214 protein-coding genes, 4 tRNA genes and 3 riboswitches (1 of these 221 running past the window's edge) are annotated in these 221374 nt (G+C 69.1%); of the genes, 115 read left to right on the top strand and 103 right to left on the bottom strand.

Annotated features, from left to right (window positions below; translation table 11 throughout):
* Positions 1 to 22: 22 nt before the first annotated feature.
* Positions 23 to 754, bottom strand: a complete 732-nt coding sequence (locus ACRAQ3_RS15215; protein WP_432255180.1) for a uroporphyrinogen-III synthase — start codon at positions 752 to 754, stop codon at positions 23 to 25.
* A gap of 85 nt (positions 755 to 839) precedes the next feature.
* On the opposite strand from ACRAQ3_RS15215, the gene tsaD reads away from it, so the two are divergent.
* From tsaD to ACRAQ3_RS15185, 6 genes are all read left to right on the top strand, one after another.
* Entirely contained in the window at positions 840 to 1931 is a 1092-nt protein-coding gene (gene tsaD, locus ACRAQ3_RS15210; protein ID WP_432255179.1) for a tRNA (adenosine(37)-N6)-threonylcarbamoyltransferase complex transferase subunit TsaD, read from the top strand.
* A 10-nt stretch (positions 1932 to 1941) separates the two neighbouring features.
* Positions 1942 to 2910, top strand: coding sequence for an NAD(P)H-dependent glycerol-3-phosphate dehydrogenase (locus ACRAQ3_RS15205; protein WP_432255178.1), 969 nt, complete (start codon positions 1942 to 1944; stop codon positions 2908 to 2910).
* Positions 2907 to 3179: a YciI family protein gene (locus tag ACRAQ3_RS15200; RefSeq protein WP_085895212.1), complete on the top strand. Its 273-nt coding sequence runs from the start codon at positions 2907 to 2909 to the stop codon at positions 3177 to 3179. The genes ACRAQ3_RS15205 and ACRAQ3_RS15200 overlap by 4 nt, the downstream gene beginning before the upstream one ends.
* On the top strand, positions 3179 to 3604 hold the full coding sequence (locus tag ACRAQ3_RS15195) for an EVE domain-containing protein (RefSeq protein ID WP_085895213.1): 426 nt from the start codon (positions 3179 to 3181) through the stop codon (positions 3602 to 3604). Before ACRAQ3_RS15200 ends, ACRAQ3_RS15195 begins: the two co-directional genes overlap by 1 nt.
* Positions 3605 to 3655: 51 nt before the next feature.
* Positions 3656 to 4051: a DUF1761 domain-containing protein gene (locus tag ACRAQ3_RS15190; RefSeq protein ID WP_269397323.1), complete on the top strand. Its 396-nt coding sequence runs from the start codon at positions 3656 to 3658 to the stop codon at positions 4049 to 4051.
* Positions 4052 to 4290: 239 nt separating this feature from the next.
* Positions 4291 to 5028, top strand: coding sequence for a hypothetical protein (locus tag ACRAQ3_RS15185; RefSeq protein ID WP_269397322.1), 738 nt, complete (start codon positions 4291 to 4293; stop codon positions 5026 to 5028).
* A 3-nt stretch (positions 5029 to 5031) separates the two neighbouring features.
* Here ACRAQ3_RS15185 and ahcY read toward each other — a convergent pair whose 3' ends face one another.
* Positions 5032 to 6423: an adenosylhomocysteinase gene (gene ahcY, locus ACRAQ3_RS15180; protein ID WP_432255177.1), complete on the bottom strand. Its 1392-nt coding sequence runs from the start codon at positions 6421 to 6423 to the stop codon at positions 5032 to 5034.
* Between the two features lie 136 nt (positions 6424 to 6559).
* On the opposite strand from ahcY, the gene ACRAQ3_RS15175 reads away from it, so the two are divergent.
* Genes ACRAQ3_RS15175 through ACRAQ3_RS15165 form a run of 3 tightly spaced genes read left to right on the top strand, consistent with a single transcriptional unit; the run spans position 6560 to position 9155 of the window.
* The gene (locus ACRAQ3_RS15175; protein WP_432255176.1) at positions 6560 to 7522 is read left to right on the top strand and encodes a glycosyltransferase family 8 protein; all 963 of its coding nucleotides are present in this window, start codon (positions 6560 to 6562) and stop codon (positions 7520 to 7522) included.
* A complete protein-coding gene (locus ACRAQ3_RS15170; protein WP_432255175.1) occupies positions 7519 to 8559 on the top strand; it encodes a glycosyltransferase family 8 protein in 1041 nt (346 codons plus the stop codon). Before ACRAQ3_RS15175 ends, ACRAQ3_RS15170 begins: the two co-directional genes overlap by 4 nt.
* Before the next feature lie 32 nt (positions 8560 to 8591).
* Complete coding sequence (locus tag ACRAQ3_RS15165; protein WP_269397411.1) at positions 8592 to 9155, top strand: HD domain-containing protein; 564 nt, start codon at positions 8592 to 8594, stop codon at positions 9153 to 9155.
* 5 nt (positions 9156 to 9160) lie between these two features.
* Here the strand turns inward: ACRAQ3_RS15165 and msrA are convergent, their stop codons facing one another.
* The 3 genes from msrA to ACRAQ3_RS15150 all read right to left on the bottom strand — a co-directional run bounded on the left by msrA (position 9161) and on the right by ACRAQ3_RS15150 (position 11721).
* A complete protein-coding gene (gene msrA / locus ACRAQ3_RS15160; RefSeq protein ID WP_432255174.1) occupies positions 9161 to 9802 on the bottom strand; it encodes a peptide-methionine (S)-S-oxide reductase MsrA in 642 nt (213 codons plus the stop codon).
* Between the two features lie 161 nt (positions 9803 to 9963).
* On the bottom strand, positions 9964 to 11190 hold the full coding sequence (locus ACRAQ3_RS15155) for an argininosuccinate synthase (protein WP_432255173.1): 1227 nt from the start codon (positions 11188 to 11190) through the stop codon (positions 9964 to 9966).
* Positions 11191 to 11253: 63 nt separating this feature from the next.
* Positions 11254 to 11721 (bottom strand): NUDIX domain-containing protein, encoded by a 468-nt coding sequence (locus ACRAQ3_RS15150; protein WP_432255172.1) that lies wholly within the window; start codon positions 11719 to 11721, stop codon positions 11254 to 11256.
* A gap of 70 nt (positions 11722 to 11791) precedes the next feature.
* Between ACRAQ3_RS15150 and ACRAQ3_RS15145 the strand changes: the two genes are divergently transcribed.
* The 7 genes from ACRAQ3_RS15145 (at position 11792) to ACRAQ3_RS15115 (ending at position 20195) form a co-directional block, all read left to right on the top strand.
* Positions 11792 to 12826, top strand: a complete 1035-nt coding sequence (locus tag ACRAQ3_RS15145) for an Hsp33 family molecular chaperone HslO (protein WP_432255171.1) — start codon at positions 11792 to 11794, stop codon at positions 12824 to 12826.
* On the top strand, positions 12813 to 13421 hold the full coding sequence (locus ACRAQ3_RS15140; protein WP_269397314.1) for a CoA pyrophosphatase: 609 nt from the start codon (positions 12813 to 12815) through the stop codon (positions 13419 to 13421). Before ACRAQ3_RS15145 ends, ACRAQ3_RS15140 begins: the two co-directional genes overlap by 14 nt.
* The gene (locus tag ACRAQ3_RS15135; RefSeq protein ID WP_432255170.1) at positions 13418 to 14575 is read left to right on the top strand and encodes a CCA tRNA nucleotidyltransferase; all 1158 of its coding nucleotides are present in this window, start codon (positions 13418 to 13420) and stop codon (positions 14573 to 14575) included. Before ACRAQ3_RS15140 ends, ACRAQ3_RS15135 begins: the two co-directional genes overlap by 4 nt.
* A gap of 81 nt (positions 14576 to 14656) precedes the next feature.
* Positions 14657 to 16522, top strand: coding sequence for an ABC transporter ATP-binding protein (locus tag ACRAQ3_RS15130; RefSeq protein ID WP_432255169.1), 1866 nt, complete (start codon positions 14657 to 14659; stop codon positions 16520 to 16522).
* Positions 16519 to 18351, top strand: a complete 1833-nt coding sequence (locus ACRAQ3_RS15125; RefSeq protein ID WP_432255168.1) for an ABC transporter ATP-binding protein — start codon at positions 16519 to 16521, stop codon at positions 18349 to 18351. Before ACRAQ3_RS15130 ends, ACRAQ3_RS15125 begins: the two co-directional genes overlap by 4 nt.
* 11 nt (positions 18352 to 18362) lie before the next feature.
* Entirely contained in the window at positions 18363 to 19613 is a 1251-nt protein-coding gene (locus tag ACRAQ3_RS15120; protein ID WP_269397310.1) for a class I SAM-dependent RNA methyltransferase, read from the top strand.
* Positions 19614 to 19700: 87 nt separating this feature from the next.
* Positions 19701 to 20195 (top strand): L,D-transpeptidase family protein, encoded by a 495-nt coding sequence (locus tag ACRAQ3_RS15115; RefSeq protein ID WP_432255167.1) that lies wholly within the window; start codon positions 19701 to 19703, stop codon positions 20193 to 20195.
* A gap of 77 nt (positions 20196 to 20272) precedes the next feature.
* Here ACRAQ3_RS15115 and ACRAQ3_RS15110 read toward each other — a convergent pair whose 3' ends face one another.
* Entirely contained in the window at positions 20273 to 20782 is a 510-nt protein-coding gene (locus tag ACRAQ3_RS15110; RefSeq protein WP_432255166.1) for a CAP domain-containing protein, read from the bottom strand.
* Positions 20783 to 20946: 164 nt separating this feature from the next.
* On the opposite strand from ACRAQ3_RS15110, the gene ACRAQ3_RS15105 reads away from it, so the two are divergent.
* On the top strand, positions 20947 to 21546 hold the full coding sequence (locus tag ACRAQ3_RS15105) for a L,D-transpeptidase (protein WP_269397307.1): 600 nt from the start codon (positions 20947 to 20949) through the stop codon (positions 21544 to 21546).
* Between the two features lie 54 nt (positions 21547 to 21600).
* On the opposite strand, the gene hemH is transcribed toward ACRAQ3_RS15105, so the two are convergent.
* A complete protein-coding gene (gene hemH, locus ACRAQ3_RS15100) occupies positions 21601 to 22650 on the bottom strand; it encodes a ferrochelatase (RefSeq protein WP_432255165.1) in 1050 nt (349 codons plus the stop codon).
* A gap of 117 nt (positions 22651 to 22767) precedes the next feature.
* The gene (locus tag ACRAQ3_RS15095; protein ID WP_432255164.1) at positions 22768 to 23595 is read right to left on the bottom strand and encodes a methyltransferase domain-containing protein; all 828 of its coding nucleotides are present in this window, start codon (positions 23593 to 23595) and stop codon (positions 22768 to 22770) included.
* A 28-nt stretch (positions 23596 to 23623) separates the two neighbouring features.
* Here ACRAQ3_RS15095 and ACRAQ3_RS15090 point away from each other — a divergent pair, with 28 nt between their 5' ends.
* Genes ACRAQ3_RS15090 through ACRAQ3_RS15075 form a run of 4 tightly spaced genes read left to right on the top strand, consistent with a single transcriptional unit; the run spans position 23624 to position 25913 of the window.
* Complete coding sequence (locus ACRAQ3_RS15090; protein WP_432255163.1) at positions 23624 to 24334, top strand: double zinc ribbon domain-containing protein; 711 nt, start codon at positions 23624 to 23626, stop codon at positions 24332 to 24334.
* A gap of 36 nt (positions 24335 to 24370) precedes the next feature.
* Entirely contained in the window at positions 24371 to 24640 is a 270-nt protein-coding gene (gene grxC, locus ACRAQ3_RS15085) for a glutaredoxin 3 (RefSeq protein WP_085895239.1), read from the top strand.
* Positions 24637 to 25473: a carbon-nitrogen hydrolase family protein gene (locus tag ACRAQ3_RS15080; RefSeq protein ID WP_432255162.1), complete on the top strand. Its 837-nt coding sequence runs from the start codon at positions 24637 to 24639 to the stop codon at positions 25471 to 25473. Before grxC ends, ACRAQ3_RS15080 begins: the two co-directional genes overlap by 4 nt.
* On the top strand, positions 25470 to 25913 hold the full coding sequence (locus tag ACRAQ3_RS15075; protein ID WP_085895241.1) for a MarR family winged helix-turn-helix transcriptional regulator: 444 nt from the start codon (positions 25470 to 25472) through the stop codon (positions 25911 to 25913). Before ACRAQ3_RS15080 ends, ACRAQ3_RS15075 begins: the two co-directional genes overlap by 4 nt.
* Here the strand turns inward: ACRAQ3_RS15075 and ubiG are convergent.
* Entirely contained in the window at positions 25910 to 26677 is a 768-nt protein-coding gene (gene ubiG / locus ACRAQ3_RS15070; RefSeq protein ID WP_432255161.1) for a bifunctional 2-polyprenyl-6-hydroxyphenol methylase/3-demethylubiquinol 3-O-methyltransferase UbiG, read from the bottom strand. The genes ACRAQ3_RS15075 and ubiG overlap by 4 nt on opposite strands.
* 63 nt (positions 26678 to 26740) lie before the next feature.
* Here ubiG and pip point away from each other — a divergent pair, with 63 nt between their 5' ends.
* The 5 genes from pip to ACRAQ3_RS15045 all read left to right on the top strand — a co-directional run bounded on the left by pip (position 26741) and on the right by ACRAQ3_RS15045 (position 33253).
* A complete protein-coding gene (gene pip / locus ACRAQ3_RS15065) occupies positions 26741 to 27733 on the top strand; it encodes a prolyl aminopeptidase (protein WP_269397301.1) in 993 nt (330 codons plus the stop codon).
* A 127-nt stretch (positions 27734 to 27860) separates the two neighbouring features.
* Positions 27861 to 28853 (top strand): ABC transporter permease, encoded by a 993-nt coding sequence (locus tag ACRAQ3_RS15060; RefSeq protein WP_269397300.1) that lies wholly within the window; start codon positions 27861 to 27863, stop codon positions 28851 to 28853.
* Positions 28850 to 30022 (top strand): ABC transporter permease, encoded by a 1173-nt coding sequence (locus ACRAQ3_RS15055; protein ID WP_269397299.1) that lies wholly within the window; start codon positions 28850 to 28852, stop codon positions 30020 to 30022. The genes ACRAQ3_RS15060 and ACRAQ3_RS15055 overlap by 4 nt, the downstream gene beginning before the upstream one ends.
* Positions 30019 to 31662 (top strand): ABC transporter ATP-binding protein, encoded by a 1644-nt coding sequence (locus ACRAQ3_RS15050; protein ID WP_432255160.1) that lies wholly within the window; start codon positions 30019 to 30021, stop codon positions 31660 to 31662. The genes ACRAQ3_RS15055 and ACRAQ3_RS15050 overlap by 4 nt, the downstream gene beginning before the upstream one ends.
* Positions 31663 to 31708: 46 nt before the next feature.
* Complete coding sequence (locus ACRAQ3_RS15045) at positions 31709 to 33253, top strand: ABC transporter substrate-binding protein (protein WP_269397297.1); 1545 nt, start codon at positions 31709 to 31711, stop codon at positions 33251 to 33253.
* A gap of 308 nt (positions 33254 to 33561) precedes the next feature.
* On the opposite strand, the gene ACRAQ3_RS15040 is transcribed toward ACRAQ3_RS15045, so the two are convergent.
* Positions 33562 to 34194, bottom strand: a complete 633-nt coding sequence (locus ACRAQ3_RS15040) for a hypothetical protein (protein ID WP_269397296.1) — start codon at positions 34192 to 34194, stop codon at positions 33562 to 33564.
* Positions 34195 to 34545: 351 nt separating this feature from the next.
* Between ACRAQ3_RS15040 and dps the strand changes: the two genes are divergently transcribed.
* From dps to ACRAQ3_RS15000, 8 genes are all read left to right on the top strand, one after another.
* Positions 34546 to 35019 (top strand): DNA starvation/stationary phase protection protein Dps, encoded by a 474-nt coding sequence (gene dps / locus ACRAQ3_RS15035; protein WP_269397295.1) that lies wholly within the window; start codon positions 34546 to 34548, stop codon positions 35017 to 35019.
* A 228-nt stretch (positions 35020 to 35247) separates the two neighbouring features.
* On the top strand, positions 35248 to 35742 hold the full coding sequence (locus ACRAQ3_RS15030; protein ID WP_432255159.1) for a DUF2165 family protein: 495 nt from the start codon (positions 35248 to 35250) through the stop codon (positions 35740 to 35742).
* 31 nt (positions 35743 to 35773) lie between these two features.
* A complete protein-coding gene (locus tag ACRAQ3_RS15025; protein ID WP_269397293.1) occupies positions 35774 to 36391 on the top strand; it encodes a glutathione S-transferase family protein in 618 nt (205 codons plus the stop codon).
* A 148-nt stretch (positions 36392 to 36539) separates the two neighbouring features.
* Positions 36540 to 37118: a ribosome maturation factor RimP gene (gene rimP / locus ACRAQ3_RS15020; RefSeq protein WP_269397292.1), complete on the top strand. Its 579-nt coding sequence runs from the start codon at positions 36540 to 36542 to the stop codon at positions 37116 to 37118.
* The gene (gene nusA / locus ACRAQ3_RS15015) at positions 37118 to 38734 is read left to right on the top strand and encodes a transcription termination factor NusA (protein ID WP_085895258.1); all 1617 of its coding nucleotides are present in this window, start codon (positions 37118 to 37120) and stop codon (positions 38732 to 38734) included. Before rimP ends, nusA begins: the two co-directional genes overlap by 1 nt.
* Positions 38735 to 38741: 7 nt before the next feature.
* Positions 38742 to 39365 carry an RNA-binding protein gene (locus ACRAQ3_RS15010; RefSeq protein WP_085895259.1) on the top strand — a complete coding sequence of 208 codons (624 nt, stop codon included), beginning with the start codon at positions 38742 to 38744 and terminating at the stop codon, positions 39363 to 39365.
* Between the two features lie 5 nt (positions 39366 to 39370).
* Complete coding sequence (gene infB, locus ACRAQ3_RS15005; protein ID WP_269397291.1) at positions 39371 to 41872, top strand: translation initiation factor IF-2; 2502 nt, start codon at positions 39371 to 39373, stop codon at positions 41870 to 41872.
* Positions 41873 to 41983: 111 nt separating this feature from the next.
* Complete coding sequence (locus ACRAQ3_RS15000; protein ID WP_432255158.1) at positions 41984 to 42529, top strand: AAA family ATPase; 546 nt, start codon at positions 41984 to 41986, stop codon at positions 42527 to 42529.
* Positions 42530 to 42608: 79 nt separating this feature from the next.
* Here ACRAQ3_RS15000 and ACRAQ3_RS14995 read toward each other — a convergent pair whose 3' ends face one another.
* The 4 genes from ACRAQ3_RS14995 to ACRAQ3_RS14980 all read right to left on the bottom strand — a co-directional run bounded on the left by ACRAQ3_RS14995 (position 42609) and on the right by ACRAQ3_RS14980 (position 45337).
* Positions 42609 to 42749, bottom strand: a complete 141-nt coding sequence (locus ACRAQ3_RS14995; protein ID WP_269397289.1) for a hypothetical protein — start codon at positions 42747 to 42749, stop codon at positions 42609 to 42611.
* 130 nt (positions 42750 to 42879) lie between these two features.
* On the bottom strand, positions 42880 to 43278 hold the full coding sequence (gene mutT, locus ACRAQ3_RS14990; protein WP_269397288.1) for an 8-oxo-dGTP diphosphatase MutT: 399 nt from the start codon (positions 43276 to 43278) through the stop codon (positions 42880 to 42882).
* Positions 43275 to 44492, bottom strand: a complete 1218-nt coding sequence (gene argJ / locus ACRAQ3_RS14985; RefSeq protein ID WP_432255157.1) for a bifunctional glutamate N-acetyltransferase/amino-acid acetyltransferase ArgJ — start codon at positions 44490 to 44492, stop codon at positions 43275 to 43277. The genes mutT and argJ overlap by 4 nt, the downstream gene beginning before the upstream one ends.
* Positions 44493 to 44494: 2 nt before the next feature.
* Positions 44495 to 45337 carry a peptidylprolyl isomerase gene (locus tag ACRAQ3_RS14980; RefSeq protein ID WP_432255156.1) on the bottom strand — a complete coding sequence of 281 codons (843 nt, stop codon included), beginning with the start codon at positions 45335 to 45337 and terminating at the stop codon, positions 44495 to 44497.
* A gap of 185 nt (positions 45338 to 45522) precedes the next feature.
* Here ACRAQ3_RS14980 and secA point away from each other — a divergent pair, with 185 nt between their 5' ends.
* The 3 genes from secA to ACRAQ3_RS14965 all read left to right on the top strand — a co-directional run bounded on the left by secA (position 45523) and on the right by ACRAQ3_RS14965 (position 51001).
* Complete coding sequence (gene secA / locus ACRAQ3_RS14975) at positions 45523 to 48357, top strand: preprotein translocase subunit SecA (protein ID WP_432255155.1); 2835 nt, start codon at positions 45523 to 45525, stop codon at positions 48355 to 48357.
* 134 nt (positions 48358 to 48491) lie between these two features.
* On the top strand, positions 48492 to 49394 hold the full coding sequence (locus tag ACRAQ3_RS14970; RefSeq protein ID WP_432255154.1) for a hypothetical protein: 903 nt from the start codon (positions 48492 to 48494) through the stop codon (positions 49392 to 49394).
* Complete coding sequence (locus tag ACRAQ3_RS14965; RefSeq protein ID WP_432255153.1) at positions 49391 to 51001, top strand: phosphate ABC transporter substrate-binding/OmpA family protein; 1611 nt, start codon at positions 49391 to 49393, stop codon at positions 50999 to 51001. The genes ACRAQ3_RS14970 and ACRAQ3_RS14965 overlap by 4 nt, the downstream gene beginning before the upstream one ends.
* Here the strand turns inward: ACRAQ3_RS14965 and radC are convergent.
* From radC to dnaK, 3 genes are all read right to left on the bottom strand, one after another.
* Positions 50998 to 51759 (bottom strand): RadC family protein, encoded by a 762-nt coding sequence (gene radC / locus ACRAQ3_RS14960; protein WP_432255152.1) that lies wholly within the window; start codon positions 51757 to 51759, stop codon positions 50998 to 51000. The genes ACRAQ3_RS14965 and radC overlap by 4 nt on opposite strands.
* A 45-nt stretch (positions 51760 to 51804) precedes the next feature.
* Positions 51805 to 52959: a molecular chaperone DnaJ gene (dnaJ, locus tag ACRAQ3_RS14955; RefSeq protein WP_085895274.1), complete on the bottom strand. Its 1155-nt coding sequence runs from the start codon at positions 52957 to 52959 to the stop codon at positions 51805 to 51807.
* Positions 52960 to 53040: 81 nt separating this feature from the next.
* On the bottom strand, positions 53041 to 54963 hold the full coding sequence (gene dnaK / locus ACRAQ3_RS14950) for a molecular chaperone DnaK (RefSeq protein ID WP_269397281.1): 1923 nt from the start codon (positions 54961 to 54963) through the stop codon (positions 53041 to 53043).
* 199 nt (positions 54964 to 55162) lie between these two features.
* Here dnaK and ACRAQ3_RS14945 point away from each other — a divergent pair, with 199 nt between their 5' ends.
* Complete coding sequence (locus ACRAQ3_RS14945; protein ID WP_432255151.1) at positions 55163 to 55771, top strand: alpha-ketoglutarate-dependent dioxygenase AlkB family protein; 609 nt, start codon at positions 55163 to 55165, stop codon at positions 55769 to 55771.
* Positions 55772 to 55827: 56 nt separating this feature from the next.
* Here the strand turns inward: ACRAQ3_RS14945 and ACRAQ3_RS14940 are convergent, their stop codons facing one another.
* Positions 55828 to 56430: an SH3 domain-containing protein gene (locus tag ACRAQ3_RS14940; protein WP_432255150.1), complete on the bottom strand. Its 603-nt coding sequence runs from the start codon at positions 56428 to 56430 to the stop codon at positions 55828 to 55830.
* Positions 56427 to 57248 carry an ABC transporter permease gene (locus ACRAQ3_RS14935; RefSeq protein WP_432255149.1) on the bottom strand — a complete coding sequence of 274 codons (822 nt, stop codon included), beginning with the start codon at positions 57246 to 57248 and terminating at the stop codon, positions 56427 to 56429. Before ACRAQ3_RS14935 ends, ACRAQ3_RS14940 begins: the two co-directional genes overlap by 4 nt.
* Before the next feature lie 147 nt (positions 57249 to 57395).
* Here ACRAQ3_RS14935 and cysQ point away from each other — a divergent pair, with 147 nt between their 5' ends.
* The 8 genes from cysQ to ACRAQ3_RS14895 all read left to right on the top strand — a co-directional run bounded on the left by cysQ (position 57396) and on the right by ACRAQ3_RS14895 (position 66608).
* Positions 57396 to 58190 (top strand): 3'(2'),5'-bisphosphate nucleotidase CysQ, encoded by a 795-nt coding sequence (gene cysQ / locus ACRAQ3_RS14930; protein WP_432255148.1) that lies wholly within the window; start codon positions 57396 to 57398, stop codon positions 58188 to 58190.
* Positions 58190 to 58993 carry a 3-deoxy-manno-octulosonate cytidylyltransferase gene (locus ACRAQ3_RS14925; RefSeq protein WP_269397276.1) on the top strand — a complete coding sequence of 268 codons (804 nt, stop codon included), beginning with the start codon at positions 58190 to 58192 and terminating at the stop codon, positions 58991 to 58993. The genes cysQ and ACRAQ3_RS14925 overlap by 1 nt, the downstream gene beginning before the upstream one ends.
* Complete coding sequence (locus ACRAQ3_RS14920) at positions 58990 to 60234, top strand: glycosyltransferase family 2 protein (RefSeq protein WP_432255147.1); 1245 nt, start codon at positions 58990 to 58992, stop codon at positions 60232 to 60234. Before ACRAQ3_RS14925 ends, ACRAQ3_RS14920 begins: the two co-directional genes overlap by 4 nt.
* Before the next feature lie 118 nt (positions 60235 to 60352).
* Positions 60353 to 61246: a UTP--glucose-1-phosphate uridylyltransferase GalU gene (gene galU, locus ACRAQ3_RS14915; RefSeq protein WP_432255146.1), complete on the top strand. Its 894-nt coding sequence runs from the start codon at positions 60353 to 60355 to the stop codon at positions 61244 to 61246.
* Between the two features lie 27 nt (positions 61247 to 61273).
* Positions 61274 to 62458, top strand: a complete 1185-nt coding sequence (locus ACRAQ3_RS14910; protein WP_432255145.1) for a glycosyltransferase — start codon at positions 61274 to 61276, stop codon at positions 62456 to 62458.
* A 28-nt stretch (positions 62459 to 62486) separates the two neighbouring features.
* Entirely contained in the window at positions 62487 to 63497 is a 1011-nt protein-coding gene (locus ACRAQ3_RS14905) for a glycosyltransferase family 2 protein (protein ID WP_269397272.1), read from the top strand.
* Positions 63494 to 65194 (top strand): beta-1,6-N-acetylglucosaminyltransferase, encoded by a 1701-nt coding sequence (locus tag ACRAQ3_RS14900; RefSeq protein WP_432255144.1) that lies wholly within the window; start codon positions 63494 to 63496, stop codon positions 65192 to 65194. The genes ACRAQ3_RS14905 and ACRAQ3_RS14900 overlap by 4 nt, the downstream gene beginning before the upstream one ends.
* Positions 65187 to 66608 (top strand): nodulation protein NodH, encoded by a 1422-nt coding sequence (locus tag ACRAQ3_RS14895; RefSeq protein WP_432255143.1) that lies wholly within the window; start codon positions 65187 to 65189, stop codon positions 66606 to 66608. The genes ACRAQ3_RS14900 and ACRAQ3_RS14895 overlap by 8 nt, the downstream gene beginning before the upstream one ends.
* Positions 66609 to 66621: 13 nt before the next feature.
* On the opposite strand, the gene ACRAQ3_RS14890 is transcribed toward ACRAQ3_RS14895, so the two are convergent.
* The 8 genes from ACRAQ3_RS14890 to ACRAQ3_RS14855 all read right to left on the bottom strand — a co-directional run bounded on the left by ACRAQ3_RS14890 (position 66622) and on the right by ACRAQ3_RS14855 (position 71487).
* Complete coding sequence (locus ACRAQ3_RS14890) at positions 66622 to 67086, bottom strand: PTS sugar transporter subunit IIA (protein WP_085895299.1); 465 nt, start codon at positions 67084 to 67086, stop codon at positions 66622 to 66624.
* Between the two features lie 53 nt (positions 67087 to 67139).
* The gene (hpf, locus tag ACRAQ3_RS14885; RefSeq protein WP_085895300.1) at positions 67140 to 67715 is read right to left on the bottom strand and encodes a ribosome hibernation-promoting factor, HPF/YfiA family; all 576 of its coding nucleotides are present in this window, start codon (positions 67713 to 67715) and stop codon (positions 67140 to 67142) included.
* Between the two features lie 214 nt (positions 67716 to 67929).
* On the bottom strand, positions 67930 to 68688 hold the full coding sequence (lptB, locus tag ACRAQ3_RS14880) for an LPS export ABC transporter ATP-binding protein (RefSeq protein WP_432255142.1): 759 nt from the start codon (positions 68686 to 68688) through the stop codon (positions 67930 to 67932).
* The gene (locus ACRAQ3_RS14875) at positions 68685 to 69167 is read right to left on the bottom strand and encodes an LptA/OstA family protein (RefSeq protein ID WP_432255141.1); all 483 of its coding nucleotides are present in this window, start codon (positions 69165 to 69167) and stop codon (positions 68685 to 68687) included. Before ACRAQ3_RS14875 ends, lptB begins: the two co-directional genes overlap by 4 nt.
* Positions 69164 to 69775 carry an LPS export ABC transporter periplasmic protein LptC gene (lptC, locus tag ACRAQ3_RS14870; protein ID WP_432255140.1) on the bottom strand — a complete coding sequence of 204 codons (612 nt, stop codon included), beginning with the start codon at positions 69773 to 69775 and terminating at the stop codon, positions 69164 to 69166. The genes ACRAQ3_RS14875 and lptC overlap by 4 nt, the downstream gene beginning before the upstream one ends.
* Positions 69776 to 70756 carry a KpsF/GutQ family sugar-phosphate isomerase gene (locus tag ACRAQ3_RS14865; protein WP_269397266.1) on the bottom strand — a complete coding sequence of 327 codons (981 nt, stop codon included), beginning with the start codon at positions 70754 to 70756 and terminating at the stop codon, positions 69776 to 69778. It lies immediately after the preceding gene.
* A 1-nt stretch (position 70757) separates the two neighbouring features.
* The gene (locus ACRAQ3_RS14860) at positions 70758 to 71369 is read right to left on the bottom strand and encodes a ribonuclease D (protein WP_269397265.1); all 612 of its coding nucleotides are present in this window, start codon (positions 71367 to 71369) and stop codon (positions 70758 to 70760) included.
* A gap of 31 nt (positions 71370 to 71400) precedes the next feature.
* Positions 71401 to 71487, bottom strand: a tRNA-Leu gene (locus tag ACRAQ3_RS14855).
* 230 nt (positions 71488 to 71717) lie between these two features.
* Between ACRAQ3_RS14855 and ACRAQ3_RS14850 the strand changes: the two genes are divergently transcribed.
* The 12 genes from ACRAQ3_RS14850 to ACRAQ3_RS14795 all read left to right on the top strand — a co-directional run bounded on the left by ACRAQ3_RS14850 (position 71718) and on the right by ACRAQ3_RS14795 (position 86359).
* Positions 71718 to 72701, top strand: a complete 984-nt coding sequence (locus ACRAQ3_RS14850) for a complex I NDUFA9 subunit family protein (RefSeq protein ID WP_432255139.1) — start codon at positions 71718 to 71720, stop codon at positions 72699 to 72701.
* A 16-nt stretch (positions 72702 to 72717) separates the two neighbouring features.
* The gene (locus tag ACRAQ3_RS14845; RefSeq protein ID WP_432255138.1) at positions 72718 to 73524 is read left to right on the top strand and encodes an undecaprenyl-diphosphate phosphatase; all 807 of its coding nucleotides are present in this window, start codon (positions 72718 to 72720) and stop codon (positions 73522 to 73524) included.
* Positions 73525 to 73681: 157 nt separating this feature from the next.
* Complete coding sequence (locus ACRAQ3_RS14840) at positions 73682 to 75121, top strand: NAD(P)-dependent oxidoreductase (protein WP_432255137.1); 1440 nt, start codon at positions 73682 to 73684, stop codon at positions 75119 to 75121.
* Positions 75122 to 75265: 144 nt separating this feature from the next.
* Positions 75266 to 75985 carry a hypothetical protein gene (locus tag ACRAQ3_RS14835; RefSeq protein WP_432255136.1) on the top strand — a complete coding sequence of 240 codons (720 nt, stop codon included), beginning with the start codon at positions 75266 to 75268 and terminating at the stop codon, positions 75983 to 75985.
* Positions 75972 to 80519: a glutamate synthase large subunit gene (gltB, locus tag ACRAQ3_RS14830; RefSeq protein ID WP_269397260.1), complete on the top strand. Its 4548-nt coding sequence runs from the start codon at positions 75972 to 75974 to the stop codon at positions 80517 to 80519. Before ACRAQ3_RS14835 ends, gltB begins: the two co-directional genes overlap by 14 nt.
* 110 nt (positions 80520 to 80629) lie before the next feature.
* A complete protein-coding gene (mtgA, locus tag ACRAQ3_RS14825; RefSeq protein WP_432255135.1) occupies positions 80630 to 81400 on the top strand; it encodes a monofunctional biosynthetic peptidoglycan transglycosylase in 771 nt (256 codons plus the stop codon).
* A 46-nt stretch (positions 81401 to 81446) separates the two neighbouring features.
* Positions 81447 to 82133, top strand: coding sequence for an FtsZ-binding protein FzlA (fzlA, locus tag ACRAQ3_RS14820; RefSeq protein ID WP_269397416.1), 687 nt, complete (start codon positions 81447 to 81449; stop codon positions 82131 to 82133).
* A gap of 46 nt (positions 82134 to 82179) precedes the next feature.
* Positions 82180 to 83244, top strand: a complete 1065-nt coding sequence (gene queG, locus ACRAQ3_RS14815; protein WP_432255134.1) for a tRNA epoxyqueuosine(34) reductase QueG — start codon at positions 82180 to 82182, stop codon at positions 83242 to 83244.
* A 21-nt stretch (positions 83245 to 83265) separates the two neighbouring features.
* Positions 83266 to 84468, top strand: a complete 1203-nt coding sequence (locus tag ACRAQ3_RS14810) for a PQQ-dependent sugar dehydrogenase (RefSeq protein ID WP_432255133.1) — start codon at positions 83266 to 83268, stop codon at positions 84466 to 84468.
* A gap of 128 nt (positions 84469 to 84596) precedes the next feature.
* On the top strand, positions 84597 to 84782 hold the full coding sequence (locus tag ACRAQ3_RS14805; protein ID WP_085895315.1) for a hypothetical protein: 186 nt from the start codon (positions 84597 to 84599) through the stop codon (positions 84780 to 84782).
* 197 nt (positions 84783 to 84979) lie between these two features.
* A complete protein-coding gene (locus tag ACRAQ3_RS14800; protein ID WP_269397529.1) occupies positions 84980 to 85891 on the top strand; it encodes a DMT family transporter in 912 nt (303 codons plus the stop codon).
* A gap of 9 nt (positions 85892 to 85900) precedes the next feature.
* Positions 85901 to 86359: a DUF1294 domain-containing protein gene (locus ACRAQ3_RS14795; protein WP_432255132.1), complete on the top strand. Its 459-nt coding sequence runs from the start codon at positions 85901 to 85903 to the stop codon at positions 86357 to 86359.
* A gap of 63 nt (positions 86360 to 86422) precedes the next feature.
* Here ACRAQ3_RS14795 and ACRAQ3_RS14790 read toward each other — a convergent pair whose 3' ends face one another.
* The gene (locus ACRAQ3_RS14790; protein WP_432255131.1) at positions 86423 to 87292 is read right to left on the bottom strand and encodes a branched-chain amino acid aminotransferase; all 870 of its coding nucleotides are present in this window, start codon (positions 87290 to 87292) and stop codon (positions 86423 to 86425) included.
* 156 nt (positions 87293 to 87448) lie between these two features.
* On the opposite strand from ACRAQ3_RS14790, the gene ACRAQ3_RS14785 reads away from it, so the two are divergent.
* The 6 genes from ACRAQ3_RS14785 (at position 87449) to dxs (ending at position 92783) form a co-directional block, all read left to right on the top strand.
* Complete coding sequence (locus ACRAQ3_RS14785) at positions 87449 to 87958, top strand: MarR family winged helix-turn-helix transcriptional regulator (protein WP_085895319.1); 510 nt, start codon at positions 87449 to 87451, stop codon at positions 87956 to 87958.
* Positions 87955 to 88656 carry a response regulator gene (locus ACRAQ3_RS14780; protein ID WP_269397421.1) on the top strand — a complete coding sequence of 234 codons (702 nt, stop codon included), beginning with the start codon at positions 87955 to 87957 and terminating at the stop codon, positions 88654 to 88656. Before ACRAQ3_RS14785 ends, ACRAQ3_RS14780 begins: the two co-directional genes overlap by 4 nt.
* Before the next feature lie 145 nt (positions 88657 to 88801).
* Entirely contained in the window at positions 88802 to 89728 is a 927-nt protein-coding gene (locus ACRAQ3_RS14775; protein ID WP_432255130.1) for a histone deacetylase family protein, read from the top strand.
* Positions 89725 to 89967, top strand: a complete 243-nt coding sequence (locus tag ACRAQ3_RS14770) for an exodeoxyribonuclease VII small subunit (RefSeq protein ID WP_085895322.1) — start codon at positions 89725 to 89727, stop codon at positions 89965 to 89967. The genes ACRAQ3_RS14775 and ACRAQ3_RS14770 overlap by 4 nt, the downstream gene beginning before the upstream one ends.
* Positions 89960 to 90826, top strand: coding sequence for a polyprenyl synthetase family protein (locus ACRAQ3_RS14765; RefSeq protein ID WP_432255129.1), 867 nt, complete (start codon positions 89960 to 89962; stop codon positions 90824 to 90826). Before ACRAQ3_RS14770 ends, ACRAQ3_RS14765 begins: the two co-directional genes overlap by 8 nt.
* A 16-nt stretch (positions 90827 to 90842) precedes the next feature.
* Positions 90843 to 92783 carry a 1-deoxy-D-xylulose-5-phosphate synthase gene (dxs, locus tag ACRAQ3_RS14760; RefSeq protein WP_432255128.1) on the top strand — a complete coding sequence of 647 codons (1941 nt, stop codon included), beginning with the start codon at positions 90843 to 90845 and terminating at the stop codon, positions 92781 to 92783.
* A gap of 52 nt (positions 92784 to 92835) precedes the next feature.
* On the opposite strand, the gene ACRAQ3_RS14755 is transcribed toward dxs, so the two are convergent.
* The 3 genes from ACRAQ3_RS14755 to ACRAQ3_RS14745 are packed head-to-tail and all read right to left on the bottom strand — an operon-like array spanning position 92836 to position 95105.
* Positions 92836 to 93693 carry an SDR family oxidoreductase gene (locus ACRAQ3_RS14755; RefSeq protein WP_432255127.1) on the bottom strand — a complete coding sequence of 286 codons (858 nt, stop codon included), beginning with the start codon at positions 93691 to 93693 and terminating at the stop codon, positions 92836 to 92838.
* A 24-nt stretch (positions 93694 to 93717) separates the two neighbouring features.
* The gene (locus tag ACRAQ3_RS14750; RefSeq protein WP_432255126.1) at positions 93718 to 94128 is read right to left on the bottom strand and encodes a DUF1810 domain-containing protein; all 411 of its coding nucleotides are present in this window, start codon (positions 94126 to 94128) and stop codon (positions 93718 to 93720) included.
* Entirely contained in the window at positions 94125 to 95105 is a 981-nt protein-coding gene (locus ACRAQ3_RS14745) for a DNA topoisomerase IB (RefSeq protein WP_432255125.1), read from the bottom strand. The genes ACRAQ3_RS14750 and ACRAQ3_RS14745 overlap by 4 nt, the downstream gene beginning before the upstream one ends.
* A 197-nt stretch (positions 95106 to 95302) precedes the next feature.
* Between ACRAQ3_RS14745 and ACRAQ3_RS14740 the strand changes: the two genes are divergently transcribed.
* From ACRAQ3_RS14740 to ACRAQ3_RS14725, 4 genes are all read left to right on the top strand, one after another.
* Complete coding sequence (locus ACRAQ3_RS14740; protein WP_432255124.1) at positions 95303 to 97102, top strand: adenine deaminase; 1800 nt, start codon at positions 95303 to 95305, stop codon at positions 97100 to 97102.
* A gap of 5 nt (positions 97103 to 97107) precedes the next feature.
* Positions 97108 to 98583 carry an AMP nucleosidase gene (locus tag ACRAQ3_RS14735; protein ID WP_269397429.1) on the top strand — a complete coding sequence of 492 codons (1476 nt, stop codon included), beginning with the start codon at positions 97108 to 97110 and terminating at the stop codon, positions 98581 to 98583.
* A gap of 132 nt (positions 98584 to 98715) precedes the next feature.
* A complete protein-coding gene (locus ACRAQ3_RS14730; protein WP_017927686.1) occupies positions 98716 to 99006 on the top strand; it encodes an HU family DNA-binding protein in 291 nt (96 codons plus the stop codon).
* 207 nt (positions 99007 to 99213) lie between these two features.
* Entirely contained in the window at positions 99214 to 99570 is a 357-nt protein-coding gene (locus tag ACRAQ3_RS14725) for a PRC-barrel domain-containing protein (RefSeq protein ID WP_269397430.1), read from the top strand.
* A 102-nt stretch (positions 99571 to 99672) separates the two neighbouring features.
* Here ACRAQ3_RS14725 and aroC read toward each other — a convergent pair whose 3' ends face one another.
* A complete protein-coding gene (aroC, locus tag ACRAQ3_RS14720) occupies positions 99673 to 100773 on the bottom strand; it encodes a chorismate synthase (protein ID WP_432255123.1) in 1101 nt (366 codons plus the stop codon).
* Between the two features lie 93 nt (positions 100774 to 100866).
* A riboswitch (TPP riboswitch) is annotated at positions 100867 to 100965 on the top strand.
* Positions 100966 to 100999: 34 nt separating this feature from the next.
* Here aroC and ACRAQ3_RS14715 point away from each other — a divergent pair.
* The 3 genes from ACRAQ3_RS14715 (at position 101000) to ACRAQ3_RS14705 (ending at position 104221) form a co-directional block, all read left to right on the top strand.
* On the top strand, positions 101000 to 101986 hold the full coding sequence (locus ACRAQ3_RS14715; RefSeq protein ID WP_432255122.1) for a thiamine ABC transporter substrate-binding protein: 987 nt from the start codon (positions 101000 to 101002) through the stop codon (positions 101984 to 101986).
* An 83-nt stretch (positions 101987 to 102069) separates the two neighbouring features.
* Positions 102070 to 103539 carry a thiamine/thiamine pyrophosphate ABC transporter permease ThiP gene (locus ACRAQ3_RS14710; protein WP_432255121.1) on the top strand — a complete coding sequence of 490 codons (1470 nt, stop codon included), beginning with the start codon at positions 102070 to 102072 and terminating at the stop codon, positions 103537 to 103539.
* Entirely contained in the window at positions 103526 to 104221 is a 696-nt protein-coding gene (locus ACRAQ3_RS14705; RefSeq protein ID WP_432255120.1) for a thiamine ABC transporter ATP-binding protein, read from the top strand. Before ACRAQ3_RS14710 ends, ACRAQ3_RS14705 begins: the two co-directional genes overlap by 14 nt.
* A 173-nt stretch (positions 104222 to 104394) precedes the next feature.
* On the opposite strand, the gene ACRAQ3_RS14700 is transcribed toward ACRAQ3_RS14705, so the two are convergent.
* Genes ACRAQ3_RS14700 through petA form a run of 3 tightly spaced genes read right to left on the bottom strand, consistent with a single transcriptional unit; the run spans position 104395 to position 107170 of the window.
* Complete coding sequence (locus tag ACRAQ3_RS14700) at positions 104395 to 105240, bottom strand: cytochrome c1 (protein ID WP_269397434.1); 846 nt, start codon at positions 105238 to 105240, stop codon at positions 104395 to 104397.
* Between the two features lie 14 nt (positions 105241 to 105254).
* Positions 105255 to 106598, bottom strand: a complete 1344-nt coding sequence (locus ACRAQ3_RS14695; RefSeq protein WP_269397435.1) for a cytochrome b — start codon at positions 106596 to 106598, stop codon at positions 105255 to 105257.
* Between the two features lie 11 nt (positions 106599 to 106609).
* A complete protein-coding gene (petA, locus tag ACRAQ3_RS14690) occupies positions 106610 to 107170 on the bottom strand; it encodes a ubiquinol-cytochrome c reductase iron-sulfur subunit (RefSeq protein WP_085895337.1) in 561 nt (186 codons plus the stop codon).
* Between the two features lie 329 nt (positions 107171 to 107499).
* On the opposite strand from petA, the gene ACRAQ3_RS14685 reads away from it, so the two are divergent.
* The gene (locus tag ACRAQ3_RS14685; protein ID WP_085895338.1) at positions 107500 to 108147 is read left to right on the top strand and encodes an outer membrane protein; all 648 of its coding nucleotides are present in this window, start codon (positions 107500 to 107502) and stop codon (positions 108145 to 108147) included.
* Positions 108148 to 108169: 22 nt separating this feature from the next.
* Here the strand turns inward: ACRAQ3_RS14685 and ACRAQ3_RS14680 are convergent, their stop codons facing one another.
* From ACRAQ3_RS14680 to dapF, 3 genes are all read right to left on the bottom strand, one after another.
* Entirely contained in the window at positions 108170 to 108778 is a 609-nt protein-coding gene (locus tag ACRAQ3_RS14680) for a glutathione S-transferase N-terminal domain-containing protein (protein ID WP_432255119.1), read from the bottom strand.
* Positions 108779 to 108962: 184 nt separating this feature from the next.
* A complete protein-coding gene (gene mtaB, locus ACRAQ3_RS14675; protein WP_432255118.1) occupies positions 108963 to 110234 on the bottom strand; it encodes a tRNA (N(6)-L-threonylcarbamoyladenosine(37)-C(2))-methylthiotransferase MtaB in 1272 nt (423 codons plus the stop codon).
* Positions 110234 to 111052: a diaminopimelate epimerase gene (gene dapF / locus ACRAQ3_RS14670; protein WP_432255117.1), complete on the bottom strand. Its 819-nt coding sequence runs from the start codon at positions 111050 to 111052 to the stop codon at positions 110234 to 110236. Before dapF ends, mtaB begins: the two co-directional genes overlap by 1 nt.
* A 95-nt stretch (positions 111053 to 111147) precedes the next feature.
* On the opposite strand from dapF, the gene ACRAQ3_RS14665 reads away from it, so the two are divergent.
* Positions 111148 to 111223, top strand: a tRNA-Lys gene (locus tag ACRAQ3_RS14665).
* A 150-nt stretch (positions 111224 to 111373) separates the two neighbouring features.
* On the opposite strand, the gene ACRAQ3_RS14660 is transcribed toward ACRAQ3_RS14665, so the two are convergent.
* A complete protein-coding gene (locus ACRAQ3_RS14660) occupies positions 111374 to 112366 on the bottom strand; it encodes a histidine kinase dimerization/phosphoacceptor domain -containing protein (protein WP_432256302.1) in 993 nt (330 codons plus the stop codon).
* Positions 112367 to 112524: 158 nt separating this feature from the next.
* Positions 112525 to 113550, bottom strand: a complete 1026-nt coding sequence (locus tag ACRAQ3_RS14655; RefSeq protein WP_432255116.1) for a LacI family DNA-binding transcriptional regulator — start codon at positions 113548 to 113550, stop codon at positions 112525 to 112527.
* A gap of 106 nt (positions 113551 to 113656) precedes the next feature.
* On the opposite strand from ACRAQ3_RS14655, the gene ACRAQ3_RS14650 reads away from it, so the two are divergent.
* Together ACRAQ3_RS14650 and ACRAQ3_RS14645 are read left to right on the top strand one after the other, a co-directional pair.
* Positions 113657 to 113733, top strand: a tRNA-Arg gene (locus tag ACRAQ3_RS14650).
* A 250-nt stretch (positions 113734 to 113983) separates the two neighbouring features.
* Positions 113984 to 114622 carry a Crp/Fnr family transcriptional regulator gene (locus ACRAQ3_RS14645; RefSeq protein WP_432255115.1) on the top strand — a complete coding sequence of 213 codons (639 nt, stop codon included), beginning with the start codon at positions 113984 to 113986 and terminating at the stop codon, positions 114620 to 114622.
* 27 nt (positions 114623 to 114649) lie between these two features.
* On the opposite strand, the gene ACRAQ3_RS14640 is transcribed toward ACRAQ3_RS14645, so the two are convergent.
* Both ACRAQ3_RS14640 and ACRAQ3_RS14635 read right to left on the bottom strand, forming a co-directional pair.
* The gene (locus tag ACRAQ3_RS14640; protein WP_269397441.1) at positions 114650 to 115354 is read right to left on the bottom strand and encodes a winged helix-turn-helix domain-containing protein; all 705 of its coding nucleotides are present in this window, start codon (positions 115352 to 115354) and stop codon (positions 114650 to 114652) included.
* Positions 115326 to 115622 (bottom strand): hypothetical protein, encoded by a 297-nt coding sequence (locus ACRAQ3_RS14635; RefSeq protein ID WP_370737690.1) that lies wholly within the window; start codon positions 115620 to 115622, stop codon positions 115326 to 115328. The genes ACRAQ3_RS14640 and ACRAQ3_RS14635 overlap by 29 nt, the downstream gene beginning before the upstream one ends.
* A gap of 169 nt (positions 115623 to 115791) precedes the next feature.
* Between ACRAQ3_RS14635 and ACRAQ3_RS14630 the strand changes: the two genes are divergently transcribed.
* The 3 genes from ACRAQ3_RS14630 (at position 115792) to ACRAQ3_RS14620 (ending at position 118822) form a co-directional block, all read left to right on the top strand.
* Entirely contained in the window at positions 115792 to 116796 is a 1005-nt protein-coding gene (locus ACRAQ3_RS14630; protein ID WP_432255114.1) for a hypothetical protein, read from the top strand.
* Between the two features lie 196 nt (positions 116797 to 116992).
* Positions 116993 to 117622: a ribonuclease HII gene (locus tag ACRAQ3_RS14625; RefSeq protein ID WP_269397443.1), complete on the top strand. Its 630-nt coding sequence runs from the start codon at positions 116993 to 116995 to the stop codon at positions 117620 to 117622.
* A gap of 90 nt (positions 117623 to 117712) precedes the next feature.
* Positions 117713 to 118822: a site-specific DNA-methyltransferase gene (locus tag ACRAQ3_RS14620; RefSeq protein ID WP_432255113.1), complete on the top strand. Its 1110-nt coding sequence runs from the start codon at positions 117713 to 117715 to the stop codon at positions 118820 to 118822.
* On the opposite strand, the gene ACRAQ3_RS14615 is transcribed toward ACRAQ3_RS14620, so the two are convergent.
* Together ACRAQ3_RS14615 and mutY are read right to left on the bottom strand one after the other, a co-directional pair.
* Entirely contained in the window at positions 118819 to 119961 is a 1143-nt protein-coding gene (locus ACRAQ3_RS14615) for an alkane 1-monooxygenase (RefSeq protein WP_432255112.1), read from the bottom strand. The genes ACRAQ3_RS14620 and ACRAQ3_RS14615 overlap by 4 nt on opposite strands.
* Before the next feature lie 10 nt (positions 119962 to 119971).
* Positions 119972 to 121048, bottom strand: coding sequence for an A/G-specific adenine glycosylase (gene mutY / locus ACRAQ3_RS14610; protein ID WP_432255111.1), 1077 nt, complete (start codon positions 121046 to 121048; stop codon positions 119972 to 119974).
* A 46-nt stretch (positions 121049 to 121094) separates the two neighbouring features.
* On the opposite strand from mutY, the gene ACRAQ3_RS14605 reads away from it, so the two are divergent.
* Both ACRAQ3_RS14605 and ACRAQ3_RS14600 read left to right on the top strand, forming a co-directional pair.
* A complete protein-coding gene (locus tag ACRAQ3_RS14605) occupies positions 121095 to 121604 on the top strand; it encodes a DUF721 domain-containing protein (protein WP_432255110.1) in 510 nt (169 codons plus the stop codon).
* A gap of 13 nt (positions 121605 to 121617) precedes the next feature.
* Complete coding sequence (locus ACRAQ3_RS14600; RefSeq protein WP_432255109.1) at positions 121618 to 122472, top strand: DsbA family protein; 855 nt, start codon at positions 121618 to 121620, stop codon at positions 122470 to 122472.
* Here ACRAQ3_RS14600 and lpxK read toward each other — a convergent pair.
* From lpxK to ACRAQ3_RS14570, 6 genes are all read right to left on the bottom strand, one after another.
* Complete coding sequence (lpxK, locus tag ACRAQ3_RS14595) at positions 122459 to 123460, bottom strand: tetraacyldisaccharide 4'-kinase (protein WP_432255108.1); 1002 nt, start codon at positions 123458 to 123460, stop codon at positions 122459 to 122461. The genes ACRAQ3_RS14600 and lpxK overlap by 14 nt on opposite strands.
* A complete protein-coding gene (locus tag ACRAQ3_RS14590) occupies positions 123460 to 124605 on the bottom strand; it encodes a 3-deoxy-D-manno-octulosonic acid transferase (RefSeq protein ID WP_432256301.1) in 1146 nt (381 codons plus the stop codon). Before ACRAQ3_RS14590 ends, lpxK begins: the two co-directional genes overlap by 1 nt.
* On the bottom strand, positions 124602 to 124847 hold the full coding sequence (locus ACRAQ3_RS14585; RefSeq protein WP_085895354.1) for a DUF4170 domain-containing protein: 246 nt from the start codon (positions 124845 to 124847) through the stop codon (positions 124602 to 124604). Before ACRAQ3_RS14585 ends, ACRAQ3_RS14590 begins: the two co-directional genes overlap by 4 nt.
* Before the next feature lie 76 nt (positions 124848 to 124923).
* On the bottom strand, positions 124924 to 125727 hold the full coding sequence (locus ACRAQ3_RS14580) for a 3'(2'),5'-bisphosphate nucleotidase CysQ (protein WP_432255107.1): 804 nt from the start codon (positions 125725 to 125727) through the stop codon (positions 124924 to 124926).
* Positions 125714 to 127060, bottom strand: coding sequence for a TldD/PmbA family protein (locus tag ACRAQ3_RS14575; RefSeq protein ID WP_432255106.1), 1347 nt, complete (start codon positions 127058 to 127060; stop codon positions 125714 to 125716). The genes ACRAQ3_RS14580 and ACRAQ3_RS14575 overlap by 14 nt, the downstream gene beginning before the upstream one ends.
* Before the next feature lie 79 nt (positions 127061 to 127139).
* The gene (locus tag ACRAQ3_RS14570; protein WP_432255105.1) at positions 127140 to 128651 is read right to left on the bottom strand and encodes a hypothetical protein; all 1512 of its coding nucleotides are present in this window, start codon (positions 128649 to 128651) and stop codon (positions 127140 to 127142) included.
* A 124-nt stretch (positions 128652 to 128775) separates the two neighbouring features.
* On the opposite strand from ACRAQ3_RS14570, the gene ACRAQ3_RS14565 reads away from it, so the two are divergent.
* Positions 128776 to 129519, top strand: coding sequence for an SDR family oxidoreductase (locus ACRAQ3_RS14565; protein WP_269397450.1), 744 nt, complete (start codon positions 128776 to 128778; stop codon positions 129517 to 129519).
* A 6-nt stretch (positions 129520 to 129525) separates the two neighbouring features.
* Here the strand turns inward: ACRAQ3_RS14565 and ACRAQ3_RS14560 are convergent, their stop codons facing one another.
* Positions 129526 to 129873, bottom strand: coding sequence for a hypothetical protein (locus ACRAQ3_RS14560; RefSeq protein ID WP_432255104.1), 348 nt, complete (start codon positions 129871 to 129873; stop codon positions 129526 to 129528).
* A gap of 92 nt (positions 129874 to 129965) precedes the next feature.
* Here ACRAQ3_RS14560 and ACRAQ3_RS14555 point away from each other — a divergent pair, with 92 nt between their 5' ends.
* From ACRAQ3_RS14555 to ACRAQ3_RS14540, 4 genes are all read left to right on the top strand, one after another.
* Positions 129966 to 131150 carry a TIGR03862 family flavoprotein gene (locus tag ACRAQ3_RS14555; protein WP_432255103.1) on the top strand — a complete coding sequence of 395 codons (1185 nt, stop codon included), beginning with the start codon at positions 129966 to 129968 and terminating at the stop codon, positions 131148 to 131150.
* Positions 131151 to 131238: 88 nt separating this feature from the next.
* A complete protein-coding gene (locus tag ACRAQ3_RS14550) occupies positions 131239 to 133386 on the top strand; it encodes a YjbH domain-containing protein (protein WP_432255102.1) in 2148 nt (715 codons plus the stop codon).
* Between the two features lie 14 nt (positions 133387 to 133400).
* A complete protein-coding gene (locus ACRAQ3_RS14545; RefSeq protein WP_432255101.1) occupies positions 133401 to 134024 on the top strand; it encodes a YjbF family lipoprotein in 624 nt (207 codons plus the stop codon).
* A 100-nt stretch (positions 134025 to 134124) separates the two neighbouring features.
* On the top strand, positions 134125 to 134346 hold the full coding sequence (locus ACRAQ3_RS14540; protein WP_085895362.1) for a hypothetical protein: 222 nt from the start codon (positions 134125 to 134127) through the stop codon (positions 134344 to 134346).
* Positions 134347 to 134512: 166 nt separating this feature from the next.
* Here the strand turns inward: ACRAQ3_RS14540 and holA are convergent, their stop codons facing one another.
* The 4 genes from holA to ACRAQ3_RS14520 all read right to left on the bottom strand — a co-directional run bounded on the left by holA (position 134513) and on the right by ACRAQ3_RS14520 (position 139868).
* Positions 134513 to 135535 (bottom strand): DNA polymerase III subunit delta, encoded by a 1023-nt coding sequence (gene holA, locus ACRAQ3_RS14535; protein WP_432255100.1) that lies wholly within the window; start codon positions 135533 to 135535, stop codon positions 134513 to 134515.
* Positions 135532 to 136020, bottom strand: a complete 489-nt coding sequence (gene lptE / locus ACRAQ3_RS14530) for an LPS assembly lipoprotein LptE (RefSeq protein WP_432255099.1) — start codon at positions 136018 to 136020, stop codon at positions 135532 to 135534. The genes holA and lptE overlap by 4 nt, the downstream gene beginning before the upstream one ends.
* Positions 136007 to 138565 (bottom strand): leucine--tRNA ligase, encoded by a 2559-nt coding sequence (leuS, locus tag ACRAQ3_RS14525; RefSeq protein WP_432255098.1) that lies wholly within the window; start codon positions 138563 to 138565, stop codon positions 136007 to 136009. The genes lptE and leuS overlap by 14 nt, the downstream gene beginning before the upstream one ends.
* A 202-nt stretch (positions 138566 to 138767) precedes the next feature.
* Positions 138768 to 139868 carry a porin gene (locus ACRAQ3_RS14520; RefSeq protein WP_432255097.1) on the bottom strand — a complete coding sequence of 367 codons (1101 nt, stop codon included), beginning with the start codon at positions 139866 to 139868 and terminating at the stop codon, positions 138768 to 138770.
* A 180-nt stretch (positions 139869 to 140048) separates the two neighbouring features.
* Between ACRAQ3_RS14520 and ACRAQ3_RS14515 the strand changes: the two genes are divergently transcribed.
* The gene (locus ACRAQ3_RS14515; protein WP_432255096.1) at positions 140049 to 140696 is read left to right on the top strand and encodes a YggS family pyridoxal phosphate-dependent enzyme; all 648 of its coding nucleotides are present in this window, start codon (positions 140049 to 140051) and stop codon (positions 140694 to 140696) included.
* A 28-nt stretch (positions 140697 to 140724) separates the two neighbouring features.
* Here ACRAQ3_RS14515 and ACRAQ3_RS14510 read toward each other — a convergent pair whose 3' ends face one another.
* Together ACRAQ3_RS14510 and ACRAQ3_RS14505 are read right to left on the bottom strand one after the other, a co-directional pair.
* Positions 140725 to 141963: an MFS transporter gene (locus tag ACRAQ3_RS14510; RefSeq protein ID WP_269397460.1), complete on the bottom strand. Its 1239-nt coding sequence runs from the start codon at positions 141961 to 141963 to the stop codon at positions 140725 to 140727.
* A gap of 99 nt (positions 141964 to 142062) precedes the next feature.
* Entirely contained in the window at positions 142063 to 142557 is a 495-nt protein-coding gene (locus ACRAQ3_RS14505; RefSeq protein ID WP_432255095.1) for an N-acetyltransferase family protein, read from the bottom strand.
* Positions 142558 to 142623: 66 nt separating this feature from the next.
* Between ACRAQ3_RS14505 and zapE the strand changes: the two genes are divergently transcribed.
* Complete coding sequence (gene zapE, locus ACRAQ3_RS14500; protein WP_432255094.1) at positions 142624 to 143697, top strand: cell division protein ZapE; 1074 nt, start codon at positions 142624 to 142626, stop codon at positions 143695 to 143697.
* Between the two features lie 251 nt (positions 143698 to 143948).
* Here the strand turns inward: zapE and ACRAQ3_RS14495 are convergent, their stop codons facing one another.
* The 3 genes from ACRAQ3_RS14495 to accD are packed head-to-tail and all read right to left on the bottom strand — an operon-like array spanning position 143949 to position 146736.
* Positions 143949 to 144473, bottom strand: a complete 525-nt coding sequence (locus ACRAQ3_RS14495; protein WP_432255093.1) for a hypothetical protein — start codon at positions 144471 to 144473, stop codon at positions 143949 to 143951.
* Positions 144470 to 145747, bottom strand: coding sequence for a bifunctional folylpolyglutamate synthase/dihydrofolate synthase (locus ACRAQ3_RS14490; RefSeq protein WP_432255092.1), 1278 nt, complete (start codon positions 145745 to 145747; stop codon positions 144470 to 144472). Before ACRAQ3_RS14490 ends, ACRAQ3_RS14495 begins: the two co-directional genes overlap by 4 nt.
* A complete protein-coding gene (accD, locus tag ACRAQ3_RS14485; protein WP_432255091.1) occupies positions 145744 to 146736 on the bottom strand; it encodes an acetyl-CoA carboxylase, carboxyltransferase subunit beta in 993 nt (330 codons plus the stop codon). The genes ACRAQ3_RS14490 and accD overlap by 4 nt, the downstream gene beginning before the upstream one ends.
* 280 nt (positions 146737 to 147016) lie before the next feature.
* Here accD and ilvD point away from each other — a divergent pair, with 280 nt between their 5' ends.
* From ilvD to ACRAQ3_RS14465, 4 genes are all read left to right on the top strand, one after another.
* Positions 147017 to 148750: a dihydroxy-acid dehydratase gene (ilvD, locus tag ACRAQ3_RS14480; RefSeq protein WP_432255090.1), complete on the top strand. Its 1734-nt coding sequence runs from the start codon at positions 147017 to 147019 to the stop codon at positions 148748 to 148750.
* Complete coding sequence (locus tag ACRAQ3_RS14475; protein WP_432255089.1) at positions 148747 to 149376, top strand: DUF6478 family protein; 630 nt, start codon at positions 148747 to 148749, stop codon at positions 149374 to 149376. The genes ilvD and ACRAQ3_RS14475 overlap by 4 nt, the downstream gene beginning before the upstream one ends.
* 77 nt (positions 149377 to 149453) lie before the next feature.
* The gene (locus ACRAQ3_RS14470; protein WP_432255088.1) at positions 149454 to 151469 is read left to right on the top strand and encodes an FAD-dependent oxidoreductase; all 2016 of its coding nucleotides are present in this window, start codon (positions 149454 to 149456) and stop codon (positions 151467 to 151469) included.
* 121 nt (positions 151470 to 151590) lie between these two features.
* Positions 151591 to 152496, top strand: a complete 906-nt coding sequence (locus tag ACRAQ3_RS14465) for a LysR family transcriptional regulator (protein WP_085895377.1) — start codon at positions 151591 to 151593, stop codon at positions 152494 to 152496.
* A gap of 61 nt (positions 152497 to 152557) precedes the next feature.
* On the opposite strand, the gene ACRAQ3_RS14460 is transcribed toward ACRAQ3_RS14465, so the two are convergent.
* Genes ACRAQ3_RS14460 through ACRAQ3_RS14445 form a run of 4 tightly spaced genes read right to left on the bottom strand, consistent with a single transcriptional unit; the run spans position 152558 to position 155877 of the window.
* The gene (locus tag ACRAQ3_RS14460) at positions 152558 to 153499 is read right to left on the bottom strand and encodes a cation diffusion facilitator family transporter (protein ID WP_432255087.1); all 942 of its coding nucleotides are present in this window, start codon (positions 153497 to 153499) and stop codon (positions 152558 to 152560) included.
* 46 nt (positions 153500 to 153545) lie between these two features.
* Entirely contained in the window at positions 153546 to 154463 is a 918-nt protein-coding gene (locus ACRAQ3_RS14455; RefSeq protein ID WP_432255086.1) for an OmpA family protein, read from the bottom strand.
* Positions 154460 to 155146, bottom strand: coding sequence for a GNAT family N-acetyltransferase (locus ACRAQ3_RS14450; RefSeq protein ID WP_432255085.1), 687 nt, complete (start codon positions 155144 to 155146; stop codon positions 154460 to 154462). Before ACRAQ3_RS14450 ends, ACRAQ3_RS14455 begins: the two co-directional genes overlap by 4 nt.
* Positions 155143 to 155877 carry a competence/damage-inducible protein A gene (locus ACRAQ3_RS14445; RefSeq protein WP_432255084.1) on the bottom strand — a complete coding sequence of 245 codons (735 nt, stop codon included), beginning with the start codon at positions 155875 to 155877 and terminating at the stop codon, positions 155143 to 155145. The genes ACRAQ3_RS14450 and ACRAQ3_RS14445 overlap by 4 nt, the downstream gene beginning before the upstream one ends.
* A 119-nt stretch (positions 155878 to 155996) precedes the next feature.
* On the opposite strand from ACRAQ3_RS14445, the gene map reads away from it, so the two are divergent.
* Positions 155997 to 156824: a type I methionyl aminopeptidase gene (gene map / locus ACRAQ3_RS14440; RefSeq protein ID WP_085895382.1), complete on the top strand. Its 828-nt coding sequence runs from the start codon at positions 155997 to 155999 to the stop codon at positions 156822 to 156824.
* Here map and rsmD read toward each other — a convergent pair.
* Together rsmD and ACRAQ3_RS14430 are read right to left on the bottom strand one after the other, a co-directional pair.
* On the bottom strand, positions 156821 to 157378 hold the full coding sequence (rsmD, locus tag ACRAQ3_RS14435) for a 16S rRNA (guanine(966)-N(2))-methyltransferase RsmD (protein WP_432255083.1): 558 nt from the start codon (positions 157376 to 157378) through the stop codon (positions 156821 to 156823). The genes map and rsmD overlap by 4 nt on opposite strands.
* Positions 157375 to 158586 carry an NAD(P)/FAD-dependent oxidoreductase gene (locus ACRAQ3_RS14430; protein ID WP_432255082.1) on the bottom strand — a complete coding sequence of 404 codons (1212 nt, stop codon included), beginning with the start codon at positions 158584 to 158586 and terminating at the stop codon, positions 157375 to 157377. The genes rsmD and ACRAQ3_RS14430 overlap by 4 nt, the downstream gene beginning before the upstream one ends.
* A gap of 78 nt (positions 158587 to 158664) precedes the next feature.
* On the opposite strand from ACRAQ3_RS14430, the gene ACRAQ3_RS14425 reads away from it, so the two are divergent.
* Entirely contained in the window at positions 158665 to 159153 is a 489-nt protein-coding gene (locus ACRAQ3_RS14425; protein WP_269397475.1) for a peroxiredoxin, read from the top strand.
* A gap of 134 nt (positions 159154 to 159287) precedes the next feature.
* Here the strand turns inward: ACRAQ3_RS14425 and ACRAQ3_RS14420 are convergent, their stop codons facing one another.
* From ACRAQ3_RS14420 to ACRAQ3_RS14395, 6 genes are all read right to left on the bottom strand, one after another.
* Positions 159288 to 159575: a 4a-hydroxytetrahydrobiopterin dehydratase gene (locus ACRAQ3_RS14420; RefSeq protein WP_085895386.1), complete on the bottom strand. Its 288-nt coding sequence runs from the start codon at positions 159573 to 159575 to the stop codon at positions 159288 to 159290.
* Entirely contained in the window at positions 159572 to 160774 is a 1203-nt protein-coding gene (locus tag ACRAQ3_RS14415; RefSeq protein ID WP_432255081.1) for a GNAT family N-acetyltransferase, read from the bottom strand. Before ACRAQ3_RS14415 ends, ACRAQ3_RS14420 begins: the two co-directional genes overlap by 4 nt.
* A gap of 31 nt (positions 160775 to 160805) precedes the next feature.
* Positions 160806 to 161582 carry a glycerophosphodiester phosphodiesterase family protein gene (locus ACRAQ3_RS14410; RefSeq protein ID WP_432255080.1) on the bottom strand — a complete coding sequence of 259 codons (777 nt, stop codon included), beginning with the start codon at positions 161580 to 161582 and terminating at the stop codon, positions 160806 to 160808.
* The gene (locus ACRAQ3_RS14405; protein ID WP_432255079.1) at positions 161579 to 162049 is read right to left on the bottom strand and encodes a RidA family protein; all 471 of its coding nucleotides are present in this window, start codon (positions 162047 to 162049) and stop codon (positions 161579 to 161581) included. Before ACRAQ3_RS14405 ends, ACRAQ3_RS14410 begins: the two co-directional genes overlap by 4 nt.
* Before the next feature lie 65 nt (positions 162050 to 162114).
* Positions 162115 to 163437: an HlyD family type I secretion periplasmic adaptor subunit gene (locus ACRAQ3_RS14400; RefSeq protein ID WP_432255078.1), complete on the bottom strand. Its 1323-nt coding sequence runs from the start codon at positions 163435 to 163437 to the stop codon at positions 162115 to 162117.
* Positions 163434 to 165173, bottom strand: coding sequence for a type I secretion system permease/ATPase (locus tag ACRAQ3_RS14395; RefSeq protein WP_269397480.1), 1740 nt, complete (start codon positions 165171 to 165173; stop codon positions 163434 to 163436). Before ACRAQ3_RS14395 ends, ACRAQ3_RS14400 begins: the two co-directional genes overlap by 4 nt.
* Positions 165174 to 165318: 145 nt before the next feature.
* Here ACRAQ3_RS14395 and ACRAQ3_RS14390 point away from each other — a divergent pair, with 145 nt between their 5' ends.
* Positions 165319 to 166011 carry a hypothetical protein gene (locus ACRAQ3_RS14390; RefSeq protein WP_432255077.1) on the top strand — a complete coding sequence of 231 codons (693 nt, stop codon included), beginning with the start codon at positions 165319 to 165321 and terminating at the stop codon, positions 166009 to 166011.
* 1 nt (position 166012) lies between these two features.
* Here the strand turns inward: ACRAQ3_RS14390 and ACRAQ3_RS14385 are convergent, their stop codons facing one another.
* Positions 166013 to 168337, bottom strand: coding sequence for a transglycosylase domain-containing protein (locus ACRAQ3_RS14385; protein ID WP_432255076.1), 2325 nt, complete (start codon positions 168335 to 168337; stop codon positions 166013 to 166015).
* Positions 168338 to 168582: 245 nt separating this feature from the next.
* On the opposite strand from ACRAQ3_RS14385, the gene ACRAQ3_RS14380 reads away from it, so the two are divergent.
* Positions 168583 to 168921: a P-II family nitrogen regulator gene (locus ACRAQ3_RS14380; RefSeq protein ID WP_085895393.1), complete on the top strand. Its 339-nt coding sequence runs from the start codon at positions 168583 to 168585 to the stop codon at positions 168919 to 168921.
* Positions 168922 to 168946: 25 nt separating this feature from the next.
* Positions 168947 to 170326, top strand: coding sequence for an ammonium transporter (locus ACRAQ3_RS14375; protein ID WP_432255075.1), 1380 nt, complete (start codon positions 168947 to 168949; stop codon positions 170324 to 170326).
* 124 nt (positions 170327 to 170450) lie between these two features.
* Here ACRAQ3_RS14375 and ACRAQ3_RS14370 read toward each other — a convergent pair whose 3' ends face one another.
* The 7 genes from ACRAQ3_RS14370 to dapA form a co-directional block, all read right to left on the bottom strand.
* A complete protein-coding gene (locus ACRAQ3_RS14370) occupies positions 170451 to 171554 on the bottom strand; it encodes a DUF3618 domain-containing protein (protein ID WP_432255074.1) in 1104 nt (367 codons plus the stop codon).
* Positions 171547 to 171981, bottom strand: a complete 435-nt coding sequence (locus ACRAQ3_RS14365) for a phage holin family protein (RefSeq protein ID WP_269397485.1) — start codon at positions 171979 to 171981, stop codon at positions 171547 to 171549. The genes ACRAQ3_RS14370 and ACRAQ3_RS14365 overlap by 8 nt, the downstream gene beginning before the upstream one ends.
* Positions 171978 to 172826: a hypothetical protein gene (locus ACRAQ3_RS14360; protein WP_432255073.1), complete on the bottom strand. Its 849-nt coding sequence runs from the start codon at positions 172824 to 172826 to the stop codon at positions 171978 to 171980. Before ACRAQ3_RS14360 ends, ACRAQ3_RS14365 begins: the two co-directional genes overlap by 4 nt.
* Before the next feature lie 204 nt (positions 172827 to 173030).
* A complete protein-coding gene (locus ACRAQ3_RS14355) occupies positions 173031 to 174215 on the bottom strand; it encodes an aromatic amino acid transaminase (RefSeq protein WP_269397487.1) in 1185 nt (394 codons plus the stop codon).
* 2 nt (positions 174216 to 174217) lie between these two features.
* Positions 174218 to 175099 (bottom strand): 3-mercaptopyruvate sulfurtransferase, encoded by an 882-nt coding sequence (sseA, locus tag ACRAQ3_RS14350; RefSeq protein ID WP_432255072.1) that lies wholly within the window; start codon positions 175097 to 175099, stop codon positions 174218 to 174220.
* Positions 175100 to 175164: 65 nt separating this feature from the next.
* Entirely contained in the window at positions 175165 to 175641 is a 477-nt protein-coding gene (gene smpB / locus ACRAQ3_RS14345) for an SsrA-binding protein SmpB (RefSeq protein ID WP_269397489.1), read from the bottom strand.
* Positions 175642 to 175749: 108 nt separating this feature from the next.
* Positions 175750 to 176625 (bottom strand): 4-hydroxy-tetrahydrodipicolinate synthase, encoded by an 876-nt coding sequence (gene dapA / locus ACRAQ3_RS14340; RefSeq protein ID WP_269397490.1) that lies wholly within the window; start codon positions 176623 to 176625, stop codon positions 175750 to 175752.
* A gap of 148 nt (positions 176626 to 176773) precedes the next feature.
* On the opposite strand from dapA, the gene ACRAQ3_RS14335 reads away from it, so the two are divergent.
* Positions 176774 to 178885, top strand: coding sequence for a transglycosylase SLT domain-containing protein (locus ACRAQ3_RS14335; protein ID WP_432255071.1), 2112 nt, complete (start codon positions 176774 to 176776; stop codon positions 178883 to 178885).
* A gap of 1 nt (position 178886) precedes the next feature.
* Here ACRAQ3_RS14335 and ACRAQ3_RS14330 read toward each other — a convergent pair whose 3' ends face one another.
* Both ACRAQ3_RS14330 and mnmD read right to left on the bottom strand, forming a co-directional pair.
* On the bottom strand, positions 178887 to 179753 hold the full coding sequence (locus ACRAQ3_RS14330) for a DMT family transporter (RefSeq protein ID WP_432255070.1): 867 nt from the start codon (positions 179751 to 179753) through the stop codon (positions 178887 to 178889).
* A complete protein-coding gene (gene mnmD / locus ACRAQ3_RS14325) occupies positions 179753 to 180430 on the bottom strand; it encodes a tRNA (5-methylaminomethyl-2-thiouridine)(34)-methyltransferase MnmD (RefSeq protein WP_432255069.1) in 678 nt (225 codons plus the stop codon). The genes ACRAQ3_RS14330 and mnmD overlap by 1 nt, the downstream gene beginning before the upstream one ends.
* A 48-nt stretch (positions 180431 to 180478) precedes the next feature.
* On the opposite strand from mnmD, the gene ACRAQ3_RS14320 reads away from it, so the two are divergent.
* From ACRAQ3_RS14320 to ACRAQ3_RS14310, 3 genes are all read left to right on the top strand, one after another.
* A complete protein-coding gene (locus tag ACRAQ3_RS14320) occupies positions 180479 to 181525 on the top strand; it encodes an NAD(P)/FAD-dependent oxidoreductase (RefSeq protein WP_432255068.1) in 1047 nt (348 codons plus the stop codon).
* Between the two features lie 73 nt (positions 181526 to 181598).
* Entirely contained in the window at positions 181599 to 183224 is a 1626-nt protein-coding gene (locus tag ACRAQ3_RS14315; RefSeq protein ID WP_432256300.1) for a thiamine pyrophosphate-binding protein, read from the top strand.
* 119 nt (positions 183225 to 183343) lie between these two features.
* Positions 183344 to 184729: an HWE histidine kinase domain-containing protein gene (locus tag ACRAQ3_RS14310; protein WP_269397495.1), complete on the top strand. Its 1386-nt coding sequence runs from the start codon at positions 183344 to 183346 to the stop codon at positions 184727 to 184729.
* On the opposite strand, the gene cobO is transcribed toward ACRAQ3_RS14310, so the two are convergent.
* Genes cobO through cobN form a run of 5 tightly spaced genes read right to left on the bottom strand, consistent with a single transcriptional unit; the run spans position 184726 to position 190809 of the window.
* A complete protein-coding gene (gene cobO, locus ACRAQ3_RS14305) occupies positions 184726 to 185334 on the bottom strand; it encodes a cob(I)yrinic acid a,c-diamide adenosyltransferase (RefSeq protein ID WP_432255067.1) in 609 nt (202 codons plus the stop codon). The genes ACRAQ3_RS14310 and cobO overlap by 4 nt on opposite strands.
* A gap of 57 nt (positions 185335 to 185391) precedes the next feature.
* Positions 185392 to 186129, bottom strand: coding sequence for an LrgB family protein (locus ACRAQ3_RS14300; protein ID WP_432255066.1), 738 nt, complete (start codon positions 186127 to 186129; stop codon positions 185392 to 185394).
* A complete protein-coding gene (locus tag ACRAQ3_RS14295) occupies positions 186126 to 186476 on the bottom strand; it encodes a CidA/LrgA family protein (protein ID WP_269397498.1) in 351 nt (116 codons plus the stop codon). The genes ACRAQ3_RS14300 and ACRAQ3_RS14295 overlap by 4 nt, the downstream gene beginning before the upstream one ends.
* The gene (locus tag ACRAQ3_RS14290; protein WP_432255065.1) at positions 186473 to 187117 is read right to left on the bottom strand and encodes a nucleotidyltransferase family protein; all 645 of its coding nucleotides are present in this window, start codon (positions 187115 to 187117) and stop codon (positions 186473 to 186475) included. The genes ACRAQ3_RS14295 and ACRAQ3_RS14290 overlap by 4 nt, the downstream gene beginning before the upstream one ends.
* Positions 187114 to 190809, bottom strand: a complete 3696-nt coding sequence (gene cobN / locus ACRAQ3_RS14285) for a cobaltochelatase subunit CobN (RefSeq protein ID WP_432255064.1) — start codon at positions 190807 to 190809, stop codon at positions 187114 to 187116. The genes ACRAQ3_RS14290 and cobN overlap by 4 nt, the downstream gene beginning before the upstream one ends.
* A 78-nt stretch (positions 190810 to 190887) precedes the next feature.
* Here cobN and ACRAQ3_RS14280 point away from each other — a divergent pair, with 78 nt between their 5' ends.
* Positions 190888 to 191070 (top strand): hypothetical protein, encoded by a 183-nt coding sequence (locus tag ACRAQ3_RS14280; protein ID WP_269397501.1) that lies wholly within the window; start codon positions 190888 to 190890, stop codon positions 191068 to 191070.
* A 2-nt stretch (positions 191071 to 191072) separates the two neighbouring features.
* On the opposite strand, the gene ACRAQ3_RS14275 is transcribed toward ACRAQ3_RS14280, so the two are convergent.
* On the bottom strand, positions 191073 to 191525 hold the full coding sequence (locus ACRAQ3_RS14275; protein WP_432255063.1) for a GNAT family N-acetyltransferase: 453 nt from the start codon (positions 191523 to 191525) through the stop codon (positions 191073 to 191075).
* Positions 191522 to 192586, bottom strand: coding sequence for a cobalamin biosynthesis protein CobW (gene cobW / locus ACRAQ3_RS14270; protein ID WP_432255062.1), 1065 nt, complete (start codon positions 192584 to 192586; stop codon positions 191522 to 191524). Before cobW ends, ACRAQ3_RS14275 begins: the two co-directional genes overlap by 4 nt.
* A gap of 45 nt (positions 192587 to 192631) precedes the next feature.
* Between cobW and ACRAQ3_RS14265 the strand changes: the two genes are divergently transcribed.
* Positions 192632 to 192961 (top strand): DUF1636 family protein, encoded by a 330-nt coding sequence (locus tag ACRAQ3_RS14265; RefSeq protein ID WP_269397504.1) that lies wholly within the window; start codon positions 192632 to 192634, stop codon positions 192959 to 192961.
* Here the strand turns inward: ACRAQ3_RS14265 and ACRAQ3_RS14260 are convergent.
* Together ACRAQ3_RS14260 and ACRAQ3_RS14255 are read right to left on the bottom strand one after the other, a co-directional pair.
* Complete coding sequence (locus ACRAQ3_RS14260; RefSeq protein WP_432255061.1) at positions 192958 to 193635, bottom strand: CbtA family protein; 678 nt, start codon at positions 193633 to 193635, stop codon at positions 192958 to 192960. The two genes, ACRAQ3_RS14265 and ACRAQ3_RS14260, sit on opposite strands and share 4 nt — an antisense overlap.
* Before the next feature lie 10 nt (positions 193636 to 193645).
* Positions 193646 to 193816 (bottom strand): CbtB domain-containing protein, encoded by a 171-nt coding sequence (locus tag ACRAQ3_RS14255; RefSeq protein WP_432255060.1) that lies wholly within the window; start codon positions 193814 to 193816, stop codon positions 193646 to 193648.
* Between the two features lie 35 nt (positions 193817 to 193851).
* Positions 193852 to 194074: riboswitch (cobalamin riboswitch) on the bottom strand.
* 163 nt (positions 194075 to 194237) lie between these two features.
* On the opposite strand from ACRAQ3_RS14255, the gene ACRAQ3_RS14250 reads away from it, so the two are divergent.
* Positions 194238 to 197693 (top strand): chromosome segregation SMC family protein, encoded by a 3456-nt coding sequence (locus ACRAQ3_RS14250; protein WP_432255059.1) that lies wholly within the window; start codon positions 194238 to 194240, stop codon positions 197691 to 197693.
* Positions 197694 to 198033: 340 nt separating this feature from the next.
* Here ACRAQ3_RS14250 and ACRAQ3_RS14245 read toward each other — a convergent pair whose 3' ends face one another.
* The 6 genes from ACRAQ3_RS14245 to ACRAQ3_RS14220 form a co-directional block, all read right to left on the bottom strand.
* Entirely contained in the window at positions 198034 to 198771 is a 738-nt protein-coding gene (locus ACRAQ3_RS14245; RefSeq protein WP_432255058.1) for a MauE/DoxX family redox-associated membrane protein, read from the bottom strand.
* An 81-nt stretch (positions 198772 to 198852) separates the two neighbouring features.
* Positions 198853 to 200055, bottom strand: a complete 1203-nt coding sequence (locus ACRAQ3_RS14240) for a lytic murein transglycosylase (RefSeq protein WP_432255057.1) — start codon at positions 200053 to 200055, stop codon at positions 198853 to 198855.
* Positions 200056 to 200119: 64 nt separating this feature from the next.
* Positions 200120 to 201001, bottom strand: coding sequence for an adenosylcobinamide-phosphate synthase CbiB (cbiB, locus tag ACRAQ3_RS14235; protein ID WP_432256299.1), 882 nt, complete (start codon positions 200999 to 201001; stop codon positions 200120 to 200122).
* A gap of 20 nt (positions 201002 to 201021) precedes the next feature.
* On the bottom strand, positions 201022 to 201969 hold the full coding sequence (locus ACRAQ3_RS14230) for a threonine-phosphate decarboxylase (RefSeq protein ID WP_432255056.1): 948 nt from the start codon (positions 201967 to 201969) through the stop codon (positions 201022 to 201024).
* Entirely contained in the window at positions 201966 to 202349 is a 384-nt protein-coding gene (locus ACRAQ3_RS14225; protein WP_269397511.1) for a DUF1636 domain-containing protein, read from the bottom strand. Before ACRAQ3_RS14225 ends, ACRAQ3_RS14230 begins: the two co-directional genes overlap by 4 nt.
* Before the next feature lie 79 nt (positions 202350 to 202428).
* Complete coding sequence (locus tag ACRAQ3_RS14220) at positions 202429 to 203427, bottom strand: glutathione S-transferase family protein (RefSeq protein ID WP_432255055.1); 999 nt, start codon at positions 203425 to 203427, stop codon at positions 202429 to 202431.
* 177 nt (positions 203428 to 203604) lie between these two features.
* Between ACRAQ3_RS14220 and ACRAQ3_RS14215 the strand changes: the two genes are divergently transcribed.
* The 3 genes from ACRAQ3_RS14215 (at position 203605) to ACRAQ3_RS14205 (ending at position 207287) form a co-directional block, all read left to right on the top strand.
* Positions 203605 to 204342, top strand: a complete 738-nt coding sequence (locus ACRAQ3_RS14215; RefSeq protein WP_432255054.1) for an SDR family NAD(P)-dependent oxidoreductase — start codon at positions 203605 to 203607, stop codon at positions 204340 to 204342.
* A 275-nt stretch (positions 204343 to 204617) separates the two neighbouring features.
* Entirely contained in the window at positions 204618 to 205466 is an 849-nt protein-coding gene (locus tag ACRAQ3_RS14210; RefSeq protein WP_269397514.1) for a DUF481 domain-containing protein, read from the top strand.
* 159 nt (positions 205467 to 205625) lie between these two features.
* Positions 205626 to 207287, top strand: coding sequence for a peptidoglycan-binding domain-containing protein (locus ACRAQ3_RS14205; RefSeq protein ID WP_432255053.1), 1662 nt, complete (start codon positions 205626 to 205628; stop codon positions 207285 to 207287).
* Between the two features lie 171 nt (positions 207288 to 207458).
* Here ACRAQ3_RS14205 and ykgO read toward each other — a convergent pair whose 3' ends face one another.
* Together ykgO and ACRAQ3_RS14195 are read right to left on the bottom strand one after the other, a co-directional pair.
* Entirely contained in the window at positions 207459 to 207584 is a 126-nt protein-coding gene (ykgO, locus tag ACRAQ3_RS14200) for a type B 50S ribosomal protein L36 (RefSeq protein ID WP_008884645.1), read from the bottom strand.
* A gap of 82 nt (positions 207585 to 207666) precedes the next feature.
* Positions 207667 to 207741 (bottom strand) — tRNA-Val (locus ACRAQ3_RS14195).
* A gap of 144 nt (positions 207742 to 207885) precedes the next feature.
* Here ACRAQ3_RS14195 and ACRAQ3_RS14190 point away from each other — a divergent pair.
* From ACRAQ3_RS14190 to ACRAQ3_RS14180, 3 genes are all read left to right on the top strand, one after another.
* On the top strand, positions 207886 to 208749 hold the full coding sequence (locus ACRAQ3_RS14190) for an N-formylglutamate amidohydrolase (protein WP_432255052.1): 864 nt from the start codon (positions 207886 to 207888) through the stop codon (positions 208747 to 208749).
* Positions 208750 to 208829: 80 nt separating this feature from the next.
* Complete coding sequence (locus ACRAQ3_RS14185) at positions 208830 to 210623, top strand: SLC13 family permease (protein ID WP_432255051.1); 1794 nt, start codon at positions 208830 to 208832, stop codon at positions 210621 to 210623.
* A gap of 50 nt (positions 210624 to 210673) precedes the next feature.
* Positions 210674 to 211561, top strand: a complete 888-nt coding sequence (locus tag ACRAQ3_RS14180) for a lytic transglycosylase domain-containing protein (protein ID WP_432255050.1) — start codon at positions 210674 to 210676, stop codon at positions 211559 to 211561.
* On the opposite strand, the gene ACRAQ3_RS14175 is transcribed toward ACRAQ3_RS14180, so the two are convergent.
* Complete coding sequence (locus ACRAQ3_RS14175; RefSeq protein WP_432255049.1) at positions 211558 to 212814, bottom strand: DNA polymerase IV; 1257 nt, start codon at positions 212812 to 212814, stop codon at positions 211558 to 211560. The genes ACRAQ3_RS14180 and ACRAQ3_RS14175 overlap by 4 nt on opposite strands.
* Here ACRAQ3_RS14175 and ACRAQ3_RS14170 point away from each other — a divergent pair.
* Complete coding sequence (locus tag ACRAQ3_RS14170; protein ID WP_269397520.1) at positions 212813 to 213250, top strand: NUDIX hydrolase; 438 nt, start codon at positions 212813 to 212815, stop codon at positions 213248 to 213250. The two genes, ACRAQ3_RS14175 and ACRAQ3_RS14170, sit on opposite strands and share 2 nt — an antisense overlap.
* Here the strand turns inward: ACRAQ3_RS14170 and ACRAQ3_RS14165 are convergent.
* A complete protein-coding gene (locus tag ACRAQ3_RS14165) occupies positions 213247 to 214011 on the bottom strand; it encodes an HpcH/HpaI aldolase family protein (protein ID WP_432255048.1) in 765 nt (254 codons plus the stop codon). The two genes, ACRAQ3_RS14170 and ACRAQ3_RS14165, sit on opposite strands and share 4 nt — an antisense overlap.
* A gap of 185 nt (positions 214012 to 214196) precedes the next feature.
* A riboswitch (glycine riboswitch) is annotated at positions 214197 to 214288 on the top strand.
* A gap of 119 nt (positions 214289 to 214407) precedes the next feature.
* On the opposite strand from ACRAQ3_RS14165, the gene ACRAQ3_RS14160 reads away from it, so the two are divergent.
* Positions 214408 to 215649 carry a D-amino acid dehydrogenase gene (locus ACRAQ3_RS14160; protein ID WP_432255047.1) on the top strand — a complete coding sequence of 414 codons (1242 nt, stop codon included), beginning with the start codon at positions 214408 to 214410 and terminating at the stop codon, positions 215647 to 215649.
* A gap of 69 nt (positions 215650 to 215718) precedes the next feature.
* Here ACRAQ3_RS14160 and ACRAQ3_RS14155 read toward each other — a convergent pair whose 3' ends face one another.
* Together ACRAQ3_RS14155 and pyrF are read right to left on the bottom strand one after the other, a co-directional pair.
* A complete protein-coding gene (locus ACRAQ3_RS14155; protein ID WP_085895433.1) occupies positions 215719 to 215931 on the bottom strand; it encodes an orotidine 5'-phosphate decarboxylase in 213 nt (70 codons plus the stop codon).
* Between the two features lie 112 nt (positions 215932 to 216043).
* On the bottom strand, positions 216044 to 216775 hold the full coding sequence (gene pyrF, locus ACRAQ3_RS14150; RefSeq protein WP_432255046.1) for an orotidine-5'-phosphate decarboxylase: 732 nt from the start codon (positions 216773 to 216775) through the stop codon (positions 216044 to 216046).
* A 149-nt stretch (positions 216776 to 216924) separates the two neighbouring features.
* On the opposite strand from pyrF, the gene ACRAQ3_RS14145 reads away from it, so the two are divergent.
* The 4 genes from ACRAQ3_RS14145 to msrQ all read left to right on the top strand — a co-directional run.
* Positions 216925 to 217287, top strand: coding sequence for a hypothetical protein (locus ACRAQ3_RS14145; RefSeq protein ID WP_269397524.1), 363 nt, complete (start codon positions 216925 to 216927; stop codon positions 217285 to 217287).
* Between the two features lie 172 nt (positions 217288 to 217459).
* Positions 217460 to 220075 carry an ATP-dependent chaperone ClpB gene (clpB, locus tag ACRAQ3_RS14140; RefSeq protein ID WP_432255045.1) on the top strand — a complete coding sequence of 872 codons (2616 nt, stop codon included), beginning with the start codon at positions 217460 to 217462 and terminating at the stop codon, positions 220073 to 220075.
* A gap of 201 nt (positions 220076 to 220276) precedes the next feature.
* Complete coding sequence (gene msrP, locus ACRAQ3_RS14135; RefSeq protein WP_432255044.1) at positions 220277 to 221176, top strand: protein-methionine-sulfoxide reductase catalytic subunit MsrP; 900 nt, start codon at positions 220277 to 220279, stop codon at positions 221174 to 221176.
* On the top strand, positions 221176 to 221374 hold the 5' portion of the coding sequence (gene msrQ / locus ACRAQ3_RS14130) for a protein-methionine-sulfoxide reductase heme-binding subunit MsrQ (protein WP_432255043.1). The gene runs 431 nt beyond the window's last position; 199 of the gene's 630 nt are visible here — the first part of the coding sequence; the start codon lies at positions 221176 to 221178; its stop codon lies off the right edge, out of view. Before msrP ends, msrQ begins: the two co-directional genes overlap by 1 nt.

Here is a 221374-nt window from a genome sequence, read left to right as displayed (position 1 = left end):
CTAGCCCGCCCCGTGCGGCGCCTCAAGCGCCGCCGCCCCGCAACGGGTCCCTGCAACCGAACGTCGCATGGGCCGCAAGGGTTGCGTCGATCATCGCATCCGCATCGGGGCGCGCCGCCAGCGTGACCGGCGGGCCGAGCTTCGATAGGGGTCTTGCTGCGGCGGCGCTGATCGCCACCAGCGCCAGCGGCGCGGCGATGGGCGCGCAGGCGGCAAGCAGCGCGGCGCTGCGCGGCGAAAACACCGGCGCGACGACCGGGGCGCGGCCCGACAGCAGGTCCCGCCCCGCCTCGGAGAGGGGATGCGCGGTCTGGGCATAGACCACCGCCTCGTCGCAGCCGCGCCCAGCCGCGCGCAGCCGGTCCGCGAGATCGCCGCGCTGGTGGTCGCCGCGCAGGTGCAGAAGCGGCCCCTCATCCGGTGCCTCCAGGATCGCGGCGAGCAGCGTCTCGGCGGAGCCGCCGCCCGGGCGCGGGTCGAGACCCGCCAGCCGCGCCGCCTGGGCGGTGCGCGGCCCGACGCACCATGCGGGCAGGCCGGCATAGCCCATGCGGGCCGCGCCCTGCGCGCCGCGCTCCGAGGTCAGGATCAGCGCGGCGGGGCTGCGGGCCGGACGCGGCGGCGTCATCTCGTCGATCCGCATCAGCGGCGCGATCACCGCCCGAAGGTGCCGCCCGGCCCGGATCTCCAGCTCCGCCAGAAAGCGCCGCGCCGCCGGTTCGGGCCGCGTCAGCAGCAGGGTCGGCTCTGGCATCGCGGACATCCTCTCCCCTTCGCGGCATTGTTCGAGGCAGGCGGGGATGGTAGCTGCACGGGGCGCGGGCGCAAGCGGAGCGGACATGGCCAGACTCACCATCCTCGGCATCGAATCGAGCTGCGACGACAGCGCGGCGGCGGTGGTGCGACGCGAGGATGGCGCGGCGCGGGTGCTCTCCTCGGTGGTGCGCGGCCAGGCCGAGTTGCATGCCGCGTTCGGTGGCGTCGTGCCCGAGATCGCGGCGCGCGCCCATGCCGAGGTGCTTGATCACTGCGTCGAGGCGGCGCTGGAGGAGGCCGGCATCGGCATCGCCGATCTCGACGGCATCGCCGTGACCGCCGGGCCGGGGCTGATCGGCGGGGTGCTGTCGGGCGTGATGCTCGCCAAGGGGCTCTCGGCCGCCACCGGCCTGCCGCTGATCGGCGTCAACCATCTCGCGGGCCACGCGCTGACGCCGCGGCTTACCGACGGGCTCGCATTTCCCTACCTGATGCTGCTGGTCTCGGGCGGGCATTGCCAGTTCCTCGTGGTCGAGGGCGATGACGCGTTCCGCCGGCTTGGCGGCACGATCGACGACGCGCCGGGCGAGGCCTTCGACAAGACCGCGCGGCTTCTGGGCCTGCCGCAGCCCGGCGGCCCGGCGGTCGAGGCCGAGGCGCGGGCGGGCGATCCGGCCCGGATCGCGTTGCCGCGTCCGCTCCTCGACCGGCCCGGCTGCGACATGTCGTTCTCGGGCCTCAAGACCGCGCTGCTGCGGGCCCGCGACGCAGAGATGGCGGCGGCCGGCGGGTTGACCCGCGCCGCCCGCGCCGATCTCGCCGCGGGCTTTCAGGCGGCGGTGGTCGAGATCCTGCGCGAAAAGACCCGCCGGGCGCTGGACCTCTATCTCGAGCTGGCGCCGGCGCGCCCGGCCTTTGCCGTGGCGGGGGGCGTCGCCGCGAACGGCCCGATCCGCGCGGCGCTGCAAAAGCTCTGTGCCGAGCGCGGCGTGGCGTTCTCGGCGCCGCCGCTGGCGCTGTGCACCGACAACGCGGCGATGATCGCCTTCGCGGGGCTGGGTCGACTCGCGGCGGGCGAGGCCGACGGGCTCGGGCTTGCGGCGCGGCCGCGCTGGCCGCTCGACGCGCGGGCGGCGCCGATGATCGGCTCGGGCCGCAAGGGGGCCAAGGCGTGAGGAGCACGGCATGAGGATCGGGATCGCGGGGGCGGGGGCCTTCGGCGCGGCGCTGGCGGTGACGCTGGCGCAGGCGGGGCGCGAGGTTACGCTCTGGGCCCGCGACGCGGCGGCCGTCGAGACGATGCGCGAGGCGCGGCAGGTGGCGCGGCTGCCGGATGTGACGCTGCCCGAGGGCGTCGCGCCGGTCTCCGACCTCTCGGCGCTGTTCGCCTGCGACACGATCCTGCTCGCGCTGCCGGCGCAGGCGACGCGCGGCTTCGTCGCCGCCCATGCCGAGGCGCTCGCGGGCAAGGTGCTCGTGGCCTGCGCCAAGGGCATCGATCTGCACAGCCTGACCGGTCAGACCGCGATCATCGCCGAGGCGGTGCCATCGGCCACGCCGGCGCTTCTGACCGGGCCGAGCTTTGCCGCCGACATCGCGCGCGGCCTGCCCACCGCGTTGACGCTGGCCTGCGCCGACGCGCCCTGCGGCGCGGCGCTGCAGCACGCGCTCTCGACGCCCAGCCTCAGGCTCTACCGCACGGCGGACGTCACCGGCGCCGAGCTGGGCGGCGCGCTCAAGAACGTCGTTGCCATCGCCTGCGGCGCCTGCATCGGCGCGGGTCTGGGCGACAGCGCCCGCGCCGCGCTGATGACCCGCGGCTTTGCCGAGATGCAGCGCCTCGCCGCCAGTCTCGGCGCGCGGCCCGAGACGTTGATGGGCCTGTCGGGCTTCGGTGATCTGGTGCTGACCTGCTCGTCGGAATTGTCGCGCAACTACCGCTACGGTCTCGCGCTGGGCCGGGGCGAAAGCTTCGACGCCGCCACCACGGTCGAGGGTGCCGCGACCGCGCGCGCCGTCACCGGTCTGGCGAAGGCGCGCGGACTCGACATGCCGATCTCGGCCGTGACCGCGCGCATGGTCGCGGGCGAGCTGACCCCGCTGCAGGCGCTCGACGCGCTGATCAACAGACCCCTCAAGGAGGAACGAGAATGAGCTTTGCCCTGATCACCCGCGACAAGCCGGGCGCGCTGCAGATCCGCAAGGACACCCGCGAGGCGCATCTGGAGTATATCGAGGCCACCGGCGTGGTGACCATGGCCGGGCCGTTCCTCGACGTGAATGGCGAGATGGACGGATCGCTGGTGATCCTCGACGTGGCGGATCTGCAGGCGGCGCAGGACTGGGCCGAGAACGACCCCTATGCCCGGGCCGGGCTGTTCGAGAGCGTCGAGATCCGCGCCTGGAAGAAGGTGATCGGCTGATGCGCTACTGGCTGTTCAAATCCGAGCCGAACGTCTGGAGCTGGGACCAGCAGGTCGCCAAGGGCGAGGCCGGCGAGGAGTGGGACGGGATCCGCAACTACCAGGCCCGCAACTTCATGCGCGAGATGAAGATCGGCGACCGCGGCTTCTTCTATCATTCGAACATCGGCAAGGAGGCGGTGGGCGTGGTCGAAGTCTGCGCCACGATCCATCCCGACAGCTCGACCGAGGATCCGCGCTGGGAATGCGTCGACATCCGCGCGCTCTACAAGCTGGGCCGGGCGGTGAGCCTCGACGAGATCAAGGCCGAGCCGCGGCTGGCGCAGATGGTGCTGGTGAACAATTCGCGCCTTTCGGTGCAGCCGGTGACCGAGGATGAGTGGCGCGTGATCCACGAACTCGCGGGATCTCTGGCCGAGGCATAGCGCCCGGCCGGCAAACGCGGCACTCTGGGACAAAACCCGGAGGGACCTCGTATGGCGATACTCTCGATCCTGCTGGCGGCGCTGGCCTCCTTCGCGCTGGGCGCGGTGTGGTACATGGCGCTGGCCAAGCCGTGGATGGCGGCCTCCGGGGTCCCGGTGGGCGCCGACGGCAAACCGGCCAACAGCGGCTCGCCGGTGCCCTATCTCGTTTCCTTCATCGCGATGCTGATCATCGCGGCCACGATGCGCTACGGCTTCGGGCTGGCGGGGATCGCGACGCCGATCGGCGGCTTTTTCGGCGGGCTGGCGGTCGGAGCGCTGTTCATCGCGCCGTGGATCACGCTCAACATCGGTTACTCGAACCGGCCATGGTTCCTGGCGGGGATCGATGGCGGCTATGCCGCGCTGGGCTGCGCGGTGATGGGACTGGTGCTCGGGCTGTTCTGAGGCGGCATACGGGGGGCGGCGGGGTCGCCAGCACCCCCGTTCTCACCCGCGGACTCCCACCCGGCGGATCTGCGAAAACTGGGGTCTGGCCGTCCTGGCCGACGTTACCTGCTTAGGCCGGAGCGGGATTCGACGCAACGTTCCGATGTCGCGAAGTCGGTTCGAATGCCCCGCGTCTTGTCGGGAACTGCCCGGATATCCTGCCGTTTGGGAAGGGGATACGACGCAGGAGGCCCGCCATGGAGATCGCGATCGGCAATCAGATCGGCGCCGCCCTCGTGGCGTTGATCTTCGCATCGGTGCATCTGCTGAGCCCCCGGCTGGTCTTTCTCGACCGTACGCCGCGCAGCGTCTGGCTTTCGACCGCGGGGGGCGTCTCGGTCGCCTATGTCTTCGTGCATCTCCTGCCCGAACTGGCCGAGTTCGGTGAACTTGCCGGCGAGGGCGAAACCGAGGAGGGCGCGCTCGAGGTCTGGATCTACCTCCTGGCGCTGAGCGGCCTCGTGGTGTTCTACGCGCTGGAGCGCATGGCGCAGCGCCATGCCGGGCACCGCCGCGCGACGGAATCCGCGGCCGGGGCGTTCTGGCTGCATCTGGCGGGCTTCGCGATCTACAACTTCCTCGTGGGCTACCTGCTCGAAGAGCAGCTGCGCGAGGAAGGACTGGGCGGCATGCTGCTCTATGCCTTGGCGCTGGGGCTGCATTTCGTCGTCAACGACCGGGCGCTCTATGCCCATCACGGCCCGAGATACCTGCGCGAGGGGCGCTGGCTGCTGGCGGCGGCGGTGCTGCTCGGTTTCGCGGCGAGCCTCGGCTACGAGATTCCGCAGGGCTGGATCGCTGGGGCGTTCGGTTTCCTGGCCGGTTCGGTGGTGCTCAACGTCATCAAGGAGGAGCTGCCGGAGGAGCGCGAGAGCCGTCTCTGGGCCTTCGCGCTGGGTGCCGGGCTCTACGCGGCGCTGCTGATCCTCGCCTGATCGCTAGTAGCGGTAATGCTCGGGCTTGAACGGGCCCTCGACCGGCACGCCGATATAGTCGGCCTGCTCCCGCCTGAGCTCCGTCAGCTTCGCGCCGACCCGTGCCAGATGCAGCCGCGCCACCTTCTCGTCGAGCGCCTTGGGCAGCAGGAAGACGCCGGGCCGATACTCCTGTCCCCTGGTCCAGAGCTCGATCTGCGCCAGCACCTGGTTGGTGAAGCTGGCCGACATCACGAAGGAGGGGTGGCCGGTGGCGTTGCCGAGATTGAGGAGCCGCCCTTCGGAGAGCAGGATGATCCGGTTGCCCGAGGGCATCTCGACCATGTCGACCTGATCCTTGATCCGGGTCCATTTGTGGTTGCGCAACGCGGCGACCTGGATCTCGTTGTCGAAATGGCCGATATTGCCGAGGATCGCCATATCCTTCATCTCGCGCATGTGCTCGATGCGGATCACGTCGCGGTTGCCGGTGGCGGTGACGAAGATGTCGGCCGTCGCCACCTCGTCCTCGAGCAGCACCACCTCGTAGCCATCCATCGCCGCCTGCAGCGCGCAGATCGGGTCGGCCTCGGTGACCTTCACCCGCGCGCCGGCGCCGCGCAGGCTCGCGGCCGAGCCCTTGCCGACATCGCCATAGCCGCAGACCACCGCGACCTTGCCGGCCATCATCGTGTCGGTGGCGCGACGGATACCATCGACGAGGCTCTCGCGGCAGCCATAGCGGTTGTCGAATTTCGACTTGGTGACGCTGTCGTTCACGTTGATCGCCGGGAAGGGCAGCCGCCCCTCGCGGTGCAGCTCGTAGAGCCTGTGCACGCCGGTCGTGGTCTCCTCGGAGACGCCGCGCAGCGCGTCGCGCTGCCGGGTGAACCAGCCGGGGCTCTGGTCGAGCCGTTTGCGGATCTGGTCGAACAGCGCGTTTTCCTCCTCGGAGGTCGGCACCTCGATCAGCCCGGTTTCGCCCGCCTCGACCCGCGCCCCCGTGAGGATGTACATCGTGGCGTCGCCGCCATCGTCGAGGATCAGGTTCGCGCCCTCGTCGAACTGGAAGATCCGGTCGGTATAGGCCCAGTACTCGGCGAGGCTCTCGCCCTTCACCGCGAAGACCGGCGTGCCGGCTCGGGCGATGGCGGCGGCGGCGTGGTCCTGTGTCGAGAAGATGTTGCACGAGGCCCATCGTACCTCGGCGCCCAGCGCGATCAGGGTCTCGATCAGCACGGCGGTCTGGATCGTCATGTGCAGCGATCCGGCGATGCGCGCGCCTTGCAGCGGCCGGCTGTCGCCATATTCCGCGCGCAGCGCCATCAGCCCCGGCATCTCGGTTTCCGCGATCTCGATCTCCTTGCGGCCCCAATCGGCCAGCGAGATGTCCTTGACGATGTGATCGCGATCCATGCGGGGCCTCCTCACGCAGGGGACGTGTCCCTCGCTTGACGTAGCATCCCCCTCGGCGGCTTGGCAATCGCGGCGGCGTTGAAGCGGGTCGGCGCGTCGTGCTAGCGCATCACCGGCCAGTACCGGGAGAGCGCCGATGGGAATGACCTGCACGAGCGACCGGCCGGCGCGGCACCGCCGCGCGGTGGTGTTCGCCTGCGACGAGGGCTATCTGCCCTATGCGCTCTTCGCGATCTCGCGCATCGCCGCGCTGCATCCCGAACGCGATTTCGACATCTGCCTGTGCACCGGCGTCTCGCCGGTCGAGATCCCGGCCAGCCTCGCGCATCTCGACATCCGGCTTTGCCAAGTCGATGTGGGTGACATGTTCGAGGGGCTCCGGCTCGATCCCGGCCGCAGCCCGGATGTCTATCTCCGCCTCGCGCTGCCACAGGCGCTCGGCGCGGATTACGACCGCATCCTCTATCTCGACAGCGACATCCACGTGCAGGGCGGCGATTTCTCGGCGTTGCTCTCGGTGGATCTGGGCGGCCGCCCGCTGGGCGCGGTCCGCGACAACACCCAATGGCGCACGCCGAGCCGGCGGCCGGCGCAGTTCCGGGTGCTGGGCCTGCCGGTGGCACGCTATTTCAACGCGGGTGTGCTCCTGATGGACGTGCCGCGCTATCTGGAGGCCGATCTGCTGGCGCGCTGCGTGGCGCTGGGCCGGGCCGAAGCAGGGCGGATGATCCGGCACGACCAGAATCTCTACAACGCGGTGCTGCAGGGTGACTGGGCCGAGCTCTCGCCCGCATGGAACTGGCAATACACCTGGGCCTCGCGCTTCTTCGAAGCGATGCAGACCGCGCATGTGGTGCATTTCATCGGCAAGCGAAAACCGTGGAAGGATGCCGAGGGCGAGCTGCCGCCCCGCTTCGCCCGCGAGATGGGCGCCTTTCTGGCGCGGCACTGGCCCGACCGGCCCCCTGTCCCGGTGGGACCCGGACCCGCCCATGACGCGCGGCTGATGCGCAAGCACCTGCTCAAGCATCTGGTCGCGGCGCCGGCGATGGCGCGCTATCTCGCGCGGTTTCCCGACGATCTGACGGTGCGCGCATGAGCGATGCGGCCACCCGCCCCGCCGAGCATCCCGACGCCGCGATCTTCGCCTGCGACGCGGGCCATCTCGCCTATGCCTATGCCGCCGCCATGGGCATCCACCATGCCGAGCCGGAGCGGCGCTTCGACATCGTGATCGCCACGCCGGATCTGACCCCGGTGCCCGAGGTGGCGCGGCGGGGGCCGATCCGGTTCCGGCGGATCGACGTCTCGGCGATCCCGCCGTTCAGGCATGGCAATCCGCGGATCACCGTCGGCACCTTCTTCCGGCACCTGCTGCCGGAGATCCTGCGCGACGAATATGGCGCGCTGTTCTACATGGACACCGATACCTGGATGCGGCGGCCCGGCCTGCAGGGCCTGTTCGAGCGGCGGCCGCGCGGCGTGCCGCTGGCTGCCGTCGCCTCCTTCATCTACCGGCCCGACCTGCTGGAGCGCCCGCACCCGGTCAGCCCGCGCGCGGAGCGGGTGCTCGGTGCCTTTGCCGGGACGAACGGCGCCTATTGGCAGTCGGGCGTGCAGATGATCGACATCGAGGCGCATCTGAAGGCGCGCGTGGCCGAGCGCCTGTTTGGCTATGTCGAGGCGCATCACGACCTGCTGGAGCGGCACCGGCTTGGCGATCAGGGCGCGCTCAACGCGGTCTTCGCGGACGAGATCGTGCCGCTCAGCCCGTTGTGGAACTGGCATCACGAGGATTGGCATCACCCGGACCTGCTCGAGCGGTTCGACCCGCATATCCTGCATTTCACCGGGCGCGCCAAGCCGTGGATGCTGGCAGACGAACCGCTGGTGGGCGAGGTGAACCCCGATTGGTTCGCGGCGCTTTCGCAATGGTCACCCGATTTCACCCCCGAGGCCCGTCGCGGCAGCGCCGCATGGTTCGAGGCCAACCCGGTGTTCCGATTGCGACCGCTCGATGCGCTGCACCGCCGCGCGCATGTCGCGGTGATGCGCCACAAGGCGCGGCGCCTCGCGATCGGCGCCTCGGGGCAGGCGGCGATGCAGGCGCTGATAGACGCCGCGGAGGTGGCGTGAGCCGTGCCCGTGCGCCCCGGGCCTGGCAGCGGATGCTGTCGGGGCGCAGGCTCGACCTGCTCGACCCGACGCCGATGGACATCGAGATTTCCGACATCGCCCATGGGCTCGCCTTCGTGGCGCGGTGGAACGGCCAGACCCGTGGCGATTTCGCCTATTCGGTGGCCGAGCATTCGCTGCTGGTCGAGGAGATCTTCGCGCATTGCTACCCGGCGGCGGGCCCGCGCGACAGGTTGGCGGCGCTCCTGCACGACGCGCCCGAATACGTGATCGGCGACATGATCTCGCCGGTGAAGGCGGCGGTGGGGCCGGGCTACGGGGCGCTCGACGCGCGGCTGACGGCGGCGATCCACCTGCGCTTCGGCCTGCCGGCGGTGCTGCCAGCCGAGCTCAAGAAACGGATCAAGCGGGCCGACAAGATTTCCGCTTGGCTCGAAGCCACGCGGATCGCTGGCTTCTCGGAGCGCGAGGCCGACCGCCTGTTCGGCAGGCTCGACCGCGACCTCGCCGCGCGCTTCGAGATCCGGCTCAGACCCCCGCGCGAGACGCGCGAGGGCTTCGTGGCCCGCCACGAGGACCTGATCGCGCTGATCTAGGGTCTTCAGTTCACGAAAGGCGCATCCGTGCCCCACAGCTCGCGCACCCGGAAATCCCGTCCGCAGCCCTCGCGGTAGCGCTTGTAGGCCTCGGATTTCGGCACGAAGAGCCCGACCGAGGAAACGGCAAGCCGCTCGGAGGATTTGTAGTAGTCCTGGTGATAGCTGCCGGCGGGATAGAATGGCGCGTCGCCGAGGATCGGCGTGACGATCTCGCGGCCCAGCGCCTGCTCGGCCGCCCGCTTGGCGGCCTCGGCGGCGGCCCGATCCCCCGCATCCGCGAAGATCGCGGTGCGGTAAGATGGGCCCCGGTCGCAGAACTGGCCGCCCGCATCGGTCGGGTCGATCGAGCGGAAGAACAGGTCGTAGAGCTGCCGCGCCTGCACCTTCGAGGGATCGTAGGTGATCTCGACCACCTCGTAATGGCCGGTGCCGCCGCCGGTCACCTGCTCATAGGTCGGGTTCGCGGTGTCGCCGCCCGCAAAGCCCGACACCGCCTCGATCACGCCATCGACCTTCTCGAAATCGGCCTCGACGCACCAGAAGCAGCCGCCCGCGACGGTGATGGTCTCGGTGGCCTGCGCCTGCGCCATCGGCGCGATGAGGGCCAAGGTGGCGGCAAGGCACGAAATCCTGTGGCGTAGCATGGCAAACTCCCTGTCCGGTCGTCCCCCATGCTGTCGCAGGCTGCCGATGCCGCAAGACAATGCTGCGTGATCCGGGCGTGACCCCTGGCCACTTTGTTCCTCAAATACGCAAATCCCGCCCTGTCGACCGGCGCCGCGCCCGAGGGCCCGGCGCCGACAGGTCACTTCACCCGACGATTCCGGGCGGCAAGCAGCTTCAGCCGCAGCGCGTTGAGCTGGATGAAGCCCTTGGCGTCGACCTGATCATAGGCGCCGGCGTCTTCCTCGAAGGTCACATGCGCCTCGGAATAGAGGCTGTGATCGGACCAGCGGGCGATGGTGCGCGCCGAGCCCTTGTAGAGCTTCAGCCGGACGGTGCCGGTGACGTGCTCCTGGCTCTTGTCGATCAGCGCCTGCAGCATCTCGCGCTCGGGGCTGAACCAGAAGCCGTTGTAGATCAGCTCGGCATAGCGCGGCATGATCGAATCCTTGAGGTGACCGGCGCCGGAATCCAGCGTGATCTGCTCGATGCCGCGATGCGCCTCGAGCAGGATCGTGCCACCGGGCGTCTCGTAGATGCCGCGCGACTTCATCCCGACGAAGCGGTTCTCGACGAGGTCGAGCCGGCCCACGCCGTGCTTGCCGCCCAGCTCGTTGAGCCTGGTGAGGATCGTCGCGGGGCTCATCGCCTCGCCATTGATCGAGACCGCGTCGCCCTTCTCGAAGCCGATCTCGACGATCTCGGGCTCGTTCGGGGCATCCTCGGGGTTCACGGTGCGCTGGTAGACGTAGTCCGGCGCCTCGTCGGCCGGGTTCTCCAGCACCTTTCCCTCGGAGGAGGTGTGCAGCAGGTTGGCGTCGACCGAGAAGGGCGCCTCGCCGCGCTTGTCCTTGGCGATCGGGATCTGGTGCTGTTCGGCGAACTCGATCAGCCGGGTGCGCGAGGTCAGGTCCCATTCGCGCCACGGCGCGATCACCTTGATCTCGGGGTTGAGCGCGTAGGCCGCGAGTTCGAAGCGGACCTGGTCGTTGCCCTTGCCGGTGGCGCCATGGGCCACGGCGTCGGCGCCCTCGGCCTCGGCGATCTCGACAAGGCGCTTGGAGATCAGCGGCCGGGCGATCGAGGTACCGAGCAGGTAGAGCCCCTCGTAGAGCGCGTTGGCGCGGAACATCGGGAAGACAAAGTCGCGCACGAACTCCTCGCGCAGGTCCTCGATATGGATCGAGGTCGCGCCCATCATCTCGGCCTTCTTGCGCGCCGGCTCCAGCTCCTCGCCCTGGCCGAGATCGGCGGTGAAGGTCACCACCTCGCAGCCATATTCGGTCTGCAGCCATTTCAGGATGATCGAGGTGTCGAGACCGCCGGAATAGGCGAGGACGACCTTCTTCGGGGCGCACTGGGCGGCCATGGGCAATTCTCCTAAGGGACGTTCAGGGGCGTGCGTTAAAGGCTTTCGGCCCTTGGGGCAAGCTCAGGCAGCGGTGCGGCCACGGGCGCGGCCCACCTCGGCGAAGGCCCGCGCGAAGGCGCGGTCGCCGGCATTGCCGAGGCGCGGTGCCGCATCGGCGATCGGCATCCACAGCGCGCGGTGGCCGGGCTCGGAGGGCGGGCCGTGCGGCCGGACCGGGCGGGCGGTGTAGATGTGACACAGCTTCTCGCCCCACATGTCGTAATCGGGCATAAAGACGAAGCGCCGGAACGCGCCGAGGCGGCGCGGCGCGGCGATGCGCCAGCCGGTCTCCTCGAACACCTCGCGGTGCAGCGCCTGCAAGGTGCTTTCGCCCGCATCGACACCGCCGCCGGGCAGCTGGATATCGGTGGGGTCGTCCTCCTTGCAGGTCAGCAGCAGGGCGCCGCCCTGTTCGAGGATCGCGTAGACCCCGGTACGCAGCCGGTATCGCTGGCCGCGCCGCACCTGTTCGCCATAGCGCCGGATCATCCCTTTTTGTCTCCCGACAAGCTTCCTATATGGTCGCGGTATGCCCATCCCCGACACGCAAGGAAACCCCATGAGCCTCGGCGCCCGCATTGCCTGGGACGACACCGTCCTGCCCTTCCAGCTCGACCAGTCCGACATCCGGGGCCGGGTCGCGCGTCTCGACGGCGTGCTCGACCGGGTGCTGGAGCAGCATGACTACCCCGCCCAGATCGAGGCGCTGGTGGCCGAGATGACGCTGCTCACCGCGCTGATCGGCCAGACCGTGAAGCTGCGCTGGAAGCTGTCGCTCCAGGTGCGCGGCGACGGCCCGGCCCGGCTGATCGCCACCGATTACTACGCCCCGACCGAAGAGGGTGCCCCGGCCCGGATCCGCGCCTGGGCCAGCTTCGACGAAAGCCGCCTCGAGGAGGGTGCCGATCCCTATTCGCTGATCGGCAAGGGTTACTTCGCGATCCTGATCGACCAGGGGCAGGGCATGGCGCCCTATCAGGGCATCACGCCGATCACCGGCGAGTCGCTGGCCGCCTGCGCCGAGACCTATTTCGCGCAGTCCGAGCAGCTGCCGACGCGGTTCTCGCTGACCTTCGGCAAATCCACCGAACCGGGCCGGGACGAAAGCTGGCGCGCCGGCGGCGTGATGCTGCAGAAGATGCCCAAGGCCTCGCCCTTCGCCGCGACCGCCGAAGGCGGCTCGGGCGAGGAGGGGCTTCTCGAGGCCGCCGACATCCTCAACGAGGACGAGGGCGAGAACTGGAACCGCGCCAACCTGCTGCTCGATACGGTGGACCAGCTCGAGTTGATCGGGCCGAGCGTGACTCCGACGGACCTGCTGATCCGGCTGTTCCACGAGGAAGGTCCGCGGGTCTTCGAGGCGCAGCCGGTGCAGTTCGGCTGCACCTGCTCCGAGGAAAAGGTGCGCCAAAGCCTGTCGATCTACTCGGCCAAGGATATCGCCCACATGACCACCGAGGCGGGCATCGTCACCGCCGACTGCCAGTTCTGCGGCGCGCATTACGAATTCGCGCCCCAGACGCTCGGCTTCGAGGCGACCGAGGGGCCCGACGCCGCCGAGGGCCAGAACAAGGCCGCCGGTGGCCGCGGCTGAGGTCCCGATAGAGGCGCGGCTCGCCCGGGCGCTGGAGCGGCCGGGCGATGCCTCGTCCGATTACGACATCGACCCGCGGCTGCCGGTGCCCGAGGGGCGCAGCCTGCGGCAGGCCGGTGTGCTGGCGGCGGTGCATCTCGACGGTGCCGAGGCGCGGCTGATCCTGACCAAGCGCTCGGCGCGGCTGCGCCATCACCCGGGCCAGATCGCCTTTCCGGGCGGCAAGGTCGAGCCGGTCGATGACGGCCCCGTCGGCGCGGCGCTGCGCGAGGCGCAGGAAGAGATCGGCCTGGCGCCGGGCCGGGTCGAGGTGCTGGGCACGTTGCCGCCGCATGAAACGGTGACGGGCTTCTCGGTGACGCCGGTGATCGGGCTGCTGCGCGGCCGGTTCGAGGCGGTGCCCGAGGCGGGCGAGGTGGCCGAGGTGTTCTCGGTGCCCTTGTCGCATGTCACCGACCCGGCGCGGTTCCGGATCGAGGGGCGGCGTTGGCAGGGGCGGCGGCGGCACTACTATGTGGTGCCGTGGGGCCCGTATTACATCTGGGGCGCCACCGCGCGGATGCTGCGCAGCCTGGCGGAGAGGATGAACCGATGAGCGAGCGGATCGAGGCGGAGTGGCTGGAGGCCGCGCCCGCGCGCGCCGTGACCGGCATGCTGGAGGCCGCGGGCCACCAGGCCTGGTTCGTCGGCGGCTGCGTGCGCAACGCGCTGTTGGGGCAGCCGGTCTCGGATCTCGACCTGACCACCGATGCCCGCCCCGAGCGGGTGGTCGATCTGGCCCGCGCCGCCGGGCTGAAGCCGGTGCCCACCGGCATCGATCACGGCACGATCACCGTCGTGGCGCAGGGCACGCCGATCGAGGTCACGACCTTCCGCCGCGACGTGGAGACCGACGGCCGCCGCGCCACGGTCGCCTATTCGGAGGATATCGCCGAGGACGCGGCGCGGCGCGATTTCACGATGAACGCGCTCTATGCCGATGCGCGGGGCACGGTCGCGGACCCGCTCGGCACCGGGCTTGCCGATCTCGCGGCGCGGCGGCTGCGCTTCATCGGCGACGCGCATGACCGGATCCGCGAGGATTACCTGAGGATCCTGCGCTTCTTTCGCTTCCACGCCTGGTATGGCGACACGCATGGCGGCATCGAAGCCGACGGGCTTGCCGCCTGCGCCGAGCTGGCCGAGGGGATCGGCGGGCTGTCGCGCGAGCGCGTCGGTGCCGAGATGCTCAAGCTGATGGCGGCGCCGGACCCGGCCCCCGCCGTCGCCTCCATGGCGATCTCGGGCGTGTTGATGCGGGTGCTGCCCGGCGGCGCCTCGGACCCGCTCGCGGTGCTGGTGCATGTCGAGGAGGAGGCGGGGCTGGCCCCCGACCCGATCCGGCGGCTGGCGCTGGTGGGCGGCGAGGAGGTGGCCGAGCGGCTGCGGCTCAGCCGGGCGCAGGCGGGCGCGCTGCAACGGCTGCGCGAGGCACAGGAGGCGGGCTGGGGCCCCGGCGAGCTGGGCTACCGGCTCGGCGCGCGCGCCGCGCTCGACGTTCTGGCGCTCAACGCGGCGCTGTCGGGGCGCGAGATCGAGGCTGTTTCACGGGAAACCGCCGAGGCCGGGGCGCGGGCGGCGCTGCCGGTGAAGGCGGCCGACCTGATGCCCGATTTCGACGGCCCGGCGCTGGGCGAGAAGCTGCGCGAGATCGAGGCGCGATGGATCGCCTCGGGCTTTGCGCTGGGGCGGAACGAACTTCTTCCCTGAGTTGCGCGGCCCGCCGCGCATGCACGTTTTCCTTCGAGGCGAACCGGCTTATATGCCGGTGACACGTATTCGAGACATCCCATGTTCCGCTTCTTCGAAAACCTCGTGGACCCCTATGGGGAATACGAGCAGACCGACCGTCCGCCATCGCGGCTCTGGCCCTTCCTGAAGGAGTACGCGCGGCCCTTCGCCCGGGTGTTCTGGGTCACCGGCCTGCTGTCGGTGGTGGTGGCCGTGGTCGAGATCTGGCTGATCGCCTATATGGGCCGCCTCGTGGACCTTCTGGGCCGGGCCACGCCCGACACGGTGCTGGCGCGGCACGGGGTCGAGTTGCTACTGGTGGCCGGGTTCATCCTGATCCTGCGCCCGGCCTTCCAGGCGGCGCATGTGCTGCTTCTCAACAACGCGATCCTGCCCAATTTCGGCACCACCGTGCGCTGGCGGGCGCATCGCCACGTGCTGCGCCAGTCGGTGGGCTGGTTCGAGAACGATTTCGCGGGCCGCATCGCCAACCGGATCATGCAGACGCCGCCTGCCGCCGGCGAGGTGGTGTTCCAGATCTTCGACGCGATCACCTTCGCGCTCGCCTATATCGTCGGCGCCGCCGTGCTTCTGGGCGAGGCAGACCCGATGCTGCTGCTGCCGCTGGTGGTCTGGTTCGGACTTTATGCCGCGCTGATGCGCTGGACCGTGAAGCGGATCGGACCGGCCTCGGAGGCCTCGTCCAACGCGCGCAGCGCCGTGACGGGCCGCGTCGTCGACACCTATACCAACATCCATTCGGTCAAGATGTTCGCGCATCACGACCGCGAGTTGGACGGTGCGAAATCGGTGATCGAGCAGGCCCGCGCCACCTTCCAGCGCGAGATGCGGCTGTTCACGATCATGGACGTGGCGCTGTCGGTGCTGAACGGCTTGCTGATCGTCGGCGTGGTCGGCTGGGGGCTCTATCTGTGGATCTCCGGGGCGGCCAGCGTCGGTGTGGTCGCCGCCGCCACGGCGCTGTGCCTGCGGCTCAACGCGATGACCGGCTGGATCATGTGGGCGGTGACCAACTTCTTCCAGAATCTCGGTGTCATCGCCGAGGGCATGCGCACCATCGCCCAGCCGATCACGCTGACCGACGACGATCGCGCCGGGCAGTTGAGCATCAGCCGCGGCGACATCGCGCTCAGGGGCCTGAGCCACCGCTACGGCCGCGACGCGGGCGGGGTGGGGCCCCTGGATCTCACCATCCCGGCGGGACAGAAGATCGGGCTGGTCGGTGCCTCCGGCGCCGGCAAGTCGACGCTGGTGAAGCTGCTCTTGCGTTTCTACGACCCCGAGGCGGGCCGGATCGAGATCGACGGGCAGGACATCACCCGGGTGACGCAGGACAGCCTGCGCTCCGCCATCGGCATGGTGCAGCAGGACAGCGCGCTGCTGCACCGGAGCGTGCGCGAGAACATCCTTTATGGCCGCCCCGACGCGACCGAGGCCGAGATGATCGCCGCCGCGCGTCGGGCCGAGGCGCATGACTTCATCCTCGATCTCGTCGATGGCGAGGGACGGCAGGGCTACGACGCGCAGGTCGGCGAGCGCGGCGTCAAGCTTTCGGGCGGTCAGCGGCAACGCATCGCGCTGGCGCGGGTGATCCTCAAGGACGCGCCGATCCTCGTTCTGGACGAGGCGACCTCGGCGCTTGATTCCGAGGTCGAGGCGGCGATCCAGGAGACGCTCTACCGGATGATGGAGGGCAAGACCGTGATCGCGATCGCGCACCGGCTCTCGACCATCGCCCGGATGGACCGGGTTTTGGTGATGGAGGAGGGCCGGATCGCCGAGGACGGCACCCATGAGGAGCTGTTGGCGCAGGGGGGCATCTATGCCCGGTTCTGGAAGCGCCAGTCGGGTGGCTTCCTCGGCATGGACGCCGACGACAAGCCATCCACGGAGGCCGCCGAATGATCGATGTCTCGCGCCTGATCGCGCCGTTCCGCCCGGCCGATGGCCCGCCCCCCGCGACGCTGTGGCGGTTTTTGCGCTGGGCCCTGTCGGGCAGCTTCGCGGTGACCGGCCTCAGCGCCGTGGTGTCGATGTCGGCGGGCGTGCTCGAGGTGCTGTCGGCGCTGATCCTCGGCTGGGTGATCGACGCGGCGCTGGCGGCGGAGCCGGACGGCTTCTTCGCGGGCAACATGGGACTGCTGCTGGGGGTCGCCGCGTTCTTCGTGCTGCTGCGCCCGATCGTCATGGGGCTTTCGGGGCTGATGCAGAGCGTGGTGCTGCAACCGTCGATCTACACGCTGGTGCTGTCGCGCCTGCATCGTCACACGCTGGGTCAGGCGGTCAGCTTCTTCGACAACGACTTCGCGGGCCGGATCGCGCAAAAGCAGATGCAGGCGGCCCGCGCCACGACCGAGCTGACCGTCGACACGATCCAGACGGTGTTTTTCGCGCTGGCCTCGCTGGTCGGCTCGGCGCTGCTGCTGCTGACCATCGACGGCCTGACGGCGGGGCTGCTGACGCTCTGGCTTCTGGGCTACATCGCCCTGATCCGGATCTATATGCCGAAGATCCGCGCCAGCTCGACCGCCCGCGCCTCGGCGCGCGCCATGGTGACCGGGCAGGTGGTCGACACCATCACCAACATCAAGACCGTGAAGCTGTTCGGCCATTCCGACCACGAGGATCGCGCCGCGCTCGGCGCGATGCACGAGTATCGCGAGCGGGCGCTGGGCTTCGGCGTGGTTTCGGCGGGGTTCCGGTTCTGGCTGATGGCGCTGGCCGGCGTGCTGCCGGTGATCGTCACCGGCGCGACGCTGGTGTTCTGGGCCAATGGCGGCGCCAGTGCCGGAGACATCGCGGCGGCGGGGGCGATCTCGCTGCGGCTGGCGCAGATGACCGGCTGGGTCAGCTTCACGCTGATGGGCATGTATTCCAACCTCGGCGAGGTCGAGGACGCGATCCACACGCTCTCGCCCGCGCATGGGCTGACCGACCGGGACGGCGCGCGCGAGTTGGAGGTGCGCGAGGGCAGCGTCGACTTCGATGGCGTGAGCTTCACCTATGGCGGCGGCGCCGGCGGGTTGCGCGGCATCGATTTGCACATCGCCCCGGGCGAGAAGATCGGCATCGTCGGCGCCTCGGGAGCGGGCAAATCGACCCTCGTGGCGGCGCTCTTGCGGCTCTATGACGTGGAACAGGGCCGCATCAGCATCGACGGGCAGGATATCAGCGCGGTGACGCAGGAGAGCCTGCGCCGGCAGATCGGCATGGTCACGCAGGACACCGCGATGTTCAACCGCTCGGCCCGCGACAACATCCGCTACGGCTATCCCGATGCGCCGCAGCAGGCGGTCGAGACGGCGGCGGCGCGGGCCGAGGCGCATGGCTTCATCGCCGATCTCGCCGATCTCAAGGGCCGGCGGGGCTACGACGCGCATCTGGGCGAGCGCGGGGTGAAACTGTCGGGCGGCCAGCGCCAGCGCATCGCCATCGCCCGCGCCATGCTCAAGGACGCGCCGATCCTCGTGCTGGACGAGGCGACCTCGGCGCTGGATAGCGAGGTCGAGGCGCAGATTCAGACGGCACTCGAACAGGCGATGCAGGGCAAGACCGTGATCGCCATCGCGCACAGGCTTTCGACCATTGCGCGCATGGACCGGATCGTGGTCATGGAGGGCGGCCGCATCGTCGAGGAGGGCACGCATGAGGCGCTGCTTTCCCAAGACGGGGTCTATGCCCGCTATTGGGCCCGCCAATCGGGCGGGTTCCTCGGGCAGGAGGCCGCCGAGTAGAAGAGGACGCCATGACCGAGACCCTGCCGCCGAAGACCCCGCAGCCCGATCCCGCGCCCCGGGGCGAGGTGACGATCGAGGCGGTGACGCATCATGGCATGGGACGGGCTGCGGATGGCACGCTGGTGCCGCGCGTGCTGCCCGGCGAGGTGGTGACGCTGGCCGCCGATGGCCCGAAGATCGTGACCCCCTCGCCCGAGCGCGTCGCGCCGCCCTGCCGGCATTTCAGATCCTGCGGCGGCTGCGCGATGCAGCACGCTTCGGATGGCTTCGTGGCGTCGTGGAAGGCCGAGATCGTGCGCACTGCCCTGCGCGCCCAGGGGATCGAGGGCGAAATCGCCGAGGTGCTCACCTCGCCGCCCGACAGCCGGCGCCGGGCGCGGCTGGCCGGGCGACGCACCAAGAAGGGCGCTCTGGTGGGCTTCCATGCCCGGGCTTCCGACACGGTGATCGAGGTGCCCGGCTGCCGGCTGATGCTGCCGCAGCTGACCGGGCTGATCCCGGCGCTGGAGCGCATCGCCGCGCTCGCCGCCTCGCGCAAGGGCGAGGCCGGGCTTACCGTGACCGACAGCGAGGCCGGGCCCGACCTGCATATCGACACCGACAAGCCGCTGACCGAGGAGCTGCGCATCGCGCTGCCCGAGATCGCGCGCGAGGCCGGGCTGGCGCGGCTCGTCTGGGCCGACGAGATCGTGGCCGAGCTGGAGCCGCCGGTGCAGCGCATGGGCCGGGCCCGGGTGGTGCCGCCGCCCGGTGCCTTCCTTCAGGCCACCGCCCATGGCGAGGCGGCGCTGCTCGAGGCGGTGCGGGAGGCGGTGGCCGGGGCGCCGCGCATCGTCGATCTCTTTGCCGGTTGCGGCACCTTCTCGCTGCCGCTGGCCGAAACGGCCGAGATCCACGCCGTCGAGGGCGAGACGGCGATGCTGGCCGCGCTCGACCGGGGCTGGCGCGGCGTGCCCGGCCTCAAGCGGGTCACCACGGAGACCCGCGACCTGTTCCGCAGGCCCCTTCTGCCGGACGAGCTGGCGCGATTCGACGCCGCCGTGATCGACCCGCCGCGGGCCGGGGCACAGGCGCAGGTGGCGCAGCTTGCCGCCGCGCGGATCGACGTGATCGCGATGGTCTCCTGCAGCCCCGCGAGTTTCGCGCGCGATGCGAAGACCCTGATCGACAACGGGTTCGAGATGGGCCCGGTCACCGTGGTCGATCAGTTCCGCTGGTCGCCGCATGTGGAGTTGGCGACACGATTCACGCGGCGCTAAGGATGTCGCCTCAAGCTGCCCCCTAGGCGCGGATTCGCGAATCCGGTAATTTCAATCAAACGGCATCAGACCGGGACAGTGGGCAGCATGACCATCGACAGACGCAAGATCCTCCTCGCCGCGCCGGCGCTTCTCGCGGCGTGCTCGGGCCGCAAGGTGCTGAGCTATGACGGGCCGCAAGTGACCTCGATCATGGCCTTCAAGTCGCAGCGCAGGCTCTATCTCATGCATGGCAACAAGGCGCTGAAGGCCTATCCGTTCCAGCTCGGCTTCGCGCCGGTGGGCCACAAGCAGTTCGAGGGCGACGGCAAGACGCCGGAGGGCGCCTATATCATCGACCGCCGCAATCCCAACAGCGCCTATCACCTGTCGGTCGGGATCTCCTATCCGAACGACCGCGACCGCGCCTTCGCCGAGGCGCATGGCAAGAGCCCGGGCGGCGAGATCTTCATCCACGGCACGCCCCGGGCCTTCGAGAACAAGCAGGACTGGACCGCCGGCTGCATCGCGGTGATGAACAGCGAGGTCGAGGAGATCTATTCGATGGTCGGCGACTATACGCCAGTCTTCGTCAAGGCCTGAGGCCGAGGGCCTCCCGAACATGCGAAGGGGCGCCGCGGCGCCCCTTTTTCCTGTCCGGCCCCTACGGGCGCGCCGTCTCAGGCGGCCAGCACCATGGTCCACCAGATCTTGCCCGCCGGTTCCTGGAACCAGGCGAGGCCCATCCGCGTCGCCGCGGGGTCGAGGATCACGTCGCGCGTCGCCGGCTCCTCCATCCAGGCGGCGAGGGTTTCGAGCTCGGTCTCGTAGGTCTCGGAAATCGCCTCGCCCACGAGCCGCCCCGAAAAGCCGACGCGGCGCAGCCGGTCGACCGGCGAGGAGCCGTCCGAGCCGAAATGCCAAGGCCGGTTCTGGACGCTCATGTCGCGCGAATGCGTCGCGGCGGCGGCGTTGAGCTGCGCGTCGAGCGTCAGCTGCGACAGGCCGCGCGCCCGGCGCAGCGTGTTGACGCCATCGAGCAGCCGGTAGGGGATCTGCGCCTCGTCCTCGGGCTTGATCCGGTAGACCTGCGGCAGCGGCAGCCCGTCCGGACCGATCCGGCCCGAGGGCGCGGCGCAGGCCGAAAGGCCGGTGAGGAGAAGACCGAGAATCAGCTCGCGTCGCTGCATGCGTCACCTGTGAGATCGAGAACAGGCGCCTGATTAGCGGCGTTGGAGCGACAGATCAAACGAGATCGGCGGTGCCCCGCCACCCTGACGTTTGCGTGAATTGCGCCTCACGAGATCGCGATCTACCAGATTCCGGTGACGTCACCCCCTGTCTGGAGATTCGCATGGGTAACGACCCCAAAGCGTTGAACCGCCGCGGCTTCATCGCCGCAACTGCCGCGCTGGGCGCGGCCGCGCTGGCCAGCCCCGCGCTCGCCCTGTCGGGCTCGACCGAGATCGAAGGCGACATCTCGTCCTCCGTGAGCCGCAACGTCTCGAGCTTCCGCTCGCTCGACTGGCGGCCCTATTTCTCCGACCTGCGCAACGGCGCGATCCTCGCCGATACCCAGAGCCGGGCCGTGCATTTCTGGAGCGAGGACGAAAGCGTCTACCGGCTCTATCCGAGCTCGGTGCCGCTGACGCCCGATCTCACCCGCCTCGGCCGCACCGAGATCATCAAGAAGGTCGAGGGCCCGGATTGGCGTCCGACGCCCGAGATGCGCCAGCGCAACCCCGAATGGCCCGAATACATCCCCGCCGGTCCCGACAGCCCGCTGGGGACCCATGCGATGTGGCTGACCTGGCAGTATTACCGCATCCACGGCACCCACGACACGCGCAAGATCGGCCGCCGGTCCTCGAATGGCTGCATCGGTCTCTACAACGAGCACATCGCCGAGCTGTTCTCGCTGTCGAAGATCGGCACGCAGGTCATGCTGATCTGAAATCGCGCCGCAGCGCATGCGGGAAGGGGGCCGCACGGCCCCCTTTTTCGTGTCTCAGATCCAGCCGGAGAGGTTCTCGCGGATCACCCGCTCCAGCATGTCGATATGCTCGGGGTGCTCGTTCAGGCAGGGGATGTAGGTGAAGCTTTCGCCGCCCGCATGCTCGAAGCTCTCGCGGATCTCCTCGTTGATCTCCTCGAGCGTCTCGATGCAGTCGGCCGAGAAGGCCGGGGCACAGACCGAGATCTTCCGCACGCCCTCGTCCTTGGCGAGCCGCGCCACCTCCTCGACCGTGTAGGGCTTGAGCCATTCCTCGCGGCCGAAGACCGACTGGAAGGTGGTCACGACGCGCGTGTCCTCCCACCCCAGCGCGTCGCGCAGCAGCCGCGTCGTCTTCTGGCACTGGCAGTGATAGGGGTCGCCCTCCAGCAGGTAGCGCTTGGGCAGGCCGTGATAGGAGCAGACCAGCACCTCGGGGCGGCTTTCGGGCGTGGGATGCGCGCGACGCACCGAGTTGGCAAGGGCCTCGATGTAGTCGGGCCGGTCGAAATAGGGGTCCACAACCCGCGCGGTGGGCTGCCACTTCTCCTTGGAGAGCGCCTTGAAGAAGGCGTCGTTGGCGGTGGCGGAGGTGGCACCGGCATATTGCGGGTAGAGCGGGAAGAACAGGATCTTGCGGCAGCCGGTCTCGACCATGCGACGCACCACCGACTTGGTCGAGGGATTGCCGTAGCGCATGCAGAACTCGACCTGCACCGCGTCGCCATGCTCCGCCTCGAAGCGGGCGCGCAGCGCGTCGGTCTGGGCGCGGGTGATGGTCCGGAGCGGGCTCTCGTTCAGTTCCTCGTTCCAGATCGAGCGGTAGGCGGCGCCGGATTTCTGCGGCCGCTTCGACAGGATGATGCCTTGCAGGATCGGCTGCCAGATCAACGGGTTGGTATCGACGACACGGCGGTCGGAAAGGAACTCGGACAGGTAGCGCCGCATCGAGCGGTAATCGGTGCCGTCAGGGGTGCCGAGATTGGCGACGAGGATGCCGACGCGGGATTTCGGCAGCGCCGGGTGATCGGCGGGGGCGTGGGTCGGTCGGGTCGCGTCGAGCATCGTCTGTCCTCGGGGCTGCGGCGTTAATGAATGTTTTCAAAGCAAGGTAGCGGAAATGCGGTCCCGACAAGCTGCCGGCAGGTTCGGCCGCAGGGATCGGGTCCCGCGGCCATCGGGTCAATCGGCGCTTTCGTCGCGGGCGCGCCGCAGCGCCTCTTCGAGGCTATGCGTCGCCGAGCCGCGGCGCAACGGCTGCGGCTGGTCCGCCGACGGCGCCCAGCCCGTCAGGGTGATCACCTCGAAACGCGCGCCGACCCGGCCATCGGGGCGCATGTTGCTTTCGGCATAGAGCCGCGCCGCCTCGGCCATCACGGCGCGGCGGGTGGGACGGCGCAGGCGGCCCGCCATCGCGTTGGTCTCGCCCATCGCCCGCAGGTCGCGCATCAGGTGGAACGGGGTTTCGTAGCTGACGTCGAATGGCGTGCCATCGGCCACCGGCAGCGCCAGCCCGGCGCGTTGCAGCAGCGCGCCGAGATCGCGGATCTCGCCCATCGGCGCGACCCGGGGCGACAGCCCGCCGGTGACGGCGGTCTCGGCGGCGGTCAGCGCCGCGCGCAGATCCGCCAGCGTCTCGCCGCCGAACAGCGTCGCGATCAGGAGCCCGTCGGGGCGCAGCGCCCGGGCGCATTGGATCAGCTGGCCGATCGGGTCCTCGGTCCAGTGCAGCGCCAGCGCGTGGATCACCAGGTCATGCGTGCCGGGGGCGAGATCGAGGATCTCGGCATCGGGAACGATCTTCGCCTCCGGCAGCCGCCGCGCCCAGAGACCGGGCCAGGGCGTCACCACCGCCGGCTCGGTAAAGCTGCGGTTAACCTCGGCGATCCTATCCTCGACGTCGTCGGCCACCGCCTCCTGCAGGAACAGGGCCGGCGCACGCGCGGCGCGGGCGCGGCGAAGCGCGAGGGCGGGGCGATCGAACAGGGCGGGGCGCTGGGTCTGTGACATCCGCCGCAGATAGGGGGGCGGCACCGGAATGCAAAGCGTGTTGAGGGCGATCTACCCTCCGGTCTGCATGGGCTGCGGCGAAATGACCGAGGCGGATCACGGGCTTTGCGGGGCCTGCTGGCGCGACACGCCGTTCCTCGGTGGCGCGCTCTGCGATCTTTGCGCGCGGCCGCTGCCGGGCGAGGCGGAGCCGGGGCTGCGCTGCGATTCCTGCCTTGTCACCCCGCCGCCATGGCGCGCGGGGCGGGCGGTGCTGCGCTACCGCGATGGCGGGCGGCGGCTGGCGCTGGCGCTCAAGCATGGCGACCGCACCGATCTGGCGCGGCCTCTGGGGCGCTGGATGGCGCGCGCGGCGGTGGATCTGGCGCGGCCCGGCATGCTGGTGGTGCCGGTGCCGCTGCATCGCGGCCGGCTCTGGCAGCGCCGCTACAACCAGTCGGCGCTGCTGGCCGCGCGCATCGCGCGGGAATTGCGGCTCGATCATTGCCCCGACGCGCTGTGGCGGCGCCGCGCGACCGACAGCCTGTCCGGCGATGCCCGTGCCCGCCACGCGACGCTCGACGGGGCGATCGTGCCGCATCCGCGCCGCGGCGCGCGGCTGGCGGGGCGCGAGGTTCTGATCGCCGACGACGTGCTGACCTCCGGCGCCACGCTCGCGGCCTGCGCCGCCGCGGCCCGCGCCGCTGGGGCGAAAGAGATCTGCGTGATCGCACTGGCCCGCGCCGCTCCGGATGCCTAGATCATGGGAAACCTCTTTGTTTTCCGGAGAACACGAATGGCCGAGACGACCCCACAGATCGAGATCTACACCTCGCCCACCTGCGGCTACTGCCACGCCGCCAAGCGCCTGCTGGCCCAGAAGGGCGTCAGCTATACCGAGATCAACGTGGTGGCCCAGCCCGAGCGCCGCGCCGAGATGGTGCAGCGTGCCAATGGCGGCCGCACCGTGCCGCAGATCTTCATCGGCGGCACCCATGTCGGCGGCTATGACGACATGGCGCTTCTCGACCGTCGCGGCGGGCTCGACCCGATGCTGGGCAAGTGACCCGCGCCGCGCTCCTGCAGTTCACCGCCTCGGACGATCCGGCGCAGAACGTCCAGGCGCTGCGCGGGATGGTCCGCGAGGCGGTGGCGCAGGGCGCAAAGCTCGTCTGCACGCCCGAGGTCTCCAATTGCGTCTCGGCCAGCCGGGCGCGGCAGCTCGCGGTGCTGCGGCACGAGGCCGAGGATCCGATGCTCGCGGCGATGCGCGACGAGGCGGCGCGGGCGGGCATCTGGCTGTCGCTCGGCTCGATCGCGGTGAAGACCGGGGACGCGGATGGGCGCTTTGCCAACCGCTCGCTGCTGATCGGGCCCGATGGCGGCATCCATGCCCGCTACGACAAGATCCACATGTTCGATGTCGAGGTCAGCGAGACCGAGACCTACCGCGAATCCGCCGGATACCGCCCCGGCGATCGCGCGGTGCTGGCCGAGACACCGTTGGGCAGGATCGGGCTGACCATCTGCTACGATGTGCGGTTTCCGCATCTCTACCGGGCGCTGGCGCAGGCCGGGGCCGAGATCCTGCTGGTGCCCAGCGCCTTTTCCCCGGTCACCGGCGCCGCGCATTGGGAAACGCTGCTGCGGGCCCGCGCCATCGAGACCGGCTGCTACGTGCTGGCGGCGGCGCAGAGCGGGCGCCACGCCACGACCGAGGGCCGGGCCCGGGAGACATGGGGCCACAGCCTCGCGGTGGATCCATGGGGCGCGGTGATCGCCGATGCCGGCACGGCCGCCGGTATCAGCATCGTTGATCTGGACATGGCCGAAGTGGCACAAGCGAGACGGCGGGTGCCCTCGCTCGCGCATGACCGCCCCTATGAAGGACCCGCATGAGCCAGCCTCTCGACAATCTCGCCATCACGCTGTTCAGCGAGATCCTGGCCGTCGACCAGCTGGCGCGCAACACCATGTCGAAGGTGCTGCCCAAGGGCATGGAACTGTCGCATTTCTCGGTGCTGAACCACCTCGCCTTCTCGGGGTCCGAGCGCAGCCCGGCGCAGCTCGCCAAGACCTTTCACCTGACGCGCGGGGCGATGACCAACACGCTGGGCAAGCTCGAATGGGCGGGCTGGGTGCATATCCGTCCCGACTGGGACGATGCGCGCCGCAAGATGGTGGCGATCAGCCCGGCCGGGCTTGAGGCGCGCAACGCCGCCGTCGCCGCGATCACGCCGATCGTCTCTGACGTGGTCGAACGGGTCGGCGCCGAGCGGGCCCGCGCCGCGCTGCCGGTGCTGCGCGAGCTCAGGCTGAGGCTTTCGGACGTGGATTAGAGCGTGACGCGCTCGGGCCGCAGGCTCGCGGTGACGTAGTTGACCGAGAGGTCGCGCTCCGAGAGCGACCAGCTCCAGGAGATCGGGTTGAACACCATGCCCTTGCGGTCCACCGGCGTCAGCCCGGCGCGCCTGAGCAGGTCGTAGAGCTCGTCGGGGGTGATGAACTTCTTCCAGTCATGCGTGCCCTTGGGCAGCCAGCGCATCACCCATTCCGCGCCGAGGATCGCCATGCCGAAGCTCTTGGCGTTGCGGTTCAGGGTCGAGCAGATGTGCAGGCCCCCGGGCTTTAGCAGGTCATGGCAGGCGCTGAGGTAGTCGATCGGCGAGGCGACGTGCTCGACCACCTCCATGTTGAGCACCACATCGAACCGCTCGCCCGCCTCGGCCATCGCCTCGGCGGTGGTGTGGCGGTAGTCGATCTCGAGCCCCGACTGCTCTGCATGGAGCCGTGCCACGGGGATGTTGCGTTCGGCCGCGTCGGCACCCACCACCGTCGCGCCCAACCGCGCCATCGGTTCGCACAACAGCCCGCCGCCGCAGCCGATGTCGAGAATCCGCAGACCCTCGAACGGTGTCTTCGCCGAAAGATCGCGGTCGAACTGCGCCGCGATCTGGTCGGTGATGTAGCCCAGCCGGCACGGGTTGAGCATGTGCAGCGGCTTGAACTTGCCGTTCTCGTCCCACCATTCGGCGGCCATCGCCTCGAACTTGGCGACCTCCTGCGCATCGACGGTGGAGCGGGCGGGATCGGTCTGCGGCATGTTTCGGTCCTTCTTCGTCGCGGGCGGGTGACGGCATGATGCTTGTGCCTATATAGGTCGGGCATGGACAAGGTCTCAGGTCACCGTCGCGCCATCGCGCATCTTCATCCCCCCGTCGAGCCCTTCGACCAGCGCATGGTCGATGTCGGCGACGGGCACCGGATCTATGTCGAGCAATGCGGCAACCCGGACGGCAAGCCGGTCGTGGTGCTGCATGGCGGCCCGGGCGGCGGCTGTTCGCCGGCGATGCGGCGCTATTTCGACGCCTCGGCCTGGCGGGTGATCCTGTTCGACCAGCGCGGCTGCGGCCGCTCGCGCCCGCATGCCAGCGTCGAGGCCAACACGACGTGGCATCTGGTCTCCGACATGGAGCATATCCGCGAGATGCTCGGGATCGAGCGCTGGGTGCTGTTCGGCGGCTCATGGGGCGCGACGCTGGCGCTGATCTACGCGCAGACCCACCCCGAGCGGGCCGCGGCGCTGATCCTGCGCGGCGTGTTCCTGATGACCGAGCCCGAGTTGCAGTGGTTCTATGGCGGCGGCGCCGGGCAGTTCTGGCCCGAGCTGTGGCAGCGCTTCACCGCGCCGATCCCGGAGGCCGAGCATGACGACCTGATCGGCGCCTATCACCGGCGGCTGTTCTCGGGCGATGCGGGCTGCGAGCTGCGCCATGCCCGCAGCTGGGCCTCTTGGGAGAACGCCCTGGCCTCGATCGACAATGACGGGCCGCTGGGCGACGGTCCCGCCGAATACGCCCGCGCCTTTGCCCGGCTGGAGAACCATTACTTCCACAATCGCGGCTTTCTTGCGCCGGGGCAGGGCATCCTCGAACGGATGGGCAGGATCGCGCAGATCCCCGGGCTGATCGTGCAGGGGCGCTACGACATGATCTGCCCGCCCGCCGGGGCGCACAGCCTCGTCGCGCGCTGGCCCGCCGCCACGCTCAGGATGATCCCGCGCGCCGGTCACGCGCTGTCGGAGCCGGGCATCTCGGCCGAGCTGGTGCGCGCCACCGACGCGCTGGGCCGGGGCAATGACGGGCCGATCTTCGGCTAGGCGACGTTGGGTAATCACCACAAGGCTTTACAGATTCCGAGGCTTCGCTAACCTGACCGCAATCAAGAAGGTGCGGAACCGCACCGCAGCGACCCGCATCCCGGGTCCCAGGGGAGAGCACGGCAGTTTGGGGAGCGTGATCCGTATCGTTCTGCAGCGTCTGGCGCTTGGCCTGTTGACGCTGCTCATCGTCTCGGCGGTGATCTTCGGCGCGGTGAATCTGCTCCCCGGCGATTTCGCGCAGGCCGTGCTGGGCCAGTCCGCGACGCCCGAGGCGGTCGCCGCGATCCGCACCCAGCTCGGTCTCGATCAGCCGTTGCCGGTCCGCTACGCGCAGTGGCTCTGGGACGCGGCGCGCGGTGATCTCGGCGTCAGCTTCGCGCAGGCGAATTTCGCGAGCTTCACGGGCCGGGTCGACCCCTCGGCCACGGTGCTGGCGCAGATCGGGCCGCGTTTCGCCAACACCATGTTTCTCGCGGGCGTGACGGCGGCCATCGCCGTGCCGCTGGCGGTGGGCCTCGGCATCCTCGCGGCGCTGTGGCGCGATACCGCCTTCGACAAGGGCGCCAACATCGCGACGCTGTCCTCGATCTCCAGCCCCGAATTCTTCGTGGCCTACATCCTGATCCTGCTGTTCGCCGTCGTGAACCCGGTGCTGCCGTCGCTGTCGAACATCTTTCCCGGGATGAGCTTCGGCGAAAGGCTGGAAAAGACCCTGCTGCCGGCCCTGACCCTGACGCTGGTGGTCACCGCGCACATGATGCGGATGACCCGGGCCGCGATCCTCAACCTGATGGCGCAGCCCTATATCGAGATGGCCCGGCTCAAGGGGATGCGGCCGCTGCGGGTGATCTGGCGCCACGCGCTGCCGAACGCGCTGGCGCCGATCGTCAACGTGGTGGCGCTCAACCTCGCCTATCTCGTCACCGGCGTCGTCGTGGTCGAGGTGGTCTTCGTCTATCCCGGCATCGGCCAGCTCTTCGTCGACAGCGTGAAGCTGCGCGACATCCCGGTGGTGCAGGCCTGCTGCCTGATCTTTGCCGCTGCCTACATCTTGCTGAACCTCACCGCCGACATCCTGTCGATCATCTCGAACCCGCGTCTGAGGCACCCGAAATGAGTCTCTGGATCTGGCTCCTCGGCGCGCTTGCCGCCATCGCGGCGCTGGCCTGGATCGGTCTCTGGGCGGCGCGCAGGCTCAGCGGCAACGCGCCGCGCTACCGCGACATGTCCTATGGCGTGGCCTTCGGCTACGCGCTGGCGCTCGCCGCCATCGCGGCCGGGATCTGGCTGTGGATGAAGCCGGGGGCGGTGTATTTCCGCTGGGCGGTGATGGGCTTTGCGATCTGCGCGGTCGCGGCCTTCCTGTTCCGTCTTGCCGGGCGCCATCTCGGGCCCGAGAGGCTGAAGCGGCAGTTCCGCAAGATGCCGCTGACGGCGGCCTTCGGCATCCTCGTGATCCTGATCTACGCCTTCGTCGCGATCTTCGCGGGCTGGATCGCCCCGCACGGGCAGGAGGCGGTGCTGGGCGCGGCCAACGTGGTGCCGGGCGGCGATCCGGCGATGGGCGGCGACCCGGCCTTTCCGCTGGGCACCGACCGGATCGGCCGCGACATCCTCTCGCGGCTGATCTACGGGGCGCAGAACACCGTGGGCCTCGCCTTCGCGACAACGCTTCTAGCCTTCTTTCTCGGTGGCTCGCTGGGGCTTCTGGCCGCCGTTGTCGGCGGCTGGCTCGATCAGGTGCTGAGCCGGGGCGTCGACGTGCTGATGGCGATCCCGTCGCTGATCTTCGCGCTCTTGCTGCTCACCATCGCCTCGGTCTGGGCCGATGGCGCGCGCGGGCTGCTCACCTTCTACATGGTGCTGATCATCGCGGTGATCGACAGCACGCGGGTGTTCCGCCTCGCCCGCTCGGTCGGCATCGGCATCGTGGTGATGGATTACGTCGAGGCCGCGAAGCTCAGGGGCGAGGGAATGGGCCATCTCGTGTTCCGCGAGATCCTGCCCAACGCCATGGCACCGCTTCTGGCCGAGTTCGGGCTGCGGTTCTGCTTCGTGTTCCTGACCATCGCCTCGCTGTCCTTCCTCGGGGTCGGCATCCAGCCGCCGCTGGCGGATTGGGGCACCATGGTCCGCGACCTCGCGCAGTTCATCAATTTCGCGGCCTTCGCGCCGATGGTGGCGCTGGCGCCGCTGCTGCCGGCGCTGGCCATCGCGATCCTGACCGTGGGGGTGAACTTCGTGGTGGACTGGATGCTGCACCGCGCGTCGGGGCTGAAATCGTGACGCCGCTTCTGGAAATCCGCGACCTGCGGATCGAGGGCCGCTCGGACGAGGAGTGGCACCCGATCATCAACGGCGTCGACCTGACGCTGGGCCGGGGCGAGGTGCTGGGGCTGATCGGCGAATCCGGGGCCGGCAAATCGACGCTGGGCCTCGCCGCGATGGGCTATGTGCGCGACGGGGTGCGGATCTCGGGCGGCTCGGTGATGTTCGACGGCATCGACCTGATGAACGCCTCGACCGAGGAGAAGCGCTCGATGCTGGGCCGCCGCATCGCCTATGTCGCGCAATCGGCGGCGGCGAGTTTCAACCCCGCCCACAAGCTGATCGACCAGCATGTCGAGGCACCGGTGCGCCACGGCGTGCAGGACCGGGGCGAAAGCATCGAGGACGCGATCGAGCTTTATGCCAAGCTCAGGCTTCCCAACCCCGAGGAGATCGGCTTTCGCTATCCGCACCAGGTCTCGGGCGGGCAGTTGCAGCGCGCGATGACCGCGATGGCGATGTCCTGCCGCCCCGACCTGATCATCTTCGACGAGCCGACCACCGCGCTCGACGTGACCACCCAGATCGAGGTGCTGGCGGCGATCCGCGACATCGTCGACCAGTTCGGCACCTCGGCGATCTACATCACCCACGACCTCGCGGTGGTGGCGCAGATGGCCGACCGCATCAAGGTGCTGCTCCGGGGCGACGAGGTCGAGACCGCGCCGACGCGCGAGATGCTCGATGCACCGCGCGAGGACTACACCAAGTCGCTCTGGGCGGTGCGCGGCTATCACCGCCCCGAAAAGCCGAAGCCCGGCCCGGAGAGCGTGCCGATCTTGGCGGTCGAGGGGGTGACGGCGGCTTACGGCGAACAGGTCGTGTTGAACGAGGTGAGCTTCGACATCCATCCCGGCCGCACCGTGGCGGTGGTGGGCGAGAGCGGCTCGGGCAAGTCGACGACGGCGCGGGTGATCACCGGGCTGCTGCCGCCAAGGAGCGGTGTGGTGCGCTTCGAGGGCGAGGCGCTGCCGCCGAGCTACCGCCAGCGCTCCAAGGACCAGCTGCGGCAGATCCAGATGATCTACCAGATGGCCGATACCGCGCTGAACCCGCGCCAGAGCATCGCGCAGATCGTCGGGCGGCCGGTGCGGTTCTATTCCGGGCTCAAGGGGCGCCGGCTGGCGGCCCGCGTCGACGATCTGCTCGAGCAGATCGAGCTCGACCCCGCCATCTACCGCGACCGGCTGCCGGGCGAGTTGTCGGGCGGGCAGAAGCAGCGCGTCGGCATCGCCCGCGCGCTCGCCGCCGAGCCGCGGCTGATCATCTGCGACGAGGTGACGAGCGCGCTCGACCAGCTGGTGGCCGAGGGAATCCTCAAGCTCCTCGCCCGGCTGCAGGACGAGCTCGGGCTGAGCTACATGTTCATCACCCACGACCTCGCCACGGTGAAGGCGATCGCCGACGAGGTGGTGGTGATGAAGGAGGGCCGGGTGATCGAGCAGGGTCCCAAGACCGAGATGTTCACGCCGCCGCACCACCCCTACACCGACCTGCTGCTGTCCTCGGTGCCCGAGATGGATCCCGACTGGCTCGACCGGCTTCTGGCCGAACGGGGAGTTGAGGCCTTGGGCGAGGCGGCGACTGATAAGATGTAAGCGAATCGGTCCGGTGGGCCGAGAGGGAATCAAGAGGGAGAGACACATGTTGCCACAGATCAGCCGCCGGGGATTGCTCAGGTCCGGGGCCGCCGCGGGCCTTCTGTCGGTCACCGGCCTGCCGCTTCGCGCGCAGTCGCGCGGCGGCACGCTGAGGCTCGGCCTCGCGGGCGCCAACACCTCCGACAGCTGGGACGGGCGCACCCATTCCGACACCTACATGATCGTCACCGCTTATGGCGCGGTCTTCGATTGCCTGACCGAGATCGCCGCCAATGGCGAGCTGGTGGGCGAGCTGGCGACCTCGTGGGAATCGACGCCGGACGCGAAGACCTGGACCTTCGACCTGCGCGAGGGCGTGACCTTCCACAACGGTCAGCCCTTCACCGCCGACGACGTGATCGCCTCGCTCAAGCTGCATCTGGACGAGGATGCGAAATCCGCCGCCCGGCCGATCGTCGCGCCGATCACCGAGATGAAGAAGCTCGGCGATCACCAGGTGCAGTTCACGCTCGAGGCGGGCAATGCCGACTTCCCGTTCCTGATGTCGGACTATCACCTGCTGATGTACCCGCATCAGAACGTCGAGGAGGCGATCGCGCAGGGCATCGGTACCGGTCTCTACAAGGTCGAGAGCTTCGATCCCGGCGTGCGCACGCTGCTGAGCCGCGTCGACGGCCATTACAAGGACGGCAAGGCCGGCTGGTTCGACCAGATCGAGGTGATCGCGATCAATGACGGCTCGGCGCGGATGACGGCGCTGATGACCGGGCAGGTCGACGCGGTGAACAACGTCGAGTTCCAGGTCGAACCGCTGCTGAAGGCCAACCCGCAGCTCGCGCTCAACGAGGTGACCGGCAACCAGCATTACACCTTCCCGATGCTCACCGACCTGTCGCCGATGGACAACGTCACGGTGCGCCGGGCGCTCAAGCACGCGGTGCGGCGCGAGGAGATGGTCGAGAAGATCCTGATGGGCCACGGGGCGGTGGCCAACGACCACCCGATCGGCCCGGCGAACCAGTACTACCACGCCGATCTGGAGCAGAACGACTACGATCCCGAGAAGGCGAAGGCGCTGCTGAAGGAAGCCGGGCTCGACGGCCTGAGCATCGATCTCTCGGTCTCGGAGGCGGCCTTTGCCGGCGCGATCGACGCGGGGCTTCTCTACCAGGCCTCGGCCCGCGACTGCGGCATCGACATCAACGTCGTGCAGGAGCCGGCCGACGGCTACTGGTCCAACGTCTGGATCAAGAAGCCCTGGTGCGCCTCCTACTGGTCGGGCCGGGTCACCGAGGACTGGATGTTCACGCTGGGCTACGAGACCGGCGCGGCGTGGAACGACACGCACTGGGAGAACGAGCGGTTCCAGACGCTGCTGAAGGAAGCGCGCGCCGAGCTCGACAGCGACAAGCGCCGCGACATGTATCACGAGATGCAGGCGCTGTGCTCGAAGGAGGGCGCGACGGCGATCCCGATGTATGCGAACTTCGTCGACGGCTACAACATCAAGCTCGGTCACCCCGAGGTGGTCGGCAACGTGTTCGATCTCGACAGCAACCGCATCTGCGAACGGTGGTGGATGGCCTGAGGCCAGCCGCTCTCCGCGATTTGGCGCGCCGTCCCCCCGGGGCGGCGCGTTTTCGTTTGGTCGGTGCCTCCACGGCGCGGCTCCCGGCCCGGGCCATCGGCATGACCGCATCCGGGCAGGCGAGGCGAGCGGTCCGTTCCTGGCGTCGGCGGCACCGGCGTTGCGCCCGGTCCAAGCCGCCGGCGGGAGGGGCAAAAGCAAAGGACCTGCCGGAATGCCCGGCAGGTCCCGAAGATGGAGGCCCCGTGGCCGCGGCCCGTCTCCGTTGAGGGAGACGGAACCCTCGGCTTGGGGCGCGGGCGTGGGCCTCAGTCGTCGTTGGCCTCTTCCTCGCGCTCGCGGCGCTCCTCTTCCTCGTCAGCCTCGCGGTCGCGCCGCTCCTCTTCGCGCTCGCGGCGCTCCTCTTCTTCTTCCTCTGCGCGCTCGCGACGCTCCTCGGCCTCGTCTTCCTCGCGGTCGCGGCGCTCCTCTTCTTCCTCTTCCGCGCGCTCGCGGCGCTCTTCCTCTTCTTCCTCTTCGCGCTCGCGACGCTCTTCGGCCTCGTCCTCCTCGCGGTCGCGCCGCTCCTCGGCCTCGTCTTCCTCGATCTCGCGAAGCTCTTCGGCCTCGTCGCTGGCCTCGTACTCTTCGGACACCAGCTGGCCGGCGCTGTCGTATTCGCGCTCGACGCGCGAGCCGTCCGCCATCTCGGTCTCTTCTTCGAAGAGCAGCCCGCCATCCTCGCTGTAGACCCGCTCGGTGTAGCCGCTGGGGCCGCTGGCCTCGACCTCGATCCGGTCGCCGCTCGGGCGGATGCGGATCTCGCCGTTGAAGCCTTGCTCCACGAGCTCGGCAACCAGGGCCTCGACGACTTCCTGGCTCGGGGCGGCCATCGCGGCCGGCGCCGCGAGGGTGATGCAAGCTGCCGACAGGCCGGCGAGGATGCTCTTGCGGATGATCATGTCTTGTCTCCTCTTTGGGGCGCCCTTCGATCCCGGCGCCCGAACCTTGCCCGGATACGTGGCAGACCGACTGCTGAAAAACACGGCACGGCCTGCCAGGGCCGATCCGGCGGGAACGCGCTCACCCGCGCGCGGGTCCGCCGCGGAGTCCCGCCGCCAGCGCTACTTCAGGTTGCGACCGCCTTTGTGCATATGGCGCGGGACGCGATCGCCGTCGGTTTCCCGGCCGATTTGAGGGGCGAATCCGGTCTCCTGCCGGTTCTCCAATCGCTCCCGACCGCTCAGGAACCGACGCTTCGCCGCGGCGTTGGCTGGCTGACACATGACCTATCGTCACGAACGAGGACCACGATGCCCGAGAATTTCGCCGGAGAACTGACGCAGGACGTCCGCACCCAGATGGTCGATCTGCTCAACAAGAACCTTGCCAACATGCTCGCGCTGACGCTGGCGGTGAAGCAGGCGCATTGGAACCTCAAGGGCCCGGGCTTCATCGGCGTGCACGAGCTGCTCGACGAAGCCGCCGACCGGCTGCGCGAGGGCGCCGACTTGATGGCCGAGCGCGCCGTGATCCTCGGCGGCTTTGCCCGCGGCACCCTCGAGGTCGCGGCCGAGAAGGCGCAGTTGGACGCCTATCCGGTCGAGATCTCCGACATCAAGCAGCATGTCGAGGAGCTGAAGTCGCGCTACGTGTTCGTCGGCGGCGAAATCCGCAAGGCGATGGAGGAAGCGGGCGATGCCGGTGACGAGGACACCGCCGACCTGTTCACCGAGGTCAGCCGCACCATCGACAAGGATGCGTGGTTCATCGGCGCCAACGGCTGATCACGCACCCCTGCGCCGCATGAACGGCCCGCTCTCCGACCGGAGGGCGGGCCGTTCCCGTTCGACATGCCGGGCAAGGGGGCGGCAATCGGGCCACAGCACGACGGGCATGGGGGATTTGGCGATGGACAGCGCGGCGGCCTGCCACTTCTAGTCGGTGCTGCTTGCCGCTTCACTCGCCTATGGCGCGTGGCGGCCATGCTTTCAGACCTGCCCGAAAGGACCCTCATGCCCCTGCGTCTCTCCAAGATCGCGATGCTGCTCGGCCTCGCCTTCTTCGCCTTCCTCGTCACGCTCAACAACATTCTCGATTACGGCTCGAACTTCGCCTTCGTGCAGCACGTGCTGTCGATGGACACCACCTTCGAAGGCAACGCGCTGATGGGCCGCGCGATCACCACCGAATGGATGTGGCACGCGGGCTACTGGCTGATCATCGCGGGCGAGGGGCTCACCGCGCTGCTGCTCGGCTTCGGCGCGGTCCGGCTCGCGATGGCGCTGCGGGCGCCGGCGGCCGTCTTCCACGGGGCCAAGGATTGGGCCGTTCTGGGCGCGACCACCGGTTTCCTGGTCTGGTTCGTCGGTTTCATGGCGATCGGGGCCGAGTGGTTCCTGATGTGGCAATCCGATATCTGGAACGGCCAGCAACCGGCGTTCCGCTTCTATATCACCATCCTGGCGGTGATCATCTTCGTCATGCAGCCCGAACCGGCCGAGCATTGACGGCGGCCGCGCCCGGGCGGAAGCTGTCCGCATGACCGATCTCGAACTCTATGGACACCCGGATTCGGGCCATGCCTGCAAGGTGGCGCTGGCGCTGTCCCTGGCCGGGCTCGACTGGCGCCCGGCCCGGGTCGACATCTGGGCGCCGCCGGACAGCCGCCCGGCGGCATTCCTCGCCGCGAGCCCGGCGGCCGAGGTGCCGGTGCTGATGATCGACGGCGTGGCCCATGCCCAATCCGGCGCGATCCTGATCGAGATCGCCAGCCGATTCCGGACGCTGGGCGGCGAGAGCGCGGCCGGGCTTCGGCGCGGTCGCGAGGTGGTCCTGTGGGAGGCCAACCGCATCGGCATGTGCCTGCCGCAGCTCAAGGAGGCGCGGCGGCTGGGCGGGGCGCGCTTCGACCCGGCGGTGATCGACTGGCTCGAGGGGCGTTTCGCGGTCGACCGCGCGCGGTTCGACCGGATGCTGAACGGCGCCGATTTCCTGCATGGCGCGGCGCCGGGGATCGGCGACTGCGCGGTCTGGGGCTACGTGCAGTGGCTCACCGAGGCCGGCGTCTCGCCGAGCCCGGCGATGGCCGGCTGGATCGAGCGGATGCGCGCGCTGCCGGCGGCCCGTGCGCCCGAGGCCTTCTTTCCGGAGGCCTGATCCGGCGGGCCCGACACGCCACCCTTGCAGACTCGGATCCGTCCCTCTATATCCCCCTCAGAACAGCGGCGCGCCGGCCTCCACAACCGGCGCCCACCGGGAAAGATCGACGGGCCGCTGGCCCGTTTTTTTGTGCTTGGAGGACCCCATGTCCGACCTCATCGCCAAGGCCGCGATCGACCGCCGCGTCCAGGAGATCATCGAGCCCGTCATCAGTGACATGGGCTTCGAGCTGGTGCGCGTGCGGCTGATGTCGGGCAAGTCCACGACGTTGCAGATCATGGCGCAGAAGCCCGACGGCACGATCGAGGTCGATGATTGCGGCCAGATTTCCACCGCCGTCTCGGCGGTGCTCGACGTCGAGGACCCGATCCTCGACGCCTATACGCTCGAGGTCTCCTCGCCCGGCATCGACCGGCCGCTGACCCGGCTCAAGGATTTCGAGCAGTGGAAGGGTTACGAGGCCAAGATCGAGACCGAGGAGCTGATCGACGGCCGCCGCCGCTTCAAGGGCGAGCTGGCGGGCACCGAGGGCGACGAGGTGCTGATCGAGATCGAGGAAGGCACGATCGGGCTGAAATTCGAATGGCTGTCGGATGCCAAGCTGGTGCTGACCGACGAGCTCATTCGCGAGGTGCTGCGCAACCGCAAGGATGCGGGGCAGATCGACGAGACCCAATTCGACGATGTTGAAACCATCATTGATGGTGATGAGGAGAACGACTGATGGCCATCACGTCCGCAAACCAGCTGGAATTGCTGCAGACCGCCGAGGCGGTGGCGCGCGAGAAGATGATCGACCCCGCGCTCGTGGTCGAGGCGATGGAAGAGAGCCTCGCCCGGGCCGCCAAGTCGCGCTACGGCGCCGAGATGGACATCCGGGTCAACATCGACCGCAAGACCGGCCGCGCCCGCTTCACCCGCGTGCGTACCGTCGTCGCCGATGACGAGCTGGAGAACTACCAGGCCGAGATGACCGTCGAGCAGGCGAAGCAGTATCTCGACGACCCCAAGGTCGGCGACGTCTATGCCGAGGAGGTGCCGCCGGTCGAGCTGGGCCGCATCGCCGCGCAATCGGCCAAGCAGGTGATCCTGCAGAAGGTCCGCGAGGCCGAGCGCGACCGGCAATACGAGGAGTTCAAGGACCGCGCCGGCACGATCATCAACGCCACCGTCAAGCGCGAGGAATACGGCAACATCGTCGTCGAGCTGCCCGGCGCCGGCGAGGCGGTGCTGCGCCGCAACGAGAAGATCGGCCGCGAGGCCTATCGCCCCGGCGACCGGATCCGCTGCTACGTCAAGGACGTGCGCCGCGAGGTCCGCGGCCCGCAGATCTTCCTGTCGCGCACCGCGCCCGAGTTCATGGCCGAGCTGTTCAAGATGGAGGTGCCCGAGATCTACGAGGGCATCATCGAGATCAAGGCCGTGGCCCGTGACCCCGGCTCGCGCGCGAAGATCGCCGTGATCTCCTATGACAACTCGATCGACCCGGTCGGCGCCTGCGTCGGCATGCGCGGCAGCCGCGTCCAGGCCGTGGTCGGCGAGCTGCAGGGCGAGAAGATCGACATCATCCCGTGGAACGAGGACATGCCGACCTTCCTCGTCAACGCGTTGCAGCCGGCCGAGGTCTCCAAGGTCGTGTTCGACGAAGAGGCCGAGCGGATCGAGGTGGTGGTGCCCGAGGAGCAGCTGTCGCTCGCCATCGGCCGTCGCGGCCAGAACGTGCGCCTGGCGTCGCAGCTCACCGGGCTCGACATCGACATCATGACCGAGGAGCAGGAATCGAAGCGCCGTCAGGCCGAGTTCGAGACCCGCACCAAGCTGTTCATGGACACGCTCGATCTCGACGAGTTCTTCGCGCAACTTCTCGTCTCCGAGGGGTTCACAAATCTCGACGAGGTCGCATATGTCGATCAGGACGAGCTTCTGGTGATCGACGGTGTCGACAGCGACACCGCCGCCGAGCTCCAGGCGCGTGCCCGCGACTATATCGACGCCCAGAACAAGGCCGCGCTGGAGCGGGCCCGCGAGCTGGGGGTCGAGGACAGCCTGATCGGCTTCCCGGGGCTGAGCCCGCAGATGGTCGAGGCGCTCGCCAAGGACGGCGTCAAGACGCTCGAGGATTTCGCGACCTGCGCGGATTGGGAACTGGCCGGCGGCTGGACCACCCAGAACGGCGAGCGCGTGAAGGATGACGGCGTGCTGGAGCCCTTCGACGTGAGCCTCGAAGAGGCGCAGGAGCTGGTGATGACCGCGCGCGTGGCGCTGGGCTGGGTCGATCCCGACGAGCTCGCCGCCGAAGAGGCCGCCGCGGCGGCCGAGAACGACGAGGAAGAGGTCTGAGACACGCATGGGTCGCGGTGGAATGAAGGCGGAGCGGGCCGACGGGCCGGAACGGAAATGCATCGTCACCGGTGACGTGCAGCCGAAATCCGGCCTGATCCGCTTCGTGATCGGCCCCGACGGCCAGGTGGTGCCCGACATTCTCGGCAAGCTGCCGGGACGGGGCATTTACGTGACGGCCGAGAAGGCCGTGATAGAAACGGCGAAGCGCGGGCAATTCGCCCGCGCCGCCAAGGCGCCGGTGACGGTGCCGGACGGGCTGGCGGCCGAGGTGGAGCGTCAGCAGGCGCGCCGGGTGGTCGATCTGATCGCTCTGGCCCGCAAGGCGGGGCTGGCGATCGCCGGCTTCGAAAAGGTGAAGGCGGCGCTTGCTGGCGATCACGTCCGCGTGCTGCTTCAGGCCTCCGACGGGTCGGTGCGCGGCAAGTCCAAGCTCTGGACCCCCACGGGGGCAAGATATTACGGCTGCCTGACCTCGGAAGAATTGGGTTTGGCTTTCGGCCGGCAAAGTGTGATACACGGCGCGCTCGCCGCTGGCGGACTCAGCGACCGTGTTGTAGAGGAGGCCGCGAAACTGCGCGGTCTACGAGAGAGCAACGGCGGCGATACGGCCTCCGGGAAGGATATGTAAATCTGATGAGCGATACCGACGGCAAGAAACCTCTTGGTCTGCGCGGATCCCGTCCGGGGAACGTCAAGCAGAGCTTCAGTCATGGCCGGACCAAGAACGTCGTGGTCGAGACCAAACGCAAGCGCGTCGTGGTGCCCAAGCCGGGCGGCGCGGCGCAGGGCACGGCTGCGACCGGCGCGGTGCGGGGCGACCCGTCCAAGCGCCCGGCCGGAATCAGCGAGGCCGAACTCGAGCGCCGGATGCGCGCCTTGGCGCTGGCCCGGGCCCGTGAGGCCGAGGAGGCCGAGAAGCGTGCCGCCGAGGAGGCCGCCCGCGCCGAGGAGCGCGAGCGCCGCCGCGCCGAGATCGAGGCCAAGGAACGCGAGGACCGCGAGCGCGAGGAAGCGCTGAAGGCCAAGGCCGAGGAAGAGGAGCGCAAGAAGCGCGAGGCCGAAGAGGCCGCGCGCCGCGCCGCCCAGCCGACGCCGCAGCAGCCCGCCGCCGCGACCCCCGGCGAGATGCCGGCCGGCGGCCCGCGTCCCGGCTCGGCCCCCCGCAAGGCCGGCGATCGCGACCGCGACGCCCGCGCCGACAAGAAGGCCAAGCCCGCGACCAAGGGTGGCGCCGACAACCGCCGCTCGGGCAAGCTGACGCTGAACCAGGCGCTGTCCGGCGAAGGCGGCCGCCAGCGCTCCATGGCGCAGATGAAGCGCAAGCAGGAGCGCGCGCGCCAGAAGGCGATGGGCGGTCATGTCGAGCGCGAAAAGGTCGTGCGCGACGTGCAGCTGCCCGAGGTCATCACCGTGGGCGAGCTTGCCAACCGCATGGCCGAGCGCGTGGCCGACGTGGTCAAGTCGCTGATGCAGAACGGCATCATGGCGACCCAGAACCAGTCGATCGATGCCGACACCGCCGAGCTGATCATCGAGGATTTCGGCCACCGCGTCGTCCGCGTCTCGGATGCCGACGTCGAGCAGGTGATCGAGCAGGTCAAGGACAAGCCCGAGGACCTGCAGGATCGCGCGCCGATCATCACGGTCATGGGTCACGTCGATCACGGCAAGACCTCGCTGCTCGACGCGATCCGCAAGACCAAGGTCGTCTCGGGCGAGGCCGGTGGCATCACCCAGCATATCGGCGCCTACCAGGTGGATACCGAGAGTGGCACGCGCCTGACCTTCCTCGACACGCCCGGCCACGCGGCCTTCACCTCGATGCGCGCCCGTGGCGCGCAGGTGACGGATATCGTGGTGCTGGTGGTCGCGGCCGATGACGCCGTGATGCCGCAGACCATCGAGGCGCTGAACCACGCCAAGGCCGCCAAGGTGCCGATGATCGTGGCGATCAACAAGATCGACAAGTACGACGCCAACCCCGACAAGGTCCGCACCGACCTGCTCCAGCACGAGGTCATCGTCGAGAAGATGTCCGGCGACGTGCAGGACGTCGAGGTCTCGGCGATCACCGGTAAGGGTCTGGACCAGCTGCTCGAGGCGATCGCGCTGCAGTCCGAGATCCTCGAGCTCAAGGCCAACCCGAACCGTCCGGCGATGGGTGCCGTGATCGAGGCGCAGCTCGACGTGGGCCGCGGCCCGGTCGCGACCGTCCTCGTGCAGAACGGCACGCTCAAGCGCGGCGACATCTTCGTCGTGGGCGAGCAGTGGGGCAAGGTCCGCGCGCTCGTGGACGACAAGGGCGAGCGCGTCGAGGAGGCCGGTCCCTCGGTCCCCGTCGAGGTGCTGGGTCTCAACGGCACGCCCGAGGCGGGCGACGTGCTGAACGTCGTCGAGACCGAGGCGCAGGCCCGCGAGATCGCGGAATACCGCGCCAACGCCGCCAAGGAGAAGCGCGCCGCCGCCGGTGCCGCGACGACCCTCGAGCAGCTCATGGCCAAGGCCAAGGAAGACAAGAACGTCTCCGAGCTGCCGATCGTGGTGAAGTCCGACGTGCAGGGTTCGGCCGAGGCCATCGTCCAGGCGATGGAGAAGATCGGCAATGACGAGGTCCGGGTCCGGGTGCTGCATTCGGGCGTCGGCGCGATCACCGAGAGCGATATCGGTCTCGCCGAGGCCTCGGGCGCGCCGGTCTTCGGCTTCAACGTCCGGGCCAACGCGCCCGCGCGTCAGGCCGCGAACCAGAAGGGCGTCGAGATCCGCTATTACAGCGTGATCTACGACCTCGTGGACGACGTGAAGCAGGCGGCCTCGGGCCTTCTGTCGAACGAGATCCGCGAGAAGTTCATCGGCTATGCCAGCATCAAGGAGGTCTTCAAGGTCTCCAATGTCGGCAAGGTCGCGGGCTGCCTCGTCACCGAGGGCGTGGCCCGTCGCTCGGCCGGCGTGCGCCTGCTGCGCGACGACGTGGTGATCCACGAGGGCACGCTGAAGACGCTCAAGCGCTTCAAGGACGAGGTGTCCGAGGTGCAGTCGGGTCAGGAATGCGGCATGGCCTTCGAGAACTACGAGGACATCCGCCCCGGCGACGTCATCGAGATCTTCGAGCGGGAATCGGTCGAGCGGTCGCTCTGACCTTCCCGCGCGATGGAGAATTGGAAAGGGGCGGTCTTCGGGCCGCCCCTTTTCCGTCATGCGACGTGTCCGCCGCTTGACGCCGCATGGGCGGGCCGCGATCCATGGGCCATGAAGCGGGTGATGATCATCGGGCAGCCCGGCTCGGGCAAGTCGTGGCTGGCACGGCGGATGGGCGCGATCACGCACCTGCCGGTGGTCCATATCGACCATATCCACTGGGCCCCCGGCTGGATCGAACGGTCGCGCGCCGAGAAGGACCGGCTCTGCGCGGAGGTCCATGCGCGGCCCGAATGGATCTTCGAAGGCGGGCATTCCTCGACCTGGGGCGAAAGGCTTGCCCGGGCCGACACGGTGATCTGGCTGGATATGCCGTTACGGCGCAGGCTGCCGCGGCTGCTGTGGAGAACGCTGCGCCACCATGGCCGGACCCGGCCGGACATGCCGCAGGGCTGTCCGGAGCGGTTCGACCGCGAATTCTACCGATGGGTCTGGCGCACCCGGCATTCGATGCGCTCGCGGCTGAACTGGTTCTATGGCCAGATCCCCAAGGGCAAGGACCGTCACCGCCTGCGCAGTCGGCGCGAGGTCGCGGCCTACCTGCACGGCCTGTCGGAGGCGGTAAAGCGGGGCAATCTCGGATTGCCGCATCGCTGAGGGCAAAAGAAAAGGGACGGCCCGGAGCCGTCCCCTTCGCGTGCGGAACACTCGTGAAACGCGGGCAACGCGAAAGGGATCAGGCAGCCTTCGCGACGTTTGCGGGGCGGCCCTCGTAGAAACGCTCGCCCACGCGAATGCGCATGCGCCCGTTCTCGAGCTTCTTTACGAGGAGACCCTGCACCGAGATGCAGCTTCCGATCAGGATGGTTTGCAGCATAATGGACTCCAGAGTTGGTTCACGCCCCGCACATTAAGCGCGGGTGTGTGAAGAATACACCAATCTGACGTCTTTTTGATAGGATATGGAACCAATTGGCCGGTTTCGACGCAGGGTTACGAGAGCTGTGTCAGAGCCAGTCGCGCAAAACGGGAATGAGCGGCAGATCCGCCGGCGGCATCGGGTATTCCCGCAGCCGGTTCGGCCGCACCCATTCGAGCGCCTGATTCTCGCGCCCATGCGCCGTGCCCTGCCAGCGGCGGCAGGCATAGAGCGGCATCAGCAGGTGAAAGCTCTCATAGGCATGGCTGGCGAAGGTGAGCGGCGCAAGGCAGCTCTCCTGCGTGTCGATGCCGAGCTCCTCGTGCAACTCCCGGATCAGCGCCGCCTCGGGCGTCTCGCCCGGCTCGACCTTGCCCCCGGGAAATTCCCACAGACCCGCCATCGACTTGCCCTCCGGGCGCTGCGCGAGCAGCACCCGGCCATCGGCGTCGATCAGGGCGACGGCAGCGACGAGAACGATCTTCACGACCGATAGTCGGCGTTGATGTCGATGTAGCGATGCGTGAGATCGCAGGTCCAGGCCACGGCCTTGCCCGTGCCGAGACCGAGATCGACGCCGATCACGATCTCCTGCCCCTTCATGTAGGCGGCGGCCTTTTCCTCGCTGTAGGAGGGGCTGACCCAGCCCTTCTCGGCCACGAGGATCTCGCCGAAGCGGATCGAGAGCCGGTCGCGATCGGCCTCGGCGCCGGACTTGCCCACCGCCATGACGACGCGGCCCCAGTTCGGGTCCTCGCCGGCGATCGCGGTCTTCACCAGAGGCGAATTGGCGGTGGCCATGGCGACGCGGCGGGCATCGGCGTCGGAAGCGGCGCCGCTGACCCGGATCTCGACGAACTTGGTCGCACCCTCGCCGTCGCGCACCACCTGATGCGCGAGGTCGAGCATCACCCGCTCCAGCCCGGCCGCGAAATCGGCACTGCCGGTCGCATCGACGCCCGAGGCCCCGGTCGCCGCCATCAAGAGCGTGTCCGAGGTCGAGGTGTCGCTGTCGACGGTGATGCAGTTGAAGGTCCGGTCGGTGATCTCGCGCAGAAGCGCCTGCAGCGCGGGCTGGTCGTGCTTGGCGTCGGTGAAGATGTAGACCAGCATCGTCGCCATGTCGGGCGCGATCATGCCCGACCCCTTGGCGATGCCGGCGATCTTCACGCTCTTTCCGTCGATCTCGACCGTCTCGGTCGCGCCCTTGGGAAAGGTGTCGGTGGTCATGATGGCGCGCGCCGCGCCCTCGATGCCCGATGGCTCCAGCGCGGCGTTCAGCTCGCCCAGCTTCGCCACGATCCGCTCATGCGGAAGCGGCTCGCCGATCACCCCGGTCGATGAGGTGAAGACGCGCGCCGCGTCGATGCCGGTGGCCTGTGCCACGGCGGCGCTGATCTCGGCCACCGAGCGTTCGCCCGCCTGGCCGGTGAAGGCGTTGGAATTGCCGGAATTGACGAGGAAGGCGGCGCGGGAGGTCTGCGCGCCGATCTTCGCCTCGCAGTCGCGGACCGGGGCCGAGCGGGTGGAGGAGCGCGTGAACACCCCTGCCACCGCCGAGCCTTCGGCCAGCTCCGCGAGCATCACGTCGGTCCGGTTCGCGTATCGCACCCCGGCCGCGACCGAGGCGAAACGCACGCCCGCGATCTCGGGCAGGGCGGGAAAGGCGGCGGGCGCCAGAGGCGAGACCGGACCGGCCATGATCAGTTGCCTTCTTCGAGCAGGTCGAGATCGGTGAGCAGCGCCGGATCGAACGCGCCCTCCTCGGGGCGGGTGATCTCGGCCTCGCCCTCGAGCTCGGTCAGGCGCTCCTCGATATTGCCCTGCTGGATCTGGCTGGCGAGATCCTCGCGCACCTCGTCGAGCGAGGGCGGCTCCTGCGTGCGGGTGTCGTCGAGCCGGATCACGTGAAAGCCGAACTGGGTCTCGACCGGGGTTTCGGTCATCTCGCCCTTTTCCAGCTCCGCCACCGCGGCCTGGAACGGCTCGACCATCATGCCCTCGGCGAACCAGCCGAGGCTGCCGCCCTGCGCGCCCGAGCCCGGATCGGTCGAGACCTCCTTGGCCACCTCGGCGAAATCCTCGCCCGCCGCGAGCCGCTCGAGCACCGCCTGCGCCTCTTCCTCGGTCTCCACGAGGATGTGGCTGGCGTTGTATTCCTGCACCGGTTCGGCATCGGCGAAGGCCTCGTCATAGGCCTCCTGCAGCGCCTCGTCGGAGACCTCTTCCTGCATCATCGCGTTGATCGCCTCGCCCGCGAGCAGCGAGCGGCGCTGGTTCTGCAGGGCCAGCTCGACCCGGGCCGGGGTGCCTTCGAGCGTGTCGGCCAGCACCTGCTGCTGGATCAGCTGGTCGAGAATGCCCTGAAACAGGGTCTCGGGCGGCAATTGCTGGTATTGCTGCGGCAGCTGGCTGCGGGTGATGATCATTTCGCCCAGCGTGATCTCGGTGCCGTTCACCGTGGCGACGACGTCCGAAGCCTGTTGCGCGGAGGCCATCGTGGCGAAGCCGGCCATCAGGGCGGCGGCGGGCAGCGTGCGGATCATGTGGTTTCCTTCCCTAGCCGCGCGGGGACGCGTCCCGGGCGCGACGTTGACACTCGGTCCCCCGCCCCTTACATCGCCGGATGGGCTGGCAAAGGGCGGCACTTGCGCCCTATCTATGCCCCACATGCGGGGGCGACAAGCGACCTCCTTGCAGATCACAGGACGACGGCAGGAGACAATCGCCAATGCTGGGTATCGGATCGCTGGCCAAGAAGGTCTTCGGCACGCCGAACGACCGCAAGATCAAGTCCACGCGACCGCTGATCGAGAAGATCAACGCGCTCGAACCCGAGTTCCAGGCGCTGGATGACGCGGGCCTCAAGGTTAAGACCGTCGAGTTCAAGGAGCGGATCGAGAAGGGCGAGAGCCTCGATCACCTGCTGCCGGAGGCCTTCGCCAACTGCCGCGAGGCGGCGCGCCGCGCGCTTGGCCTGCGCGCCTTCGACACGCAGCTGATGGGCGGCATCTTCCTGCATCAGGGCAACATCGCCGAGATGAAGACCGGCGAGGGCAAGACCCTGGTCGCGACCTTCCCGGCCTATCTCAACGCGCTGTCGGGCAAGGGCGTGCACGTCGTCACCGTGAACGACTACCTCGCCAAGCGCGACGCGGAGTGGATGGGCAAGGTCTATGGCGCGCTGGGGCTCAGCACCGGCGTGGTCTATCCGCAGCAGCCCGAGGCCGAGAAGAAGGGGGCCTATGCCGCCGACGTCACCTATGCCACCAACAACGAGCTGGGCTTCGACTATCTCCGCGACAACATGAAGTCCGAGCTGTCCCAAATGAACCAGCGCGGCCACAACTTCGCGATCGTCGACGAGACGGACTCGATCCTGATCGACGAGGCGCGCACGCCGCTGATCATCTCGGGTCCGAGCCAGGACCGTTCCGAGCTCTACCGGAGCATCGACCGGGTGATCCCGGACCTCACCGACGAGCATTACACGCTCGACGAAAAGACCCGTTCGGTCACCTATACCGACGAGGGCAACGAGTTTCTCGAGACGCGGCTGCAGGCGCTCGGCATCCTGCCCGAGGGGCAGACGCTCTACGACCCCGAGAGCACGACGATCGTGCACCACGTCAATCAGGGGCTCAGGGCGCACAAGCTCTTCACCCGTGACAAGGACTACATCATCCGCGACGGCCAGGCCGTGTTGATCGACGAGTTCACGGGCCGGATGATGCATGGCCGCCGGCTTTCGGACGGGCTGCATCAGGCGATCGAGGCCAAGGAAAACCTCGACATCCAGCCCGAGAACGTGACGCTGGCCAGCGTCACCTTCCAGAACTACTTCCGGCTCTACGACAAGCTCGCGGGCATGACCGGCACCGCGCTGACCGAGGCCGACGAGTTCTACGAGATCTACCGGCTCGGCGTGGTCGAGGTGCCGACCAACCGCCCGATCCAGCGGATCGACGAGCACGATCAGGTCTACCGCACCGCCCGCGAGAAGTTCGACGGCGTGGTCAAGGCGATCAAGGAGGCGCATGAGAAGCGCCAGCCGATCCTCGTCGGCACCACCTCGATCGAGAAGTCCGAGTTCCTGAGCCAGCTGCTCGAAAAGGAGGGCATCAAGCACAACGTGCTCAACGCCCGCCAGCACGAGCAGGAGGCGCAGATCATCGCCGATGCCGGCAAGCTCGGCGCGGTGACGATCGCCACCAACATGGCCGGTCGCGGCACCGACATCCAGCTTGGCGGCAATGTCGAGCTGAAGGTGCTCGAGGCGCTGGCCGCCGATCCCGAGGCGCATCCCGACGAGATCCGCGCCCGGATCGAGGCCGAGCATGCCGACGAGAAGAAGGCGGTGCTGGAAGCCGGCGGCCTGTTCGTTCTGGCCACCGAGCGCCACGAGAGCCGCCGGATCGACAACCAGCTGCGCGGCCGCTCGGGCCGGCAGGGCGATCCGGGCCGGTCCTCCTTCTTCCTGTCGCTCGAAGACGACCTGATGCGGATCTTCGGATCGGAGCGGCTCGAGAAGGTGCTGTCGGGCCTGGGCATGAAGGAAGGCGAGGCGATCGTGCACCCTTGGGTGAACAAGTCGCTGGAACGCGCGCAGGCCAAGGTCGAGGGCCGCAACTTCGACATCCGCAAGCAGCTCCTCAAATACGACGACGTGATGAACGAGCAGCGCAAGGTGATCTTCTCCCAGCGCCGCGAGATCATGGAGGCCAAGGACCTGTCGGAGATCGTCGCCGACATGCGCCATCAGGTGATCGAGGACCTCGTCGCCGCCCATATCCCGCCCAAGGCCTATGCCGACCAGTGGGACACCGAAGGGCTCTACGCCCAGGCGATTCAGGTGCTTGGCATCGACGTGCCGGTGATGAAATGGGCCGAGGAGGAAGGCGTCGACGACGCGGAGATCCGCGAGCGGCTCGAAGAGGCCTCGGACAAGCTGATGGCCGAGAAGGCCGAGACCTTCGGCCCCGAGACCATGAAGAGCATCGAGAAGCAGGTGCTGCTCCAGACCATCGACGGCAAGTGGCGTGAACACCTGCTGATGCTCGAGCATCTGCGCTCGGTAGTCGGTTTCCGCGGCTATGCGCAGCGCGATCCGCTCAACGAGTACAAGACCGAGAGCTTCCAGCTGTTCGAGGGGCTGCTCGACGGACTTAGGACCGAGGTGACCGAGAAGCTGGCGCAGATCCGGCCGATCTCCAAGGAAGAGCAGCAGGCGATGCTGCAGCGCGCGATGCAGGCGCGGGCGCAGGCCTCCGGTGGCAACGGCGCAGCGGCTGCCGGTGCCTCGGCCGCGACCGGTGCGGCCGCCGGTGCGACCGGTGCGGCCGGTGCGGCCGGTGCGGCCGGTGCGGCGGCTCAGCCCGCCCCCGCGCCGCGCCGCGAGGCGCCCGAACTGGCCACCGCCGGGGCGGCACCTGCCGCCGACGCGGCTGCCGGAGCGGTGCCGGGCTTCGACGAGAACGATCCCGCGACCTGGGGCGCGCCCTCGCGCAACGAGCCTTGCCCCTGCGGCTCGGGCGAGAAGTTCAAGCACTGCCACGGCAAGCTCTGATCCTCCTATCTCCCTTCCGGGCCGCGGGTTTTGCCGCAATTGTGCCCGGATGACTCCTCCAAGGTGCCGGGTTGCGGACGCGCCCGGGCCTTGCGGGGGTGCCATGATCGGTGGAGTTGAAAGAGGATCTGGTCATGGCCGTCTTGCGTTTTCTCCTGACCGCGACCGCCTGCGCGGGCGCGGCCGTCGCGATCGGACAGTTCATGGAAAGCGGCGTGTCGCGCGCCGCCGCGACGCCGGTCGACCTCCCCGAAACCTATCCCGAAGCGCCGGTGCTGACCGCCGCCGTCACCGAGATGGCGCCGCGCCTTTCCGGGGCGTTCGACCTGCCGCAGCCGCCGCGCAGCCCGGCCCGGCTGGCGCGGCTCGGGCCGGTGCCCGCGAAGGAGGGCTGCGATCTGCGCCTTTCGGCGGAGCCGCGCCCCGGCGCCATCGCGGAGCTGCAGCTTGCCGCGCCCTGCGCGCCGCTGGCCCGCGTCACGCTGCGGCATCAGGGGCTGACCGTGACGCTGCTGACCGATGCGCAGGGCGAGGCCGGGGTGCTGTTCCCGGCGCTCTCGCGCGACGCGGTCTTCATGGCCGAGGCGGGGGGCGCCATGGCGGTGGCCCGCACCGAGCTTCCGGACATGGCCGAATGGCACCGCGTGGCGCTGCAGTGGCGCGATGGCGACGGGCTCTCGCTCCACGCGCTGGCGCCCGGCGCGCGGTATGGCGAGCCCGGCCATGTGAGCCGCGACATGGCACCGGGCGCGGCAGGCGGGGCCTCGATGATCGGGCTTGGCGATCCGGCCGCACCGGCGCCGCGTCTGGCCGAGATCTACAGCGCGCCCCTGGGCGACGCCGCCGCGATCAGCATCGAGATCGAGGTCACCGCGACGAATTGCGGCAACCCGGTCGCGGCCGAGCTGGTCCGCCTGGGCGACGCCGAGAGCATCGCCAGCACCGATATCGAAGTCACGCTTCCGGGCTGCGACGCGGTGGGCGAGCTTCTCGTCTTGCAAAACCTCGAGCCGGGACTGACAGTCGCGTCGAGATGACGCCGCAACGCCCCGCACCCCCATCGTTTCAGCAGATCCTGCGCCGCGCGGCCCTCTGGGCCGCGTTGGCGTTCTGGCCGCTTCCGGCGCTGGCGCAGGAGCCGGACACCACCGTGCAGCTCACCTCGCGCAGCGGCTCGCTGCGCCTCACCGGCAGCCTGCTGGGCTATGACGGGCGCTATCTGCGGGTGGCGACCGAGCATGGCGAACTGACGCTGCCCTTGGCCGGCGTGAGCTGCGAGGGCATGGCCTGCCCCGATCCCGAGACATGGGTGCCCGAACTGCGGCTGTCTGGCGCGGCGCGGCTGGGCGAGCTGGTGCTGCCGGCGCTGGTCGACGGCTATGCGCGCGAACGGGGGCTGGCGATCGAAACCGTCGAGACCGATGCCACGCATCGGCATTACGCTCTCGTTGAGGCCGAGGGAGGCGAGACGCGGCTGCGGGTGTCGTTCCGGCTCACCTCGACCGAGGACGGCTTTGCCGACCTGCTGGCCGACGAAGCCGATCTCGCCATGGCCGAGCGGCTGCTCGACGCCGAGGAGCTGGCCCTGGCGCGCGATGCCGGTCTGGGCCGGCTCGACAGCCCCGGGCGGTTGCAGCTGATCGGCCTCGACGCGCTGGTGCCGGTGGTGGCGCCTGGGCGCAGGCTACGGGCCCTGTCGCTGCCGCAGCTGTCGCGGCTCTATGCGGGCGAGATCACCGACTGGTCGCGGCTGGGCGGTACGCCGGGGCCGGTGCGGCTGCATCTCGGGCCGGAGGCCAGCGGCCAGATGCAGGGCTTCGAGGCGCTGGTGCTGGGCCGCTCGGAGCGCGTCCTGTCGCCCGAGGTGATCCGCCATCCCGATACCGATACGCTGGCCGCCGCCGTGGCCGCCGATCCCGGCGGCATCGGCATGTTGCCCTTCGGGCGGCTCGGTACGACGCAGCCGCTGACGCTCGGCGGACCCTGCGGCCTGCGCAGCAACGCCAGCGCCGAGACGGTGATGACCGGGGATTTCCCGCTCACCCTGCCGCTGGTGCTCTACCGCCCGATGCGCCGCCTGCCGGAAGCGGCCGAGGCGTTTCTCGACTGGATCGCCAGCGCCGAGGCGCAGCTGGTGCTGCGCCGCGCCGGGGTGACCGGGCTGGCGCCGCTGCCGATTCCGATCGAGGCGCAGGGCCGCCGTCTCGCGGGGGCGGTGCTCGCGGCGGGCGAGGATGTGGGGCTGGGCGAGCTGCAGCGGATGTTGCGGGTGCTTGAGCCGCGCCAGCGCCTGTCGACCACCTTCCGCTTCGAGCCCGGCGCGGCGGCGCTCGACGCGGTGTCGCGCAGCCATGTGGTGCAGCTCGCCCACGCGATCCGGGACGGGCGTCACAACGGCGAGTCGCTGCTGCTGGCGGGGTTCAGCGACGGACTCGGCGGGCCCGTGGCCAATCACGACCTGTCGCTGGAACGGGCCGAGGCGGTGCGCGCGGCGGTGCTGTCGCTGCTTGGCGGCACGCTGCCCGCAGGCGTGGCGCTCGAGGTCGCGGCCTTCGGCGAGGCGCTGCCGATGGGCTGCGACGACACCGAGACCGGACGCGGCATCAATCGCCGGGTCGAGCTCTGGGTGGCACCGCTGCGCTAGAGCAGCCCCTCGGCGCGAAAGCTGGTCTCGCGCGATTTGCCGATGACGAGGTGGTCGTGCAGCATGATGCCCAAGGCTCCGGCGGCCGCCTCGATCTGCGCGGTCATGGCGATGTCGGCCTCGGACGGGGTCGGATCGCCCGAAGGGTGGTTGTGCACGAGGATCAGCGCCGAGGCGTTCAGCTCCAGCGCCCGCTTGACCACCTCTCGTGGATAGACGGGCACGTGGTCCACCGTGCCGCGCGCCTGCGCCTCGTCCGCGACGAGCACGTTGCGACGGTCGAGGAACAGCACCCGGAACTGCTCGGTCTCGCGATGCGCCATCACGGTGCGGCAGTAGTCGAGAAGCGGCTCCCAGCCCGACAGCACGGGGCGCGCGATGACCCGGGCGCGGGCCATGCGGTGGGCGACGGCCTCGACCAGCTTCAGGGCGCCGACGACCGAGGGCCCGACGCCCTCGATCCCGGACAATCGTGGGATCGGAGCCGCGAGGACCCGGTTGAGATCGCCGAACTCGTCGATCAGCCGCCGCGCCAGAGGTTTCATGTCCTGCCGCGGAACCGCGAGAAACAGCAGCAGCTCCAGAAGCTCGTAATCGGGCATCGCCTCGGCACCGCCAGAGAGGAACCTCTCGCGCAGGCGGCGGCGGTGGTCGGCCATGTAGGACGGCAGGCGACCCTTGGGCAGCGGCGCGATCTCGGCCACTTCGTCGGCGTCGAAGGGCAGGGGGCGCTCGGAGAATGACGGGTCGGGTGCCATGCCCGCGAATGTCTCGCGGGCATGGTTAAGACGGGCTTAAGAGGCTCAGCCCTTCATCGAGTCCCAGAACCCCTTCACGGCGGAGAAGAAGTTCGAGCTCTGCGGGTTGTTCTTCTCGCTCGCCTCGTCGAACTCGCGCAGCAATTCGCGCTGCCGCGCGGTGAGGTTCACCGGCGTCTCGACCGCGAGCTCGATGAACATGTCGCCGCGCTGGCCGCCGCGCAGCGCTGGCATGCCCTTGCCACGCAGCCGCATCTGCCGGCCCGACTGGCTGCCCTCTGGGATCTTCACCCGGCTCTTGCCGCCATCGATGGTCGGCACCTCGATATCGCCGCCCAGCGCCGCCGCCGCCATCGAGACGGGAACGCGGCAGTAGAGATCATGGCCGTCGCGCTTGAACAGCTGATGCTCGGCCACGTCGATGAAGATGTAGAGATCGCCCGAAGGACCACCCCTGAGCCCGGCCTCGCCTTCGCCCGCGAGACGGATCCGGGTGCCGGTCTCGACGCCCGCCGGGATGTTGACCGAGAGCGACTTCTCCTTTTCGACGCGTCCCGCGCCCTGGCAGGCCCGGCAGGGATCCTTGATGATCTGGCCGATGCCGTTGCAGGTCGGGCAGGTGCGCTCGACCGTGAAGAAACCCTGCTGCGCGCGGACCTTGCCCATGCCCGAACAGGTCGGGCAGGTGGCGGGCTCGGAGCCGTCGGAGGCGCCGGAGCCGTGGCACTTGCCGCAGGTGACCGAGGTCGGCACCGTCACGGTCTTCTGCATGCCGGCGAAGGCGTCCTCGAGATTGATGCGCAGGTTGTAGCGCAGGTCGTTGCCCCGCGCGGCGCGGGACCGACCGCCGCCACCGCCGCGCTGACCCATGAAATCGCCGAACAGATCGTCGAACACGTCCGAGAAGGCCGAGGCGAAATCGCCCTGGCCACGGAAGCCACCGGCGCCGCCGCCCGGACGCCCGCCCATGCCGCCCTCGAAGGCGGCGTGGCCATAGCGGTCATAGGCGGCCTTCTTGTCGGCATCCTTGAGCACGTCATAGGCCTCGTTGGCGGCCTTGAACTGCTCCTCGGCCTGCGGGTTGTCGGAGTTGCGATCGGGATGCAGCTCCTTCGCCTTGCGGCGATAGGCCTTCTTGATCTCGTCGGCGGACGCGCCCTTGGAGACCCCGAGCGTTTCGTAATAGTCGCGTTTTGCCATAGGATCGTCCTACCTTTCGGAAACGGAAGGAGCCGGCCCGGTCGCCGGGCCGGCTCCTTGGACTAGAGCTCTCGCGGCGCCTCAGCGGCCCCGCTTGTCGTCGTCCAGATCCTCGAAGTCGGCGTCGACGATGCCGTCGTCATCGTTGTCACGCGGCTTGTCGCTCTCGGCGGGCTCTTCCTCGCCGGCCTCGGCCTGGCTGGCCTTGTAGATCGCCTCGCCCAGCTTCATCGAAGCCTCGGAGACGTTCTGGATGCCGGAGCGGATCTTCTCGGGGTTGTCGCCCTCGAGCTCGTCCTTGAGCGCCGCGATGGCCAGCTCGATCGCCTCGACGGTCGAGGGATCGACCTTGTCGGAGTGCTCCTCGAGCGATTTCTCGGTCGAGTGGATCAGGCTCTCCGCCTGGTTCTTGGCCTCGACCAGATCGCGCCGCTTCTTGTCGGCGTCGGCGTTCTCCTCGGCCTCGCGCACCATCTTCTCGATGTCCTCGTCGGTGAGACCGCCCGAGGCCTGGATGGTGATCTTCTGCTCCTTGCCGGTGCCCTTGTCCTTGGCCGAGACCGAGACGATGCCGTTGGCGTCGATGTCGAAGGTCACCTCGATCTGCGGCATGCCGCGCGGCGCGGGCGGGATGTTCTCAAGGTTGAACTGGCCGAGCATCTTGTTGTCGGCGGCCATCTCGCGCTCGCCCTGGAAGACCCGGATCGTCACCGCGTTCTGGTTGTCCTCGGCGGTCGAGAAGATCTGGCTCTTCTTGGTCGGGATCGTGGTGTTGCGGTCGATCAGGCGGGTGAACACGCCACCCAGCGTCTCGATGCCGAGGCTCAGCGGCGTCACGTCGAGCAGCACCACGTCCTTGACGTCGCCCTGCAGCACGCCGGCCTGAATCGCCGCGCCGAGCGCCACCACCTCGTCGGGGTTCACGCCCTTATGCGGCTCCTTGCCGAAGAACTTGGTTACTTCCTCGATCACCTTGGGCATGCGGGTCATGCCGCCGACGAGAACCACCTCGTCGATCTCGGAGGTCGAGATGCCGGCATCCTTGAGCGCCGCCTGGCAGGGCTTCATCGAGGCCTTGATCAGGTCGCCGACGAGGCTTTCCAGCTTGGCGCGGGTCAGCTTCATGACCAGGTGCAGCGGCGTGCCGGTCTTGCCGTCCATCGAGATGAAGGGCTGGTTGATCTCGGTCTGCTGGCTGGAGGACAGCTCGATCTTGGCCTTCTCGGCCGCTTCCTTCAGGCGCTGCAGCGCCATCTTGTCCTGGGTGAGGTCGCTGCCATGCTCCTTTTTGAACTCCTCGGCGAGGTAGTTCACGATGCGCATGTCGAAATCCTCGCCACCGAGGAAGGTGTCGCCATTGGTCGACTTCACCTCGAACAGGCCGTCATCGATCTCGAGGATGGTGACGTCGAAGGTGCCGCCGCCGAGGTCGTAGACGGCGATGGTCTTCGAATCCTTCTTGTCGAGGCCATAGGCCAGCGCCGCCGCGGTGGGCTCGTTGATGATGCGCAGCACTTCGAGGCCGGCGATCTTGCCGGCGTCCTTGGTGGCCTGACGCTGGGCGTCGTTGAAATAGGCGGGAACGGTGATGACGGCCTGCGTCACCTCCTCGCCGAGATAGGACTCGGCGGTCTCCTTCATCTTCTGCAGCGTGAAGGCGGAGATCTGCGACGGGGAATACTTCTCGCCCTTCACCTCGACCCAGGCATCGCCATTGCCGCCATCGACGATCTTGTAAGGCACGAGCTTGCGGTCCTTCTCGACCGCGGCGTCGGACATGCGGCGGCCGATCAGGCGCTTGACCGCGTGGATCGTGTTGGACGGGTTGGTGACGGCCTGCCGCTTGGCGGGCTGGCCCACGAGCCGCTCGTCATCGGTGAAGGCGACGATCGACGGGGTGGTGCGGGCGCCTTCCGAGTTCTCGATCACGCGGGGCTGCGAGCCATCCATGATCGCGACGCAGGAATTGGTGGTCCCAAGGTCGATGCCGATTACTTTAGCCATGTTCAAAACCCTCTAGCTCTAGGCGGTTTTCCGGTGCGGACCCGTTGAGGCATCTGCCCCGGACAGGAATTTTGCGGCGGGACGGGCCCGTCGCGGATCACTGGGCTATATAGGGAGGGCATTTTCGGGCTGCAACTGGCAGCATTGGCCGAGACGCGCCATTTTGCCGTATGGCCGGAACCGGATGGCGGGAGAGCGGATGAGGGGCGAGGAGATCGAGCTGCGCGGCGTGAAGGTGCTGCCTGGCTTCATCGATGCGGATGCGCAGGTCGCGATGCTGGCGGAGCTGCGCGAAGTGGCGCGCGCCGCCCCGGTGATGCGCCCGGTGACCCGGCGCGGCCCGATGAGCGTGCAGATGACCTCCGCCGGCCGGCTGGGCTGGGTCGCGGACCGGCGCGGCTATCGCTACGCGCCGGTGCATCCCGAGACCGGCATGCCCTGGCCGCCGATCCCCGACAGCGTGCTCGGCGTCTGGCGTGCGGTCGCCGGGGTCGCGGTCGATCCCGACAGCTGCTTGGTCAATCTTTACCGTGAAGGGGCGAAGATGGGCATGCATCAGGATCGCGACGAGGGGGATTTCTCCTACCCGGTGGTGTCGATCAGCCTCGGCGACGAGGCGCTGTTCCGGGTGGGATCGGTCGAGCGGGGCGGCTCGACCGCCTCGATCTGGTTGCGTTCGGGCGATGTGGCGGTGATGGGCGGCGCAGCGCGGCTGGTGCATCACGGCATCGACCGGGTCCGGGCGGGGTCCTCGACGCTGATCCCGGGCGGCGGCCGGATCAATGTCACGCTGCGGGTGGTGCGGTAGCAAAACTCTTGCAAGAGTTTTTGCAAAAGCCTTGGAAGGCTTTTGGCGCGAAAGGCTCAGGGGGCGAGCGAACAGCAGCCGGTGCGGAGGCTGGTCTCGGGCGCCGCGCCGATCAGCATCGCCTCGAAGCCGTAGCGGCGCGAGGACATGCCGTCTGAGCATGGCTGGTTCAGCACCGACAGGGTCCAGATCGCCCCGCCCGCCGTCACCGCCCCGGCAAAACGGCCGCGATGGGCGGCGCTGCCCACGAGGTCGGGGGCGGGCGCGTCGAAGATCACCTCCTCGGGCGTATCCATGCGCCATGTCGCACCGGTCTCGAGACGCCAGAACGGCTCGGTCCCGAAGCAGGCGGCGAGGGGCGGGATTGCCCCGTCCCATTGCCCAGGGCGACGGTCGAGGAAGGACAGCGCCACCCAGCCGGTGCCCTCCCTGGCATTGACCCGGCCCCAACGCCCGTCGCGCGACATCTCGATCACCTCGACGCCGCGCGTGTCATGGGCGAGCCTGCCGATCACCTCGTGGCCGGCGCCGGGGCCCGAGCGGATGTTGAGCGCGTCATCCGCCGCGACACGCGCCACGTCGAACAGCGCCGGCCAGGCATCGACCGTGGCCGAGACGGGCGCGGCCCAGAGCCCGAAAAGCAGCGCCAGCCACCTCATCGTCCGGCGCTCCAACTCGCGGAGGCGCGCTTGCGGGTGAAGAACTCGGCCATCATGCCGATCGCCACCAGCGCCAGCCCGACCCAGAGCGGGTAGAGAGCCGAGGTGAAATGCGGCGTGTAGTTGAGAAAGACATGGCCGCGCGCCTGATCGATCGCGTGGAACAGCGGGTTCCAGTCGAACACCGGCAGCAGGTAACCGGGCAGCGTGTTGGCGACAAACATCTTGCCCGAGGCGATCATGTTGGTGCGGGCATAGACCGAGACGCCGATCTGGGTGAATTCCGGCAGCCAGGGCTTGATCGCCATGAAGATCATCCCGACGCCGACGCCCGAGAACCACGCGACCAGCAGCATGCCCATCGCGCCGACGGGGTCGTCGATCTCCACCGGCGTCACCAGCACGTGGTAGAAGAACAGGATCACCAGGAGCGACAGCAGCTGGATGTAGAGCGCGCCCAAGGCCGCCGCGGAGATGGTCACGGCGGTGTTGAGCGGCGCGTGCTTCATCATCGACGAGGCCGGGCCGTCGGCCTTGACCACGGCCGTCACCGCCTTGGTATGAGTCAGGAACAGGAAGATCCCCGACATCAGGTAGAGCAGGAAATCGCCCCTGAGCCCGGCGCCGCGCGCGCCGATCAGGGTGAACATCAGGTAGAAGGCGAGCACGAAGATCACCGCCTGCGCGATGTTCAACAACAGCCCGGCCAGCGCGTTGCGGTGGCTCCGGCGCACCTCGCGCACCGTGGAGTGATAGATCAGCTCGGCCAGTCCGGCGGCGCGTCTGCCGGTGCCACGGGGGCGCTCGCTTTCGAACATCTGACCTCGCTTGGCGGCCGGCGGGGCCGGCGACGAATTTCTTGCCGATCCTCAGGCAGGACATCATAAGGATATCGCTCCGCCTATCAACTTTGCACGAAGCGGATGACGATTTCGGGGCGCCACATTGTTGAAAGGGACGATTGCATGGATTTCGAACGGCTGATGCAGGTGATGCGCACCCTGGCCATCGAGGCGGGCGAGAAGATCATGGAGATCTATGACGGCCCCGATTTCGACGTCCGCGCCAAGGGCGACGACAGCCCCGTCACCGCCGCCGACGAGGCCGCCGACGCGCTGATCTCGGCCGGTCTGCGCGAGGCCTTTCCCGACCTGCCCCTGGTCACCGAGGAGCAGGCCGACAGCCATGGCCAGTCCGTCTCGACCTTCCTGATCGTCGATCCGCTCGACGGCACCAAGGAATTCGTGCAGCGCCGCGGCGATTTCACCGTCAACATCGCCCTGGTCGAGGACGGCCAGCCCACCCGCGGCGTCGTCTACGCCCCCGCCAAGCAGCGCCTGTTCTACACCGATGCCTCCGGCGTCTCGGTCGAGGAGCAGGGCCCGTTCGACGCCCGGACCGCTGGCGCCACGACGCCGATCTCGGTCTCGGTGCCCGAGACCGCGCTGCGCGTCGTCGCCTCCAAGAGCCACCGCGACGCCGCCACCGACGACTATATCAACAAGTACAAGGTCGCGGACATGAAGAGCGCGGGATCCTCGCTCAAGTTCTGCCTCGTGGCGACCGGCGAGGCCGATCTCTACCCGCGGCTCGGCCGCACCATGGAATGGGACACGGCCGCCGGTCACGCGGTGCTGGCGGGCGCGGGCGGCCGGGTGGTCCGTTTCGACGATCACACCCCGCTGGGCTATGGCAAGCCGGGCTTCGAGAACCCGTTCTTCATCGCCCATGCGCCGGGCGTGGAGCTGGCGAAACCCTGATGTCCGTGTTGATCGTCATCCCCGCGCGCTATGCCTCGACCCGTTATCCCGGCAAGCCGCTGGTCGAACTCAGGGGCGCCACCGGCGAGGCGCGCAGCCTCGTTCGCCGCTCCTGGGAGGCGGCGCGGCAGGTGTCTGGCGATCCGCGTATCGTCGTCGCCACAGATGACGAGCGAATCCGCGACCATGCGGAGGGCTTCGGCGCCGAGGTGGTGATGACCTCGGAAGCCTGCCGCAACGGCACCGAGCGCTGCGCCGAGGCGTTCGACGTGCTGGGCGGTGGCTTCGAGATCGTCGTGAACCTGCAGGGCGACGCGCCGCTGACGCCGCCCTGGTTCGTGGAGCGGCTGATCGAGGATCTGCGCGACCACCCGGTGGCCGAGGTGGCCACGCCGGTGCTGCGGGCCGACGCGGCGGCGCTGCGGGGATTCCGCGAGGATCGCCGCGCCGGCCGGGTCGGCGGCACCACCGCGGTCTTCGGTGCCGACAACACCGCGCTCTACTTCTCAAAGGAAGTCATCCCCTACACGGGCCGCGACGATTACGCCGCCGACGAGGCGACGCCGGTGTTCCACCATGTCGGCGTCTATGCCTACCGCCCCTCGGCGCTCGCCGCCTATGGCCGCTGGCCGCAGGGGCCGCTGGAGACGCTCGAGGGGCTGGAGCAGCTGCGCTTTCTCGAGCGTCGGGTGCCGATCCTCTGCGTCGAGGTCGAGGCGCGGGGACGGCAGTTCTGGGAGCTGAACAACCCGCAGGACGTGCCGCGGATCGAGGCGATGCTCGCCGAGATGCGGGTGGCGTGACGCCGGGGCGCGTCAGCGTCGTCATCGCCAGCCGCGGCCGCGCATCGGCGCTGCGGCTGTGCCTCACCGCCTTGGCGCAGAACCGTCACCCCGCCTATGAGGTGATCGTCGTCACCGATGCCGAGGGCGAGGCCACGCTGGCGCCATGGGGCGACCGCATCCGGGTGCGGCGTTGCGACGAGGCCAATATCAGCCTCGCGCGCAACATCGGCATCGAGGCGGCGGCGGGCGAGGTGGTGGCCTTTCTCGACGATGACGCGCTGCCCGAGCCGGGCTGGCTCGCCGCGCTCACCGCGCCATTCGCGGACGAGACGGTGGCGGCGGCGGGCGGCTTCGTGCGCGGCCCGGGCCATCTGGGCTGGCAATGGCGGGCGCGGGCGGCCTTCGCCGATGGCAGCTGCCGCGACCTCGTCATGGAAAGGGACGAGACCATGGTGCTGCGCGGCCGGCTCGGGCGCGGCATCAAGACCGAGGGCACCAACATGGCGCTGCGCCGCTCGGTGCTCGCCGCGATGGGTGGCTTCGATCCGGCCTACCGGTTCTATCTCGACGAGACCGACCTCAATCTGCGCCTCGCGGCGCTGGGCGCGCGTACCGCCGTGGTGCCGGGGGCGCAGGTCCATCACGGCTATCTCGAGAGCCCGCGCCGCCGCCATGACAGGGTGCCGCGCGACCTGTCCGAGATCGGCGCCAGCCTGGCGGTGTTCCTGCGGCGCCACGGCGCCCGGCTCGACGGCAACGCCCGGATCGAGGCCGAGCGCGCGGCGCAGCGGCGCAGGCTCTTGCACCACATGCAATGGGGCCGGATCGCACCGAGCGATGTCGGGCCGCTGATGGCCGGCTTCGATGCCGGCGTCTCCGAGGGAAGGCTGCGGGAGTTGAGGCGGCTGTCGCCGCTCGACGAGCCGCCGCCGCCCTTCGCGCCACTGCACGACGACATGCCCGATATGCCCAGCGTGTGGCTGTCGGCCCGGCCCTTTACCGCGCGGGCGCAGATGGCCGAGGCCGCGACGCTCGCGGCGCGCGGACACGTGGTGACGCTGCTGGTGCTGTGGCCCGATGCCCGGCGCCACCGGCTGCGCTTCGATCCACGCGGCGTCTGGGTCCAGTCGGGTGGGCTGTTCGGACCGTCGCTGCCGGGTGACCCGGCCTTCCGCTACTGGCGTTTCGCCGAGCGCGCGGCCTTCGAGGAGGCGCGCCAGAGAGTGCTGCGCGACCCCGCCGCCTGTGGTGCGGTCTGATGCGATGAAACCGTCATTGTAATCGCGTGTTCTGTGATAGACAGATGTGACAGCACATCGTGATTTCGTTTTCTACGCCTCCGCTTTTTCGGAGTGGCGACCCAAAGGACCTAGACAGATGACACAACGCGTGACCAAGGCCGTCTTCCCCGTTGCAGGACTTGGAACACGTTTCCTTCCGGCCACCAAATCGGTGCCCAAGGAAATCATGACCCTCGTCGACAAGCCGTTGATCCAATACGCGATCGACGAGGCCCGCGCCGCCGGGATCGAGGAGTTCATCTTCGTCACCGCGCGTGGAAAATCGGCGCTCGAGGACTACTTCGACCATTCCCCCGAACTGGAAGCGCGTCTTGCCGAGGATGGCAAGCAGCAGCTGCTCGACGTGCTGAAATCGACCTACATGCCGTCGGGCGCCATCGCCTATATCCGCCAGCATCAGGCGCTGGGCCTCGGCCACGCCGTCTGGTGCGCCCGTCACCTGATCGGCGACGCGCCCTTCGCGGTGATTCTGCCCGACGACGTGATCGCGGCCGACAAGCCCTGCCTGCAGCAGATGGTCGAGGCGCATCGCGAAACCGGCGGCTGCATGGTGGCCGCGATGGAGGTGCCGAACGAGCGCACATCCTCCTACGGCGTGCTCGACGTCGAGCCGGGCGAGAGCAATTCGATGAAGGTACGCGGCATGGTCGAAAAGCCCAAGCCCGCCGACGCGCCTTCGAACCTCGCGGTGATCGGCCGCTACATCCTGTCGCCCGAGGTGATGCACCATCTCGATTCCGGCGAGAAGGGCGCGGGCGGCGAGATCCAGCTCACCGATGCGATCGCCAAGGAGATCGACGGGCCGCGCGGCGTCTATGGCTACCGTTTCGCCGGCGAGCGCTACGATTGCGGCTCGAAGGCGGGCTTCCTGCAGGCGACCGTGGCTTTCGGCCTCGCCCGCGAGGAACTGCGCGACGAGTTCGGCCAGTATCTCAACGAGGTCATGGGGCTGCGCAACGCCGCGCAGTAATCGCCCCGCAGGCGGATACCCGGCCGCATGGGCGCGCCCAAGGCGCTGGTTCTCGACCTGACGCGGCTCGCGAGCCGCGCCGGGCGGACGAGGACCGGCGTCGACCGGGTCGAGCGGGCCTGGCTCGATGCCTGCCTCGCCGAAACGCGGCCGGTCTTCGGACTGCTGCGTACGCCGATCGGTTTTCTGCTTCTCGATCGCGCCGGGCTGACGCGCTTTGCGGCCGCGTCGGATACCGATGAATGGGGCGCGGCGGGACGCGTGGCATCGCTGTTTCGCAAGCTGGATCCCCCCCGGCGCGCGGCGCAGGGCCATGTTCGTCGCCATGCCATCGCCCGCAGCACGCGGCCCGGGCTCGAACGGATGCTACGCCGTCATCTGCCGCCCGGTGCACTCTATCTTAATACCGGCCATGCAGATCTCGACGACCGGGTGATGCGGGCGATGCGGGGTGCGGGCGCGCGGATCGCGGTGCTGCTGCACGACACGATCCCGCTCGATCTGCCTTGGGCCGCGCGGCCCGGCACGGCGGAGGGCTTTGCCGCGAAGCTCGACGTGGTGGCGCGCCATGCCGACCGGGTCATCGTCACCGCCCGGACCACGGCCGCGCCGGTGACGGCGCGTCTGGCAGGGCGCGGTCGCCTGCCCGAGATCGTCGTGGCGCCGCTGGGCGTCACACCGGCCCGGCCCGACCCCACGGCCCTGCCTCCGGGGCTCGATCTGGAAGCGCCCTTCATGGTGGCGCTGGGCACCATCGAGCCGCGTAAGAATCACGCGCTGCTGCTCGACGTCTGGGAACGGCTGGGGCCGCAGGCGCCGCGGTTGCTGATCTGCGGGGCGCGCGGCTGGAACAATGCCGAGGTCTTCGCCCTGCTCGACCGGGGCGTGGCCGGCGTGACCGAGCTTCCGGGCCTGTCGGACGCCGCGATCGCGGCGCTTCTGGAACGGGCGCAGGCGCTGGTCTTTCCCTCGCTGGCCGAGGGTTACGGGCTGCCGCCGCTGGAGGCGCTGGCACTGGGCTGCCCGGTGATATGTGGCGATCTTGCCATCTGCCGCGAATTGCTCGGGGACCGCGCCGTTTACTGCGACCCGACCGATCGCTACCAGTGGGAACGGGCGGTCCGGGCGCAGACCGCGATCTCCGCAACCCCGCCTCGTCTCGACCCGCCCAGCTGGGAGGCCCATGTCGCCCGCGCCTTGGACGGGCTGTGAGGCGCGGATCGCGAGGAGGGGCAGGCGCGTGAAGGCCTGGCAGGCATATCGGCTGAGACTGCAACGCAGACGCTGGCGGCTGCGCGCGCTGCGCAAGCGACGCGAGCTGTCGGTGGTGGCCGACCGCACCGAAAAGATCCGCCCCGCCGACATCCTCGTGCTGACCACCCTGCGCAACGAGAACGCGCGGCTGCCGCATTTCCTCGACTACTACCGGGGGCTTGGGGTGGGCCATTTCCTGGTGGTCGACAATGGCAGCACGGATGGCGGCGCCGAATATCTCGCGGCGCAGGAGGACGTGTCGCTGTGGCGCACCGAGGCGAGCTACAAGCGCGCGCGCTTCGGGGTCGATTGGCTCAACTGGCTGGCGCGCCGCCATGGCCACGGCCATTGGTGCCTGACCGTCGATCCCGACGAGCTGCTGGTCTATCCGTTTTGCGATACGCGGCCGCTCAGGGCGCTGACCGACTGGCTCGACGCGTCGTCGATCCGCAGCTTCGGGGCGATGCTGCTCGACCTCTACCCGAAGGGGCCGATCGGCGCGCAGCCCTACGCGCGCGGAGACGATCCGCTCGACATCGCCTGCTGGTTCGATCCCGGCAATTACAGCCTGTCGCGCAACGCGACCTACGGCAATCTGTGGATTCAGGGCGGGCCCCGGGCCCGCAGCTTCTTCGCGGACGACCCCGAACGCGCGCCCGCGCTCAACAAGATCCCGCTGGTGAAGTGGGACCGCCGCTTCGCCTATGTCAGCTCGACCCACATGCTGCTGCCGCGCGGGCTCAACCTCGTCTACGACGAATGGGGCGGCGAGAAGACCTGCGGCATGCTGCTCCATACCAAGTTTCTCGACGGCTTTTCCGACAAGGCCCACGAGGAGCTGCAGCGCCGCCAACATTACGCCGCAAGCGCCGAATACAAGGCCTATGCCGCCGCGCTTGAGGCGGAGCCCGAGCTGTGGTGCCGATGGAGCGAAAGATACATCAACTGGCGTCAGCTCGAGGTGCTGGGGCTGATGTCGCGGGGCAACTGGACGTGAGCTTCGGGGTCGTCATCCTCGTGCACAACGCGCTGGACCGCGCGGCCCAGGTGATCCGGCACTGGGCGGCTGCGGGCTGCCCGGTGGTGGTGCATGTCGACCGTGCCGTGCGTCGCGCCCGGTTCGAGCGGTTTCGTGCGGAGCTCGGCGATCTTTCCGACCGGGTGCTTTTCTGCTCGCGCCACCGCTGCGAATGGGGCGGCTGGGGCATCGTCGCGGCGACCCAGTCCGGGGCGGAATTGCTGCTGGAACGGTTTCCAGGCCTGGGACACGTCTATCTGGCTTCTGGCTCCTGCGTACCGCTGCGCCCCGTGGCGGAGCTCGACGCCTTCCTCGCCGCGCGGCCCCGCACCGATTTCATCGAGAGCGCCCGGGTCACGCAGGTGCCTTGGACCGTAGGCGGCCTGTCCGAGGAGCGCTTCACGCTGCGCTTCCCGTTTTCCTGGAAACGACGGCGCTGGCTGTTCGACCGTTACGTCGCGCTGCAGCGCCGGCTCGGGGTACATCGGAGACTGCCCGCCGGGTTCGAACCGTATATGGGTTCGCAATGGTGGTGCCTGTCGGCGGCGACGCTGCGCGCGATCCTGTCGGATCCGCAGCGCCCCGAGATCGACCGCTATTTTCGCCGGGTCTGGATTCCCGACGAGAGCTATTTCCAAAGCCTCGCGCGGCGCTGGTCGACGCATATCGAGAGCCGATCGCTGACGATGTGCAAGTTTGATTTTCAGGGCAAGCCGCACCTGTTCTACGATGATCACTTGCCATTGCTGCGTCGCTCGGGCTGTTTCGTGGCCCGCAAGATCTGGCCCCGGGCGCAGGCGATCTACGACGAGATGGCCGCGGGCGGCCATCCGGCAGGCGAGGCCGCGCCCTCGCCCGCGCGCATCGACCGGGTCTTTGCCGAGGCGACCGAGCGGCGGGTGCGCGGCCGGTCGGGTCTCTACATGCAGAGCCGTCTGCCGAATCCGGGCTGGGAAAACGGCTTTACCGCCGCCCCCTATGGCGTGCTCGAAGGCTTCGCCGAGCTGCATGACGGCTTCACGGAGTGGTTCGCCCGCGCCAGCGGCGCCACGGTGCATGGCCATATCTTCGCACCTGAGCGGGTCGAGTTCGCGGATGGCGCGACGGTCTGGCGCGGCGCCATGTCGGACAGCGCGGCGCTGCGCGACCATCAGGGGCCGCGCTTTCTCACCAACCTGATCTGGAACGGGCGCGGCGCGCGGCAGGTGTTCCAGTTCGGTCCGCGCGACAGCCAGCGGGTAAGCTGGGACATCGCCAAGGACCCCAATGCCAGGATCGGCGTCATCTCGGGGGCTTGGGCGGTGCCGCTGCTCCGTTCGGGCCGACCGGCGGCGCGGCTATGCGATCTGGCGGCGCGGCTTCAGCAGGTCGAGGCCGATCACCTCGCGGCGCTGCGCTCGCCCCATGCCAAGGCGCGGATCCGCGTCTGGACGCTGGCGGAATTCCTCGAGGCGCCGGCCGAGGCGCTGGCGCTGATGCTGTCGGACATCGCGCCGGGCCGCGCGGGACCGCCGCCGCCACCGCCCGCCATGGTGCCGCTCGACGGGCTGGGACGGTTCCTGCAGGAGATGCGCAATCTCGGCATGCATCCCTATCTGACCGGCGACATTCCGATCGAACCGCCGGCGCCGCGCCGACCTGCGCCGCGGCCCTATCTGGTGAGACCCCATGCCTGAATTCGACAGCTTCGTGGTGCTCGCCGAGATGCGCACCGGCTCGAATTTCCTCGAAGCCAATCTGAACGCGCTCGACGGCGTGCGTTGCCATGGCGAGGCGTTCAACCCGCATTTCATCGGCAGCCCGCAGGACCCGCCGATCCTCGGGTTTGATCGCGCCGCGCGCGATGCCGATCCCACCGCGCTCCTGGCGCGGCTGCGGGCGGCGCCCGGTCTCAACGGGTTTCGCTATTTCGGCGATCACGATCCGAGGCTCTTCGCGCCGATCATGGACGAGCCGCGCATCGCCAAGATCGTGCTGACCCGCAACCCGCTCGATTCCTATGTCAGCCACCGTATCGCCGCCGCCACCGGGCAGTGGAAGCTGACCGACGCGCGCCATGCCCGCGCCGCGCGCATCCGTTTCGAGCCGGAGGGATTCGAGACGCATCTGCAGCGGCTGCAAGAGACGCAGATCCGGATCATGGGGGCGCTGCAGCGGAGCGGCCAGACCGCCTTCTACGTCGATTACGAGGATCTGCAGGATGTCGAGGTCCTGAACGGCCTCGCGGCCTGGCTCGGGGTGACGGGGCGGCTCGACGCTCTCGACCGGGGGCTCAAGAAACAGAACCCCGGCCCGATCACGGACAAGGTCGAGAATGTCGAGGAAATGCAGGCGGCGCTGGCGCGGATCGACAGGTTCGACCTGCACCGCACACCGAATTTCGAGCCGCGGCGCGGCGCGATGGTGCCGGGCTACATCGCCGCCGCGACCACGGGGCTGTTGTGCCTGCCGCTGACATCGGGGCCCGAGGCGGCGCTTCGGCATTGGCTCGAAGCGCTCGATGGCGCGCCGGTCCGCGAGGGGTTCACCCAAAAGACGCTGCGCGACTGGCGCCGCGCCCATCCCGGGCATCGCAGCTTCGCGGTGCTGCGCCACCCGGTGGCGCGGGCCCATGCCGCCTTTTGCGACCGGATCCTGTCCACGGGCCCCGGCTCGTATGGCGAGATCCGCGACACGCTGCGTCGCCGCCACGGGCTGCCCATCGATGCGGCCGCGAACGGGCCCGACCCCGATCCGGCGCGGCACCGCGCGGCCTTCTTGCAGTTCGCGGGCTTTCTGAAGGCCAATCTCGGCGGCCAGACCGCGATCCGCGTCGATGCGGCATGGGCCAGCCAGAGCGCGCTGTTGCAGGGCGCGGCCTCGGTCGAAAGTCCGGATGCGGTATTGCGCGAGACGGAGCTGGCGCGTGACCTGCCATGGATCGCCGCGCAGCTCGGGCGCAAAGCGCCGCCATGGCGGCCCGCACAGGGCCCGCAGGAGGCCGCGCTCGTGGCGATCTACGATGCCGAGGTCGAACGGGCGATTCGCGCGGTCTATGCGCGCGATTACGATCGCTTCGGATTCGAGGATTGGCAGCCGCTGCCCGGCTGAGGGCCCCGGAGAATCAGGCGGCCTGTATCGCCGGGCCCTCGGTGAGGATCGCGTGCAGCGTACCGATCTCGGCATTGGCGCGCAGCTTCTGGCAGGTGGCGGCGTCGCGCAGCGTGCGCGACACCAGCGCCAGCGCTTTCAGGTGCTCGACGCCGCTGCCATCCGGCGCCAGCAGGCAGAAGACGAGGTCCACGGGCTGGCGGTCGATCGAATCGAATTCGAGGGGCTTTTCCAAGCGGATGAACAGGCCGCGCACCCGCTCGAGCCCTTCGAGCCGGGCATGCGGCAGCGCCACGCCATGACCGACGCCGGTCGGACCGAGGCCTTCGCGCTCGAGCAGCGCCTCGACCACGCGGCCAGAGGGCAGGTCGTAGCAGCTCTCGGCGAGGTCCCCGAGATCCTGGAACAGGCGCTTCTTGGAGCTGGTGGAGGCCAGCATCTTCACGCCCTCGGAGGGTAGGATCTCGGAAATCTGCATAGGGAATCCCCTGTCTGCGAGGCGGGCTCGGAGAGCCAGGATCTGGCGCCCTCCTAGCCGATGTTGCGCGGGTCGATCCAGCCGAAATTGCCGTCCTCGCGGCGATAGACCACGTTGATCCCGCTATGCTTCTCGTTTCGGAACACCAGCACCGGCGCATCCGCCAGCTCAAGCTGCATCACCGCTTCACCGACCGAGAGCTCGGGAATCTTCGATTCCATCTCCGCGACGATCATCGGTGCCAGGCCGTCCTGCTCGGTCTCTTCATTGTCTCCTGACGCGGCGAGGATATAGGAGCCCGCGAGGGATTGTTCAACCGGGTTCGGGCGCGCCTTGTGGTGGTCCTTCAGGCGGCGCTTGTAGCGCCTGAGCTGCTTGTCCATCTTCTCGCAGCAGGCCTCGAAAGCGGCGTAGATCTCGGTGGCGCGGCCGGTGGCCTGGGCGTTCAACCCGGTGGACAGATGCACCACGGCTTCGCAGACATGCTCATGGCCGGAGCGCGAGAACACCACGTTGGCATCGGTCGGGCGACCGGCATATTTGCCGACGGTCGCGCCCAGTTCGGTCTGCACATGTATCTGCAGCGACTCGCCGATCTCGATCTGCTTGCCGGTGATCTGGTAGCGCATGGACGTCTCCTTTGGGGGCACGGCTCCGCGAAGCGGGCCTCGGGCTCGCGTCGCTCAGGGGCCGGCAAGGGGTGAGGATGGGCAGGGCCCGCGCTGTCCGCGCGCCGTGCGGCCCGTTGCGTCGGAGCCGTCTGAAGCTGTGGACAAGGGTGTCTGGCCTGCGTCATCGAGTCCCATCTCGCCCGATCGCGGCCCCGCTTGTCAACTTCGCCGTTCAGCCGATGCGGAAGCCCTGGCCAAGATAGACGCGACGTACATTTTCGTCGCGCACCACCTCGTCGGTGGTCCCCGACATCAGCACGCGGCCATCATGCAGGATGTAGGCGCGATCGACGATGCCCAGCGTCTCGCGGACATTGTGGTCGGTGATCAGCACGCCGAGGCCCCGGGTCTTGAGCGCCGCGACGAGGTCGCGGATGTCGCCCACCGCGATCGGGTCGACGCCCGCGAAGGGCTCGTCAAGCAGCACGTAGCGCGGGTTCGCGGCAAGGCAGCGCGCGATCTCCACGCGCCGGCGCTCGCCGCCCGACAGCGCCAGCGCGGGGGCGCGGCGCAGATGGCCGATCGAGAAATCCGACAGGAGTTCCTCGAGCCGCTCGCGCCGCGAGGTGCGGTCGGGCTCGGCGATCTCCAGCACCGCGAGGATGTTGTCCTCGACGTTGAGGCCACGGAAGACCGACATTTCCTGCGGCAGGTAGCCGATGCCGAGCCGGGCGCGGCGGTACATCGGCAAAAGCGTCGCGTCGCGCCCGTCGATCGTCACCTGGCCGCCCTCGGGCGTCACGAGGCCCGCGATCGAATAGAAGCAGGTGGTCTTGCCCGAGCCGTTGGGGCCCAGGAGCGCCACCACCTCGCCGCGGTCGAGATGCAGCGACACGTCGCGGATCACCGGGCGCTTGCGGTAGCTCTTGCGCAGCCCGGCAACCCGCAGCCCGCCTTCGCCCGGCGTCACGTCAAGCTCGGGCGAAGTCACTGCGCGGGCTCGATCACGGTGCGCACCTGGCCTTCGAGCTGCGCCGTGCCGGCGGCGAGGTCGATCACCATGCTCTGCGACGACAGCGCCGTGCGGGCCTGGGTCAGCAGCACGTCGCCGGTAAGGGTGAGGTTGCCGCCGGCGATGTCATAGACCGCGCGGTCGGCCTCGGCGGCCTCGGTCGGGGTGACGAAGGTGACGCCGCCCTCGGCCTCCAGCCGCGAAATCTCGCCCGTGGCGTCGTCATAGACCACCTCGACCGTGGCGGCGGAGATCTTCATCTCGCCCTGGCCGATCAGCACCTCGCCCTCGAATGTGGCGCGGCCCGTGGCCTGGTCGACGCTGAGCCGTTCGGAGGTGATCTCGACCGGCGCGTCGGGATCGGCGGCGAGCCCGCCCAGCGCCATCTGCGTCTGCGCGGCGGCGAGGCCCGGCAGCATCAGCAGGATCGTCAGCATGGCGGTCATCATGCGGGTCATCGGCGCTCTCCCTGGTTCGCTGGATCATATAGCAGCCGAACCCCGCCGGAGAACACCATGCGCGGCGTGCCGCCCTCGGGCAGGGTGGTACGCATCGCGGCGGCGCTGAGCGTGCCATAGGGCGCGGTGACGCTGATCTCCCCGGTCGAGACCAGCCCGCCGGTGCCCAGATCGGCCTCGAGCGTCGGGGTCTCGACGCTGTAGCCGTTGCTGCTGGTGACCGACACCGGCCCGTCGAGGCGCAGCAGGTTGCGGCCGGTCTCGATCTCGCCGCGCGCGGCGCTCAGCTCGATCCGGGTGTCGCCGGGGCCTTCGATGGTGCCGCGTGGCGCCTCGACTGCGAAGATCCCCTCGCCGGTCTCGCGCGGTCGCACCGTATCGGCGGCGATGGCGATCGAGGCGCCGCTTTCGGTGCGGCCGGCGAATCGCGGCGCGCTGACGCGCTGTTCCGCGGCGATCGCCTCGATCTCGGCGAAGGGAATCTCGCTTGGCCCGGAGGGGCCCCGGGCGATCAGGAACAGCGTCGAGAGCAGGATCAGCCCGATCAGCGGCAGCGCCACCTTGGCCCAGCCGATGAATCGCGAATAGGCGTTGTCGCGGGCGTGCATTCAGGCGACGCCGGCGCGCAGGCAGTCATGGATGTGCAGGATGCCCAAGGGGCGGCGCGCCGCGTCATCTTCGTCCACCACGAAGAGGCAGGTAATCTTGCGCTCGTTCATCTGCGCCAGCGCCTCGGCCGCCAGCGCGTCGGGGCGGATGGTGCGCGGCGCCGGCGTCATCACCTCATGGGCCACATGGTCGAGCAGCCCGGCCATGTGACGCCGCAGATCGCCATCGGTGACGATGCCGCAAAGACCGCCATCCGGATCGGTGACGCCGACCACGCCGAACCCGGCACCGGTGATCGCAAGGAGCGTGTCGGCCATCGGCGTGTCGCGATCGACCAGCGGCAGCTCCCTGGCCCCGTGCATCAGGTCGCGCACCCGCGCCAGCCGTGCCCCGAGCTTGCCGCCCGGATGAAAGGCGCGGAAATCGGCGGCGGTGAAGCCGCGCCCGCGCATCAGCGCGATCGCCAGCGCGTCGCCCAGCGCCAGCGTCATCGTGGTCGAGGTGGTCGGCACCACGCCGATGCCGCAGGCTTCGGGCAGGGCGGGCAGGACGATGGCGATGTCGGCCTGGGTCATCAGCGTGCTTTCGCGCCGCGCCGCGACGCCGATCAGCGGGATGCCGAAGCGGCGGGTATGCGCCACGAGATCGGCCAGCTCGGGGGTCTCACCGGAATTCGACAGCACCAGCACCACGTCGCCGCGGGTGATCATGCCGAGATCGCCGTGGCTGGCCTCGGCGGGATGCACGAAGGAGGCGGGGGTGCCGGTCGAGGCGAGGGTGGCGGCGATCTTGCGCGCGACGTGGCCCGACTTGCCCATGCCCGAGACGATGACCCGTCCGGGGGCCGCGCGGATCGCCTCGAGTGCCGCGCCGAAACCGCCATCGAGCCCGCGCGCCAGCGCGGCGAGGCCCGCCGCCTCGTCGGCGATCACCTGCCGCGCGACTTCCAGATCGTCGGGGCGCTGGGTGTCCTCGGTCATGTCAGTGCGAGAAGATGTCGGTGTCGGGCCAGCCTGCGAGGTCGAGCCTGGCGCGGGTCGGCAGAAAATCGAAGCAGGCCTGCGCCAGTTCGCTGCGCCCCTCGCGCGCCAGCTTGGCGTCGAGCGCCTCCTTCAGCCGGTGCAGGTACAACACGTCCGAGGCGGCGTAGTCGAGCTGCGCCGGGCTCAGCTCCTCGGCGCCCCAGTCGGATTGCTGCTGCTGCTTGGAGATGTCGACGCCGACCAGCTCCTGCAGCAGCTGCTTCAGCCCATGCCGGTCGGTGAAGGTGCGCACCAGCTTCGAGGCGATCTTGGTGCAGTAGACCGGGGATGCGGTGGCGCCGAAGGCGTGCTGCATCGCGGCGATGTCGAACCGGCCGAAATGGAACAGCTTGAGGATGTCTGGGTCTTCGAGAAGCCGCACGAGATTGGGAGCTTCGGACTGGCCGGGATGGACCTGGATCATGTGGCAGTGGCCGTCGCCGCCCGACATCTGCACGAGGCAGAGCCGGTCGCGCATCGGGTTCAGGCCCATGGTCTCGCAATCGATCGCCACGACGGGGCCAAGATCGAGATCGTCGGGAATATCGTTCTGGTAGAGATGGTTCGCCATGATCCCTCGCGTTTCGCAATACGAGGAGGGATGGTGCCCAGGAGAGGACTCGAACCTCCACGTCCTTTCGGACACTGGCACCTGAAGCCAGCGCGTCTACCAATTCCACCACCTGGGCAGGTCGTGTGAGGGGCGATCTACGGAATGCCGCGGGGGGTGTCAACGGGCAATTAGCGGGAATTTCGGTTGTCGCTGCGGAAGCGGGCGGTCGCTCGGGACGCGGCTCTTGCCGGGCATGCGGCGACGGCGATGCCGGTGACAGGGAGAGCTGTCCGGATCGGCGCTTGTCCGCGCCCGCCCCGGCGGGTAAACCGCGAGGCGTCAATTCACCTTATCAGGGCGGGGCCGATGACCGGACTTGTGACCATCTACGGCGGATCGGGCTTCCTCGGGCGCTATATCACGCGCCGGCTGGCGCAGCAGGGCTGGCGCGTCCGCGTGGCCTGCCGCCGCCCCGAGGAGGCGCTCTTCGTGCGCACCTACGGCGTGGTGGGCCAGGTCGAGCCGGTGTTCTGCAACATCCGCGACGATGACAGCGTGCGCGCGGCGATGACCGGCGCCCAGGCGGTGGTCAACTGCGTGGGCGTGCTGGCCGAGAAGGGCCGCAACACCTTCAAGGCGGTGCAGGAGGAGGGCCCCGAGCGGATCGCCCGCCTCGCCGCCGTGCTGGGCGTGGCCCGGATGGTGCATGTCTCGGCGATCGGCGCCGATGCCGACAGCGAGAGCGAATACGCGCGCTCCAAGGCCGCGGGCGAGCAAGGCGTGCTGCGGCACATGCCGCAGGCGGTGGTCCTGCGCCCCTCGATCCTGTTCGGAGCCGAGGACGAGTTCTTCAACCGCTTCGCCTCAATGGCGCAGATCTCGCCGGTGATCCCGGTGGTCGGGGCCGGCACCCGGTTCCAGCCGGTGCATGTCGACGACGTGGCGCATGCCGCGGCGCTGGCGATCGAGGGCCGCGCCGCGCCGGGGGTCTACGAGCTGGGCGGGCCGGACGTGCATACCTTCCGCGAGCTGATCGTGCAGATGCTGCATTACATCCGCCGCCGTCGCCTCGTGCTGTCGCTGCCCTTCGGCGTGGGCCGGATCATGGCCGGCGTCGGCGGGCTGGTGCAGACGCTGAGCCTCGGGCTGGTGCGGGCGCCGATCACCGCCGATCAGGTCGCCAATCTGCGCCGCGACAATGTCGTGAGCCCGGGCGCCAAGACTTTCGCCGATCTGGGCCTGTCGCCGATCGCGATGGAGGCCGTGCTGCCGGACTACCTGTGGCGGTTCCGCCCCTCGGGGCAGTATCTGGCCATCAAGGAATCGGCGCGGAACCTGCGCAACCACTGAACGGACGGACATCGCCATGACCGGAGACACGATTCTCCTGCCACTCCTCCTGGGCCTTCTGGAGGGGCTGACGGAGTTCATCCCGGTGTCCTCGACCGGGCATCTGCTGCTGGCGGGGCACTTCCTGGGATTCGAGAGCGCCGGGCGCACCTTCGAGGTGGTGATCCAGCTCGGCGCGGTGCTGGCGCTGCTCACCGTCTATTTCGGGCAGCTCTGGGGCGTGCTGCGGGCGGCGCCGACGGACCCGGCGGCGCGGCGCTTCGTCTGGGCGGTGCTGATCGCCTTCCTGCCGGCGGCGGTGATCGGCGTGCTGGCGCATGACCTGATCAAGACGGTGCTGTTCGAGACGCCGGCCCTGATCGCGGTGATGCTGGTGCTGGGCGGGGTGGTGCTGCTCTTCGCGGACCGCATGGCACCGGAGCCGCGCCACGAGGACGCGATGCGGCTGCCGGTCCGCACGGCGCTGGCGATCGGCTTCTTCCAGGTGCTGGCGATGGTGCCGGGCGTCTCGCGCTCGGGTGCGACCATCGTCGGTGGTCTGTCGATGGGCGTGGGCAAGCGCGCGGCGGCCGAGTTCTCGTTCTTCCTGTCGATGCCGACGATGGCCGGGGCCGTGGCCTATGACCTGTTCCAGAATCGCGACGTGCTCGACTGGGGCGCGCTCAACGAGATCGCGATCGGCTTCGTCGTGGCCTTCGTCACCGCCGTGGTCGTGGTGAAATGGCTGCTGGGCTACGTGTCGCGGCATGGCTACGCGCTGTTCGGCTGGTGGCGAATCGTGATCGGGGCGGGCGCGTTGCTGGGCATTTTCCTAGCCGGCTGAAGTTATGGGTCATTAGTTATGACCTAAAATTGCCAATCGGGCCGAAGATTTCGATCCGATTGGCGCGAAAAGCGCCAATTAGGTCATCCATGCTGACTTTTCATGTGGTCAAGCATTGGCTATCCCCTCGGCACGCCCAGCCAGAGGGAGACCAGCCATGGCCGAAAACAAGATGCTGCAATTCGTGTCCGTGCCGCGTGACATGCCGGAGAAGCGTCTGGCGGCCGCGCGGCGCGAGGACTTCCACGAGATCTATGCCGAGTTCGCCCGCGACAAGGCGGCCGAGCAGTCGAGCCGTTGCAGCCAGTGCGGCGTGCCCTATTGCCAGACGCATTGCCCGCTGCACAACAACATCCCCGACTGGCTGCGCCTGACCGCCGAAGGCCGTCTGCAGGAAGCCTACGAGGTCTCCCAGGCGACCAACACCTTCCCCGAGATCTGCGGCCGCATCTGCCCGCAGGACCGGCTTTGCGAAGGCAACTGCGTGATCGAGCAGTCGGGCCACGGCACCGTCACCATCGGCTCGGTCGAGAAATACATCACCGACACCGCCTGGGAGGAGGGCTGGGTCCAGCCGATCCGCCCCGCTCGCGAGCGCCCCGAGAGCGTCGGCATCATCGGCGCCGGGCCCGGCGGCCTCGCCGCGGCCGACTATCTGCGCCGCGCCGGCGTGCAGGTCACCGTCTATGACCGCTACGACCGCGTCGGCGGGCTGATGACCTACGGCATACCGGGCTTCAAGCTCGAGAAGGAGGTCGTGGACCGCCGCACCAGGCAGTTCGAGGAGTCGGGCGTCGAGTTCGTGCTGAACTGCAAGGTCGGCGAGGACATCTCCTTCGACGCGATCCGTGGCAAGCACGACGCGGTGCTGATCGCCACCGGGGTCTACAAGTCGCGCGACCTGCCCGACAGCGACCATGGCGGCGTGGTCCGCGCCATCGACTACCTCACCGCCTCGAACCGCAAGAACTTCGGCGACGAAGTGCCGGAATACGACAGCGGCGAGCTGAACGCCGAGGGCAAGAAGGTCGTCGTGATCGGCGGCGGCGACACCGCGATGGACTGCGTGCGCACTGCGATCCGTCAGGGCGCGACCAGCGTGAAATGTCTCTATCGCCGCGACCGGGCCAACATGCCGGGCAGCCAGCGCGAGGTGGCCAATGCCGAGGAGGAGGGCGTCGAGCTGGTCTGGCTCTCGGCTCCGAAGGGCTTCGAATGCGGCCCCGACGGGGTCAAGGGCGTGCATGTCCACAAGATGCGCCTCGGCACGCCGGATGCCACGGGCCGCCGCATGCCCGAGAAGATCGAGGGCGCCGATTACCTCGAAGAGGCCGATCTGGTGGTCAAGGCGCTGGGCTTCGAGCCCGAGGACCTGCCGCAGCTCTGGGGCGTCGAGGGGCTGGAAGTGACCCGCTGGGGCACGGTGCGGGCCGAATTCGGCACCGGTGCCACCTCGCTCGACGGCGTCTTCGCCGTGGGCGACATCGTGCGCGGCGCTTCGCTCGTCGTCTGGGCGATCCGCGACGGGCGTGACAGCGCCTCGGCGATCGTGGAGTATCTCGACCAGTCGGCCAGCGCCGGCGTCGCCGCCGAGTGAGCCACGCGTGAACCAGTGGCGCGAGGCCAGATGGGCCCGCGCGCGATCCATGTCTCGGTTCAGGGGCCGAGGCTCCGGCCAGATGGCCGGGGCGGCCTGACCCCCGATCACACCACGTCCCGCGATCCTGTTTCGGAGACCGCCATGAAGACGCCCATCGCCCTCCTGATCTGCGTGCTGCCGATGGCGGCCGCCGCGCAGGGGCCGCGTCAGGTGACGCTGCCCGAGGGCTGCACCGCCGAGATGACCGTGCAGGCCGCGAACTGCACCGTCTCGCATCATTTCACCTGCGAGGGCGACCCAGAGGGCTGGCGCCGCAGGGTCGATCTCGACCTCGACGGCGTGAGCTATTTCGGGGCCATCGACGCCGAGACCCAATGGGTCGAGAGCGTCTATCCCCGCGCCGACCGGCGCGAGGAACTCGCCCCCGACCCGGCCGATCCGGCCTCGTTCAGCGAGCTGGTCGAGACCGGCGCCGACAGCTTCGATTTCAGCACGATCTCCGATCAGGTCGGCGAGACCCGCTATGTCGGCTTCGACAGCCTGACCGGCGAGACCGTCACCATCGACGGCGTCGAGCTGGAGCGCACCGATTACGAGGTCCGCGCCATCGGCCCGGATGGCGAGCAGATCTGGCGCAGCACCGGATCGGAGTTCATCGACCGGACGCGGCGCATCTTCCTGTCGGGCACCAGCGAGGTGACCAACGCGCAGGGCACCTTCACCTCCGACGATAGCCCCGTCGAATTCATCTTTCCGGACGAGCCGGGCTTCCTCTCGTCCAACCCCAAACACGGCTGCGGCGCGACCATGTCGTCGGCGCCCGCCTCCACCGCGAAGGAGATCTTCCATGACCACCTATGATGACGCCTGGGTCGCCTCGGAAGAGGCCAAGCGCAAGTACATGGCCGAGAACGGTCTCTACCGCGAGGATGACGAGCACGCCTCCTGCGGCGTCGGCCTCGTCGTGTCGATCGACGGCTCGCCCTCGCGCGCGGTGGTCGAGAAGGGCATCGCCGCGCTGAAGGCGGTCTGGCACCGCGGTGCGGTCGACGCCGACGGCAAGACCGGCGACGGCGCCGGCATCCACGTGCAGATCCCGCGCGCCTTCTTCGAGGACCAGATCCGCCGCACCGGCCACGAGCCGATGGCCGGCCGCCGCATCGCCGTGGGCCAGGTGTTCCTGCCGCGCAACGATTTCGGCGCGCAGGAAACCTGCCGGACCATCGTCGAGACCGAGGTGCTCCGCATGGGGCACTACATCTATGGCTGGCGCCACGTGCCGGTCGACATCACCTGCCTCGGCGAGAAGGCCAACGCCACCCGCCCCGAGATCGAGCAGATCCTGATCCGTTGCGAGAAGGACATCGACGAGGAGCAGTTCGAGCGCGAGCTCTACATCATCCGCCGCCGGATCGAGCGCGCGGCCACCCAGGCCGGCGTGCGCGAGCTCTACCTCGCCTCGCTGTCCTGCCGCTCCGTGATCTACAAGGGCATGATGCTGGCCGAGCAGGTGGCGGTGTTCTACCCCGACCTGATGGACCCGCGCTTCGAGAGCGCCTTCGCGCTCTATCACCAGCGCTATTCGACCAACACCTTCCCGCAATGGTGGCTGGCCCAGCCCTTCCGCATGCTTGCCCATAACGGCGAGATCAACACGCTCAAGGGCAACATCAACTGGATGAAGAGCCACGAGATCCGGATGGCCTCCTCGACCTTCGGAGAGATGGCCGAGGACATCAAGCCGATCGTGCCGCAGGGCTCCTCGGACTCGGCCGCGCTCGATTCGGTGTTCGAGGTGCTGGTCCGCGCCGGCCGCAACGCGCCGATGGCCAAGACCATGCTGGTGCCCGAGGCCTGGTCCAAGAGCCGGGTCGAGATGCCCCAGGCCTGGCAGGACATGTATTCCTACTGCAACGCGGTGATGGAGCCCTGGGACGGTCCGGCGGCGCTCGCCATGACCGATGGCCGCTGGGTCTGCGCCGGCCTCGACCGCAATGGCCTGCGGCCGATGCGCTACGTCGTCACCGGCGACGGGCTTCTGGTCGCGGGCTCCGAGGCGGGTATGGTGCCGGTCGACGAGGCCAGCGTGATCGAGAAGGGCGCGCTCGGGCCGGGCCAGCTGATCGCGGTCGACATGAAAGAGGGCAAGCTGTTCCACGACAGCGAGATGAAGGATAAGCTCGCCGCCTCCCAGCCCTTCGGCGAGTGGATCGAGAAGGTCGTGAACCTTAACGACATCCTGCGCGAGATCCCCGAGGAGCCGCTGTTCGAGGGCCCCGAGCTGCGCAAGCGCCAGATCGCCGCCGGCTATTCGGTCGAGGAGCTGGAGCAGGTGCTCGCGCCGATGGCCGAGGACGGCAAGGAGATGATCGCCTCGATGGGCGACGACACCCCTTCCGCCGTGCTCTCGACCAAGTACCGGCCGCTGTCGCATTTCTTCCGGCAGAACTTCAGCCAGGTCACCAACCCGCCGATCGACTCGCTCCGCGAGAGCCGGGTGATGTCGCTCAAGACCCGCTTCGGCAACCTCAAGAACGTGCTCGACGAAAGCTCCAGCCAGGCCGAGATCCTGGTGCTGGAGAGCCCGTTCATCGCCAATGCCGAGTTCGACACCATGGTCGAGCAGTTCGGCGACCAGGTGGCCTTCATCGACTGCACCTTCCCGGCGGGCGGGGCGCCCGACGCGCTGCGCGCGGGTCTCGAGCGGATCCGCGCCGAGGCCGAGGACGCGGTGCGTTCGGGCGCGGGCCACATCGTGCTCACCGACCAGCATCAGGACGAGGACCGCGTCCCGATGCCGATGATCCTCGCCACCTCGGCCGTGCATAGCTGGCTGACCCGCAAGGGCCTGCGCACCTTCTGCTCGGTCAACGTGCGCTCGGCCGAATGCATAGACCCGCATTACTTCGCGGTGCTGATCTCCTCGGGCGCGACCACGGTGAACGCCTATCTGGCGCAGGACAGCCTTGCCGACCGCCTGAACCGCGGCCTGCTCGAAGGCACGCTCACCGACATCATGCGCCGCTACCGCGACGCGGTGGATGCGGGCCTGCTGAAGATCATGGCCAAGATGGGCATCTCGGTGATCTCCTCCTATCGCGGTGGCCTGAACTTCGAGGCGGTGGGCCTGTCGCGTGCCATGTGCGCCGAGTACTTCCCCGGCATGCACAGCCGCATCTCCGGCATCGGCCTCACCGGCATCCAGAAGAAGCTGGAGGAGGTGCACGCCAAGGGCTGGACCAAGCCCGGCGCCGATCTCGGCACGCTGCCGATCGGCGGCTTCTACAAGTCGCGCCGCTCGGGCGAGAAGCACGCCTGGGAAGCCACGACCATGCACATGATGCAGGCCGCCTGCGACCGCGCCTCCTTCGAGCTGTGGAAGCAATACGCCTCGACCATGCAGGCCAACCCGCCGATCCACCTGCGCGACCTTCTGGCGATCAAGCCGATCGGCGAGGCGATCCCGATCGAGCAGGTCGAGAGCATCACCTCGATCCGCAAGCGCTTCGTCACGCCCGGCATGTCGCTGGGCGCACTTAGCCCCGAGGCGCACAAGACGCTCAACGTCGCGATGAACCGGATCGGCGCAAAGTCCGACTCGGGCGAGGGCGGCGAGGATCCGGCGCATTTCCTGCCCGAGGCCAATGGCGACAACCCCTCGGCCAAGATCAAGCAGGTGGCGTCGGGCCGCTTCGGCGTCACCGCCGAATATCTCGGCGCCTGCGAGGAGCTGGAGATCAAGGTGGCGCAGGGCGCCAAGCCGGGCGAGGGCGGCCAGCTTCCGGGGATGAAGGTCACCAAGCTGATCGCGCGGCTGCGGCATTCGACGGAAGGGGTCACGCTGATCTCGCCGCCGCCGCATCACGACATCTACTCGATCGAGGACCTCGCGCAGCTGATCTACGACCTCAAGCAGATCAACCCGCGCGCCAAGGTGACGGTGAAGCTGGTCTCCTCCTCGGGCGTCGGCACCATCGCGGCCGGCGTGGCCAAGGCCAAGGCCGACGTGATCCTGATCTCGGGCCATAATGGCGGCACCGGCGCTTCGCCCGCGACCTCGATCAAATATGCGGGTCTGCCGTGGGAGATGGGTCTCACCGAGGCGCATCAGGTGCTGTCGATGAACAACCTGCGCGACCGGGTCACGCTCAGGACCGATGGCGGCCTGCGCACCGGCCGTGACATCGTCATGGCGGCGATGATGGGGGCCGAGGAGTACGGCATCGGCACCGCCGCGCTGATCGCGATGGGCTGCATCATGGTCCGCCAGTGCCAGTCCAACACCTGCCCGGTGGGGGTCTGCACCCAGGACGAGGCGCTGCGCCAGAAGTTCACCGGCAACGCCGACAAGGTGGTCAACCTGATCACCTTCTACGCCCAGGAGGTCCGCGAGATCCTCGCCTCGATCGGCGCCCGCTCGCTCGACGACGTGATCGGCCGGGCCGACCTGCTGACCCAGGTCAGCCGTGGCTCGGCGCATCTCGACGATCTCGACCTCAACCCGCTGCTGATCACCGTGGATGGCACCAACCGCATCCGCTACGACCGCAACAAGCCGCGCAACGAGGTGCTCGACACGCTCGACGCCGAGATCGTCAAGGATGCCCGCCGCTTCCTCGAGGATGGCGAGAAGATGCAGCTGCAATACGCGGTGCAGAACACGCACCGCACCATCGGCACCCGCACCTCGGCGCATATCGTCGAGAATTTCGGGATGCGGAACCAGCTGCAGCCCGACCACCTGACCGTCAAGCTCACCGGCTCGGCGGGCCAGTCGCTCGGCGCCTTCGCGGCCCCCGGCCTGAAGATCGAAGTGTCCGGCGATGCCAACGACTATGTCGGCAAGGGCCTCTCCGGTGGCACCATCGTGGTGCGCCCGGCGATGGCGAGCCCGCTGGTGGCCTCGGAGAACACGATCATCGGCAACACCGTGCTCTACGGCGCGACGGCGGGCTACCTTTTCGCCGCCGGTCGGGCGGGCGAGCGCTTCGCGGTCCGCAACTCGGGCGCGCATGTGGTGATCGAGGGCTGCGGTACCAATGGTTGCGAATACATGACCGGCGGCGTCGCGGTGATCCTCGGTTCGATCGGCGCCAACTTCGGTGCCGGCATGACCGGCGGCATGGCCTATCTCTACGACCCCGACGGCCTTGCCGAGCCGCTGATGAACACCGAGACGCTGGTCACCTGCGATGTCACGGTCGAGCATTGGGAAAACCAGCTCAAGGGTCTGATCGAGCGCCACCAGCTCGAGACCGGCAGCCGCAAGGCCGCCGAGATCCTGCAGCACTGGGACAGCGAGAAGCACAACTTCCTGCAGGTCTGCCCCAAGGAGATGCTGCGCCACATCCCGCACCCGCTCACCGTCGAGAAGGTGGCGCTGCCCGCCGAGTGAGGCGGCGCGGAGCGGCATGGGAACGGGGGCCGGCGCGGTGACGCGCCGGCTCTTTTCGCATGGGCGAGCTTCGGCTTGACCCGGCCCCGGCGGGCAGGGTCTATGGCGGCATGGCCAAGCCCGTGAACACCTCGAAAACCGGCCCCGCGGCCCGTCGCAGCCGAAAGGGCGCCCGCGGGCGCGGCACCTCGTCCGACCCTGCGGGGCGCGGATCGGCGGCGCGGCGCGTCCTTCGCGTGGCGCTCTGGATCGGCGTGGCGCTGATCGGCCTCGCCGGGGTGCTGGTCCTGCTGTTCTCGACCCTCAACCCGCCGACCACCCCCTACATGATGTCGGAACGCGCCCGGCTGGGCGAGATCGCCCATGACTGGGTGCCGATGGAGGAGATCGCCCCGGTGATGGCCCGCGCCGCCGTCGCGGCCGAGGACGCGAATTTCTGCCTGCATTGGGGACTCGATCTCAAGGCGATCCGCACCGCGATGGCCTCTGGCGGCAATCGCGGCGCCTCGACGATCAGCCAGCAGGTGGTGAAGAACGTCTATCTCTGGCAGGGGCGCAGCTGGTTTCGCAAGGCGCTCGAGGCGGGCATGACGCCCGCGGTCGAGGCGGTCTGGACCAAGCGGCGAATTCTCGAGGTCTATCTCAACGTCGCCGAGTTCGACGAGGGCGTGTTCGGCATCGGCCGCGCCGCGCCGCATTACTTCGGCGTCGCGGCGGCCGATCTGACGGATGTGCAGGCCGCGCGCCTTGCCGCGATCCTGCCCGACCCTAAGGGGCGCTCGGCCGCGAACCCCTCCGATTTCGTGCGCCGCCGTGCCGCCGCGATCCTCGACGGCGCCGCAACGATCCGCCGCGACGGGCGAGACGACTGCTTCGAGTGATGCGCGCGGGATTGAAGCGGCGCCGCGCTTGCGGCAGATAGGGGGCATGCAGAACAGCCGTCCCGCCACACACCGCCTCTATCATTTCCCGCTCTCGCCTTTCTCCCGGAAGGTGAGGCTCTCGCTCGCCGAGAAACGCATCGAGGTGGAGCTGGTCGAAGAGCGCTACTGGGAGCAGGATCCCGAGTTCATGCGCCGCAACCCGGCCGGCAAGGTACCCGTGCTCAAGCTCGGCAACCGCATGATGTCGGAAAGCACCGCGATCTGCGAATATCTCGAAGAGGTGCAGCCCGATCCGCCGCTGCTGCCGCAATCGGTGGATGCGCGCTACGAGGTGCGCCGGCTCGTTGGCTGGTTCGACGACAAGTTCAACCGCGAGGTGACCTCGAAGCTCTTGGGCGAGCGCGTCTTCAAGAAGGTCATGGGCGGCGGCTATCCTGACAGCTCCAACGTCAAGGCCGGCGCGCGGGCGATCAAGTATCACCTCGACTACATGGCGTGGCTCCTGGATCAGCGCCGCTGGCTCGCGGGCAACGAACTCAGCCTCGCCGATTTCGCCGCTGCCGCGCACCTCTCCTGCCTCGACTACATCTCGGACGTGGACTGGAACCGCTCCGAGACGGTCAAGGACTGGTACGCCAAGATCAAGTCGCGCCCGGCCTTCCGCTCGCTTCTGGCCGATCAGCTGCCGGGCTTTCCGCAGCCCGCGCATTACGCCGATCTCGATTTCTGAGGCCGCGCGCTTGGGGCCGGCGGCCCGAATGCGTATTTGGTGAAAGATGAACCAGGGGGCCGCCCTCAAGACCCGGCTGCGCGAGGCCGCGCTCGGCGAGGGATTCGCCGAGATGGGAATCTGTCGCCCCGACTCCATCCCGGAGGCCGCCGGACGGCTCGCCACCTATGTCGGCGAGGGACGTCATGGCCAGATGGGCTGGATGGAGGAGCGCATGGGCTGGCGCGGCAACCCCGCCGCGCTCTGGCCCGAGGCGCGCTCGGTGATCATGCTCGCCGAAGCCTATACGCCGCGCCACGACCCGCTGGAGGTGCTGGAACAGCGCGACCGCGCCGCGATCAGCGTCTATGCCCATGGCCGCGACTACCACGACCTCGTCAAGAAGCGGCTGAAGCGGGTCGGGCGCTGGCTCTTGGAGCAATGTCCCGACGAACAGATCAAGGTCTTCGTCGACACCGCGCCGGTGATGGAAAAGCCGCTGGCGCAGGCCGCCGGCTTGGGCTGGCAGGGCAAGCATACCAACCTCTTGGGCCGCTCGGTCGGCAACTGGGTCTTCCTCGGGGCGATCTTCACCACCGTGGAGTTGCCCGCCGATGCGCCCGCGGCCGAGAAATGCGGCTCCTGCACGCGCTGCCTCGATATCTGTCCGACGAATGCCTTTCCGGCACCGTTCCAGCTCGATGCGCGGCGCTGCATTTCCTACCTCACCATTGAGCACAAGGGACCGGTGCCAGAGGAATTCCGCGAGGCGCTGGGCAACCGCATCTATGGCTGCGACGACTGCCTCGCGGTCTGTCCGTGGAACAAGTTCGCGCGAGAGGCCACCGAGATGCGCTATTTCGGCAAGGTCGACGCGCCGCCGCTGGCCGATCTGGCCCGGCTCGATGACGCGGCCTTCCGCGAGATGTTCTCGGGCAGCCCGATCAAGCGGATCGGGCGCGACAGGTTCCTGCGCAACGTAGCCTATGCCATCGGCAATTCCGGCGATCCGAGCCTGCTGCCCGTGGCCCGCGATCTCGCGGCGGAGCCGGATCCGGTGCTGGCCGAGGCGGGTCAATGGGCCGTGAGGCGTCTGGATGGTAAGGGGGGCGGGGCTAGCTCTCTCCCCTGACAATCAGGAGAGGAGATCGAGATGAGAACGCTATCCCCGATCGTGCTTGCGGCGCTGCTGCCCGGCGCGGCCTTCGCCGAACAGCACACCGAGGCCAAGCCGGTCGATCGCGGCCCGCCCAACGCCGAATACGAGCCCGCCTTTCCCGAGCAGGAGATGGCGCCGCAGCTGGAGGCGACAGATGTCGCCATCGAGACCTTCGCCGAGAACCTCGAGCGCCCCTGGGGCATCGCGCCGCTGCCCGATGACAGCTATCTCGTCACCGAGCGGCCGGGCCGGCTGCGCCATGTCTCCGCCCAAGGCGAGGTGCACGAGCCGATCTCCGGCCTGCCCGAGATCGACGCGCGCGAGCAGGGCGGCCTGCTGGACGTGACGCTCTCTCCCGATTTCGGCTCCGACCGCATGGTCTATTTCACCTATGCCAAGCCCGTCGATGGCGGCGTCGCCACGGCGGCCGCGCGCGGCACGCTGAGCGAGGACATGACCGCGCTGGAGAATGTCGAGGACATCTTCGTGCAGGGCCCGCCCTCTGACGCGCCGATGCATTACGGCTCGCGCATCACCTTCGACGGCGACGGCCATGTCTTCATCACCACCGGCGAGCATTTCACCGACGCGTACCGCAAGATGGCGCAGGAACTCGACAACACCTATGGCAAGGTGGTGCGGCTCAACCTCGACGGTTCGGTGCCCGAGGACAACCCCTTCGTGGGGCAGGAGGGCGAGGACGCGATCTGGTCCTACGGCCATCGCAACATCCAGGGCGCGGCGATCCAGCCCGCGACCGGCGACTACTGGACCATCGAGCACGGTCCGGCGGGTGGCGACGAGTTGAACCGCCCCGAGGCGGGCAAGAACTACGGCTGGCCAGAGGTGAGCTACGGCATCCGCTATGACGGCGCCCCGATCGGCACGGGCGAGCCGCGCGCCGAGGGCATGGAGGAGCCGGTCTATTACTGGGATCCGGTGATCGCGCCGGGCGGCATGGCCTTCTACGAGGGCGACGCCTTCGAGGGCTGGGAGGGCGACCTGATCATCGCTTCGCTCTCACCCGGCGAGGTCGTGCGGCTCGACCTCGACGAAGAGGGCCTCGTGGTCGGCGAGGAGGCGCTGGCGGGCGGCAACGGCCGGGTGCGCGACGTCGAGATCGCCGCGGACGGCACGGTGCTGTTCCTGATCGACAGCGAGGCGGGTGCGATCCTGCGCATGTCGCCGAAATCCTGACACGCGGCCGTATCCCGGTCTGCGTCGGCAAATGGCTCCGGCCCGGGGGCCCGATCGAAAGATGCAGACCGAATCGCGCCGATCGGTTAGGTTGCAGACCCGCGATATCCCCAAGGGAGGACATATCGATGACCAAGCACGTGATCGACAAGCCCAAGGACCGCTCCGATATCAAAGCCCGCGAATACATGCGGCTCGAGCGCGAGGAGGGCCCGCACCGCGCGGTACGACGGCTCCACGCCCGCAGCCTCGGCGCCCGCGGCGCCACCCGGCTGCGTCAGTTCCTGCGCATCGAGCGCGGTCACGAAGCCTGACGACAAACCGGCCGGGGGGTGAGACCCCCTCGGTCGCATGAGAGATCCGGCCGGTAGCGCCAAGCCGCTGCCGGCCGCTTGCTCTTGCCGCGTGCGGGGCTAGGGTCGGGGCGAAAGGATCCCTCATGCCCCGCCCCGAAACGCCCGCCATCTCCACGGCGCCCGCCGCGCCGCGACCGGCTCCGGTCCAGCAGCCGATGCGCGGTATCCTGTTCAAGACCGCCTCGGTCTGCGTCTTCGTCGCCATGGCCGCGATCATCAAGGCGACCTCGAACGACGTGCCGCCGGGCGAGGCGGTGTTCTTTCGCTCCTTCTTCGCGCTTCCCGTGATCATCGTCTGGCTGCTGTGGCGCGGCGAGTTGCGCCACGGCCTCGAGACCCCCAACCCGATGGGTCATCTGTGGCGCGGCGTCGTCGGCACCGCTGCGATGGGGCTGGGCTTCACCGCGCTGGGGCTGCTGCCCTTTCCCGAGGTGACGGCGATCGGCTACGCGGCGCCGCTGATGGTGGTGATCCTCGCCGCGATGTTTCTGGGCGAAGAGGTGCGGCTGTTCCGGCTCTCGGCGGTGGGGGCAGGGCTCGCGGGGGTGCTGATCGTGATGTCGCCCCGGCTTTCGGTCACCTCGGACCCGCTCAGCCTCGCCGAGACGCTGGGCGCGGTGGTGGCGCTGGGCGGCGCGCTCTGCGCGGCGCTGGCGCAGGTCTTCGTGCGCAAGCTCACCCGGACCGAGGGCACGGCGGCGATCGTGTTCTGGTTCTCGACCACGGCGAGCCTCCTGGCGCTCCTGACCCTTCCCTTTGGCTGGGTACTGCCCGGGGCGGGCACCTTCGCGCTGCTGATCCTGGCCGGGCTGCTGGGCGGGGTGGGGCAGATCCTGCTCACCTCCAGCTACCGCTACGCCGACGCCTCGCTGATCGCGCCGTTCGAATACGCCTCGATGCTGCTGGCGCTGGGCGTCGGCTATTTCCTGTTCGACGAGGTGCCGACCTGGACGATGATGCTGGGCGCGGCGATCATCGTCGCGGCGGGCATCGCGATCATCTGGCGCGAACGCAAGCTCGGGCTGGAGCGTGGCCGCGGTCGCCGCGCGATGAGCCCGAACGGCTAGGGCGGGATCATGGCGCTACACGAGACGACAGGCACGGAGTGGATCGCGGGCGCGCTCGGATTGGCCGCCCTGTTGGCACTGGTGAACCTCGCAGGCTTCGCCGCCATGGCACAGGACAAGCTGCGCGCCGAAAGGGGGCTGTGGCGCTGGCCCGAGCGGCGGCTGCTGCGGATCGCCCTCTGGGGTGGCGGTCTGGGCACGGTGCTGGCGCAGCGCTACCTGCGCCACAAGACGCGCAAGCAGCCCTTCGCGCGGCATTTGAAGATGATCGTGTGGACGCAGGCGATGCTGGTGCTGGCGCTCACCCTCGCGCTGGCGAGCCAGGCGCATCTGCGCCTGCAGACCAAGCAGGCGCTCGGTGCCGTCGCCATGGCGGTGGCGGGTGCCGCCGAAGCCTGGCCCCGGGCGGAACCGGCCGCGCCCGAACCCGCGCCGGGCAATGCGGTGAAGATCAACCGCGGCCTGTGAGGGCAACGCAAAAGGGGCGGCGCCTTGCGGCACCGCCCCTGCTATCTTCGCCTGCGGTCCGGTTCAGGCGCGGACGAGCTTCTCGTAGCTTTCGGCCACGTCGCGGGTCAGCGCGCCGACCTCGAAATTGTAGTCGCCGATCTGCCCCACCGGGGTGACCTCGGCTGCGGTGCCGGTGAGCCAGCACTGCTCGAAGCCCTCGAGTTCCTCGGGCATGATGTGCCGCTCATGCACGGTGATGCCCTTCTCCCTCAGCATCGCGATCACGGTCTGGCGGGTGATGCCGTTCAGGAAGCAGTCGGCCAGCGGCGTGTGGACCTCGCCATCCTTCACGAAGAACATGTTGGCGCCCGTGGCCTCGGCCACGTAGCCGCGATAGTCGAACATCAGCGCATCCGAGCAGCCCTTGGCCTCGGCGGCATGCTTGGACATGGTGCAGATCATGTAGAGACCGGCCGCCTTGGCCTGGCTCGGCGCGGTTTCGGGGCTCGGGCGCTTCCACTTGGCGATGTCGAGCTTGGCGCCCTTCATCTTGGCGTCGCCGTAATAGCTGCCCCATTCCCAGGCCGCGATCGCCATGCGGACCGGGTTGCGCAAGCTCGCCACGCCCATGTCGGGACCGGCGCCGCGCCAGGCCAGCGCCCGCACATAGGCGTTGGACCAGCCATTCGCCTCGAGCACCGCGTATTTCGCCGCCTCGATTTCCTCGACCGAATAGGGGATCTCGAAATCCAGAAGCTCGGCCGATTTGCGCAGCCGCTGCGAATGCTCGACCCCCTTGAAGATCTTGCCGTCATAGCAGCGCTCGCCCTCGAACACCGAAGAGGCGTAGTGCAGCGCGTGGGTCAGGATGTGCACATTCGCGTCGCGCCATTCCACAAGCTGGCCGTCGAGCCAGATCTTCCCGTCGCGATCGTCGTAGCCGCCCGCCATGGCGTGCCTCCCTGTCAAGATGTCGCGCGCGAATTCGGCCATCCGGGACCGAAAATTGCGCCCTATGGGGCAGATCGCTACCGCTTCGCCCTTGGAATGTCAACAAGGCTGACGTATTGTGACCCGAAGCCGAACGACCGAAGGGGACGAGACCGCATGGCCGAGGCACCGGCGCCGCAGGGGGGATCGAGCCTTCTCTTCCTGACCGACGAACAGCTCAGGAAGGGCATCGAGGCGATGTTCTTCGCCTATCGCGGCTTCACCGCCGATCCCGACCGCATCCTCGAGGGGCGGGAGATGGGCCGCGCCCATCACCGGGCGATCCATTTCATCCACCGCTCTCCCGGCACCACCGTGTCGAACCTGATGGCGCTTCTGGGCGTGACCAAGCAGTCGCTGAACCGGGTGCTGCGGGCGCTGATCGCGGCGGGACTGGTCGAGGCGCGGGTCGGGCGGCGCGACCGGCGCGAAAGGCATCTCTACCTGACGCGCGAAGGCGCGGCGCTGGAGCGCGAGCTCTCGGATGCCCAGCGCGAGCGGATGCGCGCTGCCTACCGCACCGCCGGCCCCGTGGCGGTGGCGGGTTTCCGGCAGGTGCTGGAGGCGATGATGGACGAGGAAAGCCGGCGCCAATACGAGGCGCTGGCGGGAAGGGGTGGCCAATGAGCACCGAGCTCGCGCATCTGCTGGTGGTCGATGACGACGCGCGGCTGCGGGCGTTGTTGCAGAAGTTCCTTGCCCGGCACGGCTACCTTGTCACCGGCGCCCGCGATGCGGGCCATGCCCGTCGCCTGCTCACCGGGCTCGATTTCGACCTGATCGTGCTCGACGTGATGATGCCCGGCGAGGACGGCATCTCGCTGTGCCGGGCGCTGCGCGAGGATTTGCCGGTGCCGATCCTGCTGCTGACCGCGCGCGGCGATACCGAGGATCGCATCATCGGGCTCGAAGCCGGGGCGGACGACTATCTCGCCAAGCCCTTCGATCCGAAGGAACTGCTGTTGCGGATCAACGCCGTGCTGCGCCGCCAGCCTGCGCCCGACCCGGTGCCGGAGCGGCCCGCGACGCTGGAGCTGGGCCCGGTGCGCTACGACGTGGCCCGTGGCGAGATGTGGGAGGGCGAAAGCCGGATCCGGCTCACGGCCACCGAATCGCAGCTCATGCGGATCTTTGCCGCGCGTCCGGGCGAAGCGGTGAGCCGGGCGCGGCTGGTCGAGGAGCTGGGCCGCGGCGGCGGCCAGAGCCAGGAGCGCGCGGTCGACGTGCAGATCACCCGGCTGCGGCGCAAGTTCGAGGCCGATCCGCGCCAGCCGCGCTACCTGCAGACTGTGCGCGGCGAAGGATACATGCTGGCGCCCGACTGAAGCGGCGGGATCTGCGTATTTCGGGAAAGATGAAGCAGGGGCGTGCGGCCCCTTTGATCTCGTCCCCCGAGCCACACTCTGCCGCACGCGCGACGGTGATCGCGATGCGCTTGCGCCCGCCCGTGATCTGCGCTTGCCTGCGGGGATGACTACCGCGCTGATCACCCATCCCGATGGATTCAACCATTCCACGCCGCCCGGCCACCCCGAGCAGGTGGCGCGGCTCGACGCGGTGCTGGGTGCCTTGGAGGGCATGGACCTGCTGCGGCTCAAGGCGCCGATGGCGGCCGAGGCCGACCTTCTGAGAGTGCATCCGAAATCCTATCTCGACGGGCTGCGTGAGGACCTGCCCGAGCATGGCCGCCGCCAGCTCGACGCCGATACCTGGCTGTCGCCCGGCAGCCTCGGGGCGGCGTGGCGCGCCGCCGGGGCGGCGATCCGCGCCGTGGACGCGGTGTTGGGGGGCGAGGCGGCCAATGCTTTCTGCGCGATGCGCCCGCCCGGCCACCACGCCGAAACCGAGACCGCGATGGGGTTCTGTCTGTTGGGCAATGTCGCGGCGGCGGCGAAACACGCGCTCGACCATCACGGGCTGAGCCGCGTGGCGATCATCGATTTCGACGTGCATCACGGCAATGGCACGCAGGACCTCGTGGAGGACGATCCGCGCATCCTGTTCTGCTCGACCCACGAGATGCCGCTTTACCCGGGCACAGGCGATCCATCGGACACCGGGCCGCATGGCACGGTGGTCAACGTGGCGCTGCGCGCGGGCTGTGACGGGGCGGGGATGCTGGCGGCGCTGGAGGAGAAGGTGTCCCCGCGCGTCGTGGCGCACCGACCCGAGCTGATCCTCGTCTCGGCCGGGTTCGACGCGCATCGCGACGATCCGCTGGCCGGGCTGATGCTCGAGGCGGAGGATTTCGCGCGCGTGACGGCGCGGATCTGCGATCTGGCGGCGGATCTGTGCTCGGGGCGCGTGGTCTCCGCGCTCGAAGGCGGTTATGACCTCGAGGCGCTGGGCGCCTCTGCGGCCGCCCATGTCAGGATATTGGAGGAACGTGGGCGATGACCGACGCGACACCCGTGAACGAAATGAGCTTCGAGGCGGCGATCCGCGAGCTGGAGCAGGTGGTGGGCAAGCTGGAGCGCGGCGATGTCGCGCTCGACGAATCCATCGCGCTCTACCAGCGCGGCGCCGAGCTGAAGGCGCGCTGCGAGAAGCAGCTCGCCGAGGCCGAGGAGAAGGTCGCGAAGATCACCCAAGGCCCCGACGGCCAGGCGCAGGGCACCGCGCCGCTCGATGGCTGAGGGCTTTGCCGCCGCGCTGGCGCAGGCCGGGCGCGAGACCCAAGGACTGCTCCGCGAAAGGCTCTCCGGGCACGACCTGCCCGTGGCCCGCGCGATGGAGCACGCGGTCGCGGGCGGCAAGGGTCTGCGCGGGTTCCTCGTGCTCGAAGGCGCGCGGCTGCACGGCGTAACACGCGCGGCGGCGTTGCTGCCCGCCGCCGGGATCGAGGCGCTGCACGCCTACAGTCTCGTGCATGACGACCTGCCCGCGATGGATGACGACGATCTGCGCCGGGGACGGCCCACCGTGCATGTCGCCTGGGACGAGGCGACCGCGATCCTCGCGGGCGACGCCTTGCAGACGCTGGCCTTCGAGCTTTGCGCCGACCCGGATGTCGGGCCGCATCGCGCCGATCTGTGCCTGTCGCTGGCGCGGGCCGCCGGCATCGCCGGCATGGTCGGGGGGCAGGCCCGCGACATCATGGCCGAGACCGCGGCCATGCCGCTCGACATCGACCAGATCACCGTGCTGCAGCAGGGCAAGACCGGGGCGCTGATCCGCTGGTCGGCCGAGGCCGGCGCGGTGATGGCCGGCGCCGACCCGCGCCCGCTGGGGCGCTACGCCGCGGCGCTGGGCCTTGCCTTCCAGATCGCCGACGACATTCTCGACGTGGAGGGGGATGCCGCGAAGCTGGGCAAGGCCGTGCGCAAGGATGCCGGCGCCGGCAAGGCGACCTTCGTCTCGCTGCTCGGGCTCGACGCGGCGAAGTCCCGCGCCGCCGAGCTCGTCGACGGCGCCTGCGATGCCCTGTCGCCCTATGGCGCCGAGGCGGCAACCTTGCGCGACGCCGCCCGCTTCGTTATCGCGCGCGACAACTGATCAGAGGGGGCCCGCCATGACCCAGACGCCGAACCGCCCCGTCACGCCGATCCTCGACCGGGTGCAGATTCCTGCCGACATGAAGCGGCTGAGCGATGCCGAGCTGCGCCGCCTCGCCGACGAACTGCGCGCCGAGACGATCTCGGCGGTGAGCGAGACCGGCGGCCATCTCGGCGCGGGCCTCGGCGTGGTCGAGATGACCGTGGCGCTGCACGCGGTGTTCGACACGCCGCGCGACCGGCTGATCTGGGATGTCAGCCACCAGTCCTACCCGCACAAGATCCTCACCGGTCGGCGCGACCGGATCCGCACCCTGCGCCAGAAGGACGGGCTGTCGGGATTCACCAAGCGCTCCGAAAGCCCCTACGACCCGTTCGGCGCGGCGCACAGCTCGACCTCGATCTCGGCGGCGCTGGGCCTCGCGGTGGCGCGCGATCTCGGCGGGCGCGGTCTCGAGGGCGAGAGCGTCGGCGACTGCATCGCGGTGATCGGCGACGGCGCGATGAGCGCCGGCATGGCCTATGAGGCGATGAACAACGCGGGCCATCTGGGCAAGCGGCTGATCGTCATCCTCAACGACAACGAGATGTCGATCGCGCCGCCGGTGGGCGCGATGTCCTCCTACCTGTCGCGGCTCTATGCCGGCGCGCCGTTCCAGGAGTTCAAGGCGCTCGCCAAGGGCGCGGTGAGCTTCCTGCCGCCGCCCTTCCAGGAGGGGGCGAAGCGGGCCAAGGACGTGTTCAAGCACATGACCGTCGGCGGCACGCTGTTCGAGGAGCTGGGCTTTTCCTATATCGGCCCGATCGACGGGCACGACATGGACCAGCTCCTGTCGGTGTTGCGCACCGTCAAGTCGCGCGCCGACGGGCCGATCCTGATCCATGCGATCACGAAGAAGGGCAAGGGCTACGGCCCGGCCGAAGCGGCCTCGGACAAGGGGCACGCGACGGCCAAGTTCGACGTGGTCTCGGGCGCGCAGGCCAAGGCCAAGAGCAACGCGCCATCCTATACCTCGGTGTTCTCGGACACGCTCGTCAAGCTGGCCGAGAACGACCAGAAGATCGTGGCGGTCACCGCGGCGATGCCCGACGGCACCGGGCTGGCGCGGTTCATGGATCGTTATGCCAGCCGCTGCTTCGATGTCGGCATCGCCGAGCAGCACGCGGTGACCTTCGCCGCCGGCCTCGCGGCGGGGGGCATGAAGCCGTTCTGCGCGATCTATTCGACCTTCCTGCAACGCGGCTACGACCAGGTCGTGCACGACGTGGCGATCCAGCGGCTGCCGGTGCGCTTCGCGATCGACCGCGCCGGTCTCGTCGGCGCCGATGGCGCCACCCATGCCGGCAGCTTCGACGTGGGCTTCATGGCCAACCTGCCGGGCATGGTGGTGATGGCCGCCGCCGACGAGGCGGAGCTGGTGCGCATGGTGGTGACGGCGGCGGCGCATGACGACGGGCCGATCGCCTTCCGCTTTCCGCGCGGCGAGGGGGTCGGCGTCGAGATCCCGGTCGAGGCGGAGCCGTTGGAGATCGGTCGGGGCCGGATCGTGCAGGAGGGCAGCCGCGTCGCGCTCCTGTCCTTCGGTACGCGCTTGTCGGAGGCGGTGAAGGCCGCCGAGGCGCTGTCGGCGCGTGGCATCACGCCCACCATCGCCGATGCGCGTTTTGCCAAGCCGCTGGATCGGGAGATGATCCTGATGCTGGCGCGGGAGCACGAGGCGCTGATCACCATCGAGGAGGGGGCCGTCGGCGGTTTCGGCAGCCACGTGGCGCAGCTTCTTTCTGATGAGGGCGTGTTCGATGCCGGGCTGAAGTTCCGCTCGATGGTGCTGCCCGACATCTTCATCGATCAGGCCAGCCCCTCGGACATGTACGAGACCGCCGGTCTTTCGGCCCGGCATATCGAGGAAAAGGTGCTGTCGGTTCTGGGCGTCGAGGTGATCGGCAAGCGGGCCTGAGGGGCGCCGCCGCGCGGGGGCATCGAGCCCCCTTGCGGCGGGCTGCCGCGGATCAGCTGCCGGTTTCGGCGCGCAGCAGCGCCGCCAGCCCCGAGCGGTAATCGGGGTGGATCAGCTCCACACCCAGCTCGTTCTTGATCCGGTCGTTCCGGACCTTCTTCGATTCGGCGTAGAAGCTGCGCGCCATCGGCGTCATCTCGGCCTGTTCGAACGGCACTTCGGGCGGCACCGGCAGGCCGAGCAGCTCGGCCGCATGGGCGATGACGTCCTGCGGCGGCGCCGGATCGTCGTCGCACAGGTTGTAGATCGCGCCGGGGTTCGGGCGGTCGATGCTGGCCTTCAGCCCCTGCGCGATGTCGTCGACATGGATGCGGCTGAACAGCTGCCCCTGCTTGACGATGCGCCGCGCCGTGCCCTGCCGCACTTTTTCGAACGGGCCGCGACCGGGCCCGTAGATGCCGGCGAGGCGGAAGATGTGCAGCGGCAGGCCGGGAACGGCGCGCCACGCCGCCTCGGCCTCGACCCTCGCCCGGCCGCGCGCCGTCGCGGGGCGCAGATCGCTGTCCTCGTCGACCCAATCGCCGTCGCGGTCGCCATAGACGCCGGTGGTCGAAAGATAGCCCACCCATGCGAAACGGCTCGCGCGCGGGGCGATGGCGTCGCGCCATTCGCGCAGCACCGGGTCGCCATCGGCATCGGGCGCCGCGGAGACGAGAAGATGCGTAGCCGCGTCGAGCGCTCCGGTGAGGTCGGCGCCGGGCCAGATCGTGGGCTCGACGCCCTCGGCGCGCAAGTCTTCGGCCTTCTCGGCCGAGCGGGTGGTCCCGATGATCCGCCACGCATCGCGCGGCAACAGGCGGGCAAGGGCGCGGGCCGAATAGCCATGGCCGAAGGAAAGGAGCGTCTTCATGGGCAATATGTGCCCGATGCGGCGCTAGCGGTCCAGCAGCGCGAGGGTCCGGTCGTCGGGCCCGTCATAGAAGGTCTTCAGAATCTCTCCGAAAACCGGATCGGCGCCGGGCTGCGCCGCGAAGAGCGTGGCCGAACTCCTGAGCTTCAACGCGTCGATGCCGCCGAGGATGTCCTCGGGCGCGCGGCCACGATGCGCCAGCATGGCACGGGAGATCTCGACCAGCCGGGGGCCGAGGGTCGGGTGGGCGAGGTAGGCGCGCGCCTCTGCCGCGTCCGCGATCCCGTAATGCTGCGCCATCGGCGAATGGCCGAGACCGCGCAGCTGCGGCCAGATGTACCACATCCAATGGCTGCGCTTCTGCCCGGCCTCGATTTCGAACAGGGCGGTGGCGTAGCTGTCCCGCTGCGCCTCGATAAATCGATCGAGGCTCATGACAGCAGCCTCAGCAGCGCCCGCTCGGCCTGTCGCAGCCCGTCGGTCTCGGGGAGGCCCTGGAGCAGCGCGGCGCGGTCTTCGGGCGCGGCTTCGTGCAGCGCGATGACCTTCGGGTGGATATAGCTGTTGCGCGCGATGGTTGGGGTGTTGTGTAGCCGCTCGGCGGCGGCCTCGCTCATGCTCTTGATGGAGAGCGCCTCATCCGAGAGCGCGCAGGCCAGGGCTGCCTCCGAGCCTGCCCATGTGCGGAAGGTCTTGGCGGTAACATGATCGGAGCCGGTGATCTCGGCCAGCCGGTCGTTCACCTGCCCCGAGGAAACGCCATGCGGCGCGCCCTCCTCGTCGATCCAGCCGATGAGCTGTTTCCCGGGCAGGTCGTGCAACTCGCCCAGCACCTTCATCAGCGACTTGTCCTTGAGCTTGCGGTCGACCTTCTTGTTGCCCTTGGCCATGTAGCGCAGCCGCATCTCGCCGTCATCGAGCCGGATGTGCCGGCCCGTCAGGGTGGTGGCGCCATAGGTGCGGTTCTCGGCCGCGTAGGCCGGGTTGCCCACGCGGATCGAGACCCGGTCGATCAGGGCCAGCACCGCGGCGATGGCGAAATCAAGCTCGCCCGCCTCGCCGGAGAGGTCGCGGCGGATGCGGCGCCGGATCGCGGGCAGGGCCGCCCCGAACTCGTACAGGTGGTCGAACTTGTGCGACTCGCGCCAGGCGCGCCATTCGGGGTGATAGCGGTATTGCTTGCGGGTGCGGGCATCGAGACCCGTTGCCTGAAGGTGGCCATGCGGCTTGGGGCAGATCCAGACCTTTTCATAGGCAGGCGGTACCGCGAGCGCCTCGATCCGCCGGCGCTCGGCCCCGCGCTCGATGGTGGTGCCGTCAGGCGCTGTATAGGAGAAACCGCGCCCGCAGCGGCGGCGCGCGATTCCCGGCTCTGAATCGGGATAGTAGACGAGCTTGGCGGGGGGCGGCATCGGCGGATCTCCTCGGCCGTGCAACGCCGGGCGCGCGGCGCCCGTTCCCGGCACGACGATCACGCTCGCGCGCGTTCTTCGTTCATCTTTCCTCAAATACGCATGCGCGGCGGTGCCGCAGGGCGCTCGCCCGCGGCCTCTCGCGCCCAGCATCCGGCGGGGTTGCGGCGGCTCGCCGGTTGGTATGAAATCCGAAGATGGAACATGCCATCAGCTCCTGGGCCGAAGCTGCCCCCCGTCTCGTCGCCGTGGCCGCAGGCCGCGAGGCCGCCGATCTCGTGATCCGCGGCGGTCGTCTCGTCAACGTGCAGAGCCGCGAAATCCTCGATGGCTGGGAGGTGGCGGTGGCCGCGGGCCGCTTCGCCTATGTCGGCCCCGATGCGAGCCATTGCATCGGCGAGGGCACCGAGGTGGTGGATGCCGCCGACCGCTACCTGATCCCCGGGCTGATCGACGCGCATATGCATGTCGAGAGCGGCATGCTGACCCCGGCCGAGTTCGCCGCGGCGGTGATCCCGCATGGCACCACTACGATGTTCACCGACCCGCACGAGATCGCCAACGTGCTGGGGCTCGAGGGCGTCAGGATGATGCATGACGAGGCGCTGATGCAGCCCGTCAACATGTTCACCCAGATGCCCAGCTGCGCGCCCTCGGCGCCGGGGCTCGAGACCACTGGCCACGAGATATCCCCCGAGGACGTGGCCGAGGCGATGTCATGGCCCGGCATCGTGGGTCTGGGCGAGATGATGAACTACCCGGGCGTGGTCGCGGGCGATCCGAAGATGCTGGCCGAGATCGCAGCCACCATGCGCGCGGGCAAGACCGTGGGCGGGCATTACGCGAGCCCCGACCGGGGAGTGCCGTTCCACGCCTATGTCGCGGGCGGTCCCGCCGACGATCACGAGGGCACGCGCGAGCAGGACGCGATCGACCGGGTCCGGCAGGGCATGCGCTCGATGCTGCGGCTGGGCAGCGCGTGGTACGACGTGGAGAGCCAGATCACCGCCGTCACCGAGCGCGGTCTCGACCCGCGCAATTTCGTGCTGTGCACCGATGACTGCCATTCCGGCACGCTGGTGAATGACGGCCACATGGACCGGGTGGTACGCCACGCCATCGAATGCGGCTGCGACCCGGTGGTGGCGCTGCAGATGGCGACGATCAACTCGGCCACGCATTTCGGCATGGAGCGCGAGCTGGGCAGCATCGCGCCGGGGCGGCGCGCCGACGTGATCCTGACCTCGGATCTGGCCACCCTGCCGATCGAGACCGTCTTCGCGCGGGGCCAGCTGGTTGCCGAAAGCGGTGACCTGCGTGTCACATGCCCGCATTACGATTGGCCCGAAAGCGCACGGAACACCGTGCATCTGGGCCGGGAACTGGTGGCGGATGATTTCAAGGTCGCGGCGCCCGAAGGGGCGGAGACGGTCCGGGCCAAGGTGATCGGCGTGGTCGAGAACCAGGCGCCGACCAAGGCGCTGGTGCGCGAGCTTTCCGTCGAGGGTGGCTGCGTGATGCCCGACGGCCCGGTGGCGCGGATCGCGCTGGTGGAACGGCACCGTGGCACGGGGGGCGTGGTGAACGGCTTCGTCGAGGGATTCGGCTACGAGGGTCGCATGGCGATCGCCTCCACCGTCGCGCATGACAGCCATCACATGATCGTCGTCGGCACCGATGCCGAGATGATGGCGGCCGCCGCGAACCGCCTGGGCGAGGTCGGCGGCGGCGTCACGGTCTGGCGCGACGGCGCCGAGCGGGCGCTGGTGCGGCTGCCGATCGCCGGGTTGATGTCGGATGCGCCGGCGCGCGATGTGGCCGCGGCCGCCGATGGCATGGTCGCGGCAATGCGCGACGCTGGCTGCACGCTCAACAACGCCTACATGCAGCATTCGCTGCTCGCGCTCGTGGTGATCCCCGAGCTGCGCATATCGGATCTCGGGCTGGTGGACGTCACCCGGTTCGAGATCGCGACACCATTCGAGGGACAGGACTGACCAATATGGAGAGAACGCTGAAGATCCAGACGCCCCCCAGCCCCGCCGCCGAGGCCTTTACCGATCCCGAGGCGGCGCTGGCGCGTCTCAAGGAGATCTACGAGACGGCCACGCGCTTCCTGTGCGAAAGATTCACCGAGACGTTGCGGGGCGGCGTGCCCGAAACCCGGTTCCGCGCCTTCTATCCGGAGATCCGCTTCTCGACCGCGACCTTCGCGCAGGCCGACAGCCGGTTGAGCTTCGGCCACGTGGCCGAGCCCGGCACCTATGCCACGACCGTCACCCGGCCGGAGCTGTTCGGAAACTACCTGATGCAGCAGATGCGGCTCCTGATCGAGAACCACGGCGTGCCGGTGGTGATCGGTGCCTCCGAGACGCCGATGCCGGTGCATTTCGCGGTCGCCAATGACGCGAGCGTGACGGTGCCGCAGGACGGGGCGATGGATTTCCACCTGCGCGACGTGTTCGACGTGCCGGATCTCTCGACCACCCATGATGACATCGTCAATGGCAACGGTTTCACCTATCCCGACGGGGCGCGGCCGCTGTCGCCTTTCACGGCGCAGCGGATCGACTATTCGCTGGCCCGTCTGGCGCATTACACCGCGACCGATCCGACGCATTTCCAGAACCACGTGCTGTTCACGAACTACCAGTTCTACGTCGAGGAATTCGAGGCCTATGCCCGCCATGTGCTGGCCGATCCCGAGAGCGGCTACACCAGCTTCGTCGGCCCGAACAATCAGGTGATCCGCGACCCCGAGGGGGCAATGCACATCCCGGCCAAGATGCCGCAGATGCCGACCTATCACCTCAAGCGCGCCAACGGGCAGGGGATCACGCTGGTCAACATCGGCGTCGGCCCCTCGAACGCCAAGACCGCGACCGACCACATCGCGGTGCTGCGGCCGCATGCCTGGCTGATGGTCGGGCATTGCGCCGGGCTCAGGAACAGCCAGAGGTTGGGCGATTTCGTTCTGGCGCATGGATATCTGCGCGAGGATCACGTGCTCGACGACGACCTGCCGGTCTGGGTGCCGATCCCGGCGCTGGCCGAGATCCAGATCGCGCTCGAGGACGCGGTGGCGCAGGTCACCGCGCTAGAGGGCTATGAACTCAAGCGGATCATGCGCACCGGCACCGTCGCCACCATCGATAACCGCAACTGGGAACTGCGCGACCAGTCCGGTCCGGTGCAGCGTCTGAGCCAGTCGCGCGCCGTGGCGCTCGACATGGAAAGCGCGACCATCGCGGCCAACGGCTTTCGCTTCCGGGTGCCCTACGGCACGCTGCTCTGCGTCTCGGACAAGCCGCTGCATGGCGAATTGAAGCTGCCCGGCATGGCTTCGGATTTCTATAAGACACAGGTGGCGCGCCACCTGATGATCGGGATCCGGGCGATGGAACGGCTGCGCGAGATGCCGCTGGAGCGCATCCATAGTCGCAAGCTGCGTAGCTTCGAAGAGACGGCTTTCCTCTGAAACCCGCCGATACCGCAAGGAAACAGCGGTTTTTGCTTGCAATGACGCTTGTTTCATTGTGGGTCTAGGCAACACGCCGCGCCAAGCGGTGCAAGGACAAGCCCCGAGCGGGCTGTGGCAAGGAGACCTCGAATGGCCAAACCGATGACCAAGGCGCAGCTCGTCAGCGCCATCGCCGACGAGACCGGCGGCGACAAGAAGACCGCCGGCGCCCATCTGGACGCGCTGGTCGCCATCATCACCCGTGAAGTGTCGCAGGGCGGCGCCGTGACCCTGCCGAACGTCGGCAAGATCTACTGCCGCGAGCGCCCCGAGCGCATGGTCCGCAACCCGGCCACGGGCGAGCAGATCAAGAAGGACGCCGACAAGGTGGTCAAGATGACCATCGCCAAGGCGCTCAAGGACAGCGTCAACGAGGAGTGATCGCCTCTCGCGCCCGCACGGCGCGGAGCGGATCAGGAAAGGGTCGCCCTCGTGGCGGCCCTTTTTCTTTGCGTGCCAATCGTGTCGATAAATGCAAAACGGGATGGGTGCGGGTGCATCTTGCGAGCGAAAACCGGCGCATCGATGCAGCCTGTGGAACAGCCGAGCGGCGCTGTCGGTTTTACCGGCACAGCACAGGAGGACATCATGTTCGACTACAGCGACAGTCATTCCACGATCTCGTCCGACCGGGTCAACGGTACCGAGGTCTACGGCGCCGGTGGCGAGAAGATCGGCCATATCGACCATCTCGTGATCGACAAGAAGTCCGGCAAGATCACTTACGCCGTGATGGGTTTCGGCGGCTTTCTCGGCATGGGCGAGGAGCATCACCCGATCCCCTGGGCCAAGCTCGAATACGACACCGGGCTGAACGGCTACCGCACGGACATCACTGAAAGCCAGCTCAAGGGGGCGCCGGAACGGCCCGAACGCTGGTATGAGGACCGCCGCTGGGAAGAGGCGACCTATGCCCATTACGGCGCGCCCTACTACTGGATCTAAGCCCCTCGCGACCGGGACGCGACGAGGCCGCCGGCACAGCCTCGGCGGCCTGTTTCCGATCTCTTCCAAGAGATCGGTCCGGACCCTTGAAAGGGTCCGGCTCTAGCCGATCCGGCCGCGCGCGCCGCCGGTCTGGCCGCGATCGAGCAGGTAGTGATCGAGCAATACGCAGGCCATCATCGCCTCCGCCACGGGCACCGCGCGAATGCCGACGCAGGGATCGTGCCGCCCCTTGGTGACCACCTCGGTGGGACTGCCGTCGATGCGGATCGAGCGGCGCGGACTCAGGATCGACGAGGTCGGCTTCACCGCGAAGCGCACCACCACATCCTGCCCGGAGCTGATCCCGCCCAGCACGCCGCCCGCATGGTTCGAGCCGAATTCCGGCCCGTTCTCGCCCATGAAGATCTCGTCCGCATTGTCGCGCCCGGTCAGGGCGGCGGCGGCCATGCCTTCGCCGATCTCCACCCCCTTCACGGCGTTGATCGACATCATCGCAGCCGCAAGATCGGTGTCGAGCTTGCCATAGACCGGCGCGCCGAGGCCGGCGGGCACGCCCGAGGCCGTCACCTCGATCATCGCACCGACGGAGTTGTGGTCCTTGCGCAGCGCATCGAGATAGTCGGCCCATTCGGCCGCCGCAGCCGTATCGGGGCACCAGAAGTCGTTGCGCGCGATCTCTTCCATGTCGATCTTCGAGCGGTCGATCACCTTCTCGCCCATCTGCACCATGTAGCCGGTGATCTTCAGCTCGGGCAGCAGCGCCGCCAGCGCCGCACGCGCGACCCCGCCCGCCGCGACCCGCGCCGCCGTCTCCCGGGCGCTCGAACGTCCGCCGCCGCGATAGTCGCGCAGCCCGTATTTCAGGTGATAGGCGATGTCGGCATGGCCGGGCCGGAAGGTTTCGGCGATGTCGCCGTAATCCTTGGACCGCTGGTCGGTGTTGCGGATCATCAGCTGGATCGGCGTGCCGGTGGATTTACCCTCGAACACGCCCGACAGGATCTCCACCGCGTCCGGCTCGCGGCGCTGGGTGGTGTGCTTGTTCTGTCCCGGGCGCCGCTTGTCGAGCCAGACCTGAAGGTCTTCCTCCCGGATCTCCACCCCCGGCGGGCAGCCATCGACCGTGGCGCCGAGCGCGGGGCCGTGGCTTTCGCCCCATGTGGTGACGCGGAACAGGTGGCCGAAGCTGTTGAGGGACATGGGGCGCTCTCCTTGTGGCGGGGCCGGTGTAGCGCGGGGCGAACGCGGGGGAAAGGGCGGGGGCTTGCGCATGGGCCGCGATGGCGTAGTGTCGCGGCCACCTCGGGGGGCCCCTGGCTGAGATGCGCATCGCGCGGACCCGTTGAACCTGAACCGGATCACACCGGCGGAGGGAAGGTCGCGGACACAGGTCCTCCTTGCTCTTCGCCCGCATCGGAGGATGACCATGCACCATCGCCTGATCGCGGGTCTCGCCCTGTCGCTCGCCGCCCTGCCGGCGATCGCCCAGGACAAGACCCTTACCGTCTACGCGCCCGACTACTTCGCCTCCGAATGGGGGCCCGGCCCGGCGATCAAGCAGGCCTTCGAGGCGCGTTGCGGCTGCACGCTCGACTACCAGACCGGCGACCTGCTGCCGCGCCTGCTGCTCGAGGGCGAACGCACCGAGGCCGACGTGGCCATCGGATTCGATTCCACCGAGATGAAGAAGGCGCGCGAGACCGGGCTCTTCGCGCCGCACGGGGTCGACACCACCGCCTTGACGCTGCCGATCGACTGGGACGACGAGGTGTTCCTGCCCTTCGACTGGTCCTATCTCGCCTTCGTCTACGACAACGAGGCGCTGCAGGATGTGCCGGGCAGCTTCGCCGAGCTGGTCGCGGCGCCCGACGACCTGCGCATCGCGATCCAGGATCCGCGCAGCTCGGTCTCGGGCTTGTCGCTGGTGCTCTGGGCCGAGGAGGTGTTCGGCGACGAGGCGGAGGCCAAGTGGGCCGAACTCGCGCCCAAGATCACCACGGTGACGCCCGGCTGGTCCGAAGCCTATGGCCTGTTCACCGAGGGCGAGGTCGACATGGTGCTGAGCTACACCACGTCGCCCGCCTATCACGCGATCGCCGAGGCCGATGACACCGTTTCGGCCGCGATCTTCGAGGAGGGGCATTACATGACCATCGAGCTGGGGGCTCAGCTCAAGGGCACCGATGACGCCGAACTGGCGCAGCAATTCATGGATTTCGTGGTCAGCCCCGATTTCCAGTCATTGATCCCGACCTCCAACTGGTCCTACCCGGCGGCATTGCCCGAGGCCGAATGGCCCGAGGGCTTCCGCGAACTCGACATGCCCGAAAAGGCGATCTGGCTGCCCGAGGACGAGGCCGACGCGCTGCGCGCACCGGCCATCGAGGCCTGGCGGCAGGGGATGTCGCGATAACGCCGGGCCTGGGCGCAGCACCCTTCGCGCAGTGGCGGGGGGACAGCCCGACGCGCTGGGCGGGCGGTCTCGCCGCCGGGCTGGTGCTGGCGCTGACGCTGGGCACGCTGGGCGCGGTCGCTTGGCGGGCCGGTTTCGCGCTGGGCCTCGGCCCCGCCGATCTTTCGGCGATCTGGTTCACCACCTGGCAGGCTGCGCTGTCGGCGGCGCTGTCGGTGGCGCTCGCTGTGCCGATGGCCCGGGCATTGGCGCGGCGGCGCTTCCCGGGGCGGGGGGCTCTGGTGACGCTGCTGGGCGCGCCCTTCATCCTGCCGGTGATCGTCGCGGTGATCGGGCTGATCGGCGTGTTCGGGCGCGGCGGTAGCCTCAACGATGCGCTGGCGCTCGTGGGGCTGGGCCCGGTTTCGGTCTATGGCTGGCACGGCGTGGTGCTGGCGCATGTCTTCTTCAACCTGCCGCTGGCGGTGCGTCTGATCCTGCAGGGCTGGCTCTCGATCCCGGCCGAGCGGTTTCGCCTTGCCGCCTCGCTCGGCGCGCCGGTGGGCCGACTGCTCGAATGGCCGATGCTGCGCGCCGTGGCGCCGGGGGCCTTCGCGGTCATCTTCCTGATCTGCCTGACCAGTTTTGCCGTGGCCCTGACTTTGGGCGGCGGGCCGCGCGCCACCACCGTGGAGCTGGCGATCTACCAGGCGGTGCGATTCGAGTTCGACCTGGGGCGTGCGGCGGTTCTGGCGATGGTGCAGTTCGGCCTTTGCGCTGCGGCGGCGCTGATGGTGCGCGCCGCAGGCGCACCCGAGGCTTTGGGCGCCGGGCTCGACCGGGTGGTGGAACGGTTCGAGCGGGGGGGGCGGTGGCGCGATGCCACGGTCGTCGCTCTGGCGGCGCTGTTCCTCATGGCACCGCTGGCGATGATCGTGGCGCGCGGCGCGCCGGGCCTGCTCGACTTGCCGGCGGGGCTTTGGGGCGCGGCGCTGCGATCGATCGCGGTGGCGCTAGGTGCGACGGCGCTGACCCTCGTCATGGCGCTGGCTCTCGCGCTGCGCGGTGGCGCGCTGGCCCGACTTGCGATGCTGCTGCCGCTGGCGGCCTCCAGCCTCGTGATGGGCACCGGCCTCTTCGTGCTGCTCTACCCGGTGGTCGCGCCGCGCGACGCGGCGCTGGTGGTCACCGGGCTGGTCAACGCGACGATGGCGCTGCCCTTCGCGGCGCGGGTGCTGGTTCCCGCGCTGGCGCAGGCCGAGACCGCGCATGGGCGGCTCGCGACCTCGCTCGGGCTTGTCGGCTGGGCCCGGCTGCGCTGGCTGATCCTGCCACGCCTGCGCCGGCCACTGGGCTTTGCCGCCGGTCTCACGGCGGCGCTGTCGATGGGGGATCTGGGCGTGATCGCGTTGTTCGCGGGCGACGGCGAGGCGACGCTGCCGCTCCTGATGGTGCGGCTGATGTCGGCCTACCGAATGGAGCAGGCGGCGGGTGTCGCGCTGGTGCTTCTGGCGCTCAGCCTCGCACTGTTCTGGATCTTCGACAGGGGAGGGCGCGTCGATGTTGCGTCTTGAGGGGCTGGAGATCCGGCAGGGAGATTTCGAGCTGCGGGCGGACTGGGCGCTGCCCGACGGCGCGGTCGGCGCGGTCATGGGTCCCTCGGGCGGCGGCAAATCGACTCTTCTGGCGGTGATCGCGGGGTTTCTCGCGCCTACATCGGGGCGGGTCTGCTGGAACGGGCACGACCTGACCGCGCTGCCCCCGGCGCGGCGACCGATCTCGATCCTGTTTCAGGACAACAACCTGTTCCCGCACCTGACGGTGGAGCGCAATCTCGCGCTCGGGCTCGACCCGCGCGGGCGGATCGACGCCGGCTCGCGCCAGCGGATCGCCGAGGTGCTGGACCGGGTGGGGCTTGCCGGCATGGGGGCCCGGAAACCCGCGGCGCTGTCGGGCGGCCAACAGAGCCGGGCGGCGCTGGCGCGGGCGCTGTTGATGGACCGCGCGCTGGTTCTGCTCGACGAGCCGTTCGCGGCGTTGGGGCCGGGGCTCAGGATGGAGATGCTCGATTTGGCGCGCGAGGTGCTGTCGGGGGAGGGGCGGACGCTGCTGATGGTGAGCCACGCGCCCGAGGACGCCGCGCGCATCGCCAGCCATATCATCCTCGTCCATGACGGCGTCGCCGCCGCGCCCGACGCGGCAGGGCCGCTTCTGGCCGATCCGCCGCGGGCGCTCAGGAGCTATCTGGGGCGCTGAAACCGCTGCCGCCATCGTGTCGGTGGCAATGCTGCGTCATGCGGGTGGTGTGGAAACGCATGAGCGCGAGGGGCGCGCTCTTGCCCGCCTTCGGAGACCGAGAAACTCCCGGTCCCACGCATGGAAAAAGGGCGCCCCGAAGGGACGCCCCGTTTGCCGTCATGGCCCTGCGATCACTCGTCGCGCGGGCCGTACTTGGCGCGGTACCAGATCCGCTTGTTGGTGAAGTAGAGCAGCACGGCGAGCAGGCCGAGGAACAGCACGCCGGTGAAGCCGGCTTGCTTGCGGGCCATCATCTTCGGCTCGGCCGCCCACATCAGGAAGGCGGTCACGTCCTTCGATTCCTCGACCACCGACGCCTCGTGCCCGTCCTCGTAGACGACGTCGTCGCCCAGAAGCGGAGGCGGCATGGCAATCCACGAGCCGGGCGCCACGTGGTGACCCTCCTCGTCGATGCATTCCTCGGGGTAGCCGCCGGCCGCGAAGGCGACGTTGTAGTAGCCCGGGAAATCCTCGGGGGCGCAGGCCGGCGCTTCCTCGTAGCCGGTCAGCAGCGAGGCGATGTATTCCGGTCCGCCCATGCCCTTGAAGAGCTGGTTGAGGCCCGAGCCGTAGGGGCCCGAGAAGCCCGCGCGCGACTTGGCCATCAGCGACAGGTCGGGCGCCTCGGGCATGGCGCTCTTGGCGAAGTTGTCGGCCGGGGTCGCCGGCCGGAAGTCGTCGAGCTCCTCGTCGAAGGTCTCGAACTGCGCGGCATAGGCCCGCACCTGATCCTCGGGCAGGCCGGGGCCGCCCTCGTCATGCAGGGTGCGGTAGGCCACGTATTGCAGGCCGTGACAGGCGGCGCAGACCTCGGTGTAGACCTGCAGGCCGCGCTGCAGCTGCATCTGGTCGAAGGCCCCGAAGGGACCCTCATAGGGGAAGTCGTAGTCCGTGATGTGGGTCTCGGTCTCGGCGGCCATGGCGGTGCCGGCGAGGCCCATCGCCGCGATCGCGGCCAGCGTGACGGTTCTCAGCATCTGTCTTGCCTCTCTCACTCGGCCGGCTTGACGGCGGTGTGGGTGCCGCCGGTCTTGGGGTCGTAATGCGCGTTGAAGTCGTCTTCGATCGTCGCCGGGATCGGCAGCGGCTTCTCGATCACGCCCAGCAGCGGCAGGACCACGAGGAAGTAGCCGAACCAGTAGGCGGCACCGATCAGCGAGATGTAGGGATAGATCCCCTCGGCCGGCATCGCACCCACCCACATCAGCACGAAGAAGTCGACGACGAGCAGCGCGAACCACCACTTGAACATCGGCCGGTAGCGGCCCGAGCGGACGCTCGAGGTGTCGAGCCACGGCGCGAGGGCGATCACCGCGATGGCGCCGAACATCGCCAGCACGCCGAAGAACTTGGCGTCGACGATGCCGAAGGTCACCCAGTTGGCGAACATCACGACCCAGACGTCGGCGGTGAAGGCGCGCAGGATCGCGTAGAAGGGCAGGAAGTACCATTCCGGCACGATGTGCGCGGGCGTCGCCAGCGGGTTCGCCTCGATGTAGTTGTCGGGGTGGCCCAGATAGTTCGGCATGAAGCCGACGATGGCGAAGAAGATCATCAGCACGATCGCCAGCGCGAACAGGTCCTTCATCACGAAGTAGGGCCAGAAGGGCAGGGTGTCGCGCTTGGCCTCTTCCTTCGACGTGCGGCGCACCTCGACCCCGGTGGGGTTGTTGTTGCCGGTCGAGTGGAAGGCCCAGATGTGGACGATGGTCAGGCCCGCCAGGATGAAGGGCATCAGGTAGTGCAGCGAGAAGAAGCGGTTCAGCGCCGGCTGGCCGACGGCCGAAGCGCCCAAGAGCCAGGTCTGGATCGATTCACCGACGAAGGGGATCGCGCCGAACAGGCCGGTGATCACCGCGGTGCCGTGGAACGACATCTGGCCCCAGGGCAGCACGTAGCCCATGAAGGCGGTGCCCATCATCAGCAGGTACATCAGGATGCCGATGATCCATGTCACCTCGCGCGGCGACTTGTAGTTGCCGTAGTAGAGGCTGCGGAAGATGTGCGCGTAGACCGCCACGAAGAACAGCGATGCGCCGTTGGCGTGGATGTAGCGCAGCATGAAGCCGCCATTCACGTTGCGCATGATGTGCTCGACGCTGGCGAAGGCCATGTCGACATGCGGCGTGTAGTGCATCACCAGCACGATGCCGGTGACGATCTGCAGCGCCAGGGTGAAGGTAAGGACGATCCCCCAGATCCACATCCAGTTCAGGTTCTTCGGCGTGGGGATCATCAGCGTGTCGTAGAGCAGGCCGAGGACCGGCAGGCGGTTGTTGAGCCAGCGCTCGCCGCCTGTCTTGGGTTCGTAGTGATCGTGCGGAATACCGGACATCAGAGGTCTCCTCAGCCGAGCTTGATGGTCGTCTCGTCGACGAATTCGGCGACGGGGATGGGCAGGTTCTTCGGCGCGGGCCCTTTGCGGATGCGCCCGGCGGTGTCGTAGTGCGAGCCGTGGCACGGGCAGAACCAGCCGCCGAAATCGCCCTGCTCGCCCAGCGGCACGCAGCCCAGATGGGTGCAGACACCCATCTGCACGAGCCAGGTGCCGGTCTCGTCGAGGGCGCGGTTCTCATCGGTCGCGGGCGCAGCACCGGCGAGGTTCTCGTTGCCGGCAACGGGGTCGGGCAGCGAGTCGACATCGACCTCGCGCGCGGCGGCGATCTCCGCCTCGGTGCGGGCGCGGATGAACACCGGCTTGCCCTGCCACAGCACGGTCAGCTGGGTGCCCGGCTGGACGCCCGAGACGTCGACCCGGATCGAAGCCAGGGCCAGGACATCGGCCGAGGGGTTCATCTGGTTGACCAGCGGCCAGACCGCGGCACCGGCGACGACGGCGCCCGCCCCGGCGGTGGCATAGTAGAGAAAATCGCGGCGGGTGCCCTGATGATCGTCTGCGTGTGACACGGGGGTGGATCTCCGGTATGGCTGGGGCGGCGTCGCCCGGACGGCAAAAGACCGCGGGCCGTGACCCGCTTGGCGTTTTCGCGCTGTTTAGCCATCAATCCCGCGCCCGTCCAGCGGACAATACCGCGCAGCCGGAGGCAGCTTTGCCGTGTGATCCGCCCCGACAAGGGGCGGGAAGACACGCGTCGCGTTGCGCGAAAGCGACAACGCCGATGTGAATTGCCGTTACGTTGCGGTTTGACTCCGCAGATCCCAAATCCGGGTGATAATGGCGCATCGCTATTCCCGATTCCGCTCCTCCGCCACCGCCTGTCCGAAAGCCGTATCCGATGTTCCGCCTTGCCGCGCCGCTGCTCCTGATCCTCGCCCCCGCCCTGGCCAATGCCGAGGTCGAGCTGAGTTTTTATGGCGGTGTCCAGGGCGCGCCGCATTCGGGCGTCGACGTCGATCGGCCCGGTACCGCCAACGACCGCGACTTCACCGCCGGCTGGGACGGCAACTCCTTCGACGCGCCGCCCTATTACGGCCTGCGCGCGACCTGGTGGCGCGAGGACAATCTCGGCTTCGGCGTCGATCTGAACCACACCAAGGTCTATGCCGACGATGACACCCTCGCCGAGCAGGGGCTCGAGACGCTGGAATTCACCGACGGGCTGAACATCCTGACGCTCAACGCCTATCGCCGCTTTCCCGATGCCGCCTACGGGCTGACGCCCTATGTCGGCGGCGGTCTCGGCATCGCGGCGCCGCGGGTCGAATATGATGACGGCGAAGGCCGCACCGACGAATACCAGATCACCGGTCCGGCGGTGGCGCTGATGGCCGGGGCGAGCTACGAGTTCAGCGACCGGGTCTCGGTGTTCGGCGAGTACAAGGGCACCTATTCCCAGAACGAGGCCGATCTGGTCGGCGGCGGCACGCTGGAATCCGACATTGTGACCAACGCGCTCAACCTCGGCGTCAGCTTCAACTTCTGATACGACCCGGCCGTCGCCCGCCTCAGGCGGCGGGCGGGGCGGTGGCGATCATGCTCTCGCGGGTGGCGAAGCGCTCGGCCCAGGCGGCGAGCTGCGGGCGCCCGGCGCGCCAGTCGCGCGCGGCATGGCGTAGGTCGAGATAGCCCAGCGCGCAGGCCACGGCGATCTGGCCCATGTCGACCTGGCCTTCCAGATGGCTGATCCAGCGCGCCTCGATCGCGTCGAGCGCGCGCTCGACCTTGCGCCATTGCCCGGCGACCCATTTCTCGGAGCGTTGGCCTTCGGGCCGGACGCGGGCCTCCAGCACCATCGCGAGCGCCGCGTCCATGATGCCGTCCGCCGTCGCCTCGAGCGTCAGCACCTCCCAGATCCGCCGCTCGGGGTAGAGCCGCCCCTCGGCGCGGGCATCGAGATAGCGGGTGATGACCCGGCTGTCATAGAGCGCGGGCCCGTCATCGCGCACCAGCGCGGGAATCTTGCCCAGCGGGTTGGCATGGATCACATCGACCGGATCGCCGAGAGGATCGGTCGCGGCGGCGATCTCGGTGACCTGTTCGGCCTGCCCGGTCTCGTGCAGGACGACGCGGACCTTGCGCGCGAAGGGCGAGGCGGGGGAGGTGAGAAGTTTCATGTGGAACGCTCCGGTTGGCCCGCGCAGTCAAGCAGCGGCGCACGCCGCGCGCAAGGCCGACCGGGTGAGCGCGCCCCCTGGTTCATCTTTCCTCAAATACGCATGGCACCCCCTCGCGGCATGCGCGCCGGTCGAAGGCGGAAGAGATCCGCGTATCTAGGAGAAGACGAACCAGGCTCGCCGCTCAGGCGGTGAGGCGGGTGCCGGACACGCCGGTGATCATGGCTTCGACGATGCGCCCTTCCGGCTGGTCACTCGCAAAATCCACCTCGGCGAAATGCTCGGTCCGGCCCATGCGCGGGCTTTCCATCAGCACGCGGTGGGTTCTGCCGACCTGCGCGGCCAGATGCGCCTGCGCCGCCAGATCACCTTTGGCGCGCAGCCGCGCCGCGCGCGCCTTGATCGCCCGGCCGTTCACCTGCGGCATCCGCGCCGCCGGGGTGCCCGGGCGGGGCGAATAAGGAAACACGTGCAGCCAGGTCAGGTCGCACTCCTCGACCAGCTTCAGCGAGTTCTCGAACATCGCCTCGGTCTCGGTCGGAAAGCCCGCGATGATGTCGGCGCCGAAGGTCATGTCGGGCCGCAGCCGGCGCGCCTCTTCGGCAAAGCGGATCGCGTCGTCGCGCAGGTGGCGCCGCTTCATCCGCTTGAGGATCAGGTCGTCGCCGTGCTGCAGCGACAGGTGCAGATGCGGCATCAATCGTGGCTCGGTGGCGATTGCCTGCATCAGATTCTCGTCGACCTCGATCGAATCGATCGAGGAGATGCGCAGCCGTTTCAGATCCGGCACCAGCCTGAGGATGCGCATCACCAGATCGCCCAGCTTCGGATGCGCGGGCAGGTCGGCGCCCCAGGAGGTCAGGTCGACACCGGTCAGCACCACCTCCTCGTAGCCGCGATCCACCAGCCGCCTGATCTGTTCGACCACCACGCCCGCCGGGACCGATCGGGAATTGCCCCGACCAAAGGGGATGATGCAGAAGGTGCAGCGGTGATCGCAGCCGTTCTGCACCTGCACATAGGCGCGCGAACGGCTGCCGAAGCCGTCGATCAGGTGGCCGGCGGTCTCGGTCACGCTCATGATGTCGTCGACCTGCACCGGCTCGGTCGCGCCGATCAGGTCGGGCGCCATGCCTTTCCAGGTTTCGGGCTGCATCTTCTCGGTGTTGCCGATGACCAGATCGACCTCTTCCATGTCGGAAAAGCGCTTGGGATCGGTCTGCGCGGCGCAGCCGGTGACGATGATCTTCGCCGTCGGGTTCTCGCGCCGCAGGCGGCGGATTTCCTGCCCGGCCTTGCGCACCGCCTCGGCGGTGACGGCGCAGGTGTTGACCACCACTGCATCCTCGACCCCGGCGCGCGCGGCGAGATCCTTCATCGCCTCGGTCTCGTAGGCGTTGAGGCGGCAGCCCATGGTGGCGAAGATCGGTGCCTTGGAAGATTCGGGGCGGTCCATCAGAGCCTCCAGACTCCGTCGAAGACATGCGCGGTCGGGCCGGTCATCCAGACCCCGTCCTCGCGCCAGTCGATGTGAAGCGTGCCGCCGTCGAGATTGATGGTGACGGCGCGTGAGGTAAGTCCGCGTCGCGCGGCCGCGACGGCCACGGCGCAGGAGGACGAGCCCGAGGCCAGCGTCAGCCCGGCGCCGCGCTCCCAGACCCGCATGCGGATCCGGTCGGGGCCGGTGACCTGCGCCACCTGCACGTTGGTGCGCTCGGGGAACAGCGGGTGATGCTCATGCGCCGGGCCGAAACTGTCGAGATCGATCGCCTCGGCATCCGCGACGAAGAAGCTGCAATGGGGATTGCCCATGCCTGTGGCGGTGGGCGCGCCTTCGATCGGAAGCTCCAGCGTATCTGTCTCCCGTGCCAGCGGGATCTCGTGCCAATCGAGCTGCGGCTGTCCCATGTTCACCGCGACCAGCCCGTCGCCGGCGTCGCGGGCGGCGAGGCGGCCGCGCTCGGTGGTGAGGTCGAGCGCGGGTTTGCCGCTGCGCGCCATTTCCCATGCCGCGATGCAGCGCGTGGCGTTGCCACAGGCCGCCGAACGCGAACCATCGGCGTTCCAGAAGACCAGATGCAGGTCGGCCTCCGCGCTCGCATGGATCGTCGCCAGCTGATCGAAACCGACGCCGCGATGGCGGTCGGCGATGGCGCGCGCGAGATCGGGCGTCATCTCCGGCACCTCTCGGCGCGCGTCGATGACGACGAAATCATTGCCGAGGCCGTGCATCTTCATGAACGGCAGGCCGGGGAGGGGGCTGTTGTCCTGCATGGCGGGGCCCATAGCAAAGCCCGCGAACTTTATCCAGAAAAAGCGTATTTTTGCGGTTGACCCCCCCGGCCACTAACCGTAGTTAGCCGCCCAGTGGGCCGTTAGCTCAGTTGGTAGAGCAACTGACTTTTAATCAGTGGGTCGCAGGTTCGAATCCTGCACGGCTCACCACTGATCACTCCAGGATCATCGATCGCGGACGGGGCGGGAGCGCATGCCTTCCCCAACCGCGGCATCGTGCCTTTCCGATGTGCTGCCCTGCTCTTCGGGCAAGCCGCGTCATGCCGCATTGCAGCGCGCTTCTTCGAAACCCGGCCGGTTTCAGCCGTCGAACCGCAATGTCACCGTAGTACCGCCGGGGCCGCTCTCGATCACCGGGGTGGTGCCGAGTTGCGTGGCGAAGGCATGCACGAGCTGCTGACCGATGCCGCTATCCGAGCGCCGATCCGCGCCAAGCCCGCAGCCGTCGTCCTCGACCGTGAGTTGCAATCGTTTATCCGGCAGCTCTTCAAGCGCCACGACGACCTTGCCGGTCCCGCCCGGTGCGAAGGCGTATTTGAGGCTGTTCGTCACCAGCTCGTTGACGATCAGCCCCAGCGGCACCGCGATCCGGGTCGAGAGCTTCATCGGCGCGATCCGGGGTTCGAGCAGGACGCTGTCGCTGCCGATGGATTCGGACAGCCCTTCCACGATCTTGTCGAGGTAGTCGCGCGAACAGACCGTGTCGATCGAGCCCGAGGCATTGAGCCGGCGATACAGGCTGGCCACGGCCTGCACCCGGGCCCTGATCCGGCGCAGTGCCTCGCGCCCCTCGCCTTCGGCGCGGGCCCGCGATTCCATCGAGATGATCGAGGAGATGGTGCCGAGACTGTTCATCACCCGGTGATTCAGCTCGGCCAGCAATTGCTGTGCCTCGGCCAGCGCCGCTTCGCGCTCCGCCTCGATCCGCTTGGTCTCGGTGATGTCCCTGAACTGGATCGCGAAACGCCCTTGTGGCTCGATCGGCGCGGCGTAGACGTCGAAATAGCGTCCCATGGCGAGCGAGCCCTGCTGGAAGCGCCGCGATTCACCGTTCAGGGCGATCCGGCCATAGGTCTCGATCCAGAACGGTTCGAGGTTCGGCACCATTTCGAGCGCGGTGCGCCCCTTGGCGCCATAGAGGCCGGTCATCTCCTCGAATTGCTGATTCATCTGGAGGAACCTGTAATCGACCGGCTGACCCTCGCTGTCGGTGATCATCTCGCAGGTGCAGAAGCCGTCATCGAGAAATCCGATGAACATGTCGACTTCGCGCGCCGACAACTGCAGCGGCATCTTGGTCACGGCAAACCACTCCCCCGTCCGGGCCGCTCATTCCCGGAAGCGGCCTGTGGAAAACAGGCTATGCCGAATCGCGGCCTATGCGAAGCAAAGATCGGCCGAACTGCACATAAGTGCCGATTCGTACATCTGTTTTTGGTCCAAGGGGGCTTTCAGTGTCGCCGCAGCGTGTCGCCCCGGGCGATAAGCGGCGTCAGTTCGACCCGCTCGGCACCGCCCTCGGACGGGTTGGCGCAGCGCGCCGCGATGATCCGCGCCGCCTCGCGACCGATCTCGCGGCGGCAGGCATCCATGGTGGCCAGTTGGCGCGGCAGCCCGTCGAGAAGCTCGACGCCGTTGAACCCGGCGAGACCGATCTGTCCGGGGATGTCGATGCCCTGTTCGAGCAGCCACAGCAGCCCGCCCGCGCCGATCATGTCGTTGGAGAAATACAGGAAATCGAGATCCGGCGTGCGGGTGAGCAGCGCCTCGGTCATCTCGCGGCCCTTCTTGAGCGCCGAGCCGCCGGAATAGAATTCCTGGTCGGCGATCTCTATGCCGGCGCGGGCGAGATGGCGGGTGAAACCTTCGAAGCGTTTGCGGGCCCGGTGGTCGGCCGGCATCTTGGTGCCGAGAAAGCCGATCCGGCGATAGCCCTCGCGCAGGATCGCCTCGGCCATCTCGCGCCCGGCCCGCCGGTGGCTGATGCCGACGCAGGCGTCGATCGGCGCGCCGTCGGTATCCATGATCTCGACCACCGGGATCTCGGCGCGCATCAGCATCGCCCGGCTCGCCTCGGTGTGCTCCAGCCCGGCGATGATCACCCCGGAGGGCCGCCAGGACAGCATCTCGAACAGCACCCGCTCCTCGGTGTCGGGCAGGTAATCCGTCACCCCCACCACCGGCTGCAGCCCGGTTCCGGCCAGCGTCTCGGAGATGCCGGACAGCACCTCGGGAAAGACCATGTTGCCAAGGCTCGGGATGATCACCGCGACCAGATTGACCCGGCTCGACGCCAGCGATCCGGCGATCCGGTTCGGCACGTAGCCAAGCTTCTTGGCGGCGGCGCGCACCTTGGTGCGGGTCGCCTCGCTGACATCGCCCTTGTTGCGCAGGACCCGGCTCACGGTCATTTCGCTCACGCCTGACGCCTCCGAGACGTCGCGGAGCGTGAGGGGGCGGCGGGGCGGAATGGTCATGGCAACGGGTCCGGTGGGGGAGAACGGAACGAGCTATAGGATGCGGCGCCGGGCTTGTCCAAGCGACGTTGACGGGCCCGGCAAAGCCGGGCATGGAAGGGACCGTGGCCCCGTGGCTCAACTGGATAGAGCAATCCCCTCCTAAGGGATAGGTTGCAGGTTCGAGTCCTGCCGGGGTCACCATGGACCGATACGATGTTCGAACTTTGTGCGGCTCCGCACGGAACCTCTTGGGTTACTGGCGTTTATTAATATGGCGCAGTAGCACAGTATGGCGGTTGCAAGGACGAATACGGGATGCATCCGCCGGGGCTGCGACGAACGTCGTGCGACCGCCCGCGACGAGAAGGCGCCGATGAAGGTCGAGGAACAAGGTACACGGGGTGAAGGCAACCAGCTGCTGGCCCGGATGCCCGCAGCGCTTGCCGACCTCATGTTCGCCCATCTCGAACCCGTCAGCCTGCCGCAGGGGCTCGTGATCGAGCAGCCCAACGAACCGGTCGAGCACATCTATTTCCCGACGGGCGGCGTCATCTCCATCGTGGCGATGAACGGCGAGGGCAACGCCCAGATCGAGGCGGGGCTGGTTGGCCGCGAGGGCATGTCGGGCACCATGGTGGTGATGGGCACCGACCGGTCGCCGCATCAGACCACGGTGCAGATCGCCGGGACCGGCTACCGGCTCGAAGCGGACCGGCTGCGCGACGCGCTCGAGCAGGAGCCGCTGCGCGAGCGGCTGCTGCATTACTGCCATACGCTGTCGGTGCAGACCGCGCATACCGCGCTGGCCAATGCCAAGCTCAAGCTTGATGCCCGGCTCGCGCGCTGGCTGCTGATGTGTCACGACCGGATCGACGGGGACGAGGTGATGCTGACGCATGATTTCCTGTCGATCATGCTCGGCGTGCGCCGCGCCGGCGTCACCGTGTCGCTGCACATTCTCGAAGGGCAGGGGCTGGTGCGTGCCACGCGCGGGCAGATCCGCATCCTGAACCGTCGTGGGCTCGAAGAGATGGTCGGCGGCTGCTACGGCGCGCCCGAGGCGGAATACGCGAGACTGATGCGCGACTGAGGCAGGACCGAGGAGCCGGGCCCGGCCTCACTGCATCCGGATCACCGATTTGTCGATCGCCAGCACGTAGCCGCGCTTGGCGATGTTCTTCACCAGAAGCTCGCTCACCAGCTGGTTGCCCAGCGTGTCGCGCAGCCGCTTGATCCGCGTGGCCCCGGCGGCCTCGTCGCAATCGGCGGCGGAGCGGCCCGAGATCACCGCCTCGATCTCCGAACCCGAAAGCACCTCGTCATCCATCCGCGCCTCGGCCAGCACCGACAGCGTCTCGATCGCCGCCGGCGTCAGCTTGAACTCGAAATCGTTGAGATGCACCGCGTTCTGGTCGCGGCTGATGACGAGGCTGTTCACCTCGATGCCCTTGCGCTCGATCCGGCCCATGCGGCGGTTGAGCTGGATCAGCATCAGCAGGAACGCCACCGCCGCCACCAGCATCGCCATCGCGAAGGTCAGCAGCACGAAGATCACGAAGCGGTAGCTCGACAGCACCTCCGAAAAGGCGGTGCCCGACTGCGCGAGGATCTCCAGGAGCTTGATCTCGGCCTGCGCGGTGAGGTCGTCATTCTCGACGAAGAGCCGTTCGACCCGGGCGTTGAAGGCGTTGGCGTCGGGAAGGTTGACGAAGAGCAGGATCGCCGCGCCGATCAGCAACAGTGCGATCGCCGCGAGTCCCGCAGTGACGATCTTGTTGCCTGCTTGTCGCGCCTCAGTAGCGGAGGAAGTAATCGCCTGCACTGTCCCGCCTTTTCTCCAGACCCTCGTCGCCGAACAGGCTCACGATGGCAAGGAGCTTCCAACCATCCGAGCCGAGCCGCGGGCGCAGTTCGTCCGCGGCGGCGTCGGGTTGGTCGCATGGCGAGGAGATTTCGGCAACGCCGTAATGCAGCCTGAGCGGATCGTCGCGCTTGGCCTTGTAATCGGCGTAACAGGCCGCCTGCGCCGATGCGGCGCCGACGACGATGAACGAGAGGGTGAGGGCGAGGGTTTTCATGGGCTTCACCATGCGGCGCGGCCCGGTGCTATTCAATAACGCGCCCTGCGGGACGCCGCGTTATTGCCTGACGGAGCAATCGGGCCAACTTTGCCTCACAAGACCTGCCTCCCCCCGGCCCCGCACGATCGGCCGGCAGCAGGGTATTCGCTCCGCCGGGAGCCGCATGACGGAGACCGACATGGCACGACGCCTCATCGCCGCAACGCTTTCGCTATCGCTCGGGCTGTCCGGCCTCGCCCCCGCGCCGGTCATGGCGCAGGACGACAATGCGAGCATGGGCCGGCTGATCGGCGGGCTGGTGGCGCTCGGCGTGATCGGTGCCGCCGCCAAGCAGCAGCGCGACAAGGACAAGGAGCGCGCCGAGAAAAAGGCCAAGGCCGCCGAGAAGGAGGCCAAGGAGAAGCGCAAGGAGGCCCGTAAGGTCGCGAAGGAAGAGCGCAAGGAAGCCGAGAAGCGCCTGAAGCGCGAGCTGGAGCGCCGCGAAGAGGAAGAAGAGCGCGAAAGCGAGTCCGATGCCCGCACCCGCGCGGCGCTGGGCGCCCTGAGTGCGATCATCGCCGGGCAGGGCGCCGGCACCGGGATCGAGGCGATCGCGCGCGAGTTCGGGCTCGACCTGAGCGATCCGCAGGCCTCGGCCCGAGCACAAGCCGAGGCGCAGGCCCGCGCCGAGGCGGCCGCGCGCGAGGAGGCCTTGGCGGCCGAACGCGAGCGCGCCGAAACCGAAGCCCGCCGCGCCGAGATCGTGCGCCAGGCCGAGGAGGCCCGGCTGGCCGAGATCGCCCGCGCCGCCGAAGAGCGGCGCCGCGCCGAGGCACGCGCCCGGCTCGAAGCGCAAGGAAGCCCGGTGGCCCCGGCACCCGAGGCGCTGCCGCCGATACCGCGCGACGAGGTGACCCCGGACCTGCTGCGCGACTGGAAGCCGGCCACGACCTCTGCGCAGACCCTGCCCGAGACGACCACCCCGGTCGCCACGGGAGAGATTCCCTTCGCCTGCCTGCGCCGGCAGCAGAGCGGCTTCGAATCCGCCTCGCTGGTCGATGGCGACTGCCTCGACGATTACCCGGTGCTGGCCCGCAGCTTTCCGCTCGATTGCGCCGTGACCGGCCGCGAGGAGGGCCGGATCACCTCCGGCTACGACACGCAGTGCTTGCGCGATCGCGGCTACAGAATTGCCGTCCGGTAAAACGGTCGAGCAGAGATGCGGCTCTTGCCCCAGTTGCCGCATCGCCCCCGGGGGTGGAAGCCTGGCTTCTACCCCCTAATCATTTTTTCCCGGTGACCCTGGTAACGAGTGGGGGGCGGCGGTGTCCTCATGCCCCGCCCCTGTTTTCCCCGACACGGCTCTTGATCGCCGGTCGCCGTCGCGCCAGAACCCCCGCATGCCACCCGATTTCACAGCAGAGACCACCGCCCGCACCCGCGGGCTCGTCCGCATCTGCGGCGTCGACGAGGTGGGGCGCGGCCCGCTTGCCGGCCCGGTCACCGCCGCCGCGGTGATTCTCGATCCCGAGCGCATTCCGGACGGGCTCGACGATTCGAAGCGGCTCACCGCGCGCCGCCGTCTCGCCTTGGCCGCCGAGATCGCGGCGGTGGCCGAGGTCTCGATCGCCCATGCCAGCGTCGAGGAAATCGAGAGCCACAACATCTTGCGCGCCTCGCATCTGGCGATGGTTCGTGCCGTGGCCGGCCTTTCGGCACCGCCCTGCCACGTGCTCGTCGATGGCAACATGGTACCGCGCGGCTTGGACTACCCCAGCGAAACCATGGTTGGCGGCGATGCGCGGTCTCTGTCGATTGCCGCCGCCTCGATCGTTGCCAAGGTGGCGCGCGACCGGATCATGGCGGAGCTGGCGCAGCGTCATCCAGGCTATGGCTGGGAGCGGAATTCCGGCTATGGAACGGCCCAGCACATGGCGGCGCTACTGGATCTGGGGGTGACGCCTCATCATAGGCGTGGCTTCAAACCCATCCACAACATCTTGTATCAACCCGCAATCGCAACCGACTGATTCGAAAAAGATTTTGACACCGACTCACCGCTGACTCATATTTATCCACAAGCACGAAGCGGGCCACCGCCGCGGATCAGAGGCGTTTCCATGACCACGAAGACGACAAGCCGGGGGGCGGCCACGCTCCCCCTGAACAGCGTTTTGGCCGGCGACTGCGTCGCGCAGATGAAGAAGCTGCCGGATGCGAGCGTCGATCTGGTCTTCGCGGACCCGCCCTACAACCTGCAGCTCAGGGGCGAACTGATGCGCCCGGACAATTCCCGCGTCGATGCGGTGAATGATGCCTGGGACAGCTTCGCCAGCTTCAAGACCTACGATGCCTTCACCCGCGCCTGGCTGAAACAGGCGCGCCGCGTGCTCAAGCCCGAAGGCGCGATCTGGGTGATCGGCAGCTATCACAACGTGTTCCGCCTCGGCGCCGAGCTTCAGAACCAGGGGTTCTGGATCCTCAACGACGTGGTCTGGCGCAAGTCGAACCCGATGCCGAACTTCCGCGGCAAGCGGCTGACCAACGCGCATGAGACGCTGATCTGGGCCTCGAAATCCGAGGGCGCGAAATACACCTTCAATTACGAGGCGCTGAAGGCGCTGAACGAAGGCGTGCAGATGCGCTCGGATTGGGTGCTGCCGATCTGCACCGGGGGCGAGCGGCTCAAGGACGAGAACGGCCAGAAAGCGCATCCGACGCAAAAGCCCGAATCGCTGCTGCACCGGGTGATTCTCGGCACCACCAACCCCGGCGACGTGATCCTCGATCCGTTCTTCGGCACCGGCACCACCGGCGCCGTGGCCAAGGCGATGGGCCGCGATTTCATCGGCATCGAGCGCGAGGCCGATTACCGCCGCGTCGCCGAGGCCCGGATCGCGCAGGTTCGCCCCTACGATTCGGATGCGCTTCAGGTCTCGACCTCGAAGCGGGCCGAGCCGCGCGTCGCCTTCGGCGTTCTGGTCGAGCGCGGCATGCTGCGGCCGGGCGAGGTGCTGCACAGTCTCAACGGCCGTCACCGCGCCCGGGTGCGCGCCGACGGCACGCTGGTCTGTTCCGAGGCCAAGGGCTCGATCCACCAGGTCGGGGCCCAGCTCGAGGGCGCGCCGTCCTGCAACGGCTGGACCTATTGGCACTTCAAGCGCGACGGCGCGACGGTGCCGATCGACCTGCTGCGTCAGCAGGTGCGCGCGGAGATGGCCGGCGACTAGGCGCCGCGCGGCCGCGGCAGCTCGCCCCGCTTGTACGGTCCCCAATCGGTGACCTCCGGGTAGAAGCGCCTGCGCCAGGCGCGCACGCGCGGGTTCATCATACGCCGCCAGACGGGCGGGATCAGCGCCGCCACCCCCATGATCGGGTAGCCCTGCGGCAGCTGCGGCGCCTCGTCCTCGGGGTAGGTCTGCAAGAGCGGGTAGCGGCGGTCGGGCTTGTAGTGGTGGTCCGAATGGCGTTGCAGGTTGATGAGGAGCCGGTTCGAGGCGCGGTGCTCGGCGTTCCACGAATGGCGCGGTTGCACATGGTCGTAGCGCCCCTCCCCGAGATGCTTTCGCGTCAGCCCGTAATGCTCGATGTAGTTCACCAGCTCCAGCTGCCAGATCGCGATGAAGGCCTGCAACGCGAACAGTACGAGTCCCTCGGTGCCGCCCAAGGCCAGCGCCAGCCCCAGCATCCCCGCCTGCAGTGCGGCGTAGCGCCAGAACGGGTTCTTGGCGCTGCGCATGCTGAGCCCCTTGCGCGCCAGGAGCCGCGCCTCGGCGCGCCAGGCATCGCGCGGCATCCGCCACAGCACCCGGAAGAAGTGCCGGTGGAAGCCCTCGTTGTAGCGCGCCGTCACCACGTCGGCGGGGGTGCCGACATGCAGGTGATGCACCCGCAGGTGATGCGAGCGGAACGGCGACCACAGCACCATCGCAAGGAGGATGTCGCCCAGCCAGCGCTCCAGCCGGTCGCGCTGGTGCAGGAGTTCATGCGCATAGACGATGCCGACCGCGCCCGAGATCACGCCCTGTCCCACGAAGAGCCCGATCTTCTCCCATGTCCCGAGATGACCTGCGCGACTGGCATAGAAGACGAGGCCGAAGGTCATGACCGCCTGCGCGGGGACCCAGATCATGGTGAGCAGCCGGTGCCAGAACAGCGCGCTCTCTGGCGTTTCGGGGTCGGGGTTCGAGCGGTCGAGCCCGCCGACGAGGTCGAGGATGTCGAACAAGAGCCAGGCGAAGGCGGGTAGCAGCAGCACCCACCAGCCCCCCATATGCGCGGCAAAGGCCGCGAGGGGCAGCGTCAGCAGCGACACCCAGTAGGGCAGGGCGGACAGGAACGGGGCGCGCGGCGCCGGCAGCGTGGTCATGCGCGAGAGCCTAGCCCGCCGCTCCGGGCCGCTCAACGGCGAGATGCGGCGTCGCCACGTCGTGCACCTTGCGCATCAGCGTCGGCAGGGCGCCGGGGCGGAACGCCTCGGCTGCCACGAAATGCCCGCGCTCGGGATTGGTGGGTAGCAGTTCCGCCACCATCACGGTCAGGGTCAGCGCGAAATGGGTGAAGACATGCACGGCCTCGCCCGCCTCGCGCCAATTGGCTGCGGCCGGCGGCGCGGGCTCGGGTGCCTGCGTCCAGTCCGATCCGGGAAAGCCCAGCATGCCCCCAAGAAGCCCCTTGTCGGGCCGGGTTTCCATGAGCCAGGCGCCGTCGGCGCGCCGCCCGACATAGGCATAGCCGCGGCGTTGCGGTTTGGCCTTCTTCGGCGCCTTCACCGGGCGTTCGCCCTGCGTGCCGCGCTGCCTCGCGAGGCAGGGCTCGCGCAGCGGGCAGATGCCGCAGGCGGGGTTGCGGGGCGTGCAGATCGTCGCGCCGAGATCCATCACCGCCTGCGCGTGATCGCCGGGGCGGTCGCGCGGCGTCAGCCGGGCGGCGTGGGCGGTGAGCTCGGGCTTGGCGGCGGGCAAGGGCGTGGGGACGTCGAAGAGCCGCGACATGACCCGCTCCACATTGCCGTCCACCACCGTCTCGGGCCTGTCGAAGGCGATCGCGGCGATGGCGGCGGCGGTATAGGGGCCGATGCCCGGAAGCCCGATCAGCGCGTCATGCGTGTCGGGAAACCGGCCACCGTGATCGGCCACCACGGCGCGGGCGCATTTCAGGAGGTTGCGGGCGCGGGCGTAGTAGCCGAGCCCGGCCCATTCGGCCATCACCTGCGAATCCTCGGCCGCCGCGAGATCGGCCACGCTCGGCCACAGCGCGACGAAGCGGTCGTGGTACTTCTTCACCGCGGCCACGGTGGTCTGCTGCAGCATCACCTCGGACAGCCAGACGCCGTAGGGGTCGGGACGCGCGCCCGCCAGCTTTTCGGCCGGCCCGGTGCGCCACGGCATGGTCCGGGCGTGGCGGTCGTACCAGTCGCGCAGCGCCTCGGTCATTTCGGTCTCGGTCACGCGCATCCCCTCTGGTCCGGCCCCCGCCCGATCTAGTAGGATGGGCGCTGTCATGAAACAGCGACGCGCCTCCACCACACGCGGATTTGCGCAGGCCTCGGGCCTGTTGCAGTCGCGCATCCGCGGCGCCTCCGAGGCGCGCGGCTTTGCCGTCACGCGGCTTCTGACCCATTGGGCCGAGATCGTCGGCGAGGACACGGCGCGGATCGCGCAGCCGGTGAAGATCGGCTATGGCCGCGACGGTCTGGGCGCGACGCTGACGCTTCTGACCACCGGCGCGCAGGCGCCGATGCTGTCGATGCAGGCCGAGACGATCCGCGAGCGGGTCAATGCCTGCTACGGCTACCGCGCCATCTCCAAGGTGCGGATCACCCAGACCGCGCCGACGGGATTCGCCGATGGCCAGGCAGCCTTCGCTCCCGCCCCCAAGGCGGCGCCGCGCGCGCCGGATCCCGAGGTGCAGGCACAGGCGGCAAAGACCGCCGAGGGTGTCGGGGACACGGAATTGCGACTTGCGCTCGAGGCCTTGGCTGCCAATGTCCTGTCCAAACGTCGGAATTAAGACAGGACACCGCATGAAACTCGCAAGCTCCACCATCGCCCTGACCGCCGCGCTGGGCTGGATGGCCCTCGCCGCCCCGCTTTCGGCGCAGGAGGCCACCGAGGCCGAGACCGAGACGACCGCCGAGGAGACCGCCGTAGAGGCCGAGGCCGAGGCCGGAACCGAGGAAGCCGACGCAGCGGCCGAGGCCGAAGCCGAAACGGAGATGGAGGCCGAAACCGAAGCCGAAACGGAGATGGAGGCCGAAGCCGAAAGCGCCGAGACCGAAATCGAGGCGGAAGCCGGCGCCGAGGCCGAAACCGGGACGGCCACTGCCTCCGACGAGGATGCGACCCCGGCCGAGGACGGCATCGTCGAGATGGTGCAGGGCGCCGAGGACGCACCGGTGACGGTGATGGAATACGCCTCCTACACCTGCCCGCATTGCGCGAACTGGCACGAGACCAGCTATCCGCAGCTCAAGGACTACATCGACGAGGGCAAGGTACGCTTCGTCTATCGCGAGGTGTATTTCGACCGTCCCGGCCTCTGGGCCTCGATGATCGCGCGTTGCGGCGGCGAGCAGAAGTTCTTCGGCATCTCCGACATGCTCTACGAGCAGCAGCGCGACTGGGCCGCCGGCGGCGACCCGGCGGCGATCGCCGCGAAGCTGCGCGAGATCGGCCTCAAGGCCGGGCTCGAAGAGGCGCAGCTCGAGGCTTGCCTGACCGATGGCGACAAGGCGCAGGAGCTGGTGAGCTGGTTCGAGGAAAACGCCAAGGCCGACGACATCACCTCGACGCCGACTTTCCTGATCAATGGCGAGAAGCACTCGAACATGGCTTGGGCCGACATGGCCGAGATCATCGACGGGCTTATCGAGGAGTAAGCCCCAGCCGGTCCAGCGCGGCGTCGAGCGGGGCGGGATCGCCCCATTCGAGCCGCACCGGCAGGGTCAGCACCTTGGATCTGAAGGACGCGGGCAGGCGCACCGCGTCCTTTTCCGTCGTGACCAGCTGCGCCGGCAGGGCGCGCGCCTCCTGTTCGAGCCGCGTCATCAGCGCCGGTGTCAGCGGCTGGTGATCGCCCAAGGCCTCGGCCCGGCGCAGATCGGCGCCAAGCCCCTTGAGCGTCGCGAAGAACTTTTCCGGGTGACCGATGCCGGCGAAGGCCAGCACCGGCATCCGCTCCCACTTCATGCCGGTCATCAGCGGCGCAAGGCGGCCCGTCAGATGCGGCAGACCGGCCAGCTGCGCGCCCCAGCGTTCGGAGAAGCGGGCCTGCTGCGCCGCGCCGCCGATCGAGAGCACCATGTCGGCGCGCGCCAGTCCAGCAGGGACCGGCTCGCGCAGCGGTCCGGCCGGGATGACCCTGCCATTGCCGAAGCCGCGCGCGGCATCCACCACCACGATCGAGAGATCCTTGTCGAGCGCCGGGTTCTGAAAGCCGTCGTCGAGGATCAGCACCTGCGCGCCTGCGGCCACCGCCGCCCGCGCCCCTGCGGCTCGGTCGCGCGCGACCCAGACCGGGCCGAAGGCCGCGAGAAGCAGCGGCTCGTCTCCGACCTCATCCGCCGCATGGCGGCGTTCATCGACCCGGACCGGTCCTTCCAGCCGTCCGCCATGGCCCCGGCTCACCACATGGGCCTCGATGCCGCGCTCGGCGAGGCGCTGCATCAGCGCGATGGCGGTCGGCGTCTTGCCGGTGCCGCCGGCGTTGAGATTGCCGACGCAGATCACCGGCACCGGCGCGCGCCAGCCGGGCCGCGCGACCCGCCGCGCGGTGGCCGTGGCATAAAGCGCGGCGAGCGGCGCCAGCGCGCGGGCGCGCGGTCCGGGGCGCGCGGGGTCGCCATCCCAGAAGGCCGGTGCCCTCATCAGCGCCGCTCCAGGGCCTGGCGGACCAGTTCCATGGTCCGGTTGGTCGCCTCGGCGCCCTCGGTCGCCACGTCCCAGGCGGCGCGGGCCAGCATCGCCGCGCGGTCGGGCGCGAGCAGCGCCTCGACCGCCTGTCCGAGATCGGCGGGGCCGCGCACGATGCGGCAGGCCCCGGCGGCGGCCAGCCTGTCGAATCCGGCGGCATGCAGCGCCTGTCGCGGGCCGTGCAGCACCGCCGAGCCAAGCGCCGCGGGCTCCATCGGGTCGCGGCAGGGCAGGTCGGAGAGCGTTCCGCCCAGGAAGGTCATCGGTGCGAGTCGGTACCAAAGCCCGATCTCGCCCGGCCCGTCGGCGACGTAGATCTCGGTCGCCTCGTCCGGCTCGTCGCCTTCCGCCCGTTCGGCCACGATGAAGCCCCGCGCGCGCAGGGCGCGGGCGATCGGCAGCGCAGCGGCCTCGCTCGCGGGGGCGACGATCATCAGCAGCCGATGCGCGCGCTTGCTGGCCTGACGTTGGGCCGCGGCGATGGCGTCGATCTCGGCCTCGACCCCGCCCGCGACGAGCCAAACCGGCCGCGAGCCGATTGCCGCGGCGAGATCGGCCCGGTCGCGCTCGTAGCAATCGGGGAGCGGCCGCGTGGCATCGAGGCGTCCGATGATCTCAATCCGTGTCGGCTCGACGCCGATGCGGCGCAGCCGTGCCGCGGCGGTGCCGTCGGCGGCGAGCAGTCGCTCGAACTGCTGGTAGGCCGCGCGCTTCGTGCCGAGCCGCCAGCCACCGCCTGCCACTGCGATCATGTCGGCCTCGGCATCGACCATCAGGGCGGGCAGTCCCGCCTTGGCGGTCTCGAACAGCACGGAGGGCTGCACCGGGCCACGCATCCAGACCAGAAGGTCGGGCCGCCAGCGCGCCAGAAAGTCCTGCGTGGCGGAGCGGCTGTCAGGCAGCGGCGGCCATTGCAGCAGCTTGCGCGGCGCGTCGCGCAGCCGCGCCGGTGCCGTCAGCAGCAGCGTCAGCGGGTCGCGATCCTCGTCGAAGCGCCGGGCCAGCGCCGCGACCGCGGCGCTGCGCGCCGGGTCGGGGCAATGGACCCAGACCAGCGGTCCCTCGGGACGCTTCGCGGGATCGGCGGGCGGCTGTCTCAGTTGCCGAGTTCCTCGGTCGGGGAGGCGGCGGCCTCCTCGTCGCGCAGCCGGTGGATATGCGCGATGAAGTAGCGCATGTGGGCGTTGTCGACCGTGCGCTGCGCCTCGCTCTTCCAGGCCGAATAGGCCGAGGCGTAATCGGGGAACATGCCGACGATGTGGATGTCGTCGGTGTTGCGGAACACGTTCTTCGACGGATCGATCAGCTCGCCGCCGAAGACGAGATGCAGGCGCTGGGTCATGGGAATCCTCGGGGTTGGGGCTTTCGCGGCAAATTACGCGTCGAAGGGCCCGGGTCAAGCCGGGGGCAGGCCGGGGTCAGGCCGGAGGCGGAACGGGGGAGGCGGCGAGCAGCGGCAGCAGCACGCCGTGCAGCGCCCCGCCCGCCAGCACGCCGTCGCTCTGCGGATGCGGCTTGTTGAAGCCCAGCTCGGCGCCGCGCTGGTCGGTGGCGGTGCCACCGGCCTCGGTCAGGATCAGGCTGCCCGCCGCGATGTCCCATTCCCAGGTCGGGCGGATCGTCAGCATCGCGTCGAAGCGCGCCTCTGCCAGCAGGCACAGCCGCCAGGCCAGCGCCGAGCGGAAGGCGCGGCGCAGGGGCGGCACCTCGCCGCCCAGCCAGTGCTCGGGGCTCATGGCGAGGCGCGGGCCCAAGAGCGTGGCGCGGGCGGGATCGGTCTCGGCGCTGGCGCGGATCGGCGCGCCGTTGAGAAAGGCGCCGCCGCCCAGCGTCGCGGTATAGAGCAGATCGCGCTGCGGCAGCAGCACGCAGGCGGCGGTGATCCGGCCGTTCTCGGCCACCGCCAGCGAATGCGCCCAATCGCGGCTGCCCTCGAGATAGGCGCGGGTGCCGTCGATCGGGTCGACGATGAAGATCCGATCGGCCTCAAGCCGCTCGGGCGCATCCGCCGTCTCCTCGGACAGCCAGCCATAGTCGGGGCGCGCCGCACCGAGCCGTTCGCGCAGCATCGCGTCCACCGCCAGATCGGCCTCGCAGACCGGGCCGCCCTCATCGGGCTTGTCCCAGACCTGCGGCGCGCGAAAGCCGCAGGCGATGACCGCCGCCTCCCGCGCCGCCGCGACCAGCAGCGCCAGATCGTCTCTGGGATCAGTCGCCGGCAAGGGTCATTCCATCCACGAGCAGGGAGGGCACGACGCGGCTCAGATGCTGGCGCGCGTCGTTGGCGGGCAGCAGGGTCATCAGCATCTCGCGCAGGTTGCCCGCGATGGTGCATTCATTGACCGGGTGAACGATCTCGCCCTTCTCGACCCAGAAGCCCGAGGCGCCGCGCGAGTAGTCGCCGGTGTTGGGATTGATGGTCGAGCCGATCATCGAGGTGACCAGAAGGCCGGTGCCCATCTGCGCGATCAGATCGGCGCGCGTGGCGCTGCCCTCGGTCAGCCGGAGATTGGTGACGGCGGGGGAGGGCGGCGCCGAGGTGCCGCGCGCGGCGTTGCCGGTGCTTTCCAGCCCCAACTTGCGCGCGGTGGCGAGGTCGAGCACCCAGCCGGTGAGCACCCCGTCATCGACCAGCGCCCGCTCGGCGGTGGGCAGTCCCTCGCCGTCGAACAGCCGCGAGCCGGAGGCGCGCGGGCGGTGCGGCTCCTCGATCACCGAAAGCCCCCTGGGCAGGACCTGCGACCCGTCGCGGCCCAGGAGCCAGCTCGATCCGCGGGCGATCGCTCCGCCATTGGCGGCGGCCAGCAGATGGCCGATCAGCGAGGAGGAGATGCGCTCGTCGAACAGAACCGGGTATTTCCCGGTGCGCGGGCGGCGCGGGTTCTGCCGGGCGGCGGCGCGTTCGCCGGCGGTGCGGCCAATCTCCTCCGCGCTGCGCAGCTCGGACTGGAAGATGCGGCTGTCGCCGTCATAGTCGCGCTCCATGCCGGTGCCGCTGCCGGACACCGCGACGCAGGAGATCGCGCGGTCCGAGCGCTCGTAGCCGCCCGAAAAGCCATTGGTGGCGGCGAGATGGATCCGGCGATGGCCATAGCCGGCGCTGGCGCCCTGCACCTGCGTCACCCCCTCGACGCCGCGCGCCGCCGCCTCGGCGCGGCGCGCATCCTCCTCGAGCGCGGCCGGGTCCGGCTCCGGCGCGGGGTCGTACATCTCGAGCCGCGACGAATCGGTGTCGCGGGCCAGCTGCGACGGATCGGCGAGCCCGGCATGCGGGTCCTCGGGCGCCTCGCGCGCCATGGCGACGGCGCGTTCGGCCATGGTCTCGATGGTGGCGTCGCGCGCATCCGACGAGGAGACCACCGCCTGCCGCCGCCCGATCAGCACCCGCAGGCCGATATCGACCCCTTCGGCGCGCTCGGCCTGCTCCAGCCGGCCCTCGCGCACGTCGATCGACACCGAGGTGCCGTCCACCGCGACCGCGTCGGCGGCCTCCGCCCCGGCGCGGCGGGCGGCGGCGAGCATCCTGTCGGTCAGGTCGGCGAGCGAGACGGTCATGGCGCATCCTTTCGGGCTGTCGCCCGACCATCTAGCGCGCCCGCGCCGCGCTGGAAAGCGAGGCCGCGGGCGGTGCGCCTCACTTGATCCGCTGGCCGTTGGCGACGACGTGGCCCTCGGCGTTGATCTCGATCTCCGAGCGCAGCTCGTCATTGCCGATCGGGGTGGTGAACAGCCCCAGCATCATCCGCGCGCCCATCAGCTGCTCGGCCGGGATCACGCCCAGCGTCGAGAGGTTCTCGATCAGCGCGTTCAGGCCGGCGATCTTCAGCTCGATTTTGCCCTCGGGACGGGGAAAGCCCTCGAAGGTCTCGAAATCCTCGTTGTCGAAAGTGAAGGCGCCGTCGCCCAGAAGTTCGGCACCGGCGAGACGCAGCACCAGCCGGTCCAGCATCAGGCTCTCGATCTCGGGCGCGGCCTCGGCCATCGCGGCCTCCTCGCCCACCGCCTCGGCGGTGTCGGGATCGGTAAGATCCTGCGGCAGCCGGGCGGTGCCCGACAGCTCGGCGATCAGCGTCGCGGGCTCGCGCGGCAGCACCGCGGCGGGATCGAACAGCGTCCAGACCGGGTCGCCGAGCGTCAGGCTGTCGAGCGTGACCCGCGCCGAGAAATCCTGCGCCGCCTCGCCCGCCGCCAGAGGCGCGTCGAGGCCGAAGCCGTATTCGCCGACCGCGATCTCGACCGGGAAGGGCAGCGGACCGGTGAGCCGCAGGTCAAGCCCCTTGGTCGATGAGGCATAGGCGGCGCGGGCCGGGTCGAGCGTCAGTTCGACCGCGCTCGAAACGGTGCGCGCGGTGCCGGCGGCACGCCCCTCGGGCCCTTCGCCTTCGAACTCCACCAGCGCCGGGCCGGTGGCGTAGTCGAAGCCGAGCGCGAATCCCTCGGGCAGCGCCTCGGCTTCTTCCATGCCTTCGGGCAGCGCCAGCGCACCGGACAGGGCGATCTCGGCGACGCTGCCTTTGATCGAAACGGTGCCCCCCTCCTCGCGGTCCTCGCCCTCGATCGACAGTTCGAGCGTCTCGGCGGCGATGTCGTAATCGGTGCGGCGCAGCCCCTCGGCGCCGGTCTCGGACAGGTAGCTGCCGCGCAGGACGTTGAGCGCGAGCGTCGCCTCGGCCGGCATCTGCACCCCGTCCTCGCGCAACGCCTCGAGCACCAGCGCGTAGCGTCGCGCGGCATAGTCGTAGCGCATCGCACCGGGATCGCCGCTGACCGACACCTCGAGCCCGTCCTGCCGCACACCGAGGTCGATCTCGGTCTCGACCCCGACCTCGCCCATGCCGGTGATGACGACCGGGTAGCTGTCGGGCAGCGACACCGCGACGGTGCCGTCGCCGGCCTCGGTGAAGGTGATCTCGGCCACCCGCGCCACCAGTTCGCCATCCTCGCCCCGCATGGTCAGCACGAGGTCGGTGACGGTCAGGCCGTCGGCGGAGCGGGTCTCGGCGCCGGTCTCGATCCGGGTATCGCCGAGCCGGGCCGCCCCCTCCTGCCAGTCCTGCCAGACCTGCTCGGCGGTGACCTCGGCCTGTGCGGCGCCGGCCAACAGGATCAGCGCGCCGATCGGCGCGGTTTTGGACAATGCGGCCATGTCGGGCCCTCCTCGCATTCGCAGTTCCACGGGCCGGGCCCGTCGCGCCGGTGACCGGGGCGTCTGGACCGGAGACTAGGCCCCCGTTACGCTGGACGAAAGGTCAAAGCGCGGGGAGGGCGCGATGCAGGGGAAGACGGTACTGATCACCGGGGCCAGCCGCGGCATCGGAGCCGCCGCCGCGCGCGCCTTCGCCGGGGCCGGGGCCCGCGTCGCGCTGCTCGCGCGCAGCGCCGAGGCGCTCTCGGACATCGCCAAGGAGCTGGGCGAGGCCGGTCTCGCCATTCCTTGCGATGTCAGCCGCTACTGGGAGGTCGAGGCGGCGGTCGAGGCCTGCGTCAAGGAGTTCGGGCGACTCGACGTGATGGTCAACAACGCGGGCGCGATCGAGCCGATCGGCGCCATGGGCGGGCTCGACCCCGAGGCCTGGGGCAAGGTGATCGACATCAACCTCAAGGGCGTCTTCAACGGCATGCGCGCGGCGCTGCCGGTGATGCTCGAGCAGGGCGGCGGCACGATCATCACCGTCTCGTCGGGCGCCGCGCATAACGCGGTCGAGGGCTGGTCGGCCTATTGCGCCTCCAAGGCCGGGGCGGCGATGCTGACCCGCTCGCTCGATCTCGAATATCGCGGTCGCGGCATTCGCGCGATGGGGCTGAGCCCCGGTACCGTCGCCACGCAGATGCAGCGCGAGATCAAGGCATCGGGCATCAACGCGGTGAGCCGGCTCGACTGGTCGGTGCACATCCCGCCGGAATGGCCGGCCCGCGCGCTGGTCTGGATGTGCTCCGACAAGGCGCAGGACCAGGTCGGTCAAGAGGTCTCGCTGCGCGACGAAGAGATCCGCCGGCGCATCGGGCTGCGCTGAGAGGGCTCAGCGGCCGCGACGCTTGCCCGGCACCTTCGAGGAGAAGCCCGGCGGCCGCTTCGACACCCATGCGATGAACCTCTCCAGCCGGGGATGCGCGCGCAGCCGCTCCGGCGTGTTGTAGTCGCGCGCCAGCTCGGCTTCGCTCAGCGTCGCGTGGATCTCCTTGTGGCAGATGTGGTGCAGCAGCACCTGCGGCCCATGCGTGCCGCCCTTGAGCTTCGGCACGAGGTGATGCGCGCTTTGCGGCACCCCGGGCGGGATCGGCCGCCGGCACAGCGCGCAGAGCGGATCGGTGCGCGGTGTGGCGACGGACAGGGCCTCGGTCTGGCGTTTCTCGCGGCGGCTTGGCATGGGGAAAAGATGGGGCGCGGCGATGACGTCCTCAAGCGCGGCCTCGGGCCGCAGGTACGAAGGCGGTCCCCGGGGCCGCGGGGAGGCATGGCGTGCGGGCACTGGTGATCGGCGGCGGACCGGCGGGGCTGATGGCGGCCGAGGAGCTGGCGGGCGCGGGTCTCCGGGTGCTGCTGGCCGAGCAGATGCCGACCATGGGGCGCAAGCTGCTGATGGCCGGCAAGTCCGGGCTCAACATGACCAAGGAGGAGCCGCGCGAGGCGTTCGACGCGGCCTATGGCGCGGTGCCCGGGGCGCTGCGGGCGGCGCTGGCCGGATTTGGTCCCGAGGCGGTGCAGGGCTGGGCGCGCGGGCTCGGGCAGGAGGTCTTCACCGGTTCGACGGGCCGCGTCTTTCCCACCGTGATGAAGGCCTCGCCGCTGCTGCGGGCCTGGTTGGCGCGGCTGGCCGGGGCCGGGGTGGAGCTGCGCACCCGCTGGCGCTTCGTGGGCTGGGAGGAAGGCGGGGCCGCGTTCGAGACCCCGGAGGGGCGGCAGGTCGCGCAGGCCGACGTCACGGTGCTGGCGCTGGGCGGGGCAAGCTGGTCGCGGCTGGGCTCCGACGGGGCCTGGGCCACCTTGCTGCCGAACCACGTCGCGCCGTTCGGTCCCGCCAATATGGGCTTCGGCATCGACTGGTCGGCGCATATGCGGCCGCATTTCGGTGCACCGGTCAAGCCGGTGGCGCTGATCGCCGGGGCGCGCCGGGTGCGGGGCGAATGCGTGATCTCGGCGCGCGGGCTCGAGGGCGGCGGCCTCTATGCGGTCTCGGCCGATCTGCGTGACGGCGCGGCGCTGGCGCTCGACCTGCTGCCGGATCTCGACGCCGAGGCGGTGACGCGAAAGCTGGCGCGGCCGCGCGGCAAGGCGAGCCTCGGCAACCACCTGCGCAAGGCGCTGAAGCTCGACCCGGTGCGGCTGGCGCTGCTGCAGGAATTCGCGCGGCCATTGCCGAACGATCCCGACACCTTGGCGGCGCTGATCAAGGCGCTTCCGGTGCCGCTCACCGGGCCGCACCCGCTCGACGAGGCGATCTCGACCGCGGGCGGGCTGCGTTTCGACGCGCTCGACGCGGGCCTGATGCTGCGCGACCGGCCCGGCGTTTTCGCCGCGGGCGAGATGCTCGACTGGGAGGCGCCGACGGGCGGATACCTGCTTACCGCCTGTCTGGCCACCGGACGCCATGCCGGGCGCGCGGCGGCGGCCTGGGCCGGGGCGGGACCCCGCGCCGAGGGCTGAGGCGGGGCCGCGCGCCCGGTCGGCCCGGCTTTCAATTGCACCGAGGCGCGGCTAGGGTGCGGCGAGCGAGCAGGGAGTGCAGCACGACATGACGATCCGAGCGATGCGCCGGGGCGGGGCGGCCAGCCTTGCGGCCCTTCTGGCGGCCGGGGCGGTGAACGCCCAGACGGTGTCCGACAGGGGCCTGAGCTACACGCTTTATGGCACGCCGGGGCTGATCGAGATGCCCTCGGCGCTGAGCGCCAAGGATGGCCAGATCGCCGCGACGATCGGCAATTTCGACGGCCAGACCCGCACCACATTCACCTTCCAGCTGTTGCCGCGCCTCTCGGGCAGCTTCCGCTACAGCCGGATCGAGGATTACAGCCTGCCGGGGCAGCGGGGGCAGGAAGACACCTATTTCGACCGCAGCTTCGACCTGCGCTATCGCTTCAACGACGAGACGGCGGTGATGCCCGCCTTCGCCATCGGCCTGCAGGATTTCCTCGGGACCGGTGCCTATGGGGCGGAGTATCTCGTCGCGACCAAGACCTTCGGCGATACGCTGCGGGTTTCGGCGGGTCTCGGCTGGGGCCGCTTCGGCTCCCATAACGGTTTCGACAACCCGCTGGGCGTGCTTGCCTCGGATTTCGACGAGCGTCCGGATCTAGATTTCGAGGAAGGCGGCACGCTGGCCTTCGACCAGCTGTTCAGGGGCGACGCGGCGCTGTTCGCGGGGCTCGAATACGCCCCGACCGAAAAGCTCACGCTCAAGGCCGAATACTCCTCGGACGCCTATGAGCGCGAGACCGAGCTGGGGCTGATCGATCGCGATTCGCCGCTCAATTTCGGGGCGGTCTACCGGCCGTTGCCCGGCGTCCAGCTCGGCGCGTCCTGGCTCTACGGCTCGGAGCTGGCGCTGACCGGCACCTTCCTGATCGATCCGAGCGAGCGGCCCTATGGCCCCGGTCTCGATCCCGCTCCGGCACCGGTGAAGATCCGCCAGGGCGACGCCCGCGCGGCCCAGAGCTGGAATCGCGCGGCGCTGCCCGAAGCGACGATCGGCACGGCGCTGCAGCAGGCGCTGGCTGCCGAGGGGGTCGAATTGTCCTCGATCCAGCTGTCGGACCGCGCCGTGCGGCTGCGCTATACCAACACCCGCTACCGCGCCGAGGCGCAGGCGATGGGGCGGATCGCGCGGATGCTGAGCATCGGCCTGCCCGATTCGATCGAGAGCTTCACTCTCGAGCCGATGCAGCGCGGCGTGCCGCTTTCCGCCGTGACGCTGAGCCGGTCGGATATCGAGGCCTTCGCCGACACCGCCGGCGGCACCGAGGCGCTGTCCCGGCGCCTCGTGCTCGACGATGCGGGCCCGTCGGTGGGGCTGAAGCCGCTGCCGCGCGTCGATGACCGGTTCTCCTGGGGGCTCGCGCCCTATGCCCGCATCACCGTCTTCGACGGCGACGCGCCGTTCCAGGTCGAACTCGGCGCGCAGGTCACCGCCAGCTACGAGATCACCGACAGCCTCGTCGCCTCGGGCACGCTGCGCCAGCAGCTCTATACCAACCGCGAGGATCCCGAGCTGATCGTGGCCGAGGGCGGCGAGCCCTATCCGGTGCGCCGCAACGCCGCGCTCTACGCCAAGGAAGGCACCACCGGCTTCCGCGACCTGACGCTGGCGCAATACGGACGCCTCGCGCCGGACGTCTATGCCCGCACCACTCTGGGCTACCTCGAGGAAATGTATGGCGGCGTCTCGACCGAGGTGCTGTGGAAGCCCGCCGACAGCCGTCTCGGCCTCGGTGCGGAGGTCAACTACGCGCGGCAGCGCGATTTCGACCTCGGCTTCGGCTTTCAGGATTACGACGTCGTGACGGGCCATGCCTCGGCCTATTACGACTTCGACAACCGCTTCTACGGCCAGATCGATGTCGGCCGCTATCTCGCCGGGGATTGGGGTGCCACCTTCACGCTCGACCGCGAATTCGAGAACGGCTGGAGCGTCGGGGGCTATTTCACCCTGACCGACGTGCCGTTCGAGGATTACGGCGAAGGCTCCTTCGACAAGGGCATCCGGGTGACGATTCCGCTCGATTACGTGGTCGGCAAGCCGACGCGCCGCGAGGCGTCGAGCGCGCTCGCCTCTCTGCAGCGCGATGGCGGCGCCAAGCTGCGCGTGGACGGGCGGCTCTACGAGGTGGTCCGCGACGGCCACCTGAACGATCTCGACGATGGCTGGGGACGGTTCTGGAAATGACGATGCGGATCAGGATGACGGGCGCCCTCACGGCTCTGGCGCTGCTGGCGGGTTGCGGTGGTGGCGCGGGGGTCACCGCGGCGCTGCAAGGTGCGATCGCGCCGCTGGTCGGCACGCAGGCGGCCCCGGCGGGGGCCGCTGCCGCCGCTGCCCCTGCGGATCCCGCGACCTCGCGCCGGGTCGAGATCGCGGCGCTCGGCCTGTCGGGCACGGCGCGGCAGGTGATCGACAACGGTGTCTCGAAGAGCTTTTCGGGACCGGCCGGCTTCACCTACACGCTGCGGGACGGGATGCTGGTCTCGACCCGCGGCCTCGGCCCCGACCTGATGGCCGCCGATGCCCGCCAGAGCCGCGCCGCGCTGCGCGCCGGCGGCGGGCAGGCATTGCGGGTGCACGAGACGCTCGACGGGCTGGATCGAATCGAGCGGGCCGAGTTCAACTGCACCGTGAGCTTGCAAGGGACCGAGGCCGTTAATCTCGGCAATCGTCAGGTGACCGCCCGGCGGTTCGACGAGGAATGCCGAGGCACGGGCCTGATCTTCACGAACTATTATTGGCTTGACGCTGCGGGGGAGATCATTTCGTCACGTCAGTTCATCAGCCAAAGTGTTGCATATTTGCGCAGCAGCGATCTTTAGTTTCGCATTCGGGCCGCGCCACACTGGTCATCCAGCTTGTGTGATACACCTATCTTGGCTATAGCCGACCTAACGCTTTGTTATCAACTGGAGTAGAGACATGCGCCTCACCAAGACCCTCGTCGCCGCCGCCCTCGCCGGCACCATGACCGCCTCTTCGGCTTTCGCCGGTGGCCTGGCCGTCGAGATCGTCGAGCCCCCGGTCGTCGTGGTCGAGCCCGAAGCCGAGCCCCGCGGCACCCTGGCTGGCCCGCTCGGCTTCCTGCTGCCGCTGGCCGCTGTCGCCGGTCTGGTCGCTCTGGCCGCTTCGGACGACTCCTGATTTCAGGACCATCCGGCCTTCGGGCCGGATGCTTGAGACGGCGGGCCTTCGGGTCCGCCGTTTTTCGTTTGGGGTGCCTGCCTTCGCTGCCGATCGGCGGGGCCTGTCGGGGCGGCATTCGCCTGTGCAGGAGGGAATTGATTCCGATCAGCGCTCGGAATCGGGATCAGCGCCGCGCCATCATCGCCAGCCGGATCAGCGCCCGCTCGACCAGCGCCTGCGCCGGCGCCCGGCTTGCCGAGCGCAGCTGCAGGTCGGTCTCGATCAGCAGGCTCACCGCCCGCTCCAGCCGATCGCGGCCCCAGCCCGAGGCCTGACGGGTCATCGCGTCGCGGCGTGGCCCCCAGACCGGCGGCCTGAGCCGCGCGATTCCCTGGCCCGGCCCGCCCGGATCGCTGGCCACGGCGTGCAGCTGCCGGAAATGCCGGAGCGCCATGATGCATAGCGACACCGGCGTGGTGCCCTGCGCGTAGAGGCGGCGCAGCAAGGCCGCGATCTGCGGCGCCCGTCCCTCGGCCACCACCGCGAGCAGGGCGTCGGTCTCGGCCTCGGTGGAGCGGGGTGCGACGGCGGCGATGTCGGCGGCCGTGGTCGGCGTGGCGTCGCCATGCTTGTAGAGGCCGAGCTTTTCCACCGTTTGCCGGAAGGCGCCGGGATCGAGCGCGCGCGACAGCTCCGCGAGCAGCGCCCGCCCGTCGGAATCGGGGTCTGGCACACCGGCCGCGCCGAGCATCGCGGCGATCTCCTCCGCGCCGGGCGGATCGTCGTAGATCCCGATCGAGACGGCGATGGGCTGCGCCTCGAACAGCTTGCGCAGCGCCGATTTCGACGCCAGCTGCCCGGCGGTGGCGATGATCTGCGCGTCTCCGGGGCGCCAGTCCTTCAGCGCCGCGTCGAACAGGCCCGAAAGCCCGTCCGTCGCGCCTTCGACGAAGACCACGCGCGGGCCGGGAAAGAAGCCCTGCGCCTTCACCGCGTCGATCAGGAGCGCGCCCTCGCGGCGCAGATCGGCGGCGGGCAGGCGGGTCAGCCGCATCTCGGCCTCGGCATCGGGCCCGGCGAGTCCGGCGATCACCTCGGCCCGGCGCTGCGCCACGCGCATCGCGTCCTCGCCCCAGATCAGCGCGGCGGCGACCTTGGGGTCGGGCTTGCGGAAGAAGGCCGCAGCGTCGCGCGCCGAGAGCTTCATGGCAGCGCCGGGAGGACCAGCAGCCGGGTCACGATCTGGTCGGCGAGCAGCACCGCCAGCCGCTCGCGCGCATCGCGCTCGGCCGCGTCGGAGGCGACGGTGCCGAGCGTGGCGGAGTAACCCGCGAACTCCTCGACCGCGCCCTCGGCCAGGGCCGGGCCACCCGCGACCGGGCGCAGCGCGTAGCTCGCGCGTCCCAGCAACCGGTAGCGCAGCACCGCGCCATCGGCGCTGATCGCGGCCTGCTCGACCTCTTCGGAGGTCTCGACATCAAGCTCGTAGAGCGGCTCGACCGGCGCGCCGAGCCGGTCCAGCAGCCGGGCACGCAGCAGGTAGCCCGGAAAGCTCGCCGGCGCCTCGACCGCGACCTTGCCACGCAGCCGCGCGGCGTCGTTGCCCGGCCCGTAGGCCGGGGCGAAGCCGCAGCCGCCGAGCGCCAGCGCCCCCAGCAGCAGAGCGCGGCGGCCGGGCTCAGAGAACCACATTGACGATCCGGCCGGGCACCACGATCAGCTTCTTCGGCGCGGACCCGTCGAGCGCCTTCGCCACCGCCTCGTCGGCCAGCACCAGCGCCTCGATCTCGTCCTTGGGCATCGCCTTAGGCACGGTGATCTCGGAGCGGCGCTTGCCGTTGATCTGGATCGGCAGGGTCACGCTGTCCTCGACGAGAAAGCGCTCCTCCGCCACCGGCCAGGGGGCCCGCGCCACGAAGCCTTCGCCGCCGAGCCGGGCCCAGATCTCCTCCGAGAGATGCGGGGTCATCGGCGACATCAGCTGCGCCAGCACCCGGGCCGCGCCGCGCCGGGCCTTGGCCGAGGCGGTGGATTTCGACAGCACCGAGGTGAAGGCATAGAGCTTGGCGATGGCGGCATTGAAGCCGAAGCTCTCGAGCCCCAGCGTCACGTCGCGGATCGTGCGGTGCAGCTGGCGCATGAGGTCCTCGTCCTGCGCCGCATCTCCATCGCCGGCCTCGGCAATCTCGTCGGCGATGCGCCAGACCCGGGCAAGATGCTTGTGCGCGGCCTCGGCGCCGGCGGCGGTCCATTCGACATCGCGCTCGGGCGGGCTGTCGGACAGCACGAACCAGCGTGCGGTGTCGGCGCCGTACTGCGCGAGGATCGCATCCGGGTCCACCACGTTCTTCTTCGACTTCGACATCTTGGCCGAGGGGATGATCTCGACCTTTTCGCCGGTCGCCTTCAGCGCGCCGTTCTCGACCGTCTCGGGCAGGTGGTAGACCGGTCGGCCATTGGCGTCGCGGGTCTGGTAGATCTCGTGCGTCACCATGCCTTGGGTGAAGAGCGCGTTGAACGGCTCGATCGCCTTTTCCGGCAGGTGCCCCGTCACATGCATCGCCCGCGCGAAGAAGCGCGAATAGAGCAGGTGCAGGATCGCGTGCTCGATGCCGCCGATATACTGGTCGACATTCATCCAGTACTCGGCTTCGGCCAGATCGGTCGGCGTCTCGGCGCGCGGGCTGGTGAAGCGGGCGTAGTACCACGAGCTGTCCACGAAGGTGTCCATCGTGTCGGTCTCGCGGCGCGCATCCTTGCCGCAGCGCGGGCAGGGGACGTCGCGCCACGTGGCATGCCGATCGAGCGGGTTGCCCGGCACGTCGAAGCTCACGTCGTCGGGCAGGCGGACCGGCAGGTTCTCCTTCTTCTCGGGCACCGCGCCGCAATCGGCGCAGTGCACGATCGGAATCGGGCAACCCCAGTAACGCTGGCGGCTCAGGCCCCAGTCGCGCAGGCGGAAGCGCGTCACCCCGCGGCCGACGCCGTGCTCTTCGCAAAACGCGATGGCCGCGTCGATCGCCTGCTCGCCGGTCTGCTCGGTCTCGCCGGCGAAACCCTTGATGTAGATCACCGGCTCGGTCTTGGGCGGCACGAAGGCCGGGCCACCATCCTCGGCCAGCGCCTGTCCGTTATCCTTGACCGGGGCGAAGGTCGAGATCACCGGCAGGTCGTATTTGCGCGCGAAGTCGAGGTCGCGCTGGTCGTGGCCGGGGCAGCCGAAGATCGCGCCGGTGCCGTAATCCATCAGCACGAAATTGGCGATCCACACGGGAAGCTCGCGGCCCTGATCAAACGGGTGCCGCGCCGTGAGCCCGGTGTCGAAGCCCAGCTTCTCGCCGGTCTCCAGCGCTTCCTCGGTGGTGCCGCCCTTGCGCGCCTCGGCACAGAAGGCCGCCACGTCCTCGCGGTCGCGCTCCAGCGCCCGCGCCAGCGGGTGATCGGGCGAGATGCCGATGAAGCTCGCGCCAAGCAGCGTGTCGGGGCGGGTGGTGTAGACCTCGATCCGGTCATGGCCATGCGTGGGCTCGGTCAGGCCGAAGGCCATCTCGAGGCCGCGCGAGCGGCCGATCCAGTTGGCCTGCATCAGCTTGACCTTGGCGGGCCAGTCGTCGAGCCCGTCCAGCGCCGCCAGCAGCTCGTCGGAATATTCGGAAATCTTGAAGAACCACTGGGTCAGCTCGCGCCGCTCGACCTCGGCGCCCGAGCGCCAGCCCTTGCCGTCGATCACCTGCTCGTTCGCCAGAACGGTCATGTCGACCGGGTCCCAGTTCACCACCGCGTTCTTGCGGTAGACGAGGCCCTTTTCGAGCATGTCGATGAACAGCGCCTGCTGCTGGCCGTAATATTCCGGGTCGCAGGTCGCGAATTCGCGGCTCCAGTCGATCGAGAGACCCAGCGGCTTCATCTGCGCGCGCATGTCGGCGATGTTGTTGTAGGTCCATTCCTTCGGGTGCCCGCCCGAGGCCATGGCGGCGTTCTCGGCGGGCATGCCGAAGGCATCCCAGCCCATCGGGTGCAGCACGTTGTGGCCCGTCGCCACCTTGTGGCGCGCGATCACGTCGCCCATCGTATAGTTGCGCACATGGCCCATGTGGATCCGCCCCGAGGGGTAGGGGAACATCTCGAGCACGTAGTATTTCGGACGGCTCTCGTCGCGCCGCGCGGTGAAGAGGCCGGCCTCGTCCCAGGCGGCCTGCCATTTGGCTTCGATCTCGGCGGCGGTGTAGCGCGACATGTTGGGTGTCCCTCGGATGGTCTGGCACGTCTTGGGTGCGGGTCTGCAAGGGGGCGTTCCGGCCCGCTGGCGGTGATACTGCACATCGCGCGGACGTGCCACTCCCACGAGCCCCCGATTGCTCCCGCCGGATGCGGGCCCCGCAAAAGCGAAGGGCGGCTCCAATGGAGCCGCCCTTGCCTGAAGTTGTGATCCGGTCGGATCAGAACTCGAAGGAGACCTCGACGGTCGTGCCTTCCTGGTACTCGGGATCGCCGATCTCGTCCTCGGAGTCGTCGTTGTCGTCTTCGCCGTAGGAGACGAGCAGCTGGGCGCCTTCGGCCAGCTCGTAGGTGGCGGCGACGTAGTAGTCGTCACCCGCGTCAGCGACACCGGCGTAGAAGTTCAGGCCCTGGCCCATGTCGTAGCCGGCTTCGATCGCCCAGTCGTCGTCGCCGCCGACTTCTTCGTAGGCGGTGGAGACGGTGAGCGCGCCCGAGACGTAGTCCACGGCGACGCCGTAGCCGTCATCCTGGTCCGACTCGGCCACGTAGAAGGCGCCGAGCGTGACGGGGCCGACCGGGAAGGCGACCTCGATGCCGGTCGAGTCTTCGGCGTCACCGGTCACCGCATCCTCTTCGCGAGCATAGGCGACGTCGACATCGGCGCCCGCGAAGGCGGTGCCGACCGAGATGCCGAAGATCTCGTTCGGGTTGTAGTCGCCGTTGTCGATGTCGGCGGCTTCGGAGAAGTCGGTCTCTTTCTCCTGGTAGGCAGCGCTCATCTCGAACGCGCCGAAGGAGCCAGCCACGCCGACCGAGTACTGGTCGAGGGTGTCGCCGACCGGCTCGATGTTGCCGTCGGTGGTGTCGTCCACGAGGCCCGAGATGGAGACGTCGAAGCCATAGGCCATGAAGTCGCCGCGCAGCACGGTCTCGCCATCAGTCTCGGAGAAGCCGTCATGCGCCATTTCCGACACGCCGTCCCAGCGCAGGTTGGCAGCCATGTCGGTGTCGCCGAAGAACAGGCCGGCGGTCTCGGAGGTCAGCGACAGCACGTAGCCTTCGGCGAAGATGTCGCCTTCGAGCTGGTTGTCGACGACGTCGGAGGTGACGGTCGCAGCGGCGACGAGGCCGTTGTCGAGCTCCTGGGTGAAGGTGATGCCGAGCTCGGCATCCCAGTAGAAGCCGTCATCGTCGTCGGTTTCGGAAACGGACTCGGTGTCGTTGTAGCCGAGAGCGGCTTCACCGTTGAAGCTGATTTCAGCGGCGGCGGCGCCGGCAAAGGCCACGATCGAGGCCGAGGCGAGCAGGATGCGTTTCATGGATTTCCCTCGTGTTTGCATTCCCGAGAATGCCAGTCGAGCCAGCATTGGAGGTTTCATTGCGCACCAGACGCTTCACACTCAAGGAGTTTGGCCCCCCCTCCCGGTGCTGCCCGAAAATTGATGCAACGGGGTCACACACATGTCAGACACCCGCTCGGAACCAAACAGGAGAAGCCCATGTCGCTCGACCGGATCCGTCGAAGCATCGCCGAGGCGGCCCGCGCGGCCGGTCGTGACCCCGCCGACATCACGCTCGTCGCGGTCTCCAAGATGCAGCCCGAGTCGCGGGTGCTGCCGGTGCTCGAGGCTGGGCAGAGGGTCTTCGGCGAGAACCGGGTGCAGGAGGCGCAGTCGCGCTGGGGGGCGCTGGCGCCGCGCTTTCCGGGAACCGAGCTGCACATCATCGGCCCGCTGCAGACCAACAAGGCGCGCGCCGCGATGGAGATCGCCCATGCGATCCACTCGCTCGACCGGCCCCGACTCGCCGAGACGCTGGCGCGGCTCGCACAGGAACTGGGCCGCTGTCCCCAGCTCTTCGTGCAGGTCAACACCGGCGAGGAGCCGCAGAAGGCCGGGGTGCTGCCCGCCGAGACCGAGGGGTTCGTGGCGCGCTGCCGCGACCTCGACCTGCCGGTGGTCGGGCTGATGTGCATTCCGCCCGCCGAGGAGGACCCCGCGCCGCATTTCGACATGCTGCGCGAGATGGCCGCGCGCAACGGTCTCGCGGGGCTTTCGATGGGGATGAGCGGCGACTTCGAGGCCGCGATCGCGAGGGGCGCCACCCATGTGCGGGTGGGCTCGGCGATCTTCGGCGCGCGCGACTAGGGGCGACCAGGGCGGGCTCTGCCCGGGTTTAGGCGGGGGCGGCGATCGGGGCCCGGGCCTCGCGGATCGGCAGGTGCACGATCGCCGAGAGCGCTCCGACGCCGACGCCGACCCACCACACCGCCTCGTAATTGCCGTAGATGTCGTACATCCGCCCGCCGAGCCAGACGCCCAAGAAGCTGCCCAGCTGGTGGCTGAAGAACACGATGCCGTAGAGCGTGCCCATGTAGCGCAGCCCGTAGAGATGCGCGACGAGGCCGGAGGTGAGCGGCACCGTGGCGAGCCACAGGCTGCCCATCACGCCCGAGAAGATCAGCACCGTCGCCGGCGTCATCGGCGTCAGGATGAACCACGCCGCCGCCAGCGTCCGACCGGTATAGATCCCGGCCAGCAGGTACTTGCGGCTGTAGCGCTTGCCGGCCCAGCCCGCCGCGATGGTGCCCGCGATGTTGGCCAGCCCGATCAGCGAGATCGCCACCGCGCCGAGGCCGGCGGTCGTGGTGATGCCCAGCGAGGCCAGCACGCCGCCGGCGGCGATCGGCGCGCAGATCTCGGTCACGAAGGCCGGGAAATGCGCGGTGATGAAGGCCAGCTGGTAGCCGCAGGAGAAGAAGCCGATGAAGATCAGCGCATAGGAAGGGTCCCGCGCGGCGCGGCCCAGCACGCGGGCCATGCTCTCCTGCAGCTCTGCAGTCGAGGCGGGGGCGGGAGAGCGCATCATCGGCAGGGTCAGCAAGCTGGCGAGAATCAGCCCGGCGAAGACGAGGAAGACCGACTGCCAGGTCATGTAGCCCAGCAGGATCTCGGCCATCGGCGCCCCGAAGACCTGCCCCGCCGATCCCGCCGCCGTCGCCACCGCGAGCGCCATCGAGCGATTCTCGTCCGATGCGGCGCGGCCCACCACGGCGAGGATCACCCCGAAGCCGGTGCCGGCGATACCGAAGCCCACCAGGATCTCCAGAAGCTGGTGCTGGATCGGCAGGGTCGCGCCCGCCGACAGGATCAGGCCGGCGGCATAGGCCAGAGCGCCCAGCACGATCGCCTTGCGGTCGCCGACCTTCTCGGCCATCGCCGCGAAGAGCGGCTGGCCGATTCCCCAGGCAAGGTTCTGGATCGCGATGGCGAGCGAAAACTCGGCCCGCGGCCAGCCGAACTCCTCGGCGATGGGGATCTGAAACACGCCGAAGCTCGCACGGATGGCGAAGCCCGCCATCACGATGATGCAACCGGCGATCAGGACGGGGGAGAAGAGCGGCTGACGTGTCATGCGCGATCTAGGCGCCGCCGACGCCGCGGTGTCAATCTCTGGCGTTTCGCGGGCGGCAGCGCCGGGTTTTGCGTATTTGGGGAACAAAGTTGCCCAAGATCAGGGGCGGGGGGCGGCGTCCCACAAATAGAGCAGGTCGGTGATCTCCGCGGCCCCGATCCGCTCGGGCCGGCGCTCGGCCAGTCGCGCGCCCGTGGCCTCGTAGAATCGGCTGGCGCGGTCATTGCCGCCCAACACCAGCGCGGATAGCCGCCCCGGCGCGGGGCCGGGTGCCGCGGCAAGGAGTGCGCGACCGAGGCCCCGGCCCTGCGCGGCGCGGGTGATGTAGAGGGCATGAAGCTCGTCTGGATAGCCGCGCGCCGCGAGCGCCGCCTCGCGCTGCGGGCCGATCTGCGCGAAGCCCGCCCCCGGCGCGATCACGATGCGGCTGCCGCCTCGGGCGATTTGCCCATGCCATTGCCGCTGCCGAAAGTCGCGGTCGAAGCGCGCGATCTCTTCCGCGGGCAGCAGCCCGGGATAGGTTTCGGCCCAGCAGGTCACGTGCAGGTCGGCCAGTTCGGGCGCGTCGCTGGGTCGGGCGGTGCGGATCTCCATGGCCGCGACCCTCGCGCGCGCGGCGCCGCTTTGCAATGCGCCGGGCGGCAGCTATGTCGCCATCCCATGAGCATCGAAGACGCCTACCGCGCCCGCATCGAGCGGGGCGCGCTGAAACCCGACCCGGCGCAAGAAGCCGTGCTGCCCGCGCTCGACCGCGTGACCCGCGACCTCGCGCGCCAGCCCGAGCCGCAGCGCGGCGGCTGGTTCCGAAAGCCCAAACCCCCGGAGCCGGTGAAGGGGCTGTACCTCTGGGGCGGGGTCGGGCGCGGCAAGTCGATGCTGATGGACCTGCTCTACGAGGAGATCGACCTGCCCAAGGCGCGCTGGCACTTCCATGCCTTCATGCAGCGGGTCCACGCCGACATGAACAAGGCCCGTGCGCAGGGCGCCGACGACGCCATCGCGCCGGTGGCCGAGGGGCTGGCGGGCGAGCTGCGGTTCCTCGCCTTCGACGAGATGCAGATCACCGACATCACCGATGCGATGATCGTCGGTCGACTGTTCGAGAAGCTGTTCGAGCAGGGCGTCACCATCGTCACCACCTCGAACCGGGTGCCGGACGACCTCTACAAGGACGGGCTGAACCGCCAGCTGTTCCTGCCGTTCATCGACAAGTTGAAGGCGCGGATGGAGGTGCTGGAACTGGAAAGCCCCGTCGATCATCGGCAGGGGCGGCTCAAGGGCTCGGAAAGCTGGATCATGCCCAATGATTCGAGCGCGCGCGCGAAGCTCGACGCGATCTGGGCGGATCTGGCGGGCGCGCCGGGGGGCGAGCCGCTCGTGCTGCGCGTGTCAGGGCGCGAGGTGACCGTGCCGGAATACCGCAACGGCATCGCGCGGGCGGGATTTCACGAGCTGTGCGGCCGGCCTCTCGGCGCGGCCGACTACCTCGCGCTCGCCGAAGCGGTGAAGATGCTGATGATCGACGGCGTCCCTCGGCTGTCGCGCTCGAACTTCAACGAGGCGAAGCGATTCGTGACGCTGATCGACGCGCTCTACGAGGCGAAGACCCGTCTCGTGGCCTCGGCAGCGGCGGCGCCCGCCTATCTCTATGTCGAGGGCGAGGGCAGCTTCGAATTCGAACGCACCGCGAGCCGGCTCGAAGAAATGCAGAGCGAGGATTGGGGGCGCGTCTGATGCAGTATGAAGGGGGCCGTTTCCCCTGACCCCCTTCCTCACTGCCCGTAAACCTGCCAAAGTCCCGATCTTTCCTGCCGAGATCTTCGGTTCGTTCCCCTGCATTCAAAATCCTGAATTGACCGGTGTGGGTCAACCGAAGGGCGTAGTTTCGTAACGTCGTTAACTTTTTGCGGGATGATGATCGCGTCTCGCATATTGACGCAAATCGGCAGGTTCGCTGTGCCATCCTTGGGCGCAACTGCCTGTATTCATGGCAAAGTCGGCTCTCGCTGGCGCATAGACAGCACCATCGGCGCGTCGCAGTCGGGCGAGACCGGCGCGGTTGAGGCGATGAGCGGCGTCCACCATGGAATCGTCGATTCGGACACGAATCGGTTGTCGACGCAGACATCCTGCCCGGCATTGCCGGCATTGAAGCCGAAGCCCGGATCGCCGCAATTCGCGACGCCGCCATCGGCGTTCCAGGCCTGGAACACGCCGATTCCCGGCATCGGAAACCGCATGTCGCGCGGGTCGAAGCTCAGCAGCCAAGTGGTCTCGGGGGTGAGCGCGTCGAGGCTCCAGCCGCCGATTCGCACGCCGCCCTGCCAGCCGGTGATCTCGAAATGGGTCAGATCGGACTCGGTGACGCGCGCTGCCTGCAACAGGGCGTCCGGAAACCGCATGGTGCCGGTCATGCTGTAGCCCGAGGCACCGCGCCAGCAGAAATGCAGCTCCACCCCCTGCGCGGGTCCGGCGGCCAGCGCCGCGAGAAGCGCCGGCCAAAGCCTCATCCGTTGTCGCGCAACACGTGGCCCGCCAGGTAGAGCGAGCCGCAGATCAGGATGCGCGCGCCCGGTTCCCGCGCGGTGATGGCGCGGATCGCCGCGGCCACGTCATCGGCCTCTGCCACCTGTGCGAAACCCGCCATGCGGGCGGCGGCGGCGGTCTCGGCGGCGGGAATGGTGTTGACCTCCCCGGGGATCGAGACCGCCTGAAGGCTTTGCGCCACCTCGGCCAAGGGGCGCAGATAGCCCGCGATATCCTTGGTGTTGAGCATGCCACAGACGAGATGCGTCGCGCGCTCGGGCAGGTCGCGCAGCGTCCGTGCCAGCATCGTGCCCGCCGCCGGGTTGTGGCCGCCATCGAGCCACAGCTCGGCCGTCCCTGCGAGATCCGCCAGCGGGCCGCGACCCAGCTTCTGCATCCGGGCGGGCCACTGGGCGCGGGTCGCGGCCTCGCAGGCAGCCTCGTCGCGGCCCAGCGCCCGCAGCGCCGCGATGGCGGTGCCTGCGTTCACCAGCTGATGCGGACCGCGCAGGGTGGGCAGCGGCAGGTCCAGAAGACCGCGCTCGTCTTGGTAGATCAGGCGGCCGCGCTCGGTCGTGACATGCCAGTGCTGGCCATGCGCCAGAAGCGGCACGCCGAGCCGCGCTGCCCTTGCCTCGATCACCTCGAGCGCGGCCTCGTGCTGCGGTGCCACCACGCAGGGCACGCCGCGCTTGAGGATGCCGGCCTTCTCGCCCGCGATCTCTTCGAGCGTCTCGCCCAGATACTGCTGGTGGTCTAGATCGACGGGGGTGATGACGGTGAGCGCCGGGCGCTCGACCACATTGGTCGCGTCGAGGCGGCCGCCGAGGCCGGTCTCGAGCAGCGTCCACTCGGCCGGGTTCTCGGCAAAGGCCAGGAGCGCCGCCGCCGTGGTGATCTCGAAATAGGTGATCGGGTCGGGGCCGTTCGCCGCGTGGGTGCGGTCCAGCAGATCGGTCAGCGCCGGCTCGGAGATCAGCTCGCCCGCGAGGCGGATTCGTTCGTGAAACCGGGCCAGATGCGGCGAGGTATAGGCGTGGACGCGGTCGCCCGACGCCTCGAGCCCGGCGCGGATCATCGCCTGGGTCGAGCCCTTGCCGTTGGTCCCGGCGAGATGGATCACCGGGGGCAGCCGCCGCTCGGGATGGTCCAGCGCCGCCAGCAGCCGCCACACCCGGTCGAGCGTCAGGTCGATGACCTTGGGGTGCAGCGTCATCATCCGCGCGAGGATCGCGTCGGATCCGGGCGCGGCGCTCATTTCTTCGACGTCTCCGCCTTCTTGACGGGGGCGGGCTTTGCGGCCGGGGTTTCGACCGGCTTGTCCTGCGCCGCCTCGGCATCCTTGGCCGCCGCCGGTTCCGGCGTGGCCGGGGCGGGCAGATCGCCCATCACGGCGGGCTCCAGCCCCATCAGCATCCGGGTGATGCCGATCAGCTCCTCGCGCAGCTTGCCGCGCGCCGTCACCCGGTCCAGCATGCCGTGGTCGAGCAGGTACTCGGCGCGCTGGAATCCCTCGGGCAGCTTCTCGCGGATCGTCTGCTCGATCACGCGCGGACCGGCAAAGCAGATCAGCGCGTTCGGCTCGGCGATCTGCACGTCGCCCAGCATCGCGTAGGAGGCGGTGACGCCGCCGGTGGTCGGGTGCGTCAGCACCACGATATAGGGCAGCCCGGCTTCCTTGAGCATCTCCACCGCGACCGTGGTGCGTGGCATCTGCATCAGGCTGAGAATCCCCTCCTGCATGCGCGCGCCGCCGGCGGCGGAGAAGAGCACCAGCGGGCATTTCAGCTTCACCGCGCGTTCGGCCGCCGCGATGATCGCGTTGCCGACATACATGCCCATCGACCCCGCCATGAAGGAGAAGTCCTGACCGGCGGCGACGATCTTGGTGCGACCGATCTCGCCCTCGGCCACCAGCATCGCCTCCTTCTCGGAGGTCTTGCGGCGGGCTTCCTTGATCCGGTCGACATATTTCTTCTGGTCGCGGAAGTTGAGCGGATCGGCGATCGGCTCGGGCACCGTCACCTCCGTGAAGACGCCGCCGTCGAACAGCGCCTTGAACCGGTCGCGTGGCGTGATCGCCATGTGGTGTTCGCAGTTGGTGCAGACGTTGAGATTGTCCGCCAACTCGCGGTGGAACAGCATCGTCCCGCACTCGTCGCACTTGGTCCACAGGTTCTCGGGCACTTCGCGGCGCGAGAAGATCGAGTTGATCCGCGGACGGACGTAGTTGGAAATCCAGTTCATCTTGCAGCTCCGGGCGCGTCGGGTCGAGACGGAGATACGCCCCGCGACGTCGGAATGCAATTCGGCCCGCTGCCGCGTTACCGAAGCAGGGCCCGGCCCGGGAGGGGGTTTGCGGATCTGTCCCGAAAGCGCAGGCCGCTGGGGCCTTCGTTGCGGGTTTCGGGTGGAAAATGCGCGGATTGTGCCGCCTTGCCGCCTCGGGGAGGGTCATCGCGGCTTGCCGTTGCGGCGGGGCCTGTCTATCCCTTGCCACCAGCCAACTCCGGGAAGGGACAGCCCCATGACCAACGCCCGTTTCGACAAGACGAAACTGCCCAGCCGCCACGTGACCGAAGGGCCCGAGCGCGCCCCGCACCGGAGCTACTTCTATGCCATGGGCATCTCGGAAGAAGAGATCCACCAGCCCTGGGTCGGCGTCGCCACCTGCTGGAACGAGGCCGCGCCCTGCAACATCGCGCTGAACCGGCAGGCGCAGTCGGTGAAGATGGGCGTGAAGAAGGGCGGCGGCACGCCGCGCGAGTTCACCACGATCACCGTCACCGACGGCATCGCGATGGGCCACGAGGGCATGCGCTCCTCGCTCGCCTCGCGCGACGCGATCGCCGACACGGTCGAGCTGACCATGCGCGGCCATTGCTACGACGCGCTGGTGGGCCTCGCGGGCTGCGACAAGTCGCTGCCGGGGATGATGATGGCGATGGTGCGGCTGAACGTGCCGTCGGTGTTCATCTATGGCGGTTCGATCCTGCCGGGCAAGCTCAATGGCAAGGATGTCGTCGTGCAGGACGTGTTCGAGGCGGTGGGCCAGCACGCCGCCGGCAACATGTCGGATGCCGAGCTCGCGATCCTCGAGCGCGTGGCCTGCCCCTCGGCGGGCGCCTGCGGCGGCCAGTACACCGCCAACACCATGGCCTGCGTCTCCGAAGCCATCGGCCTCGCGCTGCTGAACTCCTCGGGCGCGCCCGCGCCTTACGAGAGCCGCGACCAGTATGGCGATTTCTCCGGCCAGGCCGTCATGAACCTGATCGAGAAGAACATCCGCGCCCGTGACATCGTCACCCGCCAGAGCCTCGAGAACGCGGCGCGCGTGGTGGCCTGCACCGGCGGTTCGACCAATGCCGGCCTGCACCTGCCGGCCATCGCGCATGAGGCGGGGATCGATTTCGACCTGCTCGACATCTGCGACATCTTCCGCGACACGCCCTATTTCGTGAACCTGCGGCCGGGCGGCGAATACGTCGCCAAGGACCTGCACGAGGCGGGCGGCGTGCCGGTGGTGATGAAGGAGCTGCGCAAGTCGGGGCTGCTGCACGAGGACTGCATCACCGCCTCGGGGCGCTCTCTTGGCGAGGAACTCGACCGCATCGACCGCGAGGCCGATGGCCGGGTGATCCACACCGTCGCCAGCCCGATCACGCCGACCGGCGGCGTCGTCGGCCTCAAGGGCAACCTCGCGCCCGATGGCGCCATCGTGAAGGTCGCGGGCATGGCCAAAGAGGATCAGGTCTTCACCGGCCCGGCCCGCGTCTTCGAATGCGAGGAAGAGGCCTTCGAGGCGGTGCGCAAGCGCGAATACGCAGAGGGCGACGTGATCGTGATCCGCAACGAGGGCCCGGCGGGCGGCCCCGGCATGCGCGAGATGCTCTCGACCACTGCCGCGCTCTCGGGGCAGGGCATGGGCAAGAAGGTGGCGCTGATCACCGATGGCCGCTTCTCGGGCGCGACCCGCGGCTTCTGCGTCGGTCATGTCGGCCCCGAGGCCGCGCATGGCGGTCCGATCGCGCTGGTCAGGACCGGCGACGTGATCACCATCGACGCGATCAAGGGCGAGATCTCGGTCGACCTGTCGGATGCCGAGCTGGCCGAGCGCAAGGGCGCGTGGAAAGGCCCGCGCACCAACGACTACACCGCCGGCGCACTGTGGAAATACGCGCAGCTCGTGGGTTCGGCCCGCAAGGGTGCGGTGACGCATCCCGGCGCGCAGGGCGAAAGCCACGTCTACATGGACCAGTGAGACGGTTCGGCCTGCCTTGGCGGGCCGGAGCTGGCCGTCCGATCCGCACACCCTTCGGGGCGGCGGCGCGGGCGGCCTCGCCTTTGCGCCAGCCCGGCGCGGATTGGGCCTGGCGGCCCGGGCCGTGGGGCGGGGCGGTGGGTTCGACCGACCCGGTCGCGAACGCCACCGACCTCGGTTGCAATGTGCGGCTGTTCCACGATGCGGCGCAGGGAGAGGTCTGGCTTGATCGCGGCACGGACGATACCGGCGCGATGCATCCGCTGCAGCTTGGTCTCGACGGCTTCGACGGCGGTTTCCTCAGCCTTGCCATTGCCCTGCCCAAGGGCGCACTGGCGGGGCTGGAGCGGCGCCATCTGCTGGGCCTCGACCTCGCATGGACAGCGCGGGACATGCCGCGCGCCTATGCCCGTCTCAACCTGAAGCAGGGGCCCAACAGCGAAACGCTGCTACGCGATTTACCTCGGGACGGAGTGAGCGGCACCGAGTTCGATCTCTGGCCGCTCGGGATCGAGCCCGAGCGGGTGGATACGGGCTGGATCGACCTGATTTTCGAGGCACCGCTGCCGACGCGGATCGAGATCCGCGATCTGGTGGTGGCGCGCAGGCCCCGCGCCGGGCTCTGAGCCGCGAGGTTGACGCCGCGTCGATGGTGACGCGCGCGTCAAGCGCCGCCAATCTCCGGCCACCAGGGAGGCCCGACATGTCCGCATATCCGACGCTGCTATCGCCGATCGACCTCGGGCCGCTCCGCCTGCCCAACCGGGTGATGATGGGCTCCATGCATACCGGGCTCGAGGAGACCGGCGACTGGGACCGGGTCGCGGCCTTCTACGCGGCCCGCGCCCGTGGTGGCGCGGGGCTGATGGTGACGGGCGGCATGGCGCCCAACCGCGAGGGCGGCGTCTATCACGGCGCGGCCGGGCTCTTTAGCGAAGAGGACATCGCGAACCATGCCCGGGTCACCGGTGCGGTTCACGAGGCGGGGGGGCGCATCGCCATGCAGATCCTGCATGCGGGCCGCTATGCCTATTCCAAGCACTGCGTCGCGCCGTCGGCGATCCGGGCCCCGATCAGCGCCTTTACCCCCAACGCGCTCGACGAGGCGGGGATCGAGAAACAGATCGCCGACATAGCCACCGCCGCCGCCCGCTCGGTCGAGGCGGGCTATGACGGGGTCGAGGTGATGGGCTCGGAGGGCTATTTCCTCAACCAGTTCCTCGCGCCGCGCACCAATCGCCGCGAGGATCGCTGGGGCGGCAGTCTCGAGAACCGGATGCGCCTGCCGGTCGAGGTGGTGCGCCGGGTCCGCGCCGCGCTGGGCCCCGAAAAACTGCTGATTTACCGCATCTCGCTGATCGATCTGGTGCCGGAGGGGCAGGACTGGTCCGAGATCGTGGCTCTGGCCCATGCCGTGATCGAGGCGGGTGCCGACGTGCTCAACACCGGCATCGGCTGGCACGAGGCGCGGGTGCCGACCATCGTGACCTCCGTGCCGCGCGCCGCCTTCGCGCATCTGACCGCGAAGCTGCGCGCGGAGGTCGCGGTGCCGGTCATCGCCTCGAACCGGATCAACACGCCCGAGGTGGCCGAGACGATTCTCGCCGAGAGCCAGGCCGACATGATTTCCATGGCGCGTCCCTTCCTCGCCGATCCGGATTTCGTCGCCAAGGCGGCGCGGGGCGAGGCCGCGCGCATCGCGCCCTGCATCGCCTGCAACCAGGCCTGTCTCGATCACACCTTCTCGGGCAAGCTGTCGTCCTGCCTCGTCAATCCGCGCGCCTGCCACGAGACCGAGCTGGTGCTGGAGCCGGTCACGACCCCGCGCCGCATCGCGGTGGTCGGCGCCGGGCCGGCGGGGCTCTCGGCGGCGCTGGCCGCGACCGAGCGGGGGCACGCGGTGACGCTGTTCGACAGGGCGGAGCGGATCGGCGGGCAGCTGCATTACGCCGCCGCGATCCCCGGCAAGGAGGAGTTCCGCGGCCTGATCGACTGGTTCGAGACGGAAGTGGCCGCCAGCGCGGTCGATCTGCGCCTCGGCCACGCGCCGAGCGCCGCGGAACTGGCTGACTTCGACGCGGTGATCGTCGCCACCGGCGTGCGACCGCGTGATCCGGGCATCCCCGGGCAGGAGGGGGACAACGTGATCTCCTATGCTGACCTGCTGTCGGGGCGGGTGCAGGCGGGGCCGCGAGTCGCCGTGGTCGGCGCGGGCGGCATCGGCTTCGACGTGGCCGAGTATCTGGTGACCGGGCACAGCACCACCATCGACCCGCCCGCCTGGCGCGCCGAATGGGGCGTGGCCGATCCCTCGGTCGCGCGCGGCGGCCTCGCCCCCGAGGGGCCGCGCCCCGATCCGGCGATCCGCAAGGTGACACTGCTGCAGCGCAAGGCCGAGAAGCTGGGCAAGCGGCTTGGCAAGACCACCGGCTGGGTGCATCGCGCGGGCCTGCAGATGCGCGCCGTCGAGATGCTGGGCGGTGTGAGCTACGAGCGGATCGACGCGCAGGGGCTGCATGTCACCACCCCCGAGGGGCCGCGGCTGATCGAGGCCGACACCATCGTGCTCTGCGCGGGTCAGGAGAGCGAGCGGAGGCTGGCCGAAGCCCTGCGCGACAGTGGCGTGGAGGCGCACCTGATCGGCGGCGCGGATGTCGCGGCCGAGCTCGATGCCAAGCGCGCGATCGATCAGGGCACGCGGCTCGCCGCCAGGCTCTAGTTGTTTCCGCCTGCGCATCGGTCGCGCCCAAACCGCTATATTGTCAGGGCACGGACCAATTCATGCCCGAATCCTCCCTCATCCATGGGGTCGACCGAAACGAACAGCGTGGAGAACGGCCATGGACAGGCTGACCGAGATGGAGGCCTTCGCCACCGTGGTGGACCAAGGCGGGTTCACCGATGCGGCGCGCAAGATGGGCATCTCCAAGTCCGCGGTGTCCAAGCATGTCTCCTCGCTCGAGGCGCGGCTGGGCGCGCGGCTCTTGAACCGCACCACGCGACGCGTCTCTCCGACCGAGATCGGCCTGGCCTATTACGACCGCGCTCGGCGCGTGCTCAACGACGCGGGCGAGGCCGACGCGCTGGTCACCTCGATGCAATCGGCGCCATCGGGCCTGCTGCGGATCTCGGTGGCCACCGATTTCGGGGTCAATCACCTGAGCCCGGTGCTCGGCGATTTCCTTCAGGAATTTCCCGACATCACCGTCAACATGGTTCTCAACAACCGCTTCGTGGAGCTGATCTCCGAGGGTTTCGACATGGCGGTGCGGATCGGCGAGCTGGAGGACAGCACGCTGCGCGCCCGCAAGCTCACCGAGACCTCCAAGAAGATGATCGCCTCCCCCGCCTATTTCGAGCGATATGGCCGCCCCGCGCGGATCGACGACCTGAACGAGCACAAGCTGCTCCATTACTCGAACGCCGCCAATGGCGCGGTGTGGAAGCTCACCGCCCCCTCCGGGGAAAAGCGGCAGGTGCGTACAGCGGGCTGGCTCACCGTCAATGACGGGCAATCGCTGCTTAATGCCTGCATCGGCGGGCTCGGCATCGCCTATCTGCCGTCCTTCCTCTACGCGGACGCGCTGCGAAAGGGTCTCGTGGAAGAGGCGATCCCGGACCTGCCGACCGAGACGCAGGGCATCTACGCGGTCTACCCGCCGGGTCGCTTCACCCAGCCCAAGGTCCGCGCCTTCATCGATTTCCTGGTCGAGGCCTTCGCCGAGAAGGGCCCCGACACCTGGTAGCCCCGAAAGCGGACCTGCATCCCGCTTTCGACCTCGCGGCCCCCTCGGGGGTCGCATTTTTTCATCCGTGGCCGATCGCGCAGGCGCCATCGCAGGCATGCGCCGCGCATTCCATCTCCAGCGTCACGTGGCAGATGCCGTAGCGTTCCCCTAGGGCGCGCTTCACCCGCGCCTTGATCGCGTCGGCCTCGCCCCAGCGCCCTTGCGGCACCGCGACATGCGCATCGAGCGCGGGCGTATTCTCCTGCATCTGCCACAGATGCACGTGGTGGACCGAGGCGACGCCGTCGATGCCGCGCAGGTGGTCGAGCACGGCCGCCGTGTCGAGATCGGGCGGCGCGCCGAGCATCAGGATGCGGATCACGCCGCCGATCTGCCCCAGCGACATCCACAGGATGTAGCCGGCGATCGCCAGCGTCACCGCCGGATCGACCCAGACCCAGCCGAAGACCAGCACCGCGACGCCCGCCACGATCACCGCGACCGAGCCCAGCGCATCGGCGAGGTTGTGCGCGAATGCGGCGCGGATGTTCACGCTGTCCCTGGACATCGCGTAGGTCAGGGCGGCGGTGACGAGATCGACCACCAGCGCCAGCCCGGCGACCCAGATCATGATCCAGCCGATGACCGGCTCGGGAGCGAAGATGCGCGCGATCGCCTCGTAGCCGAGATAGAGCCCGATCAGGATCAGCGTGGTGTAGTTGACCAGCGCCGCCACCACCTCGGCCCGGCCATAGCCGAAGGTCATCTCCGCATCCGCGGGACGCCGGGCGATGCGGCGGGCCGCAAGGGCGATGCCGAGCGAGACCGCGTCCGAGAGGTTGTGCAGCGCGTCGGCGATCAGCGCGAGGCTGCCCGATACGAGACCGCCCACGATCTGCGCCAGCGTCAGCGCGAGGTTGACCGCGATCGCGCCGCCGACCCGCCAGTCGCCGGCCTCCGGGTCGATATGGTGGTGATGGTGGCCGTGAGCGCCATGATGCTGGTGCGAATGTCCGGGCATGCCTGTCCTCCAACCATGATCCATGGAAGACCGTTGCGCCGCGAATTCAACCCCCCGGGACCACCGCTTCGACCCGGCGATTGGCGGCGCGGCCCTCCGCCGTGGCGTTGGGCGCGCGCGGGGCGAGCCAGCCCGCCCCGTGGGCTTCGAGCCGGGCGGGCGCGATGCCGGCCTCGGTGAGTCTGCGCCGCACCGCCTCGGCCCGTCGACGCGACAGCGCGATATTGGCGTCGAGCGGGCCGGTCATGTCGGTATGGCCCACCAGCACGAGGCGGCGCGACGGATCGGCGGCAAGCCACGCGGCCAGGGCGTCGAGCGCCGGGATTTCGGCCACGCGCAGCTCGGCGCTGCCGGGGGCGAAGTCGATGCCGTCCAGCACGACGTGCCCGTCGCGCATAAGTGCGCCGGCCAAGCCATCGGGCGCCGGAATGTCCGGGCGTGCGGCGGCCGGAGCGGTGACGGGCATGGCCTCGCCACCGGGCGTGACCGTGGCGAGTTGCAGGAATGCGGAGGGGCCGGCGCGGCTCGCCAGCGCGCTCACGGCGACCGCGCCTGCGGGCTCGTCGCGCCGGGCCGAGAGGGCCCGGAACGCGCCGAGGTCGACATGCATCTCCGGCGGCGGCAGCACCTCGGTCCCATAGCGGAAATCGAAGCCGCCGCAGCCCTCCGCCGCGCAGTCGAGCAGGATCTCGAAGCCCGCGCGCTCCAGCGCCGCGCGGATCGGCGCGAGGATTCGAGCCGGATCGGGGGCATCCGCGATGCGCCACGCCTCTATCCGCACGTCTCCCTGCAACTGCATGGCGGGGGGCGGCCCGTCGCGGGCGGGACCGGTGGGCAGGGCATAGGCATCGGCCTCGCGCAGGATCCCGGCCGTTCGGACCGCGCCGTCGGGAAGCGGCAGTTCCGGCGGCTGAGCCAAGGCGAGGCCGGGCCAGAGCAGGGCCAGTGGCAGCAGCCGCCTCATGCGGCGGCGCGACGGTAGTGATAGCCGGTCAGTTCCGCATAGCCGAGACCGGCATAGAGGGCGCGGGCGGGGGCGTTGGCACGGGTCACCGCGAGGCAGAGGCTCTGCGCGCCGGCGGCGCGGGCCCAGCCCGCCGCCATCGCCATCAGCGCCCGTCCCGCGCCACGCCGCCGCGCCGGTGCCGCGACCTCGAGCGCGTGCAGCATCGCGTGGCGTTCATGGCAGGCGACGAAGGCGCAGGCCTGCGCGGCCCACAGCACCGCCTTCGGCGCCGCCACCCGCTGCATCACGGCGATGCGCGACGGGCCGATGCCGCCAGCCTCCCAGATCGCGAGTTGCTCGGGGAGCGGCGGCCAGACGGCGCGGGGGCTGCCTGTCTCGAGCATGTCCAGTGGCGCGGCAAGGATCAGGGTCGGATCGACGATCCCGTATCCGCGCGCGTCCAACGCCGCGTCGAAATCGTCCTCGCCTTGGCGCAACATGAAGAGCGGCGCGCGACCGGCCGCGCGCATCGCCGTCTCGGCGGCAATGACGTCGGCGGGTTGCCAGGGCCCTTCCAGCGTCGTGGCCGAAACCCGGCTGCCGCCGCCCGCGCCGTCGCGCAGCCGCATCGGCCCGAGATCGCGCGTGGCCGCGGCGGGCCATGTTGCGGCGAGCGTCGCGAAGCCCGCCTGCGGCGTCACGCTTCGAGCCAGCCGGAGAGCTGCACCAGCGCCGCCTCGATTTCGGCCCCGTCGCCGCCCCGGATCACGACATTGGTGCCGGAGACCCCGTTCTCGGTGAACGGGTAGGAGCCGATGGCCAGCGTCGGATGCGCGCGGGCAAGCTCGGAGAGCGGCTCGGCGACGTCGCCCTCGCCGCGCTCGACGCGCAGGGATTGCGACAGCACCGGACGGCCGCCGGGAATCGTCGGCAGGATCCCGGCCAGCATCGCCTCGAAGATGCGCGGCACGCCCGCCATGACATGGACGTTGCGCAGCGAGAATCCCGGCGCGGCGCTGACCGGGTTGTCGATCAGCGTGGCGCCGTCGGGGATGCGCGCCATGCGCAGCCGGGCGGCGTTCAGCTCGACCCCACGGGCCTCGTAATGCGCGGCGAGGATCGCGCGGGCGTCGTCGCGCACGCCGATCGGCGTCTCCATCGCCGCGGCCACCGCCTCGGCGGTGATGTCGTCATGGGTCGGGCCGATGCCGCCCGAGGTGAACAGGTGGTCATGCGCGGCCGATAGTTCGCGCACCGCCGCGACGATGGCATCGTGGTCGTCGGAGATCACCCGCGCCTCGCGCAGGTCGATGCCGCGCAGCGTCAGTTCGCGCGCGAGATGGTTCATGTTGCTGTCGCGGGTCCGCCCCGAAAGGATCTCGTCGCCGATGACGAGCATGGCGGCGGTGGGGTTGCTGGTCCGTTCGGTCATTGGCGGGCTCCGTCTGTTGCCTCAAGGTATAGGGCAGGGGCGGGGCCATTTCCACGCGAGCGGGTGGATTCCCCCGGCCATAGGGCCTATTTCAAGGGCAAAGGGAAAGAGGTGACACATTGGACGAGACCGCCGCTGACGAACGCAAGGGCCGCCTCACGCGCGACGGCATCCGCATCCATGATCTCGCGGATTTCGCGGGGATGAACCGGGCCGGGCGGCTTGCCGCCTCGATCCTCGACGACATCGCCGAGCATGTCGTCGTGGGCCAGCGCACCTCTGAGATCGACCGTCTCATCACCGACCTGATCAAGCAGGCCGGTGCCGAAAGCGCGACGATCGGCTACAAGGGCTACCAGCACGCCAGCTGTATCTCGGTCAACCACGTGGTCTGCCACGGAATTCCCGGCGACAAGAAGCTCAAGGACGGCGACATCCTCAATGTCGATGTCACCGTCATCGTCGATGGCTGGTACGGCGATACCAGCCGGATGTACGTGGCGGGCAAGCTCGGGCGCAAGGCCGAGCGGCTGATTCAGGTTACCCATGACGCTCTGATGCGCGGCATCGAGGCCGCGAAGCCGGGCAACACCTTCGGCGATATCGGCCATGCGATCCAGTCCTATGTCGAGGAGAATCGCATGTCGGTGGTGCGCGATTTCTGCGGCCACGGGCTGGGCCGGGTGTTCCACGCGCCGCCCAACGTGCTGCATTACGGCCGCCCCGGCACCGGGCCGGTGCTCGAGGAGGGCATGTTCTTCACCATCGAGCCGATGGTCAATCTGGGCCGCCCCGAGACCAAGGTGCTGGGCGACGACTGGACCGCCGTCACCCGCGACAAGTCGCTTTCGGCGCAGTTCGAGCATTCGATCGGCATCACCGCGCAGGGCAACGAGATCTTCACCCTGTCGCCGGCCGACCGGTTTCATCCCACCTGGGATATCTAGAGCCGCTCCAGCAGCGTGACATGGGTGTCGCCGTAGCGGCGCGTATCGAGGGGGGCGAACCCCTCGGACGCGGGCTGCGGCGCGCTTTCCTCCCACACGATCAGCGCGCCGGCATCGATCCAGCCGCCCGAGAGGGCCGCAGCGAGGGCGCGCGCGCCGAGGCCCTTGCCATAGGGAGGATCGAGAAAGACGAGCCCCGCCGGGGTATCGGTGGGGGGCAGGCGGGTGGCATCGCATTTCAGATGCGTCACCCGGTCCGCGACGCGCAGCTTGGCGACGTTCTCGCGGATCAGCCGCCCCGAGACGCGCCCGTCATCGACGAAGGTGACGTGGGACGCGCCGCGCGACAACGCCTCCAGCCCCAGCGCGCCGGTGCCGGCAAAGAGATCGAGCACGCGGGCCCCGGTGATCGGATCGCCGTAGCGGCCGCCCATCAGCGCGTTGAACAGGCTTTCGCGCACCCGGTCGGCGGTGGGGCGCAAATGCGCGCCCGCATCCCCCTTGCCGAGCGCGGCGAGGGCGGTGCCGCGATGGCTGCCGGCGATGATCCTCATTTCAACAGCGCCTTTAGCTCGACACCCGGGTCCGTGGCCCGCGCCGGGTCGGGTGACTTGCCCGCCTCGATCAACCGCTTGCCGACCATGTAGGCTCGGCTGTCGTTCATCGCGTCCACGGCGATGAGCCGATCACCCCGATAATACCAGTGCGAGCATTGCGCGGGGCTTTCGCCGGGCCGGACATGAACCGCGTCCCAGCCGGCGTTGAGCCCGGCGATCTGCAGCTTCACGTCGAACTGGTCCGACCAGAACCAAGGGCGGGGCCGGTATTCGACGCCGCGCCCCAGCATGTTCAGCGCTGCCGTCTCGGCCATGTCGATGGCGTTGCCGACGCTTTCCAGCCGGATGCGCATGTCGCCCCAGAGCAGCGAGGCGCAGTCGCCGGCGGCCCAGACATGTTCGTTCGAGGTCCGGCAATGGATGTCGCAGCGAATGCCGTTCTCGACCGCGAGGCCCGCGGGTTCGGCCAGCGCCGTGCCCGGCGACACGCCGACGCCGATGACGGCAAAGTCGCAGGCGATCTCGGTCCCGTCGGTGAGCCGGGCGCCGGTCACGCGCGTCTTGCCCAGAAGCGTCTCGAGACCGCAGCTCTCGCGGATCTCGACGCCGTGGCGGCGATGCAGGTCGCGGAAATATCCGGCGGTCTCGGGCGCCGCCACGCGCTGCAGGATCCGCTCGGCCTGCTCGATCACCGTGACCTCGAGCCCGCGCTTGGCGGCCACCGCCGCCGCTTCGAGCCCGATATAACCACCGCCGACGACGAGCAGGCGGCGCCCCACGACCAGTTCCGGCGCCAGCCTGTCGGCATCGGCGAGATCGCGCATGGTGAAGACGCCCGCGAGATCGCCGCCGATCGCGGCGGGCAGGCGGCGGGGATGCGCCCCGGTACACAGCGCCAGCCGGTCATAGGCGAGCGTTTCGCCATCCGAGAGCGTCACGCTGCGGGCGGTGGTGTCGAGCGCCGTCGCCGTCGCCCCCAGCCGCAGATCGACGCCGTGTTCGCCGTACCAGCTTTCGGGACGCAGGAAGAGCCGCTCCTTCTGCATCTCGCCGAGCAGATAGGCCTTGGAGAGCGGCGGTCGCTGGTAGGGCGGCGCGGTCTCGGCGCCGACCAGCGTGATGCGGCCGTCGAAGCCCTCGGCGCGCAGCTTGCCCACGAGGGCGGCACCGGCCTGTCCGGCCCCGATCACGACGAAATGGGACATGGGCGCGCTCCTTCTTCCGCTGACCTGCGGCAACCTATATCGCTGGGACCTGACCGCAATCGCGAAAGGGAGAGAGGCATGACGATCGGGCTGGGAGACAGGCTGCCGGGGGCGGATCTGCTGCGGATGGGACCGGATGGCCCGGAGAAGGTGAGGCTGGACGAGATCCTGAAGGGCCGCCGCGTCGTGATCTTCGGCCTGCCTGGCGCCTTTACGGGGACCTGCTCGACCGCGCATGTGCCAAGCTTCATCCGCTCGATGGAGGCGCTGAGGGCCAAGGGGATCGACGAGGTGCTGTGCATCTCCGTCAACGATCCCTTCGTGATGAAGGCCTGGGGCGAGGCCACCGGTGCCACGGCGGCGGGGATCACCTTGCTGGGCGATCCGGGCTGCGACTGGGTCTCGGCGATCGGCATGGAGTTCTCCAACCCCGATCGCGGCTTCATCCGCCGCTGCAAGCGGTTCGCCCTGATGGCCGAGGATGGGGTGGTCAAGGTCTGGCACCCCGAGGAGGGTACCGGCACCTGCGACATCTCGGGCGGCGAGAGCATGGTCGAGGCGCTCTGATCCCTGCCGGGAAAAAGCCTTCTCTCCTTACGCTTCTTCGATACGCGTCCGCCGACCCACGCCTCGGGTCGGCAGGCCGGGGCGCGGGGCTGCCCGAAACGGCGGCCCGCTTTCGCTGCGCATGTGGGGGCCGCTCAGCCCTCCGCCAGCTTGTCCATCTTGGAAGCGAGCTTGGCGTCGAGTTCGGTCAGCCCGCCCGCGTCATGGGTGGTGAGCGTGACGGTCACGGTCCGGTAGACGTTGCTCCACTCGGGATGGTGGTTCAGCTTCTCGGCCCAGAGCGCGGCCCGGGTCATGAAGCCGAAGGCCTCGACGAAGTTCTTGAAGCGAAAGGTCTTGGTGACCGCGTCGCGATCCGGTTCCGGGGTCCAGCCCGCGGCCTTCAGCGTCTTGCGGCCCGCCTCGTCGAGCGTCTCGGTCATTCCTGATCCTCCATCCGGGTGCGCCGGAACGGGCCGTAGCCCGTCAGCACCTCGATCTCCTCGTCCACCGCCGCGCGTTCGGCCTCGAGGTAGCGCGCCACCGCGTCGCGAAACCCCGCATCGGCGATCCAGTGCAGCGAATGCGTCGCCACCGGCAGATAGCCGCGCGCCAGCTTGTGCTCGCCCTGCGCGCCGGCCTCGACCCGGGGCAGGCCATGCGCCAGCGCCCAGTCTATGGCCTGATAGTAGCACAGCTCGAAATGCAGAAAGGGATGGTGTTCGAGCGCGCCCCAGTAGCGACCGAACAGCGTGTCGCGCCCGATCAGGTTCAGCGCGCCGGCCACCGGCCGGTCGCCGTCGGAGGCGAGGATCAGCAGCATGTCGTCGCGCAGGGTCTCGTGCGCGATCTCGAAAAAGGCGCGGCTGAGGTAGGGCGAGCCCCATTTGCGCCGCCCGGTGTCCTGATAGAAGGCCCAGACCGCGTCCCAGTGATGCGGTTTCAGATCCGCGCCGGTCAGGTGCTCGATCCGCAGACCCGCCGCCCTTGCGCCCTCCCGCTCCTTGCGGATGGTCTTGCGCTTGCGCGAGGAGAGCGCCGCCAGAAAGCACGCGAAATCGCCATAGCCCTTATCGATCCAGTGGAACTGCTGCCCGGTGCGGCGCATCAGCCCCATCTGTTCGCCGGCCGTGGCCTCAGCTTCGGTGCAGAATGTGGCATGCACCGACGAGAGGTTGTTGTTGGCCGCGAGCTGCACCGCGCCTTGCAGCAGCGCCGCCATGCCTTCGGCCTCGAAGCCCGGCTTGGCAAGGAAACGCCGCCCCGTCACCGGGGTGAAGGGCACCGCGATCTGGAGCTTCGGGTAGTAATCGCCGCCCGCGCGCTCATAGGCGTCGGCCCAGGCGTGGTCGAACACGTATTCGCCCTGGCTGTGGCCCTTGGCGTAGAGCGGCGCGCAGCCGATCAGCTCGCCGCCGCGCCGGGCGGTGATGTAATGCGGCTGCCAGCCGGTGCCGGGTCCGACCGAGCCGCTCTCCTCGAGCGCCGAGAGAAAGCGATGCGTGGTGAAGGGGTCGCGCGGACGGCCCGTCGCCGCCTCGGGGCAGGCACAGCCATCCCATTCGGCGGCGGCGATGTCGCGCAGGCGCGCATGGGCAGTGATCTCGACCACCGCCTCGGGGTCCGTGTCTGTCTGGCTCATGGCCGCAGAGTTGGCCCCCGGGGGCGTCGGGTCAAGCGGTGGCGGGCCCCGGAAGGTAGCCCTCGAAGGTCACGTTGTCGGCAATGCGCCGCGCCGCGGCCTCCTCCTCGGGGGAGCGGGTCGTCCAGCACAGGATCTTGGCACCCTGCGCCTGCAGTTCGGCGACGCGCGGCCGGTCGAGATCGCGCACCTCGTGGCTGATGAAGCTGGCGCCGAGATTGTCGTAATCGGGGATCTCGCGCAGCCGCGCGGCGGTACGGGCCGGCAGGTCGGGCCAGTCCTCGGGCTCGAAGGCGCAAGTGACGAGACCGCGCGGCAGGTCGGGGGCGAGGCGGGCCATCTCGGACACCGCGTGCGGGTTGAACGACATCACCGCGACGGGGCCCGCATAGCCTTCGAGCGCCCGGGCCACGGCAGGTTCGACCACGCCGACATTGGGGCCGAGCGTGTAGTCGTGATCCTTGATCTCGATCAGCAGCGGCACTTGGCCGGCAACGAGGTCGAGCACCTGTTCGAGGGTGGGGATGGTGTCGGCGCTGCCGATCAGCTGGAGCGTCTGCAGCGCCGCGGCATCGCGCGACGCGACCAGCCCGCGTTCGCGGGTCAGCCGGTCGAGCGCGGCATCGTGGATCACCATGGCCGCGCCGTCATGCGAGGCGCGCACGTCGATCTCGATGCCATAGCCCGCCTCGATCGCGGCGCGGATCGCGCTCGCCGAGTTCTCGGGGCGCCCCGCGCCGTGAAAGGCGCGATGCGCGATGGGCCGGTCGAGAAAGCCCTGCGGCAGCGCCGGGGCGGTGCGGCTCATGCGAGGGCGAAGACGGCTTCGACCTCGACCGCGACGCCGAGCGGCAGCGCGGCCACGCCGACGGCGGCGCGGGCATGGCGGCCGGCCTCGCCCAAGAGCTCGGCCATCAGGTCGGAGGCGCCGTTGATCACCTTGGGCTGCTCGGTGAAATCGGGGGTGCAGGCGACGAAGCCGGTCAGCTTCACCAGACGCACGACGCGGTCGAGATCGCCGTCGCAGGCGGCGCGGGCCTGGGCCAGCAGGCTCAGCGCACAGGCGCGGGCGGCCTTGGCGCCCTCTTCGGTGGTCATGTTGTCGCCGAGGCGGCCGGTGATGAGCCCGTCCGGTCCGGCCGAAATCTGGCCCGACACGTGCAGCAGCCCGTCATGGATCACGAAGGGCTCGTAATTGGCCGCGGGCTTCGGCGCCTCGGGAAGCGCGAGCCCCATCTCGGCCAGTTTCGTGTCGATGTTCGCGGCGATGCCCATGATGTCCCTCCGGGTGTTTGGTCCGGCGCAAGCTAGCTCGCGCCGGACCCAAGGGCAACGTCGGCTCAGCCCTCGCGGAAGGCGCGGGCGAAGTAATCGGCCAGCGGCTTGACCAGATAGGCCAATGGCGTGCGGTCGCTGGTGCGGATGAAAGCCTCGACCGGCATGCCGGGGATCAGGGTCATGTCTTGGGGCAGCTTGTCCATCTCGCCCTCCGGCAACCGGATCTCGGCGCGGTAGTAGGAGATGGCCTGACCCTCGTCCTGGAAGGCGTCGGCCGAGATCTGCACCACCTCGCCGGTCAGCTCCGGGGTGCGGCGCTGGTCGAAGGCGGGCAGGCGCAGGCTGACATCCTGGCCCAGGAACAGCTGGTCGATATCGGTGGGCTGCACCTGAGTGGCGATGACCAGCGGCCGGTCCTGCGGCACGATGTACATGATCGGCTCGGCGGCGCGGATCACCGATCGGGGGGTGAAGACCGTGAGGCCGTAGACGATGCCCCCGACCGGGGCGCGGATGTCGAGGCGGTCGAGCTGGGTGAGCAGCGCGCGGCGGCGGTTCGACAGTTCGATCTCGTTGAACTGCAGATCGCGCAGCTGGCTGATCGCCTCCTGCCGCCGGGTCGAGGCCAGCTTAAGGATCTCGATCTCGATCTCGGCGATGCGCCCACCGGCCTGCGCCGTCGAGGCCTTCAACTCGCCTTCGCGTCCGAGCAGGTTGGCCTGCTCGCGCTGCAGCGCCAGCACCCGCTGGGCCTGGGCCAGGCCGCGGTCGAGCAGGGATTGCTGGTCCGCCAGCTCCTTCTCGACGATCTCGAGCTGCTTGGCCACGGCGGTCTGTTGGGATTCGAGCCCGACGATCTGGTCGGCGATCTGCTCGCGCTGGCGGGCCAGCTGGTCGGCCTGCTGCTGCTCGCTTTCGAGCTGCGCCTCGATCAGCCGACGCTGACCCTCCATCAGTTCGGGCGCGACCTCGTTGTCGGTCTCCAGAAGCAGAGGGTCGAAGTTAAGCTCCTGGGTGTTGTCGCGCTCGGCCTCGAGCCGGGCCCGGCGGGCCAGCACTTCGAGCAATTGGCCTTCGACAACGGCCAGTTCGCTGCGGATCTCCTCGGGGTCGAGCCGGATCAGCAGGTCGCCCGCCTCCACCTCGTCGCCCTCGTCGACGAGGATCTCCTCGACCACGCCGCCATCGGGATGCTGCACGACCTGCCGGTTCTGATCGACCTCGACCCGGCCCGACGCCACCACGGCCCCGGATATCTGGCTCATCGCGGCCCAGGTGCCGAAGCCGCCGAGCAGCACGGCGAGGGCGAGAAAGCCCACGATCAAGGGCCGTGCCGCCGACCAGGCCGACGGGCCGTCCGCGGGAGAAAGGGGTTTGCGGTTCACGAGACGCCTCCGCCCTTGCCGCCGGAGGCAGCGATTTCACGATGATTCTGCACCATTTCGCGCAACACCTCGTCCTTGGGGCCAAAAGCCCGACGGCCGCCACCCTCGATCATCAGGATCAGATCGCATTCGGCGATCGCGGCGGGACGGTGCGCCATGATCAGTACGCATTTCCCGGCCTCCTTGGCGTCGCGGATCGCCTGGTTCAGGGCAGTGCTGCCAGCGTTGTCGAGGTTGGAGTTCGGCTCGTCGAGCACCAGGAAGACCGGGTCGCCATAGAGCGCGCGGGCCAGACCGATACGCTGAATCTGGCCGCCGGAGAGGCGGCCGCCCTTGGAGGAGACCGGGGTGTCGTAGCCATCCGGCAGCTTGAGGATCATTTCATGCGCGGCCGCGGCCTTGGCGGCGCGTACCACCTCCGCGTCATCCGGTGTGCGCGACATCCGGGCGATGTTTTCCTTGATGGTGCCGTCGAACAGGGTGACCTGCTGCGGCAGGTAGCCCACATAGCTGCCCAGAACGTCGGGGTCGTACTGGTCGAGGCTGGCGCCATCGAGGCGGATCTTTCCGGCGGCGGGGCGCCACAGGCCGGTCACGGCGCGCGCCAGCGTCGATTTGCCGGCACCCGACGGGCCGATCACGCCGACCGCCTGACCCGGCTCCACGACGAAGCTCACCATCCGCAACGCGGCCTGGCTCTCGCCGGGCGGCAGCACGGTGACCTGCTCGCAGGAGATGCGGGCTCGGGGGCGAGGCAGGGTGGTGCGAGGCTCTTCGGGGCGAACCTCACCCAGCAGCACGGCGAGCCGGTGCCAGCCCTCGCGGGCGCGCTGGAACGAGGGCCACTGGTTGACGATCATCTCGATCGGCGCCAGCGCGCGACCGAGCAGGATCGAACCCGCGATCATGGCCCCGGGGGTCATCTCGCCCTGCAGCACCAGATAGGCGCCGAGGCCCAGCATCGCGGATTGCAGCAGAAGCCGAAACGCCTTGATCACGGCGGAGAAGCCGCCACCGGTATCGGTGGCGTCGATCGAGGCGGTCAGTGAGCGCGAACGCGCCTCGTTCCAGCGCCCGAAAGCGGCGCCGCGCATGCCCAGTGCCTGCACCATGTCGCTGTCCTGACGGATCTGGGTGCCGAGCTGTTCGGAGCGGAAGGAGGTGGCGTTGGCCTCCTCCAACTGCTTGCGGGTCATCAGCTGGTTGGCGAGCGCCATCACGATCAGCACCGCTGCGCCTGCCAGACCGAGGAAGCCCAGGATCGGATGGAAGATGAAGATGCCGAGGAAGAACAGTGGCGCGAATGGCAGATCGAAGCTGGCCATCAGGGCCGGCGACGCGATCAAGCGCTGGATCGATTCGAGGTCGCGCTGGGCGGTGGCGGCCTCGGCGCGGGCCTTCTGGCCGGAACTGGCGCGCAACGCCGCGGAAAAGACGCGCTGGTCGAGCCGGGCCTGGAACCGCGCCGCGATCCGGTTCATCACCCGGCCGCGCACCATGTCCAGAAGCCCCATCATCGCGTAGAGGAACACCACCAGCACCGACAATGCCACCAAGGTCGCGACCGAGCGGGAACCCAATACCCGGTCATAGACGTTGAGCATGTAGAGCGGACCGGTCAACATCAGCACGTTGACGATCAGGCTGAAGATCGCCACGGCCCAGAACAGCCATAGGCTCTGGTTGCGCGCAGCGCGGAGTTCTGCGGCGCCCACGGCGCCTGCATCATGTGTCATCTCGGCCTCATTTCCCCGTAGGTCCGCTACGTCACCCTTAGTAGAGCAAACGCGGCAAGCTGGGTAGCATGTTGCGATCAAGGCTGCAGCGATTGTCTTGCAACGACTTCTGGACCTGCGGATTCTTGCCGCTAGCTTTCACTCCATGTCCGATGACTTCATGAAAAACAGCCGCTGGATCGGTGGCTTGGCACTGGCGACGCTCTTGGCCGGCGGTGCGGTAGCCGCGCCCTATGACGGCACCTACCGGCTCAGCCGGGATGCCGATTGCACCAAGATTGGCGAGGAAGGCGGAGCGCTGCGGATCGCTGAGGGTCTGTTCGAAGGGATCGACAGCGAGTGCCGGATGACGCGCCCGGTCGATGTGGTCGACATGGATGCCACCCTCTACACGATGGAGTGCAGCGCCGGCGATACCAGATGGAGCGAGCGGGCGCTGCTGATGCGCGCGGCAGAGGATGAGGGCCTGATCATGCTCTGGGACGGCTATGCCTTCCGCTACGAGCGCTGCACGGCCGAAGCGCAGGAGGCGCAGCAAACCGCTGAGACGGGCGCGGAGATCGAAGCGGAGGCAAATGGCGGGGGCGACGGGTTGCCGCCACCCCGCGTGGTGCTGCCCGTGGTCGAACTGCCGCGGATCGAGTTGCCCAAGGTCGAAGTGCCGGCCGTCACAGCCTTGCCCGGACCGGCAGGGGGCGCGGCCGCCCCCGAAACCGGTGCCCCGCCCTCCGATAAGGACGAGGCGTCGCCCGAGGAAAACGGGGAAGAGGACGAAGGCGGGCCGGATGCCAGGGGCGGCACATCGGCCCGCGCCATCGGTGCGGGGGAGCCGAACTGATCTAGTTCGTGGCCGCGCCGAGAATGTTGGTCAACACGTCGAGAATCATCCGCTCGCGGCTACCGGAGGCCTCGCCAGTCGGCTGCGGCTGTGGTTGAGGCTGCTGCTGGCCCTCGGGCGTGCCGAGCATTTCCCGCAACAGCCGATCTGTCTCGGGATCGCTGGCCTGCCCGTTCGAGGGCGAGACATTGCCGCTATCGGCGATGGCGCCGGTGGCCTGGCTGGGTTCGGGCACCCGCATCGGCAGCGGTTTCACCGGCTGGCCCTCGAGCACGCGGACCATGGTCTCGCGCCAGATCGTGGCGGGCAGGCCGCCGCCGGTGACGCCCGAAAGCGGTCGGTTGTCGTCATAGCCCATCCAGACGCCGGCGACGTAATCGCCCGCGAAACCCACGAACCAGGCGTCGCGCGCGCCTTGGGTGGTGCCGGTCTTGCCCGCGATCTCCCACCCGTCGATCTGGGCGCGGGACCCGGTGCCCTCGGCCACGACGCGGCTCATCATCCAAGTGAGCTTTTCGGCGGCGTCCTGGCTGATCACCCGTTCGCCGATGCCACCGCCAGTGCCCATCAGGGGCGTGTCGTCGCCCTTGAGCCGCAGTTCCACGAGGCCGTAGGGCGTCACCGACGAGCCGCCGTTGAGGATGCCCGCATAGGCGCCGGTCATCTCGAGAAGCGTGCTCTCCGACACGCCCAGCGCCAGCGCCGGCCCGGCGGCGAGGTCGCTGTCGATGCCGAACATCGAGGCCACCGTGCGCACGTTCTCGCGGCCGGCCTGCTCGGAAACCTTCACGGCCGGGATGTTGCGGCTCTCGGCCAGGGCCTCGGTCAGGGTGACCATGCCGTCATATTTGCGGTCGTAGTTCTCGGGCGACCACGACCCCGATCCGGGGATGTTCATGGTCAGCGGGCTGTCATCCACCAGATCGTAGGGCTGCATCCCGAGATCGAGGGCGGCGGCGTAGATGAACGGCTTGAAAGACGAACCGGTCTGGCGCAGCGCCTGCGTGGCGCGGTTGAAGGCGCCCGAGGCGCTGACGTTGCGGCCGCCGACCATGGCCCGTACCGCGCCGTCGGCGCTCATCACCACGATCGCGGCCTGCGCCTCGGAGCCGGGGCTGACCCGTTCCTCGAACACCTGCAGCAGCGCCTTTTCGGCGGCGGTCTGGATGCGCGGGTCGAGCGTGGTGCGGATCACCACATCCTCGGTGGTGTCACGGGTGAAGAATTCGGGCCCGGTATCCATCACCCAGTCCGCGAAATAACCGCCCTGATCCTGCTGCGCGGTGGCCGAGAGCGTGGCGGGGCTGGCGCGGGCCGCCTCGGCCTCGGCGGCCGTGAGATAGCCCTGCTCCTGCATCAGCCCGACGATAACGTTGGCGCGGCTCTGGCTGCGGCCGAGATTGTTGGTGGGGGCGTAGGTGGTGGGCGCCTTCAGAAGCCCCGCCAGCATCGCCGCCTCGGCCGGGTTCACCTGCGAGGCGGGCTTGCCGAAATAGCGCTGCGAGGCGGCTTCGAAGCCGCGCGTGCCGGCGCCGAGATAGGCGCGGTTGAGGTAGATCGTCAGGATCTCCTCCTTGGTATAGCGCGCCTCCATCGCCATCGCGTAGACCGCCTCCTGCACCTTGCGCCACAGCGTGGTGCGACGGCAGTCGGCCTCGTATTCGCTCTCGTTCTTCCAGACCTCCGGGTCGAAGGGCTTGCCGAGGCACAAGAGCTTCGCGGTCTGCTGGGTGATGGTCGAGCCACCATTGCCCGAGAGCGGGCCGCGCCCTTCGGAGAGGTTGATGCGGACCGCCGAGGCGATGCCCTGCGGGTCGATGCCCGGATGCCACCAGAAGCGGCGATCCTCGGTCGCGACCACGGCGTTGCGCAGATGCTGGCTGATGGTGTCGGCGGTGACCATGCCGCCGAACTGGTCGCCGCGCCAGGCGAAGGTCGCGCCATCGCGGTCCAGCAGCGTCACCGAGCCGCGGGCGCGGCCATCGACGAGGTTGGTGACCGGGGGCAGTTGCGCCGCGTAATAGGCGACGCCGAGACCCACCACGAGGCTCAGCGCCACGGCGACGCGCCAACCGATGCCCCAGATCACCCGCATCACGAAGCGTACGAGCCCCGACACCAGCGCCGAGAGCCAGCCCAGCGGGCCGCGCGGCCTCGCCTTGGCGGGCTTGGCGGCGCGACGGCGTGTCTTGGCGGCGGGCGTTGCGGGCTTTGCCGCGCCGGGCCTGTTGCCGCCGCCGCTTCCCTTGCCACCACCCTTGCCGCCGCCCGCGCCGTAGCGCCGCTCCGCAGTTAGGGGCGGTTTCCTGCCGTTGCTCGCGCTCATCTGCCGATGCCTGTCCGTTATGATTGGCGCCACCATAGCCGCATCGCAGCGGAATGTTGAGCAGCCCGGTTTTGCGATGTCGGCTTTTTTATGCCGCCCACGAATCGAGCAGTTATCCGCCATTGTGCAAAAATTGTGCATCCTGCCCGGTGCGGGGCATTTAACAGCCGCGCCGAAGCTTGCCCCCAAGGCAGGATGCGGGGCTGTTGAGGGCAGTCGAACCGAGACGCCACAAGGGGACCGACGTGAAACTCATCATCGCAACGATCAAGCCGTTCAAGCTCGAGGAGGTGCGCGAGGCGCTGACCTCGCAGGGCGTGCGCGGCATGATGGTGACCGAGATCAAGGGCTTCGGCTCCCAGTCCGGTCACACCGAGATCTATCGCGGCGCAGAATACGCCGTGAATTTCGTGCCGAAGGTCAAGCTCGAGATCGTGGTCCCCGAGGGGCTGGCCGAGCAGGTGGTGGCGACCATCGCCAGGACCGCCCGTACCGACAAGATCGGCGATGGCAAGATCTTCGTGCTGGACGTCGAGAGCGCGCTGCGCGTGCGCACCGGCGAAATCAACGACGACGCGCTCTGAGCCGACCCTCCCAGGAGACCAAGGAATGACCAACTGGAAAACCCCGCTTCGCGGGCTTGCGCCGCTTGCCTGCCTGATGGCCGGCCCGGCCTTCGCACAGGAGGCGGCCGAGGCCGCCGAACCCGCCGCGATCGAGGCGGGCATCGCCGCCGCGACCGACACCGCCTTCATCCTCAACACGTTGCTGTTCCTGATCGGCGGCTTCCTCGTGTTCTGGATGGCGGCGGGCTTCGCCATGCTCGAAGCCGGCCTGGTGCGCTCCAAGAACGTCGCCATGCAGTGCATGAAGAACGTCGCGCTCTTCTCGCTCGCCGGGATCATGTACTACCTGATCGGCTACAACCTGATGTATCCGCTGGGCAACTGGTCGATCGGCTCGGATGAGACCGGCGGCTATCTCGGCGCCTTCGGCGTCGCGGTGATGGAAGCGGTCGGCATCGGGCGTGACGGAGCCGACGACTACGGCTATGCCGCGACCTCGGGCGACTTCTTCTTCCAGCTGATGTTCGCGGCGACCACCGCCTCGATCGTCTCGGGCACCCTGGCCGAGCGTATCAAGCTCTGGCCCTTCCTGATCTTCACCATCGTGCTGACCGGCCTGATCTACCCGATCCAGGCGAGCTGGAAATGGGGCGGCGGCTTCCTCGACAGCCAGTGGGGCTTCCTCGACTTCGCCGGCTCGACCGTGGTGCACTCGGTCGGTGGCTGGGCGGCTCTGGCCGGCGCGCTGGTGCTGGGCGCCCGGGCGGGCAAGTTCAAGGATGGCCGCGTGATCCCGCTGCCGGGCTCGAACCTGGCGCTGGCGACGCTCGGCACCTTCATCCTGTGGATGGGCTGGTTCGGCTTCAACGGCGCCTCGCAGCTGGCGATGGGCACAGTGGGCGACGTGGCCGATATCGGCCGGATCTTCGCCAACACCAACGCCGCCGCGGCGGGCGGTGCGGTGGCCGCGCTGGTCTTCACGCAGCTGCTCTACAAGAAGCCCGACATCACCATGGTGCTGAACGGCGCGCTGGCGGGCCTCGTCTCGATCACCGCCGAACCGCTGACCCCCACGCTCGGCGCGGCGACGCTGATCGGCGCGGTGGGCGGCGTGATCGTGGTCTTCGCGGTGCCGATGCTCGACCGCATGAAGATCGACGACGTGGTCGGCGCGATCCCGGTGCACCTGTTCTGCGGCATCTGGGGCACCATCGCGGTGCTGTTCACCAACCCCGACGCCACCCTGGCGGGCCAGATCGTCCCGATCGTCATCGTCGGTGTCTTCACCTTCGTGGTCAGCCTCGTCGTCTGGATGGTGCTCAAGGCCGTCATGGGCATCCGGGTCGGCGAAGAAGCCGAGGTCACCGGGCTCGACATGGCCGAGCTGGGCATGGAGGCCTATCCCGACTTCACCCCGAGCTGACCTCCCCCGGGGGCCCGAGGTGGACAGGGCCCGGACGCCTCGGCGTCCGGGCCGCCTGCAAGGAGAAGCCAAAGGAAAAGGCGCCCCGCGGGGCGCCTTTTCACGTCTTGGAAGGAGGCCGCGCTCAGTGGCCGCCGGCCTTCTGGCGGGCCTTCTCCGCCTCGGCTTGGGCGCTGGCGCCCACATCCTTCTTCTGGGCCTCGGACTTCGCGGTATCGGCCACGTGCTCGGCCGCCTCGCGGGCCCGGCCCTGCACGTCGGTCGCGGCGTCCTTGAGGTCCTCCTGCACGGTACGGGCCAGACCTTCGGCCTGCTGGCGCGCATCCTCGGCGGTGGCCTTCGCCACGTCGGTCAGGCGCGCCCGCTCTTCCTCGTAGACGCGATAGGCCTCGTCCATCAGGTCGTCACGATAGGCGCCGAAGGCCTCGTCCTCGCGCTGGGTCCGCGGCAGCATCGCTGCCACGGCGGCACCCGCCGCCATCGCCAGAAGACCGCCGAGGAGCGGCTGCTGGTCGTAGAGGCCGGCGGCGCGGTCGCGTCCCTGACGGGCGTAGTACTCGGCCTTCACCTGCGCCTCGTAGGCGCGGGTGCGCGCCGCGATCACGCGCTTCTTGCCCTCTTCGGACATGCCGTGCGTGCCGTCGGCGATGCGCTCGCGCAGGCTGCGGGCCGAGGCGCCCATCGAGGCGCCACGGGCGCGGGCGCGCTCGCGATACTTGCCGATCCGGCCCTTGGCGCCGCCCATCGCGCCGCTGACGCGATCGCGCAGGGCGCCGCCGCGCGAGCGGGGCTCGTGCCACGGCGAATCGCCGTGATCCTCGGGCGTCGCGTGCACCGGGCCGCGCGGCTCGTCCATCTTGTCGGTGCCGTATTTGCGCGACAGGTAGGGATCGGCGCCGAGGCGGCCAGAGCGGGCATAGTCGCGCTGGCCGCGATAATCGACCTCGCCGGCATAGCGCTCGTCCTCATGGCTGCCGCGGGCATTGGAGACCGCGAGCCATGCGAGGCCCGCGCCGACCAGCGCGATCGGCACCGGGTTGCGCTGCACGGTGGTCGAGATGGTCCGGCCGATATCGGAGGCGTTGTCGGTCACGCTGTCGGTCACAGAGCGCAGGATCCCGTCGAGCGACAGGCGCTCCTGCAGGTCGTCGATCGTGCGCTGCAATTCCGAGCGCTCGGTCTCGATCTCGCGCTCGATCTCTTCGGGGGAACGGGTCTGGTCAGTCATTGATGGCTCCTTTGACGGCAGCGGCATCGCGGCGGATGCTCTCGGCGCTGCGCTTTGGTGCGTTGGTCACGGCTTTCACGCGGTTGATGCCCACCTTCACGAGGATCGCGGCGATCACGAGGATCACGCCGCCGACGATCAGCGAGGACCAACCCGCGCCGAGGCCGGTTTCGGCCAGCCAGGCCACGAAGGCGGCGGCCAGCACGTTCAACGCGGTCAGGCTCAGGATCACCGCGGCGACGATGAGGCCGATCCCCATGCCGGCACGGCTCACCGCGCGCGACATCTCGGCGCGGGCCAGATCGACCTCCTTGCGCACGAGGCCGCTCACATGGTTCAGCGCCTCCGACAGCAGCGACGCGGTGCTCTTGCTCTCGACCCGGTGCACGGTCCCGGGGGTGTCGTGGTGCGGATCTGTCTGGGTCATTTCTTTACCGCCCCCGTTGTACCGGGCTGCGGCGCGCCGGGGATCTCGGGCTTTTCATCGGGCTTGTCGATGCCGCCGACCGAGCCGGTGGAGCCGGTCGCGCTGGAACCCTTCGACGCGGTGGACCCGGTCGAACCCGTCGAGCCGGTCGAGGACGAGGTCCCGGCGGTGCCGGTCGTGGCGCCGGTGCTGGCGGTTCCGGTCGTGCCGGCGGTGCCCGTCGCAGCCGGACGCGCCGTGCTTTGCGTGGTGCCGGTGGGCGCGGGACGCGGCGCGGCGCTGGTGGTGGGCGACGAGGTCGGCACCGGGCGCGAGACCCGATCGTCATCGTCGTAATCATTGGGCGTCACATCGGGCGAATAGCGGTCATCCCGGCCGTAGTCGCCGCTCGTGCCATAGCTGCCGATGCGGTGATCGTCATGCCGGGCCGACGCCTTCATGAAGCGGGCCGCGACGAAGCCGAGCAGCGCCGCGCCACCGAGAAAGGCGGCTTGGTTGCGGCGCGCGAAATCATTGACCGCATAGGCCATCTCGTCGAGCTCCATGTCGCGGATGCCGTCGGCGGTATCGGCCACGGTATCGGCGAGCTTGGCGAAGACGCGCTCCTGCGGCGAGCCGTCATGCAGGTCGTCGGCGGCCTTGCGCAGCGCCGCCGCGATCTTCGACGTCTCGTTCGCGGCTTCGTTCTTGTATTCGCGCCCGTAATCATAGGCGCGGGTCTTGGCCTCATCGGCCATCTCGCGCGCCCGCTCGCGGGCGGTATCGGCGAATTCGGCCGCGCCGCTCTTGGCGTCGGCGGCCGCCCGTTTCGCCTTCTGGTCCATCGTCTCGCCAGTGTTGGCCATGTCGACCTCCTTGGGTTTGCTTGAGCGGGTTCCGAAGCATGGCCTCGGACCCGTTTCGCTGGCAGAACCACCGGGCGGGATCAAAAGTTTCGCGGATTCGTGAGGAAGTGGCGGATTCCGCCATTCCCCTGCCACGCAGGGCGGAAACGCGAAACGCCGCCCCGAGGGGCGGCGTCCGGTAACGTACAGAGAAGCGGTGGCGCCTCAGACGCCGACGTCGATGATCGCCTGCGCGAGCACCGGGATGGTGCGGTCGTTGAGACCGGCGATGTTCATGCGGCTGTCGCCGACCATGTAGATGCCGTGATCGTCGCGCAGCCGCGCCACCTGCTCGGGCGCGGCGCCGAGACGCGAGAACATGCCGCGATGCTGGGCCAGAAAGTCGAAGCGATCCGAGTTCGACAGGCGCTTGAGCTCGGAGGCGAGCGCCTCGCGCAGCCGCAGCATGCCGGTGCGCACCTCCTCGAGCTCGGCCTGCCAGTCGGCGCGCAGCTCGGCATCGGTGAGGATCGTGGTGACCACCCGCGCGCCGTGATCGGGCGGGAAGGAATAGTTCTGCCGGTTCAGATAGGCCAGCGTGCCCTGCGCCTTCCGGGTCTGCGGCACGTCGCGGCCGATCGCCATCAGGATGCCGGTACGCTCGCGGTAGATGCCGAAGTTCTTCGAGCAGCTCGCGGCGATGATCACCTCGTCGAGCGCGCCCGCGATCAGCCGGGTGGCCGCCGCGTCGGCGTCGAGACCGTCGCCGAAGCCCTGATAGGCGAGGTCGATCATCGGCACGAGGTGGCGCGCCTTGAGCGTCGCCACGATCTCGTCCCACTGCTCGGGGCTGGGATTGGCGCCGGTCGGGTTGTGGCAGCAGCCATGCAGCAGCACCACGTCGCCGGGCTGCGCCTCGGCCAGATCGGCCATCATGCCGGCCATGTCGACCGAGCGGGTCTCGCTGTCGAAATAGCGGTAGTTGCGGGTCTTCGCATCGAGATGCTTGAGGATCGACAGGTGGTTCGGCCAGGTCGGGTCGGAGACCCAGATCGTGGCTTCGGGCGCGGCCATGCCGATCATCTCGAAGGCCTGACGCACCGCGCCGGTGCCGCCCGGGGTCGCCACGGCGGCGACGCGGTCGCGCGGCAGCGTGTCGCCGAGCACCAGTTCGATCATCGCGTCGGCGAAGGCCGGATCGCCCGCGAGCGCGGTATAGCTCTTGGTCTCCTGGGTCTCGAGCAGCCGCGCCTCGGCGGTCTTGACCGCGCGCATGATGGGGGTGCGGCCCTCGGCGTCCTTGTAGACGCCGACGCCGAGATCGATCTTGTCGTCGCGCGGATCGGCCTTGTAGGCGCTCATCAGCGCCAGGATCTTGTCGGCCGGCTGGTCGGTCAGATGCTCGAACATGTCTATCCTTCGAGGTTGTCTTTGGCGGGGCCGGTTTCCACCGGCAGGTCGGGGTACATGCCCCATTCGGACCAGGAGCCATCATAGAGCTGGTGGTCGGTCTTGCCGATGCGCTCGAGCGCCAGCGACAGCACCGCCGCCGTCACGCCGGAGCCGCAACTGGTAATCATTGGGCGGTCGAGATCGACGCCCGCCTGCGCGAAGGCGGCGCGGATGCCCGCCTCGTCCTTCATGGTGCCGTCGGGGCGCAGCAATTCGCGGAAGAACAGGTTGCGCGACCCGGGGATGTGACCCGCGCGCAGCCCGGCGCGGGGCTCGGGCGCGCTGCCCTCGAACCGGGCCGAGGCGCGGGCGTCGACGATGACATGGCTGCCGAGCTTGACGGCACGGGCCACCTCGGTGGCATCGACCACCATGTCGCGGCGCGGATTCACCGTCAGGTGCCGGTCGCGCAGCGGCGTGGCCTCGGCGGTGAGCGGCCGGCCCTCGGCGCGCCATTTCGGCAGCCCGCCATCGAGCACCGCCACCTCTTCCTTGCCCATCAGCCTGAACAGCCAGCCCACCCGCGCCGCCGAGAACAGCCCGGCGCCGTCATAGACCACGATCCGGTGGCCGTCGCCCACGCCCATGGCGCGCAGCTTCGAGACGAATTTCTCGGGCGGCGGCGCCATGTGGGGCAGGCCGCTGCGGTGGTCCGAGATGTCGTCGATGTCGAAGAAACGGGCGCCGGGGATATGCGCCTGGCGGTATTCGGCGCGGCCATCGCGCCCGGTGTCGGGCAGATACCACGACGCGTCGAGAATCCGCAGGTCCGGGTCCTTCAGCCGCTCGGCCAGCCAGCGGGTGGAGACGAGCGTGCGGGGATCGTCGGCGGTCTCGGGCATGCGTTACCTCGGGTCGGGGCGCTCGGGCGGAGCAGTAGCCCCCCGGCCCGCCGGGTGCAAGCCGCTCAGGCCCCTTCGCGCAGCAGCCGTTGCTTCTGGCGACCCCAGTCGCGCTTGGCCTCGGTGGCGCGCTTGTCGTGCAGCTTCTTGCCCTTGGCGATGGCGATCTTCAGCTTCACCAGCCCGCGATCGTTGAAATACATCACCAGCGGCACGATGGTCATGCCCTCGCGCTGGGTGGCGTTCCACAGTCGCACCAGCTCCTTCTGCTTGACCAGGAGCTTGCGCTTGCGCCGTTCCTCGTGGCCGAAGGTGCGGCCCGCGTCATAGGGCGCGATATAGGCGTTGGTGAGCCACAGCTCGCCATCCTCGACGGCGGCATAGCTCTCGGCGATGTTGGACTGACCGGTGCGCAGGCTCTTGACCTCCGACCCCATCAGCATGATCCCGCATTCGAGATCGCTCTCGATCGCGTAGTCGTAGCGGGCCCGCCGGTTCTCGGCGATCACCTTGTAGTTCTTGTTCTGCTCTTTCTTGGCCATGCGCCCGATCTAGGGATGCGGGGCGCGCAAGTCCAGCACCGCCCCTCCGGTTCATCTTTCTTCAAATACGCATGGCGCCCGGCCAGCCCCCCGCGGGGCCGGTCCGGTTCAGTGCCCGATCAGCCCGGCATGGCGCAGCGCGTCCTTGATCGCCAGGCGCGTGCCTTCGAGCGGCGTGGTCAGCGGCGAGCGCACCTCGTCGCGGCACAGGCCGAGCACGCTCATCGCGTATTTCGCGCCCGCCACGCCCGGCTCCATGAAGATCGCCTCGTGCAGCGGCATCAGCCGGTCCAAGAGGTCGAGCGCGGTGTCGTAGCGGCCCCGGAGCGTCGCATCCTGGAACTCGGCGCAGAGCCGCGGCGCGACGTTGGCGGTGACCGAGATGCAGCCCCGGCCGCCATGGGCGTTGAAGCCCAGCGCGGTCGCGTCCTCGCCCGAGAGTTGCAGGAAATCGGCGCCGCAATGGATCCGCTGCTTCGGCACCCGGCTCAGATCGCCGGTCGCGTCCTTGACGCCGATGATCATCGGGTGGCGGGCCAGTTCGCCCATGGTGGTGGGCGTCATGTCGACGACCGAGCGGCCGGGGATGTTGTAGATGACGATCGGCAGGCCGCACTCGGCGGCGGCCATGAAATGCGCCACCAGCCCGCGTTGCGTCGGCTTGTTGTAATAGGGCGTGACCACGAGGGCGGCATCGGCGCCCGCGGCCTTGGCCGCCTCGACCAGCCGCACGGTTTCGGTCGTGTTGTTCGAGCCGGCGCCGGCGATCACGGGGATTCGGCCGGCGGCAGTCTTGACCACGGTCTCGACGACGAGGTCGTGCTCCTCATGGGTCAGGGTCGGGCTCTCGCCGGTGGTGCCGACGGGTACGAGGCCGTTGCTGCCCTCAGCGATGTGCCATTCGACCAGTTTCTTCAGCGTCTCGAGGTCCACCTGGCCATCTGCGAAGGGTGTGACGAGGGCCGGGAGCGATCCCTTGAACATGTGAGGCGTCCTGAGTCCGGGGGGGTAAAATCGCGCGGACCCTAGACGGCTTTCCGCGGCTTGCCAAGTTTGTGAGTTGCGCCTTAACCCGGTACACTTAGGTTGACGGTCCATGCCGAGAGACACGGAAATCCCGGAGCAGCCACGCATGACGACACCCATCCGATTCTCCACCGCCCTCGCCACCGTTCTGGCGTTCTGGGCCCCCGCGCTGCCGGCCAAGGCCGATATCGAGGCCGCGCTCGATGCGGCCGAGCGCCGCGACTGGACCCAGGCCCGGGCGCTGGCGGCGCCGCTGGGCGATGTGGCGCTCGATCTTGTGACCTGGGAACGACTGCAGGCCGGGCAGGGCGCCTGGGAGGATTACGTCGCCTTCGTCGCGGCGCATCCCGACTGGCCGCGACTCGAGCAGATCCGCGCCGAGGGCGAGCGCGACATGCCCAAGGGCCTGCCGCCCGAACAGGTGATCGCCTGGTTCGGCGACAACGCGCCCGAAACCGGCGAGGGGGCGGTGCGCCTGGCCGAGGCGCTGATGGCCCAGGGCAAGGTGGACGCCGCGCGCGAGATGCTGGTCGAGAGCTGGCTGACGCTGGGGCTCGACGGTACCGGTCATGCCGCGATGGTCGAGGCCTTCGGCGACATCCTCGCGCCGCATCACGCCGACCGGGTCGATGCGATGCTCTGGCGCTGGCGCATTACCGATGCGCAGCGGCTGTTCGACACGCTGTCCGCCGATGAACGCCGCGTCGCCGAGGCGCGCGTGGCGCTGATTCGCGACCGCAGCGCGGCGCAGATGCTGGGCCGGGTGCCCGAGCGGCTGCGCGACACGCCCGGCATCGCCAATGCCCGGTTCAACCGATTCGCGGACAAGGGCGACTACACCGAGGCGCTGGAGATCATCGAGCGCCATACCGGCAGCGAGGAGGCGCTCGGCGATCCGTTCCGCTGGGCCTCGTGGCGCGCGACGCTGGCGCGCTGGCTGATGCGGCAGGGCGAGGCCGAGCGGGCCTACAAGCTCGCCAGCCAGCACTTCCTCACCGAGGGCAGCTTCTACGCCGATCTCGAATGGCTTTCGGGCTATATCGCGCTGACCTATCTCGACGATCCCGCCAAGTCGCTGGAGCATTTCCAGCACCTCGAGAGCGACGTCGAAAGCCCGATCTCGCTGGCTCGGGCCGGCTACTGGCAGGGCCGGGCGCGCGAGGCCCGGGGTGCCTATGACCAGGCGGCTCTCGATTATGCGCGCGCGGCGCTGCACCAGACCGCCTTCTACGGGCTGCTGGCCGCCGAAAAGCTCGGCCTGTCGCTCGATCCGGCGCTCACCGGTCACGAGCCGGTGGCCGACTGGCGCCAGGGCGCGTTCCTCAAGGATGACCGCACCCAGGCCGTGGCCTTCCTGCTCGACGCCGGGCAGTATGGCGACGCGCTGCGCTTCGTCGTGGAACTGGGCCGCTCGCTCGACCGCGAGGGCATCGCGCAGCTCGGGCGGATGCTGATGGAGCGCGACGAGACGCATCTGGCGCTGACGCTGGGCAAGGCCGCGGCCTACAGGCAGATCGTCATCCCCGAGATCTATTTCCCGCTGCATGCCCTCGCCGAGACCGAGCTGCCGGTGGCACCCGAGCTGGCAATGTCGATCGCCCGCCGCGAGAGCGAGTTCAACATCGGCGTCGGCAGTCCGGTGGGCGCGCTGGGGCTGATGCAGCTGATGCCCGCCACCGCCGAAGAGGTCGCGGGCTGGCTCGGCCTGCCCTATTCGCGCTCCAAGCTGACCACAGACTGGCGCTACAACGCCAAGCTCGGCTCGCGCTACCTCGCCTATCTCGAGGAGACCTTCGGCCAGAGCCCGGTGATGATCTCTGCCGGCTACAATGCCGGTGCCTCGCGACCGCGCACATGGATGGCCGAGCGCGGCGATCCGCGGATCGGGCAGGCCGACGTCGTCGACTGGATCGAGCACATCCCCTTCACCGAGACCCGCAACTACGTGATGCGGGTGAGCGAATCGATCCCGGTCTACCGGGCGCGGCTGACCGGCGAGACCGGACCGGTGAACTTCACGGACATCCTGAACGGCAAGCCGCCCTTCGTGCGGCCGCAGGCGCGCGACGCCGACACGGTTATCGCCGCGACCGAACCCGCGCCGGTGCCGCCCGCCGTCGAGGTCACGCCGGAGGGGCGCGCCTCGTCGATGTCGCTGTCGATCCTCGCGCCAATGTCGATCGGCGGCATGCGGCCGCCGCAGCGCCCGGTGGAGTGATCTAGGCCGCCTTGCGGTGGGTGCGGATCAGCGTGAACACGCCCGCGCCCACCACGATCGCGGCGCCCAACGCCACGTTGGGCGCAAGCGTCTCGCCAAAGGCCAAGAGCCCCAGCGACGCCGCGAAAGGCAACTGCAGATAGGCGAAGGGCTGCACCGCGCCGGCCTCGGCCACCTCGTAGGTCTTGATCAGCAGGAAATGCCCGCCCGCGCCGGTCACGCACAAAAGCGCCATCACGGCCCAGTCCCAGCCCTGCATCGGCTCCCAGTTGGGCAGGCCGATGACGGTCATCAGCACGGCCCCGGTCACGCCGGTCCAGAAAAAGCTCGTCGCCGCCGTGTCGCGCCGCGCGACGTAGCGGGTGAGCAGCCCGTAGAGCGCGAACATCACCGCCGCCACCAGCGGGAACAGGGCCGCCGGCGCGAAGACCCCGAGACCGGGCTGCAGGATCACCAGCACGCCGACGAAACCGATGCCGATGGCGACCCAGCGCCGCCAGCCGACGCTTTCGCTCAGCACCGGCCCCGACAGCGCCGCGATCAGCAGCGGGTAGACCGCGAAGATCGCGTGGCTCTCGACCAGACCCAGATGCACGAAACCGATCACCATGACGCAGATTTCGCCCGCGAGCAGCAGCCCGCGCCCGATCTGCAGGAGCGGCTGCGATGTGTTCGCGGCAGCGCGGATCGAGCCCTTCTGCCGCCGCGCGATGGCGATGACGAAGGCGGCGAAGAACCAGTAGCGGATCATCACCACCATGAAGACGCTGTAATGCTCGGCCAGATAGCGCGAGATCCCGTCCTGCATCGCGAAGACGAAGGTGGTGATCGTCATCAGCAGGATGCCGAGGCGGTTGTCGTTGCGCATCAGGCGGGCTTTCTGGCGATGGTCATGTGGCGCTTGCGCCCGTAGCCCGGCGCCCGCTCGACCTCGAGCCCGGCCGCCGCCAGCGCCCGGCGCACATGGCCCGCGGCGGTATAGCTGGCCAGCGTGCCGCCCGGGGCGGTATGCGACGCCACCTCGGCCAGGAGCGCCTCGCCCCAAAGCTCGGGGTTCTTGGCGGGGGCGAAGCCGTCGAGAAACCAGGCATCGGCGCGGCCGTCCTGTCGCGGCAGCGTCTCGCGCGCGTCGCCCACGACGATTTCGAGCGTGACCGCCTCCCCGAAGCGATGCGGCCCCGGCCCGCTCTCCAGCGCCGCGACGAGCCAATCGGCGCGCGCCGCGAGGGCCGGGAAGGCGGTCAGGGCCCGGGCGGTGTCGGCGGGCGACATCGGAAAGGCCTCGAAGCTGGTGAAACGCAGCGTGCCGCGCCCGCCCGCCATCTCCCACGCCTCCCATGCGGTGAGGAAGTTGAGCCCGGTGCCGAAGCCGGTCTCCATGATCCGGAAATCGCCGCCGAAGCGCTCCGGCAGGCCATTGCCCGCCAGAAAGACGTGGCGGGTCTCGGCGAGCCCGTCATGGATCGAGAAATAGGGATCGTCGAAACGGGTCGAGACCGGCACCCGGTCGTCCCGCCAGTCGATCTCCGCCCGCTGGTCGTTCATGCGCGTCTGCCCTAGGTTGCGGCCTCGTGATGACGGGGGCGGTGGGCGATGGCAAGCGTGGATCTGACGGTGATGGGCGCCGGGGCCTGGGGGCTCGCGGTCGCGGTGGCCTGCGCCCGGCGCGGGGCGCATGTACGGGTGATCGATCCCCACGGCCCGGCGGCGGGCGCCTCCGGTGGCATCGTCGGCGCGCTGGCCCCGCACGTGCCGGAGCAATGGAACGAGAAGAAGGCGTTCCAGCTGGAGGCGCTCCTGATGGCCGAGGATTACTGGGCCGACATCGCCCGGCTGTCCGGCGCCGATCCCGGTTATGCCCGCACCGGTCGGCTGCAACCGCTGGCCGATGCGGCGGCGGTGGCGCGGGCCGAGGAGCGGGCGCGCGGCGCCGATGATCTGTGGCAGGGCCGAGCGGAATGGCGCGTGATCGCGGCGCCGGGGGGCGACTGGACGCCCGCCAGCCCCTCGGGGCGGCTGGTGCATGACACGCTCACCGCGCGGCTGCATCCGCGCCATGCGACGCTGGCGCTGGCGCGCGCGCTCGAGGTGCTGGGCGGCGAGATCACGCGCGAGGGTTTGCCCGAGGGGCCGGTGATCTGGGCCACCGGCGTTGCCGGGCTAGACGAGATGTCGGCACTGGCGGGCAAGGCGGCGGGGACCGGCGTGAAGGGGCAGGCGGCGCTGTTGCGGCCGCGTGGTTTCGATGCGAGCGACGCGCCGCAGATCTTTGCCGACGGGCTGCACGCGGTGCCGCATGCTGATGGCACGGTAGGGATCGGCTCGACCTCGGAGCGCGACTACGACGACGGCGCCGCCACCGATGCGCAGCTCGACGCGCTGGTAGCGCGGGCGCGTGGGCTCTGTCCGGCGCTGGCCGAGGCCGAGGTGGTGGAGCGCTGGGCCGGGGTTCGGCCGCGGACCCGCTCCCGCGCGCCGATGCTGGGCCCGCATCCATTTCGCGAGAACGCCTTCATCGCCAATGGCGGGTTCAAGATCGGCTTCGGCCTCGCGCCGCTGGTGGGCGAGGTCCTGGCCGATCTGGTGCTGGAAGGCACCGACCGCATTCCCGAGGGCTTCCGCCCCGAGGCGAGCCTCTGACCGACCGATCCGCGCCACCTTGCCCGCCAGCCTCGGGGCGGTCATGTTCGGCCCCGCAACGGGGGAGGCGATGATGCGGCACGGCGGACGGATTCTGGTGGAGCAGCTTTCGAGGCTGGGGGTCGAGCGGGTGTTCTCGGTGCCGGGCGAAAGCTTTCTCGCCGTGCTCGACGGGCTGCATGACGGCGCCATCGCCAACGTGGTCTGCCGCCACGAGGGCGGGGCGGCGATGATGGCCGAGGCGCATGGCAAGCTGACTGGCCGGCCCGGCGTCGCCTTCGTCACGCGCGGCCCCGGCGCCACCAACGCCTCTGCCGGGGTGCATGTGGCGCGGCAGGACAGCACGCCGATGGTGCTCTTCGTGGGGCAGATCGCGCGGAGCGACCGCGACCGCGAGGCGTTCCAGGAGGTGGATTACCGCGCCATGTTCGGCGGCCTCGCCAAATGGGTGGCCGAGATCGACGACACCGCGCGCATTCCCGAATATGTCGGTCGCGCCTTCGAGGTTGCGATGTCGGGCCGCCCCGGCCCGGTGGTGCTGGCGCTGCCCGAGGACGTGCTCTCGGGACATGCGGAGACACCGGATCTCGGACCCGCGCCGGAGCGGCTGGCGCCCGATCTCTCGGGGGCGGCGGGGCGGATCATGGCGCGACTGGCCCGGGCCGAACGCCCGCTCGTGGTGGTGGGCGGGCCGCATTGGTCGCAGGCCGCCGCCGCCGATCTGGCCCGCTTCGCCGAAAATCAGGGCCTGCCCGTGGCGGCGGGGTTCCGGCGGCAGGACTACATGGACAACCGCCATTCCCACTATGCCGGGGATCTGAATGTCGGGGTGAATCCAAGGCTCGCCGAGCGCGTCCGCACGGCCGACGCCATTCTCGCGATCGGCACGCGACTGGGGGATATCGAGACGCAGGGCTATACGCTGCTCAGCCCCGCGGGCGACGACAAGACGCTGATCCATGTCCATTCCGATCCGGACGAGATCGGCCGGGTCTGGCGACCCGAGCTGGCGGCCGTGGCTCCGGCGCCCGCGATGATCTCGGCGCTGGCCGCGCTCGATCCCTGCGGCGCCGACTGGTCCGGCTGGACCCGGGACGCGCGCGCGGATTACGAGGGCTGGCTCGCGCCGAAGGAGACCCCCGGCGCGGTGAAGCTGGAACGGGTCATCGGCTGGCTTTCGGAGAACCTGCCCGAGGACGCGATCCTGACCAATGGTGCCGGCAACTACGCGGGCTGGCTGCATCGCTATTTCCGGTTCAAGGGGTTCCGGACCCAACTCGCACCGACGTCGGGCTCGATGGGATACGGCTTTCCGGCGGCGATCGCGGCGGCGCTGGCGCATCCGGGGCGCGCGGTGGTCTGCCTCGCGGGCGATGGCTGCTTCCAGATGACGCTGAACGAGATGTCGACGGCGCTGCAGCATGGCGCGGCGCCGATCGTGATCGTCGTCAACAACGGCCGCTATGGCACGATCCGCATGCATCAGGAGCGGCATTTTCCCGGCCGCGTCTCCGGCACGGCGCTGGCCAATCCCGATTTCGCGGAGTTCGCGCGGGCCTATGGCGGGCATGGCGAGGTGGTGGAGCGGGACGCCGATTTCCCGGCGGCCTTCGAGCGGGCGCGCGAGAGCGGGCGTCCGGCGGTGATCGAGCTGCGGGTCGATCCGGCGGCGCTCTCGACCGGGCAGGTGCTGGATTGAGGCCGATTCAGGCTTGGTACGGCGGCGCACGAAATGCGAACCACCAACAACTTGCGGTTCAATTGCAATACCCCGACATATAGGTCGGAATGATGAGTAGCGAGAGACCGACAGCGGGAATGGAAGACGTAACGGATCTGACAGCTGGCGCTGATCATCTGCGGCTGGTTCTGGCCGTGGGCGAAATCGGTGTCTGGGATCTCGACGTGACGACCGGCAAGGCCTGGCGCAGCCTGCGTCACGATCAGATCTTCGGCTACGACAAGCAGCTTCCGTCCTGGAGCTACGAGGATTTCCTGTCCCATGTGGTGGAGGAAGACCGGGCCCGGGTCGACGAGGCCTATGGCACGGCGCTGGCCGAAAAACGCAACTGGTCCTTCGACTGCCGGATCCTGCGCGCCGACGGCAAGCTGCGCTGGATCGCCGCCCATGGCCGCCACGTGGTCGATCCGCATAACGGGCACGAGCGGATCATCGGCCATGTCCTCGACATCACCGAGAGCAAGGAAGCCGAGGAGCGCCTGCGTCTCGTCACCTCCGAGCTGAACCACCGCACCCGCAACATGCTGTCGGTTCTGCAGGGCATGGTGCGGATGTCGGCGCGGCGCGCGAGCAGCGTGGCCGATCTCGAACGCAGCCTGCTGGGCCGGATGGAGGCGCTGTCGCGCAGCCATGCGCTGACGGTGCAGCTGTCGGAGAGTGCGCTCAGGATCTGGGACGTGATCAACAGCGCCGTCTCGCCCTTCGCGCCCGAGCCGGATCGTTTTTCGGTCAGCGGCGCCACCGACGCGACGCTGGCGCCGAAGATCGCCGAGAGCCTGTCGCTGGCGCTCTATGAGCTGACCACCAACGCGATCAAGTACGGCGCGCTCAGCACCGGCGAGGGGCGGGTGTCGGTCAATGTCTCGCGGCTCGCACCGGGGCGGGCACAGGTCGTCTGGCGCGAAACCGGCGGGCCGCGCGTCTCGCCGCCGGCGCAAAGGGGGTTCGGTTCGACCCTGCTGCGCTCGATCCTGCGCGCCGAGGAAGGCGAGGTGCGGATCGATTTCGCCGAGACGGGCGTGGTCTGCGTCATCGAATTGCCGGTGGGCCACGACGTCGCCGAGAGCGAACGGGCGACCCATGGCGAAGGACAGCTCGACGGTCGCCGGGTGATGGTGGTCGAGGACGAGTTCCTGATCGCGATTTCGCTCGAAATGGCGCTGGGCGAACAGGGGGCGCTGGTCGAGGGGCCCTATACCCGGCTCGACGAGGCGCAGAAGGCGGTGTCGAGCCGGCCCGATGCGGCGGTGCTCGACGTCCGGCTCGGCTCGGAATCGAGCCTGCCACTGGCGCGCGATCTCGCGGGCCTGGGGGTGCCGCTGCTGTTCGTCACCGGCAATGTCGACGGCGAGGAGCTCAAGCAGGAGTTCCCCGAGGCCCAGGTTCTGTCCAAGCCGGTGAGCGAGGACCGGGTGGTGGCCGAGCTGAAGCGGCTGATCGAACGCCGCTCCGTGGCGCGCTAGAACTCGACGCCGATCTGCGCCTTGATGCCCGAGCGGAACGGGTGCTTCACCAGTTCCATCTCGGTCACCAGGTCCGCGGCCTTGATCAGGTCCTCATGCGCGTTGCGCCCGGTGAGCACGACATGGGTCATGCGCGGCTTTTCCTCGCGCAGGAAGGTCACGACCTCCTTGATGTCGAGATATTCGTAGCGCAGCGCGATGTTGATCTCGTCGAGCAGCACCATGCGGTTTTCCGGGTCGCGGATCAGCTCCTTGGCCTTTTCCCAGGCCGCCTGCGCCATCTCGGTGTCGCGGGTGCGGTCCTGCGTCTCCCAGGTGAAGCCCTCGCCCATGGTGTGGAACTGGCAGACATCCGAGAAACGCTCGAGGATCAGGTCGCGCTCGCCGGTGGACATGCCGCCCTTGATGAACTGCACCACGGCGCATTGCATCTCGTGCGCGATGCAGCGGAAGATCATCCCGAAGGCGGCCGAAGACTTGCCCTTGCCCTTGCCGGTATGGACGATCACGAGACCCTTCTCGTCGGTCTTGGTGGCCATGATCTTGTCGCGCGCGGCCTTCTTCTTGGCCATCTTCATTGCGTGGCGGTCGGTGTCGTCGGTCATCACATGGCTCCTCTTCGGGGCGACAGACTGCGCCAGAGCCGGTCGCTCCGCAACCCGTCAGCCGGTCAGCCAGACGACCAGCCAGGGCGCGAGCAGCGGCGCGATCAACGCCGTCAGCAGCGCGTTCAGCCCCATGCCTATGCCCGCGAAGGCGCCCGCCGTCTCGTTGACCTGGAACGCCCGCGCGGTGCCGATGCCATGCGCCGCCACGCCCACGGCGAGGCCGCGCGCGCGCCAGTCGCGGATCCGGAACAGGTTCAAGAGCGGCGTCGCGACGACGGCACCGGTGATGCCGGTGATGATCACCAGTACCGCCGTCAGGTTCGGCGCGCCGCCGATCGTCTCGGACACGCCGAGCGCCACGGGTGCGGTCACCGATTTCGGCGCCAGCGACAACAGCGTCTCGCCCCTGAGCCCGAAGGCCGCGCCGATGGCCACCGCCGTGACCAGCGCGGTGACCGAACCCGCCGCCAGCGCTGCCAGCATCGGCCAGAGGGCCGAGCGGATGAGCCTGAGATTGGCATAAAGGGGCACGGCCAGTGCGACAGTTGCAGGGCCGAGCATGAAATGCACGAACTGCGCGCCCTCGAAATAACTTTGATAGGGCGTGCCGGTGACGCGCAGCAGCAGCGCCAGCAGCGCCACCGCGACCAGCACCGGGTTCACCAGCGGCCTGCGCCCGGCGCGACGGAACGCCAGATCGCCCAAGCCATAGGCCACCAGCGTCGCGGTCAGCCACAACAGCGGGTCCTGGCGCAGATAGGTCCAGATTTCGGCGGGATCGGCAGGGGTCATTCCGAGGCCCCGCTGAGCCGCGCCACGGCGAGGAACACGTAGACGCCTGCGAGGATCGCCGCGACGGTTGAGAGCAGCAGCGCCGCGATCAGCGCCACGCCGTCGCGGCCCAGCGTGTCGAGATGCCCGACCACGCCGACACCGGCCGGCACGAACAGCAGCGACAGATGCGCGAGCAGCGCCGAGGTCGTCGGGGCGATCCGCTCGGCCAGAGCGGGGCGCAGGATCAGCGCCGCGAAGAGCAGCGCCATGCCGATCACCGGGCCGGGCACGGGCAGGCCGAGGCCCCTTGCCGCGATCTCGCCCGCGAGTTGGCAGGCAAGCAGGACGACGAGATTGACGATCATGTGGCCTCCGGGCGGCTTGGGCGGCTCTCGGTCTGGAGCGGGGATGCGGGATATCGAGCTTGCGGGGTCTCCGGCCATGGCTCGATCGTCAGCTCGGGCCAGCATGCCTTCTGCCGTGTCGCCTTGGCCTCGTGCGTCGCGCGGTTCGGCAGGATCGGGTTCGGCACGACCCGCATCGCGAAGACGTTTTCGAGGCCATGGGGCGCATAGATGTCGAAGCCGTCATCGGGGCGCAGCCGCATGCCGACGCAATGCGTGCGCGTCACGAAGTGGTCGATCCCTTCGCGGCTCGACGCGTAATCCGGACAGGCATGGCCGAACCGTTCGCGGTACCACAGCGGCACCCGCGCCTGGTTGCGGATCTCGACCGGCGGCGCGGGGGCGAAGAACGCCGCGGCGCGGCGGATCACGCGGTCCTCGGCCGCCCAGCTCGTGTCGGGGTCGAAATAGAACAGGTCGATATCCTTGACCCCGTGCAGCGCCGGCCGCCCGGTGAGCGCATTCCACACCGCGCCGTAGAGCGCGCCAGAGACGACCCACCAATCGGGCAGGTCGAGCGCGCGAGCCGCACGGAAGGCGGCCATGAGCTCCGGCGTGGCGCGGATGATCCCGACCAGTCGTTCCTCAAGCGCCTCGCTCACCGCAGCGCCTCGATCCGGGCGCGGGCCGAGTTCGAGCGCGGCTGCCACAGCCCTCGGTCGATCGCCTCCTGCAGCCGCTCGGCGATCTCCCTGAGCGCTGGCGGGTTGTGCTCGGCGATGAAGTCGCGCGTGTCCTCGTCGGCTAGCACCGCCTCTTCGACGAGGTCGAAATGGTGGTTCTTCACCGCGCGCGTGGTGGCGGCGAAGGCGAAGAGGTAGTCGACCGTCGCCGCGATCTCGAAGGCGCCCTTGTAGCCGTGGCGCTTCACGCCATCGATCCATTTCGGGTTCACCACGCGGCTTCGCACGACGCGGGCGATCTCTTCGTCGAGGCTGCGGATGACCGGGCGCTCGGGACGCGAATGGTCGTTGTGATAGATCGGACGCTCGCGGCCCTGAAGGCTCGCGACGGCCGCCGCCGCGCCGCCCTCGAACTGGTAGTAATCGTCCGAATCGAGGATGTCGTGCTCGCGGTTGTCCTGGTTCTGCACGATGGCCTCGACCTGTCCGAGCCTTGCGGCGAACCCGTCGCGGTCGGCCGCGCCCTCCTGTCCCGCGCCATAGGCATAGCCGCCCCAATCGAGATAGGCGGCGCCGAGATCGGCGCGCTCCGACCAGATCCGCTCGTCGATCAGGGCCTGAAGGCCGGCCCCGTAAGCGCCGGGCTTCGAGCCATAGACCCGCGCCGCGCTCTCGCCCGCGCGCACCCGCGCCGCGGCCGGGTTGGTCTCCTCGGGCTCGTCGAGCGCCTGCACGGCGCGGGACGCGCTGTCGACCAGGGCCACCAGCTGCGGGAAGGCGTCGCGGAAGAAGCCCGAGATGCGCAAGGTCACGTCGACGCGGGGCCGTCCCAGCACGCCCTCGGGAAGCACCTCGAAACCGGTGACGCGGCGATTGGCGCTGTCCCATGTGGGCTTCACGCCCATCAGGGCCAGCGCCTGCGCGATGTCGTCGCCGCCCGTGCGCATGTTGGCGGTGCCCCAAGCGGTGACCAGCATGCTGCGCGGCCAGTCGCCATGGTCCTGCAGGTGCTTTTCGATCAGCAGGTTCGCCGATTTCCAGCCCAGCGCCCAAGCCGTGGGCGTCGGAACTGCGCGCGCGTCGACGGAGAAGAAGTTGCGCCCCGTCGGCAACACGTCGGGCCGCCCGCGCGTCGGCGCGCCCGACGGGCCGGGCGCCACGGCGCGGCCATCGAGACCGGTGAGCAGGCCAGCGCCTTCAGCCGGGCCGCAGGCGGCGATGGCGGGGCGGAGCTTCGTCTCGATCTCTCCCAGCACGGCGGCGGAGGCGGGGCCGGGGGCAGGGGCCTTGCCGTCGAGCAGGCGCTGGCACAGCTCCTCCAGCCGCTCCACCGTGTCGCCCGCGCTGCGCCACTTGCCCTCGCCCGAGAGCGCGTCGGGGCGCGGGCCAGTCCAGCTTGCCGTCATGTCGCAGTCGAGCGGGTCGAAGCCCAAGCATAGATCATCGGCCAGCGCGCGCAGGATCGAGGCCGCGCCCGTGCCGCGCGGTACCCTTGCCAAGGCGATGGCGAGGTCGCGTTCCTGCCGTCCCTCGGGGCTTTGCCCGAACACGTGCAGCCCGTCGCGGATCTGCGCCTCCTTCAGCTCGCACAGCCACGCGTCGAGCTTGGCGAGATCGGTGTCGGCCTGTCCCGAGAACCCGGCATCCGAGGCCAGACCGGTGGTCTCGGCGAGGCTCAGAATCTCGCGGCGCAGATGGGTGATGCGGCGCGGATCGACGCCCGCGGCCTCGTAATATTCGTCCACCAGCGCTTCGAGATCGCGCAAGGGACCGTAGCTTTCGGCGCGGGTCAGAGGCGGGGTCAGGTGATCGATCACCACCGCCTGCGCGCGCCGCTTGGCCTGCGTGCCCTCGCCGGGATCGTTAACGATGAACGGGTAGAGGTGCGGGGTCGCGCCGAGCGCGATCTCGGGCCAGCAGGTCTCCGACAACGCCACCGCCTTGCCCGGCAGCCATTCGAGATTGCCGTGCTTGCCCATATGCACCACCGCATCCGCGCCCCAGTGATGGCGCAGCCAGAAATGGAAGGCGAGGTAGTGGTGGGGCGGGACGAGATCGGGCGAGTGGTAGGTCTCGGTCGGGTCGATGTTGTAGCCCCGCGCGGGCTGCAGCCCGACCACCGCATTGCCGAACCGGTGCAGCGACAGGGCGAAGCCGCGCCCGGGCCCGCCGTCGGAATTGCGTATTTGGGGAAAGATGAAAGGATCGTCGCCCGGCGGCCCCCAACGGTCGAGGATCTGCTGCTTGGCGGCCCAGGGGAGTTCCGCGAAATGGCGCTCGTACTCTTCGAGCGGCAGCACCTCGCCCCCCTCGCGCGTCGCGCGGTCCGTCAGCCAGTTGGTCGGGCCCGCCATCAGCCGGTCCATCAGCGCCTGCGCGTCCTCGGGCGCGTCCTCGACGGCATAGCCCGCCCCCTGCATCAGCCGCAGCGCGTGCACCGTGGCGGCGGGGGTGTCGAGGCCGACGCCGTTGGCCAGCCGTCCGTCCTTGTTGGGGTAGTTGGCCAGCACCAGCGCCACCTTGCGATCGCAGGCGGGCGTGGCGCGCAGCCTTGCCCAGGCTGCTGCCAGCGCGGCCACGAAGGTGATCCGGTCCGCGCGGGGCTGGTAGGTGGCGACGCGGCATTGGGTCGCCTCGTCGAAGAAAGCCTCGCCCTTGAAGCCGATGGCTCGACTCAGGATCCGTCCGTCGACCTCCGGCAGCGCCACGTTCATCGCGATGTCGCGCGCCGAGAGACCGGTCAGCCCTTCTTCCCAGACCTCCTCGCTGCTGGCCGAGAGCACGATCTGGAATACCGGGGCCTCGTTGGCCGCCGGGGTGGCGAGCGGGTTGGGGGCCGAGGCGTCGCCCGCGCTCGCGCCTCCGGTCGCGAAGGAGGTGGCGTTGAGGATCATCGAAGGCGGCGCGGCCTCCATCAGCCCGGTCAGCGTGTCGCGCGAGACCGGGTCCTTGAGCGAGGCCACGAAGACCGGCATCGGGTTCAGCCCGGCCCGCAGCAGGGCCCGCACCAGCCGGTCGATCGGCGCCAGCTGCGCGCCTTGCAGCAGCGCCCGGTAGAATACGACCGGCACCACCGGGGCATTTTCGGCCCAGGCCTCGCGCAGCCGGTCGAGATCGGCGATGCCGAGGCCGGGCCAGTAGAGACCGGCGCGCAGCAGCGGGCGGGCGGCCTGTGGCGGCTCGGTGCCGTCGAGCATGTGCTTCGCATGGGCGAGGAATGCGGTCGCATTCTCGGGGCCGCCCTCGACGAGGTAGGACCACAGCGCGTCGTAATCCGCAGGTTTCACGGTTGACAGCTCGCGCAGCTCGGGGTCGGGCTTGTCGTCGCCGGGCAGGGCGGCGAAGGGCACGCCCGCCTCGGCCAGCCGCGCGGCGTATTGCACCAGCCCGTATTTCCAGTAGCCTGCGCCGCCGAGCACGCGCGCCACGACGAGGCGCGATCTCGTCGCGCAGTCGTCGAGATGCAGGTCCACCGACATCGGATGCTGCAGATGCATCAGGCTCGCCAGCCGCAGATCGGGCGCGTCGGGCATCGAGGCCCGCGCCGCGCTCAGCGCGGCGAGCTCGGTGTCGGCGGCGGAGATGACGACGAGGTCGCCGGGCGTCTGGCCGAGATCGACGGCCTCGGTGCCGTCGGAGACGGTGCCCGGCGTGGCGGCGAGAAGATGCATGGCGGCCCTTTCGTGAACGCTTGCGAAGCCCCGCGCGTTGGGGCAGGGAACGGCACCCCCCAGTTACAGGAGCGGATGATGGATTACAGCAAGTCGGGCGGGCCTCGTCAGGGCCGCAACGCGCCCAAGCACCGCGAGCACAACGAGCGCGGTACCGAGAAGACCCCCTATGACAAGCGCGACGACAAGGCCGACCTGCTCAAGCGCATGAAGGAAGCGGCTAAGAAGGCCGCCGGGAAGGCGCCCGAGCCCAAGGGCTGAAGTCACAGCCGCTTCTCCATGAAGACGCTCGACCCGTTCTCAGCGTAATCGCCGAACGGGCCCCGCACGGCGAAGCCGTGCCTTGCATAGAGACGATGGGCGGCGGCCAGCTTGTCGCCCGTCTCCAGCCGGATAAGCGGCAGCGCCTCGTCGCGGGCCGTCCGCTCCAGCCGGTCGAGGAGCAAGGCGCCCACGCCGCGACTACGCGCCGCCTCGGCCACGAAGACCGATTTCAGCTCGCCATAGCCCGGTTTCACGTGAAGCGCGCCGCAGCCCAGCGGCGCGTCGTCCTCGTAGGCCGCGAAGAAGCGGATATCGGCGGCGTCGAGCGCCTCGATCGGCAGGAAGTGGTTTTCCTCGGGCGGGTAGAGAGAGCGCATCAGCGCCTGGCTCGCCTCGACCAGCGCGCGCGGACCGGGATCGGTCGCGCGCGCCCGTTTCACGGTGACGCTCACGCCGCCAGCGCGGCCTCGATCGCCGCGCGGTCGAGCCCTGCCTCGCCGATCACCACCAGCCGGGTCTCGCGGGGGTCGGCACCGAAGGGACGGTCGAAATGGGTGTCGACGCGCGGACCCACCGCCTGCAGCGTCAGCCGCATCGGCTTGCCCGTCACCGCGACGAAACCCTTGAGCCGCAGGATGTCATGCGCGCGGATCACCTCGGCGACCTGCGCGGCAAAGGCCTTCGGATCGGTTACCTCGGGCCGCGTCACCACGAAGCTCTCGAACTCGTCATGGCCGTGATGGTGCGCGGCGTCGTGGTGATCGTCGTGCTCGTCGTCGTGATCATGGTGGTGATGCACCTCGTGGCGCGCCTCCATGTCGGCCTCGGCCGCGGCCCCCTGTCCGAGCAGCACCTCGACGGGCAGCGCGCCCATCGCCGCGCGCACCACCTGCACGCCGGTGCGGGCCTCGGATTTGAGCTTCGCGGCCAGCGCCTCGGCTTCCTCCGCGCCCAGGAGGTCGGTCTTGTTGACGACGATCATGTCGGCGGCGGCGATCTGGTCCTCGAACAGCTCCGACAGCGGCGTCTCGTGGTCGAGCCCGTCATCGGCGGCGCGCTGGGCGTCGATCGCGGCGATGTCGTGGGCAAAGCGGCCCTCGGCCACCGCCTTGCCGTCGACCACGGTGACGACGCCGTCGACGGTCACGCGGGTCGAGATGCCGGGCCAGTTGAAGGCGCGGATCAGCGGCTGCGGCAGCGCGAGGCCGGAGGTTTCGATCACGATGTGGTCGACCGGCTCGTCGCGGTCGAGGAGCTTTTCCATGGTCGGGATGAAGTCGTCCGCCACGGTGCAGCAGATGCAGCCATTCGACAGCTCGACCACGTCCTCGTCGCGGCAGCTCTCGATGCCGCAGCCCTTGAGGATGCCACCATCGACGCCGAGATCGCCGAATTCGTTGATCACGAGCGCGATGCGCTTTCCGCGCGCGTTCTCGAGCAGGTGACGGATCAGCGTGGTCTTTCCGGCGCCGAGAAAGCCGGTGACGACGGTGGCGGGGATCTTTGCGGGCATCGGGGTCATCCGTTACTGGTCGGTGCCAAAGCACCGGGGGTGGAAATGGACTGCATCACGATCTGCGCGACCTGCGCTGCGCCGGGGCAGGCGCCACGTGGCGCGGCGCTGGCCGAGGCGGTGGCCGAGGGTCTGCGCGAGGGCTGCGTGCTGCGCCTCGTCGATTGTCTCAATCTGTGCCATTCGCCCGTAGCCCTGTCGATCCGGGGGGCGGGCAAGACGGCCTATCTCTTCTCCGGGGTGGACCCGGCCACGCAAGCGGCCGAGATCCGTGTTCTTGCCGATCTCTATGCCGAGGCGCCCGGCGGCGACATCACCGATGCGCGGCCGCTGGGCGGGCTCAGGCACCGGCTGGTGGGGCGCATTCCGGGCTAGGCCTCGCGCGACCAGATCCAGCCGGCAGCGAGACCGAGGAACGCCCAGGCAGCGGCCGAGACCCCGAGCGCGCGCGCCGAGAACATGGCAGCCAGCTCCGGTGCGGCGCTGCCGAAGTAGCGGTCGAGATGCGGCGCGCCGATCAGATGCGGCACGGCGATCAGCGCCACCCCGCCAGCGAGCCAGGCGGGGCCGCGACCGAAGGCCATCAGCGCGAGGCCCAGCGCGGTCGCGATCACGCAAAAGGCCCACCAGGTCTGGCGCTCGCCGATCTCGGCGGCAAAGGTGCCCGGCAGTTCCGGCGGCAGCCCGAAGGCCGGCGCCAGCGACAGCGCCACGAACCCGCCGAGCCCCCACAACAGCCCGCGCCGCGCATCCACCTCGACGCCGCGCCGGGCCGCGAGCGCGAAGCCCGCCGCCAGCACGAAGCCGAAGCCGATCCAGCCGATAATGTTGATGGCGAGCGTGCCCATATGGCGCCCCATGGCGTCGCCCAGCGGCGGCGCCCCGGCATCCGAGCCGATATGCCCATCCGTGAAATGCGCCCGCGCGCCGGACTCGTAGAGCTCGGCTTCCATCAGGAGGGGCACGACGAACCACAGCTGCAGGAGTGCGGCGAACACGCCTGCGGCCAGGCCGGCGAACAATGCGCTGGCCCCGATCTGTTTCAGCATGATCGTGCGATCAGTGGCAGGGAAAGCCGGTGGCGTGGCGCGAATCATGGGCCACGTCATGCATGCCGCCGGCGTGGCTGAAGCCCGCGGCGAAGATCAGCCCGAGGCCGAACACGGCGGCGAAGGCGATGGTGGCGATCTCGGAAAGCGCGCCCGAGGAAGCGATGGTCTTGGTCGTCATGTCAGTTCTCCTGTCCCGTCCACCCGACGGGGTCCTGGGTTTCATCGTGCAGGGCCGGTCTCCTGGCTCGCGGGTCGTGGCATCCCTCCACCTTCCCGGGATCTCTCCCAGTGGCTTCGAAGGGGCGCTCACCGCTTACAGTCGCGGGGGCGGCTGCGGCCGGGGGCCTCCTGACTGGATCGGCCCCTTCCGCATTCCCGATTTCCTCCCCTCGGGCGCTTCGCGTCGCATCGGGGAACCTTGCACCTTCGTTCTGCGCTGTCGCACCGCCCCGCGTCAAGCGCCAAGCCTTGGTCGAACGGCTCGGCCGTTGCGGGCGAAACGCGGCGGAACCCCGCGCGCAAAGGGCCGCGCGCGTTGACTTCGCGCCCCCCTTTCCCGCATAGGCGCGCGACCACGAGCGCGAACGAGGGCGGCTTTCATGCGATTCTCCCGGCTGCGGCTGAACGGCTTCAAGAGCTTCGTCGACCCGACCGATCTGGTGATCGATGACGGGCTGACCGGCGTGGTCGGGCCCAATGGCTGCGGCAAGTCGAACCTGCTGGAGGCGCTGCGCTGGGTGATGGGCGAGAACCGCCCCACCGCGATGCGCGGCGGCGGCATGGAGGACGTGATCTTCGCTGGCGCCGCGACCCGTCCCGCGCGCAACCACGCCGAGGTGACGCTCTCCATCGACAATGGCGAACGGCTCGCGCCCGCCGCCTTCAACGATTCCGACACGCTGGAGATCGTGCGCCGCATCACCCGCGATCTCGGTTCGGCCTACCGGCTCAACGGCAAGGAAGTCCGCGCCCGCGACGTGCAGATGCTCTTCGCCGACGCCTCGACCGGCTCGCAATCGCCCGCCCTCGTGCGGCAGGGCCAGATCTCTGAGCTGATCAACGCCAAGCCGACCGCGCGTCGCCGCATCCTCGAAGAGGCGGCGGGCATCTCCGGCCTGTACCAGCGCCGCCACGAGGCCGAGCTGAAGCTGCGCGGGGCCGAGCAGAACCTGTCCCGCGTCGACGACGTGGTCGAAAGCCAGGCGGCGCAGCTCGCGACGCTGGCGCGGCAGGCCCGCACGGCGGCGCGCTACCGCGAGATCGGCACGGCGCTGCGCGCGGCCGAGGGCCTGCTGTTGTGGCTGCGCTGGAACGCCTCCGAAACGATGCGCCGCGCCGCTGAGGAAGAACTGCGCGAGATGGCGCAGGCCGCGGCCCGGGCCGACGGGCTCGCTGCCCGCGCGGTCGAGGCGCGCGCCGCCGCCGAGGCCGCGTTGCCGCCCCTGCGCGAGGAGGCGACGATCGCCGCTGCCGTGCTGAACCGCCAGGAGGCCGAGCGGGATCGGCTGCTCGATCAGGAAAAGCGGGCGCGGGGGGCGATCCGGGCCCTTGGTGCGCGGATCGAACAGCTTGACCGCGACATGGAGCGCGAAAGCGTGCTCGACCGCGACGCGGGCGAGACGATGCGCGCGCTCGAGGCCGAGGCGGCGGAGCTGGCACAGGCCGGGCAGGGGCACGAGGCGCGGCTGGCGCAGGTCGAGGCGGTGGCCCGCGAGGCGGGCGAGATCCTGTCCGAGGCAGAGCACGCCCAAGGCCAGCGCACCGAGGACACCGCCCGGCTCGCGGCGCGGCATCAATCGGCGCAGCGGCTGGTGGCGGAGGCCCGGGCCCGCATCGCCAAGAGCGCCGAGGCGGCGACGCAGGCGAAGGCCCAGCTCGACGCCGCAGGCACCGCCGCGTCACAGGCCGAAACCGTGCTGGCTGCGGCCGTCGAGGCCGAGATGCAGGCGAAGGTCGCGGCCGAGGCCGCCGAGGCCGATCTGGCCCGGGCCGAGACGGAGCGCGCGCAGGCGCAATCCGACGAGGCCGAGGCGCGGGCCGCCCGCGCCGGCGTCGAGGGCGAGGCCAAGGCACTGCGCGCCGAGGTTGCCGGTCTGGCGCGCCTGGTCGAGCGCAGCGACGACAAGGGCCAGCAGCTTCTCGACCTGCTGAGGGTCGAGCCGGGCTTCGAAAAGGCGCTGGGCGCGGCGCTGGGCGACGAGTTGAAGGCCCCCTTGGTCGATGCACGCGGCACGACCGGCTGGGCCGAGCTGCCCGGTTACGACGCCGACCAGCCGCTGCCCGAGGACGCCGAGCCTTTGGCGGGCCTCGTCCATGCACCGGGCCTGCTGGGGCGCCGGCTGGCGCAGGTCGGCGTGGTCGCGCGGGATCGGGGCGCGGCGCTGCAGGGCTGCCTGAAGCCCGGCCAGCGCCTGGTCAGCCGCGAGGGCGATCTGTGGCGCTGGGACGGCTACCGCGCCGGGGCCGAGGACGCGCCCTCGGCGGCGGCGCTGCGGCTGGAGCAGATGAACCGACTCGCGGCGCTTCGCGGCGAGTTGGAGGTGATCGAGGCCAAGCTGGAAGAGCTGACCGAGCGCCATGCCGACGCGGCGGCCGCGCTGGAGCGCGCGAAGGAGGTCGATGCCCGCGCCCGCAGCACCCGCCGCGCGGCCGAGACGGCGCTTTCCGAGGCCGCGCGCGCGCTCAGCCGCGCCGAGGGCGAGAAGGGCCGTGCCCAGACCCGCCGCGATGCCGCGAGCGAGGCGATGGGCCGGCATGAGGCCGAGGGCCGCGCCGGACGCGAGGCGCTGGTCGAGGCCGAGGCCGGGCTGCGCGATCTCGATGATCTCGACGCGGCGCGCGAGGCCGTGGAACAGGGCCGCCAGTTGGTCGAGGCGGCGCGGATCACCATGATCACCCGCCGCTCCGAAGCCGACGAGATCCGCCGCAACGGCGAGGCCCGGGCGCGGCGCGCCGAAGCGGTGGCGCGCGAGCTCGAAGGCTGGCGCGAGCGCGCCGAGACCGCGCGGGGCCGGGTCGGCGAGTTGACCGCGCGCCGTAGCGAGACCGAGGCGGAGCTGGAGCGCGCCCGCGAGCGGCCCGAGGCGATCTTTGCCGAGCGGCGCACGCTGGATGCGGGCATTGCCGAGGCCGAGGCGCGGCGCGACGCAGCCGCCGAGGCGCTGCGCACGGCCGAGGGCGCGCTTTCGGATGCGCAGGCCGCCGAACGCGCCGCTGAGCGCGCCGCCTCCGAGGCACGCGAGCGTCGCGCCGCCTCCGAGGCACGCGCCGAGGCCGCCCGCGCCGCCGCGACCCAGGCGGCGGAACGGATCGAGGAGACGCTGGAGACCACGCCCGAGGCGCTGTTCGAAACGCTGGAGATCGGCGCGCTGGCGCCGCCGCCCACCGAGGAGGTCGAGGCCAAGGTCGCGCAGCTGCGCCGTCAGCGCGACGCGCTGGGCTCGGTCAACCTGCGCGCCGAGGAGGATGCCGAGGCGATCCGCACCGAGCATGACGGCCTCGTCGCCGAGAAGGCCGATCTCGAAGAGGCGATCCGTACGCTGCGTCAGGGCATCGGCAGCCTCAACCGCGAGGGGCGCGAGCGGCTGCTTGCGGCCTTCTCACAGGTCAACGAGAACTTCGGCACGCTGTTCACGCATCTGTTCGGCGGCGGCGAGGCGCGGCTGACCCTGGTCGAGAGCGACGACCCGCTCGAAGCCGGGCTCGAGATCCTGTGCCAGCCCCCGGGCAAGAAGCTCTCGGTGCTGTCGCTGCTGTCGGGTGGCGAACAGACCTTGACCGCGCTGGCGCTGATCTTCGCGGTGTTCCTCGCTAATCCGGCGCCGATCTGCGTGCTCGACGAGGTCGACGCACCGCTCGACGACGCCAACGTCACCCGGTTCTGCGACCTGCTCGACGAGATGACCCGCCGCACCGACACCCGTTTCCTGATCATCACCCACCACGCGGTGACGATGGCGCGGATGGACCGGCTCTACGGAGTCACCATGGGCGAACAGGGCGTGAGCCAGCTCGTGTCGGTGGATCTGCGCAAGGCCGAGCAGATGGTCGCCTGACAGGTTGCTTCTAGGACGAAGCAACTCGTGATTGAAGAACCAAACAAGAACACTTGAGATAATTCGCCGTATTTGGCAAGACTTCCTCCTGCCGCGACACTTCGCGGCGAGGGGAGGTGATATGCATTGACCGAAGCCAGCTACCGTAAGTGGATGGTGGTCGTCGCAGTGGCAACGCTGGTGCTGACTGCCGTCCGTCTCTGGGTCGGGAGGTAATCCCGGCAAAGAGAAACCCCGCAGAGCGGCAACTCTGCGGGGCCCTGATCAGGGATGAGACATCATCGACCGATCGCTACCGTATGGCCGATATAATGTGCATCGGCTGCGGAATTGTAAAGGCTCAGAGCAGCAGCCCGACCAGCATCCACAGGCCCATCCCGGCCATCATCACGTTCTCGGTGAGCGAGATGAACCCCAGAGGCACGTTGCTGTCGCCGCCGACGCAGGCGCACTTCAGCTCGCGCTTGTCGATCCAGACGGCCTTGATCACCGAGATCGCGCCGACCGTGCCGATGAACAGCGCCAGCGGCGCCGAGAACCAGGTCAGCAGCAGCGCCGTCATCAATACCCCTGCGATCCCCTCGGCCCAAGGATAGACATAGGCATAGGGCACCCAGCGCTGCGCCAGCAGGTCGTAGTTGAGAAACCCGTTGGTGAAACTCTCCACGTCACGCAGCTTCTGCAGCGCCAGCAGGCACATCGAGATCGAGATGAACCAGCCGATGATCTGCCACGCGAGGAAGCTGCCCAGCGCCACCCATGTCACCGCGATGGCGAGCGCCAGCCCCATGCCGAAGATTGCGATCACCGGTTGATAGGTCGTGCCCTCGGGCTTGGCGGGCTTCATGTCGAAATGCGCGCGCAGATCGTCATAGCCACCGATGCGCTCGCCATCGATGAAGGCTTGAGGCGTCGTCTTCACGTCGTGCTCGCGCATGAAGGCGTCGGTCGCCTCGCGCGTGGTCAGTTCGTGATCCTCGACTTCGTATCCCTTTGATTTAAGAAGGTGCAGGGATTTCTGCCCAAAGGGGCAATGATGCTTGGGCATCGACATGCGGTAGAGTTGGGCCTGGGCCATCGCGGGGGCTCCCCTTCGTTGGAGACTTGCCCCCGCAACGCCCTTCCCGCGCTGGAAGGTTCCCGGGCGGTCCTTCGCCTCTCAGAGCGCCTCGAGCAGCGCCGGGGTCGGCCAGGCATCGGCCGGCAGGCCCAGTCGCTGCTGTTCGGCCTGCACCGCCTGTCGGGTCATCTCGCCCAGAATGCCGTCGGCGCCGCCCACGTCGTGGCCCCGCGCCTGCAGCTTTTCCTGCAACCGGACCATCTGCTCGCCCGAAAGGCCGGGGGCCGGGTTGCCCGCGTCATAGACAGGTGCGCCCTCGAGCCGGTTGGCGAAATAGGCGGCAGTGGTGACGTAGACGAGGCTCTGGTTCCATTCGAAATAGACCCGGAAGTTCGGATAGGCGAGGAAGGCGGGGCCGTCCTTGCCCATCGGCAGCAACACCGAGGCAGGCAGATCGGCGGCGCCGAGATCGCCATTGCGCGCCGAAACGCCGAGCGCCTGCCATTCCGAGACGGGCCGTTGCGTATCGAGCCCGGTCTGGCTCCAGTCGAGCGTCTCGGGCACGGTGATCTCCTGCAGCCAAGGCTCACCCGCGCGCCAGCCGAGGCTCGAGAGCATCTTGCCGCCCGACAGCAGCGCGTCGCGGGCCGAGCCCTTGAGATCGACGCGGCCATCGCCATCACCGTCGACGCCGTTCTCGATGATGTCCTCGGGCAGCATCTGCACCTGACCGATCTCACCCGCCCAGGCGCCGGTGGTCGAGGCGGGGTCGATGCCGCCCTGCGCGTAGAGTTCCACGGCGGCGAGGAGTTGCGGGCGGAACAGTTCCGGGCGGCGGCAGTCATGCGCCAGCGTCGCCAGCGCGTTGACCGTGTTGAAGTCGCCCTGTACCGCGCCGTAATCGGTCTCGAAGGCCCAGAAGGCCAGCAGCACGCCACGCGGCACGCCGTATTCGGCCTCGATCCGGTCGAAGGTCGAATCGTATTTCTCGGCATTGGCGCGGCCATTGGCGATGCGGTTCTCCGAGATCAGCCGGCGCGAGAAGTCGATGAAATCGCGCTGGAACACGCCCTGCGCGCGGTCGGCCTGCAGCACCGACTGGTCGGGGCGCACGCCCGAGAAGAAGGTGTTCACCGTATCGGGCGCATGGCCCATCGCGGCGGCCTCGGCCTTCACCCCCTCGACCCAGGCTCCGAAATCGCCGCCGCAGGGCGGCTTGGGGCCGGTGGCTTCCTGGGCCTGCGCGAAGGCGGGTAGGGCCGCGAGGATCAGCGGGGCGGCGAGACGGGCGGTATGACGCATGGGTGTTTGTCCTGACAATTGCGGGTCGCGGCGGAGCCTGACAGCGGCCACCGGCGGGGGCAACTCACGTCCACGCCAGCACGATCACCACGCAAAGTCCCGCCGCCCATGCCTTCCACAGCATGGCGCAGGCAGCCTCGACCGCCGCCGCGCCGATCTCGCGCAGGCCTTGCGGATGGACCCATGGAAAGTCCTGCATCCGGCCGTGATAGGCGCGCGGGCCCGACAGCGCCACGCCCAGTGCGCGCGCCATCGCCGCCTCGGGCCAGCCGGCATTGGGCGAACGGTGCATCCGGGCATCGGCCGCGATCTCGCGCCAGGGGCCGGGGCGCCCCGAGACCAGCCAGATCAGCAGCGCGGTCAAGCGCGCGGGGATCCAGTTCATCACGTCGTCGAGCCGGGCCGAGGCCCAGCCGAAGCCCTCGTGGCGCGGCGTGCGGTAGCCGATCATCGAATCGGCTGTGTTGACGATCTTGTAGATCAGCAGCCCCGGCAGCCCGCCGATCAGGAACCAGAAGGCCGGGGCGGTGACGCCGTCGGAGAGGTTTTCGGCGGCGCTCTCGATCGCGGCGCGGGCGACGGCCGCCTCGTCCATCGCCGCCGTGTCGCGCCCGACGATCATCGAAACCGCGCGGCGCCCCTCGGCGAGCGATTGCCGTAGGCCGGTGGCCACGGCGCGAACGTGATCGACGAGGCTGCGCTGCGCGAGCAGGATCGCCGGGACGAGGATCTCGGCAAAGGGGCCGGGCAGGGCGGCCAGCGCCTCGCCCAGCGAATAGGCGCCGAACACCAGCGCCGCACAGGTCAGCATGCCGCGCCCGCGCGCGGGGCCGCCGGTGTTGAGGCTGCGATCAAACCAGCCGACCACCCGCCCCATCAGCACCGCCGGGTGCGGCGCACGGCTCCAGATCTCCTCGGGTTCGCCGAACACCGCGTCGAGCGCCATGGCGATCAGCAGCCAGAGGCTCACAGCGCGGCCTCGATCTGCCCCCAGCGATCGGGGGCGGGCAGGCCGAGCCGCAGATGCGTGGCCGACCACGGGAAGATCCGGCTCCAGACATGGCCGCGGGCCAGCCGTTCCTGCCAGGCCGCCGCGTCCTCCACCTCGTAGAGGCGGAACAGGTCGGTGCCCCCGGCGACGCTCGCCCCCCGGGCGGTCATCATCGCGTCGAGCCGCGCCGCGTCCGACCTCAGCCGTTCGCGTGTCGTCCGGGCCCAGCCCTGATCCTCGAGCGCCCGCGCCCCGATCGCCAGCGCCGGTCCGGAGACGGGCCAGGGCCCGAGGCTCTCGGCCAGCGCTTCGATCAGCGCGGGCTCGGCGATGGCGAAGCCGAGGCGCAGCCCGGCGAGGCCCCAGAACTTGCCGAAGCTCTTGAGCACCACCGTGCCGGGGCGCCCCGCAAGGGCGACGAGAGACGCGTCGGGGCGGATGTCGCAGAAGCTTTCGTCGATCACGGCGAAACCGGCGGTGATCTCCGAGGCCTGCCAGATCCGGCCGTCGGGATTGTTGGGGTGCACCGCCACCTGTGCCTTGGCCGAGCGGGTGGTGATCTTCCAGCCGGCGGCGGCAAAGGCCGCCTCGTGCTCGTTGTAGGTGGGGCCCGGGATGCGCACAGCACCGGTCGGCGCGAGGCGTGGCAGCCGCGCGATCAGCGCCGAGGCCCCGGGCGCGGCAAGGATCGCGGCGCCTTCCGGCACCCGCCAGAACCGGCGCGCGGCGGCGACCAGCCGGTCCTGCGCGGCCCGGTCCGGCAGCGCGGTCCAGGCGTCGAAGGGCAGGGCGCCTACCGGGTAGGGCACCGGGTTGATGCCGGTCGAGAGGTCGAGCCAGCCCTCGCGCGTGCCGCCATGCCGAGCGATCGCCGCGTCGAGGCCGCCGCCATGATCGCGGCTCGCCAGGGTCGCGTCGGTCATTCGGTGTCCGGCAGCGGCGGGTGGCGGGTCACGAAATGCCCCTTCACCGCCTGCGGCCATGTCCTGTAGGGCACCTGGCCCGTCGCGCTCTCGCCATGCAGCACCGCCCAGTCGACGATCCCGCGCGCGGCTTCTTCGGAAACCTCGAACCGGCCCAGCGTGTAGTTCAGCTTGCCCGCCGCCTGCACCGCGACGTTGCAGCCCTGCTGGCAGCCCATCAGGCAGGAGGTGCGGCGGGTGCGCACCGGCAGGCCCTCGGCCGCCTGCTCGACGAGGCTGGCGAGGCGTTCGCCATCGGTCGCGCCGGAGGTCTCGTCCCAGCCCTCGCGCTTGCAGGTGTCGCAGATGGTGATCCAGGTGGTGGGGCTTTGCGTGCTCATGGCCGTGGTTCAAACCGAAAACCGCCCCGTCCACAAGCGGAACGGGGCGGTTGCAGGGTCCGAGGCCAAGGCGCGATGCTCAGGCGGCGTCGCGCGCGCCGATCTCGTCGCGCCCATGCGGCGCCATTAGGTCGAGATCCGGCCCGATCGGCACGATGCGATGCGGGTTAATCGTCTCGTGGCTGTAATGGTAGTGATGCGTGATATGGTCGAAATGCACCGTCGGGGCGACGCCGGGCCATTGGTAGAGTTCCCGCGTGTAGCCCCACAGGTTCGGGTATTCGACGAGCTTGGCGCGGTTGCACTTGAAATGCCCGTGATAGACCGTGTCGAAGCGGATCAGCGTGGTGAACAGTCGCCAATCGGCCTCGGTGATCCGATCCCCCATGAGATAGCGGTTCTCGGACAGCCGCGCCTCGAGCCAGTCGAGGCTGCCGAACAGCTCGCCCACCGCCTCGTCATAGGCCTCCTGCGAGGTGGCGAAGCCCGCCTTGTACACGCCGTTATTGACCGTGCGATAGACGCGCTCGTTGACCTCCTCGATGCCGTCGCGCAGCGCCTCCGGCCAGTAATCGTCGCGATTGCCGGTGATCTCGTCGAAGGCACCGTTCAGCATGCGGATGATCTCGGCGCTCTCGTTCGAGACGATGGTGTCGCGCTGCTTGTCCCACAACACTGGCACCGTGACCCGACCGGAGATCTTCGGGTCGGCACGGAGATAGATGTCGCGCAGGAAGGGCAGGCCGAACAGGCGGTCGCCGGTGGCGCCGTCGAAATCGGTGCGGAATTCCCAGCCATCCGACAGCATTTCGGGGTGCACGATGCTGACGTCGATATGCGCGCCGAGCCCCTTCAGGGCGCGGAAGATCAGGGTCCGATGCGCCCAGGGGCAGGCGTAGGAGACATACAGGTGGTAGCGACCGGATTCGGCTTCGAAACCGCCCTCGCCCGTGGGGCCGGGGCGGCCATCGGGCGTGATCCAGTTGCGGAACTTGGTGGTGGTGCGCTCGAATTTGCCGCCGGTCGATTTCGTATCGTACCAGACATCCTGCCATTCGCCGTTCTGCAAGCGTCCCATGATCGCTCCTCGGTTGCCGCGGATCGTCCACATCTAGGGTTGAATGTCGCGTCGCGTCAGCCTCGTGCACGAACAGGTGTTGTGCGGTGTGGGGCCGGAACCGGGGCCCGAGGCCGCCGGAACCGCCGTGCGGCGGCCCGGTTGTCTTGGCGATGCATAGGATGGAGGGCAGGGCAGGTGCGGGACTGGCAAGGCAAGCGGTATTGGCTGGTCGGCGCGAGCGAGGGGCTGGGGCGAGAGCTTGCCTTCTGCCTGAGCCGGTCGGGCGTGGAACTTGTCTTGAGCGCGCGCGGGCGCGATCGGCTTGAGACGCTCGCGGCGGCGCTGCCGGGCCGTGCCACGGTGCTGCCGCTCGACGTCACCGATGCCAAGGCGGTGGAGGCGGCCGCGTCGGATGCGGGCGAGATCGAGGGGGTGGCCTGCCTCGTGGGGACCCGCTGGCCGATGAGCGCGCGGGACTGGGACGAAGCCCGGCTCGAGGAGATGGCGGCGGTCAACTATCTGGGCCCGGCCCGGATCGTCGGCGCCGTGCTGCCGGGGATGCTGTCGCGGGGGCTCGGCCACGTCGTGCTGACCGGGGCGCTGAGCGGGTTTCGTGGATTGCCCCGTTCGGTCGGCTACGGCGCGTCCAAGGCGGCGGTGATGCATCTGGCCGAGTCGCTGCATCACGATCTGAGGGGCAGCGGTGTCGAGGTTCAGCTCGTCAACCCGGGCGCGATGCGCACCCGTCTGGGCGAGCGTTCGGACGCGTCTTCTCCCTTCGCCATGGAGCCCGCCCGTGCGGCGCGCGAGGTGTTCGAGCATATGAGCTCGGACCGGTTTAAGATGAACTTCCCCTATGGCACATCCCTGCTGATGCGCAGCGCTCAGTTCCTGCCCGACTGGGCCTATTTCCGTCTTTATGGGCAGCGCTGACCCAATGCGGATGGCTATGAGTGGCCAATTTGCAACAGCCTCACATCGCCCGAGGCTGTGCTGCATTCCGTAACGTTAATTGTGTTTGACCCTGCGTCGGGCCGGTTCATATTCCGGAGCGAAGGGGGCGGAACGATGTCGTGTTGCAAAAATGCCCCTCTCGTGTGCCTTCGGTTGCAGGAGGGGATCGGATTTGCGAAGGCCGCGTTCAGCGACCATGGAACCCGCAACGGACCCGGTCACAGGCCGGCCTCTGGAACCGAAAGGACAATGAAATGACTGCTACCTACAAACTGCTGATGGCCTCGACCATCCTCGGCCTGATGGGCACCGCCGCCGCTGCCCAGAACTTCGACGACGTCAACAGCCCGGTCTTCAGCACCGAGAACCAGCTCGACGACACGCTCGAGGATCTCGACGAGGACATCGAAGACGACTTCGAAGTTGAAAACCCGACCTTCGGCAACGAAGGCCGTGAGCTCGGCTTCACCGGCTCGATCTCGGCCCGCGGCACCGCCACCAGCGGCAACGACGACACCGCCACCCTCGGCCTCGGCGCCCGCTTCGGTTTCTTCGACGGCGTCAACGGCCACGAGGTCAAGCTGAGCTACTCCTACTTCGACGCCGAAGAGGAAGAGGACGACCTGAACCGTCTGCTCGCCGGCTACGACTACACCCGCGACTTCTCGGACACCTTCTACGGCTTCGGCACCGCTGTCGTCGCCTATGACGAGGACGACACCTTCGAAACCGACGCCTTCGTCGGCGTCGGCGTCGGCTACCGCGTGTTCAACACCCCCGACGTGCAGTGGTCGATCCAGGCCGGTCCGGGCTACCGCTACCTCGAGACCGCCGAGGGCGAAGAGATCGACGAGGCTGCGCTGTCCGTGTCGTCGAACTACTTCAACCGGATCTCGCCGGACCTGTTCATCACCAACGACACCGACGTGATCGCCTCCGATGCCGACACCTATGTCACCAACGATCTGGGCGTCACCGTCGCGATGAACAACGCGCTTGCGATGCGCACCAACCTGTTCACCGAGTACCGCACCGACCCGGCGCCCGGTGACGACGACACCGACAACACCCTCGGCGTGTCGATCGTCTATTCGTTCAACTGATCTCCCTCGATCGGTTGCATTCCGGGAAGGGAGGCGGGGAAACCCGTCTCCCTTTTCCGTGTCGGGCTCACTTTCCGACCCACTACCACGAAGTTGCTATTTGATGACGCGGCCCGGTCGGGCCAGTCTGGCCGCGCGGACGAACAAGGAGGATCCCCGATGCGCCATCTGTTGACGAGCACCGCGCTCATGTTCTGGGCCGGCGCGGCGCTAGCGCAGGATGCGGCGCTGCTTCTGGGGACCGAGCGCTACGAGACGCTGGGACGGCTGACGCGCGGGACCGAAATCATCGAGGCGGCCGACGAGCTGCGCGGCTTGGGATTCGAGGTCTTCGCGCTGCCCAATGGCCGGGCCGGAAGCACCGCCGAGATCGCCCGCGACTGGCTCGAACGGGTGCCGGAGGCGAACCGGCTGGTTGTCGCGCTCTCGGGTCGCTTCGCCACGGATGGCGCGCGCAGCTGGTTCCTCACCGCCGAAGCCGAGGGGCCGGGGCTCTTGAACCCCGGCGCCGCGGCGCTGCCGGTCGAGGGGGTGTTGCGGGCGCTGGCCGAGGCGCCGGGGCGGTCGCTGCTGCTGATCGCGGTCGAGCCGGACGGCTCCAACTCCTTCGACCCCTGGGTCGGCGAGGGGCTGGGCGCGCTGGAGATTCCGCAGGGTGTCACGGTGCTGACCGGCAGCCCCCGCGCGGTGGCACGGTTCATGCAGGGCCCGCTGGCCGAGCCGCGCGGCGATCTCAGCGTCGCGATCCGCGAGGCCGAGGATCTGGAGGCGCAGGGTTACCTGCCGCGCGCCCGCATCTTCATGCCCGAACGGCCCGAAACGCCTACGGCTGCCACGCCGGAGGCCGATCCCGCGGCCGAGGCGGCCCTGTGGCGCGGCACGGTGGCGCTGGGCACGATCGAGGCCTATCGCGACTACCTCGCGCGTTACCCGCGCGGCGCCAATGCCGAAGCCGCCGAGGCCGCCATCGCCGAGATCATCGCCGAACCCGATCGCGATGCGCGACTGGCCGAGGAGGCGATCGGCCTCAGCCGCGATCAGCGCCGCGACATCCAGCGCAGCCTGAGCCTGCTCGATTTCAACACCCGTGGCATCGACGGCATCTTCGGTCCCGGTACCCGTCAGGCGATCAGCAACTGGCAGCAGCAGAACGGCTTCTCCCAGACCTCCTATCTGACGCCGGAACAGATCAGCCGAATCGACGCGCAGGCCGCGCGGCGCGCCGCCGAACTCGAGGCCGAGGCCGAACGGCAGCGCGAGCAGGCGGCTCGCGCCGACCGGTCCTTCTGGGACGAAACCGGCGCCCGGGGCGACGAGCCGGGGCTCAGGGCCTATCTCGACCGCTACCCGGACGGGCTCTTTGCCGAGACGGCGGCCGACCGGCTGGCATTGATCGAGGAGGAAAAGCGCCGCGCCGCGCAGGCCGAGGACCGCGCCGCCTGGGACCGGGCCCGCGAGGCCGACACGATCGAGGCCTATCGCGATTACCGGCGCGCCTATCCCGAGGGCAGCTTCAAGGAGGAGGCCGAGGCGAAGATCGCGGCGCTGCGCCAGGAGGTGGCGCAGAGCGACGCCCGCGCCGCGGCCGAGCAGGTCGAGCGCGATCTCGGGCTCAACGCGCTGACGGCGCGGCTGGTGGAGCAGCGGCTCGACGCGCAGGGGCTGGAGCCCGGCGAGGTGGATGGCAGCTTCGACGAGGCCACGCGCCGGGCGATCCGGCGCTACCAGCGGGCGCGCGAGATCGAGGCGACGGGCTATCTCGACGAGGCGACGGTGGTGCGGCTCCTTGCCGATTCCGTCACCGATATCGTCAATCCCTGAGGCGTGGCCCCTCCCTCTTGCAGGGGAGGGGCGCTGCCCCTGCGAGGCCCCTCGGCGTAGCCGGGCTTTCCCCGTTACGATGGAGCTTCGAATGCGGCAAATGGAAAGGGCCGCCTCCTTTTGGAGACGGCCCCTGATCCCTGTATCCGCTGCGGGAGCGGATCGCCGGCTTCAGCCCTGGCGGGCCTTGAAGCGGCGCTGCGTCTTGTTGATGACGTAGACGCGGCCCTTGCGGCGCACGACGCGACAATCGCGATGGCGCTGCTTGAGCGAACGAAGCGAGTTGGCGACCTTCATGGTGCTCTCTCCTTGTCGCGGCGCGGCGATTGCGCCGTGGTTGCAAAATTCGGCCCCCGAAGTTGGGGGCCGGTAAAATCCGTGGTGGGCGGTACAAGGTTCGAACTTGTGACCCCTTCGATGTCAACGAAGTGCTCTACCGCTGAGCTAACCGCCCTGGCCGTCTGACGTCCCGCGACCCTTGCGGGTCACCGTTCGTCGTCGGGTGAGCGGTGCTATACGGGGAACGGCGGAGGGGTTCAAGGGGTTTTGGCCGAAGAAGTTTCCAAGCTATCCTTTCCGTTGGAGACCCCCGGAGTTCATGCGCATGGCCGCCTTCGACCTGACCCGACCGGCGGCGCGTACCAGCTGCGTCGTCTTCGCCTCGCCCCATTCCGGGCGCGATTATCCCAAGTCGCTTCTGGCCCGTACCGGGCTTGATGCGCGGCTGATCCGCTCCTCCGAGGATGCCTTCGTCGACCAGCTTTTCGCGGCGGCGCCGGAGCATGGTGCGCCGCTTCTGGCGGCGCGGGTGCCGCGCGCCTGGGTCGATCTGAATCGCGCCGCCGACGAGCTCGACCCGGCGCTGGTCGAGGGCGTGGTGCGACGTGCGCACAACCCGCGCGTCGCCAGCGGGCTGGGGGTGATTCCCCGCGTCGTCGCCGGCGGCCGGGCGATCTATTCCGGCAAGATCGGCCTCGACGAGGCGCGCGAGCGGCTCGATACCGGCTGGAGCCCCTACCACGCTGCCCTGCAGTCGCTCTTGGCCGAAAGTCTCGAGCGGTTCGGCGAGTCGATCCTGATCGATTGCCACTCGATGCCGCATGAGGCGATCGAACTGGCGGGCACGCGTGGCCGGCCGCGCCCGCATGTGGTGCTGGGCGACCGCTACGGCGCCGCCGCGGCGCCGCGGGTGATGGCGCGGATCGAAGCCGCCTTCACCGCCGCCGGCCTCAGGGTGGCGCGCAACACGCCCTTCGCCGGCGCCTATGTCACCCAGACCTATGGCCGTCCCTCGCGGCGCCAGCACGCAGTGCAAATCGAGATCGATCGCTCGCTTTACATGGATGAGGCGCGAATCGAACCGCATTCGGGGTTCGAGGCGTTCCGGGCGCGTCTGTCGGGGGTGATCGCCGAGATCGCGGCGATCGGAGCCACGGACTCCGGGCAGCTCGCGGCAGAGTAGAGGCGCGGAACCTCTGCGCGCGGTGCCGGTTGACCGGCAGGCACCGGCATGACCCGGCCCAGGACCCCGGAGGATCGGAATTGCCACTCATACCCGCGGAGCTTCAGCCCATCGTGGCGCTGCTGGCGCTCGCCTTGCTCTTCGTGGCCTTCCTGATCGAACGCTATCCCCCGGACGTCACGGCCGCCGGCGCCGCGGCCCTGTTCGTGATGTTGGGGCTGACCCCGGCTGACCGGGTGCTCGAGGTGTTCTCGAACCCGGCACCGATCACCATCGCGGCGATGTTCGTGATCTCCGGCGCGCTGGTCCGCACAGGGCTTCTCGACGCGCTCGCGGCACTCGTCATCGCCCGGGCCGAGACCCGTCCCGCCGTGGCGCTGGGGGTGTTTCTCGGGGCGACGCTGCTGGCCTCGGGCATCGTCAACAACACCCCCGTGGTACTGATTCTGATCCCGGTCATCATCCGCCTGGCACGCAGCCTCGGCATCGCCGAGACGCGGCTGCTGATCCCGCTTTCCTATGCGGCGGTTCTGGGCGGCACGCTGACGCTGATCGGCAGCTCGACCAACATCCTCGTGGCGGGGGTCGCGGCCGAGCACGGGCTCGAGACGTTCCGGATCTTCGAAATCGCGCCGGTGGGCCTTGCCGTGGCGGCCGTGGGCGGCGTGGCGCTGGCGCTGCTGGGGCCCTGGCTCTTGCCCGACCGGCGCGCGCGCGGCGATGCGGGGGTGGCGGAGACGACGTTCCTGACCGAGATCCGCCTGCTCGACGGCCATGCGGGCATCGGCAAGCCGTTGTCGGAGGTCGCAGATCTGACGCGGCCGGGCATCCGGATCACCGCCCGGCGCGAGGGCGCGCGTCTGCGCCGTTCGGGGCTCGAGGAGCACGTGGTCGCGGCGGGCGACATCTTCGTGGCGATGGCCACCACGTCCGAGATCCTGACGCTGCGGGCCCTGCCGGGGGTGGTGGTCGGCCTCAGGCGCGGCACCGGCGCCCGGGTCGGCGACGAGGATCTTCTCGTGGCCGAGGCGATGGTGACGCCGGCCCATGGCAGCCCGCGCGACACCGTCTCGCAGCTCTCCGTCGGCTATCGCTACGGTCTCAGGGTGCTCGGCGCGCATCGGCAGGGGCACGTACCGGGCCCCGATCTGGGCTCGGCCCGGCTTCGCCCCGCCGACAAGCTGCTGCTCGAAGGCACGGCCGAGGGGCTCGACCGGTTGGCGCAGGGCAACGAACTGGTTTCGGTCACCCGCCCCTCGGGCCGCGCCTACAGGCGGCGGCGCGCGCCCCTGGCGCTGCTGGCGCTGCTGATGGTGGTCGGTCTCGCGGCCTTCGAGGTGGCGCCGATCGCGCTCCTGGCACTGGGCGCGGTGGCGGCGATCCTGTTGTGCCGCTGCATCGACAATGACGAGGCATGGGGCTCGATCGATGCGGGCATCATCGTGCTAATTCTCGCCATGCTGATCATCGGCATCGGGCTGGAAGAGACCGGAACGGTGGCGCTGATCGTCGAGACGTTGGCGCCCTGGCTCGAAGAGCTGCCGCCGATCGTGCTCTTGGCCGCGCTCTACGCGCTGACCTCGATCCTGACCGAGACGGTGACCAACAACGCCGTGGCGGTGGTGGTCACGCCGATCGCCGTGGCGCTGGGCCAGCAGACGGGAATCGACCCGCGGCCGCTGGTGGTCGCGGTGATGATGGGGGCCTCTGCCAGCTTCGCCACGCCGGTGGGCTACCAGACCAATACCCTGGTCTATGGCGCCGGCGACTACCGGTTCGCGGATTTCCTGAGAATCGGCGTGCCGATGAACCTGATCGTCGGCGCGGCCGCGGTGCTGGTGATCCCGCTGGTATTTCCACTGACCCCCGGCTGAGACGCGAAGTTGATTTCTCTCGGCGCGCGAATCCCGCAAGACTGGGCCGCATGATCCGTATCCTGTTTTGCCTCGTGTTCTGGGCCGTTTCGTCCGCCGCGCCGCTGATGGCGCAGGAAAGGATCGTGCAGGCATCCGAACGACGCTGCCTGCCGGGCGGCCCCTGCATCGCGCTCGACAGCTACATTCCCGATGTCTGCGCCGCGATCGAGACCTTCGCGGAGCGCAACGCGCTCGACGTGGGCTTCTTCGCGCGGCTGCTGTGGCGCGAGAGCCTGTTCGACGCGGGCGCGGTGAGCCCGGCGGGGGCGCTGGGCATCGCGCAGTTCATGCCCGGCACCGCGAAGCTGCGCGGCTTGGCCGATCCGTTCGACCCGGTTCAGGCGCTGGCTGCCTCGGCCACCTATCTGGCGGAACTGACCGATCGTTTCGGCAGCCTTGGCCTTGCCGCCGTCGCCTATAACGCGGGCGAGGCCCGGGCCGAGAAATTCCTCGCCGGCAATGACTGGCTGCCCAACGAGACCGAGGCCTATGTGCAGGCGATCACCGGCTACGCGGCGCTGGAATGGCGCGATGCCCCGCCCGAAAAGCTCGATCTCGCGCTCGCGTCGGGGCGGCCGTTCCGCGATGCCTGTCAGGAACAGGCCAAGGGGCGCAGTATCGCGCAGTTCCGGGTCACGGTGCCGATCCTGCCATGGGGCGTGATCCTCGCCTCGGCGCCGGGGCGGGGTGCGGTGGAGAAAAGGGTGGCGCAGATCCGGCGGCAGGCGGGCGAGGTGATCGGTTCCGAGCAGGTCGCATTCACCCGCTCGCGGCTGCCGGGCCAGCCGGCGCAGCGCCATGTCGCCCAGATCGGTCGCGAAAGCCGGGCCCAGGCCGAGGCGCTCTGTGCGAAGCTGCGGGCGGCGGGCGCCTCCTGTATGGTGCTGAAGAACTAGCGCAGCGCCCGGCCCTTGAGGATCGCCTCGGCGCCGAAGCGCGCGCGGATCGCATCCGCCGCCCGCTCGGCCCGTTCCCGCGCGGCGCGACCCGGATCGAGCAGATCCGCCTCGGAGGGCGCGGTCGCCGCCGGTGACAGCTCCGACAGCCCGACGCCCAGGAGCCGGTAGGCACCGCTTTCGCCGCGCCCGTCGAACAGCCCGCGCGCGGTGCGGTAGAGCGTGTCGGCGATCTGGGTCGGTGCGCGCAGGCTGAGGCGGCGGGTCAGCAGCGTGTGATCGGCGCGCTTGAGCTTGAGCGTGACGACGCGGCCCACGAGATCCTTCGCCTTGGCGCGCGACGACACCTTTTCGGCCATGCGCCAGATATGCCCGTCGAGGATCTCGGGGTCCTTGGTGTCGGCCTCGAAGGTGGTTTCGTTGGAGATGCCCTTGACCGGCTCGTGCGGGCTGACCCGCCTGCGATCCTCGCCGCGCGCGAGGTGGTAGATCCGCTCTCCCAGCCCGCCGAAGCGTCGCACCAGATCCGACAGCTCCCAGCGCAGCACGTCCTCGAAGGTGCGGATGCCGACGGCGTCGAGGCTGGCCTGCGCCTGCGGCCCGACGCCCCAGATCAGGCCGATCGGCTTGGGAGCCAGCAGGTCGAGGGTTTCCGCCTTGCCGATCACCGAAAAGCCGCGCGGCTTGTCGAAATCGCTGGCCATCTTGGCGAGAAACTTGTTGTGCGACAGGCCGACCGAGCCGGTGAGGCCCAGCTCGTCCTGCATCCGCTTCGTCAGCCGCGCCAGCATCACAGCGGGCGGTGCGCCGTGCAGCCGCTCGGTCCCGGTGAGGTCGAGAAACGCCTCATCGAGCGAGAGCGGCTCGATCGCGGGGGTCAGCTCCTCCATCATCGCGCGGATCGCGCGCGAGGCCTCGGAATAGGCCTCGAATCGCGGCTTCACCACCACCGCCTCCGGGCAGAGCTTGAGCGCCTGGAACATCGGCATCGCCGATTTCACGCCCCTGATCCGGGCGAGATAGCAGGCGGTCGAGACGACGCCACGCCTGCCGCCGCCGACGATCACCGGCTTATCGACCAGATCGGGGTTGTCGCGCTTCTCGACGCTGGCGAAGAAGGCGTCGCAATCCATGTGCGCGATGGACAGCGTGAACAGCTCCGGATGGGATGTGACGCGTGGGGACCGGCAGGCGGGGCAGCGTTTGCCCGCCTCGTCGAAGGCAGTGAGACAGGCGCGGCAGAGGGACGGCATGGCAACATCATACAGTCCCGCATGGGGCGGCGAAAGCTTCGACGGCGCGAAGGCGGCGCTGTTTCTGGGCGATCGCCTGCTGGTGATCCGGCGCGACGACCGGCCCGACATCAGCTTTCCCGGCGCGCTGGATTTCCCGGGCGGCGGGCGCGAGGGCATCGAGAGCCCGGAGGCGACGCTGGCGCGCGAGATGCGCGAGGAGGTGGGGTTGGAGATGGGCCGTGCCAGGATGCTCTGGCGGCGCAGCTTCGACAGCGCCACTCGCCCCGGCCTCGTCTGGTTCTACGTGCTGCGCATGGCGACCACGGCCGAGGCGGAGATCGTCTTCGGTGACGAGGGGCAGGGCTGGTCACTGATGACGCCCGAGGCGTTCCTGGCCGCGCCCGACGCGGTGCCTGCCTTGCAGGCGCGGCTCAGGCTCTGGCGCGGGCTCTAGCGGAACCGCGCCAGCAGATCGCGCGCGCTCGTCAGCATGAGCGCGGCGTCGATGCCGACGGCGGTGAAGCGGGTGCCGCGCTCCATGCAGCGGCGCGCGAAGGCGTCGTCGAGGGTCAGGATGCCCGCCGGCACGCCCATCGCGCCGAGCCGGTCGATCGCGCCCATGATCGCTTCGACGACCTCCGGGTGGTCCTGCCGCCCCGGATGGCCGAGGCTGGCCGCGAGATCGGCGGGGCCGATGAACACGCCGTCGATGCCCTCGACCCCGGCGACCTCCTCCAGCCGGTCGAGCGCGGTTCGGGTTTCGACCTGCACCAGTACGCAGGTCTCTTCATGCGCATGGGCCATGTAGTCGCCGATCCGGCCATAGCGCGTCGCGCGGTGCAGCCCGGCGACGCCGCGCATGCCGACCGGCGGGTAGCGGGTGGCGGCGACGGCCGCGCGCGCTTCCTCGGCCGATTGCACGTAAGGAATGAGCAGCGACTGCGCGCCGAAATCCAGAAGCCGCTTGATCAGGACCGGGTCGTTCCAGGCGGGCCGCACCACGGCCGAGGTGCCGGGCTCGGCCGCCATCGCCTGCAGCGCCGGCAGCACGTCGGAGACATCGGTGGGCGAATGCTCGGTGTCGATCACCACCCAGTCATAGCCCAGCCCCGACAGCGCCTCGGGTACCAGCGGCCCGGTGATCATGTTCCACAGGCCGATCTGCTGGCGCCCCTCTCGCAGGGCTGCCTTGAACTGGTTCTTCGGATTTTCCACCTCGCCCTCCTCCCTGCGCGGCGTGTCGCCGATCCCATCGGCCCTGTCACCTCGGAGGATCGGCGTGATTCCGGGCAGTTGCAAGCGCGGCGGCGGAAATGTCACGCATTTCGTGCGGCCCGAAGGAATTCTGTGCGGTATGCTCTGGCGGAACGATCTCGCTTGCCGTATGTTTCCTATAGGAAACGGTCCTGCCGGGAGAGAGCGGGACGGTCCGCCGCCGAAGGAGCAGTCGCGCGCCCCGCGATCTCTCAGGCAAAAGGACCGGTCGGGCCGCATGACATCCGGAGAGAGGCCGCGAGGCCCGCCGAAGGGGAAAGTCGCGATCCGCATGATGCGGGGGGCGACGAAGCTCTCAGGCACCAGGGACGGAAGGGGCGCGCTGGAGCAGGCCATATGCCGCATTACGCCGTCTTGGGCGCCGGGATCACCGGTGTCACCACCGCCTATTCATTGTGGAAACGGGGCCACGAGGTCACCGTCTTCGACCGGCAGCGCTATGCCGCGATGGAGACGAGCTTTGCCAATGGTGGCCAGCTTTCGGCTTCGAACGCCGAGGTCTGGAACCGCTGGGCCACCGTACTCAAGGGCACGAAGTGGCTGCTGAAACCCGATGCCCCGCTATCGGTGAATCCCAAGCCGTCGTGGCACAAGCTGAGCTGGATGGCCGAGTTCCTCGGGCAGATCCGCAACTACGAGGCCAATACCATCGCGACCACGAAGCTCGCCATCGCGGCGCGGGCCGGGATGCGTGAGATGGCCGAGACGGCGGGGATCGATTTCGACTTCTCGCCCGCCACCATCGTGCATTTCTACCAGACCGAGAAGGACCTCGCCGATGGGCGGCGGGTCAACAAGCTTCTGGCGCAGGGCGGGCTGCGGCGTGACGAGCTGAGCCCTGACGAGGTGCGCGCACGTGTGCCGCAGCTGACCGGGCCGCTCACCGGCGGCTTCGTCACCGAAAGCGACTCTACCGGCGACATCCACAAGTTCACCACCGGTCTCGCAGATTGGCTGGCGGGGCAGGGTGTGCGGTTCCGGATGGGGACCGAGATCACGGATGTGCGTGCCGGGAATGATGGCGTCACCGTCACTGCCGGCGAGCCCGAACGCTTCGACGGCGTCGTGGTCTGCGCCGGCGTCGGCTCGCGGGCGATCGCCGCGAAGCTTGGCGACCGGGTGAACATCTACCCGGTAAAGGGCTATTCGATCACCGTGAACCTGCGCGATGCGGCGAGCCGGGCCGCCGCGCCCTATGTCTCGCTGCTCGATGACAAGGCGAAGATCGTTACCTCGCGTCTGGGAGAGGACCGGTTCCGCGTGGCGGGGACGGCCGAGTTCAACGGTTACAACCGCGACATCCGTTCGGATCGGGTAAAGCCGCTGGTCGACTGGGTCGAGCGGCTGTTCCCCGGCGTTTCGACCGAGCATTGCGTGCCTTGGGCCGGGCTGCGACCGATGATGCCGAACATGATGCCGAAGGTTGGTGCGGGCCGGCACCCCCGCGTGTTCTACAACACCGGCCACGGCCATCTTGGCTGGACGCTATCGGCGGCGACCGCCGAGGCGCTGGGCGAAACAGTGGGCGAGGGGGATGCCCCCCGCGTCTTCGGAGCATTGGTGCCGAAGGCGGCCTGAGGGTATCGCCGCAGACTCGAAAGGCCCGCCGAATGGCGGGCCTTTTTCGCATGCGGTGAGGCAGTGCGTTCAGAGATGCGACCAGAGCGAGGCGCCGCTGTCGGACATGCGCATCGCGTGACGGGTCAGCCCGGCGCGCACATGACCGGCATCCATGTCGATCGGCCCGGCCACCTGACAGGGGTAACGATAGGTGGTGCCGTTGCGGTCCACGTCCACGCGCGCCTCGAAGGCACCGATCTGGGCGTTGTAACGCACGTCGCCGAGTCTGATGGTCTGCATTCGAAGTGTCTCCGCTGCTCGCTTTTTCTGGATCGTCAACCGACAAAACGCGATTTCGGTTCCCTGTGGCCGCGAAGACTCTTCGATTCATTTTTCGAGGAAATTGAATCCCCTAGGTGTTGGGGGTGCGTGCCTGCGCGGATACCATTTCCTGCAGGATCGCCTGCGCGGCGGCGCGGGGGTTATCCGCCTGCCAGATCGGTCGGCCCACCACGACATGGTCGGCTCCCGCCGCGATCGCCTGCGCCGGCGTCATCACCCGCTTCTGATCACCGAGCGCCGCGCCCACCGGTCGTACGCCGGGTGTCACGATGAGCTTGTCGCGCGCTTCGGGCAGCGAGCGGATCGCCGCGGCTTCCTGCGGGCTGGCGATGACGCCATCGGCCCCGGCTTCGAGCGCGCGGGCGGCGCGCTCGACCACCATCTCGGCCACCGTGCCAGCGCGCATCATCCCTGCATCGAGATCGTCGCGGTCGAGCGAGGTCAGGATCGTCACGGCGAGGATCCGGGTCTGCCTGCCGCCCGCGCCTTCGCGCGCGGCGCGCACCACATGCGGGTCGCCATGCACGGTCAGGAAGTCGAGATCGAACTGCGCCAGCCCGCGCACCGCCGCCTCGACCGTCGCGCCGATGTCGAACAGCTTCATGTCGAGGAAGATGCGCTTGCCATGCTCATCCTTGAGCTCGCGCGCCAGCGCGAGGCCGCCACCCGTCAGCATGCCCAGCCCGATCTTGTAGAAGGAGACCGCGTCGCCGAGTTGTTCGGCGAGTTGCAGCCCGGACAGCGCGTCCGGGCGGTCGATGGCGACGATCAGGCGGTCATCGGCGGGGGCTTGGTTGGTCATGGCGGCGCTCCGGGGGTCCGAGGGGGGGGGTCGCGCGCTTTTGACGCGCGCGCGGCGGGCAGGTCAAGCGCGGGGTCGGGAACGCCGAGGGCAAAGCCGCGTTGCGCTTGGGAACGGGCCGCTTGGGCGGCCAAGCCAAGGAGACCGACATGGCCGACAAGCCCCGCAGCTCGCGCCGCGCCCTGATCTACGTGATGATCCCGATGGGATTCATCCTCCTCGTCATCTTCCTCGTGCTGGGCGGCTGGTTCCGCGCCGAGGAGGCCGAGGAGTTCGACACCGCCCCGCTCGAGGTGCCGAGCGAGACCCCCGATCGCGTGGGTGAAACCGGCGATGCCGAGCCCGACGACGCGATCATCGACGATGCGCTGACCGACGACGCCGAGCCGCAGACCCCCGACGACAACGTGCGTCCGAGCGTGGCCGATACCGACAGCGACGAGGCCGGCGAGCCGGATTTCGACAATGTCGATGATGATGGCGGCCTCGACCCGGTCCCGCCATCGGAGTGATCGAGCCCAAGTCATTGACAACAGGGCCATCGGAGCGCGCTCCGATGGCCCTTTTTGCGACTGTGATACTTGCGCAACGGCGCCGCCCCTCCCATTTTTCCCCCTGAGGCCCGACAGGGGCGCGCCGCTGGAGCGGGCGCCCGGGACCGGGCGCTTCAACAAGGAGAGACAGATGAACCTCGAAAAGTTCACCGAGCGGTCGCGCGGCTTCATCCAGGCGGCGCAGACCATCGCGATGCGCGAAAGCCACCAGCGCCTCGCGCCGGAGCACCTCTTGAAGGCGCTCATGGATGACGAGCAGGGCTTGGCCGCGAACCTGATCAGCAATGCGGGCGGCGATGCGGCCCGGGTGCGCGAGGCGGCAGATGCCGCCGTGGCCAAGCTGCCCAAGGTGTCGGGCGATGCCGGGCAGACCTATCTCGACCAGAGCACCGGCCGCGTCCTCGACGAGGCCGAGAAGATCGCGAAGAAGGCAGGCGACAGCTTCGTCCCGGCCGAGCGGATCCTCATGGCGCTCGCCATGGTGAAGTCCAAGGCCAAGGAGGCGCTCGACGCCGGCAAGGTCAGCGCGCAGTCGCTGAATGCCGCGATCAACGCCGTGCGCAAGGGCCGCACCGCCGACAGCGCCAATGCCGAGGAAGGCTATGACGCGCTGAAGAAATACGCGCGCGACCTGACCGAGGCCGCCGAGCAGGGCAAGATCGACCCGATCATCGGCCGCGACGAGGAAATCCGTCGCTCGATGCAGGTGCTGTCGCGCCGCACCAAGAACAACCCGGTGCTGATCGGCGAGCCGGGCGTTGGCAAGACCGCGATCGCCGAGGGGCTGGCGCTGCGCATCGTCGATGGCGACGTGCCCGAATCCCTGCGCAACAAGCGGCTGATGGCGCTCGACATGGGCGCGCTGATCGCCGGGGCGAAGTATCGCGGCGAATTCGAGGAGCGGCTGAAGGCGGTCCTGAAGGAGATCGAGGCTGCCGCCGGTGAGATCATCCTCTTCATCGACGAGATGCACACGCTCGTGGGCGCGGGCAAATCCGACGGCGCCATGGATGCGGCGAACCTGATCAAGCCGGCGCTGGCGCGCGGTGAGTTGCACTGCATCGGCGCGACCACGCTCGACGAGTATCGTAAATATGTCGAGAAGGACGCGGCGCTGGCCCGGCGATTCCAGCCGCTGATGGTCGAGGAGCCCACCGTCGAGGACACGATCTCGATCCTGCGCGGCATCCGCGAGAAGTACGAGCTGCATCACGGCGTGCGGATCTCCGATTCCGCGCTTGTCGCGGCGGCGCAGCTGTCGCACCGCTACATCACCGACCGCTTCCTGCCCGACAAGGCGATCGACCTCGTCGACGAGGCGGCGAGCCGTCTGCGCATGGAGGTGGACAGCAAGCCCGAGGAGCTCGACGCGCTCGACCGCTCGATCCTGCAGATGCAGATCGAGGCCGAGGCGCTGCGCCGCGAGGATGACGAGGCCTCCAAGGAGCGGCTGGCGAAGATCGAGGAGGAGCTTGGCGCTCTGACCGAGAAAGCCGATGCGATGACCGCCAAGTGGCAGGCCGAGCGGGATCGGCTCGAAGGGTCGCGCACGCTGAAGGAGCGGCTCGATCGCGCCCGCGCCGAGCTCGACATCGCCAAGCGCGAAGGCAACCTCGCCAAGGCGGGTGAGCTCAGCTACGGCGTCATCCCGCAGCTCGAGCGGGAGCTGAAGGCGGCCGAGGAATCGGATGACCCGCTGATGGTCGAGGAGGCGGTGCGTCCCGAGCAGATTGCCGAGGTGGTGGAGCGCTGGACCGGCATCCCGACCTCGAAGATGCTCGAGGGCGAGCGCGAGAAGCTGCTGCGCATGGAGGAGGAGCTCGGTCGCCGCGTCATCGGCCAGCACACCGCCGTGCGGGCGGTGGCCAACGCGGTGCGCCGCGCGCGGGCCGGTCTCAACGACGAGCACCGCCCCTTGGGGTCTTTCCTGTTCCTCGGACCGACCGGTGTCGGCAAGACCGAGCTCACCAAGGCCGTGGCCGAGTATCTCTTCGACGACGACCAGGCGATGGTGCGCATCGACATGTCCGAATTCATGGAAAAGCACGCGGTGGCCCGGCTGATCGGCGCGCCGCCGGGCTATGTCGGCTATGACGAGGGCGGGGTGCTGACCGAGGCGGTGCGGCGCAGGCCCTACCAGGTGATCCTGTTCGACGAGGTCGAGAAGGCGCATCCGGACGTGTTCAACGTGCTGTTGCAGGTGCTCGACGATGGCGTGCTCACCGATGGGCAGGGCCGCACGGTCGATTTCAAGCAGACGCTGATCGTGTTGACCTCGAACCTCGGCGCGCAGGCGCTGAGCCAGCTGCCCGACGGGGCGGATTCGGGGCGCGCCAAGCGCGATGTGATGGACGCGGTGCGGGCGCATTTCCGGCCCGAGTTCCTCAACCGGCTCGACGAGACGATCATCTTCGACCGGCTCGGCCGCGACGACATGGCGGGCATCGTCGAGATTCAGCTCAAGCGGCTTGAGAAGCGTCTGGCGAACCGCAACATCACGCTGTCGCTCGACGAGTCCGCGAAGAAGTGGCTGGCCGATGAGGGCTATGACCCGGTCTTCGGAGCGCGTCCGCTCAAGCGGGTGATCCAGCGGGCGTTGCAGGACCAGCTCGCCGAGATGATCCTCGCGGGCGACATCCGCGACGGCCAGGAGGTGCAGGTCAGTGCCGGTGCCGACGGTCTGATCGTCGGAGACCGGGTATCGGGCAGCAACCGGCCCAAGCCCGAGAGCGCGGTGCTGCACTGATCCGCGCGTACCGTGTGAGCAGGCCCCGGCGGAGCGATCCGCCGGGGCCTTTGCGTGCCGGAGCCTCTCGGCCGGGTCACGCGGTTTTCATCCCAGATTACGGGTTTCGCCGGTGTTTCAACGCCATCGTGACGCTGCGAAACATGTTCGCGGTCTAGAACGTGTCTATGTCGAACCCTGCCCGACCGAGGAGAGAGCCCGATGGCCTATCGCTGGACCAACGACCTGACACGCGCCGACGCGACACCGCGCGGCCTGTTCCTGGATCGCCGTCAGATCATGGCCGGGGCAGGGGCGCTGGGCCTTGGCGGTCTTGCCGGGCCGGTCGGGGCGCAGGAGGCTCTCGAGCCCAACAGCTTCGAGGAGATCACCACCTACAACAACTACTACGAGTTCGGCACCGGCAAGGCCGATCCGGCCAAGAATGCCGAGGCGCTCGACACCACGGACTGGCAGGTGACCGTGGACGGGCTCGTCGACAATCCGGGCACCTATCCTCTCGCCGAGCTGATCGGCGGGCTCGCGGTCGAAGACCGTCTCTACCGCCTGCGCTGCGTCGAGGCCTGGTCGATGGTGGTGCCGTGGCAGGGGATCGAGCTCAAGGACATCCTTGATCGGGCGGGCGTGCAGCCCGAGGCCCGCTACGTTGCCTTCGAGACGGCGGTGCAGCCTGAGAACATGCCCGGGGTGCGCCGCGGCGTGCTCGACTTTCCCTATGTTGAGGGGCTCAGGCTCGACGAGGCGATGCACCCGCTGACCATCATGGCGACCGGGCTTTATGACCAGCCGATGCCCAAGCAGAACGGCGCGCCGATCCGGCTCGTGGTGCCATGGAAATACGGGTTCAAGTCGATCAAGTCGATCGTGCGGATCTCGCTGGTGGAGGAAGAGCCCGTCACGACCTGGAACAGCCTCGCGCCCTCGGAATACGGCTTCTATGCCAATGTGAACCCTACCGTCGACCATCCGCGCTGGAGCCAGGCGACCGAGCGGCGCATCGGCGGCGGGCTGTTCTCGTCGCGGCAGGACACGTTGATGTATAATGGCTATGACGAGGTCGCCTCCCTCTACGAGGGCATGGATCTGAAGGCGCAGTTCTGATGGCCCGCCCGCTCACTCCCGCGCAGCGGATCAACGGCGTGCTGCGCCGGGTGCCGGCTTGGCCTCTCTATGTATTGGGCGTGATCTGGGCGGGTTTCCTGTTCTGGCAGGCGCTGACAGGGCGGCTCGGGGTCGAACCGATCAACGCGCTCGAGCGGGAGTATGGCGACACGGCGTTGAAGCTTCTGGTCGCCGGCC

It is taken from the genome of Limimaricola sp. AA108-03 (assembly GCF_050847355.1).
Classification (GTDB): domain Bacteria; phylum Pseudomonadota; class Alphaproteobacteria; order Rhodobacterales; family Rhodobacteraceae; genus Limimaricola.
Note: the sequence above shows the minus strand (reverse complement) of the source record. Positions and strands in the feature narration are given on the sequence as shown.

Bases quoted from the DNA above. Each gene is read 5' to 3' on its own strand.
- ACRAQ3_RS15215 (WP_432255180.1), bottom strand. From the start codon at position 754: ATGCCAGAGCCGACCCTGCTGCTGACGCGGCCCGAACCGGCGGCGCGG.
- tsaD (WP_432255179.1), top strand. From the start codon at position 840: ATGGCCAGACTCACCATCCTCGGCATCGAATCGAGCTGCGACGACAGC.
- ACRAQ3_RS15205 (WP_432255178.1), top strand. From the start codon at position 1,942: ATGAGGATCGGGATCGCGGGGGCGGGGGCCTTCGGCGCGGCGCTGGCG.
- ACRAQ3_RS15200 (WP_085895212.1), top strand. From the start codon at position 2,907: ATGAGCTTTGCCCTGATCACCCGCGACAAGCCGGGCGCGCTGCAGATC.
- ACRAQ3_RS15195 (WP_085895213.1), top strand. From the start codon at position 3,179: ATGCGCTACTGGCTGTTCAAATCCGAGCCGAACGTCTGGAGCTGGGAC.
- ACRAQ3_RS15190 (WP_269397323.1), top strand. From the start codon at position 3,656: ATGGCGATACTCTCGATCCTGCTGGCGGCGCTGGCCTCCTTCGCGCTG.
- ACRAQ3_RS15185 (WP_269397322.1), top strand. From the start codon at position 4,291: ATGGAGATCGCGATCGGCAATCAGATCGGCGCCGCCCTCGTGGCGTTG.
- ahcY (WP_432255177.1), bottom strand. From the start codon at position 6,423: ATGGATCGCGATCACATCGTCAAGGACATCTCGCTGGCCGATTGGGGC.
- ACRAQ3_RS15175 (WP_432255176.1), top strand. From the start codon at position 6,560: ATGGGAATGACCTGCACGAGCGACCGGCCGGCGCGGCACCGCCGCGCG.
- ACRAQ3_RS15170 (WP_432255175.1), top strand. From the start codon at position 7,519: ATGAGCGATGCGGCCACCCGCCCCGCCGAGCATCCCGACGCCGCGATC.
- ACRAQ3_RS15165 (WP_269397411.1), top strand. From the start codon at position 8,592: ATGCTGTCGGGGCGCAGGCTCGACCTGCTCGACCCGACGCCGATGGAC.
- msrA (WP_432255174.1), bottom strand. From the start codon at position 9,802: ATGCTACGCCACAGGATTTCGTGCCTTGCCGCCACCTTGGCCCTCATC.
- ACRAQ3_RS15155 (WP_432255173.1), bottom strand. From the start codon at position 11,190: ATGGCCGCCCAGTGCGCCCCGAAGAAGGTCGTCCTCGCCTATTCCGGC.
- ACRAQ3_RS15150 (WP_432255172.1), bottom strand. From the start codon at position 11,721: ATGATCCGGCGCTATGGCGAACAGGTGCGGCGCGGCCAGCGATACCGG.
- ACRAQ3_RS15145 (WP_432255171.1), top strand. From the start codon at position 11,792: ATGAGCCTCGGCGCCCGCATTGCCTGGGACGACACCGTCCTGCCCTTC.
- ACRAQ3_RS15135 (WP_432255170.1), top strand. From the start codon at position 13,418: ATGAGCGAGCGGATCGAGGCGGAGTGGCTGGAGGCCGCGCCCGCGCGC.
- ACRAQ3_RS15130 (WP_432255169.1), top strand. From the start codon at position 14,657: ATGTTCCGCTTCTTCGAAAACCTCGTGGACCCCTATGGGGAATACGAG.
- ACRAQ3_RS15125 (WP_432255168.1), top strand. From the start codon at position 16,519: ATGATCGATGTCTCGCGCCTGATCGCGCCGTTCCGCCCGGCCGATGGC.
- ACRAQ3_RS15120 (WP_269397310.1), top strand. From the start codon at position 18,363: ATGACCGAGACCCTGCCGCCGAAGACCCCGCAGCCCGATCCCGCGCCC.
- ACRAQ3_RS15115 (WP_432255167.1), top strand. From the start codon at position 19,701: ATGACCATCGACAGACGCAAGATCCTCCTCGCCGCGCCGGCGCTTCTC.
- ACRAQ3_RS15110 (WP_432255166.1), bottom strand. From the start codon at position 20,782: ATGCAGCGACGCGAGCTGATTCTCGGTCTTCTCCTCACCGGCCTTTCG.
- ACRAQ3_RS15105 (WP_269397307.1), top strand. From the start codon at position 20,947: ATGGGTAACGACCCCAAAGCGTTGAACCGCCGCGGCTTCATCGCCGCA.
- hemH (WP_432255165.1), bottom strand. From the start codon at position 22,650: ATGCTCGACGCGACCCGACCGACCCACGCCCCCGCCGATCACCCGGCG.
- ACRAQ3_RS15095 (WP_432255164.1), bottom strand. From the start codon at position 23,595: ATGTCACAGACCCAGCGCCCCGCCCTGTTCGATCGCCCCGCCCTCGCG.
- ACRAQ3_RS15090 (WP_432255163.1), top strand. From the start codon at position 23,624: ATGCAAAGCGTGTTGAGGGCGATCTACCCTCCGGTCTGCATGGGCTGC.
- grxC (WP_085895239.1), top strand. From the start codon at position 24,371: ATGGCCGAGACGACCCCACAGATCGAGATCTACACCTCGCCCACCTGC.
- ACRAQ3_RS15075 (WP_085895241.1), top strand. From the start codon at position 25,470: ATGAGCCAGCCTCTCGACAATCTCGCCATCACGCTGTTCAGCGAGATC.
- ubiG (WP_432255161.1), bottom strand. From the start codon at position 26,677: ATGCCGCAGACCGATCCCGCCCGCTCCACCGTCGATGCGCAGGAGGTC.
- pip (WP_269397301.1), top strand. From the start codon at position 26,741: ATGGACAAGGTCTCAGGTCACCGTCGCGCCATCGCGCATCTTCATCCC.
- ACRAQ3_RS15055 (WP_269397299.1), top strand. From the start codon at position 28,850: ATGAGTCTCTGGATCTGGCTCCTCGGCGCGCTTGCCGCCATCGCGGCG.
- ACRAQ3_RS15045 (WP_269397297.1), top strand. From the start codon at position 31,709: ATGTTGCCACAGATCAGCCGCCGGGGATTGCTCAGGTCCGGGGCCGCC.
- ACRAQ3_RS15040 (WP_269397296.1), bottom strand. From the start codon at position 34,194: ATGATCATCCGCAAGAGCATCCTCGCCGGCCTGTCGGCAGCTTGCATC.
- dps (WP_269397295.1), top strand. From the start codon at position 34,546: ATGCCCGAGAATTTCGCCGGAGAACTGACGCAGGACGTCCGCACCCAG.
- ACRAQ3_RS15030 (WP_432255159.1), top strand. From the start codon at position 35,248: ATGCCCCTGCGTCTCTCCAAGATCGCGATGCTGCTCGGCCTCGCCTTC.
- ACRAQ3_RS15025 (WP_269397293.1), top strand. From the start codon at position 35,774: ATGACCGATCTCGAACTCTATGGACACCCGGATTCGGGCCATGCCTGC.
- rimP (WP_269397292.1), top strand. From the start codon at position 36,540: ATGTCCGACCTCATCGCCAAGGCCGCGATCGACCGCCGCGTCCAGGAG.
- nusA (WP_085895258.1), top strand. From the start codon at position 37,118: ATGGCCATCACGTCCGCAAACCAGCTGGAATTGCTGCAGACCGCCGAG.
- ACRAQ3_RS15010 (WP_085895259.1), top strand. From the start codon at position 38,742: ATGGGTCGCGGTGGAATGAAGGCGGAGCGGGCCGACGGGCCGGAACGG.
- infB (WP_269397291.1), top strand. From the start codon at position 39,371: ATGAGCGATACCGACGGCAAGAAACCTCTTGGTCTGCGCGGATCCCGT.
- ACRAQ3_RS15000 (WP_432255158.1), top strand. From the start codon at position 41,984: ATGAAGCGGGTGATGATCATCGGGCAGCCCGGCTCGGGCAAGTCGTGG.
- ACRAQ3_RS14995 (WP_269397289.1), bottom strand. From the start codon at position 42,749: ATGCTGCAAACCATCCTGATCGGAAGCTGCATCTCGGTGCAGGGTCTC.
- argJ (WP_432255157.1), bottom strand. From the start codon at position 44,492: ATGGCCGGTCCGGTCTCGCCTCTGGCGCCCGCCGCCTTTCCCGCCCTG.
- ACRAQ3_RS14980 (WP_432255156.1), bottom strand. From the start codon at position 45,337: ATGATCCGCACGCTGCCCGCCGCCGCCCTGATGGCCGGCTTCGCCACG.
- secA (WP_432255155.1), top strand. From the start codon at position 45,523: ATGCTGGGTATCGGATCGCTGGCCAAGAAGGTCTTCGGCACGCCGAAC.
- ACRAQ3_RS14970 (WP_432255154.1), top strand. From the start codon at position 48,492: ATGGCCGTCTTGCGTTTTCTCCTGACCGCGACCGCCTGCGCGGGCGCG.
- ACRAQ3_RS14965 (WP_432255153.1), top strand. From the start codon at position 49,391: ATGACGCCGCAACGCCCCGCACCCCCATCGTTTCAGCAGATCCTGCGC.
- radC (WP_432255152.1), bottom strand. From the start codon at position 51,759: ATGGCACCCGACCCGTCATTCTCCGAGCGCCCCCTGCCCTTCGACGCC.
- dnaJ (WP_085895274.1), bottom strand. From the start codon at position 52,959: ATGGCAAAACGCGACTATTACGAAACGCTCGGGGTCTCCAAGGGCGCG.
- dnaK (WP_269397281.1), bottom strand. From the start codon at position 54,963: ATGGCTAAAGTAATCGGCATCGACCTTGGGACCACCAATTCCTGCGTC.
- ACRAQ3_RS14945 (WP_432255151.1), top strand. From the start codon at position 55,163: ATGAGGGGCGAGGAGATCGAGCTGCGCGGCGTGAAGGTGCTGCCTGGC.
- ACRAQ3_RS14940 (WP_432255150.1), bottom strand. From the start codon at position 56,430: ATGAGGTGGCTGGCGCTGCTTTTCGGGCTCTGGGCCGCGCCCGTCTCG.
- ACRAQ3_RS14935 (WP_432255149.1), bottom strand. From the start codon at position 57,248: ATGTTCGAAAGCGAGCGCCCCCGTGGCACCGGCAGACGCGCCGCCGGA.
- cysQ (WP_432255148.1), top strand. From the start codon at position 57,396: ATGGATTTCGAACGGCTGATGCAGGTGATGCGCACCCTGGCCATCGAG.
- ACRAQ3_RS14925 (WP_269397276.1), top strand. From the start codon at position 58,190: ATGTCCGTGTTGATCGTCATCCCCGCGCGCTATGCCTCGACCCGTTAT.
- galU (WP_432255146.1), top strand. From the start codon at position 60,353: ATGACACAACGCGTGACCAAGGCCGTCTTCCCCGTTGCAGGACTTGGA.
- ACRAQ3_RS14910 (WP_432255145.1), top strand. From the start codon at position 61,274: ATGGGCGCGCCCAAGGCGCTGGTTCTCGACCTGACGCGGCTCGCGAGC.
- ACRAQ3_RS14895 (WP_432255143.1), top strand. From the start codon at position 65,187: ATGCCTGAATTCGACAGCTTCGTGGTGCTCGCCGAGATGCGCACCGGC.
- ACRAQ3_RS14890 (WP_085895299.1), bottom strand. From the start codon at position 67,086: ATGCAGATTTCCGAGATCCTACCCTCCGAGGGCGTGAAGATGCTGGCC.
- hpf (WP_085895300.1), bottom strand. From the start codon at position 67,715: ATGCGCTACCAGATCACCGGCAAGCAGATCGAGATCGGCGAGTCGCTG.
- ACRAQ3_RS14875 (WP_432255141.1), bottom strand. From the start codon at position 69,167: ATGACCCGCATGATGACCGCCATGCTGACGATCCTGCTGATGCTGCCG.
- lptC (WP_432255140.1), bottom strand. From the start codon at position 69,775: ATGCACGCCCGCGACAACGCCTATTCGCGATTCATCGGCTGGGCCAAG.
- ACRAQ3_RS14865 (WP_269397266.1), bottom strand. From the start codon at position 70,756: ATGACCGAGGACACCCAGCGCCCCGACGATCTGGAAGTCGCGCGGCAG.
- ACRAQ3_RS14860 (WP_269397265.1), bottom strand. From the start codon at position 71,369: ATGGCGAACCATCTCTACCAGAACGATATTCCCGACGATCTCGATCTT.
- ACRAQ3_RS14850 (WP_432255139.1), top strand. From the start codon at position 71,718: ATGACCGGACTTGTGACCATCTACGGCGGATCGGGCTTCCTCGGGCGC.
- ACRAQ3_RS14845 (WP_432255138.1), top strand. From the start codon at position 72,718: ATGACCGGAGACACGATTCTCCTGCCACTCCTCCTGGGCCTTCTGGAG.
- ACRAQ3_RS14840 (WP_432255137.1), top strand. From the start codon at position 73,682: ATGGCCGAAAACAAGATGCTGCAATTCGTGTCCGTGCCGCGTGACATG.
- ACRAQ3_RS14835 (WP_432255136.1), top strand. From the start codon at position 75,266: ATGAAGACGCCCATCGCCCTCCTGATCTGCGTGCTGCCGATGGCGGCC.
- gltB (WP_269397260.1), top strand. From the start codon at position 75,972: ATGACCACCTATGATGACGCCTGGGTCGCCTCGGAAGAGGCCAAGCGC.
- mtgA (WP_432255135.1), top strand. From the start codon at position 80,630: ATGGCCAAGCCCGTGAACACCTCGAAAACCGGCCCCGCGGCCCGTCGC.
- fzlA (WP_269397416.1), top strand. From the start codon at position 81,447: ATGCAGAACAGCCGTCCCGCCACACACCGCCTCTATCATTTCCCGCTC.
- queG (WP_432255134.1), top strand. From the start codon at position 82,180: ATGAACCAGGGGGCCGCCCTCAAGACCCGGCTGCGCGAGGCCGCGCTC.
- ACRAQ3_RS14810 (WP_432255133.1), top strand. From the start codon at position 83,266: ATGAGAACGCTATCCCCGATCGTGCTTGCGGCGCTGCTGCCCGGCGCG.
- ACRAQ3_RS14805 (WP_085895315.1), top strand. From the start codon at position 84,597: ATGACCAAGCACGTGATCGACAAGCCCAAGGACCGCTCCGATATCAAA.
- ACRAQ3_RS14800 (WP_269397529.1), top strand. From the start codon at position 84,980: ATGCGCGGTATCCTGTTCAAGACCGCCTCGGTCTGCGTCTTCGTCGCC.
- ACRAQ3_RS14795 (WP_432255132.1), top strand. From the start codon at position 85,901: ATGGCGCTACACGAGACGACAGGCACGGAGTGGATCGCGGGCGCGCTC.
- ACRAQ3_RS14790 (WP_432255131.1), bottom strand. From the start codon at position 87,292: ATGGCGGGCGGCTACGACGATCGCGACGGGAAGATCTGGCTCGACGGC.
- ACRAQ3_RS14785 (WP_085895319.1), top strand. From the start codon at position 87,449: ATGGCCGAGGCACCGGCGCCGCAGGGGGGATCGAGCCTTCTCTTCCTG.
- ACRAQ3_RS14780 (WP_269397421.1), top strand. From the start codon at position 87,955: ATGAGCACCGAGCTCGCGCATCTGCTGGTGGTCGATGACGACGCGCGG.
- ACRAQ3_RS14775 (WP_432255130.1), top strand. From the start codon at position 88,802: ATGACTACCGCGCTGATCACCCATCCCGATGGATTCAACCATTCCACG.
- ACRAQ3_RS14770 (WP_085895322.1), top strand. From the start codon at position 89,725: ATGACCGACGCGACACCCGTGAACGAAATGAGCTTCGAGGCGGCGATC.
- ACRAQ3_RS14765 (WP_432255129.1), top strand. From the start codon at position 89,960: ATGGCTGAGGGCTTTGCCGCCGCGCTGGCGCAGGCCGGGCGCGAGACC.
- dxs (WP_432255128.1), top strand. From the start codon at position 90,843: ATGACCCAGACGCCGAACCGCCCCGTCACGCCGATCCTCGACCGGGTG.
- ACRAQ3_RS14755 (WP_432255127.1), bottom strand. From the start codon at position 93,693: ATGAAGACGCTCCTTTCCTTCGGCCATGGCTATTCGGCCCGCGCCCTT.
- ACRAQ3_RS14750 (WP_432255126.1), bottom strand. From the start codon at position 94,128: ATGAGCCTCGATCGATTTATCGAGGCGCAGCGGGACAGCTACGCCACC.
- ACRAQ3_RS14745 (WP_432255125.1), bottom strand. From the start codon at position 95,105: ATGCCGCCCCCCGCCAAGCTCGTCTACTATCCCGATTCAGAGCCGGGA.
- ACRAQ3_RS14740 (WP_432255124.1), top strand. From the start codon at position 95,303: ATGGAACATGCCATCAGCTCCTGGGCCGAAGCTGCCCCCCGTCTCGTC.
- ACRAQ3_RS14735 (WP_269397429.1), top strand. From the start codon at position 97,108: ATGGAGAGAACGCTGAAGATCCAGACGCCCCCCAGCCCCGCCGCCGAG.
- ACRAQ3_RS14730 (WP_017927686.1), top strand. From the start codon at position 98,716: ATGGCCAAACCGATGACCAAGGCGCAGCTCGTCAGCGCCATCGCCGAC.
- ACRAQ3_RS14725 (WP_269397430.1), top strand. From the start codon at position 99,214: ATGTTCGACTACAGCGACAGTCATTCCACGATCTCGTCCGACCGGGTC.
- aroC (WP_432255123.1), bottom strand. From the start codon at position 100,773: ATGTCCCTCAACAGCTTCGGCCACCTGTTCCGCGTCACCACATGGGGC.
- ACRAQ3_RS14715 (WP_432255122.1), top strand. From the start codon at position 101,000: ATGCACCATCGCCTGATCGCGGGTCTCGCCCTGTCGCTCGCCGCCCTG.
- ACRAQ3_RS14705 (WP_432255120.1), top strand. From the start codon at position 103,526: ATGTTGCGTCTTGAGGGGCTGGAGATCCGGCAGGGAGATTTCGAGCTG.
- ACRAQ3_RS14700 (WP_269397434.1), bottom strand. From the start codon at position 105,240: ATGCTGAGAACCGTCACGCTGGCCGCGATCGCGGCGATGGGCCTCGCC.
- ACRAQ3_RS14695 (WP_269397435.1), bottom strand. From the start codon at position 106,598: ATGTCCGGTATTCCGCACGATCACTACGAACCCAAGACAGGCGGCGAG.
- ACRAQ3_RS14685 (WP_085895338.1), top strand. From the start codon at position 107,500: ATGTTCCGCCTTGCCGCGCCGCTGCTCCTGATCCTCGCCCCCGCCCTG.
- ACRAQ3_RS14680 (WP_432255119.1), bottom strand. From the start codon at position 108,778: ATGAAACTTCTCACCTCCCCCGCCTCGCCCTTCGCGCGCAAGGTCCGC.
- mtaB (WP_432255118.1), bottom strand. From the start codon at position 110,234: ATGGACCGCCCCGAATCTTCCAAGGCACCGATCTTCGCCACCATGGGC.
- dapF (WP_432255117.1), bottom strand. From the start codon at position 111,052: ATGCAGGACAACAGCCCCCTCCCCGGCCTGCCGTTCATGAAGATGCAC.
- ACRAQ3_RS14660 (WP_432256302.1), bottom strand. From the start codon at position 112,366: ATGCCGCTGCAGTTGTCGGCGCGCGAAGTCGACATGTTCATCGGATTT.
- ACRAQ3_RS14655 (WP_432255116.1), bottom strand. From the start codon at position 113,550: ATGACCATTCCGCCCCGCCGCCCCCTCACGCTCCGCGACGTCTCGGAG.
- ACRAQ3_RS14645 (WP_432255115.1), top strand. From the start codon at position 113,984: ATGTTCGCCCATCTCGAACCCGTCAGCCTGCCGCAGGGGCTCGTGATC.
- ACRAQ3_RS14635 (WP_370737690.1), bottom strand. From the start codon at position 115,622: ATGGTGAAGCCCATGAAAACCCTCGCCCTCACCCTCTCGTTCATCGTC.
- ACRAQ3_RS14630 (WP_432255114.1), top strand. From the start codon at position 115,792: ATGGCACGACGCCTCATCGCCGCAACGCTTTCGCTATCGCTCGGGCTG.
- ACRAQ3_RS14625 (WP_269397443.1), top strand. From the start codon at position 116,993: ATGCCACCCGATTTCACAGCAGAGACCACCGCCCGCACCCGCGGGCTC.
- ACRAQ3_RS14620 (WP_432255113.1), top strand. From the start codon at position 117,713: ATGACCACGAAGACGACAAGCCGGGGGGCGGCCACGCTCCCCCTGAAC.
- ACRAQ3_RS14615 (WP_432255112.1), bottom strand. From the start codon at position 119,961: ATGACCACGCTGCCGGCGCCGCGCGCCCCGTTCCTGTCCGCCCTGCCC.
- mutY (WP_432255111.1), bottom strand. From the start codon at position 121,048: ATGCGCGTGACCGAGACCGAAATGACCGAGGCGCTGCGCGACTGGTAC.
- ACRAQ3_RS14605 (WP_432255110.1), top strand. From the start codon at position 121,095: ATGAAACAGCGACGCGCCTCCACCACACGCGGATTTGCGCAGGCCTCG.
- ACRAQ3_RS14600 (WP_432255109.1), top strand. From the start codon at position 121,618: ATGAAACTCGCAAGCTCCACCATCGCCCTGACCGCCGCGCTGGGCTGG.
- lpxK (WP_432255108.1), bottom strand. From the start codon at position 123,460: ATGAGGGCACCGGCCTTCTGGGATGGCGACCCCGCGCGCCCCGGACCG.
- ACRAQ3_RS14585 (WP_085895354.1), bottom strand. From the start codon at position 124,847: ATGACCCAGCGCCTGCATCTCGTCTTCGGCGGCGAGCTGATCGATCCG.
- ACRAQ3_RS14575 (WP_432255106.1), bottom strand. From the start codon at position 127,060: ATGACCGTCTCGCTCGCCGACCTGACCGACAGGATGCTCGCCGCCGCC.
- ACRAQ3_RS14570 (WP_432255105.1), bottom strand. From the start codon at position 128,651: ATGGCCGCATTGTCCAAAACCGCGCCGATCGGCGCGCTGATCCTGTTG.
- ACRAQ3_RS14565 (WP_269397450.1), top strand. From the start codon at position 128,776: ATGCAGGGGAAGACGGTACTGATCACCGGGGCCAGCCGCGGCATCGGA.
- ACRAQ3_RS14560 (WP_432255104.1), bottom strand. From the start codon at position 129,873: ATGCCAAGCCGCCGCGAGAAACGCCAGACCGAGGCCCTGTCCGTCGCC.
- ACRAQ3_RS14550 (WP_432255102.1), top strand. From the start codon at position 131,239: ATGACGATCCGAGCGATGCGCCGGGGCGGGGCGGCCAGCCTTGCGGCC.
- ACRAQ3_RS14545 (WP_432255101.1), top strand. From the start codon at position 133,401: ATGACGGGCGCCCTCACGGCTCTGGCGCTGCTGGCGGGTTGCGGTGGT.
- ACRAQ3_RS14540 (WP_085895362.1), top strand. From the start codon at position 134,125: ATGCGCCTCACCAAGACCCTCGTCGCCGCCGCCCTCGCCGGCACCATG.
- holA (WP_432255100.1), bottom strand. From the start codon at position 135,535: ATGAAGCTCTCGGCGCGCGACGCTGCGGCCTTCTTCCGCAAGCCCGAC.
- lptE (WP_432255099.1), bottom strand. From the start codon at position 136,020: ATGTGGTTCTCTGAGCCCGGCCGCCGCGCTCTGCTGCTGGGGGCGCTG.
- leuS (WP_432255098.1), bottom strand. From the start codon at position 138,565: ATGTCGCGCTACACCGCCGCCGAGATCGAAGCCAAATGGCAGGCCGCC.
- ACRAQ3_RS14520 (WP_432255097.1), bottom strand. From the start codon at position 139,868: ATGAAACGCATCCTGCTCGCCTCGGCCTCGATCGTGGCCTTTGCCGGC.
- ACRAQ3_RS14515 (WP_432255096.1), top strand. From the start codon at position 140,049: ATGTCGCTCGACCGGATCCGTCGAAGCATCGCCGAGGCGGCCCGCGCG.
- ACRAQ3_RS14510 (WP_269397460.1), bottom strand. From the start codon at position 141,963: ATGACACGTCAGCCGCTCTTCTCCCCCGTCCTGATCGCCGGTTGCATC.
- ACRAQ3_RS14505 (WP_432255095.1), bottom strand. From the start codon at position 142,557: ATGGAGATCCGCACCGCCCGACCCAGCGACGCGCCCGAACTGGCCGAC.
- zapE (WP_432255094.1), top strand. From the start codon at position 142,624: ATGAGCATCGAAGACGCCTACCGCGCCCGCATCGAGCGGGGCGCGCTG.
- ACRAQ3_RS14495 (WP_432255093.1), bottom strand. From the start codon at position 144,473: ATGAGGCTTTGGCCGGCGCTTCTCGCGGCGCTGGCCGCCGGACCCGCG.
- ACRAQ3_RS14490 (WP_432255092.1), bottom strand. From the start codon at position 145,747: ATGAGCGCCGCGCCCGGATCCGACGCGATCCTCGCGCGGATGATGACG.
- accD (WP_432255091.1), bottom strand. From the start codon at position 146,736: ATGAACTGGATTTCCAACTACGTCCGTCCGCGGATCAACTCGATCTTC.
- ilvD (WP_432255090.1), top strand. From the start codon at position 147,017: ATGACCAACGCCCGTTTCGACAAGACGAAACTGCCCAGCCGCCACGTG.
- ACRAQ3_RS14470 (WP_432255088.1), top strand. From the start codon at position 149,454: ATGTCCGCATATCCGACGCTGCTATCGCCGATCGACCTCGGGCCGCTC.
- ACRAQ3_RS14465 (WP_085895377.1), top strand. From the start codon at position 151,591: ATGGACAGGCTGACCGAGATGGAGGCCTTCGCCACCGTGGTGGACCAA.
- ACRAQ3_RS14460 (WP_432255087.1), bottom strand. From the start codon at position 153,499: ATGCCCGGACATTCGCACCAGCATCATGGCGCTCACGGCCACCATCAC.
- ACRAQ3_RS14455 (WP_432255086.1), bottom strand. From the start codon at position 154,463: ATGAGGCGGCTGCTGCCACTGGCCCTGCTCTGGCCCGGCCTCGCCTTG.
- ACRAQ3_RS14445 (WP_432255084.1), bottom strand. From the start codon at position 155,877: ATGACCGAACGGACCAGCAACCCCACCGCCGCCATGCTCGTCATCGGC.
- rsmD (WP_432255083.1), bottom strand. From the start codon at position 157,378: ATGAGGATCATCGCCGGCAGCCATCGCGGCACCGCCCTCGCCGCGCTC.
- ACRAQ3_RS14430 (WP_432255082.1), bottom strand. From the start codon at position 158,586: ATGTCCCATTTCGTCGTGATCGGGGCCGGACAGGCCGGTGCCGCCCTC.
- ACRAQ3_RS14425 (WP_269397475.1), top strand. From the start codon at position 158,665: ATGACGATCGGGCTGGGAGACAGGCTGCCGGGGGCGGATCTGCTGCGG.
- ACRAQ3_RS14420 (WP_085895386.1), bottom strand. From the start codon at position 159,575: ATGACCGAGACGCTCGACGAGGCGGGCCGCAAGACGCTGAAGGCCGCG.
- ACRAQ3_RS14415 (WP_432255081.1), bottom strand. From the start codon at position 160,774: ATGAGCCAGACAGACACGGACCCCGAGGCGGTGGTCGAGATCACTGCC.
- ACRAQ3_RS14410 (WP_432255080.1), bottom strand. From the start codon at position 161,582: ATGAGCCGCACCGCCCCGGCGCTGCCGCAGGGCTTTCTCGACCGGCCC.
- ACRAQ3_RS14405 (WP_432255079.1), bottom strand. From the start codon at position 162,049: ATGGGCATCGCCGCGAACATCGACACGAAACTGGCCGAGATGGGGCTC.
- ACRAQ3_RS14395 (WP_269397480.1), bottom strand. From the start codon at position 165,173: ATGACACATGATGCAGGCGCCGTGGGCGCCGCAGAACTCCGCGCTGCG.
- ACRAQ3_RS14390 (WP_432255077.1), top strand. From the start codon at position 165,319: ATGTCCGATGACTTCATGAAAAACAGCCGCTGGATCGGTGGCTTGGCA.
- ACRAQ3_RS14385 (WP_432255076.1), bottom strand. From the start codon at position 168,337: ATGAGCGCGAGCAACGGCAGGAAACCGCCCCTAACTGCGGAGCGGCGC.
- ACRAQ3_RS14375 (WP_432255075.1), top strand. From the start codon at position 168,947: ATGACCAACTGGAAAACCCCGCTTCGCGGGCTTGCGCCGCTTGCCTGC.
- ACRAQ3_RS14370 (WP_432255074.1), bottom strand. From the start codon at position 171,554: ATGACTGACCAGACCCGTTCCCCCGAAGAGATCGAGCGCGAGATCGAG.
- ACRAQ3_RS14365 (WP_269397485.1), bottom strand. From the start codon at position 171,981: ATGACCCAGACAGATCCGCACCACGACACCCCCGGGACCGTGCACCGG.
- ACRAQ3_RS14360 (WP_432255073.1), bottom strand. From the start codon at position 172,826: ATGGCCAACACTGGCGAGACGATGGACCAGAAGGCGAAACGGGCGGCC.
- ACRAQ3_RS14355 (WP_269397487.1), bottom strand. From the start codon at position 174,215: ATGTTCGAGCATCTGACCGACCAGCCGGCCGACAAGATCCTGGCGCTG.
- sseA (WP_432255072.1), bottom strand. From the start codon at position 175,099: ATGCCCGAGACCGCCGACGATCCCCGCACGCTCGTCTCCACCCGCTGG.
- smpB (WP_269397489.1), bottom strand. From the start codon at position 175,641: ATGGCCAAGAAAGAGCAGAACAAGAACTACAAGGTGATCGCCGAGAAC.
- dapA (WP_269397490.1), bottom strand. From the start codon at position 176,625: ATGTTCAAGGGATCGCTCCCGGCCCTCGTCACACCCTTCGCAGATGGC.
- ACRAQ3_RS14335 (WP_432255071.1), top strand. From the start codon at position 176,774: ATGACGACACCCATCCGATTCTCCACCGCCCTCGCCACCGTTCTGGCG.
- ACRAQ3_RS14330 (WP_432255070.1), bottom strand. From the start codon at position 179,753: ATGCGCAACGACAACCGCCTCGGCATCCTGCTGATGACGATCACCACC.
- mnmD (WP_432255069.1), bottom strand. From the start codon at position 180,430: ATGAACGACCAGCGGGCGGAGATCGACTGGCGGGACGACCGGGTGCCG.
- ACRAQ3_RS14320 (WP_432255068.1), top strand. From the start codon at position 180,479: ATGGCAAGCGTGGATCTGACGGTGATGGGCGCCGGGGCCTGGGGGCTC.
- ACRAQ3_RS14315 (WP_432256300.1), top strand. From the start codon at position 181,599: ATGCGGCACGGCGGACGGATTCTGGTGGAGCAGCTTTCGAGGCTGGGG.
- ACRAQ3_RS14310 (WP_269397495.1), top strand. From the start codon at position 183,344: ATGGAAGACGTAACGGATCTGACAGCTGGCGCTGATCATCTGCGGCTG.
- cobO (WP_432255067.1), bottom strand. From the start codon at position 185,334: ATGACCGACGACACCGACCGCCACGCAATGAAGATGGCCAAGAAGAAG.
- ACRAQ3_RS14300 (WP_432255066.1), bottom strand. From the start codon at position 186,129: ATGACCCCTGCCGATCCCGCCGAAATCTGGACCTATCTGCGCCAGGAC.
- ACRAQ3_RS14295 (WP_269397498.1), bottom strand. From the start codon at position 186,476: ATGATCGTCAATCTCGTCGTCCTGCTTGCCTGCCAACTCGCGGGCGAG.
- cobN (WP_432255064.1), bottom strand. From the start codon at position 190,809: ATGCATCTTCTCGCCGCCACGCCGGGCACCGTCTCCGACGGCACCGAG.
- ACRAQ3_RS14280 (WP_269397501.1), top strand. From the start codon at position 190,888: ATGGATTACAGCAAGTCGGGCGGGCCTCGTCAGGGCCGCAACGCGCCC.
- cobW (WP_432255062.1), bottom strand. From the start codon at position 192,586: ATGCCCGCAAAGATCCCCGCCACCGTCGTCACCGGCTTTCTCGGCGCC.
- ACRAQ3_RS14265 (WP_269397504.1), top strand. From the start codon at position 192,632: ATGGACTGCATCACGATCTGCGCGACCTGCGCTGCGCCGGGGCAGGCG.
- ACRAQ3_RS14260 (WP_432255061.1), bottom strand. From the start codon at position 193,635: ATGCTGAAACAGATCGGGGCCAGCGCATTGTTCGCCGGCCTGGCCGCA.
- ACRAQ3_RS14255 (WP_432255060.1), bottom strand. From the start codon at position 193,816: ATGACGACCAAGACCATCGCTTCCTCGGGCGCGCTTTCCGAGATCGCC.
- ACRAQ3_RS14250 (WP_432255059.1), top strand. From the start codon at position 194,238: ATGCGATTCTCCCGGCTGCGGCTGAACGGCTTCAAGAGCTTCGTCGAC.
- ACRAQ3_RS14245 (WP_432255058.1), bottom strand. From the start codon at position 198,771: ATGGCCCAGGCCCAACTCTACCGCATGTCGATGCCCAAGCATCATTGC.
- ACRAQ3_RS14240 (WP_432255057.1), bottom strand. From the start codon at position 200,055: ATGCGTCATACCGCCCGTCTCGCCGCCCCGCTGATCCTCGCGGCCCTA.
- cbiB (WP_432256299.1), bottom strand. From the start codon at position 201,001: ATGGCGCTCGACGCGGTGTTCGGCGAACCCGAGGAGATCTGGAGCCGT.
- ACRAQ3_RS14230 (WP_432255056.1), bottom strand. From the start codon at position 201,969: ATGACCGACGCGACCCTGGCGAGCCGCGATCATGGCGGCGGCCTCGAC.
- ACRAQ3_RS14225 (WP_269397511.1), bottom strand. From the start codon at position 202,349: ATGAGCACGCAAAGCCCCACCACCTGGATCACCATCTGCGACACCTGC.
- ACRAQ3_RS14220 (WP_432255055.1), bottom strand. From the start codon at position 203,427: ATGGGACGCTTGCAGAACGGCGAATGGCAGGATGTCTGGTACGATACG.
- ACRAQ3_RS14210 (WP_269397514.1), top strand. From the start codon at position 204,618: ATGACTGCTACCTACAAACTGCTGATGGCCTCGACCATCCTCGGCCTG.
- ACRAQ3_RS14205 (WP_432255053.1), top strand. From the start codon at position 205,626: ATGCGCCATCTGTTGACGAGCACCGCGCTCATGTTCTGGGCCGGCGCG.
- ykgO (WP_008884645.1), bottom strand. From the start codon at position 207,584: ATGAAGGTCGCCAACTCGCTTCGTTCGCTCAAGCAGCGCCATCGCGAT.
- ACRAQ3_RS14190 (WP_432255052.1), top strand. From the start codon at position 207,886: ATGCGCATGGCCGCCTTCGACCTGACCCGACCGGCGGCGCGTACCAGC.
- ACRAQ3_RS14180 (WP_432255050.1), top strand. From the start codon at position 210,674: ATGATCCGTATCCTGTTTTGCCTCGTGTTCTGGGCCGTTTCGTCCGCC.
- ACRAQ3_RS14170 (WP_269397520.1), top strand. From the start codon at position 212,813: ATGGCAACATCATACAGTCCCGCATGGGGCGGCGAAAGCTTCGACGGC.
- ACRAQ3_RS14175 (WP_432255049.1), bottom strand. From the start codon at position 212,814: ATGCCGTCCCTCTGCCGCGCCTGTCTCACTGCCTTCGACGAGGCGGGC.
- ACRAQ3_RS14160 (WP_432255047.1), top strand. From the start codon at position 214,408: ATGCCGCATTACGCCGTCTTGGGCGCCGGGATCACCGGTGTCACCACC.
- ACRAQ3_RS14155 (WP_085895433.1), bottom strand. From the start codon at position 215,931: ATGCAGACCATCAGACTCGGCGACGTGCGTTACAACGCCCAGATCGGT.
- pyrF (WP_432255046.1), bottom strand. From the start codon at position 216,775: ATGACCAACCAAGCCCCCGCCGATGACCGCCTGATCGTCGCCATCGAC.
- ACRAQ3_RS14145 (WP_269397524.1), top strand. From the start codon at position 216,925: ATGGCCGACAAGCCCCGCAGCTCGCGCCGCGCCCTGATCTACGTGATG.
- clpB (WP_432255045.1), top strand. From the start codon at position 217,460: ATGAACCTCGAAAAGTTCACCGAGCGGTCGCGCGGCTTCATCCAGGCG.
- msrP (WP_432255044.1), top strand. From the start codon at position 220,277: ATGGCCTATCGCTGGACCAACGACCTGACACGCGCCGACGCGACACCG.